At 52.0% G+C, this 230,686-nt stretch carries 213 protein-coding genes, 2 tRNA genes, 1 other RNA gene and 1 other annotated feature; of the genes, 98 read left to right on the top strand and 118 right to left on the bottom strand.

All coding sequences use genetic code 11. From position 1 onward, the window contains the following. Positions 1-346: 346 nt before the first annotated feature. Entirely contained in the window at positions 347-1,105 is a 759-nt protein-coding gene (locus tag LY264_RS01080) for an SDR family NAD(P)-dependent oxidoreductase (protein ID WP_048215346.1), read from the bottom strand. Between the two features lie 119 nt (positions 1,106-1,224). On the opposite strand from LY264_RS01080, the gene LY264_RS01075 reads away from it, so the two are divergent. From LY264_RS01075 to LY264_RS01065, 3 genes are all read left to right on the top strand, one after another. Next, on the top strand, positions 1,225-2,124 hold the full coding sequence (locus LY264_RS01075) for a LysR family transcriptional regulator (RefSeq protein ID WP_048227285.1): 900 nt from the start codon (positions 1,225-1,227) through the stop codon (positions 2,122-2,124). 71 nt (positions 2,125-2,195) lie between these two features. Continuing rightward, on the top strand, positions 2,196-3,197 hold the full coding sequence (gene yhjD / locus LY264_RS01070) for an inner membrane protein YhjD (protein WP_048215344.1): 1,002 nt from the start codon (positions 2,196-2,198) through the stop codon (positions 3,195-3,197). Positions 3,198-3,531: 334 nt separating this feature from the next. Further along, the gene (locus LY264_RS01065) at positions 3,532-4,854 is read left to right on the top strand and encodes an MFS transporter (RefSeq protein WP_003023312.1); all 1,323 of its coding nucleotides are present in this window, start codon (positions 3,532-3,534) and stop codon (positions 4,852-4,854) included. An 83-nt stretch (positions 4,855-4,937) separates the two neighbouring features. Here LY264_RS01065 and LY264_RS01060 read toward each other — a convergent pair whose 3' ends face one another. Together LY264_RS01060 and pdeH are read right to left on the bottom strand one after the other, a co-directional pair. After that, positions 4,938-6,998, bottom strand: a complete 2,061-nt coding sequence (locus tag LY264_RS01060) for an AsmA family protein (protein ID WP_048227286.1) — start codon at positions 6,996-6,998, stop codon at positions 4,938-4,940. A gap of 78 nt (positions 6,999-7,076) precedes the next feature. Further along, the gene (gene pdeH, locus LY264_RS01055; RefSeq protein ID WP_008786408.1) at positions 7,077-7,844 is read right to left on the bottom strand and encodes a cyclic-guanylate-specific phosphodiesterase; all 768 of its coding nucleotides are present in this window, start codon (positions 7,842-7,844) and stop codon (positions 7,077-7,079) included. A gap of 230 nt (positions 7,845-8,074) precedes the next feature. Here pdeH and kdgK point away from each other — a divergent pair, with 230 nt between their 5' ends. Then, positions 8,075-9,004, top strand: coding sequence for a 2-dehydro-3-deoxygluconokinase (gene kdgK, locus LY264_RS01050; protein WP_249457480.1), 930 nt, complete (start codon positions 8,075-8,077; stop codon positions 9,002-9,004). Positions 9,005-9,103: 99 nt separating this feature from the next. Here the strand turns inward: kdgK and LY264_RS01045 are convergent, their stop codons facing one another. The 4 genes from LY264_RS01045 to LY264_RS01030 all read right to left on the bottom strand — a co-directional run bounded on the left by LY264_RS01045 (position 9,104) and on the right by LY264_RS01030 (position 14,603). Beyond that, on the bottom strand, positions 9,104-10,597 hold the full coding sequence (locus LY264_RS01045; RefSeq protein WP_048227288.1) for a M16 family metallopeptidase: 1,494 nt from the start codon (positions 10,595-10,597) through the stop codon (positions 9,104-9,106). A 221-nt stretch (positions 10,598-10,818) separates the two neighbouring features. After that, a complete protein-coding gene (gene dctA / locus LY264_RS01040) occupies positions 10,819-12,105 on the bottom strand; it encodes a C4-dicarboxylate transporter DctC (RefSeq protein ID WP_008786411.1) in 1,287 nt (428 codons plus the stop codon). Positions 12,106-12,262: 157 nt separating this feature from the next. Further along, on the bottom strand, positions 12,263-14,269 hold the full coding sequence (gene hmsP, locus LY264_RS01035; RefSeq protein ID WP_071692525.1) for a biofilm formation regulator HmsP: 2,007 nt from the start codon (positions 14,267-14,269) through the stop codon (positions 12,263-12,265). Positions 14,270-14,495: 226 nt separating this feature from the next. Then, positions 14,496-14,603, bottom strand: a complete 108-nt coding sequence (locus LY264_RS01030; protein ID WP_003827426.1) for a type I toxin-antitoxin system toxin Ldr family protein — start codon at positions 14,601-14,603, stop codon at positions 14,496-14,498. 425 nt (positions 14,604-15,028) lie between these two features. Here LY264_RS01030 and megL point away from each other — a divergent pair, with 425 nt between their 5' ends. Next, positions 15,029-16,225, top strand: a complete 1,197-nt coding sequence (megL, locus tag LY264_RS01025) for a methionine gamma-lyase (protein ID WP_008786414.1) — start codon at positions 15,029-15,031, stop codon at positions 16,223-16,225. Between the two features lie 117 nt (positions 16,226-16,342). Continuing rightward, positions 16,343-17,641: an aromatic amino acid transport family protein gene (locus LY264_RS01020; RefSeq protein WP_043018665.1), complete on the top strand. Its 1,299-nt coding sequence runs from the start codon at positions 16,343-16,345 to the stop codon at positions 17,639-17,641. A 35-nt stretch (positions 17,642-17,676) separates the two neighbouring features. Here LY264_RS01020 and LY264_RS01015 read toward each other — a convergent pair whose 3' ends face one another. From LY264_RS01015 to LY264_RS00965, 11 genes are all read right to left on the bottom strand, one after another. Next, positions 17,677-18,879: a sigma-54 interaction domain-containing protein gene (locus LY264_RS01015; RefSeq protein WP_071692526.1), complete on the bottom strand. Its 1,203-nt coding sequence runs from the start codon at positions 18,877-18,879 to the stop codon at positions 17,677-17,679. 176 nt (positions 18,880-19,055) lie between these two features. Further along, complete coding sequence (gene dppF, locus LY264_RS01010) at positions 19,056-20,060, bottom strand: dipeptide ABC transporter ATP-binding subunit DppF (protein ID WP_003827418.1); 1,005 nt, start codon at positions 20,058-20,060, stop codon at positions 19,056-19,058. Further along, positions 20,057-21,040 carry a dipeptide ABC transporter ATP-binding protein gene (dppD, locus tag LY264_RS01005; protein WP_003024317.1) on the bottom strand — a complete coding sequence of 328 codons (984 nt, stop codon included), beginning with the start codon at positions 21,038-21,040 and terminating at the stop codon, positions 20,057-20,059. The genes dppF and dppD overlap by 4 nt, the downstream gene beginning before the upstream one ends. A gap of 10 nt (positions 21,041-21,050) precedes the next feature. After that, positions 21,051-21,953, bottom strand: coding sequence for a dipeptide ABC transporter permease DppC (dppC, locus tag LY264_RS01000; RefSeq protein WP_048215338.1), 903 nt, complete (start codon positions 21,951-21,953; stop codon positions 21,051-21,053). 9 nt (positions 21,954-21,962) lie between these two features. After that, positions 21,963-22,982, bottom strand: a complete 1,020-nt coding sequence (gene dppB / locus LY264_RS00995; protein ID WP_032945322.1) for a dipeptide ABC transporter permease DppB — start codon at positions 22,980-22,982, stop codon at positions 21,963-21,965. Between the two features lie 166 nt (positions 22,983-23,148). Then, complete coding sequence (gene dppA / locus LY264_RS00990) at positions 23,149-24,756, bottom strand: dipeptide ABC transporter periplasmic-binding protein DppA (protein ID WP_003827414.1); 1,608 nt, start codon at positions 24,754-24,756, stop codon at positions 23,149-23,151. 907 nt (positions 24,757-25,663) lie between these two features. Continuing rightward, positions 25,664-25,796, bottom strand: a non-coding RNA gene (locus tag LY264_RS00985) — RtT sRNA. A 34-nt stretch (positions 25,797-25,830) separates the two neighbouring features. Next, positions 25,831-25,907 (bottom strand) — tRNA-Pro (locus LY264_RS00980). 91 nt (positions 25,908-25,998) lie between these two features. Next, complete coding sequence (gene eptB / locus LY264_RS00975; protein ID WP_032945323.1) at positions 25,999-27,693, bottom strand: kdo(2)-lipid A phosphoethanolamine 7''-transferase; 1,695 nt, start codon at positions 27,691-27,693, stop codon at positions 25,999-26,001. Positions 27,694-27,903: 210 nt separating this feature from the next. After that, on the bottom strand, positions 27,904-29,106 hold the full coding sequence (locus tag LY264_RS00970; protein WP_020996062.1) for an L-lactate MFS transporter: 1,203 nt from the start codon (positions 29,104-29,106) through the stop codon (positions 27,904-27,906). Between the two features lie 251 nt (positions 29,107-29,357). Then, the gene (locus LY264_RS00965; protein WP_071692528.1) at positions 29,358-30,059 is read right to left on the bottom strand and encodes an autotransporter outer membrane beta-barrel domain-containing protein; all 702 of its coding nucleotides are present in this window, start codon (positions 30,057-30,059) and stop codon (positions 29,358-29,360) included. A 159-nt stretch (positions 30,060-30,218) separates the two neighbouring features. On the opposite strand from LY264_RS00965, the gene tag reads away from it, so the two are divergent. Further along, the gene (gene tag / locus LY264_RS00960) at positions 30,219-30,788 is read left to right on the top strand and encodes a DNA-3-methyladenine glycosylase I (RefSeq protein WP_003846107.1); all 570 of its coding nucleotides are present in this window, start codon (positions 30,219-30,221) and stop codon (positions 30,786-30,788) included. After that, positions 30,778-31,218, top strand: coding sequence for an N-acetyltransferase (locus tag LY264_RS00955; RefSeq protein ID WP_003827401.1), 441 nt, complete (start codon positions 30,778-30,780; stop codon positions 31,216-31,218). The genes tag and LY264_RS00955 overlap by 11 nt, the downstream gene beginning before the upstream one ends. On the opposite strand, the gene LY264_RS00950 is transcribed toward LY264_RS00955, so the two are convergent. Next, the gene (locus tag LY264_RS00950; RefSeq protein ID WP_071692529.1) at positions 31,187-33,520 is read right to left on the bottom strand and encodes a molybdopterin guanine dinucleotide-containing S/N-oxide reductase; all 2,334 of its coding nucleotides are present in this window, start codon (positions 33,518-33,520) and stop codon (positions 31,187-31,189) included. The two genes, LY264_RS00955 and LY264_RS00950, sit on opposite strands and share 32 nt — an antisense overlap. A gap of 159 nt (positions 33,521-33,679) precedes the next feature. Between LY264_RS00950 and LY264_RS00945 the strand changes: the two genes are divergently transcribed. The 6 genes from LY264_RS00945 to ghrB all read left to right on the top strand — a co-directional run bounded on the left by LY264_RS00945 (position 33,680) and on the right by ghrB (position 39,596). Beyond that, complete coding sequence (locus LY264_RS00945) at positions 33,680-34,342, top strand: OmpA family lipoprotein (protein WP_003827397.1); 663 nt, start codon at positions 33,680-33,682, stop codon at positions 34,340-34,342. Positions 34,343-34,446: 104 nt separating this feature from the next. After that, positions 34,447-35,463: a LacI family DNA-binding transcriptional regulator gene (locus tag LY264_RS00940; protein WP_048215331.1), complete on the top strand. Its 1,017-nt coding sequence runs from the start codon at positions 34,447-34,449 to the stop codon at positions 35,461-35,463. A gap of 99 nt (positions 35,464-35,562) precedes the next feature. Further along, a complete protein-coding gene (locus LY264_RS00935) occupies positions 35,563-36,312 on the top strand; it encodes a sugar phosphate isomerase/epimerase family protein (protein WP_048227293.1) in 750 nt (249 codons plus the stop codon). A gap of 3 nt (positions 36,313-36,315) precedes the next feature. After that, complete coding sequence (locus LY264_RS00930) at positions 36,316-37,254, top strand: sugar kinase (RefSeq protein WP_048227294.1); 939 nt, start codon at positions 36,316-36,318, stop codon at positions 37,252-37,254. A gap of 64 nt (positions 37,255-37,318) precedes the next feature. Further along, the gene (locus LY264_RS00925) at positions 37,319-38,599 is read left to right on the top strand and encodes an MFS transporter (protein ID WP_048215328.1); all 1,281 of its coding nucleotides are present in this window, start codon (positions 37,319-37,321) and stop codon (positions 38,597-38,599) included. A gap of 22 nt (positions 38,600-38,621) precedes the next feature. Then, positions 38,622-39,596 carry a glyoxylate/hydroxypyruvate reductase GhrB gene (ghrB, locus tag LY264_RS00920; protein WP_048227295.1) on the top strand — a complete coding sequence of 325 codons (975 nt, stop codon included), beginning with the start codon at positions 38,622-38,624 and terminating at the stop codon, positions 39,594-39,596. 58 nt (positions 39,597-39,654) lie between these two features. On the opposite strand, the gene LY264_RS00915 is transcribed toward ghrB, so the two are convergent. Further along, positions 39,655-40,365 (bottom strand): DUF3053 domain-containing protein, encoded by a 711-nt coding sequence (locus LY264_RS00915; protein WP_003827386.1) that lies wholly within the window; start codon positions 40,363-40,365, stop codon positions 39,655-39,657. 380 nt (positions 40,366-40,745) lie between these two features. Here LY264_RS00915 and LY264_RS00910 point away from each other — a divergent pair, with 380 nt between their 5' ends. The 3 genes from LY264_RS00910 to cueP all read left to right on the top strand — a co-directional run bounded on the left by LY264_RS00910 (position 40,746) and on the right by cueP (position 42,254). Continuing rightward, positions 40,746-41,036: an HTH-type transcriptional regulator gene (locus LY264_RS00910; RefSeq protein WP_003827383.1), complete on the top strand. Its 291-nt coding sequence runs from the start codon at positions 40,746-40,748 to the stop codon at positions 41,034-41,036. Positions 41,037-41,315: 279 nt separating this feature from the next. Beyond that, positions 41,316-41,528 (top strand): transcription antiterminator/RNA stability regulator CspE, encoded by a 213-nt coding sequence (cspE, locus tag LY264_RS00905; RefSeq protein ID WP_000014594.1) that lies wholly within the window; start codon positions 41,316-41,318, stop codon positions 41,526-41,528. 186 nt (positions 41,529-41,714) lie between these two features. Then, complete coding sequence (cueP, locus tag LY264_RS00900) at positions 41,715-42,254, top strand: copper-binding periplasmic metallochaperone CueP (RefSeq protein ID WP_032945331.1); 540 nt, start codon at positions 41,715-41,717, stop codon at positions 42,252-42,254. Positions 42,255-42,320: 66 nt separating this feature from the next. On the opposite strand, the gene glyS is transcribed toward cueP, so the two are convergent. From glyS to LY264_RS00885, 3 genes are all read right to left on the bottom strand, one after another. Then, positions 42,321-44,390 carry a glycine--tRNA ligase subunit beta gene (glyS, locus tag LY264_RS00895; protein WP_048227296.1) on the bottom strand — a complete coding sequence of 690 codons (2,070 nt, stop codon included), beginning with the start codon at positions 44,388-44,390 and terminating at the stop codon, positions 42,321-42,323. A gap of 9 nt (positions 44,391-44,399) precedes the next feature. Further along, positions 44,400-45,311, bottom strand: coding sequence for a glycine--tRNA ligase subunit alpha (gene glyQ / locus LY264_RS00890; protein WP_001168551.1), 912 nt, complete (start codon positions 45,309-45,311; stop codon positions 44,400-44,402). A gap of 95 nt (positions 45,312-45,406) precedes the next feature. Beyond that, on the bottom strand, positions 45,407-45,715 hold the full coding sequence (locus LY264_RS00885) for a YsaB family lipoprotein (RefSeq protein WP_020996059.1): 309 nt from the start codon (positions 45,713-45,715) through the stop codon (positions 45,407-45,409). A 172-nt stretch (positions 45,716-45,887) separates the two neighbouring features. Here LY264_RS00885 and LY264_RS00880 point away from each other — a divergent pair, with 172 nt between their 5' ends. Then, complete coding sequence (locus LY264_RS00880; protein ID WP_048227375.1) at positions 45,888-46,883, top strand: acyltransferase; 996 nt, start codon at positions 45,888-45,890, stop codon at positions 46,881-46,883. On the opposite strand, the gene yiaB is transcribed toward LY264_RS00880, so the two are convergent. The 3 genes from yiaB to xylA form a co-directional block, all read right to left on the bottom strand. Then, the gene (yiaB, locus tag LY264_RS00875; protein ID WP_048227297.1) at positions 46,880-47,245 is read right to left on the bottom strand and encodes an inner membrane protein YiaB; all 366 of its coding nucleotides are present in this window, start codon (positions 47,243-47,245) and stop codon (positions 46,880-46,882) included. The genes LY264_RS00880 and yiaB overlap by 4 nt on opposite strands. Positions 47,246-47,412: 167 nt before the next feature. After that, positions 47,413-48,867 (bottom strand): xylulokinase, encoded by a 1,455-nt coding sequence (gene xylB, locus LY264_RS00870; RefSeq protein WP_048227298.1) that lies wholly within the window; start codon positions 48,865-48,867, stop codon positions 47,413-47,415. Positions 48,868-48,938: 71 nt separating this feature from the next. Beyond that, complete coding sequence (gene xylA, locus LY264_RS00865; RefSeq protein WP_003024252.1) at positions 48,939-50,261, bottom strand: xylose isomerase; 1,323 nt, start codon at positions 50,259-50,261, stop codon at positions 48,939-48,941. A gap of 361 nt (positions 50,262-50,622) precedes the next feature. Here xylA and xylR point away from each other — a divergent pair, with 361 nt between their 5' ends. Beyond that, positions 50,623-51,801, top strand: a complete 1,179-nt coding sequence (gene xylR, locus LY264_RS00860) for a D-xylose utilization transcriptional activator XylR (RefSeq protein WP_003827365.1) — start codon at positions 50,623-50,625, stop codon at positions 51,799-51,801. A gap of 44 nt (positions 51,802-51,845) precedes the next feature. On the opposite strand, the gene LY264_RS00855 is transcribed toward xylR, so the two are convergent. Beyond that, on the bottom strand, positions 51,846-52,670 hold the full coding sequence (locus LY264_RS00855; RefSeq protein WP_008786441.1) for a protein bax: 825 nt from the start codon (positions 52,668-52,670) through the stop codon (positions 51,846-51,848). Positions 52,671-52,986: 316 nt separating this feature from the next. Between LY264_RS00855 and malS the strand changes: the two genes are divergently transcribed. After that, positions 52,987-55,017 carry an alpha-amylase gene (malS, locus tag LY264_RS00850; protein WP_048227299.1) on the top strand — a complete coding sequence of 677 codons (2,031 nt, stop codon included), beginning with the start codon at positions 52,987-52,989 and terminating at the stop codon, positions 55,015-55,017. 176 nt (positions 55,018-55,193) lie between these two features. Continuing rightward, positions 55,194-56,444 (top strand): valine--pyruvate transaminase, encoded by a 1,251-nt coding sequence (avtA, locus tag LY264_RS00845; RefSeq protein ID WP_003837697.1) that lies wholly within the window; start codon positions 55,194-55,196, stop codon positions 56,442-56,444. 34 nt (positions 56,445-56,478) lie between these two features. Here the strand turns inward: avtA and LY264_RS00840 are convergent, their stop codons facing one another. Both LY264_RS00840 and yiaJ read right to left on the bottom strand, forming a co-directional pair. Next, positions 56,479-56,952, bottom strand: coding sequence for a 4Fe-4S dicluster domain-containing protein (locus LY264_RS00840; protein ID WP_048227301.1), 474 nt, complete (start codon positions 56,950-56,952; stop codon positions 56,479-56,481). 105 nt (positions 56,953-57,057) lie between these two features. Continuing rightward, positions 57,058-57,873 (bottom strand): IclR family transcriptional regulator YiaJ, encoded by an 816-nt coding sequence (gene yiaJ, locus LY264_RS00835; RefSeq protein ID WP_003827359.1) that lies wholly within the window; start codon positions 57,871-57,873, stop codon positions 57,058-57,060. Between the two features lie 217 nt (positions 57,874-58,090). Between yiaJ and yiaK the strand changes: the two genes are divergently transcribed. The 8 genes from yiaK to araD all read left to right on the top strand — a co-directional run bounded on the left by yiaK (position 58,091) and on the right by araD (position 65,660). Then, positions 58,091-59,089, top strand: coding sequence for a 3-dehydro-L-gulonate 2-dehydrogenase (gene yiaK, locus LY264_RS00830; RefSeq protein ID WP_003827358.1), 999 nt, complete (start codon positions 58,091-58,093; stop codon positions 59,087-59,089). A gap of 11 nt (positions 59,090-59,100) precedes the next feature. Beyond that, positions 59,101-59,565: a YhcH/YjgK/YiaL family protein gene (locus LY264_RS00825; RefSeq protein WP_048227302.1), complete on the top strand. Its 465-nt coding sequence runs from the start codon at positions 59,101-59,103 to the stop codon at positions 59,563-59,565. A 14-nt stretch (positions 59,566-59,579) separates the two neighbouring features. Continuing rightward, a complete protein-coding gene (locus tag LY264_RS00820) occupies positions 59,580-60,512 on the top strand; it encodes a DUF4862 family protein (RefSeq protein ID WP_048227303.1) in 933 nt (310 codons plus the stop codon). Between the two features lie 31 nt (positions 60,513-60,543). After that, positions 60,544-61,863: an MFS transporter gene (locus LY264_RS00815; RefSeq protein ID WP_048227304.1), complete on the top strand. Its 1,320-nt coding sequence runs from the start codon at positions 60,544-60,546 to the stop codon at positions 61,861-61,863. Positions 61,864-61,950: 87 nt separating this feature from the next. Then, the gene (locus LY264_RS00810) at positions 61,951-63,453 is read left to right on the top strand and encodes an FGGY-family carbohydrate kinase (RefSeq protein WP_249457476.1); all 1,503 of its coding nucleotides are present in this window, start codon (positions 61,951-61,953) and stop codon (positions 63,451-63,453) included. Further along, positions 63,453-64,115, top strand: coding sequence for a 3-keto-L-gulonate-6-phosphate decarboxylase UlaD (ulaD, locus tag LY264_RS00805; protein ID WP_048227376.1), 663 nt, complete (start codon positions 63,453-63,455; stop codon positions 64,113-64,115). The genes LY264_RS00810 and ulaD overlap by 1 nt, the downstream gene beginning before the upstream one ends. Next, complete coding sequence (locus tag LY264_RS00800; RefSeq protein ID WP_048227306.1) at positions 64,108-64,968, top strand: L-ribulose-5-phosphate 3-epimerase; 861 nt, start codon at positions 64,108-64,110, stop codon at positions 64,966-64,968. Before ulaD ends, LY264_RS00800 begins: the two co-directional genes overlap by 8 nt. Further along, positions 64,962-65,660 (top strand): L-ribulose-5-phosphate 4-epimerase, encoded by a 699-nt coding sequence (araD, locus tag LY264_RS00795; RefSeq protein WP_048227307.1) that lies wholly within the window; start codon positions 64,962-64,964, stop codon positions 65,658-65,660. Before LY264_RS00800 ends, araD begins: the two co-directional genes overlap by 7 nt. 77 nt (positions 65,661-65,737) lie before the next feature. Here the strand turns inward: araD and LY264_RS00790 are convergent, their stop codons facing one another. Beyond that, the gene (locus tag LY264_RS00790) at positions 65,738-66,553 is read right to left on the bottom strand and encodes a helix-turn-helix domain-containing protein (RefSeq protein ID WP_003827350.1); all 816 of its coding nucleotides are present in this window, start codon (positions 66,551-66,553) and stop codon (positions 65,738-65,740) included. Positions 66,554-66,805: 252 nt separating this feature from the next. Here LY264_RS00790 and LY264_RS00785 point away from each other — a divergent pair, with 252 nt between their 5' ends. Both LY264_RS00785 and LY264_RS00780 read left to right on the top strand, forming a co-directional pair. Further along, the gene (locus LY264_RS00785) at positions 66,806-68,206 is read left to right on the top strand and encodes an MFS transporter (RefSeq protein WP_008786444.1); all 1,401 of its coding nucleotides are present in this window, start codon (positions 66,806-66,808) and stop codon (positions 68,204-68,206) included. 10 nt (positions 68,207-68,216) lie between these two features. Continuing rightward, positions 68,217-70,172 (top strand): glycoside hydrolase family 127 protein, encoded by a 1,956-nt coding sequence (locus LY264_RS00780; protein ID WP_048227308.1) that lies wholly within the window; start codon positions 68,217-68,219, stop codon positions 70,170-70,172. 87 nt (positions 70,173-70,259) lie between these two features. Here LY264_RS00780 and LY264_RS00775 read toward each other — a convergent pair whose 3' ends face one another. Further along, entirely contained in the window at positions 70,260-71,000 is a 741-nt protein-coding gene (locus LY264_RS00775) for a MipA/OmpV family protein (RefSeq protein WP_048215321.1), read from the bottom strand. A 121-nt stretch (positions 71,001-71,121) separates the two neighbouring features. On the opposite strand from LY264_RS00775, the gene LY264_RS00770 reads away from it, so the two are divergent. Beyond that, complete coding sequence (locus LY264_RS00770; RefSeq protein WP_048227309.1) at positions 71,122-72,072, top strand: LysR family transcriptional regulator; 951 nt, start codon at positions 71,122-71,124, stop codon at positions 72,070-72,072. A 16-nt stretch (positions 72,073-72,088) separates the two neighbouring features. Here the strand turns inward: LY264_RS00770 and LY264_RS00765 are convergent, their stop codons facing one another. From LY264_RS00765 to LY264_RS00725, 9 genes are all read right to left on the bottom strand, one after another. Next, a complete protein-coding gene (locus LY264_RS00765) occupies positions 72,089-73,225 on the bottom strand; it encodes an HlyD family secretion protein (RefSeq protein ID WP_003827345.1) in 1,137 nt (378 codons plus the stop codon). A 5-nt stretch (positions 73,226-73,230) separates the two neighbouring features. Continuing rightward, positions 73,231-73,554, bottom strand: a complete 324-nt coding sequence (locus LY264_RS00760; RefSeq protein WP_003024200.1) for a DUF3302 domain-containing protein — start codon at positions 73,552-73,554, stop codon at positions 73,231-73,233. Positions 73,555-73,804: 250 nt separating this feature from the next. Continuing rightward, positions 73,805-75,343, bottom strand: coding sequence for an aldehyde dehydrogenase AldB (aldB, locus tag LY264_RS00755; RefSeq protein WP_071692531.1), 1,539 nt, complete (start codon positions 75,341-75,343; stop codon positions 73,805-73,807). A gap of 92 nt (positions 75,344-75,435) precedes the next feature. Next, positions 75,436-76,587 (bottom strand): L-threonine dehydrogenase, encoded by a 1,152-nt coding sequence (yiaY, locus tag LY264_RS00750; protein WP_048227310.1) that lies wholly within the window; start codon positions 76,585-76,587, stop codon positions 75,436-75,438. Positions 76,588-76,775: 188 nt separating this feature from the next. Further along, a complete protein-coding gene (selB, locus tag LY264_RS00745) occupies positions 76,776-78,620 on the bottom strand; it encodes a selenocysteine-specific translation elongation factor (RefSeq protein WP_048227311.1) in 1,845 nt (614 codons plus the stop codon). Continuing rightward, positions 78,617-80,008, bottom strand: coding sequence for an L-seryl-tRNA(Sec) selenium transferase (gene selA, locus LY264_RS00740; RefSeq protein ID WP_048227312.1), 1,392 nt, complete (start codon positions 80,006-80,008; stop codon positions 78,617-78,619). Before selA ends, selB begins: the two co-directional genes overlap by 4 nt. Positions 80,009-80,106: 98 nt before the next feature. Then, positions 80,107-80,715, bottom strand: a complete 609-nt coding sequence (locus LY264_RS00735) for a glutathione S-transferase (protein ID WP_008786453.1) — start codon at positions 80,713-80,715, stop codon at positions 80,107-80,109. A 97-nt stretch (positions 80,716-80,812) separates the two neighbouring features. Continuing rightward, on the bottom strand, positions 80,813-81,949 hold the full coding sequence (locus LY264_RS00730; RefSeq protein WP_048215314.1) for an HlyD family secretion protein: 1,137 nt from the start codon (positions 81,947-81,949) through the stop codon (positions 80,813-80,815). A gap of 2 nt (positions 81,950-81,951) precedes the next feature. Then, positions 81,952-82,314 carry a DUF3302 domain-containing protein gene (locus tag LY264_RS00725; protein ID WP_048227313.1) on the bottom strand — a complete coding sequence of 121 codons (363 nt, stop codon included), beginning with the start codon at positions 82,312-82,314 and terminating at the stop codon, positions 81,952-81,954. A gap of 530 nt (positions 82,315-82,844) precedes the next feature. Between LY264_RS00725 and mtlA the strand changes: the two genes are divergently transcribed. From mtlA to mtlR, 3 genes are all read left to right on the top strand, one after another. Continuing rightward, complete coding sequence (gene mtlA / locus LY264_RS00720) at positions 82,845-84,761, top strand: PTS mannitol transporter subunit IICBA (RefSeq protein ID WP_003827337.1); 1,917 nt, start codon at positions 82,845-82,847, stop codon at positions 84,759-84,761. 220 nt (positions 84,762-84,981) lie between these two features. Further along, on the top strand, positions 84,982-86,130 hold the full coding sequence (gene mtlD, locus LY264_RS00715) for a mannitol-1-phosphate 5-dehydrogenase (RefSeq protein ID WP_048227314.1): 1,149 nt from the start codon (positions 84,982-84,984) through the stop codon (positions 86,128-86,130). Continuing rightward, positions 86,130-86,717 carry a mannitol operon repressor MtlR gene (mtlR, locus tag LY264_RS00710; protein WP_003024179.1) on the top strand — a complete coding sequence of 196 codons (588 nt, stop codon included), beginning with the start codon at positions 86,130-86,132 and terminating at the stop codon, positions 86,715-86,717. The genes mtlD and mtlR overlap by 1 nt, the downstream gene beginning before the upstream one ends. 12 nt (positions 86,718-86,729) lie before the next feature. On the opposite strand, the gene LY264_RS00705 is transcribed toward mtlR, so the two are convergent. Further along, entirely contained in the window at positions 86,730-86,936 is a 207-nt protein-coding gene (locus LY264_RS00705) for a hypothetical protein (RefSeq protein WP_032945348.1), read from the bottom strand. A 292-nt stretch (positions 86,937-87,228) separates the two neighbouring features. On the opposite strand from LY264_RS00705, the gene LY264_RS00700 reads away from it, so the two are divergent. From LY264_RS00700 to trmL, 5 genes are all read left to right on the top strand, one after another. Then, on the top strand, positions 87,229-87,591 hold the full coding sequence (locus tag LY264_RS00700) for a YibL family ribosome-associated protein (protein ID WP_008786458.1): 363 nt from the start codon (positions 87,229-87,231) through the stop codon (positions 87,589-87,591). Between the two features lie 262 nt (positions 87,592-87,853). Continuing rightward, on the top strand, positions 87,854-89,509 hold the full coding sequence (gene lldP, locus LY264_RS00695) for an L-lactate permease (RefSeq protein ID WP_048215310.1): 1,656 nt from the start codon (positions 87,854-87,856) through the stop codon (positions 89,507-89,509). Next, positions 89,506-90,282, top strand: coding sequence for a transcriptional regulator LldR (lldR, locus tag LY264_RS00690; RefSeq protein ID WP_003024170.1), 777 nt, complete (start codon positions 89,506-89,508; stop codon positions 90,280-90,282). The genes lldP and lldR overlap by 4 nt, the downstream gene beginning before the upstream one ends. After that, positions 90,279-91,469: an FMN-dependent L-lactate dehydrogenase LldD gene (gene lldD, locus LY264_RS00685; protein WP_071692534.1), complete on the top strand. Its 1,191-nt coding sequence runs from the start codon at positions 90,279-90,281 to the stop codon at positions 91,467-91,469. The genes lldR and lldD overlap by 4 nt, the downstream gene beginning before the upstream one ends. 40 nt (positions 91,470-91,509) lie before the next feature. After that, positions 91,510-91,983, top strand: a complete 474-nt coding sequence (gene trmL / locus LY264_RS00680) for a tRNA (uridine(34)/cytosine(34)/5-carboxymethylaminomethyluridine(34)-2'-O)-methyltransferase TrmL (RefSeq protein WP_048215308.1) — start codon at positions 91,510-91,512, stop codon at positions 91,981-91,983. Between the two features lie 181 nt (positions 91,984-92,164). On the opposite strand, the gene cysE is transcribed toward trmL, so the two are convergent. From cysE to LY264_RS00655, 5 genes are all read right to left on the bottom strand, one after another. Then, positions 92,165-92,986 (bottom strand): serine O-acetyltransferase, encoded by an 822-nt coding sequence (gene cysE, locus LY264_RS00675; RefSeq protein WP_003024160.1) that lies wholly within the window; start codon positions 92,984-92,986, stop codon positions 92,165-92,167. A gap of 77 nt (positions 92,987-93,063) precedes the next feature. Beyond that, on the bottom strand, positions 93,064-94,083 hold the full coding sequence (gene gpsA / locus LY264_RS00670) for an NAD(P)H-dependent glycerol-3-phosphate dehydrogenase (RefSeq protein WP_008786462.1): 1,020 nt from the start codon (positions 94,081-94,083) through the stop codon (positions 93,064-93,066). Continuing rightward, positions 94,083-94,550, bottom strand: coding sequence for a protein-export chaperone SecB (secB, locus tag LY264_RS00665; protein WP_003024155.1), 468 nt, complete (start codon positions 94,548-94,550; stop codon positions 94,083-94,085). Before secB ends, gpsA begins: the two co-directional genes overlap by 1 nt. A gap of 46 nt (positions 94,551-94,596) precedes the next feature. Further along, the gene (gene grxC / locus LY264_RS00660; protein WP_003024152.1) at positions 94,597-94,848 is read right to left on the bottom strand and encodes a glutaredoxin 3; all 252 of its coding nucleotides are present in this window, start codon (positions 94,846-94,848) and stop codon (positions 94,597-94,599) included. A 52-nt stretch (positions 94,849-94,900) separates the two neighbouring features. After that, positions 94,901-95,332, bottom strand: a complete 432-nt coding sequence (locus LY264_RS00655; protein WP_003024148.1) for a rhodanese-like domain-containing protein — start codon at positions 95,330-95,332, stop codon at positions 94,901-94,903. A 249-nt stretch (positions 95,333-95,581) separates the two neighbouring features. On the opposite strand from LY264_RS00655, the gene gpmM reads away from it, so the two are divergent. The 3 genes from gpmM to LY264_RS00640 are packed head-to-tail and all read left to right on the top strand — an operon-like array spanning position 95,582 to position 99,358. After that, positions 95,582-97,126 carry a 2,3-bisphosphoglycerate-independent phosphoglycerate mutase gene (gene gpmM, locus LY264_RS00650; RefSeq protein WP_003827325.1) on the top strand — a complete coding sequence of 515 codons (1,545 nt, stop codon included), beginning with the start codon at positions 95,582-95,584 and terminating at the stop codon, positions 97,124-97,126. Between the two features lie 33 nt (positions 97,127-97,159). Next, on the top strand, positions 97,160-98,419 hold the full coding sequence (gene envC, locus LY264_RS00645) for a murein hydrolase activator EnvC (protein WP_231587333.1): 1,260 nt from the start codon (positions 97,160-97,162) through the stop codon (positions 98,417-98,419). 3 nt (positions 98,420-98,422) lie between these two features. Beyond that, positions 98,423-99,358: a divergent polysaccharide deacetylase family protein gene (locus LY264_RS00640; protein WP_048227316.1), complete on the top strand. Its 936-nt coding sequence runs from the start codon at positions 98,423-98,425 to the stop codon at positions 99,356-99,358. On the opposite strand, the gene LY264_RS00635 is transcribed toward LY264_RS00640, so the two are convergent. From LY264_RS00635 to kbl, 3 genes are all read right to left on the bottom strand, one after another. Then, complete coding sequence (locus LY264_RS00635) at positions 99,359-100,396, bottom strand: glycosyltransferase (RefSeq protein ID WP_048215306.1); 1,038 nt, start codon at positions 100,394-100,396, stop codon at positions 99,359-99,361. 181 nt (positions 100,397-100,577) lie between these two features. Continuing rightward, positions 100,578-101,603 (bottom strand): L-threonine 3-dehydrogenase, encoded by a 1,026-nt coding sequence (gene tdh, locus LY264_RS00630; RefSeq protein WP_003024132.1) that lies wholly within the window; start codon positions 101,601-101,603, stop codon positions 100,578-100,580. Positions 101,604-101,612: 9 nt separating this feature from the next. Beyond that, positions 101,613-102,809: a glycine C-acetyltransferase gene (gene kbl, locus LY264_RS00625; RefSeq protein ID WP_003827313.1), complete on the bottom strand. Its 1,197-nt coding sequence runs from the start codon at positions 102,807-102,809 to the stop codon at positions 101,613-101,615. A 214-nt stretch (positions 102,810-103,023) separates the two neighbouring features. Between kbl and rfaD the strand changes: the two genes are divergently transcribed. The 7 genes from rfaD to LY264_RS00590 all read left to right on the top strand — a co-directional run bounded on the left by rfaD (position 103,024) and on the right by LY264_RS00590 (position 110,479). Beyond that, positions 103,024-104,004 (top strand): ADP-glyceromanno-heptose 6-epimerase, encoded by a 981-nt coding sequence (gene rfaD, locus LY264_RS00620; RefSeq protein ID WP_048227317.1) that lies wholly within the window; start codon positions 103,024-103,026, stop codon positions 104,002-104,004. 148 nt (positions 104,005-104,152) lie between these two features. Further along, the gene (gene rfaF / locus LY264_RS00615; RefSeq protein ID WP_048227318.1) at positions 104,153-105,199 is read left to right on the top strand and encodes an ADP-heptose--LPS heptosyltransferase RfaF; all 1,047 of its coding nucleotides are present in this window, start codon (positions 104,153-104,155) and stop codon (positions 105,197-105,199) included. A gap of 3 nt (positions 105,200-105,202) precedes the next feature. Continuing rightward, positions 105,203-106,171: a lipopolysaccharide heptosyltransferase RfaC gene (gene rfaC, locus LY264_RS00610; protein ID WP_048227319.1), complete on the top strand. Its 969-nt coding sequence runs from the start codon at positions 105,203-105,205 to the stop codon at positions 106,169-106,171. Between the two features lie 16 nt (positions 106,172-106,187). Then, on the top strand, positions 106,188-107,471 hold the full coding sequence (locus tag LY264_RS00605) for an O-antigen ligase family protein (RefSeq protein ID WP_171845980.1): 1,284 nt from the start codon (positions 106,188-106,190) through the stop codon (positions 107,469-107,471). Then, complete coding sequence (locus LY264_RS00600; RefSeq protein WP_048227320.1) at positions 107,464-108,477, top strand: glycosyltransferase family 2 protein; 1,014 nt, start codon at positions 107,464-107,466, stop codon at positions 108,475-108,477. Before LY264_RS00605 ends, LY264_RS00600 begins: the two co-directional genes overlap by 8 nt. A 1-nt stretch (position 108,478) precedes the next feature. Continuing rightward, complete coding sequence (gene rfaQ / locus LY264_RS00595; protein ID WP_048227321.1) at positions 108,479-109,534, top strand: lipopolysaccharide core heptosyltransferase RfaQ; 1,056 nt, start codon at positions 108,479-108,481, stop codon at positions 109,532-109,534. Beyond that, a complete protein-coding gene (locus LY264_RS00590; protein ID WP_048227322.1) occupies positions 109,535-110,479 on the top strand; it encodes a glycosyltransferase family 8 protein in 945 nt (314 codons plus the stop codon). 28 nt (positions 110,480-110,507) lie between these two features. On the opposite strand, the gene LY264_RS00585 is transcribed toward LY264_RS00590, so the two are convergent. From LY264_RS00585 to LY264_RS00570, 4 genes are read right to left on the bottom strand one after another with little or no spacing between them, the layout of a single operon-like run. Beyond that, positions 110,508-111,515 carry a glycosyltransferase family 8 protein gene (locus LY264_RS00585; RefSeq protein ID WP_048227323.1) on the bottom strand — a complete coding sequence of 336 codons (1,008 nt, stop codon included), beginning with the start codon at positions 111,513-111,515 and terminating at the stop codon, positions 110,508-110,510. Positions 111,516-111,563: 48 nt separating this feature from the next. Then, positions 111,564-112,583, bottom strand: a complete 1,020-nt coding sequence (locus LY264_RS00580; protein WP_048227324.1) for a glycosyltransferase family 8 protein — start codon at positions 112,581-112,583, stop codon at positions 111,564-111,566. 30 nt (positions 112,584-112,613) lie between these two features. Then, positions 112,614-113,411: a lipopolysaccharide core heptose(I) kinase RfaP gene (rfaP, locus tag LY264_RS00575; RefSeq protein WP_048227325.1), complete on the bottom strand. Its 798-nt coding sequence runs from the start codon at positions 113,409-113,411 to the stop codon at positions 112,614-112,616. Then, the gene (locus LY264_RS00570) at positions 113,404-114,528 is read right to left on the bottom strand and encodes a glycosyltransferase family 4 protein (RefSeq protein WP_048227326.1); all 1,125 of its coding nucleotides are present in this window, start codon (positions 114,526-114,528) and stop codon (positions 113,404-113,406) included. Before LY264_RS00570 ends, rfaP begins: the two co-directional genes overlap by 8 nt. Before the next feature lie 424 nt (positions 114,529-114,952). On the opposite strand from LY264_RS00570, the gene waaA reads away from it, so the two are divergent. After that, positions 114,953-116,230, top strand: coding sequence for a lipid IV(A) 3-deoxy-D-manno-octulosonic acid transferase (gene waaA, locus LY264_RS00565; RefSeq protein ID WP_048215295.1), 1,278 nt, complete (start codon positions 114,953-114,955; stop codon positions 116,228-116,230). A gap of 8 nt (positions 116,231-116,238) precedes the next feature. Next, positions 116,239-116,718, top strand: a complete 480-nt coding sequence (coaD, locus tag LY264_RS00560) for a pantetheine-phosphate adenylyltransferase (RefSeq protein WP_048227328.1) — start codon at positions 116,239-116,241, stop codon at positions 116,716-116,718. 38 nt (positions 116,719-116,756) lie between these two features. Here the strand turns inward: coaD and mutM are convergent, their stop codons facing one another. The 4 genes from mutM to radC form a co-directional block, all read right to left on the bottom strand. Then, positions 116,757-117,566 (bottom strand): bifunctional DNA-formamidopyrimidine glycosylase/DNA-(apurinic or apyrimidinic site) lyase, encoded by an 810-nt coding sequence (gene mutM / locus LY264_RS00555; RefSeq protein WP_003827288.1) that lies wholly within the window; start codon positions 117,564-117,566, stop codon positions 116,757-116,759. Positions 117,567-117,664: 98 nt separating this feature from the next. After that, on the bottom strand, positions 117,665-117,832 hold the full coding sequence (rpmG, locus tag LY264_RS00550; protein WP_003024094.1) for a 50S ribosomal protein L33: 168 nt from the start codon (positions 117,830-117,832) through the stop codon (positions 117,665-117,667). Positions 117,833-117,852: 20 nt separating this feature from the next. Then, positions 117,853-118,089 carry a 50S ribosomal protein L28 gene (gene rpmB, locus LY264_RS00545; RefSeq protein ID WP_003024071.1) on the bottom strand — a complete coding sequence of 79 codons (237 nt, stop codon included), beginning with the start codon at positions 118,087-118,089 and terminating at the stop codon, positions 117,853-117,855. A gap of 276 nt (positions 118,090-118,365) precedes the next feature. Beyond that, positions 118,366-119,031 carry a RadC family protein gene (gene radC, locus LY264_RS00540; RefSeq protein ID WP_048227329.1) on the bottom strand — a complete coding sequence of 222 codons (666 nt, stop codon included), beginning with the start codon at positions 119,029-119,031 and terminating at the stop codon, positions 118,366-118,368. Between the two features lie 171 nt (positions 119,032-119,202). Here radC and coaBC point away from each other — a divergent pair, with 171 nt between their 5' ends. The 3 genes from coaBC to slmA all read left to right on the top strand — a co-directional run bounded on the left by coaBC (position 119,203) and on the right by slmA (position 121,572). Beyond that, complete coding sequence (gene coaBC / locus LY264_RS00535; RefSeq protein WP_095533115.1) at positions 119,203-120,423, top strand: bifunctional phosphopantothenoylcysteine decarboxylase/phosphopantothenate--cysteine ligase CoaBC; 1,221 nt, start codon at positions 119,203-119,205, stop codon at positions 120,421-120,423. Beyond that, positions 120,401-120,859, top strand: a complete 459-nt coding sequence (gene dut, locus LY264_RS00530) for a dUTP diphosphatase (protein WP_003827259.1) — start codon at positions 120,401-120,403, stop codon at positions 120,857-120,859. Before coaBC ends, dut begins: the two co-directional genes overlap by 23 nt. Before the next feature lie 116 nt (positions 120,860-120,975). Continuing rightward, positions 120,976-121,572: a nucleoid occlusion factor SlmA gene (gene slmA / locus LY264_RS00525; RefSeq protein ID WP_003827257.1), complete on the top strand. Its 597-nt coding sequence runs from the start codon at positions 120,976-120,978 to the stop codon at positions 121,570-121,572. A 66-nt stretch (positions 121,573-121,638) separates the two neighbouring features. Here the strand turns inward: slmA and pyrE are convergent, their stop codons facing one another. Together pyrE and rph are read right to left on the bottom strand one after the other, a co-directional pair. Then, on the bottom strand, positions 121,639-122,280 hold the full coding sequence (gene pyrE / locus LY264_RS00520; RefSeq protein WP_020996052.1) for an orotate phosphoribosyltransferase: 642 nt from the start codon (positions 122,278-122,280) through the stop codon (positions 121,639-121,641). A gap of 65 nt (positions 122,281-122,345) precedes the next feature. Continuing rightward, complete coding sequence (gene rph / locus LY264_RS00515; RefSeq protein WP_003024054.1) at positions 122,346-123,062, bottom strand: ribonuclease PH; 717 nt, start codon at positions 123,060-123,062, stop codon at positions 122,346-122,348. 125 nt (positions 123,063-123,187) lie between these two features. On the opposite strand from rph, the gene LY264_RS00510 reads away from it, so the two are divergent. Then, positions 123,188-124,051, top strand: a complete 864-nt coding sequence (locus LY264_RS00510; RefSeq protein WP_042311560.1) for a YicC/YloC family endoribonuclease — start codon at positions 123,188-123,190, stop codon at positions 124,049-124,051. Between the two features lie 257 nt (positions 124,052-124,308). Beyond that, the gene (locus tag LY264_RS00505) at positions 124,309-124,926 is read left to right on the top strand and encodes a trimeric intracellular cation channel family protein (protein WP_003024049.1); all 618 of its coding nucleotides are present in this window, start codon (positions 124,309-124,311) and stop codon (positions 124,924-124,926) included. Here the strand turns inward: LY264_RS00505 and ligB are convergent. Next, positions 124,923-126,602 carry an NAD-dependent DNA ligase LigB gene (gene ligB / locus LY264_RS00500; protein ID WP_048227330.1) on the bottom strand — a complete coding sequence of 560 codons (1,680 nt, stop codon included), beginning with the start codon at positions 126,600-126,602 and terminating at the stop codon, positions 124,923-124,925. The two genes, LY264_RS00505 and ligB, sit on opposite strands and share 4 nt — an antisense overlap. Before the next feature lie 261 nt (positions 126,603-126,863). On the opposite strand from ligB, the gene gmk reads away from it, so the two are divergent. The 5 genes from gmk to recG are packed head-to-tail and all read left to right on the top strand — an operon-like array spanning position 126,864 to position 132,731. Next, positions 126,864-127,487, top strand: a complete 624-nt coding sequence (gene gmk, locus LY264_RS00495; RefSeq protein ID WP_003024042.1) for a guanylate kinase — start codon at positions 126,864-126,866, stop codon at positions 127,485-127,487. A 54-nt stretch (positions 127,488-127,541) separates the two neighbouring features. After that, the gene (gene rpoZ / locus LY264_RS00490) at positions 127,542-127,817 is read left to right on the top strand and encodes a DNA-directed RNA polymerase subunit omega (protein ID WP_000135058.1); all 276 of its coding nucleotides are present in this window, start codon (positions 127,542-127,544) and stop codon (positions 127,815-127,817) included. A gap of 18 nt (positions 127,818-127,835) precedes the next feature. Continuing rightward, positions 127,836-129,950, top strand: a complete 2,115-nt coding sequence (spoT, locus tag LY264_RS00485) for a bifunctional GTP diphosphokinase/guanosine-3',5'-bis pyrophosphate 3'-pyrophosphohydrolase (RefSeq protein WP_003024038.1) — start codon at positions 127,836-127,838, stop codon at positions 129,948-129,950. Between the two features lie 4 nt (positions 129,951-129,954). Beyond that, a complete protein-coding gene (trmH, locus tag LY264_RS00480) occupies positions 129,955-130,644 on the top strand; it encodes a tRNA (guanosine(18)-2'-O)-methyltransferase TrmH (protein WP_032945382.1) in 690 nt (229 codons plus the stop codon). A gap of 5 nt (positions 130,645-130,649) precedes the next feature. After that, positions 130,650-132,731, top strand: coding sequence for an ATP-dependent DNA helicase RecG (recG, locus tag LY264_RS00475; protein WP_048227331.1), 2,082 nt, complete (start codon positions 130,650-130,652; stop codon positions 132,729-132,731). A gap of 42 nt (positions 132,732-132,773) precedes the next feature. Here the strand turns inward: recG and gltS are convergent, their stop codons facing one another. Next, the gene (gene gltS, locus LY264_RS00470; RefSeq protein ID WP_003024029.1) at positions 132,774-133,979 is read right to left on the bottom strand and encodes a sodium/glutamate symporter; all 1,206 of its coding nucleotides are present in this window, start codon (positions 133,977-133,979) and stop codon (positions 132,774-132,776) included. 225 nt (positions 133,980-134,204) lie between these two features. On the opposite strand from gltS, the gene xanP reads away from it, so the two are divergent. Continuing rightward, positions 134,205-135,596 (top strand): xanthine/proton symporter XanP, encoded by a 1,392-nt coding sequence (gene xanP / locus LY264_RS00465; RefSeq protein WP_048227332.1) that lies wholly within the window; start codon positions 134,205-134,207, stop codon positions 135,594-135,596. 121 nt (positions 135,597-135,717) lie between these two features. Beyond that, the gene (locus tag LY264_RS00460) at positions 135,718-137,427 is read left to right on the top strand and encodes an AsmA family protein (RefSeq protein WP_048227333.1); all 1,710 of its coding nucleotides are present in this window, start codon (positions 135,718-135,720) and stop codon (positions 137,425-137,427) included. Between the two features lie 42 nt (positions 137,428-137,469). On the opposite strand, the gene LY264_RS00455 is transcribed toward LY264_RS00460, so the two are convergent. From LY264_RS00455 to LY264_RS00415, 9 genes are all read right to left on the bottom strand, one after another. Beyond that, positions 137,470-138,147 carry a D-lyxose/D-mannose family sugar isomerase gene (locus LY264_RS00455; protein WP_071692536.1) on the bottom strand — a complete coding sequence of 226 codons (678 nt, stop codon included), beginning with the start codon at positions 138,145-138,147 and terminating at the stop codon, positions 137,470-137,472. Positions 138,148-138,196: 49 nt separating this feature from the next. Then, positions 138,197-139,057, bottom strand: coding sequence for a ketose-bisphosphate aldolase (locus LY264_RS00450; protein ID WP_032945393.1), 861 nt, complete (start codon positions 139,055-139,057; stop codon positions 138,197-138,199). Between the two features lie 80 nt (positions 139,058-139,137). Beyond that, the gene (locus tag LY264_RS00445; RefSeq protein WP_048227335.1) at positions 139,138-139,989 is read right to left on the bottom strand and encodes a class II fructose-bisphosphate aldolase; all 852 of its coding nucleotides are present in this window, start codon (positions 139,987-139,989) and stop codon (positions 139,138-139,140) included. An 11-nt stretch (positions 139,990-140,000) separates the two neighbouring features. After that, entirely contained in the window at positions 140,001-141,092 is a 1,092-nt protein-coding gene (locus LY264_RS00440) for a PTS fructose transporter subunit IIC (RefSeq protein ID WP_003827232.1), read from the bottom strand. 26 nt (positions 141,093-141,118) lie between these two features. Then, entirely contained in the window at positions 141,119-141,439 is a 321-nt protein-coding gene (locus tag LY264_RS00435; protein ID WP_071692537.1) for a PTS fructose transporter subunit IIB, read from the bottom strand. A 19-nt stretch (positions 141,440-141,458) separates the two neighbouring features. After that, a complete protein-coding gene (locus LY264_RS00430) occupies positions 141,459-141,929 on the bottom strand; it encodes a PTS sugar transporter subunit IIA (protein ID WP_008786490.1) in 471 nt (156 codons plus the stop codon). Positions 141,930-141,955: 26 nt separating this feature from the next. Beyond that, positions 141,956-143,509, bottom strand: a complete 1,554-nt coding sequence (locus tag LY264_RS00425; RefSeq protein ID WP_048215284.1) for a BglG family transcription antiterminator — start codon at positions 143,507-143,509, stop codon at positions 141,956-141,958. Between the two features lie 456 nt (positions 143,510-143,965). Beyond that, positions 143,966-146,284 (bottom strand): alpha-xylosidase, encoded by a 2,319-nt coding sequence (gene yicI / locus LY264_RS00420; protein WP_048227336.1) that lies wholly within the window; start codon positions 146,282-146,284, stop codon positions 143,966-143,968. Between the two features lie 10 nt (positions 146,285-146,294). Beyond that, a complete protein-coding gene (locus LY264_RS00415) occupies positions 146,295-147,677 on the bottom strand; it encodes a glycoside-pentoside-hexuronide family transporter (protein WP_048227337.1) in 1,383 nt (460 codons plus the stop codon). 290 nt (positions 147,678-147,967) lie between these two features. Between LY264_RS00415 and LY264_RS00410 the strand changes: the two genes are divergently transcribed. The 3 genes from LY264_RS00410 to LY264_RS00400 all read left to right on the top strand — a co-directional run bounded on the left by LY264_RS00410 (position 147,968) and on the right by LY264_RS00400 (position 151,213). Then, positions 147,968-148,062 (top strand) — tRNA-Sec (locus tag LY264_RS00410). Between the two features lie 161 nt (positions 148,063-148,223). Then, positions 148,224-149,393, top strand: coding sequence for a tyrosine-type recombinase/integrase (locus LY264_RS00405; protein ID WP_071692538.1), 1,170 nt, complete (start codon positions 148,224-148,226; stop codon positions 149,391-149,393). 2 nt (positions 149,394-149,395) lie between these two features. Further along, the gene (locus LY264_RS00400) at positions 149,396-151,213 is read left to right on the top strand and encodes a hypothetical protein (protein ID WP_071692539.1); all 1,818 of its coding nucleotides are present in this window, start codon (positions 149,396-149,398) and stop codon (positions 151,211-151,213) included. Between the two features lie 232 nt (positions 151,214-151,445). On the opposite strand, the gene LY264_RS00395 is transcribed toward LY264_RS00400, so the two are convergent. The 3 genes from LY264_RS00395 to LY264_RS00385 are packed head-to-tail and all read right to left on the bottom strand — an operon-like array spanning position 151,446 to position 153,080. Beyond that, positions 151,446-152,021 carry a phage polarity suppression protein gene (locus tag LY264_RS00395; RefSeq protein ID WP_071692540.1) on the bottom strand — a complete coding sequence of 192 codons (576 nt, stop codon included), beginning with the start codon at positions 152,019-152,021 and terminating at the stop codon, positions 151,446-151,448. 16 nt (positions 152,022-152,037) lie between these two features. Then, positions 152,038-152,280: an ogr/Delta-like zinc finger family protein gene (locus tag LY264_RS00390; RefSeq protein ID WP_071692541.1), complete on the bottom strand. Its 243-nt coding sequence runs from the start codon at positions 152,278-152,280 to the stop codon at positions 152,038-152,040. Then, complete coding sequence (locus tag LY264_RS00385) at positions 152,277-153,080, bottom strand: capsid protein (RefSeq protein WP_071692542.1); 804 nt, start codon at positions 153,078-153,080, stop codon at positions 152,277-152,279. The genes LY264_RS00390 and LY264_RS00385 overlap by 4 nt, the downstream gene beginning before the upstream one ends. 551 nt (positions 153,081-153,631) lie before the next feature. On the opposite strand from LY264_RS00385, the gene LY264_RS00380 reads away from it, so the two are divergent. The 8 genes from LY264_RS00380 to LY264_RS00345 all read left to right on the top strand — a co-directional run bounded on the left by LY264_RS00380 (position 153,632) and on the right by LY264_RS00345 (position 159,685). Next, the gene (locus LY264_RS00380) at positions 153,632-153,898 is read left to right on the top strand and encodes a helix-turn-helix transcriptional regulator (RefSeq protein WP_071692543.1); all 267 of its coding nucleotides are present in this window, start codon (positions 153,632-153,634) and stop codon (positions 153,896-153,898) included. Beyond that, the gene (locus LY264_RS00375) at positions 153,895-154,494 is read left to right on the top strand and encodes a host cell division inhibitor Icd-like protein (RefSeq protein ID WP_071692544.1); all 600 of its coding nucleotides are present in this window, start codon (positions 153,895-153,897) and stop codon (positions 154,492-154,494) included. Before LY264_RS00380 ends, LY264_RS00375 begins: the two co-directional genes overlap by 4 nt. Next, positions 154,487-154,786 (top strand): derepression protein, encoded by a 300-nt coding sequence (locus tag LY264_RS00370; RefSeq protein WP_071692545.1) that lies wholly within the window; start codon positions 154,487-154,489, stop codon positions 154,784-154,786. The genes LY264_RS00375 and LY264_RS00370 overlap by 8 nt, the downstream gene beginning before the upstream one ends. Continuing rightward, positions 154,779-155,228 (top strand): hypothetical protein, encoded by a 450-nt coding sequence (locus tag LY264_RS00365; protein WP_071692546.1) that lies wholly within the window; start codon positions 154,779-154,781, stop codon positions 155,226-155,228. The genes LY264_RS00370 and LY264_RS00365 overlap by 8 nt, the downstream gene beginning before the upstream one ends. Before the next feature lie 70 nt (positions 155,229-155,298). Continuing rightward, positions 155,299-155,559: a hypothetical protein gene (locus LY264_RS00360; protein ID WP_071692547.1), complete on the top strand. Its 261-nt coding sequence runs from the start codon at positions 155,299-155,301 to the stop codon at positions 155,557-155,559. Further along, positions 155,556-155,876, top strand: coding sequence for a DUF5375 domain-containing protein (locus LY264_RS00355; protein WP_071692548.1), 321 nt, complete (start codon positions 155,556-155,558; stop codon positions 155,874-155,876). The genes LY264_RS00360 and LY264_RS00355 overlap by 4 nt, the downstream gene beginning before the upstream one ends. 14 nt (positions 155,877-155,890) lie before the next feature. Next, positions 155,891-158,224: a primase-helicase zinc-binding domain-containing protein gene (locus LY264_RS00350; RefSeq protein ID WP_071692549.1), complete on the top strand. Its 2,334-nt coding sequence runs from the start codon at positions 155,891-155,893 to the stop codon at positions 158,222-158,224. Between the two features lie 423 nt (positions 158,225-158,647). Further along, a complete protein-coding gene (locus LY264_RS00345) occupies positions 158,648-159,685 on the top strand; it encodes a virulence RhuM family protein (RefSeq protein WP_048227338.1) in 1,038 nt (345 codons plus the stop codon). A 130-nt stretch (positions 159,686-159,815) separates the two neighbouring features. On the opposite strand, the gene LY264_RS00340 is transcribed toward LY264_RS00345, so the two are convergent. Together LY264_RS00340 and LY264_RS00335 are read right to left on the bottom strand one after the other, a co-directional pair. Continuing rightward, positions 159,816-161,636 carry a P-loop NTPase fold protein gene (locus LY264_RS00340; RefSeq protein WP_048227339.1) on the bottom strand — a complete coding sequence of 607 codons (1,821 nt, stop codon included), beginning with the start codon at positions 161,634-161,636 and terminating at the stop codon, positions 159,816-159,818. Positions 161,637-161,646: 10 nt separating this feature from the next. Beyond that, complete coding sequence (locus LY264_RS00335; RefSeq protein WP_071692550.1) at positions 161,647-161,838, bottom strand: toxin-antitoxin system HicB family antitoxin; 192 nt, start codon at positions 161,836-161,838, stop codon at positions 161,647-161,649. A gap of 136 nt (positions 161,839-161,974) precedes the next feature. On the opposite strand from LY264_RS00335, the gene LY264_RS00330 reads away from it, so the two are divergent. The 3 genes from LY264_RS00330 (at position 161,975) to LY264_RS00320 (ending at position 163,326) form a co-directional block, all read left to right on the top strand. Further along, entirely contained in the window at positions 161,975-162,199 is a 225-nt protein-coding gene (locus LY264_RS00330; protein ID WP_165612496.1) for a SymE family type I addiction module toxin, read from the top strand. Between the two features lie 172 nt (positions 162,200-162,371). After that, complete coding sequence (locus LY264_RS00325) at positions 162,372-162,548, top strand: hypothetical protein (protein ID WP_048227340.1); 177 nt, start codon at positions 162,372-162,374, stop codon at positions 162,546-162,548. A gap of 361 nt (positions 162,549-162,909) precedes the next feature. Continuing rightward, positions 162,910-163,326, top strand: coding sequence for a Rap1a/Tai family immunity protein (locus LY264_RS00320; protein WP_240498931.1), 417 nt, complete (start codon positions 162,910-162,912; stop codon positions 163,324-163,326). A gap of 19 nt (positions 163,327-163,345) precedes the next feature. Here the strand turns inward: LY264_RS00320 and LY264_RS00315 are convergent, their stop codons facing one another. The 3 genes from LY264_RS00315 to LY264_RS00305 form a co-directional block, all read right to left on the bottom strand. Then, a complete protein-coding gene (locus LY264_RS00315; RefSeq protein WP_001395480.1) occupies positions 163,346-164,377 on the bottom strand; it encodes an IS630-like element ISEc33 family transposase in 1,032 nt (343 codons plus the stop codon). A gap of 218 nt (positions 164,378-164,595) precedes the next feature. Beyond that, positions 164,596-167,400: an intestinal colonization autotransporter adhesin MisL gene (gene misL, locus LY264_RS00310; protein ID WP_048227341.1), complete on the bottom strand. Its 2,805-nt coding sequence runs from the start codon at positions 167,398-167,400 to the stop codon at positions 164,596-164,598. 75 nt (positions 167,401-167,475) lie between these two features. After that, positions 167,476-168,093, bottom strand: coding sequence for a helix-turn-helix transcriptional regulator (locus tag LY264_RS00305; protein WP_048227342.1), 618 nt, complete (start codon positions 168,091-168,093; stop codon positions 167,476-167,478). 577 nt (positions 168,094-168,670) lie between these two features. On the opposite strand from LY264_RS00305, the gene LY264_RS00300 reads away from it, so the two are divergent. From LY264_RS00300 to LY264_RS00290, 3 genes are all read left to right on the top strand, one after another. Next, on the top strand, positions 168,671-169,444 hold the full coding sequence (locus LY264_RS00300) for a winged helix-turn-helix domain-containing protein (protein ID WP_048227343.1): 774 nt from the start codon (positions 168,671-168,673) through the stop codon (positions 169,442-169,444). Further along, the gene (locus LY264_RS00295) at positions 169,441-169,905 is read left to right on the top strand and encodes a hypothetical protein (protein WP_003827183.1); all 465 of its coding nucleotides are present in this window, start codon (positions 169,441-169,443) and stop codon (positions 169,903-169,905) included. The genes LY264_RS00300 and LY264_RS00295 overlap by 4 nt, the downstream gene beginning before the upstream one ends. A gap of 342 nt (positions 169,906-170,247) precedes the next feature. Continuing rightward, complete coding sequence (locus LY264_RS00290; RefSeq protein ID WP_003827181.1) at positions 170,248-171,744, top strand: C69 family dipeptidase; 1,497 nt, start codon at positions 170,248-170,250, stop codon at positions 171,742-171,744. A 36-nt stretch (positions 171,745-171,780) separates the two neighbouring features. On the opposite strand, the gene LY264_RS00285 is transcribed toward LY264_RS00290, so the two are convergent. Continuing rightward, on the bottom strand, positions 171,781-172,683 hold the full coding sequence (locus LY264_RS00285; protein WP_048215260.1) for a LysR family transcriptional regulator: 903 nt from the start codon (positions 172,681-172,683) through the stop codon (positions 171,781-171,783). 104 nt (positions 172,684-172,787) lie between these two features. On the opposite strand from LY264_RS00285, the gene LY264_RS00280 reads away from it, so the two are divergent. Together LY264_RS00280 and LY264_RS00275 are read left to right on the top strand one after the other, a co-directional pair. Beyond that, a complete protein-coding gene (locus tag LY264_RS00280; RefSeq protein ID WP_048227344.1) occupies positions 172,788-173,795 on the top strand; it encodes a zinc-binding alcohol dehydrogenase family protein in 1,008 nt (335 codons plus the stop codon). 16 nt (positions 173,796-173,811) lie between these two features. Beyond that, positions 173,812-174,102, top strand: coding sequence for a putative quinol monooxygenase (locus LY264_RS00275; RefSeq protein WP_162623446.1), 291 nt, complete (start codon positions 173,812-173,814; stop codon positions 174,100-174,102). Between the two features lie 39 nt (positions 174,103-174,141). On the opposite strand, the gene LY264_RS00270 is transcribed toward LY264_RS00275, so the two are convergent. Next, positions 174,142-174,918, bottom strand: a complete 777-nt coding sequence (locus LY264_RS00270) for an SDR family NAD(P)-dependent oxidoreductase (protein ID WP_048227345.1) — start codon at positions 174,916-174,918, stop codon at positions 174,142-174,144. 146 nt (positions 174,919-175,064) lie between these two features. Here LY264_RS00270 and LY264_RS00265 point away from each other — a divergent pair, with 146 nt between their 5' ends. Together LY264_RS00265 and LY264_RS00260 are read left to right on the top strand one after the other, a co-directional pair. Further along, on the top strand, positions 175,065-176,009 hold the full coding sequence (locus LY264_RS00265; protein ID WP_048227379.1) for a LysR substrate-binding domain-containing protein: 945 nt from the start codon (positions 175,065-175,067) through the stop codon (positions 176,007-176,009). 25 nt (positions 176,010-176,034) lie between these two features. Beyond that, positions 176,035-176,937, top strand: a complete 903-nt coding sequence (locus LY264_RS00260; RefSeq protein WP_003827166.1) for a carboxylate/amino acid/amine transporter — start codon at positions 176,035-176,037, stop codon at positions 176,935-176,937. 28 nt (positions 176,938-176,965) lie between these two features. On the opposite strand, the gene nlpA is transcribed toward LY264_RS00260, so the two are convergent. The 9 genes from nlpA to LY264_RS00215 all read right to left on the bottom strand — a co-directional run bounded on the left by nlpA (position 176,966) and on the right by LY264_RS00215 (position 185,917). Further along, positions 176,966-177,784, bottom strand: coding sequence for a lipoprotein NlpA (nlpA, locus tag LY264_RS00255; protein WP_032945419.1), 819 nt, complete (start codon positions 177,782-177,784; stop codon positions 176,966-176,968). 215 nt (positions 177,785-177,999) lie between these two features. After that, the gene (gene dagF, locus LY264_RS00250; protein WP_048227346.1) at positions 178,000-178,743 is read right to left on the bottom strand and encodes a 2-dehydro-3-deoxy-phosphogluconate aldolase; all 744 of its coding nucleotides are present in this window, start codon (positions 178,741-178,743) and stop codon (positions 178,000-178,002) included. Then, on the bottom strand, positions 178,730-179,839 hold the full coding sequence (gene dgaE, locus LY264_RS00245) for a D-glucosaminate-6-phosphate ammonia lyase (RefSeq protein WP_071692551.1): 1,110 nt from the start codon (positions 179,837-179,839) through the stop codon (positions 178,730-178,732). The genes dagF and dgaE overlap by 14 nt, the downstream gene beginning before the upstream one ends. A gap of 3 nt (positions 179,840-179,842) precedes the next feature. Beyond that, positions 179,843-180,703 carry a PTS system mannose/fructose/sorbose family transporter subunit IID gene (locus LY264_RS00240; protein ID WP_165612497.1) on the bottom strand — a complete coding sequence of 287 codons (861 nt, stop codon included), beginning with the start codon at positions 180,701-180,703 and terminating at the stop codon, positions 179,843-179,845. Beyond that, positions 180,700-181,449 (bottom strand): PTS mannose/fructose/sorbose/N-acetylgalactosamine transporter subunit IIC, encoded by a 750-nt coding sequence (locus LY264_RS00235; protein ID WP_003023960.1) that lies wholly within the window; start codon positions 181,447-181,449, stop codon positions 180,700-180,702. Before LY264_RS00235 ends, LY264_RS00240 begins: the two co-directional genes overlap by 4 nt. 25 nt (positions 181,450-181,474) lie before the next feature. Beyond that, entirely contained in the window at positions 181,475-181,960 is a 486-nt protein-coding gene (locus LY264_RS00230; RefSeq protein ID WP_003023959.1) for a PTS sugar transporter subunit IIB, read from the bottom strand. A 12-nt stretch (positions 181,961-181,972) separates the two neighbouring features. Then, positions 181,973-182,398 carry a PTS sugar transporter subunit IIA gene (locus LY264_RS00225; protein WP_048215255.1) on the bottom strand — a complete coding sequence of 142 codons (426 nt, stop codon included), beginning with the start codon at positions 182,396-182,398 and terminating at the stop codon, positions 181,973-181,975. A gap of 213 nt (positions 182,399-182,611) precedes the next feature. After that, positions 182,612-185,410: a transcriptional regulator DagR gene (gene dagR, locus LY264_RS00220; RefSeq protein WP_048227347.1), complete on the bottom strand. Its 2,799-nt coding sequence runs from the start codon at positions 185,408-185,410 to the stop codon at positions 182,612-182,614. A 90-nt stretch (positions 185,411-185,500) separates the two neighbouring features. Then, complete coding sequence (locus LY264_RS00215; protein WP_003827152.1) at positions 185,501-185,917, bottom strand: GNAT family N-acetyltransferase; 417 nt, start codon at positions 185,915-185,917, stop codon at positions 185,501-185,503. Positions 185,918-186,047: 130 nt separating this feature from the next. Here LY264_RS00215 and LY264_RS00210 point away from each other — a divergent pair, with 130 nt between their 5' ends. Next, positions 186,048-186,341, top strand: a complete 294-nt coding sequence (locus LY264_RS00210; RefSeq protein ID WP_003827149.1) for a YicS family protein — start codon at positions 186,048-186,050, stop codon at positions 186,339-186,341. Positions 186,342-186,434: 93 nt separating this feature from the next. Beyond that, positions 186,435-187,817, top strand: coding sequence for a glycoside hydrolase family 1 protein (locus LY264_RS00205; RefSeq protein ID WP_048227348.1), 1,383 nt, complete (start codon positions 186,435-186,437; stop codon positions 187,815-187,817). A gap of 56 nt (positions 187,818-187,873) precedes the next feature. Here LY264_RS00205 and nepI read toward each other — a convergent pair whose 3' ends face one another. The 3 genes from nepI to LY264_RS00190 form a co-directional block, all read right to left on the bottom strand. Next, positions 187,874-189,058, bottom strand: a complete 1,185-nt coding sequence (gene nepI, locus LY264_RS00200) for a purine ribonucleoside efflux pump NepI (RefSeq protein WP_048227349.1) — start codon at positions 189,056-189,058, stop codon at positions 187,874-187,876. A 141-nt stretch (positions 189,059-189,199) separates the two neighbouring features. Then, a complete protein-coding gene (locus tag LY264_RS00195) occupies positions 189,200-189,724 on the bottom strand; it encodes an SRPBCC domain-containing protein (protein WP_003827143.1) in 525 nt (174 codons plus the stop codon). A gap of 99 nt (positions 189,725-189,823) precedes the next feature. Next, positions 189,824-190,276 (bottom strand): DUF1198 family protein, encoded by a 453-nt coding sequence (locus tag LY264_RS00190; protein ID WP_003827141.1) that lies wholly within the window; start codon positions 190,274-190,276, stop codon positions 189,824-189,826. Positions 190,277-190,381: 105 nt separating this feature from the next. Between LY264_RS00190 and LY264_RS00185 the strand changes: the two genes are divergently transcribed. Then, the gene (locus LY264_RS00185) at positions 190,382-191,287 is read left to right on the top strand and encodes a LysR family transcriptional regulator (RefSeq protein ID WP_048227350.1); all 906 of its coding nucleotides are present in this window, start codon (positions 190,382-190,384) and stop codon (positions 191,285-191,287) included. A gap of 47 nt (positions 191,288-191,334) precedes the next feature. On the opposite strand, the gene uhpT is transcribed toward LY264_RS00185, so the two are convergent. The 7 genes from uhpT to rbsK all read right to left on the bottom strand — a co-directional run bounded on the left by uhpT (position 191,335) and on the right by rbsK (position 199,742). Continuing rightward, complete coding sequence (gene uhpT / locus LY264_RS00180; RefSeq protein ID WP_048227351.1) at positions 191,335-192,726, bottom strand: hexose-6-phosphate:phosphate antiporter; 1,392 nt, start codon at positions 192,724-192,726, stop codon at positions 191,335-191,337. Positions 192,727-192,868: 142 nt separating this feature from the next. Then, entirely contained in the window at positions 192,869-194,197 is a 1,329-nt protein-coding gene (gene uhpC / locus LY264_RS00175; protein WP_048227352.1) for an MFS transporter, read from the bottom strand. A 9-nt stretch (positions 194,198-194,206) separates the two neighbouring features. Continuing rightward, complete coding sequence (uhpB, locus tag LY264_RS00170; RefSeq protein WP_048215248.1) at positions 194,207-195,709, bottom strand: signal transduction histidine-protein kinase/phosphatase UhpB; 1,503 nt, start codon at positions 195,707-195,709, stop codon at positions 194,207-194,209. After that, positions 195,706-196,299 (bottom strand): response regulator transcription factor UhpA, encoded by a 594-nt coding sequence (gene uhpA, locus LY264_RS00165; protein ID WP_003023923.1) that lies wholly within the window; start codon positions 196,297-196,299, stop codon positions 195,706-195,708. The genes uhpB and uhpA overlap by 4 nt, the downstream gene beginning before the upstream one ends. A 153-nt stretch (positions 196,300-196,452) precedes the next feature. Beyond that, on the bottom strand, positions 196,453-197,466 hold the full coding sequence (locus LY264_RS00160; protein WP_048215247.1) for an aldose 1-epimerase family protein: 1,014 nt from the start codon (positions 197,464-197,466) through the stop codon (positions 196,453-196,455). Between the two features lie 11 nt (positions 197,467-197,477). After that, complete coding sequence (gene fucP, locus LY264_RS00155; protein ID WP_048227353.1) at positions 197,478-198,794, bottom strand: L-fucose:H+ symporter permease; 1,317 nt, start codon at positions 198,792-198,794, stop codon at positions 197,478-197,480. Between the two features lie 27 nt (positions 198,795-198,821). Then, on the bottom strand, positions 198,822-199,742 hold the full coding sequence (gene rbsK / locus LY264_RS00150; protein ID WP_048227354.1) for a ribokinase: 921 nt from the start codon (positions 199,740-199,742) through the stop codon (positions 198,822-198,824). A 324-nt stretch (positions 199,743-200,066) separates the two neighbouring features. Here rbsK and LY264_RS00145 point away from each other — a divergent pair, with 324 nt between their 5' ends. Beyond that, positions 200,067-200,852, top strand: a complete 786-nt coding sequence (locus LY264_RS00145) for a DeoR family transcriptional regulator (protein WP_003827122.1) — start codon at positions 200,067-200,069, stop codon at positions 200,850-200,852. Position 200,853: 1 nt separating this feature from the next. Here LY264_RS00145 and ilvN read toward each other — a convergent pair whose 3' ends face one another. The 3 genes from ilvN to ivbL all read right to left on the bottom strand — a co-directional run bounded on the left by ilvN (position 200,854) and on the right by ivbL (position 203,042). After that, positions 200,854-201,144, bottom strand: a complete 291-nt coding sequence (gene ilvN, locus LY264_RS00140; RefSeq protein ID WP_003023914.1) for an acetolactate synthase small subunit — start codon at positions 201,142-201,144, stop codon at positions 200,854-200,856. 3 nt (positions 201,145-201,147) lie between these two features. Beyond that, positions 201,148-202,836, bottom strand: a complete 1,689-nt coding sequence (gene ilvB, locus LY264_RS00135; protein WP_048215245.1) for an acetolactate synthase large subunit — start codon at positions 202,834-202,836, stop codon at positions 201,148-201,150. A 107-nt stretch (positions 202,837-202,943) separates the two neighbouring features. Next, entirely contained in the window at positions 202,944-203,042 is a 99-nt protein-coding gene (ivbL, locus tag LY264_RS00130) for an ilvB operon leader peptide IvbL (RefSeq protein ID WP_003827118.1), read from the bottom strand. Between the two features lie 522 nt (positions 203,043-203,564). On the opposite strand from ivbL, the gene tisB reads away from it, so the two are divergent. From tisB to emrD, 3 genes are all read left to right on the top strand, one after another. Further along, positions 203,565-203,654: a type I toxin-antitoxin system toxin TisB gene (gene tisB, locus LY264_RS00125; protein ID WP_003023909.1), complete on the top strand. Its 90-nt coding sequence runs from the start codon at positions 203,565-203,567 to the stop codon at positions 203,652-203,654. 123 nt (positions 203,655-203,777) lie between these two features. After that, positions 203,778-204,611, top strand: a complete 834-nt coding sequence (locus LY264_RS00120) for a DMT family transporter (protein WP_048227355.1) — start codon at positions 203,778-203,780, stop codon at positions 204,609-204,611. Positions 204,612-204,802: 191 nt separating this feature from the next. Beyond that, a complete protein-coding gene (emrD, locus tag LY264_RS00115; protein WP_048227356.1) occupies positions 204,803-205,987 on the top strand; it encodes a multidrug efflux MFS transporter EmrD in 1,185 nt (394 codons plus the stop codon). Here the strand turns inward: emrD and LY264_RS00110 are convergent. Beyond that, complete coding sequence (locus tag LY264_RS00110; RefSeq protein ID WP_048227380.1) at positions 205,914-206,996, bottom strand: cellulase family glycosylhydrolase; 1,083 nt, start codon at positions 206,994-206,996, stop codon at positions 205,914-205,916. The genes emrD and LY264_RS00110 overlap by 74 nt on opposite strands. A gap of 78 nt (positions 206,997-207,074) precedes the next feature. Continuing rightward, positions 207,075-208,001, bottom strand: a complete 927-nt coding sequence (gene dsdC, locus LY264_RS00105) for a DNA-binding transcriptional regulator DsdC (protein ID WP_003827110.1) — start codon at positions 207,999-208,001, stop codon at positions 207,075-207,077. Between the two features lie 229 nt (positions 208,002-208,230). On the opposite strand from dsdC, the gene dsdX reads away from it, so the two are divergent. Together dsdX and dsdA are read left to right on the top strand one after the other, a co-directional pair. Continuing rightward, positions 208,231-209,568, top strand: coding sequence for a D-serine transporter DsdX (gene dsdX, locus LY264_RS00100; protein WP_048227357.1), 1,338 nt, complete (start codon positions 208,231-208,233; stop codon positions 209,566-209,568). A gap of 16 nt (positions 209,569-209,584) precedes the next feature. After that, positions 209,585-210,907: a D-serine ammonia-lyase gene (dsdA, locus tag LY264_RS00095; RefSeq protein WP_003827105.1), complete on the top strand. Its 1,323-nt coding sequence runs from the start codon at positions 209,585-209,587 to the stop codon at positions 210,905-210,907. A gap of 12 nt (positions 210,908-210,919) precedes the next feature. Here dsdA and LY264_RS00090 read toward each other — a convergent pair whose 3' ends face one another. The 5 genes from LY264_RS00090 to LY264_RS00070 all read right to left on the bottom strand — a co-directional run bounded on the left by LY264_RS00090 (position 210,920) and on the right by LY264_RS00070 (position 216,032). Further along, a complete protein-coding gene (locus tag LY264_RS00090; protein WP_165612498.1) occupies positions 210,920-212,032 on the bottom strand; it encodes an anaerobic sulfatase maturase in 1,113 nt (370 codons plus the stop codon). Further along, a complete protein-coding gene (locus LY264_RS00085; RefSeq protein WP_048227360.1) occupies positions 212,029-212,391 on the bottom strand; it encodes a DUF202 domain-containing protein in 363 nt (120 codons plus the stop codon). The genes LY264_RS00090 and LY264_RS00085 overlap by 4 nt, the downstream gene beginning before the upstream one ends. Continuing rightward, complete coding sequence (locus tag LY264_RS00080) at positions 212,381-212,728, bottom strand: YidH family protein (RefSeq protein ID WP_006687714.1); 348 nt, start codon at positions 212,726-212,728, stop codon at positions 212,381-212,383. The genes LY264_RS00085 and LY264_RS00080 overlap by 11 nt, the downstream gene beginning before the upstream one ends. A gap of 98 nt (positions 212,729-212,826) precedes the next feature. After that, entirely contained in the window at positions 212,827-214,320 is a 1,494-nt protein-coding gene (locus LY264_RS00075) for a sulfatase-like hydrolase/transferase (protein WP_048227361.1), read from the bottom strand. Further along, the gene (locus LY264_RS00070) at positions 214,317-216,032 is read right to left on the bottom strand and encodes a solute:sodium symporter family transporter (protein WP_048227362.1); all 1,716 of its coding nucleotides are present in this window, start codon (positions 216,030-216,032) and stop codon (positions 214,317-214,319) included. Before LY264_RS00070 ends, LY264_RS00075 begins: the two co-directional genes overlap by 4 nt. A gap of 166 nt (positions 216,033-216,198) precedes the next feature. Here LY264_RS00070 and LY264_RS00065 point away from each other — a divergent pair, with 166 nt between their 5' ends. After that, positions 216,199-217,062, top strand: a complete 864-nt coding sequence (locus LY264_RS00065) for a helix-turn-helix transcriptional regulator (RefSeq protein ID WP_048227363.1) — start codon at positions 216,199-216,201, stop codon at positions 217,060-217,062. Between the two features lie 49 nt (positions 217,063-217,111). Here LY264_RS00065 and LY264_RS00060 read toward each other — a convergent pair whose 3' ends face one another. The 3 genes from LY264_RS00060 to ibpA form a co-directional block, all read right to left on the bottom strand. After that, positions 217,112-218,773, bottom strand: a complete 1,662-nt coding sequence (locus LY264_RS00060; RefSeq protein ID WP_048227364.1) for a putative transporter — start codon at positions 218,771-218,773, stop codon at positions 217,112-217,114. Positions 218,774-218,896: 123 nt separating this feature from the next. After that, positions 218,897-219,325 (bottom strand): small heat shock chaperone IbpB, encoded by a 429-nt coding sequence (ibpB, locus tag LY264_RS00055; RefSeq protein ID WP_003827096.1) that lies wholly within the window; start codon positions 219,323-219,325, stop codon positions 218,897-218,899. 92 nt (positions 219,326-219,417) lie between these two features. Then, on the bottom strand, positions 219,418-219,831 hold the full coding sequence (ibpA, locus tag LY264_RS00050) for a small heat shock chaperone IbpA (protein WP_003023882.1): 414 nt from the start codon (positions 219,829-219,831) through the stop codon (positions 219,418-219,420). Beyond that, positions 219,825-219,897, bottom strand: a sequence feature (ROSE (Repression Of Heat Shock gene Expression) occurs in the 5'-region of heat shock genes and acts as an RNA thermometer to modulate expression.). It overlaps the preceding gene by 7 nt. 238 nt (positions 219,898-220,135) lie before the next feature. Here ibpA and LY264_RS00045 point away from each other — a divergent pair. Continuing rightward, positions 220,136-220,468 carry a YceK/YidQ family lipoprotein gene (locus LY264_RS00045; protein ID WP_003023879.1) on the top strand — a complete coding sequence of 111 codons (333 nt, stop codon included), beginning with the start codon at positions 220,136-220,138 and terminating at the stop codon, positions 220,466-220,468. A 1-nt stretch (position 220,469) separates the two neighbouring features. Here LY264_RS00045 and LY264_RS00040 read toward each other — a convergent pair whose 3' ends face one another. Continuing rightward, positions 220,470-221,696, bottom strand: a complete 1,227-nt coding sequence (locus LY264_RS00040) for a YidR family protein (protein ID WP_048227365.1) — start codon at positions 221,694-221,696, stop codon at positions 220,470-220,472. Between the two features lie 99 nt (positions 221,697-221,795). Between LY264_RS00040 and cbrA the strand changes: the two genes are divergently transcribed. After that, positions 221,796-222,941, top strand: a complete 1,146-nt coding sequence (gene cbrA, locus LY264_RS00035; protein WP_032945448.1) for a colicin M resistance lipid reductase CbrA — start codon at positions 221,796-221,798, stop codon at positions 222,939-222,941. A 58-nt stretch (positions 222,942-222,999) separates the two neighbouring features. Then, positions 223,000-223,593: a YidX family protein gene (locus tag LY264_RS00030; RefSeq protein WP_230319980.1), complete on the top strand. Its 594-nt coding sequence runs from the start codon at positions 223,000-223,002 to the stop codon at positions 223,591-223,593. Positions 223,594-223,637: 44 nt separating this feature from the next. On the opposite strand, the gene yidA is transcribed toward LY264_RS00030, so the two are convergent. The 5 genes from yidA to dnaA all read right to left on the bottom strand — a co-directional run bounded on the left by yidA (position 223,638) and on the right by dnaA (position 230,686). Then, positions 223,638-224,450 (bottom strand): sugar-phosphatase, encoded by an 813-nt coding sequence (yidA, locus tag LY264_RS00025; RefSeq protein ID WP_048227368.1) that lies wholly within the window; start codon positions 224,448-224,450, stop codon positions 223,638-223,640. A 211-nt stretch (positions 224,451-224,661) separates the two neighbouring features. Then, positions 224,662-227,076, bottom strand: coding sequence for a DNA topoisomerase (ATP-hydrolyzing) subunit B (gene gyrB / locus LY264_RS00020; protein ID WP_048215237.1), 2,415 nt, complete (start codon positions 227,074-227,076; stop codon positions 224,662-224,664). A 28-nt stretch (positions 227,077-227,104) separates the two neighbouring features. Continuing rightward, entirely contained in the window at positions 227,105-228,178 is a 1,074-nt protein-coding gene (gene recF, locus LY264_RS00015) for a DNA replication/repair protein RecF (RefSeq protein ID WP_048215236.1), read from the bottom strand. Then, complete coding sequence (gene dnaN / locus LY264_RS00010) at positions 228,178-229,278, bottom strand: DNA polymerase III subunit beta (protein ID WP_003023863.1); 1,101 nt, start codon at positions 229,276-229,278, stop codon at positions 228,178-228,180. Before dnaN ends, recF begins: the two co-directional genes overlap by 1 nt. 4 nt (positions 229,279-229,282) lie before the next feature. Beyond that, positions 229,283-230,686: a chromosomal replication initiator protein DnaA gene (gene dnaA, locus LY264_RS00005; protein WP_003827078.1), complete on the bottom strand. Its 1,404-nt coding sequence runs from the start codon at positions 230,684-230,686 to the stop codon at positions 229,283-229,285.

Genomic DNA, 230,686 nt, shown 5'->3' with positions numbered 1-230,686 from the left:
TTAGCCTTAACATGCGGAAGGGTATTACCCATAGGGTAAAATAAGAAGTCACCATTTGGCGGGGGGCCATTTTACCGATAGATGGGGAAGAAAGAAGCAGAAGTTATGAATAGTTACAGCTCAACCCGAAGGATCATACAAAGGAACAAAAACAGGTTCGAAAATTAGGGAAAGTCTTAATATTCGATGCTCATGATAAGACAATGAATATTAATTAATATGATTTTATATTTTTAGCTAAAAATAAGATATCTACGACAATGGATAAATCTGTTACAAAATACAATCTAGCATTAAGTGCTTATTCAACGCATGCCATGACATGTTGAATAAGCACCTTATGGGTTTACAGGAACATTCCGCCAGATACCTCGATACGCTGTGCCGTCATCCAGGCCAGTTCATCGCTAAGCAGCGCAGCAATTGCATCGCCGATATCATCCGGCAAACCAACGCGTCCCAGCGCCGTTTGCGATGCAATGTACGCATTCAATTGCGCATTATCCCGCACATTTCCGCCGCTAAAATCCGTTTCTATTGCGCCTGGCGCAATAATATTCGCCGTTATGCCGCGCTCTCCCAGCTCTTTTGCCTGATAACGGGTTAACACTTCCATCGCACCTTTCATGGCTGCGTATGCGCTGTAACCCGGTAGCGCAAAGCGGGCAAGCCCGGTCGAGACATTGAGGATGCGACCACCTTTATTCATCAGCGGTAGCAAGCTCTGCGTCAGGAAAAAGGGGCCCTTAAAATGGATGTTCAAAAGTTGGTCAAATTGCGCTTCAGTAAATGCCGGATACGGTGCGTTAATGCCGATCCCGGCATTGTTCAATAAATAATCAAATGCGTTACTTTGCCACTGCGTTTGTAACGTTCCCTGCACCTGTTGAACAAACTGAGGGAATGTAGAAATATCACCGACATTCAACGGTAATGCCGCCGCTTTACCGCCAGATTGGCGTATTTCATCCACAACCTGCTGCGCTTCTTTTTCATTGCTGTTCCACGTCAGGATAATACCGATTCCTTTACTCGCCAGCTTCAGCGCCGCGTTCTTACCGAGTCCACGGCCGCCGCCAGTCACCAATGCGATACGTTGCGTCATAAGAAACCTCATTTCAGGTGTTGTGAAGATTGAGACAAAGCTTATTAGGTGATAGAAGAACAATAAATACTGCTAACTGCGCATTACTGTTTCATTTAGAACAACAATAGGGCATGAGAATGGATAAAATTCACGCAATGCAGTTGTTCATCCGCGTCGCAGAACTGGAGAGCTTTTCGCGCGCGGCAGACACCCTCGGACTTCCTAAAGGTAGCGTATCGCGCCAGATCCAGGCTCTGGAAAATCATCTGGGCACGCAATTGTTGCACCGCACAACACGCCGCGTTCAGCTCACGCAAGACGGCATGATCTATTACGAACGCGCGAAAGATCTGTTGAGTAATCTGGATGAGCTGGATGGGCTGTTCCATCACGATCCGTCCAGCATCAGCGGCAAGCTGCGCGTTGATATGCCGGTCGGTGTAGCAAGAAACCTGGTGATGCCCCGCTTACCGAGCTTTTTGCATCAGTATCCGGGCCTGGAACTCGAACTCAGCAGCAGCGACCGCCTGGTGGATTTGATCCGCGAAGGTTTCGACTGTGTGGTACGCGTAGGTACGCTGAAAGATTCAGGGCTGATTGCCCGCCCGCTGGGGAAACTCACGCAGATTAACTGCGCCAGCCCGCAATACCTCGCCCGCTTTGGTTACCCGGAAAGCCTGGAGGATCTTGCCTCGCATGCAGTGGTGCATTACTCGGTCAATTTGGGAACGCGTGCGCAAGGTTTCGAAGTGGCGACAGAAAACGGTACGCAATGGGTTAAAACCGGCGGCATGCTAACGGTAAACAGTACCGAAACCTATCACGCGGCATGCCTTGCCGGTCTGGGCATTATTCAGGTGCCGCGCGTTGGCGTGCGTGATGCCCTGCGCGCCGGTACGCTGGTCGAAGTGTTGCCGCAATATCGCGCCGAGCCAATGCCAGTCTCTTTGCTTTATCCGCATCGGCGCAACCTCTCCCGCCGGATACATCTGTTTATGGAATGGCTGACTGGCGTGATGAAAGACTATGTGGATTAGTCCATTTTTCAGGATGCGCCCCTGAGCAGGCTATAATGTCATGAGTGAACAAAATAAGGACAACCGATCGGATGACGCAGGAACAAGACGCAAAACACCCTACGCCAGAACATAAATCAGCCTCCGCCGCGCCGGAGAAAAACGCTAAAGCGAACCAGGCGCTGAAAACCGCGCTGACCTTCGCTGATAAAATTCAACGCCAGCCCATCATCGCCCATCTTATTCGTGCCGCAGAGCGGTTTAACGATCGTATGGGAAATCAGTTTGGCGCCGCCATTACCTACTTCTCGTTTCTGTCGATGATCCCAATCCTGATGGTGTCGTTTGCCGCTGCGGGTTTTATTCTCGCTTCGCACCCTACGCTGTTGCAGGATATCTTCAGCAAGATTCTGCTGAACGTCAGCGATCCGACGCTCGCCTCTACGCTGAAAAACACCATCAATACCGCCGTTCAGCAGCGTACGACCGTAGGTTTGGTTGGGCTGGGTATCGCGCTCTATTCCGGCATTAACTGGATGGGGAACCTGCGCGAAGCGATTCGTGCCCAGTCGCGGGATGTTTGGGAACGTACGCCGCAGGATCAGGAAAAAATTTGGGTCAAATATCTGCGTGATTTTGTTTCCTTGATTGGCTTACTGGTTGCGCTGATTGTTACTCTGTCCATTACCTCTATCGCCGGTTCCGCCCAGCAGATGATTATCTCTGCGCTGTATCTCGACGGTATCGAATGGCTGAAGCCCGCCTGGCGACTGATCGGCCTGACCATCTCTATTTTCGCCAACTACCTGCTGTTCTTCTGGATTTTTTGGCGGCTACCGCGTCACCGACCGCGTAAGAAAGCGCTCATACGCGGTACCTTTATCGCGGCGCTGGGGTTTGAAGTCATCAAAATGATCATGACGTATACGCTGCCATCACTGGTGCAGTCGCCGTCAGGCGCGGCATTTGGTTCCGTGCTTGGACTGATGGCATTCTTCTACTTCTTCGCTCGTCTGACCCTGTTTTGCGCAGCCTGGATTGCCACGGCGGAATACAAAGACGACCCGCGTATGCCGGGGAAAACACACCGCTAATCTTTGTTAACTGGCCGGATGGGGCTGCGCTGATCTGGCCTACGGGAGACTTTTGTAGGCCGGATAAGCGTAGCGCCATCCGGCAATTATAATGCCGCCCGCTCTCACTGATTTAGTGAATAAATCCAACCCGTAACTTTTATTTAACCAAAAACCAGTTTTATCATCCAAGTTTTAAATTGTGTGAAGCATTTCATGGAAGTGAAATCTCAAGCCTAAAAATTATCCCCTTTTTGCTCTGTTTTTGACCAATCTCAAAGTTTGTTACAGATTGAAATGTCTCTTTTGCTGTGCGTAATATGACCTTTCGTTCGGCCAAAAATAAGAAAATATTATGCAAGCAACAGCCACAACACTCGACAACGAACAGGAACACACCCCGGTCAACTCGCGCAATAAAGTTGTCGTCGCCTCGCTCATTGGCACCGCCATTGAGTTCTTCGACTTCTATATTTACGCCACCGCCGCGGTGATCGTGTTCCCGCATATCTTCTTCCCGCAGGGGGATCCGACCGCGGCTACGCTACAGTCCCTCGCCACTTTTGCTATCGCCTTTGTGGCCCGACCAATCGGTTCCGCGGTGTTCGGACATTTCGGCGATCGCGTCGGCCGTAAAGTCACGCTGGTTGCTTCACTGCTTACCATGGGGATCTCGACAGTCGTCATTGGCCTGCTGCCGGGCTATGAAACTATCGGCATTTTCGCCCCACTGCTGCTGGCGCTGGCGCGTTTTGGTCAGGGTTTAGGTCTGGGCGGTGAATGGGGCGGCGCAGCGTTGCTGGCGACGGAAAATGCGCCACCGCGCAAACGCGCGCTGTACGGATCATTTCCGCAGTTGGGCGCGCCTATCGGTTTCTTCTTCGCCAACGGTACCTTTCTGCTGCTCTCCTGGCTGCTGACCGACGAACAGTTCATGAGCTGGGGCTGGCGCGTACCGTTCATCTTCTCCGCGGTGCTGGTGATTATCGGTCTGTACGTCCGCGTTTCGTTGCATGAATCCCCGGTCTTCGCCAAAGTAGCCGCGGCGAAAAAACAGGTGAAAATCCCGCTGGGTACTCTACTGACAAAACATGTTCGCGTGACGATCCTCGGCACGTTCATCATGCTGGCGACCTATACGTTGTTCTATATCATGACCGTCTATTCGATGACGTTCAGTACCGCCGCAGCGCCCGTAGGGCTTGGCCTGCCGCGTAATGAAGTGTTGTGGATGCTGATGATGGCGGTTATTGGTTTTGGCGTCATGGTACCGGTGGCGGGCCTGCTGGCCGATGCGTTTGGTCGCCGCAAGAGCATGCTTATCATAACCACGCTGATCATTCTGTTTGCGCTGTTTGCCTTTAAACCGCTGCTCGGCTCTGGCAATCCGGTGCTGGTGTTCGCCTTCCTGTTGCTGGGCTTAAGCCTGATGGGTCTGACATTTGGCCCAATGGGCGCACTGCTTCCGGAGCTGTTCCCGACCGAAGTGCGCTACACGGGGGCGTCGTTCTCGTACAACGTTTCGTCGATTCTCGGCGCATCAGTTGCCCCATACATCGCTGCATGGTTGCAGGCAAATTATGGTCTGGCGGCTGTTGGTACGTATCTGGCATCGATGGCGGCATTGACGCTGATTGCACTGCTGTTGACCCACGAAACCCGCCATCAGTCGTTGTAATTCTTTTGCCAGATGCGGCGTAACCACCTTATCCGGCCTGGGTTGAACATGAAATCCTGGCCGGATAAACATCCGGCCAGACATCACTTCTTCATCTGTGACAGGATCGTCCGGCACTGATTCGCGTCACCCTCTGACGGCGAAATCAGCGCCAACAAGGCCGCCGCAGGAGTGACTAACGTGGCTAATGCGGCAGCAACCGCACCGCGCGCAATCAACGGTCCGGCCTTCACGCCAGCCTGCGGATTCTTAAAGGTGCCGCGAACATACAGCGGCGAACGCAGAGTAATAATACGAATCCCTTTGCTCTCCGGATCGATGGTTAAATCCAGTTGCTCCGACGCAAAGCTCGCCGTACCAGTGACATTAATGACTGCGTTTTCCGTGTCGAAAGCAAAAATCTGCGGACGCGCCACGCCGTTAACAATATCCAGATTCGCCGCCGCGCAGTTCACCCGCACTTCGTCATCACCAAATATCTGCCCGACAAGATAGTTCCCCAGATTCAAGCCCACAATTTCCATCAGATTCCGGCTGATCAAGCCGTCATTCATCAGCAGTTTCAGGTTGCCATTGCTGTTACCCAGCAGCGCCGCTACCGAGTTTCCACTTCCGCTAAACCGAGCGTCCCCGTTCATTTCACCGAGCGTTTTCTGCATCAGTTCCACATCGGGCATCAGCGCTTTTAGCTTCAGCCGCCGCGCCTGAATATCCGCCTGTCCCCGCATCGGCTTTTTATCCCCTTCCAGATGGATGCTGGAGACAATGCTGCCTCCCGCAAGACCAAATTTCAGCGGTTGCAGGCGCAGGTCGGCATTTTTCAGGATGATATGAGTGGAGAGATCGCTGATCGGCAGACTACTGCCATGCTCAATACGCCGTCCTTTGAAACGCACGTCAGCGTCCATCACGTTCCATTTATCGGTTTCAAAACGGTCATACGGCAAGACCTTGTCCGCAGGCTGAACGCTCTTCTCACCTTTGCGTTGTTCAGATTGTTTTGCCCGTTCCGCCCCTTTGCCTGAATCCACCCCGATCAGCGGCCCCAAATCGGCCAACCTCAACTGGCGTGATTCCACATCACCCTTCAGCATGGGGCGCGGCTTACCGGTGGTGTAGGCCAGCGTTCCGTGAATATCGCTGTCGCCAATACGACCATTGAAATCGCGATAATCAAAAACAGAGGATTTTTCCGGGTCAATTTTCGCCACCAGACGTCCGTCGGTTTCAAACGGCGGCGTATCCGGGAGCAGTACGCCGGTCAAATCGTACAAATCCCCTAGTGAATCTCCCGAGAATTTAAGCCGCAGATCCGCCCCGCCCATATTCATCGGATCGTTTATCGTGCCGATAAACGCTACGCGCGTATTGCCCGAACGGAAATCAGCCTGAATCGGGAAAGGCGTATCTTCGCCACGCAGCGCCAGCATCCCGCCTATTTTTCCGCTACCGCTTAGCGGTTCGCCGTTATATCGCCCTTGCGCTTTCAGCCCAAACACGTAGTCCTCGACGCGGGCGTTGCTCTCTTTACCTTTTGCGCCGGTCACTTCGCTAAAGGGTAACGGTTTACCCAGCGGATCGACCAGGATCTCAATCTCCGACTTCGTCACCTTATCGTTAATGGCGATACGTCCCTGGTCGAACAGAATGTTATCCAGCCGGAAAGACCATGCGGATGGCGGCGCATCAGGATCGCGGTTTTCGTCCCCAGCTAAGTTAAAGGTCCAGTTATTGTTTTTCTCCGACAGGCGGATCAGCCGCGCATCGGGTTTGACCAGCTTGACCCACGGGAGCCAGACGGTTTTTGTCAGCAGTGCCAGCGGGGCGAGCGTAGCTTCAACACGCGGCAGATGCACCATGGTGACGTCAGGAATATCTGGCGGGTTGCCGAGGATAATATCTTCAGCATGAACATGCGGCCACGGAACCCAGCTACGCCAGCCAGTTTCCTGCTTCTGGCGTTCCCAAACCACGCCCAGGTCACCCCGTATAGCAAAGGGCCGGTTGAGTTCTGTAGAGACTTTCTGGTTGATGGTCGGTTTGAGCCGGTTCCAGTCAAATGTCGCAATCACAATGATGAGTACGACGATCAACAACAAGAAAACCCCTATTACTGATATGGTTATTTTACCTGTTTTCGTCATGTCTAACCTCCTTACTTCCTTCCTTGCCTGTCCTAAAGATAGTCCAGCAGGATGAAAAGGAGGTGCACTACGCCCTCATCAAAGCGACAGGATCACCTCTTCAAGCGTATCCAGAGGCACTGGACGAGAGAGAAAATAGCCTTGCGCAGCGAAAGCCGGTGAGTTTTGCACATCGCGCCACTCTTCCAGCGTTTCAACGCCTTCGACAATGACACCGCGGCAATAGCGGTTCATGAGCTGCAATAGTAGTGTGAAGAGATTACGTCCCTCCGGCGTCTTGCGCAGCATGACGAACAGATCCCGCGCCACTTTGATATAGTCATAACTCACTTCACTAAGCGCCGAGAAGTTCGCCATTCCGGTACCAAAGTCATCCAGCCAGAGCGGGCCGAACTCGCACATTGAGGCGAACGACGACCCCTTCGGCAAGCGGATATGTTCCACCAGCTCAAAACGCAGCCACGGCAGGCCTTCAATGATTTTCAGGATTTCGGGATCCTGACGCATCGCAATGAGTGTTGGTCCATCGACATTCACTGAAGCCAGCAGGTTGTTGGCTCTGAAAAAGCCCCCTTTCAGCTCAAGCTGCAGAAGTTGCTCTTTCACTACATCAACACGATGCCGTACAGCCACTTCAGCAAAATAGCGGTCTGGTGCAATACGTTGGGAAGGGTTATCAGGATGGCTCACGACGGTCAGCAGTTCAACGGCCATCAGCCGTCCGTTGGTCTGGTAAATTGGCTGGTAGGTGTAAGCACGCTCGCACTGCAGCCAATAGCGTCTTTCCAGCAAGCTTTCAATACTCGCATCGGGCGTAATGAGCTGCTGGGTAACCTGCTTTATCATCTGAGATGTCCTGTAAATAAGAGTGTGACTGACCGGACTCGTCAAAGGTTATCGGCGCTCAGACGAAGAACTTTACGTTCAGCTGTGCGCAAAAATAAAAACTAAGCGGCAAAAACAACGCAGAACACGTGCTGGCTCAAAAAAATAATGGAACGATGTTTTAATATAGTTGACCACTTAACACCCACAGCGCACACTAACGCTAATTTTTTTCAGAGCAGGTTACGACTATGTCCAGAAAGATTGCCGTGATTGGCGAATGCATGATTGAGCTGTCACAGAAAGGCGCTGACGTTCAGCGCGGATTCGGTGGCGACACGTTGAATACATCCGTTTATATCGCCCGTCAGGTCGATGCGGCGGCACTTTCCGTACACTATGTGACTGCACTGGGTACCGACAGTTTTAGCCAACAAATGCTGGAGTCCTGGCAGGGTGAAAACGTAGATACCTCATTAATCCAACGCATGGGAAACCGCCTGCCGGGTCTCTACTACATTGAGACCGACAGCACTGGCGAGCGCACCTTCTATTACTGGCGTAATGAAGCCGCCGCAAAATTCTGGCTGGAGAGCGATCAGTCTGCCGCGATTTGCGAAGAGCTGGCGACATTTGACTACTTATATCTGAGCGGAATCAGCCTGGCGATTTTAAGCCCGGCAAGCCGTGACAAGCTGCTGTCATTGCTGCGTGAATGCCGTGCCAACGGTGGAAAGGTCATTTTTGACAATAATTACCGCCCACGTCTGTGGAGCAGCAAAGAAGAAACCCAGCAGGTGTATCAGCAGATGCTGGAATGCACCAATATCGCATTCCTGACGCTGGACGATGAAGACGCACTGTGGGGTGAAAAACCCGTTGCCGAGGTGATTGCCCGTACTCACGCTGCTGGCGTTCAGGAAGTGGTTGTGAAGCGTGGCGCAGACTCTTGCCTGGTTTCAATTGCAGGCGAAGAACTGATCGACGTTCCGGCAGTTAAACTACCGAAAGAGAAAGTGATCGATACCACTGCGGCCGGAGACTCCTTCAGCGCCGGATATCTGGCGATTCGTCTGACCGGTGGCGATGCTGCCGAAGCCGCAAAACGAGGCCACCTGACGGCAAGCACCGTCATTCAGCATCGTGGGGCGATTATCCCCCGCGACGCCATGCCGCAATAATTTATTGTTCCTGTAGGCCGGATGAGGCGTTAACGCCGCATCCGGCACTGGGTAAGCCGGGAGCGCTTCGCTTGCCCGGCTTACAGGTTACGATACCCTTTACTGTACAGGCGGGATATCCGTCACTTCAGGGTGTGATTCATCCGTTTCAACAGACGTTGCCGCTGCGGTAACGGGCGCCATAATGCTATCCCACGTCGCCTGCAGATCCTTCATATTGAATTCAGGTTCGCCCTTCGGCTGCAGCAGAATTAACGCCATATCTTGCGACAGCTGCTGACGCAGGTCCTGATTCAGCATCTCAACGCTCAGGCTGTTGAGGAAGCTCTGGCGTAAACGCTGGTACTGTTCAGGCGCAATATCCACCACCTGATTTTGCAGCGAGCGCAAACGCTGGCTGATCAAAATATCGGTATCGGTACGACCATAGGTGGCAAACAGCTTCTGCAGTTCCAGATTCTTTTGCGCTACCAGCGCATTGAACTCTTCTTCCGGCAGTCCCTTATCACGCACTTTCGCCAGCTCACGCGCAACCGTACCCAGATTGGCGTTCAGCTTATCGTTCGGCGACTCAACGTTAATCGCACACTGCGCGCGCAGGAACAGCACCCGGCAGTCAAATCCGAGGCCAATGTCTTTGGCATTGTTTTTGGTTAGCTCTTGCTGAATGTGCCAGAACAGCGCCTCACGCGCTAAATCAGCGCGCCAGTAACGTAACAGCGCGGCAGATTCACGGATCGGCTGCCACGGCGTATCCCACATAATAGACAGGCGATCCTGGCGTACCGCATCGGTCATAATGCTCACGGCTTCTGCTCGCAGCGGAGAGAGCGTGGGAACCGGTGCAGGCGTTTCGCGTTTTCCTTTTAACTCGCCAAAGGTTTTATTGATTTGCTCAGCTACGCTGCGTGCATCAACGTTACCGACGATGATCAGCGTCATCGCGTCCGGGGTATACCATTTCTGGTAGAAAGACTGAATTTTCGACGCGTCTACCGGCGTTTTCAGCGGATCGGCAGGATCGTGCCCCAGTAGGGTCGATCCCTTCAGACGGTAACGCCACCACCCTTCTTTGGTATCTGACGGCCAGGTTGCAACCATGTCTTCGCTACTCAGCGCATGATTGACCGTTTCAGAGGTGATGCTCAGTTTACCGGAGATATTTGCCAGATAAGAAAGTGACTCTTTCAGTAGGTCGTTACGGCTGTTAGGCAGACTGAGGTTATACAGCGTGGAATCGTAGGAAACGATAACCGGCGGCATGGGACGTTTGGGATCGAACCCCTGCTGCCACAGTGAACGGGCTTGCGTGGCATCGAGGCCACCGCTTTGCGTCAGCGCGATACGCGGGATCGCATGGCTGAAACCACTCTGTTGCGCACTTTCGGTGAGTGAACCGGTATTGACCAGCAGGCGAACCTCAATACGGTCGCTCGGACGCTGGGGAGTGGCTAACACTTGCCACTGTAAACCATTTGCCAGCGTGCCCTGTTGCCACGCTGGATCAGGCTGGAGCGCATCTGCCTGCACATAGCCGGCAGTGGCCATCATCAGCAAGCCGCCCGCTAAAAGTCGAATTTTTGTGCCCTGCATGTGAACCCCTGATCAACTATCCTGGAAATAAAAAGACAGCCCTCGAAAGGACTCTCTGAATATGACGTTAAAAACACTTCGTGTTAGACCGCGAGAACATAAAAATGTCACGGAAGAAGTGAAAAAATCCCGAGCCGCCGAATCGACGGTTTCAGGCACAGGGGGTAATTATGCGCAAACGCCCGCAGTCCTGGAAGGGACTACGGGCATAAGTGACGAGATTAAGAGGATAAATCGTGCGTTTTGCCATCCGGCGCACGATTATTCAGCGTGTCATCCAGCTTTTTGGTATCCAATTCTTTCACCCATTTAGCCACAACGACAGTTGCAACACCGTTACCAATCAGGTTAGTCAGCGCACGGGCTTCAGACATGAAGCGGTCAATACCAAGAATCAGTGCCAGGCCTGCAACCGGTAAATGCCCCACCGCAGAGATAGTCGCGGCCAGAACAATGAAGCCACTCCCGGTCACACCCGCTGCACCTTTTGAGGAGAGCAGGAGCACCACCAACAGGGTTATCTGATGGAAGATATCCATGTGGCTGTTGGTCGCCTGAGCGATAAACACCGCCGCCATCGTCAGATAGATTGATGTCCCATCAAGGTTAAACGAGTAGCCCGTGGGTATAACCAGTCCGACAACCGACTTCCGACAGCCCAGTTTTTCCATCTTATCGAGCATACGCGGCAGCGCAGACTCGGAAGAAGAAGTACCCAGAACGATCAGCAGCTCTTCACGGATATAGCGGATGAATTTAAAGATACTGAAGCCGGTTGCGCGCGCAATTGAACCCAGCACCAGCACCACAAACAGAATACAGGTGATGTAGAAGCAGATGATTAGCTGACCCAGTTGCACCAGCGTTCCGACGCCATATTTACCGATGGTAAAGGCCATAGCACCGAAAGCACCGATAGGCGCCAGGCGCATGATCATATTGATGATGCCGAAAATAACCTGCGAGAAACTTTCAATCACGTTGAAAATCATCTGGCCCTTGCTGCCCAGACGATGCAGCGCAAAACCAAACATTACTGCAAACAGCAATACCTGCAGGATGTTACCGCTGGCAAACGCGCCAATGACGCTCGCCGGGATAATATCCATCAGGAAACCTACGATCCCCTGGTCTTTTGCCTGTTCGGCGTAAATCGCAACCGCTTTGGCATCCAGCGTCGCCGGATCGACGTTCATCCCGGCACCGGGTTGCACCACGTTAACAATGATAAGACCGATGATCAGCGCAATCGTACTGACCACTTCAAAATAAAGCAGTGCAACCGCACCGGTGCGGCCTACAGCTTTCATACTTTCCATGCCTGCAATGCCGGTAACGACAGTACAGAAGATGACAGGTGCGATGACCATCTTGATGAGCTTAACGAAGGCATCACCAAGCGGTTTCATTTGGGCGCCTAATTCAGGGTAGTAATGGCCAAGGAGAATACCAATGGCAATCGCTGTCAGGACCTGAAAGTAAAGGCTTTTGAATATAGAGGTTTTCATAGGGTGTCCTTAAAGTAAAAACCACAGGTCTTGTAAGGTTTTGTTTAACCTGCGGCCTTAAAGTAACACCCACACAACTTGACAGAAATGTACCTGGATCATAATTGATACAAAAATGTTAAAAATTTTGAGCTGGCTCGCACAAGCGAGACCTTTTTTAACTTTTGTAATCAGCGCTTTCCGGCGCCAGATAACGTTCTTCGAAGATATTTGCCGGAACCGGTCGGGCAAACAGGAACCCTTGTGCCACTTCCACCCCGGCATGTGATAGCCATTCACGCTGCGCTTCGGTTTCGACACCTTCGGCGATCATCTGCAAATTAAGGCTGTGGGCCAACTGAATGATGGCGGAGATCATGCTGCAATCCTCAGGTACCCCATCGACAAACATCTTATCGATTTTGAGGACATCCACCGGTAGCGACTTCATGTGCTGCAGCTGTCGCAGGCCCGCATACCCCATGCCAAAGTCATCCAGTGCGATACGTACTCCCGCATTACGCAATGGGCGCAAAATGGCCACCGCGGCGTGGGGATCATCGATATGTCGGCTTTCAGTCACTTCCAGGATCAACGTACCAGGCTTGATGCGATAGCGGTTTAACAACTCCAGCAGGTCCGAGACCATACTCGGGTGCATCAGCTGTAGTGCGGACAAATTCACCGACAGCGGCAGCATCAGACCCCGTTCCTGCCACGCTGACAGCTGGCGGCACGTCTCTTCCAGCACCCAGTAACCAACCGTCACCATCAGGCCGCAGGACTCAATCCTGTCGATTAACCCTTCGGGCAACTCCCAGCTTCCGTCCGGCTGCTGCATCCGCAATAATGCTTCTGCGCTCAATACCTTACCGCTGGACATTTCCACCTGCGGCTGCATCCAAAGCGCGAACTGCTGGTTATCCAGCGCGCTGAGAATATCGTTCTCTTCCGTCAAACGCTGCTGCGCCTCTTCCATCTGTAACGGATCAAAGAACTGAATTTGATTTTTACCCTTATGGCGCGAGGTTAATACGGCCGAGAGAGCGCGGCGGTAAAGCTGTTCTGCGGTCAAATCACCATAGAACATTGCTACCCCAATGTTGCAGGTAGGACGCAGTTGAATACCCTGAATAGGTAATCGCTCGTTAACGATAGTAAGTACTTGCTGACCTAAAGTAATAGCGTGCCAGGGTTCTTTTACGCCATGGGCGATGATGGCGAAGTCATAGCCACTCACCTGGGAAAGCACCATCCTGGGGGCTAATACCGACTTGAGTTTTTCGACCAGCGTAAGCAGCAGGATTTCCCGCTGAGTTTCGGTTAACACACCCGCGGTGTCACGTAGGGTTTCGCAGGTGACAATCATCAGCGCCGTCGTCTGCTGGCGGGTAACAACCTGCTCCAGCAGCCCCATTAAAAACGACTTATTGGGCAGTTCGGAAACCGGGAAACGCATTGCAAAGTCGCTTTTCTCTTCGCTATGTCGCTGAATCAACTGCTGATTAAGATTGTAGCTACGCACCAGCATACCAATCTCATCATCCTGATGTAGACGCGGCAATGCCAGTTGATAGCCAATCAGATCCTGCTGTTGGATGTCGTTCAGCTCACGGGCAATTTTACGTAAGGGGTGCACAATCAAGCGGTTAATGCACCAGGAGATGGCGACGGTCAGTATTAACGACAAAAGTAAGTAAATGGTCACTAACGTCGAGAGCGTACTCATCACGAATTTGTACATACGGTACGAATCCGCCTGCAGTACCAGATACGCCAGCGGTTGCGGGTTAGCTGAACGCTCAAGAGAATAGATCGGCAGCGAAATTTGTACCGGAAGCTCAAACAGGCGAGTCACCGTAACAGGAACGGGGCGTTCAGGGATAAAGCTCATCCGCAACGCCTGAAACTGATTGGGCAGCACCACATCGGCGCGACTTACCACGCCCGCTGGCCGAATACTTTTTAAAATGGCTTCCGCTTCGGGAATATCCCCTTTCAGGATAGTGTCCGACAGAGGCTCACGGACGGAGCGAGCGATACTTTCCAGTTGCGTAGCCGTGTTATAGCGGTTTTGCTGGACCAGATGGAACAACAAAACGGTGCAAAAAATAAAAACGAACACCATAACAACGGCCGCAACCATTGCCATCTGCTTAATTGTTAACGAGCGACTGACACGCAAACTGACTCTCCACGGATAGACGAAACTGCCGTCAGAGTATACCCGATCGTAGCGGTATTAAGAGAGGCGGTATCTGAAAACTTCCCAGCGTGCATTATCGCGACAGGATAGGCACCTGGCGACGAGATTTATCTGCATTTAAGCCGAAAAAGGCCGCAAGGTCGCCCCCTGCGGCCTGGTTCGGGCGCATGTTGCCATCACGGCAGGCAGACGCCCACAAAGCGCATTACTTCCTGTTACGCAGCCAGCTCACAATCAGGCTGGCAATGGTGCCAGCGATGATGGGAGCCGCTAAATCGTGCCAGAAGGCCACGCCTAACTGTGCGAGCGTCATATAGCCGCCTGTGTTGCAATGGCAACTGTTCGCGGCTATCCTTAACTTGTCTGGAGTCAAGTTAGCCCCCGTCTTGTTGCCTGGTTTATACCGAACAACGTGCGGGGGTTTTCTCTTTCCAGCAACCGATGCCGCCGGGGATCAAGCCCCCGCAACATTGCGCCTCACCGGGAATTCCCGGCTTGCCGCTGATTCTACGGCAGCCCACTTGCCATATCACTGCGCAATATTGCGCTCTGCGTAGCGCCTCGCAATTCACCCATTTTCTCACCAGCACGCTGGAAAGATTCTTTCCAGTTGGCAACATTTCTGCCGACCATTAGTTCAGACAAAAACATAACACATTGATATCTATCAGTTCATTTTCTGGCACAGCGATTGCTATTTGACTGTGAGCTGTTCTGTTCCGAATTAAAGGAGATATCATGTCTGACTGTCGTACTTACGGATTCAACACCCAGATCGTTCACGCGGGGCAACAACCCGACCCTTCAACTGGCGCGCTTAGTACGCCTATTTTCCAGACCTCAACGTTTGTTTTTGACAGCGCCGAACAAGGTGCCGCTCGCTTTGCGCTCGAAGAGTCCGGGTACATTTACACCCGCTTGGGTAACCCCACCACCGATGCGCTGGAGAAAAAGCTGGCGGTACTGGAAAGAGGTGAAGCCGGGTTGGCAACCGCGTCCGGTATTTCTGCTATCACCACAACGCTGTTGACCCTTTGCCAGCAGGGTGACCATATCGTTTCCGCCAGCGCGATTTACGGCTGCACCCACGCGTTTTTGTCGCACAGCATGCCGAAGTTTGGGATTAACGTCAGCTTTGTCGACGCGGCAAAGCCTGAAGAAATCCGCGCCGCCATGCGACCAGAAACCAAAGTTGTGTATATCGAAACGCCCGCCAACCCAACGCTGTCGCTGGTCGACATTGAAACGGTGGCCGGTATCGCCCATCAACAGGGCGCATTGCTGGTGGTGGATAACACCTTTATGTCGCCATACTGTCAGCAGCCTTTGCAACTGGGTGCGGATATTGTGGTTCACAGCGTCACCAAATATATCAACGGTCACGGGGATGTGATTGGCGGCATCATTGTTGGTAAGCAGGAGTTTATCGACCAGGCGCGGTTTGTAGGCCTGAAAGATATCACCGGCGGCTGCATGAGTCCTTTCAATGCGTGGTTAACACTGCGCGGCGTTAAAACGCTGGGCATTCGTATGGAACGCCACTGTGAAAATGCGCTGAAAATAGCCCGCTTCCTCGAAGGGCATCCATCTATTACTCGGGTGTATTATCCTGGCCTGACTTCGCATCCACAGTATGAGTTGGGCCAGCGGCAAATGAGCCTGCCAGGTGGAATTATCAGCTTCGAAATCGCCGGCGGCCTCGAGGCTGGTAGGCGGATGATCAATTCTGTAGAATTGTGCCTCCTCGCGGTCAGTCTCGGTGATACCGAAACCCTCATTCAGCACCCAGCGTCTATGACACATTCGCCCGTTGCACCTGAGGAACGGCTCAAAGCAGGTATTACCGACGGGCTTATCCGTCTTTCTGTGGGTCTTGAAGATCCAGAAGATATTATTAACGACCTTGAACACGCCATCAGAAAGGCAACATTCTGACCAATATGGCCTGAACCGACGCCGTTCGGTTCAGGTAGTTGAGAATCAAGGCACAACAGTCTGGCAATACACGCGATCCTCTTTCGGGAAGAAAGTGTATTTTGGGCAGGGGGTTCTATGCAGGACAACACATTACAATTAAGCAACAATACAGCAACCGCCGTACCATTCTCAAAAAAAATACCGTTTACGAAATACGATTTTGGCTGGGTATTACTGTGTATCGGCATGGCCATTGGTGCCGGAACGGTACTGATGCCGGTACAAATTGGCTTAACAGGCATTTGGGTATTTATCGTTGCCTTTATTATTGCTTATCCGGCAACTTATATTGTGCAGGATATTTATTTAAAAACATTATCAGAAAGCGAAACCTGTAATGACTACACGGATATTATAAGTCATTATCTGGGAAAAAACTGGGGCGTATTTCTTGGCGTCATCTATTTTCTGATGATTATTCACGGCATATTTATTTATTCCTTATCCGTGGTTTTTGACAGCGCCTCATATATTAAAACCTTCGGCTTGACCGAGGCCGATCTTTCACAATCGATAATCTACAAAGTGGCCATTTTTGCCGTGCTGGTCGCCATTGCTTCCGGGGGAGAAAAGCTGCTGTTCAAAATCTCCGGCCCGATGGTGGTGGTCAAAGTGGGTATCATCATCGTATTTGGTTTTGCGATGGTTCCGCACTGGAACTTCGCTAATATCAGCGCCTTCCCTGAAGCATCGGTCTTCTTTCGTGATGTACTGCTAACCATCCCGTTTTGCTTCTTCTCAGCGGTGTTTATTCAGGTGTTGAACCCAATGAACATCGCCTACCGCAAACGGGTGGCAGACCGGGTGCTGGCTACGCGTATGGCAATCCGTACGCATCGCATCAGTTACATTACTCTGATTGCTGTCATTCTGTTTTTCTCCTTCTCTTTTACCTTTTCCATTAGCCATGAAGAGGCCGTTTCGGCTTTCGAACAAAATATTTCAGCACTGGCGCTGGCGGCTCAGGTCATTCCTGGGCAGATTATTCATATCACCTCAACGGTATTAAATATCTTCGCCGTATTAACCGCGTTCTTTGGTATTTATCTGGGATTCCACGAAGCGATCAAAGGTATTATTCTCAACGTTCTGAGCCGCGTCATTGACGTTGAGAAAATTAATCCGTTGGTGCTTACGCTGGGTATTTGCACCTTTATTGTTATCACCCTGGTCATTTGGGTGTCATTTCGCGTATCGGTACTGGTGTTCTTCCAGTTAGGTAGCCCGCTTTACGGGATTGTGTCGTGTATTATTCCGTTCTTCCTGATCTATAAAGTCACGCAACTGGAAAAACTGCGCGGACTGAAAACCTGGTTGATCCTGCTGTACGGAATTCTGCTGTGCCTGTCGCCCTTATTGAAGCTGATTGAATAACCCATGTATATCGCGCCGTCAGACGCTGGCGGCGCTTAACCTACACTCTCCAGCTGATAGCCGCGAATTTTATTCAGCACCGTGGTGTGCGACACGCCCAGCGCTTTGGCGATATGCCGTGACGACACATTATCTTCCACCATCTGTTCAATGAGCTGGCGTTCAGCGCAGAGAACCTGCTCTTTAAAAGGACGTTCTGTCGCGCCCCGCTCAACGGCAGGCAAATTCACCATCCCTAATTCTTCCCGCGTAATAACATCGGATTCCGCCATCAGCATCAGGCGAATAATGGTATTTTCCAGTTCGCGCACGTTTCCCGGCCAGGTGTGATGGTGCAGGGCATCAAAACAGGCTTTATCCAGAATGATCCGCCGCTGGAATTCCTTCGCGTATTTCTGCACAAAGTGGCGAATCAGCAGGCTGATATCCTGTGGGCGCTCGCGCAAAGGTGGAATGGTCAGTGAAAGCACGTTGATGCGGTAATAGAGATCGGCGCGCAGCAGACGTTGTTCCACCATCTCTTCCAGATTGGCATTGGTTGCCACAATAATGCGCACATTGACCGGAATAATTTGTGCCCCGTCAACGCGCCGAATCCCGCCATCCTGAAGCACGCGCAGGAGTTTAGCCTGTAAGCTCAGCGACATTTCGCCAAACTCATCGAGAAAAAGGGTGCCTTTATCGGCCATTTCAAACAGCCCTTTTTTGCCTTTACAATCCGCGCCGCTGAAAGCCCCTTTCTCATAGCCAAAGAATTCACTCTCCATTAGCGACTCAGGTAGCGCAGAGCAGTTGACCGGAATAAACGGATAAAAACGTCGCTGCCCGGAATTATGGATAGCCCGGGCCAGCAGCTCTTTACCGGTCCCCGTATCGCCACGGATCAGAACGGTATATTTGCTGTCGGCAATTTTTATCGCCTTTTCGATAAGCGCGTGCATGCTCTGGCTGCTGCAAATAATGTCAGAGAAATAGCGCGGCCGTTCCGGCTCCGGCGTTGACAGCTCACTTATCTCCTCACAGAGGTAAGCGACATGAATAATATCGGCGCGCTGGCTTAAACAGGATTGCACACAGGAAATATCCTGTAGCTGGCGGCACCAGGATTTAATCAGGATCCGCCCAGGCGTGACTTTCATGGAGATGATATTGATATCACAGCAGGAAAACTCCTTCAGGACATCCTCAACCATCGACAGACGATCAATTGTTTTAATATCCCAGCGTATCGTGACCACATTTGCTCCTGGTAGTTAGCAACTGCGAAATAGATATTTCTGTGACTAGAGGGAATCTGACTACATTCTAGACGCTGTGGAATAATGTTCTGCCAAAGGACTCACATTGTGGACGTAAAGAGAAAATATAAAAAAACCGGAGCACAAGGCTCCGGTTATCGGGTCATAACCCAGGTTTATTGCTGTGGGTTCTCATCCTGGTCAACGGCAAAACACGCCACCAGTTGACCGCCGTAATCTTTCAACTGCGGCTGAAGCTGGGTACACGGACCAAAGCGACGACGGCAGCGGGCGTTAAACGCGCAGCCCGGCGGCGGATTCAGCGGGCTTGGCAGTTCACCGGTCAGCTTGATACGCTCACGGCGATCGTCCGGGTTCAGACGCGGCGTTGCGGAGAGCAGCGCTTGCGTGTACGGATGACGCGGATTATTGAAGATTTGGTCCTTCGTCCCTTTCTCCACGCAGCGGCCTAAATACATCACCATCACTTCATCGGCAATGTGCTCGACCACCGACAGGTCGTGCGAGATAAAGACGTATGACAGCCCCAGTTCCTGCTGCAAATCCATCATCAGATTCAGCACCTGCGCACGCACCGAAACGTCCAGCGCTGAGACCGGTTCATCGGCAATCACCACGTCCGGATCAAGCATCAGACCGCGAGCGATGGCAATACGCTGACGCTGACCGCCGGAGAACATATGCGGATAGCGGTCGTAGTGTTCGGTTTTCAGCCCCACTTTCGCCATCATCGCCAGCGCTTTTTCACGACGTTCCTCTTTGCTGAGCGTGGAGTTGATCAGCAGCGGCTCTTCCAGAATCTGTCCCACTTTTTTACGCGGGTTCAGGGAACCGTACGGGTTCTGGAATACAATCTGGATTTTCTGCCGACGCAGCTTTTGCGCCTGCGGGTCGTGCTTAAGCAGATCCTGTCCCTGGTAATACAGCTCACCGCCGGTCGGGACTTCAATCATCGTCAGCAGGCGGCCAAGGGTGGATTTCCCACAGCCCGACTCGCCTACCACCGCCAGCGTTTTACCACGCTCTAAGGTAAAGGAGACGCCGTCCAGCGCTTTCACCAGGCGCTCCGGGGCGAACATGCCCTTTTTCACCGGGTAGTGTTTTTTCAGATCAATAGCCTGCAACAGCGGCTGTGGCAAAGCGGCCTTTTGCGTACTCATAGCCCAGGCCTCCCGGCATCATCAAGTGGGTAGTGGCATTTCGACTGACGACCGCCTTCCAGCAGGTTCAGTTCAGGTTCTTCAGCGCGGCATTTGTCGGTCGCATAGGGGCAGCGTGGGTTCAGCAAACAGCCGCTCGGGCGGTCATATTTCCCGGGAACCACGCCCGGCAGCGAGGCCAGACGTGCTTTATCCTGAGCAAACTCAGGCAGCGCGCGCAGCAGCGCCTGGGTGTAAGGATGACGTGGCGCGCGGAAAATATCCTGCGCGGCTCCGGTTTCTACCACCTGGCCGGCGTACATCACGATGATTTTGTGTGCCGCTTCAGCCACCAGCGCCAGATCGTGCGTGATTAAGACCAGCGCCATGTTCTCTTTTTGCTGCAATTCCAGCAGTAGCTCGATGATCTGCGCCTGAATAGTCACATCCAGCGCCGTTGTCGGTTCGTCGGCAATCAGCAGTTTCGGACGACAGGCTATCGCCATCGCGATCATCACGCGCTGGCTCATCCCACCGGACAACTGGTGAGGATATACATCAAGACGTGAGGCCGGATCGGGGATACCCACCAGCGTCAGCAGGTCTATTGCCCGCTGAATACGCGTTTTTTTGTTGCCGCCCTGGTGCACTTTAATAGCTTCCATAATCTGGTAGCCGACGGTGTAGCAGGGGTTAAGGCTGGTCATCGGGTCCTGGAAGATCATCGCCACTTCCGCGCCCACTAACTGGCGACGCTCTTTCTCAGAGATGCGCTTCAGGTCGCGACCATTAAACTCCAGATTTTCGGCCATAACGCGGCCTGGGTAGTCAATCAGTCCCATAATCGCCAGCGAACTGACGGACTTACCAGAGCCGGACTCTCCTACAATGCCAACCACTTCACCCTGATTCACACTGTAGCTAATGCGGTCTACGGCGCGGAATTCGGAACCTACGTCGCCGAAATGCACCGATAATTTATCTACATTTAATAACGCCATCTCGAACCTCTTACTGCTTCAGTTTGGGATCGAGCGCGTCACGCAGACCGTCACCCATCAGGTTAAATGCCAGCACCGTCAACAGGATCGCCAGCCCCGGGAAGGTCACGACCCACCAGGCGCTTTGGGCAAACTGCAGAACGTCAGAGAGCATGGTGCCCCATTCCGGCGTAGGCGGCTGTGCGCCCATCCCCAGGAAGCCGAGGGCAGCCATATCGAGAATGGCGTTAGAGAAGCCAAGCGACGCCTGAACAATCAGCGGCGCAAGACAGTTAGGAAGAATGTTGACGAACATCTGGCGCATCGCGCCGGCTCCCGCCACGCGAGATGCAGTGACGTAGTCGCGGTTAACCTCCACCAGCACGGCGGCGCGCGTCAAACGGACATAGTGCGGCAATGCCACGAACGTCAGCGCCAGCGCGGCGTTGCCAATCGAGGGGCCAAATACCGCCACCAGCACCAGCGCCAGCAACAGGCTCGGCAATGCCAGCATGATATCGACCACACGCATGATGACGTTATCAACAATCCCGCCAAAGTAACCGGCGATCAGCCCAAGAACCACGCCCATCAGCAGGGAGAGTACTACCACCAGACAGCCGACCAACAGCGACAGACGCGCACCGTACATCAGGCGGGACAACACGTCGCGGCCTACATCATCAGTACCAAACAGATGCGCCATGGTACCGCCGTCCTGCCACGCGGGAGGAGCCAGCAGCGTATCGCGGAACTGGTCTGCCGGGTTGTAGGGTGCGAGGACGTTGGCAAAGACCGCAATCAGGATCATCACCACAACGTACACCAGCCCAACAACCGCACCTTTGTTGCGTTTAAAATAGTGCCAGAACTCCTGCAGCGGAGTCATCGGCACCGGTGCAGCAATAACTTTATTTTCAGTAACCTGTGACATGATGGCCCCTTACTTCTTATGCCGAATACGCGGGTTCACCACGCCGTACAGCAGGTCTACCAGCAGGTTGACGAGAATAATCATCGTCGCGACCAGCAGCACCCCGCCCTGCACCACCGGATAATCGCGGCGTTGCAGCGCATCGATCAGCCAGCGCCCCAGCCCCGGCCACGAGAAGATGGTCTCGGTCAGAATCGCCCCGGCCAGCAGCGTACCAACCTGCAGGCCGATAACGGTCACCACGGGCAGCATCGCGTTACGCAGAGCGTGAATAATGATGACGCGCATACGGGTCAGGCCTTTGGCGCGCGCGGTACGGATGTAATCTTCACCCAGCACTTCCAGCATCGATGAACGGGTCATACGCACAATGACCGCCAGAGGAATGGTACCCAGCACCATCGCAGGCAGGATCATATGCGCCAACGCATCAATAAAGTTGCCCTCTTCACCCCAGATGGCGGTGTCGATCAGCATAAAGCCGGTTAGCGGATTGGAATCATCAAGGAACACCATGTCGCTCACCCGCCCAGAAACTGGCGTCAGGTTCAACTGCACGGAAACCAGCATGATCAGCATCATGCCCCACCAGAAAATCGGCATAGAGTAACCGGTCAGCGCCAGGCCAACTGCCGTGTGATCGAAAATGGAGCCGCGCTTAACGGCAGCAAGTACACCCACTGGGATACCCACTGCGACGGCGAAAATCATCGCGCAGACGCCGAGTTCCAGCGTTGCTTTGAAGCGAGGTACGAACTCTTCCCACACCGGTAAGCGGCTTTTCAGTGAGATACCTAAATCACCATGCATAACCCCCCAGATATAGTGGAGGTACTGCTGCCACATCGGCTTATCCAGACCGAGTTCAGCCAACAGTTGAGCATGACGCTCAGGGGAGATCCCACGTTCACCCGCCATGATCATAACCGGATCGCCGGGGATCATATGGACAAAGGCAAAGGTGAGAAGAGTGATACCGATAAACGTGGGGATGACGAGTCCCAAACGTCGGAGAATGAACTGCAACATAACCCGGATTCTCTCTAATGACGCACGGCCTGGAACCGTGAGTCTGTATTGCTCACAAATCTTATCCCACGCAAACTGCATCGCGGGTAAAGCATTACGCCGGATGGCGCTGCGCTTATCCGGCCTACACAATACCGGGGCGCAGCGCTTCCTTAATTGCTTTTAATTATTCGACAGAAACGTTTTCGAAGTGGTGTTTGCCCAATGGATCAACCACATAGCCTTTCACTTCTTTACGCACTGGTTCGTACACGGTGGAGTGAGCAACAATCAGAGCCGGAGCCTGATCGTGCATAACTACCTGCGCTTGCTTGTACAGTTCAATACGTTTGTTGTGATCGTCCGTCGCACGCGCTGGCTGGATCAGGTCTTCAAACGGCTTGTAGCACCAGCGAGAGTAGTTGGAACCGTCTTTCGCTGCCGCACAGCTGAACAGAGTGGCGAAGAAGTTGTCCGGATCCCCATTGTCACCGGTCCAGCCCATCATCACCGCCTGATGCTCGCCCGCTTTGGCGCGTTTCAGATACTCGCCCCACTCGTAGGTCACAATCTTGGCCTGAACGCCAATTTTCGCCCAGTCAGCCTGAACCATTTCTGCCATACGACGTGCGTTCGGGTTATATGGACGCTGTACCGGCATAGCCCACAGCTCAACGGTAAAGCCTTTGTCCTGACCAGCTTCCTTCAGCAGCGCTTTGGCCTTCTCAGGATCGTAGGTGTAGTCTTTAACGTCGTCGTTATAGCCCCACATGGTCGGCGGGATCAGGTTTTTCGCGGCAACGCCAGCGCCCTGATAAACCGCTTTGATGATCGCTTCTTTGTTTACCGCGTAGGTCAGCGCCTGACGGACTTTCACGTCATCAAACGGTTTCTTCTCGGTGTTGAAAGAGAGGTAGCCCACGTTCAGACCCGCCTGCTCCATCAGGTTGATGTTTTTATCCTGCTTCATGCGCGCGATGTCTGCCGGGTTCGGGTACGGCATCACCTGGCACTCGTTCTTCTGCAGTTTGGCGTAACGCACGGAAGCATCAGGCGTAATGGAGAAGACCAGACGGTCGATCTGCGGCTTGGTGCCCCAGTAACCTTCGAATGCTTTATACAGAATACGGGAGTCTTTCTGGTACTGCTGCAGCTGGAACGGACCGGTACCAATTGGATTCAGATCCACTTTCTCCGGAGAACCGGCTTTCAGCATGTTGTCAGCATATTCTTTGGAAAGAATAGAAGCGAAGTCCATCGCCAGGTCAGCCAGGAACGGCGCTTCCGGGCGAGTCAGCACGAACTGAACGGTTTTATCGTCCACTTTTTTCACTTCGGAGATCAGATCCGGCAGACCCATCCCTTCGAAGTATTCATAGCTGCCGCCAGAGACTTTATGGTACGGGTTCTGGGCATTCTTCTGACGATCGAAAGAGAACACCACGTCATCGGCGTTAAAATCGCGCGTCGGTTTAAATTCTTTGTTGTCCTGCCACTTCACGCCCTGACGCAGGTGGAAGGTGTAGGTTTTGCCGTCTTCGCTGATTTCCCACTTCTCAGCAAGGCCCGGAATCACTTCAGTCGTACCGGTTTTGAACTCGACCAGGCGGTTATAGATCGGTACGGAGCTGGCATCATAGGTGGTGCCAGAGGTGAAAAGCTGCGGGTTAAAGCCTTCAGGAGATCCTTCTGAACAATAAACCAGAGTTTTAGCCTGTACGCTTGCTGCGACGGTCATAGCCACCAGGCTCAGACCAAGCTTCAGCATCCCTGACTTCTTCAAGGAAATACTCATTCTTCTGCTCCAATGTGATGTTTGTTGTTTTACCCTTTGCAGTGGGTTTGCACCGCCTGGCCTTTTTTGTTTTTTACCCGGCCGGGTCGGCGTTAAGAGGATGGGGATTCCGTTCACATAAGCGACTGAGTTGCAGTGCGGATTCTCCATGAAATGCCCCTCATACCCTACAATCTGTCAACAGAATGTGAAAACGTCAATACAGGTCACCGTGATTTACGCCAACGGTGAGAATTCACAAACAAAGATTAAAAAAAGTGCGGAAGGACATTTTCAGCAGGGAAATTTGTGCTACGCGTACTATGCCAGAATAAACATCTTCATATTTCGCAACATTTGGTGATTAACATTTATGCAATTTATTCAAACTTTCTAAATTAATGCTGCATATCTGAGCGATTAATACCATGAACGTTAAAGCGCACAGCGGAAAATGCCAGCTTCAGCCATAAGTAGCGCAAAAAAAGTTTCAAGCAAATATAAAAAAAGGCAATGGAATATGTCACAGAATCGTTAACAGTCAGTGGGAAGTGGTGCACAATTTTTGCAGATAAAATGAAGGTCAAACGTGGGGTCGGAAAAACAAAAAATACGCCCTGCCAGCGCTTCGCCTGTAGGCCGGATAAGGCGCTTGCGCCGCATCCGGCAGTGTCTGTTATAGCGTGATGTTTTGCCTGATGGCGCTTCGCCTGTAGGCCGGATAAGGCGCTTGCGCCGCATCCGGCAATGTCTGTTATAGCGTGATGTTTTGCCTGATAGCGCTTCGCCTGTAGGCCGGATAAGGCGCTTGCGCCGCATCCGGCAATGTCTGTTATAGCGTGATGTTTTGCCTGATGGCGCTTCGCTTATCAGGCCTACAAAAGCCACAAATGCAAAAAGCCCGCTCAGAGAGCGGGCTTTTCTAATTTGGTCGGTGATAGAGGATTACTCGCCACTGCGTGGCTCGCCCTGCGGGCCGTTGCTGACGCAACGTTCTCTCGCTACGCTCGAGTCGAACCTCTTGCCCCCGGAGGTTCTCATCCTCGTGGATTCCGGAAAGCAAAAAGCCCGCTCAGAGAGCGGGCTTTTCTAATTTGGTCGGTGATAGAGGATTCGAACCTCCGACCCCTTCGTCCCGAACGAAGTGCGCTACCAGGCTGCGCCAATCACCGAATGCGGGGCGCATCTTACTGCTCAGCTGCGCGCCCGTCAATCCCTTAGTATCAAAATGCCATTTGATCGGCGAGAAAGTCAGCAGCTCAGTTACTGGGCTGTAGCCTTATTCGCGTCCGGGATACGGCACCAGTTGTTATTCTCGTTAATACCGCCATTTGGCGAGGTATAACCGAGGCAACCCAAAATGGTGTCGTACAGTTCCACATGACGACGTGGCACCTTCATATCAGCTTCTTGCTTCAGATGTGCAAACGCCTTCGCATGGTCGGGGTCTTCCAGATATTTGTCAGACATCCACACCATCATAGGAACGCGGAACTGCTCAGGTGGCGCCATTTTACGCGGCGTACCGTGCAGGTGCTCGCGCTCGTTAATCGACTCACCGTGATCGGCGGCGTAAAACACGATCGCTTTCTTATCGCGTAGCTGATCAAACACTTTGGTAATAAAGTGATCAACATAGGTTACCGAGTTATCGAATGAGTTGATCATCTCAGCTTTCGAGCAACCGCTATCAACATTGACACATTCCGGCTTCCACTGCGCATAATCACGGGTATAGCGCTGGGTGTAGTTAAAATGCGAGCCCTTGGTATGCAGAATAATTAGATGCTTGCCACCATCTTCATTATTTTGCAGAGACTGCTGCATCTCGGTAATCAACAGCATATCGTCAACGTTCTTGCCACGGTTGCGCGGCTCTGCGCCAATCTGCTCACGATAGGCGATGTTCTCCGCCATGGTGTTACTGTAGAACCACATCTCGCTTTGCATCGCGTAAAGATCGGTCTTGAACCCTAACTGGCCGAGCACGGAGAAGACGTTTTGTTCTTTCAGAGTACGCTGCGGGTTTTCTTCTGCCCCACCCTCACGCACAAACATGCAACGCAGCGAAAGTTTGGTTGCCGTATCACAGGAATATCCACGGAAGGCGGCCAGATTTTTCTCCTGGGCGAGCCTTGGCGTGGTATTGCGCTCATAGCCAAAAATTCCCATATGATCCCAGCGGGTCGTTTCGCCGATAATAAAGACCACATAGGTGTCGTCGAGGTTTTTGGGGGCAACATAGGTAAACTTCTTCGCCGGGTTCATCAACGATTTGTTGTCTGAGGATTCATCCACCTGTGCCCAGGCGTACAGACCCAGCGCGGAGAGCCAGTTTGACGGCAGATAGGAATTCGCCACTACCCCGCCATAGCTGGGTAAATCGATTCCCGTTGCTCGCTCAACGCTTCTCTGTTGCATGCTCAGCAGGCGAATCGGGACCCATACCATCAGACCAGCCAGTAAAACTACCGCCACGCTGCGCCATCTCATGCCAGGCGTACGTATCTGTTTCATCAGGGTATAGCGGCAGCGATTACTCCAAATCAGAACCAACGGTAAAATGCTGACCGAAACCAGCCACACGACAAAATGCCAGCCAACCACTTCTTTCGATAAATCAATATCCGTGGTCATTACGGAGGCAATAATACCGTAACCAATTACCACGTTCAGGAAGGTCATGTAATAGCTGGCACCGGCAGAACACAGCACCACTAACGTTGTCAGGACACGCCAGGCGCGCCGACCAAATAAAGAGAGAAGTCGTAGTAAAAAGAAGGTCACCAGCACAGTGCCGGCTAATTCAACAACCGCAGAGAGTCCTTTCCAGACGGTAAACTCGTGTGCATATCCGCTAAAGCGCCGGAAAAATACAGCACAGTTCATAAACAAACCGATATAGATTGCCAGCAGGAAACTGAGTTTCTGCTGCGTCATCGACTTAATATATCTCATGCAAACAAACCCTGGGAATCGGGATTAAAACACCCTGAGCAGTAGTCAAACAGACCAGGCAGGGGAAAATGCGACAACAGCAGAAGTGAAATGTCTACGGGCGCGGGTAAGTAGACCACAGGAGGGGGAAAAAGTGCTTATGGAGAATGCAAATGACGCATATATTTTTGTAAATATATGCGCCAGGTATTAATCAGACTACTAATAGGTTTAGGCGTGCGCCTCGGTATATACGCTACGCTGTGGCTGGCGGATGGTGGTGGAGAGTGCCAGCGAGATAATTAACAGCGCAAAGATAACGCAGAAGGTCACATAGAAACCGCCGAACAGCGAGGCGATAATGGAACCACAAATACTGCCGATACCGAAACCTAAGTAAATGACGCCGTAGTTTTTAGCAAGGTTATTCAAACCGAAGAACTCGCTCACCAGTGACGGGAACACGGTGATGGTACCGCCAAAGTTAAATGCTACACAGGCAATCGCCGCGAAGAAGGTCGCATCATTCAGCGGGGCGAACAGCAGTGCCGCCATACCGACCAGCGAAACGACCTGCCCAATGGTGATAACGCGAATACGAGAGATTTTGTCGGACAGAATCCCCAGAACCAGACGACCTGACAGGTTAGCGATAGAAATGACGGTAACCGCATTTGCCGCCGTTGCCACATCCATATGCGCCAGGCTTTGTGCAATATCTTTCGCCACGCCAATCACATATAGCCCACTCATACACGCCGTCAGGAACATCACTGCCAGCATCCAGTACTGCGGTTTACGCATGGACTGCGCCAGGGTGTAGTCATTCTCAACCACGCCATTTTTCGTTTTCACTTCCTGATTCGGCGCGTCTTTCATCAGCGTGGAGCCAAAGACGATCATCACCAGCACAATCGCGCCCCAAATCATGAAGGTTTTTTCCAGACCCACAGTGCTCAACAGTTGGCTGTCGATGAATTTAAAACCGAGGCTGCCAAGACCGTAAGAACCGATGGCAAAGGCGGAAATCAGCCCTTTACGCTCAGGGAACCATTTTACACAGTTGGAAAGTGTTAACAGGTAGCCTGCGCCATCCGCCAGACCGACCAATACACCGGCGCTCAGCCACAGCATAATCAGGCTGTCAGAGTGGGCGGTTAAGAAGAAGCCGACACCCAGTAAAATACCGGAGGCCATGGTGACGCGTTTCACGCCAAAACGTTCCTGCAGTTTCCCGGCGACGGAAGAAGAAATTGCCAGCCCGAGGCTCAGCAGGCCAAAGGAAAAGGCAACCTGACTCACCGGCGCATCAAGCTTAGAAGAGAGCGCACCGTTAAACAGGCTCCAGGTATAAACAGAACCTAAAGCAAATTGGGTAATGATGGTGCCGATCAGTGTCAGCCAGCGGGTACGCTGATAATCAGAAGTTTTCATGGCAGTCTTCCTGCATAAACAAAATGGGAAATTCTCTGCCAACAACCATACCGAAGCGCTTTTATGAGCAGGAGAAAACGGCATGAAATGCCGCCAGGACGGAATGAAATGCCTGGAATGCGGAATGAATGACGAGACAAAAAGTCGGGTTACTGAATTTTATCGCATGAGTTAGTACACGCTATCGCTGGAGTGCGTGTGATTGTTGATCTCAACATGTAATCAAGATGTTTATATACTGATTACTTACGTTAAAATTTGGCGCTCACTCCCATGGTGTACATATAGTCGCTGTTGTTGGTACTGTTTTCCGCCTGCGAAAGCGCCGCGTAAGCCGCCATGTGCAGGTTCAACAGCATATCTGCACCGACGGTGACATCCACCCAGTTACCATCCTGACCCGCTGCTGACATGCGGCTGAGACCCGACTGCGCCTTCCAGATATTCTCGCCAAACTGCTGGTTATAGCTGATTTGCGCCCACGGACGCACATCACCGAACTGCGAATTGACTCGCCAACCCAACGAACTCACGCTGGCATGCCACAGCGGATCGTTCTGCGTTACCGACGTCGCGCTATCGCCAAATTCGTTGTAAGTAGATGTGGTTGAACCGTCATAATGCAGCGCGGCAACCGGACCAGTTGTCACCTGCCTTGAAAGCGGGAAGTTCCAGCCCATACTCATGCCGCTGGTCGCATCCATAGGCGTCTCATCCGCCAGATTTACCACGGGACCCGCCACGTTCTGAGTGGAACGAATACGTTCTTCCAGAATGTCGTTATAACGTGGTTGGTGATCGCTGTCCCATGTATAACGTTCAGCCGTATGCCCTGACATCGCATCAACGATATATTCTTGTTGCCAGCCATATGCTGTATTGATGGACAGCGCACAAACTACGACGCTCGCCAGAGTTAACCTTTGGCGACCACTACCGTTTCTTATAATCATCAACGCGACTCCAGAAAAGAGCCGAATTCGGCGATATTATTGTCATTGTGTGAAGGATATTGGGCCCATCAGGCCCTGTATTAAATATTGTCTTTTTAGCTGGCGCGTCAAGGCGGGCCGAATGAAATTTTTACGCCAGTAAAAACAGCGAGGAAGAATATGCAGCGTTGCGGATGGGTCAGCCAGGACCCACTTTACATTGCCTACCACGACAAGGAATGGGGCGTCCCCGAAACCGATGGTAAAAAGCTGTTCGAAATGATCTGCCTTGAGGGCCAGCAGGCCGGGTTATCGTGGATTACCGTGCTCAAGAAACGGGAAAACTATCGCCACGCCTTCCACCATTTTGACCCGGAAAAAGTGGCGGCCATGACCGAAGAGGATGTGGAAAGGCTGGTACTGGATGCCGGCATTATTCGTCATCGCGGAAAAATTCAGGCCATTATCGGCAACGCTCGCGCTTTTCTGACGATGGCGCAAAACGGAGAGTCGTTTAGCGAATTCGTCTGGTCATTTGTTGATAACCAACCGCAAGTGACTCGCGCCGCCAACCTGAGCGATATTCCCACCTCCACGCCTGCGTCAGACGCGCTGTCTAAAGCGTTAAAAAAACGCGGATTTAAGTTTGTCGGCACCACCATTTGTTACTCCTTTATGCAGGCGTGCGGCCTGGTCAACGACCATGTCACCAGCTGCATCTGTTATCCGGGAGAACAACATGATTCGTGAATCCAAGGCTGAAGATCTGCCGTCAATTCTGGCGCTGTGGATGGAAAGCACAATCCATGCCCATCCATTTATCGAAGAGCGCTACTGGCGCGAAAGTGAATCCGTGGTGCGGGATGTTTATCTGCCAGCAGCGCAAACCTGGGTTTGGGAAGAAGAAGGCGAGCTCAAAGGCTTTGCCAGCGTGATTGACGACCGCTTTCTCGGCGCGCTGTTTGTCGCACCTGCCGCCATCAGAAGCGGGATCGGCAAAGCGCTGGTGCAGCATGTCCAGCAGCGCTTTTCGATACTCAGCCTTGAGGTCTACCAGAAGAATCAATCAGCGGTGAACTTCTACCATGCGCTGGGTTTTCGTATTGAAGACGGCGCATGGCAGGAAGAGACTCACCACCCCACGTGGATTATGGGCTGGCAGGCGGATCAAACGCCGTAAGCGCCAACGTTGGTCCGCTGTATTTTTCAAGCCACGCCAACGCAGTATTGCCCGCGCAGCCATTCCCCAGCTTCGAGCTGGGGAGATCTTTGGTCAGCACGTTGACGGCGCCATTTTTACAAATACCGTTCGCTGCGAGATCCAAATCAGGCCAGGCGCCTTCATGAATACAGATGACGCCGGGTTTAATACCCGCCGTCACCACCGCGCCCGCCAGAACTTGCCCGCGCTGGTTCCACACCCTGACCGTATCGCCATCCGCAATGCCGCGCGCGTGGGCGTCCTGCGGATGAATCGTTATCGGCTCACGATCCGCTACCGCGTACTGCTCACGTAGCGCACTGTAGTTAAGCTGACTATGCAAACGGTGCGCCGGATGGGCGGAAAGCAGCTGTAGCTGGTCCGGTTCGGCGTTACCGAACCACTCATCCGGCTCCAGCCACATCGGATGTCCCGCGCAGTCCGCGTAGCCGTAACCTGCAATCCTCGCGGAGTAGATTTCAATTTTGCCGCTGTCCGTTTTCAGCGGATGCGTCTGCGGGTCGCGGCGAAAATCCGCAAAACGGATAAACTGTGCGCTGGCGGCGTTTTCCGGCATTTCGATCAGGGCGTTGCGCTGCCAAAACTCGGCGAAAGGCGGCAATGTCACCTGCTGACTGGCCCCACGTTGCCCGGCAATATTGTAAAAAGTCTCCAGCCACGCCAGTTCGCTTTTACCTTCGGTGAACCGTTCATATCCGCCCTTTTCCCAGCGCTCACTCAGCTCGGCAAAGACATCAAAATCATTTCGCGCTTCGTCCTGCGGCGGTACGACCTGCTTCATCGGCACCAGGTGCTGGTTGCTGTAATCGCCAGTCATGGTCAAATCATTACGCTCAAAGGAGGTGGTTGCTGGCAGCACGATATCAGCATGCTTTGCTGCTGCGGTCCAGAAACACTCCGAGATGACCACCAGCTCCGGTTTTTGCCAGGCGCGAATTAAACGGTTAGTGTCTTGATGATGGGTGAAGTTAGCGCCACCCGCCCACCACAGCATACGGATGTCCGGGAAATGGCGGTCCATGCCGTTGTGCTGGTAAAAACCGCCGGGATTTTCCAGCGCTTCGACAATTCGCGCCACCGGGATTTTATCTACCGCGTCGGTGCCGCCTTTAACGCTGCCCTGCATTGAAGCCAGCACCGCAGCCCGGCGCGTTGGGTTGCCGCCGTTGGCAAAATGGTACGACAGCCCAAAACCGCCGCCTGGCTTCCCGATTTGTCCGAGCATGGCGGCCAGGGTGACAATCATCCAGTGTTTCTGCTCGCCATACTGTTGGCGCTGCATGCCCCATCCGGCCATCAGCATGGTGGTATTTTGGTGAAATATCGCTGCAAGTTCGCGTATCTTCGCTGCCGGAATGCCACAAATCTCTGCCGCCCATTTTGCCGTTTTTGCAACATCGTCAGATTTACCCAGCAGATAGTCGGCAAAACGGTCATATCCGGTAGTACACCGGGAGAGAAAGTCCTCGTCATGCCAGCCGTTTTCCACCAGCGTATGCGCGATGCCCAGCATCAGCGCTACGTCGGTCCCCATATGCGGGGCAATCCATTCCATCTTATCGCCAAAGAAATCGACGCTTTCCGATCGCATCGGATCGATACAGATCAATCGTTTACCGCTGTCGCGCAATGCCTCAAAGTACGCGAGGCCCTGCTCATCGGACGCGTTCCAGGCAATCTTCAGGGTATTCAGCGGATTGGCGCTCCACAACACCACCACCTCGCTGTTCTCCAGCACCACCGGCCAGCTGGTTTGCTGCTGGTAAACTTCGTTCCCGCCCACCACGTACGGCATGATCGCTTGCGCAGCCCCCGTCGAGTAATCCCCCAGATGCCCGGTATAACCGCCCGCCAGCGCCATATAACGCTGTAACAGGGTCGCCGCTTTGTGTAACACGCCGTTGGACCGCCAGCCGTACGAACCGGCAAAAATTGAGGCCGGGCCGTAGCTGTCACGGATGCGTTTATGCTGCGTATGGATAAGATTCAGCGCGTCGTCCCAACTGACGCGAACAAACTCATCCTGCCCACGTACGCCCTGTGGGTTTTCCGGCGAGGCGAGAAACCCTTTACGCACCATCGGAAAACGTACCCGCGTTTTACTGTGAACCTGGTCGCGCACCACGGTTTGCAAAGAGTTGGGATGAGCGGTGGGCAGCGCGCCACGCGAGGAGAAAACCGTCTCACCATCAGTGTCGACGAGGATTGGTCCCCAGTGGGCGGCGGTTAACACCGAGTAATGTGCGGGTGAATTAGCCAAGATGGCGCTCCTGAATGCGATGTGACGGCTTATTTATTATGCCGTTCAATGTTACTTACAAATTTCAGAGTCTTCCCTGGAATTTTCTTCATGTTCACACGTCATAATCAACCGCCACGGTCGCTGTGGCAAAGAAGAAAAAGTCATTAAGGAATTAAGATGAAGAAACGTGTATTTGTTATTGCTGCCATCGTGAGCGGCGCCCTGGCGGTTTCTGGCTGCACAACAAACCCTTACACCGGCGAACGCGAAGCAGGTAAATCCGGCATTGGCGCAGGTATTGGCTCTCTGGTCGGCGCGGGCATTGGCGCACTCTCTTCTTCGAAGAAAGATCGCGGCAAAGGCGCACTGATTGGCGCAGCGGCTGGCGCGGCCGTTGGCGGTGGTATCGGCTATTACATGGACGTGCAGGAAGCGAAACTGCGCGAAAAAATGCAGGGAACGGGCGTCAGCGTGACGCGCAGTGGCGATAACATCATTCTGAACATGCCAAACAACGTCACCTTCGACAGCAGCAGTGCCAACCTGAAGCCTGCGGGTGCTAACACCCTGACCGGCGTGGCGATGGTACTGAAAGAGTACAATAAAACCGCCGTCAACGTGCTGGGCTTCACCGACAGCACCGGCAGCCAGGATCTGAATATGCGTCTGTCACAGCAGCGCGCAGACTCCGTAGCCAGCGCCTTGATCACTCAAGGGGTCGCAGCTAACCGCATCCGCACTCAGGGTATGGGCCCGGCAAATCCGATCGCCAGCAACAGCACAGCGGAAGGTAAAGCGCAAAACCGCCGCGTAGAAATTACCTTAAGCCCGATCCAGTAACGTTTTGTGCCGGATGGAAGCAGACCGTATCCATCCGGCATGAAGCACTTGCCATCGTTGATTTTCGCGTTAAGGTGTTGTCACCAAATTCAGGGAAATCAGCGATGAGCAAATCAACACGGGCAACCATCAGCGATGTGGCGAAAGCTGCAAAAACCGGCAAGACCAGCATTTCACGTTATCTCAACGGTGAAAAGCACCTGCTTTCCGACGCGCTGCTGGCCCGCATTGAACAAGCCATTGCCGATCTCGACTACCGTCCCAGCCTGATGGCAAGAGGCCTGAAACACGGTCGTACCCGCCTGATTGGCCTGATCATCGCCGATATTACTAATCCCTACTCCGTCAACGTGCTAAGTGGTATTGAAGCCGCCTGTCGCGATAAAGGCTTTACCCCGCTGGTGTGTAACACCAACAACGAAGTGGATCAGGAACTGCATTATCTCGACCTGCTGCGCAGCTACCAGGTCGAAGGGATTGTGGTCAACGCCGTCGGGATGCGCGAAGAGGGGCTGAACCGCCTGCAACAGTCTGCGCTGCCGATGGTGCTGATTGACCGTAAAATTCCCGATTTCGCCTGTGATATGGTCGGGCTGGATAACACCCAGGCGGCAACGGTTGCCACCGAACATCTGGTCGAACAAGGTTTTGAAGCCATCCTGTTCCTCAGCGAACCTCTCGGCATGGTGAATACCCGCCGCGAACGCCTGAGCGCTTTTCGTGCCACGCTCGCGCAATACCCCGGCGTGATCGCGCAAAATGCCGAAGTCCCGCTCACGGACAATACGCAACTGGACGACACCCTGCGCCAGTTTCACCAGCAGCATCGTGGAATGCGCAAAGCTGTTATCTCTGCCAACGGTGCCCTCACGCTACAAGTAGCCCGCGCCCTGAAACGCATTGGCCTCAACTGGGGGAGCGACATTGGCCTACTCGGTTTTGACGAGCTGGAATGGGCCGAGCTGGCGGGCGTTGGTATTACCACATTGAAACAACCCACCTGGCAGATTGGTTACACCGCCGTTGAGCAGGTTGTGCGCCGGATCGATGGCGGCTCTGCGGCCATTCAGGAGCAGGTCTTCTCCGGCGAGCTGATCGTGCGCGGCTCTACCTGCCGTTAAATTACCTTCGTGATGGTGATCATAAATTCGACATCATAGGCTTTTCTTTGGAACCGGTTCCATCTAGCGTTATAACAAGAACGCTAGTCTGGAGTTTCCATGAAAAGAAAAATTATGGTGGTCACCGCCGCTTATGGGCACGACCAGGTACGGGCCGCAGGCGGGCAAACGGCAATGCTGCCCATCATCGCTGAAGCCGGTGCTGACGGCGTCGAAATCCGTCGCGAGCTATTAACCGACGTTGAGCTGAAGACGCTGTCCACGATGGCCTCTGCGATCGAAATCTTCGGCCTGCTGGCCTGTTACTCTGCGCCTGAACCGTTGTGCCTTGAGGACGGTAGCCTCAACCCCCGTCTTCCAGAACTACTTGAGGAAGCGCAGGCCTTGCAGGCACTGTGGTTAAAAGTCTCCCTCGGCCATTTTTCCCATACCGAACAGTTCGACGTTCTACGCCAATGGCTGGACAACAGCGGAATGGAGCTGGTTGTCGAGAACGATCAGACCGACTGCGGACGCCTGCAGCCGATGCAGCGCTTTAACGAAGCCTGTCAGACGCAAAACCTGCCGATATCTTTAACCTTCGATATGGGCAACTGGCTGTGGGTGGGCGACTCCCCGGAACTGGCGGCGCAGAACCTGGCGTCAACCGTTGGGTATATCCATGTTAAAGCCGCAGTTGCACATCGCGACAGCTACCGCGCCGTACCGCCAGATACCGCCGATCCGCGCTGGCTGGCGCTGCTAAAAACGCTGCCCAACGATGTCCCACGCGGCATTGAGTTCCCCCTGGAAGGGCAGGATTTGGTGGCGGTTACCCGCCGCTACGTCGAGCTGTTACGCGAGGAGTAACGCATGAAAAATTCACTGGATGTGGTCACTATTGGTGAAGCGATGGCGATGTTTGTCGCCACGCAAACCGGCGAACTGGCGGATGTGGAGCAGTTTATCAAGCGCGTTGCAGGCGCGGAGCTCAACGTGGCGACCGGTCTTGCCCGTCTGGGCCTGAAGGTCGGTTGGGTGAGCCGTGTAGGCAACGACAGTTTTGGACGTTTTATCGTTAAGTCGCTGGAAAAAGAAGGGATTGATGCGCAGGGAGTCACCCAGGACGGGCGTTACGCTACTGGCTTTCAGCTTAAATCTAAGGTCGAAAATGGAACCGATCCCATTGTGGAATATTTCCGTAAAGGTTCCGCTGCCAGCCACCTCAGCATTGAGGATTACCACGAGAACTATTTTGCCAGCGCACGTCACTTGCACCTGAGCGGCGTGGCAGCCGCGCTTTCTGCCTGCTCCTATGAACTTCTGGCGCATACCGCCCGCACGCTGAAAGCCCAAGGGAAGACCATCTCGTTCGACCCGAATTTGCGCCCGGTATTGTGGAAAAGCGAAGCCGAAATGGTGGAAAAACTGAACCGGCTGGCATTTCAGGCTGACTGGGTTTTACCTGGGTTAAAAGAGGGCATGATTTTAACCGGTCAGCAGACGCCTGAAGCCATCGCCGACTTTTATCTGCGCCATGGGGTGAAGGCTGTGATCGTCAAAACCGGGGCTGATGGCGCCTGGTACAAAACCGCCAGCGGCGAACAGGGCTGCGTGGCACCGGTAAAAGTCGACAACGTGGTCGATACGGTCGGCGCAGGCGATGGCTTTGCCGTGGGCGTTATTAGCGCCCTGCTGGAAGGCCACTCGTTGCATCAGGCGGTGACACGCGGCAATAAAATTGGCGCACTGGCCATTCAGGTTCAGGGCGACAGCGAAGGATTACCCACACGTGAACAATTAGGAGAATAAACTCCCGGCCAACTCTGTACCCTACATACAGAGGCGGCGTATCAGCATAACCAGAGGGCAGTCTATGAATAGCTCAACTAATGCAGCAAAACGCTGGTGGTACATCATGCCAATCGTGTTTATCACGTATAGCCTGGCGTACCTTGATCGCGCGAACTTCAGCTTCGCCTCCGCCGCCGGTATCAACGAAGACCTCGGCATTACCAAGGGGATCTCTTCCCTGCTGGGCGCGCTGTTTTTCCTCGGCTATTTCTTCTTTCAGATCCCGGGCGCAATTTACGCTGAACGCCGCAGCGTACGAAAACTGATTTTTGTCTGTCTGATCCTCTGGGGCGCATGCGCGTCGTTAACCGGCATGGTCAGCAATATTCCAATGCTTGCCGCCATCCGCTTTATTCTTGGCGTCGTTGAAGCCGCCGTGATGCCGGCAATGCTGATTTATATCAGCAACTGGTTTACGAAATCTGAACGCTCGCGCGCAAACACTTTCCTGATCCTCGGTAATCCGGTCACCGTTCTGTGGATGTCCGTGGTTTCCGGTTACCTGATTCAGGCGCTGGGCTGGCGAGAAATGTTCATCATCGAGGGCTTCCCGGCCATCATCTGGGCGTTCTGCTGGTGGGTGCTGGTAAAAGACAAACCGTCTCAGGTCGGTTGGCTGTCAGAATCTGAAAAAGCCGCTCTTCAGGCACAGCTGGAAAAAGAGCAGCAAGGCATCAAAGCCGTACGTAACTATAGCGAGGCTTTCCGCTCACGTAACGTCATCCTGCTGTGTATGCAGTATTTCGCCTGGAGTATTGGCGTTTATGGTTTTGTCCTGTGGCTGCCGTCGATTATCCGCAACGGCGGCGCAAACCTGGGGATGGTGGAAGTTGGTTGGCTGTCATCCGTACCGTATCTGGCAGCGACGGCGGCGATGATCCTCGTCTCCTGGGCATCCGATAAGCTACAAAACCGTAAGCTGTTTGTCTGGCCACTGTTATTAATAGCCGCTTTCGCGTTTATCGGCTCCTGGGCCGTAGGCGCAGACCACTTCTGGATTTCTTACACGCTGTTGGTTATTGCAGGCGCGGCAATGTATGCCCCCTATGGTCCCTTCTTCGCCATCATCCCGGAAATGCTGCCGCGCAACGTCGCCGGTGGAGCAATGGCGCTGATCAACAGCATGGGCGCGCTAGGTTCATTCTTTGGTTCATGGTTTGTCGGCTACCTCAATGGCGCTACCGGCAGCCCGTCCGCCTCGTACATTTTTATGGGGGTAGCGCTTTTTGTCTCAGTGTGGCTAACTTTAATTGTTAAGCCTGCTAATAATTCCCAAATTCCGGTTGGCGCACGCCACGCTTAAATTTTAACTTACGGAGATTCGCATGAAGCCGTCCATTATTCTCTATAAAGCGTTACCTGACGATTTACTGCATCGCCTGGAAGAACATTTTACTGTGACTCAGGTGCCTAACCTGCGCCCGGAAACGGTCGCACAGCACGCCGACGCTTTTGCCAATGCAGAAGGTCTGCTGGGCTCCAGTGAAGCCGTCAATACCGCTCTGCTGGAGAAAATGCCCAGGCTGCGTGCGACATCCACGATTTCCGTAGGCTATGACAACTTCGACGTCGATGCCCTCAACGCGCGTAAGGTGCTGTTGATGCACACGCCAACCGTGCTGACGGAAACCGTCGCCGATACGGTAATGGCGCTGGTGTTAAGCACCGCTCGCCGGGTAGTGGAAGTTGCCGAACGGGTAAAGGTCGGCGAATGGACCAAAAGTATCGGACCGGACTGGTTTGGTACCGATGTACACCACAAAACGCTGGGGATTGTCGGTATGGGCCGCATTGGGCTGGCGCTGGCACAACGTGCGCATTTCGGCTTTAGCATGCCGATTCTCTATAATGCGCGCCGTCATCATCAGGAAGCAGAAGAGCGCTTCAATGCACGTTACTGCGACCTCGATACGCTGTTGCAGGAGTCTGATTTTGTCTGCCTGATCCTGCCGTTAACCGACGAAACGCATCATCTGTTCAGCACCGAGCAGTTTGCAAAAATGAAGTCTTCCGCCATTTTTATTAACGCCGGACGTGGCCCGGTGGTCGATGAAAAAGCGTTGATTGCCGCCCTGCAAAAAGGCGAAATTCATGCCGCTGGCCTGGATGTATTTGAGCAAGAGCCATTATCGGTAGACTCACCTCTACTGTCACTGCCCAACGTGGTGGCCGTACCGCACATTGGTTCAGCCACGCACGAAACGCGCTACAACATGGCGGCCTGTGCGGTGGATAACTTAATCGATGCGCTGCAAGGACGCGTTGAGAAGAACTGCGTAAACCCGCAGGTCGCATCATAAACAAAAGGCCGGGTAGCGCTTACGCTCACCCGGCCTTTCATGCATTACCGTATCTTAATTACTGAGCGGCATTCACCGCAGCAGTCCAGGCCTGATTAAATGCCTGATGCTGAGCAGCCAACGGGCCAATCAGCGTATTGTACTGACTTGCCTGCTGTGACGTTGGGAACTGGATACCGTTGGCGACAAAGCTCACCTGTGTATCCTGCTGCGCCACAAAATCACCAACCTGCACCAACTGCTGCGTGAAAATTTGCGCGGCAGGGATCAGCGGCTGTAAGGCCTCTGCTGGTGCAGTAACAACTTTGTTGTACACCTGATCAAAGACCGGCTTCAGATCTTCGCCCTGCTTCAGCGCGCCATGCGCAGCATCTGCCTGTAGTTTCGCATTCTGCAACTGTTGCCCTAATACACCTAGCGCACCATTTGCCTGACGCAGCGGCTCACGCTGAGTCACATAATCCTGAGGAACACGAATCGCATTTACGCTATCAACCACCGGACGCAGACCGGAGTCCATCGCCTGATTAACCTGCTGCGAATAGCCATACAGAATCGCGTAATCGGACACAAACGGGCCAAACTGTTTTTTCTGATCGGCGGTCAGCGTTGGTAAACGCTCTCCGCTACGCATTGCAGTATTCTGCAGAAAATCGATAAACGCTTTGCGTTGATCGCCTTCTTTATCAAAACACCCACTCAGGCCAACTACCATTAAGAGCGCCAAAACAGGCGCAAACCAGCGAGAGCAGGACTTACCTGTCGCCATTTTAATACTCCTTTCACCCAAAAATGCGCACAACGACACCCGCGTGCCTGACGTTGACAAGGATAGTCCAGGTCAGCCCCGCAAGATACCCTTTCCGCGTAATCTTGTGGGGGAAAATAACCGTTCCCGCCATCGTTCGTTTTGCTAAACAATGCTGCATTTACCACTCGGCGTCATATTTTAGTCATCTTTACAATCGGAATCGATCGTTCGGAGATCCTGACCTTTATCAGTTCGTTAGCCAGCAATAGATTGTCACCTGCGATCCGCTGAAACGAATCCATCACGCAAACCTTAAATCCGGCTTCATTTTTTCCGACTACTCTTAATGAGCTTCGAAGAAATTCACGATCCCGCTGTGTGATTTGTAGGAGTTCTCAATGGAATACAAAGATCCTATGTTTGAACTGCTAAGCAGTCTGGAGCAGATTGTTTTTAAAGATGTATCGCAGACGGTCACTCTGCCGCAAAAAACCAACCCTTTCACCGAATTTGAACAGCTACGACGAGGGACAGGTTTAAAAACAGATGATTTTGCCCGAGTGATGGGCGTGACGGTCGCGATGGTTCATGAATGGGAGTCTAAACGCGTAAAGCCTTCCACTACCGAATTGAAGTTAATGCGCCTGATTCAGGCAGACCCTAGGTTAAGTAAGCAACTGATGGATTGAACTATTTTTCAATTTTGCTCAAGAACGGTCCTGTAACAGGGCCGTTCTCTTACGAAGGTTATCCACAAAAAAGAAAATAGTAGTTGCATCCACATGCGTAAAATGAGTTAATGCCCTCAACGGTTTGACGTACAGACCATTACAGCAGTTAGTAAGGCAAGTCCCTTCAAGAGTTATCGTTGATACCCTTCGTAGTGAGCATTTCCTTTACTGTTAAAAAATCTGTAAAGCACGCCATATCGCCGAAAGGCACACTTATTTTTTAAAAGGTAATACACTATGTCCGGTAAAATGACTGGTATCGTAAAATGGTTCAACGCTGACAAAGGTTTCGGCTTCATCACTCCTGACGATGGCTCTAAAGACGTGTTCGTACACTTCTCTGCTATCCAGAACGATGGCTACAAATCTCTGGACGAAGGTCAGAAAGTTTCCTTCACCATCGAAAGCGGCGCTAAAGGCCCGGCAGCTGGCAACGTAACCAGCCTGTAAGCTTAAAAAGCTCAAAATTCTGAATCCCTGCCAAACGGCGGGGATTTTTTTATCTGTATTTTGTAAGTCTCCCCTCCCCAACGCTTCTTTGCATTACTTTACCCGTCGTCCCTTTGACCTTTCCCTAAGGGCAAGCTTTATAGTGAGCCAGTCTATATTCCACAATTTTCACAAGGAATTGAAGCTATGTCGAAATCCTCACTGCTGCTGATTTTAGGTTTGCTCACCACTGGTACTGCGTTCGCGGCAACGCCGGAAGCTACTTTTCTGGCCGAACACGGGCTTAGCGGGAAATCCGTCGAACAAATCGTAGAGACGATTGATCAATCACCGCAGAGCCGCCCGCTGCCGTACTCAGCGTCCATCACCAGCACCGCGTTGAAGCTCTCTTCGGGCGATCAGGTTTATACCCTGCCGCTCGGTGACAAGTTCTATCTGTCGTTTGCCCCGTATGAATGGCAAACACATCCTTGTTTCAACCACAGCCTTTCTGGCTGCCAGGGCGAAATGCCGGAGAAGACATTCAATGTCAAAGTGACGGATAACAAGGGTGATGTGGTGGTACAAAAAGCGATGAAGAGCGGCCGAAATGGCTTTGTCGGGGTATGGCTACCGCGCAATATGGAAGGCACCATCGCAGTGAGCTACAACGGTAAAACGGCGGAGTATCCTATTAAGACGATGGAAGACAGCCAGACCTGTCTGACAAAATTGCAGTTGCGCTAACAACATAAAAAAATGCCGGATAAGGCGAAGCCACCATCCGGCATTTTCTAAGTCAGCGCAGGGCCGTTACTGCAGCAGAGAAATATCAGCCACGCGCAGGAACAGCTCGCGCAGTTTTTCGAGCATAGACAGACGGTTAATACGCAGATCTTTATCTTCTACGTTGACCATCACTTTCTCGAAGAACGCATCAACCGGTTCACGCAGTTCCGCCAACTCAACCAGCGCTTCCTGGTAACGACCGGCAGCGAAGACAGGCTCCAGCTTATCGCGCAGCACAACCACCTGCATCGCCAGCGCAATTTCTTCCGGCTCTTTCAGCGTTGCCGCATTCACGCGGTCATTCAGCGTCTCTTCAGACTTCGCCAGGATGTTCGATACACGCTTGTTCGCGGCAGCCAGCGCGGACGCGGCTTCCAGCGTACGGAAGTGCGAAACCGCCTTCATACGTGCGTCAAAATCAGCCGGACGAGTCGGACGACGTGCCAGTACGGCCTGAATGGTGTCGACGGTATAACCTTCGTCCTGATACCAGGCGCGGAAGCGACCGAGCATAAAGTCGATAACGTCATCCACCACGTTGGCGTTGGTCAGCTTGTCACCATACAGACGAACCGCTTCTTCGGTCAGCGTTTGCAGATCCAGATTCAGGTTCTTCTCAACGATAATACGCAGCACACCCAGCGCAGCACGACGCAGCGCAAACGGGTCTTTGTCGCCTTTCGGATGCTGACCGATACCGAAGATACCCGCCAGGGTGTCCATCTTGTCAGCAATCGCCACGGCACAAGCTACCGGGTTCGACGGCAGGTCATCACCAGCAAAACGCGGCTGATACTGCTCGTTCAGCGCAACAGCTACATCTTCCGCTTCACCATCGTGACGCGCGTAGTGCATGCCCATCACACCCTGGGTGTCGGTGAACTCGAAGACCATGTTGGTCATCAGATCGCACTTGGACAGCAGGCCAGCACGCGTTGCGTGGTTAACATCAGCGCCAATCTGACCAGCAATCCAGCCCGCCAGCGCCTGGATACGATCAGTCTTGTCGCGCAGCGTACCCAGTTGCTGTTGGAACAGCACGGTTTGCAGACGCGGCAGATGGTCTTCCAGACGTTTTTTACGGTCGGTATTGAAGAAGAACTCGGCATCCGCCAGGCGCGGACGAACGACTTTCTCGTTACCGGAGATAATCTGGATCGGATCTTTCGATTCGATGTTGGCAACGAAGATAAAGTTCGGCAGCAGTTTGCCGTCGTTCGCGTATACCGGGAAGTACTTCTGGTCACCTTTCATGGTGTGTACCAGCGCTTCAGACGGAACAGCGAGGAATTTCTCTTCGAATTTCGCGGTCAGCACTACCGGCCATTCCACCAGCGAGGTAACTTCTTCCAGCAGGCTTTCGCTCAGGTCAGCGTTACCGCCAATCTTACGCGCCGCTTCTTCAGCATCGGCTTTGATTTTCGCTTTACGCTCAGCGTAATGCGCAATTACTTTGCCGCGCTCACGCAGGATTTCCGGGTACTGATCGGCAGAATCGATGGTGAATTCCGGCTCGCCCATAAAGCGGTGTCCGCGGATCACGCGATCGGACTGAATGCCCAGAATCGTTGCCGGAATCACTTTGTCGCCCAACAGCAGGGTCACGGTGTGAACCGGACGCACGAAGTGGACATCAGACGCGCCCCAGCGCATCAGTTTCGGGATCGGCAGCTTCGCCAGTGACGTGGCGATCATGTTCGGCAGCAGCGTTTCAGCACTTTCGCCTTTCACATGCGCACGGTACAACAGCCATTCGCCTTTGTCGGTAGTCAGACGCTCAGCCTGATCAACCGTGATGCCGCAGCCACGTGCCCAACCTTCTGCCGCTTTGCTCGGTTTACCTTCAGCGTCAAACGCCTGAGCAATGGCCGGACCGCGTTTTTCAACTTCGCGATCGGGTTGAGATTCCGCCAGATTCGCGACTTTCAGCGCCAGACGACGCGGCGCTGCGAACCACTCAACGTTGCCGTGCGCGATGCCAGCGTTATCCAGCTCCGCGGTAACGTTCGCAGCAAAGGACTCAGCCAGGCTGCGCAGTGCTTTTGGTGGCAGCTCTTCAGTGCCGATTTCCACCAGAAAAGTTTTCTCAGACATGGCCGCCTCTTATTTGTCTTTGTTGCACATCGGGAAGCCAAGGGCTTCACGGGAAGCGTAATAAGCTTCTGCCACTGCTTTGGTCAGGGTGCGAATGCGCAGGATATAGCGCTGACGCTCGGTGACGGAGATGGCTTTACGCGCATCCAGCAGGTTGAAGCTATGGGCGGCTTTCAGAATACGTTCATACGCAGGCAGCGGCAGCGGATTTTCCAGCGCCAGCAGCTGCTGCGCTTCTTTCTCGTACTGCTCGAAGCAGGTGAACAGGAAGTCCACGTCGGCGTATTCGAAGTTGTAGGTGGATTGCTCCACTTCGTTCTGATGGAACACGTCGCCGTAAGTGGTTTTACCCAGCGGGCCGTCGCTCCAGACCAGGTCGTAAACGCTGTCTACGCCCTGAATGTACATGGCCAGACGTTCCAGACCGTAAGTAATTTCCCCGGTTACTGGTTTACATTCCAGGCCACCAACCTGCTGGAAGTAGGTGAACTGCGTCACTTCCATACCGTTCAGCCACACTTCCCAACCCAGACCCCAGGCACCCAGCGTCGGGTTTTCCCAGTTATCTTCCACGAAACGGATATCGTGAATGGTCGGGTCCATACCCAGTTCTTTCAGAGAACCCAGGTACAGCTCCTGAATGTTGTCCGGAGACGGCTTAATCACTACCTGGAACTGATAGTAGTGCTGTAAGCGGTTCGGGTTTTCGCCATAGCGGCCATCGGTCGGACGACGAGAAGGCTGCACATAAGCAGTCGCCATCGGCTCCGGCCCCAGCGCACGCAGGCAGGTCATTGGGTGAGATGTTCCCGCGCCGACTTCCATGTCCAATGGTTGAACGATGGTGCAGCCCTGGCGAGCCCAGTAATCCTGTAAGGTCAGGATCAAGCCCTGGAAGGTCCTGGTATCAAACTTTTGCATATTATTTCGTGCTGGATACGTGTGGATTTAAAGGAAGCGGTCAGTATACCCGCTGGCTGCAAGATATACAGTACGAAACGGGAAAAAGGGGGAACTTAGCGCATGGAAAGGTGCAAAAACTGCCCGTCTGCATCAAAAGAGCAGACAAAACTCTCTTTACGGAAGGTAGAACCACGCATCTCATAGCTGCCCTGGAATTGCTCCAGGCCGGAGATATCAATTTTCTGCGCGCCAGTGTTGTAGCGTTGCGCCGCCTCATTTTTGCACAATGACTCCATATCCAGCGAACGTGTGGCACTGACCTTAACCTTTTGCGCTTTCTGCGCAGGTGCAGACGATTGTGTGTCAGCGCACGCTACCAGCAAAAGGGCAGCGATCGCGGGAAAGAAATACTTCATCATCATTTTATTACCGCCTGGTTTGCTGGTCAGTCTTATTATTAGTGTCTGGAAACAGATCCTATTTTGAGAATCTCATCAGACCATCTCAAGCTTTAGCGTAAGAACTCGGATTATTCCAGTGAGCTACGTTCGCAAAATATCGGTCAGACTTTTTTTAATGGACACAGAGGAACTGATGCAGCCCAAAATTTTCTGGATTGATAACCTGCGCGGGATAGCCTGTTTAATGGTCGTGATGATCCACACCACAACCTGGTACATCACCAATGCGCAAAGCGTCAGCCCGTTGAATTGGGATCTGGCTAACGTGCTCAATTCAGCCTCTCGCGTCAGCGTTCCGCTGTTCTTTATGATTTCGGGCTATCTGTTCTTTGGTGAGCGTAGCGCCAAACCGCGCCATTTCCTGCGCATCGCGCTCTGCATTCTGTTTTACAGCAGCGTGGCGCTGGTCTATATCCTGCTGTTTACCTCGATCAACGCTGAGCTGTCGCTGAAGAACCTGCTGCAAAAGCCGGTGTTCTATCACCTGTGGTTTTTCTTCGCGATCGCCGTCATCTACCTGGTTTCTCCGCTGATACAGGTGAAAAATATCAGCGGCAAGATGCTACTGGCGCTCATGGTTGTCATTGGGTTGATTGCCAATCCCAACACCGTCTCGCAAAAAATCGGCGGCTTTGAGTGGCTCCCAGTCAACCTGTACATCAGTGGCGATACTTTCTATTACATCCTGTACGGCATGCTGGGCCGGGCGATTGGCATGATGGATACGCAAAAGCGTGCGCTCAGCTGGCTCTGTGCGGCGTTATTCATTACCGCAGTATTTATTATTTCTCGTGGCACATTGCATGAACTGCGCTGGCGAGGCAATTTTGCCGACACCTGGTACCTCTACTGCGGCCCAGCGGTATTTATTTGCGCCGCCTCGCTCCTGACGCTGGTCAAAAATACGCTCAGCGCACGTACTCTGCCGCTACTGGGCCTTATTTCTCGCCATTCATTGGGCATTTATGGTTTTCATGCGCTTATCATTCACGCACTACGTACCAACGGAATTGAACTCAAAAACTGGCCACCGCTGGATATACTGTGGATTTTCAGCGCCACGCTGGCAGGAAGTTTACTTTTGTCTATTCTGTTGCAGCGTATTGATACGCGTAGGCTGGTGAGTTAGGTGTCTCCAGGCAGCGCCTGATTACGCGAACGCTGCAGTAAAAATTGCCCCATTAAACAGACGAAGAATGCTGCCGGGTATAACCCTATTTCGAAGGGCGCCAACGGGGCATTCCACACCCCCACCAGCAACAGCCCTGCCGTGATGAGCGCAACCATCTGACACACGGAAGCGAAGCGTTCATCGTTTTGATTGAGATTTACTGCGCGCTGATAGGCATACGTTACGAACATCCCCGTCATCAGCGCCCCCAAAAAATACCCCTTGCCGCTCAATAACGGGCATGCGCGCCATAAACCGATACTGTAAGTCAGTATGCCTGAGAGGAATAATATCCATGGCAACAGCCTGGTTGTCTTCATTGGGATCTCCTTATCCATCATGGATACAATATGAATAACCCGCTAAAGACAACACAGAAAAAAGCGACTACACAGGACTTTCAGAATACATCCATACGTGTAACTTATTATTTTCGTGGATATATATATGCGGCAAATTCCCCTCTGCTAGCCAGAGGGGAAAGTGGTCAGGACATCAGCGGTTGTAATTGCTGATAGATACGACGGAAAGTTTCTCGACGCTGTTGATAACGAGCATGACGCTCCGCGTCAGGATAATGCGCCTGCTCCAGCGTAAGCTGAGGCAGTAACTCTGATAACGACGTTTGCGGATTCATGGCAACTTGCGCCAGGCGCGCCGCGCCGAGAGCAGGGCCAACGTCACCGCCGGTACGGTAATCCAGCTGCAATCCGCTGATGTCAGATAGCATCTGACGCCAGTATTCACTACGCGCCCCACCGCCGATCAGCGTAATGCTGGCGGGCTGAATGCCACAGGCATGTACCACGTCCATACCGTCAGCCAGCGCAAACCCCACACCTTCCAGCACCGCCTGTGCCAGTTCTGCCGGACCATGCTGATGCGTCAGACCGAAAAATACGCCCTTGGCCTGCGGATTGTTATGCGGCGTACGCTCGCCGGACAAATAAGGTAAAAACCAGACCGGCTCCGCGTGTTCATCCGCCTGTTGCGCAGCGTCAATCAACGCAGGAACGCTCGCCAGTCCGGTTAATTTTGCCGCCCAGTCCAGACACGATGCCGCACTTAACATTACAGACATCAGATGCCATCGCTCAGGCAAAGCATGGCAAAAACTGTGAACCGCACTTTCCGGTTTGCTAAGGAAACCATCACTCACCGCAAAATAGACGCCGGATGTCCCCAGCGAAAGCATCGCCTGACCGGCATTCATCATGCCTACGCCAACCGCGCCCGCCGCGTTATCACCACCTCCGGCAACAACCGCAACCTCCTGCATTCCCCAGGCTTTAGCGACGTCTGGCAATAAGGTTCCGGTAATCTCGCTGCCTTCATAGAGCGCAGGCATATGTGCGCGAGTCAGTTTACAGGCAGCCAGCATGACATCGCTCCAGTCACGCTTCGCGACATCCAGCCACATTGTCCCTGCCGCATCAGACATATCGCTGGCAAAATCACCGGTCATGCACAAACGCAGGTAATCTTTCGGCAGCAGGACTTTATCAATCTGGTTGAAAATCTCCGGCTCGTGGCGTTGCACCCACAGCAGTTTTGGCGCGGTAAAGCCAGGCATAATCAGGTTGCCGGTGATGGCACGAGACTGCGGAACCTGACTCTCCAGCATCACGCACTCTTCAGCACAGCGGCCGTCGTTCCATAAGATAGCCGGACGCAATACCTTCTGTTGTTCATCCAGTAGCGTAGCGCCGTGCATCTGCCCGGCAATCCCTAACGCTTTCACCTCGCGGAGTGAATGCTGCTGACCCAGTGCTTTTACCGCGCGATCCGTTGCCAGCCACCACTGCTCTGGGTCTTGTTCTGACCATAACGGGTGCGGGCGCGAGACGGTGAGTTTCTCCGTTTTTGAAGCCACCACATCGCCCTGCTCATTGAGCAGAATGGCCTTTACGCCTGATGTGCCAAGATCTATCCCGATATACATAAGGCATCGTTCCTTAAAGAAAGGCCCGGTAGCGCTAGCTGACCGGGCTTACGGACGTTCTCAGAGACCCGTTATTTGTCGAACAAATAATGGTTTACCAGATTTTCCAGCAATTCCTGATGACCGCTCTGGTGCACTGGCGCCAGGTTGTGTTGTTCAGCGTACTGCGCAATTTCTGTCAGCGTCATCTGGCCTTTCAGAATTTGCTGGCCCAGCTCACCATTCCAACCGGCATAACGTTTAGCCACACGCTGATCCAGGCCACCGTCTTCAATCATACGGGCCGCAATTTTCAGGGACAGCGCCATGGTATCCATCGCGCCAATATGACCATAGAACAGATCGTATTTATCGGTACTCTGGCGACGTACTTTGGCATCAAAGTTCAGACCGCCGGTAGTGAAGCCGCCCGCTTTCAGGATTTCGTACATCACCAAGGCATTCTCTTCTACGCTGTTCGGGAACTGGTCGGTATCCCAGCCCAGCTGTGCGTCGCCGCGGTTGGCATCGACAGAGCCAAACAGACCCAGCGCGATAGCGGTGGCGATTTCGTGATGGAACGAATGGCCTGCAAGCGTAGCGTGGTTGGCTTCGATATTCAGTTTGATCTCTTTTTCCAGACCGAACTGCTTGAGGAATCCGTACACGGTTGCCGCATCGTAGTCGTACTGGTGCTTGGTCGGTTCCTGCGGTTTCGGCTCGATAAGCAAAGTGCCCTGGAAACCGGTTTTGTGTTTGTGTTCCACGACTAATTGCATGAAACGACCAATCTGCTCACGTTCCTGACGCAGATCGGTATTCAGCAGTGTTTCATAACCTTCACGGCCGCCCCACAGAACGTAGTTTTCACCACCTAACTTGTGCGTGGCATCCATGGCCGTAACCACCTGCGTGGCGGCCCAGCTGAACACTTCTGGATCTGGGTTTGTGGCCGCACCCGCACCGTAGCGTGGGTTAGTGAAGCAGTTTGCTGTACCCCACAGCAGCTTCACGCCGCTCTGTTCCTGTTTTGCCGCCAGCACATCAACCATCTGCGCAAAGTTGTTTTTGTACTCTTTCAAAGACGCGCCTTCCGGCGAAACATCCACGTCATGGAAGCAGTAGTAAGGCACGTTCAGCTTGTGGAAAAACTCAAATGCCACATCCGCTTTGCGTTTCGCCAGCGCCAGAGCTTCACCAGGCTGCTGCCATGGACGATCGAAAGCGCCCATACCGAACATATCCGCCCCGTTCCAGCAGAAGGTATGCCAGTAGCAGGCCGCAAAACGCAGATGATCTTCCATGCGCTTGCCCAATACGATTTCGTCAGGGTTGTAATGACGAAATGCGAGCGGGTTGGTGGATTGAGTGCCTTCGAAACGAACACGATCGAGTTGGTCAAAATAAGCCGGCATAATAAGCTCCATAATCAGGTAATACGGCAAGTAAACTGCGATATGGCTATACTGGAATTTCCTGATTTATTGCTCAATTACGTTATTTCACACCGCCATTAAGAGAATACCCAAACGTGCGCTGGCTCCCAAAAAAACGCGCTAAATAAAGAAATAAAAAAGCGATCGCGATCGAAGGTTAGTCATTAAACAAAAAACCGTAATGCGCAGATAAAAAATGACAATTGTCATCCCGCGACCAGTATGTAAATTTTGCGTAGCCTCAGGCAATCAGGAATTTTGTCACGCTTCATCAAGCAGTCGTACCTGCGGTTTTGCTAGTATCGACAGGCCCACGTTAACCTTTCCAGGACAGGTTCTTATGTTTGATAAACGTCACCGCATCACTCTGCTATTTAATGCCAATAAAGCCTACGACCGCCAGGTGGTAGAAGGTGTGGGTGAATATTTACAGGCATCGCAATCCGAGTGGGATATATTCATTGAGGAAGATTTCCGCGCCCGTATCGATAATATTAAAGACTGGTTAGGCGACGGCGTTATTGCTGATTATGACGATGATGATATTGCGCAATTACTTGCCGATGTTGAAGTTCCCATCATCGGCGTTGGAGGCTCCTACCATCTGGAGCAAGATTATCCACCGGTACATTACATCGCCACCGACAACCATGCGTTGGTAGAAAGCGCTTTCCTGCACCTGAAGGAAAAAGGGGTTAACCGCTTTGCATTCTATGGTCTGCCATCGTCAAGCGGCAAACGCTGGGCCGCGGAACGTGAATATGCGTTTTGCCAGTTGGTTGCCAAAGAGAAGTACCGCGGCGTTGTCTATCAGGGGCTGGAAACCGCACCGGAAAACTGGCAGCACGCGCAAAATCGTCTGGCGGACTGGCTACAAACACTACCGCCGCAAACCGGTATTATCGCCGTTACCGATGCACGGGCACGACACGTCCTGCAAGTTTGCGAACACCTGCATATTCCGGTTCCGGAAAAGCTGTGTGTGATTGGGATCGACAACGAAGAACTGACCCGCTATCTGTCGCGGGTGGCGCTTTCATCCGTGGCTCAGGGAGCCAGGCAGATGGGGTATCAGGCCGCTAAGCTCTTACATCGTTTACTGGCAAATGAAGAGCTGCCGCTGCAACGTACACTGGTTCCTCCGGTGCGCGTCATTGAACGCCGCTCAACCGACTACCGTTCATTAACCGATCCGGCGGTGATTCAGGCGATGCACTTTATCCGCAACCATGCCTGTAAAGGTATTAAGGTTGAACAAGTGCTGGATTCAGTGGGGATTTCTCGTTCGAATCTGGAGAAGCGTTTTAAAGAAGAAGTTGGAGAGACTATCCACGCCGTGATTCATGCCGAAAAGCTGGAAAAAGCGCGCAGCCTGTTGATATCTACCACGCTTTCAATCAACGAAATCTCACAGATGTGCGGCTATCCGTCTCTGCAATACTTTTATTCGGTCTTTAAGAAAGAGTATGACACGACGCCCAAAGAGTATCGCGATGTGAACAGCGAAGTGTTGCTGTGAGGATTATTGCCGGATGCGGCGAAGCCGCCATCCGGCACACAGAATTACATATGCGCGGCGATTAAACGCTGGTTATCCTGATACATTGCAAACAGATAGTTGTTGTAGCTCTGTCCTTTAGTGGAATACCCCTTCAGCTTATGAATCATCGCGGTAGCGGTGACTTCCTGATCGGCTTTACGCAGCTGCGCACGTGACTTACGGAATGAAGAGTAAGCCGGATGCGTGTTCAGGTTGATGACGTAAGCATTCACCGACTCTTTCACCGATTCAAACTGTGAGTAGCCTTTCACCTTACCCGGGGCATTGTTACAACGACCTTTGCCACATTTCATGCCAAACAGGTTGTTGTTGCTACGCGCCAGCTTCGACGTACCCCAGCCACTTTCAGCCGCAGCCATGGTTGCCACCATACTGGTCGGGATAATGTCTACGCGCTCAAGCAGCGTATTCCATGGGATTTTACGCGTGTTGCCAGACCAGCTCACCTTGTAGCGCTTCGCGATGTCTTTCATACGCGTACGCTCAGTCGGTGACCAGCGGTTCTGGTACTGTTTTGAAATCAGCCAGTTACGGTCCGCCGTAATGGCAGCATTTTGACTGGTAATATAAGGCATAACCGTCCGGAGAAACGCTTTTTTCCTTGGTGTTCCGGAAGGGTATTTTCGCAAATCAGGAAGTGAACTACTCTTTGCACTATTGCGAGAATACTCTTGTTTACTGCTTACCTGTGTATTACTTGTCTTGATTACCTGGGGCTTGTGACTCGTTGTCGCCGTGTGTGTCTTTGCCAGCACCTCACCCGAAAATGCAACGGTGAGTAACATAAGAATCATTGCCCCATATCGTCGAATGGGAGTCAATATCATTAGGTCTCCTGGTCGGATTTATACATTCCAACACCTTATATTTTTCACAAAAATGAGAGATGAATCTCAAATCATATCAAAAATAGCCGTCAAGAGCACCCAAAGGAATAGTCCAATTCTGAAACTATGTCACGCATTAACGGTTCAGGGTGCTATTAATTCGAAGAAAATGTGGAGGTTATCGCAAAATAAGTTCATTTTTTGCGCGCGATCGCTCACCCTCACTTCTCCTCCTGGCGGAATCGACTCAAAGGAGGAGTTTCCGGCCTGATTTCACTGGCAAACTGGCGAAAATCGCAGCACCAAGGACAGCATTATGAAACTTGCCGCCGTTGCGCTGGCGCTCATGCCCGGCATTGCCATCGCCTCATCATGGACTTCTCAGGGACTCCCCATCTTCGAAGCGGAAGGTACGGGTAAATTCGTCAGCCATGCAGCGTTGACGAAGGGTACGCGTCCTTTAATCCTAAATTTTGACCAACAGTGCTGGCAGCCTGCTGATGCGATAAAACTCAACCAGATGCTGTCGCTAAAACCGTGTGAAGGCGCCCCGCCGCAATGGCGCTTATTCAAAGACGGCGATTACACGCTGGAAGTGGATACCCGCTCCGGAACGCCAACGTTGATGCTCTCGGTAAAAAGCGCAGCAGACCCTGTCACGACCCAGATTCGCCAGTGCCCGAAATGGGATGGTTCGCCGTTAACACTGGATGTGAGCCAGACCTTTCCGGAAGGTGCCGTGGTGCGTGATTTCTACAGCCAGCAAACGGCAACGGTAAAAAATGGGTCGATTACCCTACAGCCTGCCGCAGCCAGTAACGGACTGTTGCTGCTGGAACGGGCGGAAACCGATGCCCCGGCCGCTTTCGACTGGCATAACGCTACGGTGTATTTCGTCCTGACGGATCGCTTTGTAAATGGTGACCCAAGCAACGACCACAGCTACGGGCGTCGCAACGACGGCATGCAGGAAATTGGTACTTTCCATGGGGGAGATTTGCGCGGGCTCGCCAGCAAACTCGACTATCTACAACAGTTAGGCATCAACGCCCTGTGGATCAGCGCGCCGTTTGAGCAAATTCACGGCTGGGTCGGCGGTGGCACCAAAGGTGATTTCCCCCATTATGCTTACCATGGCTATTACACTCAGGACTGGACCACGCTCGACGCGAATATGGGTAATGAAGCTGACCTGCGTGCGCTGGTTGACGGCGCGCACCAGCGCGGCATTCGCATCCTGTTTGATGTCGTCATGAATCATACCGGCTACGCCACGCTGGCGGATATGCAGGAGTATCAGTTTGGGGCATTGTACTTGTCGGGCGATGAACTGAAAAACACGCTCGGTGAACGCTGGACGGACTGGAAGCCAGCCGCCGGGCAAAGCTGGCACAGCTTTAATGATTACATCAACTTCAGCGATAAAGCAGGCTGGGAAAAATGGTGGGGGAAAAACTGGATCCGCACCGATATTGGCGATTACGACAATCCGGGTTTTGACGACCTGACCATGTCACTGGCTTTCCTGCCCGATCTGAAAACCGAATCCACCACGCCTTCCGGGCTGCCAAACTTTTATTTACACAAACCAGATACGCACGCTAAAGCTATTGCTGGTTACACGCCCCGAGATTATCTGACCCACTGGCTCAGCCAGTGGGTGCGTGATTACGGGATTGACGGGTTTCGGGTCGATACCGCCAAACACGTCGAACTTCCCGCCTGGCAGCAGTTAAAAACACAGGCCAGCGCGGCGCTGGTTGAATGGAAGAAAGCGAACCCGGATAAAGCGCTGGATGACAAACCTTTCTGGATGACCGGCGAGGCCTGGGGTCACGGCGTGATGCAAAGCGACTATTACCGTCACGGCTTTGATGCGATGATCAATTTCGACTATCAGGAGCAGGCGGCAAAGGCCGTCGATTGTCTGGCAAATATGGATGTCACCTGGCAACAAATGGCTGAAAAACTACAGGATTTCAACGTCCTGAGCTATCTTTCCTCGCACGATACGCGCCTGTTCCGCGAAGGTGGAGACAAAGCCGCCGAGCTATTGCTGCTGGCGCCAGGCGCGGTACAACTCTTTTACGGCGACGAATCGGCCCGGCCCTTTGGACCAACAGGTTCAGACCCATTGCAGGGTACGCGCTCAGAAATGAACTGGCCGGATGTGGCCGGGAAATCTGCCGCCAGCGTCACTCACTGGCAGCGCATCAGTCAGTTCCGGGCCAGACATCCCGCCATCGGTGCTGGTAAACAGACCACGCTGACATTGAAGCAGGGATACGGATTTATCCGCGAGCATGGCGACGATAAGGTGATGGTGGTGTGGGCCGGTCAGCCCTGATCCCAACAGGCTTCTCGCTGTGCATACAGCGGGAAGCCCAACACAAAATAAAAAACCAGCCAGGCAAACATCTGTAGCACAAAACATCAATCTAGCTCGTCCCCCCTGATTTGCACCCTGCCATAGGTAGCGCTATGGTTAGCCACTTTACTACTCAGTTCGACAGACCCCCTGCTATGACATTCTCACTTTTTGGCGACAAATTTACCCGCCATTCAGGCATCACCCGCCTGATGGAGGACCTCAACGACGGTTTACGCACCCCAGGCGCCATCATGCTCGGCGGTGGTAATCCGGCGCAAATTCCAGAGATGCAAAATTACTTCCAGTCTCTGCTGACAGATATGCTGGCAAACGGCAAAGCCACTGATGCGCTTTGCAATTATGACGGTCCGCAAGGGAAAACCGAGCTACTGTCTGAACTGGCGAAACTGCTACGTGAGAAGCAGGGTTGGGATATCGAGCCACAAAATATTGCACTGACAAATGGCAGTCAGAGCGCGTTTTTCTACTTATTCAATTTGTTCGCCGGACGCCGCGCTGACGGAACAACGCAAAAAGTGTTATTCCCGTTAGCGCCGGAATACATTGGTTATGCCGATTCCGGGCTAGAAGAAGATCTCTTCGTCTCAGCACGTCCGAACATTGAGCTGCTACCGGAAGGCCAGTTTAAGTATCACGTTGATTTTGAACACCTGCACATCGGTGAAGAGACAGGGATGATCTGCGTATCGCGCCCCACTAACCCGACAGGCAACGTGATCACCGACGACGAGCTGATGAAGCTGGACCGGCTGGCCAACCAGCATGGGATCCCGCTGGTGATTGATAACGCCTATGGCGTACCATTCCCTGGCATTATCTTTAGCGAAGCACGCCCGCTGTGGAACCCCAACATTGTGTTGTGCATGAGCCTTTCCAAGCTGGGTCTGCCAGGTTCCCGCTGCGGTATCATTATCGCGAATGAAAAAATCATCACTGCGATTACCAATATGAACGGCATCATCAGCCTTGCACCTGGCGGGATGGGACCGGCGATGATGTGCGAGATGATTAAACGTAACGATCTGCTGCGTCTGTCCGAAACGGTTATCAAGCCGTTTTACTATCAGCGCGTTCAGGAGACGATTGCGATTATTCGCCGCTACTTGTCTGAAGATCGCTGCCTTATCCATAAACCTGAAGGCGCGATTTTCCTGTGGCTATGGTTCAAAGATTTACCGATCACCACAGAACTGTTGTATCAGCGCCTGAAAGCGCGCGGCGTACTGATGGTTCCTGGTGACTACTTCTTCCCGGGGCTGGATAAACCCTGGCCGCATACCCATCAGTGCATGCGGATGAACTACGTGCCAGAGCCGGAGAAAATCGAAGCTGGCGTGAAGATTCTGGCGGAAGAGATCGAACGCGCCTGGCTGGAAGGCTAACGCAAACCCGACCCAAGTGCGGGTCGGGCTCACTTCACAGCGGCTGTGAACGCAGGCGCTGGCGCTGAATACTGACGGCATCAATACACTGCAACGCGCTGGTCGGGCAGGCCTCGACACACGCGGGCCCCGTCTCGCGATGCCAGCACAAATCGCATTTTATCGCCTGCGCCCGCGACGAACGGGCAACGACATTCATTGCCCCAAACGGGCAGGCCAGCATACAGCTTTTACAACCAATACAACGTGCCTGTTCAACGAAGATATGCCCATGTTCACGACGAATGGCGTGAGTTGGACAAACATTCGCACAGGGAGCGTCTTCGCATTGATGGCAGGCGACCGCCGTGGTAAAGGCGTCGTCTTTGATGACCCGAATCCGCGGTATAAACGCAGAAGAAGAGACCGAAGCACAGTCCTGGTTTTGCTGATGCGCGACAACGCAGGCAACTTCGCAGGTACGACATCCAATACATTTTGCCGCATCCGCCATAATAAACGCGTTCATTGCCCCCTCCCCCTGCGTGAAAACCACAGAGTGCCAGAGAGACCGCCCCTGGCGCTTTGATCGGACAGGGGAAACGGTTAAATTTTGTCAGGTGACTGAATAACCTTAATCGCGAACGGTAAAACCCAGCTCATTTGAAATCGCCTGCGCGGTTTCCCGTAGCGGCTTGAGTAGATTTTTTTCCCCTATCTGCTTAAGTCGCGAGGTAGATAGTGAAATTGACACCGCGTACGGCACCCGACCATGAATATCAAACACCGGCACGGCAATACAGGAAACGCCCAATTCGTTCTCTTCCCGATCCATCGCCATACTGCTTTCGCGGATCTGCGCCAATTCGTCGTACATCGCTGGTAAACCGGTAATGGTATTGCGGGTCAGCGGCTGAATAAGATCCTGATGGCTCTCCCAGTAAGATTTCACATAATCCGCATGCCCAAACGCCATGTAAATTTTACCCATCGCGGAGCAATACAGTGGCATATGTTGACCGATATAAGCGCGAGTACGCAGCATGCCCGTCGTCGGTTCCAGCTTATAAATCAGAATCGCGTGGTCATCTTCACGGCTGGAGAAGTTGATTGTTTCACCAGTAGCAATATTCAACGCTTCGAGGTGCGGCGCGGCAACATGGATGATATTCAGTGACGACAGTGCCTTCTGCCCAACGGCGATAAATTTGGTGGTCAGCCTATAGCTACCCGCAGCAGGTGCAGGCGTGACATATCCGCAGGACTGCAGCCCTTGCAGGAGTCGATGCACAGTACTTTTGTTCAGCCCGGCCAGTTCAGACAGATGGGCCAGTGGGCACCCATTCGGATAGTTACTCAGAATCTCAATCAACATCAAACCACGGAACAGGCTCTGACTTCCGGCTGGCCTCTCTTTGTCTTGCGTCATTTCACTCTCTTTTGTGCCCATCGCTTCCGCTCCCCTTTTCGTCGCGCTCTGATGGTAGCGCAAAGTGTGTTTCAGTTCACGATCTGAACCGAAAAAACACAACTATTTGATTTTGATGATTTTAAAAAATAGACCACCCCGTTGATCTGTCAAAATTTGATCGCTATATTTGAAATCAGATTTCGCATAGTGAAATTTAGAGATAAAAAAGCGATCAAATTTAAACAAGGAAACAGGAATGAAAGTCACTTTTGAGCAGTTGAAAGATGCGTTCAATCGGGTACTGCTGGCACGCGGTATTGCCGTTGAAACCGCCGATGCCTGTGCCGAAATGTTTGCGCGCACTACCGAGTCCGGCGTTTATTCGCACGGTGTGAATCGTTTTCCTCGTTTTATTCAGCAATTGGATAACGGCGACATCATTCCTGAGGCCAAACCGCAACGCATTACCAGCCTGGGGGCGATTGAACAATGGGATGCTCAGCGTTCGATCGGCAATCTGACGGCGAAAAAGATGATGGACAGAGCCATTGAGCTGGCCTCCGATCACGGTATTGGCCTGGTCGCACTGCGTAACGCCAACCACTGGATGCGTGGCGGCAGCTATGGCTGGCAGGCGGCGGAGAAAGGTTACATCGGTATCTGCTGGACTAACTCGATTGCCGTCATGCCGCCGTGGGGTTCGAAAGAGTGCCGCATTGGCACTAACCCGCTGATCGTCGCGATCCCCTCATCGCCAATCACCATGGTTGATATGTCTATGTCGATGTTCTCCTACGGCATGCTGGAAGTGAATCGCCTGGCCGGTCGCGAACTGCCGGTAGACGGTGGCTTTGATGATGAAGGCAATCTCACCAAAGAGCCGGGCGTTATCGAAAAAAACCGCCGCATATTGCCAATGGGTTACTGGAAAGGTTCAGGTCTGTCGATTGTGCTGGATATGATTGCCACCCTGCTTTCTGATGGCTCTTCCGTTGCGGAAGTCACCCAGGATAACAGCGATGAATATGGCGTTTCACAGATATTTATCGCCATTGAAGTGGATAAGCTGATCGATGGCGCCACCCGTGATGCCAAGCTACAGCGGATTATGGATTTCATCACCACCGCCGAACGCGCAGATGAAAACACGCCTGTCCGTCTGCCGGGCCACGAGTTTACGAAGCTACTGGAAGAAAATCGCCGGAACGGTATCACCGTTGACGACAGCGTCTGGGCAAAAATTCAGGCCCTGTAAGGAGCAACACCATGATCTTCGGACATATTGCTCAACCTAACCCATGCCATTTGCCTGCTGCGATTGAAAGGGCGCTCGACTTTCTGCGCATCACCGATTTTCGCAAACTGGAGCCGGGCGTGGTGGAGATCGACGGTAAAAATATCTTCGCGCAAATTATTGATTTAACCACGCGTGACGTTGCCGAAAATCGTCCTGAGGTGCATCGCCGCTATCTGGATATTCAGTTTCTGGCCTGGGGTGAAGAGAAAATCGGGATCGCCATTGATACCGGGAATAATCAAATCAGCGAATCGCTATTAGAACAGCGCGATATTATTTTTTATCACGCCAGCGAACATGAATCTTTTATTGAAATGATTCCGGGAAGTTACGCCATATTTTTCCCGCAGGATGTTCATCGTCCAGCATGTCATAAAACTGTCGCCACACCGATCCGCAAAATAGTCGTGAAGGTTGCTATTTCAGTTTTATAAAAGGAGCACAAAAAATGAAAGCTAACACTACCGGTTATATTATCGGTGCGTACCCCTGTGCACCCTCATTTCACCAAAAGAGTGAAGAGGAAGAGAAGGAATTCTGGCGACAACTCTCCGATACCCCGGATATTCGCGGACTGGAGCAGCCCTGTCTTGAACATCTGCACCCGTTAGGCGACGAATGGTTATTACGCCATACGCCGGGCGACTGGCAAATCGTGGTCACGGCCATTATGGAAACCATGCGCCGTCGCGGTATTAATGGTGGTTTCGGGCTGGCCTCCAGCGATGAAGAACAGCGTAAAGCCTGCGTGGCGTATTACCGTCATCTGCAGCAGAAAATCAACCATATCAATGCGGCCAACGGCGGAAAAGTGATTGCACTGGAGTTGCATGCTGCTCCGCTGGCGGACAACCCGAACGTCGCTCAGGCCACCGACGCGTTTGCTCGTTCGCTGAAAGAAATTACCCGCTGGGACTGGTCCTGCGATCTGGTGTTGGAACATTGCGATGCCATGACAGGCCCCGCGCCACGCAAAGGATTTTTACCGTTAGACAACGTGCTGGACGCGATAGCCGGATATGACATCAGCGTGTGCATTAACTGGGCGCGCTCGGCCATTGAAGGGCGGAGCCTCACCCTACCGCTGACCCACACGCAGCAGACCAAACGGGCTGGAAAACTGGGCGCACTGATGTTTTCCGGTACCACGCTTGCGGGGGAATACGGCGAGTGGCAGGACTTACATGCACCGTTTGCCCCTTTCTGTCCAGAAGGTCTAATGACCACAGAGCATGCCCGCGAATTATTCGCCTGCGCAGGAGCAGATCCATTGCAATTTTCTGGCATTAAATTGCTGGAAATAAATGCCAGTGCAGATGTGAACCATCGTGTAGCGATATTGCGCGACGGTATCACCGCATTAAATAAAGCAAAACTATAAAAATAAAATACTACTCTACGAGAATATTAATATGAACATGACCTCTCGCCCTACACTTCAAGACATACCCCGTCAGCGCTGGCTACGGATTATTCCACCTATTCTTATCGCCTGTATTATTTCTTATATGGACCGCGTCAATATCGCATTCGCGATGCCCGGCGGAATGGATGAAGAATTAGGTATTTCCGCCACCATGGCCGGTCTGGCCGGTGGTATTTTCTTTATCGGTTATCTGTTTTTACAGGTTCCCGGCGGAAAAATTGCCGTACACGGCAGCGGCAAGAAATTTATCGGCTGGTCGCTGGTTGCCTGGGCGGTTATTTCCGTTCTGACGGGATTAATCACGAATCAGTATCAACTGCTGGTTTTGCGTTTCTTACTCGGTGTTGCTGAAGGCGGCATGCTGCCGGTCGTGCTGACGATGATCAGTAACTGGTTCCCCGACGCCGAGCGCGGTCGCGCCAATGCGATTGTGATTATGTTTGTGCCGATTGCCGGGATCATTACCGCCCCGCTCTCGGGCTGGATCATCACCGTACTCGACTGGCGTTGGCTGTTTATCATTGAAGGCTTACTGTCTGTCGTCGTCCTGGTGCTGTGGGCCTATACCGTTTACGACCGTCCGCAGGAAGCACGCTGGATCTCTGAGGCGGAGAAAAATTACCTGGTAGAAACCCTGGCCGCCGAGCAAAAAGTCATTGCCGGAACAGAGGTCAAAAATGCCTCTCTGAGTGCGGTACTTTCCGATAAAACCATGTGGCAGCTAATCGCGCTGAACTTCTTCTATCAGACCGGGATTTACGGTTACACCCTGTGGCTGCCGACCATCCTCAAAGAGTTGACTCACAGCAACATGGGACAGGTCGGCATGCTCGCCATTCTGCCATACGTCGGCGCAATTGCCGGGATGTTCCTGTTCTCTTCACTCTCTGACCGCACCGGTAAACGCAAGTTGTTCGTCTGCCTACCGCTGATTGGCTTTGCCTTGTGCATGTTCCTCTCTGTGGCGCTGAAAAATAACGTCTGGCTGGCTTATGCCGCGCTGGTCGGCTGCGGATTCTTCCTGCAATCGGCTGCGGGCGTGTTCTGGACTATTCCAGCGCGTTTGTTCAGTGCGGAAATGGCCGGTGGCGCACGTGGGGTCATCAACGCTCTCGGCAACCTCGGTGGCTTCTGCGGCCCTTACGCGGTCGGCGTTCTCATCACCCTGTACAGCAAAGATGCGGGCGTTTATTGCCTGGCAATTTCACTGGCTCTGGCCGCGCTGATGGCCCTGTTGCTACCAGCAAAATGCGATGCAGGTGCCGCGCCGCTAAAGACGCTGAATCCACATAAACGTACAGCTTAAAACAATGCCCGGTGGCGCTTCGCTTACCGGGCAACCGTCGTAGGCCGGATAAGCGCAGCGCCATCCGGCAAAAATGAGATAACAAAGATGAGTAAGAAAGCGACCTTCTGGCTGGGTATTGATTGTGGCGGTACATATCTGAAAGCGGGTTTGTATGATGCCAAAGGTCATGAGCAGGGAATTAACCGGCAATCGCTGCAGACAATATCGCCATTTCCAGGTTACGCCGAACGCGATATGCACCAACTGTGGCAACAGTGCGTCGCGACCATCGCCGGGCTGTTAAAGCGCACAGGCGTGTGCGGTGAGCAAATCAAAGGCGTCGGTATATCCGCTCAGGGCAAAGGTCTGTTCCTTCTCGATAAACAAGATAAGCCGCTAGGCAATGCCATTCTCTCTTCTGACCGACGCGCGATGGAAATCGTTCAGCGCTGGCAGCAGGATGGGATACCTGAGCAGCTCTACCCGATCACCCGCCAGACATTGTGGACCGGGCATCCGGCATCGCTCCTGCGCTGGGTGAAAGAGAACGCCCCCCAGCGCTACGCGCAAATTGGTAGCGTCATGATGGGTCATGACTACCTGCGCTGGTGCTTAACCGGCGCCAAAGGCTGTGAAGAGAGCAATATCTCCGAGTCGAACCTCTACAACATGACCACGGGTCAGTACGACCCGAGGCTGACTCAGTGGCTGGGCATCAGTGAAATCGACAATGCCCTGCCCCCCATCGTTGGTTCAGCAGAAATATGCGGGGAAATCACCGCTCAGACAACCGCCATAACCGGTCTGGCGGCGGGTACCCCCGTCGTCGGCGGACTGTTTGATGTGGTTTCCACCGCACTCTGCGCCGGTATCGAAGATGAACGCACCCTCAACGCGGTGATGGGTACCTGGGCCGTCACCAGCGGGATCGCTCACGGCCTGCGCGACCACGAGCCCCATCCCTATGTCTATGGTCGCTATGTAAATGACGGGCAGTACATCGTTCATGAAGCCAGCCCGACTTCTTCAGGCAATCTGGAATGGTTTACCGCCCAGTGGGGCGAACTCTCTTTTGATGAGATTAATCAGGCCGTTGCCAGCTTACCGAAAGCCGGTAGCGAGCTTTTGTTTCTGCCCTTTTTGTACGGCAGCAACGCCGGACTGGAGATGACCAGCGGCTTTTATGGCATGCAGGCTATACACACTCGTGCCCACTTATTACAGGCCATCTACGAAGGCGTGGTTTTCAGCCATATGACCCACCTGAACCGCATGCGCGAACGTTTTACGCAGGCACATACCCTGCGCGTCACCGGAGGTCCGGCCCACTCCGACATCTGGATGCAAATGCTGGCGGACGTCAGCGGTTTACGTATCGAATTGCCACAGATTGAAGAGACTGGCTGCTTTGGCGCTGCGCTCGCCGCCCGCGTAGGCACCGGTGTTTATCACAATTTCAGTGACGCGCAGCGCAGCTTACAGCACCCGGTTCGCACACTGCTGCCAGACGCTACGGCGCATGCGAGCTACCAGCGTAAATACCGCCAATACCAGAATTTAATTACCGCACTACAGGGCTATCACGCCCGCATTAAGGAGCACGAATGATGAGTCGACCATTACTGCAACTGGCGCTCGACCACACCAACCTGCAGGCGGCCCAACACGATGTCGCACTGCTACAAGAAAGCGTTGATATCGTTGAGGCAGGGACGATTCTCTGCTTAACCGAAGGCCTGGCTGCCGTGAAAGCGCTGCGTACCCAGTGTCCAAATAAAATCATCGTTGCCGACTGGAAGGTAGCCGATGCGGGCGAAACCCTCGCACAGCAAGCGTTTGGCGCTGGCGCTAACTGGATGACTATCATCTGCGCTGCCCCACTGGCGACGGTAGAGAAAGGCCATGGCGTCGCGCAGTCCTGTGGCGGCGAAATTCAGATGGAACTGTTCGGCAACTGGACGCTGGATGATGCCCGTGACTGGTATCGCGTTGGGGTTCGCCAGGCAATTTACCATCGTGGCCGCGATGCTCAGGCCAGCGGACAACAATGGGGAGAAGCTGATCTGGCGCGCATGAAAGCGCTTTCCGATATCGGTCTGGAGTTGTCGATTACCGGCGGGATTACGCCCGCCGACCTGCCACTGTTTCGCGATATCAACGTCAAAGCCTTTATCGCCGGACGCGCGCTGGCTGGGGCGCAAAACCCAACGCAGGTTGCCGCTGAATTCCATACGCAAATCGATGCTATCTGGGGAGCACAGTATGCGTAATCATCCGTTAGGTATCTATGAAAAAGCGCTGGCGAAAGACCTCTCCTGGCCGGAGCGTCTGGTGCTGGCGAAAAGCTGTGGTTTTGATTTCGTCGAGATGTCAGTGGATGAAACCGATGAACGTCTGTCGCGTCTTGAATGGAGTCCTGCTCAGCGTGCATCGCTGGTGAGCGCAATGTTAGAAACCGGCGTGGCAATCCCCTCAATGTGCCTGTCCGCCCACCGTCGGTTTCCCTTTGGCAGTCGCGATGAATCAGTCCGTGTTCGGGCACGCGACATCATGACCAAAGCCATTCGTCTGGCGCGCGATCTCGGTATTCGCACTATTCAACTGGCAGGTTACGACGTCTATTACGAGGAACATGACGAAGGTACACAGCAGCGTTTTGCCGAAGGGCTGGCATGGGCAGTCGAGCAAGCCGCCGCCGCGCAGGTCATGCTGGCGGTAGAAATCATGGATACCGCTTTTATGAACTCAATTAGCAAGTGGAAAAAGTGGGATGAAATGCTGTCATCGCCGTGGTTCACCGTCTACCCGGATGTGGGCAACCTCAGCGCTTGGGGTAATGACGTCACTGCCGAACTGACGCTGGGCATCGACCGTATCGCCGCTATCCATCTGAAAGACACACTGCCAGTAACCGAAACCCATCCGGGCCAGTTTCGCGATGTGCCCTTTGGCGAAGGGTGCGTGGACTTTGTTGGTATCTTCAAAACGCTGCATGAGCTGAACTATCGCGGGTCGTTTCTGATTGAAATGTGGACTGAAAAAGCAAAAGAGCCGGTACTGGAAATTATCCAGGCACGACGCTGGATAGAAGCACGTATGCAGGAAGGAGGATTTCCATGTTAGAACAACTGAAAGCCGATGTGCTGGCGGCCAATCTGGCGCTTCCGGCTCATGGTTTAGTCACCTTTACCTGGGGTAACGTCAGCGCTGTGGATGAAACGCGTAAGCTGATGGTGATTAAGCCGTCCGGCGTGGAATATGACGTGATGACCGCCGACGATATGGTAGTGGTGGATATTGCCAGCGGCAACGTGGTTGAAGGCAGTAAAAAACCCTCCTCAGACACACCAACCCATCTGGCGCTGTACCGCCGCTACAATGAGATCGGTGGGATCGTCCATACTCACTCACGCCACGCGACGATCTGGTCGCAGGCGGGTCTTGATCTCCCGGCATGGGGCACCACGCATGCCGATTATTTCTATGGTTCTATTCCGTGTACCCGGCTGATGACCGTTGAGGAAATCAATGGTGAATATGAATATCAAACCGGTGAAGTGATCATTCAGACCTTTGAACAACGCGATCTCAATCCGCTGCAGGTTCCGGCAGTGTTAGTGCATTCACACGGTCCGTTTGCCTGGGGTAAAGATGCCGCAGATGCCGTACATAACGCAGTGGTACTCGAAGAATGCGCCTACATGGGGCTTTTCTCGCGCCAGTTAGCTCCGCAGTTGCCGGATATGCAGCCTGAGTTGCTGGATAAACACTATCTGCGTAAACACGGTGTGAATGCGTATTACGGGCAAAATTAACGTCCGGCGGCGCTGTGCTTGCACTGGTCTGTCATTTTGTAGGCCGGGTAAGCATAGCGCCACCCGGCGATCCTCATTTACGCCGAATTAATATGCTCTTTGCAGTAGCGCCGTTTCCACGCCGCAGGCGTCAGGCTGGTATGCTTACGAAAGATTTTGCGAAAGTAACCCACATCATTAAATCCACATTTAATCGCCACTTCGGTAAGTGACAGCGAGTCACTGATCAACAACTTTTCCGCTGCCCTTACCCGCTGGCGATGCAATGCTTCAGTTAGCGTCAGCCGGAAAGCGCTACGGAATACACGCCCCAGATAATCCGCATTGCAATGCAGCTCTTTCGCCAGAGTTGAAGCACTAATCGGCAGGTGGAACTGGGTGTGGATTATTTGTTGCGCTTTCCATGCCAGCGCATTACCGGGGCTATCTGCGGGTTGCTCGCTAGCCGCCGCGGAGATTTGCTGCAAAATCAGCAGTAGGATCAGTTCCAGCGCAACGCTGCGATGAATATTTTCCTGCTCGCGTAAGAACTGGCGAAACAGCGAAATAATATATTGTGGCTCGCTAACCCGCGCATGCTGAGGAATCGCAAGCAACGGTTCTGTAAGTGAAGCATCGTTTTCTGCTGTCACCTCAAAGTGTAGCCAGTAAAATTTCAAATCAGCCGGAAACTGTCCCACACCAATATGCGAACGCTGCGGCCATAACAGCAAACTTTCTCCAGCATTCACGCAAAAAACGGTCTGGCCTTCGCGAATCGTTAATGTCCCTTTTTCGACAAAGATGATTTCCCAGGATTGCAATTGCCGCGCCGGATGGCTTCCCACACCTCGGGAAATAAATAGCCCACCATTTTGCACTTTAATCGGAAGAGACATGGATAATTCGAGCATATATATTCAAATTCCCGCTTTTTACATTATTTAAACTGCTCTTTATTATTGATTATTCACGATAAACTTGCTTTTCGCTGGATCGAAATCACATTTTTATAATGAAGTCGGAATTGTCATCTTTTTATACTTTTCTCTTCCCTTGTTGACCCAAACATTTCGTGCAGAATAAATAACGTACTTTGCAAATTACAAACAAATAACCCGCAACGTAGCGGGATACTTTCTGAACATCCTCTCCGGGAGTTATTTATGACTTCGGCTCCGATTACGACATCTGATTTGGCACAGCGTGCCCAGGACGACAAATTATCCCTGCGTGAAAAAATAGGTTATGGGTTAGGCGATGCAGGCGGGACGGTAATTACCTGTCTGATCATGAACTTCCTGACATTTTTCTACACCGATGTCTTCGGGTTAACGCCCGCGCTGGTCGGCACATTGTTTATTGCCCTGCGCGTATTTGATGCCATTTCCGATCCGATAATGGGCATACTTGCCGACCGCACGCAAAGCCGCTGGGGGCGTTTTCGCCCATGGCAGCTGTGGGTGGCAATTCCCATTGGCATCATTGGCGTACTCACGTTTACCGTCCCTGACGCCAGCATGAGCGTAAAAATCGCCTGGGCATTCGGCACCTATCTACTACTCTCTGTCGGCTATACCGCCATCAACGTACCGTATTGTGCGCTGATCAACACCATGACGACCCGCCATAACGAGGTGATCGCCTGTCAGTCCTGGCGCTTTGTGCTGTGCGGCGTGGCGGGATTCCTTGTCTCCGTTGGTCTGCCGTGGATGGTGGATATTCTGGGTCAGGGCAATGCCGCGCAGGGTTATCAGTTCGGCGTGGGCATCCTGTGCGCCATCGCTGTGGTGATGTTCCTGTGCTGCTTCTTCTGGGTTCGCGAGCGTGTGCCGCTGGCGATGATGGGGAAATTTACCCTGCGTGAACACATTGGTGGGCTACGCAAAAATGACCAGTTGCTGCTGATGCTGGTGATGTCTTTCCTGCTGATTAACGTCTTCAATATTCGTGGCGGCGGGTACATGTATTTCATTACCTACGTGCTGGAAGGCAGTACAGCTTACACGTCGCTGTTTTTCACCATGGTGACCTTTGCGTCCATCATCGGTTCAGTGGTTGTCAGCCCGCTGACCCGCCGTATAGATACCGTCAAACTCTATTACTACACCAACCTGGTGCTGGCAGCCCTGGCAGTGATGATGTGGTTCCTGCCGACCGGTCCGGCTTATCAAACATTATGGCTGGCGGTTATTCTCGGCAACGGCATTATTCTGGGCTTTACGCTGCCTCTGCACTTCTCGCTGATGGCCTTTGCCGACGATTACGGCGAGTGGAAAACCGGCGTGCGTTCTTCCGGCATGAATTTCGCCTTCAACCTGTTTTTCATCAAGCTGGCCTGGGCCTCAAGTGCGGGGATCATCAGCCTGTTATTTATTTTTGTCGCCTATCAGCCAGGCGCTGGTAACCAAACCGCCAGTTCGCTGCAAGGAATTACCGCGATGGAGACGCTACTTCCCGCACTGTTCCACCTGCTGTTGGCGCTGTCTATCCGCATCTGCAAACTCAATAATCCGATGATGTCGCGCATTGCCACCGATCTGCGTCAGCGTCATGTACAGCCTTAAGGAGCACGAAATGAACGTACTGGAAGTCGACCTGCATAAGCTCACCGTCAGCGATCCGTTCCTCGGACAATATCAGCAGTTGGTGCGTGACGTAGTGATCCCCTACCAGTGGGATGCACTGAATGACCGCATTGCAGAGGCGGAACCAAGTCATGCGATAGAGAACTTTCGTATCGCCGCAGGACTGCAGGATGGCGAATTTTACGGCATGGTTTTTCAGGATAGCGACGTAGCGAAATGGCTGGAGGCAGTCGCCTGGTCCCTGTGCCAGAAACCTGATGCGGAACTTGAGAAAACCGCAGATGAGGTCATCGAGTTGGTGGCCGCTGCGCAGTGTGAAGACGGCTATCTCAATACATACTTTACAGTGAAAGCCCCGGATGAACGCTGGACTAACCTCGCCGAGTGTCATGAGTTGTACTGTGCAGGTCATTTGATCGAAGCAGGCGTCGCGTTCTTTCAGGCGACGGGAAAACGTCGTCTTTTAGATGTCGTGTGCCGTCTGGCAGACCACATCGACAACATTTTCGGGCTCGGAGAGAATCAACTGCGCGGCTATCCGGGACATCCGGAAATTGAGCTGGCGTTAATGCGCTTATACGAAGTGACCCAGCAACCACGCTATATGGCGCTGGTAAATTACTTTGTGGAACAGCGCGGCGCGCAACCCCATTTCTATGACGAAGAGTACGAAAAGCGCGGCCAAACCTCTTACTGGCATACTTACGGCCCGGCATGGATGGTGAAGGATAAACCCTATAGCCAGGCTCATCAGCCCATTTCAGAACAGCAAACGGCGATCGGTCATGCAGTACGTTTTGTTTATCTGATGACCGGCGTGGCGCATCTGGCACGCTTGAGTCAGGACGAAGGCAAACGTCAGGATTGCCTGCGTCTGTGGAAAAACATGGCCCAGCGTCAGTTGTACATTACCGGCGGGATCGGTTCACAAAGCAGCGGCGAGGCGTTTAGCAGCGATTACGATCTGCCTAACGACTCCGTGTATGCGGAAAGCTGCGCCTCAATCGGTCTAATGATGTTCGCCCGCAGAATGCTGGAGATGGAGGCAGACAGCCAGTATGCCGACGTGATGGAGCGCGCCCTGTATAACACTGTATTGGGCGGGATGGCGCTCGATGGCAAGCACTTCTTCTATGTGAACCCGTTGGAAGTACATCCTAACTCATTAAAATTCAATCATATTTATGATCACGTGAAACCCGTTCGTCAGCGCTGGTTTGGCTGCGCCTGTTGCCCGCCGAATATCGCCCGCGTACTCACCTCTATTGGTCATTACATCTACACACCACGTCAGGACGCGCTATATATCAATATGTACGTGGGCAATAGCATGGAAGTCCCGGTGGCTGATGGCTCGCTCAAGCTGCGCATTAGCGGGGATTATCCATGGCATGAACAGGTGAAAATCGCCATCGAATCACCGCAGTCGATATATCACACCCTGGCCCTGCGCCTGCCAGACTGGTGCACCGCGCCGCAGGTTTTACTGAATGGTCAGCCAGTTGAGCAGGATATTCGTAAAGGCTATTTGCACATCAGCCGAACCTGGCAGGAAGGCGATACGCTCAGTCTGACCCTGCCAATGCCGGTGCGTCGGGTGTACGGAAATCCATTAGTGCGTCATGTTGCCGGTAAGGTCGCCATTCAGCGTGGACCGCTGGTGTATTGCCTGGAGCAGGCCGATAACGGTGAGGAATTGCATAACCTGTGGTTGCCAAAAGAGAGTGAGTTCAGAGTATTCGAGGGTAAGGGATTGTTCAGCCATAAAATGTTAATTCAGGCTGAAGGCGTGAAGCAAAGTAATGCCGATGCAGCACAACAATCGTTGTGGCACTACGATGTTTCCCCAGCTTCGCGCCAGGCGCATACATTGACGTTTATTCCGTGGTTTAGCTGGGCGAACCGTGGTGAAGGCGAAATGCGTATCTGGATAAACGAGCAGTAATAATAAGGCGGATGGCGGCGGTTAGCCCCCATCCGTCAATGTCTCATGAAAAGATTGCCCTCCTCCCTGAGGACAAACGGGTGAGAATCAGAAACGCCAGGTCAGACCGGACATAAAGGTGAAGCTGTCATCACGATCAACCATCGGACTATTTTTAATGTCATCCGGCAGTGCGCTATAGTTGGCGCTTGCCAGCAGCGTCAGGTTAGTGGTTAATGCGTATTTAGCGGACAGGCCAACATACGGTGTCCAGCTATCGCCTGGGGAATAGCTTGATAAACCACTACGACGGGACTCATTACCCGAAATGCCGTAGTAGTATTCATTGAATTTTTCGTCATAGTAGAGCACGCCAATTGATGGCGTCAGCGTCAGCTTGCCCATTGGCATTGGACGGAACAGTGAAACTTCCCCTACCCAGCCATTACTGTTGTCCAGCACATCCGCAGCGGCGGAGACTTTCACGCTACCCCATCTTTCATGGTGATACCACGCGGCACCCGCCATTGCAGTTGCGTCACGCTTATCCAGCGTTTTCATCGCGTGATCGTCATTGTCGCCGGGATCAAACTCCAGCGGCATATAAGAGGCAGTAATACTAAATTCATTACTTTCACTCTTAGACAAAATATAACCTAGCGTTGTTTGCCTAAAATAAAATGATTCACTTTCATAACTGACAAGCGGTACTGCGTGAACATTATCATTATACCCGCGATAAGGTGATTCATTATATACAGCGCCAGCGCCAATAGAAAATTCTGCGGCAGTTGCACTCGCCATAAAAGAAAAGGCGAGCAGCGCCACAATATTGCGTTTAATTAACATGCCAACATTCCATTTTAAAATAAGCTACAAAGCGGGTGCATAATAATGCTTACAATTTCATCGGTGCAAGGTTCTTATTTATATAGTAATATATATAAAATTATATATATTGGGCTTGGCGATGAATAAATTACAACTTAAACACCGGGAACTGAAGATTATTTCGGTAATTGCTGCCAGTGAAAATATCAGCCATGCCGCTACTGTTCTCGGTATCGCACAGGCCAACGTCAGTAAATATCTTGCTGATTTTGAATCAAAAGTTGGATTAAAGGTGTTTGACCGCACCACCCGGCATCTGACCCTCACGCCGTTTGGTATTGCGTTACTTCCTTACATCAATGACATGTTAGACAGAAATGAGCAGTTAAATAATTTCATTGCTGATTATAAGCACGAGAAACGTGGCAAAGTAACGGTATATGCACCAACCGGAATTATTGCTTACTTATCGCAACATGTTATTGCAAAAATAATGGATATTGGCGATATCAGTCTGGTGCTAAAAACCTATAACCTGGATCGCAAAGCATTTTATGAAGGCGTCGACTTTCCTGACGATTGTGATATTTTACTTTCCTATGCTCATCCTAAAGATGAATCACTGGTCGCCAGTTTCATCACTAAATATGCGGTTATTGCTTTTGCCAGTCGGGAATATCTCACCAAGAATCCTATTAGTAGTCCTGATGAATTAGTCAACCATTCCTGCATTCTAATTGATTCTATGATGATTGATGATGCCAACATTTGGCGATTCAATTCTGCTGAAGACAAAAAGATGCGTGACTATCGTGTGACGGGAAATTACATCTGCGACAATACACAATCCGCACTGGCGCTGGCACGTAATCATTTGGGGATTGTTTTTGCGCCAAATGAAAGTGTGCAAAGAGATTGTCGTTCCGAGATGCTGGTCCCGTGTTTTTCGGAGCAACATGAATGGTGGTTGGATTTAGTGGCGATTTTCCGCAAGCGTGAATACCAGCCCTGGCGAGTGCAGTATATTCTCGATGCAATGCTCGCGGAGATACGTCAGCAGCTTGCTCAGGCGATACGACAGCCTGAGTAAGCGAAATAGCCTGCGCTTAGTGGTCGAGATACAGGTAATGCACCCAACTGGTCATCCGCAGCAACACCTTGCGCATGACCGACACATGTTCGAAATGGTCAGAGTAAACGGCAACCTGGGCGTAAATCCCATCAGGTAATGCGTTCACATCCGCATTGTCGTTCAGCTCAATCGTGGCGATTACCCCTTCCGAACCGGGCGTAGAGTTTAAAGATTGCAGTGCCCCGTTCGACTGGTATGTACCACCCGGTACTGCCGGACTAATGGCGGCCAGTTTACCGCTAAACACCTTACCCGGCAGGGCATTAAACACCACTTCCGCTTCATCGCCTGGTTCCAGTCGCAACAACGAGTTTTGACGGAACTGGGCGATAATTTGTCGTTTCTGATCCGGGATGAATACCATGACCGGGCGCATCGGCAGCGCGGCGGCATAGGTTCCTGGGCGCATCAGCACCTGAGTGACGTAACCATCGCTGGGCGCGCGAACCACGGTCTGGTCCAGGTTGAACTCTGCTTCCGCTAGCTGTGCTTTCAGGCTGGCAATTTGCGAATTCTCACCCAGTACCAGGCTGTCCAACTGGCTCTGAATTTGCTGTTGTTCTGCAACGGAGGATTTCACCGAAGCTTCCTGCGCCAGGTAGTTTTGGCGCGCCGCGTCGATATCGCGTTCAGAAAAAGGATTCACCTTCGCCTGACTCCCCTGCGCATAGCGCTGGTAATCTTTTGCCAGTTTGTCACGCGTGGCCTTTGCCCGCTGCGTGTTGGCTTTCATTTCGTCTAACTGCGCAACCAGAGCCTGCTCTTTATGCTGTGCGGTGACAATATCAGCCTTCAGGCGATCGACCCGTGCCTGATAACGCCCTGGATTAAGCTTAAACAGAACCTCGCCTTTTTTGATTAGCGTATTCTTCTTATCCGTCACTTCTGTCACTACACCCGTTACCTGCGGCACCACGGGAATAGAAATTACCGCTTTTTGTGCCTTAAATGTATACGGATGGTTATAATTCATCAGTAATATAAGTCCGCAAACAATGAATATACCGCCTAATGCCGCGGTAGGAACTGTCCATTTATTTACAGGAATTTTAAAAATTTTAAATATTGACCATGCACACGCCACATAGGTCAGAACAATCAGTAAATCCATCGATATTACTCCGCCGGAGAGGTCTTGGCCTCACCCAGTTTCTTTTCCAGATCCGCAACCCTTGCCTGAAGCTGGATCAGGGAAGAATCCGCGCTCTGCATGCCCCACCCGCGTTCCGGGCGATAAAGCGTTGCCCAGATCCATAAAAAGGGCCAAATAACATGTAAGGTAAACAAACTAACCCAACCCGCAACATGTATTGCGTCGGCATGAGGATGGTTACGTTTCTTTGCAATTAGATAGGGAATATCATGCAGAATAATAATCCCGTAAAAAATGACCAGGAATACAAAAATAAGCACTCCTAATGCAAAATAATTAAGGAACATATTTGCCTCAGGGATTTAAATTAAGAAATTCGGATGCAATTTGATTTAAACAATAGAGTTGATAATAGTATTGGAATGACCAGATTGGATGCAATTATCTTATTTATATAACGATATATGGGTTTATATATACCCGTCGTCTTTTGAGCTGCTTCTTTGTTGGCTGCGTTCGTTCACCCCAGCCACTTACCTGAGGACATAACTTGATGCCCGGTACGCTAAACGCGACCGGGCAGTAGGTGACGTGAAATTAAAACAGCCCCAGTGGTTTATCAGAGTAGCTCACTAACAGGCATTTGGTTTGCTGATAATGCTCAAGCATCATCTTATGCGTCTCGCGCCCGATACCCGACTGCTTGTAGCCGCCGAACGCCGCATGTGCCGGGTAAGCATGGTAACAATTGGTCCAAACTCGCCCCGCCTGAATCCCACGTCCCATTTTGTACGCCAGATTTCCGTTACGACTCCAGACGCCAGCGCCAAGCCCATATTGGGTGTCATTAGCGATTTCCAGCGCCTCTTCCATGGTTTTAAACGTCGTGACAGCCAGCACCGGCCCGAAGATCTCCTCCTGGAAAACCCGCATGTTGTTCTTACCAAACAGAATGGTCGGTTCGAGGTAGTACCCCTCTTTTAACTCGCCATCCAGCTGTTTGCGCCGCCCGCCGGTGAGAACATCTGCCCCTTCTTTTTTACCAATGTCGATGTAATTCAGAATGGTTTCCAGTTGACCATGCGACACCTGCGCGCCCATTTGCGTCACGCTGTCTAACGGGTTGCCGCTACGGATACTTTCCACCCGACGAATAGCTCTTTCCATAAAACGTTCGTAAATGGATTCTTGTACCAGCGCACGACTCGGGCAGGTACATACTTCGCCCTGGTTGAAGGCAAACAATGCAAAACCTTCCAGCGCTTTGTCAAAGAACGCATCTTCTTCATCCATCACGTCCGCGAAGAAGATATTGGGGGATTTCCCGCCCAGCTCCAGCGTAACAGGGATAATGTTCTGCGTGGCGTACTGCATGATCTGCTGCCCAACTTCCGTTGAGCCGGTAAACGCCACTTTTGCAATGCGTTTTGACGTCGCCAGATACTCACCGATTTCCCCACCCGCGCCGTTTACCACGTTCACCACGCCAGGCGGGAGCAGATCGCCGACAACTTCCATCAGCAACAACACGGACAGCGGCGTCAGGCGCGCAGGTTTAAGCACGACACAGTTACCGGCAGCCAGGGCAGGCGCCATCTTCCAGCTGGCCATCAACAGCGGGAAGTTCCACGGGATAATTTGCCCCACCACGCCAAGAGCTTCATGGAAGTGATACGCCACGGTATCGCTATCAACTTCGCTTATTCCCCCTTCCTGTGCACGAATACAGGACGCGAAATAGCGGAAATGGTCAATCGCCAGCGGCACATCTGCCGCGCTGGTTTCACGGATGGGTTTACCGTTATCCCAGGTTTCAGCCGTCGCCAGCAGCTCCAGATTTTGCTCCATACGATCGGCAATTTTGAACAAAATCGCCGCCCTGTCCTGCACGGAAGTCTGCGCCCATTTATCTTTTGCTTTGTGCGCGGCATCCAGTGCCAAATCGATGTCCTTTTTGCCGGAAGAGGCCACTTCGCACAGTAATTGCCCGGTTACCGGCGTCAGGTTTTGGTAATACTCACCGTCCACCGGTGCGACCCAGTCACCGCCGATAAAGTTATCGTATCGGGCTTTTAACTTCAGAGGGTAACCATACTCGCCGGGATAAATACGCGTTGAAGGGGGGTTATTAGTCATGACCGTCTCCTTGCTGTAGGGGTACTACAAGGGTAGACGGGACTGGCGAATTATTCGCCAGCCTTTTACTGCTTTACGACAGGTATCACGAATTACATGGCAGCACGATAAATCGCCATAATTTCTTCATGTGTCGCCTGAATCGGGTTAGTGAAACCACAGGCATCTTTCAGGGCATTAGTCGCCAGAACGGCAAAATCTTCTTCTTTCACGTTCAGCTCACGCAGCCCAGCCGGAATATTCACTTTCTGCGCCAGTTCGCGGATCGCCGCGATACAGGCTTCCGCCCCTTGCTCTGCACTCAGTCCAGCAACGTTAACGCCCATCGCAGCCGCGCAATCACGCAGACGAGCGGCAGCAACTTTGCTGTTGAAAACCTGCACATGCGGCAGCAGCACTGCGTTACATACACCGTGTGGCAGATCGTAGAAGCCACCCAACTGGTGCGCCATGGCGTGCACGTAACCCAAAGAGGCGTTGTTAAATGCCATACCTGCAAGGAACTGCGCATAAGCCATGGCTTCACGCGCCTGAACATTGCTGCCATCTTCCACGGCGACTGGCAGGTTTTCCGCAATCATGGTGACCGCTTTCAGCGCACACGCATCGGTAATGGGGGTCGCAGCAATAGAAACATAGGCTTCGATAGCGTGAGTCAGCGCATCCATACCGGTGGCCGCCGTCAGAGACTTCGGCATACCGACCATCAGCGAGGAGTCATTGACGGACAGCAGCGGTGTAACATGCTTATCCACAATCGCCATTTTAATGTGGCGTACTTCATCAGTGATGATGCAGAAGCGGGTCATTTCAGATGCCGTACCCGCCGTGGTGTTAATGGCGATCATCGGCAGCTGCGGTTTTGCAGAGCGGTCTACACCTTCGTAGTCACGAATATCGCCACCATTAGCCGCCACCAGCGCAATGCCCTTCGCACAATCGTGAGGAGAGCCGCCGCCGAGAGAAATAACGCTATCACAGTCATTTTCTTTCAGCATTTTCAGGCCAGCAGCAACGTTACTGGTCGTGGGGTTAGGATGCGTACCATCGTAAATTACGCTGGAAATATCATGTTCCTGTAGCGCTTTTTGAATATCGCCAGCCATACCTAATTTCGTCAGCATGGCATCCGTAACAATCAGCGTACGGCGAAAACCATATTCCGCCATTGTATTCATTGCGTCTTTTAATGCGTCAGCGCCGATTACATTCACGGAAGGAATAAAAAATGTTGAAGCAGCCATTGTACGATCCTTAATTACTCTAAAGAGTCAGGAAGCATACGAGTGAAATTTCCAACAAAATATGATCGTGGTTGTTATTTTAATAACACTTACAATTAAAAAGCACATTAGGTTCATAATCTAATGTGCTTATTTCAATCAACATCTATTTTGTATTAATTCATTTAATCCATGAATTAATTGTTCCATTATTTTTCAGGGAACAGCAAGGCATCGCGTAATAAATGATCATTTCCCCGACGGCGAGTAAAACCAATGCGGTCAAAATATTCCAGAATTTGGATAGCCAATTTGCGCCCAACGTTAAGCCTGTCGCGAAAATCGGCGGCACAGGTCGATCCCCTTTCCTGATCCAGTTCGCGGATCATGTTGGCAAAGGCCACAATCCGATCGTTACGGTAATAACGATCTTTCACGATCGCGGTAATGATGCCTTGCTGTGCCGCTTGTCGTAACGCCACACGCATCATCTGCTCATCCGTTCCCGTCTGTTTTGCCAAATCGCGCACCCACCACGGCTCATCGCCAAAAAGTGGTTCTACTTTTTGCCAGATTGCCAACTGCTCATCGCTGAAACCCGCCTTATGTTCCGGCAAATGCAACCAGCCATGATGGCTATGAATAGCGCCACTCTCGCGCATCTTTTCAATTAGCAGCAATACCAGCGCTTCGTCTTCCATCGGCAAAGCCATACGGCGCAGGCGCTCGCGCCCGGGTCCTGGTTCATCACGGTGCTGCTCATGGTAGGTCGCCAGCGTATCGAGGACTTTTCGCTGCCAACGCGCGGCAACGGGGGCATTCAACAGGCTGTATCCCGCCTGAATAAAACCATGTTGCTCAATCAACGGGCGCATCCCGTTGCCGTTGAGCTGACGCGCCCATGCGAAATCAGGAATATTCACCGCCCCACGCGTCAAATGCAGCGCCAGGGCGTCGCCGTCGTTCTGCACATTTTCCAGCGCCGACAACCACTGCAAATATTCCGGCTTACGCTTTCCGCGTCGCGGCGGATTAAGCGTCACAACACGTGCACCTGCCAGCGTTGTACGGGCAGAAATATCACGCAGCACCAGACGGTCGTTATCGGCAAGCCAGAGTGGTGTATCAAACACCAGTTCAGCTAGTGTCCCTTCAAGCAGAGAGATACGCCCGGTAACATGGCTAGCCGCGTGGTGAATATGCAACGGTTGCCACTGCATCAGCGGCGCGGCATGTTCTAAAGAAACAATCACGCGGGTAAAAGCCTCTGGCGGCGCATCAGAAAGCAGCCAATCACCGCGGTTTAGTTCTTCTTTTTGCGCATCACCGGCAATATTCAGCGCAATACGTTGTCCCGCTTGCGCGCGGTCGGTGGCCTGATTTTGTGCATGCAGGCTACGTACGCGCATCGGTTTGTTGACGCCCGTGAGCCACAGCGTGTCACCGACATTCACTTCACCGCTGAGCGCCGTCCCGGTCACCACCAGCCCTGCGCCTTTGACCGTAAAGGCGCGGTCAATCGCCAGGCGGAAGCTGTGATCGCGGGCATGCTCGCGCGACGTTAATTGCAACAAATGGTCACGCAGTTCCTCTATGCCACGGCCTTCATTGGCCGCAGTGACGAAAAGCACCGACTCCGCGAAACCATAATTCCCCAGCATGGCCTGAATCTCCGCACGTACCTCTTCAATTCTTGCTTCGTCTACGCGGTCGGCTTTCGTGAGTGCCACGGTGATCTGCGGATTGCCCGTCAGCTGCAGAATTTGCAAATGCTCACGGGTTTGCGCCATTACGCCATCATCACACGCCACCACCAGCAACGCGTGATCGATGCCGCCGACCCCCGCCAGCATGTTGGACAGAAACTTTTCGTGTCCAGGAACGTCGATAAACCCCAGCACCCGCCCATCCGGCTGCGGCCAGTAGGCATAGCCGAGATCGATGGTCATGCCGCGCTTTTTTTCTTCCGGCAGACGGTCGGCATTCACACCGGTAATCGCCTGTAATAACGTTGTTTTTCCGTGGTCAACGTGTCCGGCGGTTGCAATAATCATTTCAGCATCATCTCCATAAACCGGGTCTCGTCTTCAAGGCAGCGCAGATCCAGCCATAAGCGGCCATCATAAATTCGCCCAATAACCGGCACGGGCAGCGTACGCCAACGGGCTGCCAACGCTTCGAGGCGGCTCCCGCGCCCGTCATGTGGGGTAAAGGTTAGCGCCGCGCTGGGCAGCCTATCAACAGGTAGTGAGCCGCTGCCAATCTGCGACAGGCAGGGCATCACATTCAGGGCGAACTCATCACCATAATGCTCTGCAAGCTGTGCCTGTAATCGCTGTGCCTGCGCGTGGATCGCTTCTTGTGAGCGGGTGAGCTGGCGCAACGTCGGCAACTTCTCCGCCAGAGCTTCCGGGTGCAGATAGAGCCGTAGCGTCGCTTCCAGCGCAGCCAGTGTCATTTTATCTGCCCGTAATGCGCGTTTCAGCGGATGGCTCTGCAAACGAGCGATCATCTCTTTTTTACCGACAATTATCCCAGCCTGCGGCCCGCCCAGCAGTTTATCGCCGGAGAAACTCACCAGACTGACGCCAGCAGCAATCAGTTGCTGCGGCATCGGCTCCTGCGGCAAACCATACAGACTGAGATCGACCAGCGAACCACTGCCCAGATCCGCCACCACCGGTACATCCAGCTCCTGGCCAATTACGGCCAGCTCCGCCTCATCCACCGACTTTGTGAAGCCTTCAATGCTGTAATTACTGGTATGCACTTTCATCAGCAGACCGGTGTTTTCATTCACCGCCTGGCGGTAATCTTTCGCATGGGTCCGGTTGGTGGTCCCCACCTCGCGTAGAATGCATCCGGCCTGACACATGACGTCCGGAATACGAAACGCGCCGCCTATTTCCACCAGCTCGCCGCGAGACACAACCACCTCTTTGCCGTTCGCCGTGGCGGCCAGCATCAGCAGAACAGCTGCCGCATTGTTATTGACGATACAGGCGTCTTCCGCCCCCGTCAGACGGCAGAGTAAATCCGCCAACGCCCGATCCCGATGTCCCCGCCCGGCATCATCCAGACTGTATTCCAGCGTCACCGGCGTGCGCATCGCCTGTACCACCGCTTCAATTGCTTCTTCGGCCTGCGACGCGCGCCCAAGGTTGGTATGCAGCACCGTTCCGGTCAGGTTAATCACCGGGCGTAGCGCGCTTTGCGATTCTCGTTCCAGCCGGGCGCTGGCTTCTTGCGCCCAGTCCTCACACCATGCCGGGAGCGCGTGCGTGTCGCGAATAGCTTCTCTGGCTTCATCGAGCATGTGACGCAGCAGGTCAACCACCCGGGTATGGCCGTGAGATTCACGTAGGGCTGGGAAGGCGCTATCGCGCAATAAACGATCGATAGCAGGAAGCTGGCTGTAGAGTGAACGCATGTCGGTTGTCATGAAAGGGCCTGGCTGTTGGTGGCCCTCTCCACCGTGGAGAGGGATATCGATATAGGAAGGATTGTACCGTGACTTTGCTCAGGCGGACATAATACGCATCAAGCCTTTGGCGGTTCTGTACGGGCAAAACTCTCGCGTTGAAAGAGCGTTTCCACCAGTTTGACCAGACGGGGGCGATCAACACACCAGCCGGGCGCAACCCGACGGAAATTGAGATAACCGACGGCGCAGGCAATCGCAATGGTTGCCAGGTTAACCGTATCCGTTTTCAGCGTACCATCCGCCAGATAGCCTTCCAGCACATCCAGACTACGGGTGATCTTCTCACGCTGACGTAACAATTCAGTTTCTGACTGCTGCGCGGCAGGGCGAGCCTGTTCGCGCACCGAAACTAAACCGGCATCCATAATGCCGTCTGCCAACGCTTCCAACTGGCGTACCTTCAGCGCGGCCAGCGGATCACGCGGCAGCATGGCTGGTGCAATATCCAGTAGCTCTATATATTCCGCGATGATAGGAGAATCAAACCAATACTCGCCCGCATCGGTGACCAACGCGGGTACTTTACCTAACGGGTTATAGCGCGCCACGCCGCTATCCGCGTTATAGGGGAGTTCATTCACAAATTCGAAGGTGATGCCCTTTTCCAGTAACAGAATAGAAATTTTACGCACAAAAGGGCTGGTATAGCTGCCAATGAGTTTCATGCCGGGTCCTTTTTGCCAACAAAAAAGCGGTGCCCAACGATAGTGGGACACCGCTTAGTATGGCTCAGGTCACTGAAAATGGCAGGTGATGGCAGTCTCAATGATCCAAATAAAGGTAATGCATCCAGCTGGTCATGCGCAGCAGCACTTTACGCATCACCGACACGTGGGCGAAATGGTCGGAATAGACCGCCACCTGGGCATAGATACCGTCCGGCAGCGCCTCCACATCGGCATTCGGATCCAGTTCAATGGTTGCCAATACGCCATCGGTCCCCGGCACCACCGTTAAGGACTGTAATGCCCCCTGCGCCTGATAAGAACCTCCCGGCACAACGGGAAGGATACTGGTTAGTTTGCCGCTGAACACCTGGCCTGGCAGCGCGTTGAATACCACTTCGGCTTCATCGCCCGGCTCAAGACGCAGCAGTGAGTTCTGGCGAAATTGCGCCACGATTAGCCGTTTTTGTTCAGGAATAAATACCATAACTGGTCGCAGAGGCAACGCGGCGGCGTAAGTCCCCGGGCGAATGAGCACCTGCGTCACGTAACCGTTGCTGGGCGCACGCACAACGGTCTGCTCAAGATTATATTTGGCTTCGGCAAGCTGGGCGCGCAGGGAGGCGACCTGGGATTGCTCACCGTTGACCATACTGTCTAACTGGCTCTGAATCTGCGTCTGTTCCGCTACTGAGCCTTTGACCAGCGCATCCTGTGCCAGATAGTTTTGCCGGGCGTTATCGATATCGCTTTCAGAGAACGGGTTAACCTTCGCCTGGCTACCCTTCAAATAGCGTTGATAGTCCTTATACAGGCGGTCACGTTCCGCAGATACGCGAGTGGTATTAGCGACCGCTTCCGACAGTTGTGCTTTCAGATTGTCGATATTATGCGTCGCGGTTACCAGGTCGGCCTGCAGTCTGTCGACACGTGCCTGATAACGTACCGGATCGAGCTTAAACAGCACATCGCCTTTTTTAATGAGCTGATTATTCTTATCTGTTACCTCACTAACAATTCCGGTGACTTGCGGAGTGACCGGAATTGAAATAACCGCTTTTTGCGCCGTAAAGGTATACGGGTGGTTATAGTTCATTAATAAGATAAGCCCCGCCACAATAAACACACCACCTAGTGCGGCGGTAGCTAGCGTCCATTGGTTTACCGGAATACGGAATATTTTAAAGATGGCCCAGGCAAAGGCGACATAGGTCAGGACAATCAACAAATCCATGATTAAATCTCCGGAAAGGTGGAGTTATCGGTTTTTTTCTCCCCATCCAGTCTTTTTTCCAACTGGGTGATACGCGCTGCCAGCGCGGCAATCTCAGGGTCTGGCTCCTTTCCGGTCGGCGTGATGTGCGATTGCATTCCCCACCCCTTTTCAGGCTGGTAGAGCGTGGCCCAAATCCACAGGAACGGCCAAATAACATGCAGTGTAAAAAGGCTCACCCATCCTGCAGTATGGATGGCATCGGCATGGGGATGGTTGCGCTTCTTAGCCATGTTATAGGGGATATCGTGGATGGCGATGATTCCATAAAACAGAACCAGAAAAACGAAGATCAGCACGCCCAACGCGAAATAATTTAGAAACATACCTGCCTCGAATTCACGCTAATTAGAGTTTTTTTATGCCGGCAGCCGTATGCACCCAGGCTGATGTTTTGAACATAACTGCAGTTTGGGGTTTTCGCCATACCACAAAAAAAATATTTTTTCTGGTGATAAGTTGCTTTGTTTTGCAATAAAAATGTCGGGGGTAGAACCTGCCGCAGATCACATCTGATAAATTTCAGATGAAAATACTTTGCGATTCACATCACAAAAATCCAACAAACAAGGAAAGCAAAAATGTGAATCACTTCACATTTAATCCTCATTTTCAGCGAAATATTGCGCTGCGATGTTTTTTTGTACCGGTATTTTGTGATGAAAATCACATTAACCAACGCCATACACCCTATATTTACGTGACGAATGTCACATAAAAGGCCGTCGACTGGACAGTTGAACGATTCAGTGCCAGATTTCGCAGTATCTACAGGGTCCGGCTACCTCCTGCCGCTACATTAACAAACCTCGGGCTTTCAGCCTGCGCGATAGCAAACATAAGAAGGGGTGTTTTTATGTCATCCGATATTAAGATCAAGGTGCAAAGCTTTGGTCGATTCCTCAGCAACATGGTGATGCCAAATATCGGCGCGTTTATCGCGTGGGGTATTATCACCGCATTATTCATTCCGACAGGGTGGTTGCCGAACGAAACGCTGGCGAAGCTGGTCGGCCCGATGATCACCTATCTGCTGCCGCTACTGATCGGTTATACCGGTGGTAAACTGGTTGGCGGCGAGCGTGGCGGCGTAGTCGGTGCAATCACCACCATGGGCGTTATCGTCGGTGCGGACATGCCAATGTTCCTCGGCGCGATGATTGCAGGTCCACTGGGCGGCTGGGCGATCAAACACTTCGACAACTGGGTAGACGGTAAGATCAAATCCGGTTTTGAGATGCTGGTGAATAACTTCTCCGCTGGCATCATCGGTATGATCCTCGCCATTCTGGCATTCCTCGGCATTGGTCCATTGGTTGAAGCACTGTCCAAAATTCTGGCGGCAGGCGTTAACTTCATGGTTGTCCATGACATGCTGCCACTGGCATCGATTTTCGTTGAACCGGCGAAAATCCTGTTCCTCAACAACGCCATTAACCACGGTATTTTCTCACCGCTGGGTATTCAGCAGTCCCATGAGATGGGTAAATCCATCTTCTTCCTGATTGAAGCTAACCCAGGTCCGGGTATGGGCGTGCTGCTGGCGTACATGTTCTTCGGTCGCGGCAGCGCTAAGCAGTCTGCAGGCGGCGCGGCTATCATCCACTTCCTGGGTGGTATCCACGAAATTTACTTCCCGTACGTGCTGATGAACCCGCGCCTGATCCTGGCCGTTATTCTCGGCGGTATGACTGGCGTATTTACCCTGACTATCCTGAACGGCGGTCTGGTTTCTCCGGCGTCTCCGGGTTCTATCCTGGCCGTGCTGGCAATGACACCGAAGGGAGCTTACTTCGCTAACATCGCTGCTATCTGTGCGGCTATGGCAGTCTCCTTTGTGGTCTCAGCCATTCTGCTGAAAACCAGCAAAGTGAAAGAAGATGATGACATTGATGCCGCAACCCGTCGTATGCACGACATGAAAGCGGAATCCAAAGGCGCATCTCCGCTGGCGGCTGGCGATGTAACCAACGACCTGAGCCATGTTCGTAAAATCATCGTTGCCTGCGATGCCGGTATGGGTTCCAGCGCCATGGGTGCGGGCGTACTGCGTAAGAAAGTGCAGGATGCAGGGCTGTCTCAGATTTCCGTCACTAACAGCGCGATTAACAATCTGCCGCCGGATGTGGATCTGGTCATTACCCACCGTGACCTGACCGAACGCGCGATGCGCCAGGTGCCTCAGGCACAGCACATTTCGCTGACCAACTTCCTCGACAGCGGTCTGTACTCCAACCTGACCGAACGTCTGGTCGCTGCGCAGCGCCACAACGTGAACGAGGAGAAAGTTCGCGACCACCTGAAAGACAGCTTTGAAGAGGGTGATACCCACCTGTTCAAACTGGGTGCGGAGAACATCTTCCTTGGCCGTAAAGCGGCTAACAAAGAAGAAGCGATTCGCTTTGCTGGTGAGCAACTGGTGAAAGGTGGCTACGTTGAGCCAGAATACGTTGAGGCGATGCTGGACCGCGAAAAACTGACCCCGACTTACCTGGGTGAGTCCATCGCAGTACCGCACGGTACGGTTGAAGCCAAAGACCGCGTGCTGAAAACCGGTGTGGTGTTCTGCCAGTACCCGGAAGGCGTTCGCTTCGGTGAAGAAGAAGACGATATTGCCCGTCTGGTTATTGGTATCGCAGCGCGTAACAACGAGCACATCCAGGTGATTACCAGCCTGACCAACGCTCTGGATGATGAATCCGTGATCGAACGTCTGGCCCATACCACCAGCGTGGATGAAGTTCTGGAACTGCTGGCAGGTAAAAAAGCTTAACAGTTAAGTATCCCCAAAATAGTTCGAGCTGCAGGAAGGCGGCAACGCAGTGAATCCCCAGGAGCGTACATAAGTACGTGACTGGGGTGAGCGAGGAGAGCCAACGCATCTGCAGTTCGAAATATGAAGGCGATATCCTCTCCCTTGTGGAGAGGGTTAGGTTGAGGGAAAAGCCTCACCCCAGCCCTCTTGGGTAAAAACATTAATGAAGGTTAATACTATGAAAGCATTACATTTTGGCGCAGGTAATATCGGTCGTGGCTTTATCGGCAAACTGCTGGCGGACGCGGGGATACAGCTGACGTTCGCGGATGTAAATCAGGTCGTGCTCGATGCCCTGAATGCCCGTCATAGCTATCAGGTTCATGTCGTGGGTGAAAACGAGCAGATTGATACCGTCTCTGGCGTCAACGCCGTGAGCAGCATCGGCGATGATGTTGTTGAACTGATTGCCCACGTAGATTTAGTCACTACCGCCGTCGGTCCGGTTGTGCTTGAGCGTATCGCTCCAGCCATCGCCAAAGGACTGGTTAAACGCAAGGCGCAGGGCATCGCTACTCCGCTAAATATCATCGCTTGTGAAAACATGGTGCGCGGAACGACCCAGTTGAAAGGCCATGTAATGAACGCGTTAGCAGATGAAGATAAAGCCTGGGTTGAAGAACATGTTGGCTTTGTCGATTCTGCCGTGGACCGCATTGTTCCGCCTTCGGCTTCAGCAACCAACGATCCGCTGGAAGTTACCGTCGAAACCTTCAGTGAGTGGATTGTCGACAAAACACAGTTCAAAGGTGAACTGCCAAACATCCCAGGAATGGAATTAACTGATAACCTGATGGCATTTGTCGAACGTAAACTCTTCACGCTGAACACCGGGCATGCTATAACCGCGTACCTCGGAAAATTGACCGGTCATCAAACCATCCGTGACGCGATTCTCGACGAGAAAATCCGCGCAGTGGTAAAAGGTGCGATGGAAGAGAGCGGCGCGGTACTGATCAAACGCTATGGCTTTGATGCAGCAAAACATGCGGCATACATTCAGAAAATCCTCGGTCGTTTTGAAAACCCGTATCTGAAAGATGACGTTGAGCGCGTGGGTCGTCAGCCGCTGCGTAAACTTAGCGCAGGCGACCGCCTGATTAAACCACTGCTGGGTACGCTGGAATATGGTTTGCCGCATGCGAATCTGGTTACCGGTATTGCGGCAGCGATGCACTATCGCAGCGAAGAAGATCCGCAGGCACAGGAACTGGCCGCGCTGATTGACGAAAAAGGCCCACAGGCCGCGCTGGCGCAAGTTTCCGGGCTGGATGCCAATAGTGATGTCGTGCTTGAGGCTGTTAACGCGTATAACGCAAAGAAATGATGCAGGACCTGGCGCAGGATATCCTGCGCCTGAATAATAGATTGTCAGATATGCAGGCAATAATGGAACAAACGCAGGCCTTTGAAAATCGTGTGCTTGAGCGTCTGAATGCTGGCAAAACCGTACGCAGCTTCCTCATCACCGCCGTAGAACTGCTCACCGAGGCGGTGAATATCCTTGTGCTTCAGGTATTTCGCAAAGACGACTATGCGGTGAAATACGCCGTAGAACCGCTGCTCGACGGCGATGGTCCGTTGGGCGATCTTTCTGTTCGTCTGAAGTTAATCTACGGCCTGGGCGTACTCAGTCGCCCGGAGTATGAAGATGCTGAGCTGCTGATGGCGCTGCGGGAGGAGCTGAATCACGACGGCAACGAATACGCATTCACCGACGACGAAATTCTTGGACCGTTTGGTGAACTTCACTGCGTGACGGCACTCCCGCCGCCACCCCAGTTTGATACCTCAGACTCTGGTTTGCATGCCATGCAGATCCAGCGTTACCAGCAGATGGTTCGATCCACCATGGTCCTTTCCCTGACCGAGCTGATTTCTAAAATCAGCTTAAAAAAAGCCTTTCAAAAATAAGACGATGCTTGCTTATTTCTCTTCCTGCTGCGGTCGATACAGCTGCCGATAGTACGCCAGACGTTGCAGATACAGCTGCGCGTTTTCCTGCGGTATTTCTGAAGGGACAACGTTGCGCGGCGGTGTTTTATTCAAATATTCGCGAAAAGCCTGGCTTGAAGCCATAAAATCGACAGTTTTATCAATCAGGATTGAAACGTTCTCACCTATTTTCGCCATAATCTTCCCTCCTCCATGTATTAACCGCGCTCAGCCTGTGCGGTTGATCATTTAAGTTTAGGATCAGTTGGGTGTTTATATTGAGGAAAACGTGCTTCACCACGAACACGCCAATAAAAAGCACCATGGTCGATCTTATCGCTTAAAATTCCTTGTTAATCAATGTAGTAACATTATCATTAGCTAATTAATACTTACGGTATTTGATTATTTATCTTCGAGCAGTTGTGAATAATCCCGCTCTGCGCGCATACTATAGGGCATTCATCCTATTTTTATCAGAAGCTATCCTATGAAAGAAGTCGAAAAAAACGAAATTAAACGCCTGAGCGATCGTCTGGACGCTATTCGCCACCAGCAGGCAGACCTGTCCCTGGTTGAAGCCGCCGACAAATACGCCGAGCTGGAAAAAGAGAAAGAAACTCTGGAAGCCGAGATCGCACGCCTGCGTGAAGTTCACGGCCAGAAGCTGAGTAAAGAAGCGCAAAAGCTGACAAAACTTCCGTTCCGTCGGGCCATCACCAAAAAAGAGCAGGCTGACATGGGCAAACTGAAGAAAAGCGTGCGCGGCCTGATCGTCGTCCACCCGATGACCGAGCTTGGCCGTGAAATGGGCCTGAAAGAGATGACGGGCTTCGCGAAGAGCGAGTTCTAATCTCCCACCGGGCAACATCCGCTTGCCCGGTCCTTCATTTCCCCTCTCAATTGGCCCTACCAATTTTAGCCAGATTATACCAACACCTCACATTTCATTAAAATGTACGTACAATACCGTTGCCAACAAATAACATTTGATTAACCATTCATTGTCATTATCCCTACACAATAATATTGGCAGGGCCACTTTTACACATAGTGTGACGAAGATTTGAGCAAAGACTCATTCCATTATGTCGGCGGCCCCCAGGAGACCTGCAATGAATCTCTGGCAACAGAACTACGACCCGGCCGGTAATATCTGGCTTTCCAGCCTGATCGCATCGCTCCCTATCCTGTTTTTTTTCTTCGCCCTGATTAAGCTCAAGCTGAAAGGCTATGTTGCGGCGTCCTGGACGGTGGTGATTGCTCTGGCAGTCGCCCTGCTGTTTTACAAAATGCCGGTCGATCACGCGCTGGCATCCGTAGTGTACGGTTTCTTCTACGGTCTGTGGCCAATTGCCTGGATCATTATCGCCGCGGTATTCGTCTATAAAATCTCGGTGAAGACCGGACAGTTCGACATTATCCGATCATCGATACTCTCGATTACCCCAGACCAGCGTCTGCAAATGCTGATTGTCGGTTTCTCCTTTGGGGCATTCCTCGAAGGAGCAGCAGGCTTCGGTGCTCCGGTAGCGATTACCGCCGCACTGCTGGTTGGTCTTGGCTTTAACCCGCTGTATGCGGCAGGTTTGTGCCTGATCGTAAATACCGCGCCGGTCGCTTTTGGCGCAATGGGCATTCCGATTCTGGTTGCCGGTCAGGTTACCGGACTGGACAGCTTCGAGATTGGCCAGATGGTGGGCCGTCAACTGCCATTCCTGACTATTATCGTGCTGTTCTGGATTATGGCGATTATGGATGGCTGGCGTGGTGTCAAAGAAACCTGGCCTGCGGTGATGGTCGCTGGCGGCTCGTTTGCTATCGCACAGTACCTCAGCTCTAACTTTATCGGGCCGGAACTGCCGGACATCATCTCTTCTCTGGTCTCACTGGTGTGTCTGACGCTGTTCCTGAAACGCTGGCAGCCGGTACGCATCTTCCGTTTTGGCGATATGGGCGCTTCGCAGGTCGATATGGATCTGTCGCGCACCCGCTACACCGCTGGGCAGGTGGTACGCGCCTGGTCACCGTTCCTGTTCCTGACCGCTACCGTCACGCTGTGGAGCATACCGCCGTTTAAAGCGCTGTTTGCGCCAGGCGGCGCGATGTACCACTGGGTGGTCAATATTCCGGTTCCGTTCCTCGACAAGCTGGTTGCCCGTATGCCACCGGTCGTACACGAAGCTACAGCCTACGCGGCGGTGTACAAATTTGACTGGTTCTCCGCGACCGGTACCGCAATACTGTTTGCCGCCCTGCTGTCTATCGTCTGGCTGAAAATGAAGCCATCTGCTGCGCTGCAGACCTTTGGTAGCACGCTGAAAGATCTGGCGCTGCCTATCTACTCCATCGGGATGGTGCTGGCATTCGCGTTTATCTCTAACTACTCCGGGCTTTCATCCACCCTGGCACTGGCCCTGGCACATACCGGCAGCGCATTTACCTTCTTCTCGCCGTTCCTTGGCTGGCTGGGGGTATTCCTGACCGGGTCCGACACCTCATCAAACGCATTGTTCGCCGCCCTGCAGGCCACGGCCGCTCAGCAAATCGGCGTTTCGGATGTGCTGATGGTGGCCGCAAATACCACCGGCGGCGTGACCGGCAAGATGATCTCTCCACAATCTATCGCTATCGCCTGTGCGGCAGTGGGATTAGTGGGGAAAGAGTCTGATCTGTTCCGCTTTACCGTGAAGCACAGTCTGATTTTCACCTGCATGGTGGGTGTGATTACCACGCTGCAGGCCTATGTCTTAACCTGGATGATTCCATGATAGTGATGCCCAGACGCCTGTCAGACGAAGTCGCATCTCGTGTGCGGGCGCTGATTGAAGAACAACAGCTGGAGGCGGGCATGAAGTTGCCCGCTGAGCGCCAACTGGCCGTACAGCTCGGCGTATCGCGCAACTCGCTGCGCGAGGCGCTGGCGAAACTGGTGAGCGAAGGCGTGTTGATTAGCCGTCGTGGCGGCGGGACGTTTATCCGCTGGCAGCATGAGGCCTGGTCTGAACAAAACATCGTTCAGCCGCTGAAAACTCTGCTGGCGGACGACCCTGATTACAGTTTCGATATTCTGGAAGCCCGCCACGCCATCGAAGCCAGCACCGCCTGGCATGCAGCTATGCGTGCCACTGCTGCCGACAAAGAGAAGATCAGACTCTGTTTCGAGGCCACACAAAGCGAAGATCCAGATCTCGCCTCGCAGGCAGACGTTCGCTTTCATCTCGCCATTGCGGAAGCCTCACACAACGTGGTGCTGTTACAGACCATGCGCGGTTTCTTCGACGTATTGCAGTCTTCGGTGAAACAGAGCCGCCAGCGTATGTACCTTGTGCCGCCCGTATTTTCGCAACTGACGGCGCAGCATCAGGCCGTCCTGGATGCGATTGTTGCCGGAGATGCCGACGGAGCGCGTAAAGCAATGATGGCGCACCTCAGTTTTGTCCATACCACGATTAAACGATTTGATGAAGATCAGGCCCGCCAGGCGCGTATCACCCGCCTGCCCGGTGACCCTGGTGAGAATAGCAGGGAGAACAACACATGATTATTTCAGCAGCCAGCGACTATCGCGCCGCAGCCCAGCGCATCCTACCCCCCTTCTTGTTCCACTATATAGACGGAGGGGCGTATGCAGAGCACACTCTGCGCCGTAACGTGGCAGACCTGTCAGAGGTGGCGCTGCGCCAGCGCGTGCTGAAGAATATGTCCGACCTGAGCCTGGAGACAAAGCTGTTCAACGAAACGCTCTCCATGCCGGTGGCCCTTGCACCTGTCGGTCTGTGCGGCATGTACGCGCGCCGGGGCGAAGTTCAGGCCGCCGCCGCCGCTGATGCCAAAGGCATTCCGTTTACGCTTTCCACGGTATCCGTATGTCCGATTGAAGAAGTCGCCCCAACCATCAAGCGTCCAATGTGGTTTCAGCTATATGTTCTGCGCGATCGCGGCTTTATGCGCAACGCGCTGGAGCGCGCCAAAGCGGCGGGTTGCTCCACGCTGGTCTTTACCGTCGATATGCCAACACCGGGTGCACGCTACCGTGACGCCCATTCCGGGATGAGCGGCCCAAATGCCGCACTACGCCGCTACTGGCAGGCAGTCACCCATCCACAGTGGGCATGGGACGTTGGCCTGAACGGTCGCCCACATGATTTAGGTAATATCTCGACTTATCTTGGTAAACCTACCGGTCTTGAGGATTACATCGGCTGGCTGGCGAATAACTTCGATCCGTCGATTTCCTGGAAAGACCTCGAGTGGATCCGCGAGTTTTGGGATGGTCCGATGGTGATCAAAGGGATCCTCGATCCCGAAGATGCCCGAGACGCCGTACGCTTTGGCGCGGATGGCATCGTAGTTTCTAACCACGGTGGTCGCCAGTTAGACGGCGTGCTGTCTTCAGCTCGCGCGTTACCCGCTATTGCCGATGCGGTAAAAGGCGATATCACCATTCTGGCAGACAGTGGGATCCGCAACGGTCTGGACGTCGTACGTATGATTGCGCTGGGCGCGGATAGTGTTCTGCTGGGACGTGCTTATCTGTACGCGCTGGCAACCCACGGTCAGGCCGGGGTGGCGAATCTGCTGAATCTGATCGAGAAAGAGATGAAGGTGGCAATGACCCTGACCGGGGCAAAATCGATTAGCGAAATTAGTCATGATTCGCTGGTACAAGAGCTGGGCAAACAGGTGGCTGACTACCCGATGCAGCCCAAACGTGGAAATGCGGCGTAAACGTTAATTTGCTATGCTGCCCCGTACTTAAGGGGGCAGCATGCTAAACATCGTTTTATTCGAACCAGAAATCCCGCCAAATACCGGCAATATTATTCGCCTTTGCGCCAACACCGGCTTTCGTCTGCATATTATTGAGCCAATGGGCTTTACCTGGGACGACAAGCGCCTGCGTCGCGCGGGGCTGGATTACCATGAATTTGCCGCCGTACAACGCCATCCTGATTACGCCGCCTTCGTCGCCGCAGAAAATCCGCAACGTCTGTTTGCCCTGACCACCAAAGGTACGCCAGCGCATAGCGCGGTAAGCTATCAGGATGGGGATTATCTGATGTTTGGCCCGGAAACTCGCGGTCTGCCAGCCAGCATCCTCGACGCGCTGCCTGCCGAACAAAAAATTCGTATTCCGATGATGCCGGACAGTCGCAGCATGAACCTGTCGAATGCGGTGTCGGTGGTGGTGTATGAGGCCTGGCGCCAGTTAGGTTATCCCGGCGCGATATTGCGTAGTTGATTTTTGTCGGATGGCGGCTGACGCCTTATCCGACCTACGAAAGAATTTACCGTTATTTTTCGAGCGTTATCGGCGCAGTCAGGTTGGACACGGACTGCGCGCAGCCACCGGAGCGTACACGTAGTACGTGAGGATGGCGAGCACAGCCCGGGTTCAAGATGACAAGTAAGATAGCTCGAAATCAGATGCCATCGCCGTATTCGAACGTATGATGTATCCCGTTGAAATGCTGATCCATATCCATGGACGGTTTATCGCTGTCTGGCTTACCGACGATGCGCGCCGGTACGCCTGCGGCGGTGGTATGCGGCGGGACGGGCTGTAGCACGACCGAACCTGCGCCAATCTTCGCGCCGCGCCCGACTTCAATGTTGCCGAGAATTTTTGCTCCCGCGCCGATCATCACGCCTTCACGAATTTTCGGGTGGCGGTCACCGCCGGCTTTACCGGTCCCACCCAGCGTGACGGATTGCAGAATAGAGACGTCGTTTTCAATCACCGCGGTTTCACCGACCACAATGCCGGTGGCGTGATCGAGCATAATCCCACGGCCAATTTTTGCCGCCGGATGAATGTCTACCTGGAAGGTAACGGACACCTGATTTTGCAGGAAGATCGCCAGCGCCTGACGCCCCTGATGCCACAGCCAGTGACCGATACGGTAGGCCTGAAGCGCATGAAAGCCCTTCAGATACAGCAGTGGGGTGGAATATTTATCTACAGCCGGGTCACGCGTGCGTACTGCCTGAATATCGCAGGCCGCTGAGGCAATCATTTCAGGATCGGCCGCATAGGCCTCTTCTACGACTTCGCGAATCGCAATGGCGGGCATGATTGGAGAAGCGAGTTTATTCGCCAGCATATAGCTTAGCGCACTGCCGAGATTTTCATGCTTGAGCAGCGTTGCGTGGTAAAAACTGGCCAGCATTGGCTCACATTCCGCCAGTGCCCGGGCTTCCGCTTTAATGTTTTTCCAGACGATATCCAGTTCTTCACACGGCATTGCGTACTCCAGAAGGTAGCAAAACGACCGACCCGTTCTTCGCGGGTCGGGTCGTTATATTCAACAGTTCCTTACAGCTAGTGGCGACTCAGCTCGTCCTTGCGTGCACGGCCTAATAACGTCAATGCTGCCTCGCGCGCGTTTTTTCCGCAATACAATACTTGATAAATTTCCTCGGTTATTGGCATCTCAACACCAAAACGGTGCGCCAACTCACGAACTTCTTTCGTATTGCGATAGCCTTCAACCACTTGGCCAATCTTGTCCTGCGCGCCCTGCACGTCCATCCCCTGGCCGAGCATCATGCCAAAACGACGGTTGCGCGACTGGTTGTCGGTACAGGTCAGCACCAGATCGCCTAAACCCGCCATCCCCATAAAGGTGGCAGGATCGGCCCCCAGCGCCGCACCAAGACGAGACATTTCGGTCAGCCCACGGGTGATCAATGCGGTTCGTGCATTCGCGCCAAAACCGATGCCGTCAGACATCCCCGCACCAATGGCAATGACGTTTTTCACCGCGCCGCCAAGCTGCACGCCAATGAAATCCGGGTTGCTATAAACGCGGAAGCTTTTGCCGCAGTGCAGCAACTGCTGGAGATCGTCAGCAAAAGTGTCGTCCGTCGAGGCCAGAGAAATCGCCGTCGGCATGCCCGCAGCCAGCTCTTTGGCGAACGTCGGGCCGGAAATAACCGCCAGTGGAATTGAGTCCCCCAGCGCTTCACGCGCGACGTCCTGCAGCAGACGCCCTGTTTCCGCTTCCAGACCTTTTGTCGCCCAGACCAGTCGTGCGTCAGGACGCATCAATGGTTTGATGTTACGCAGCACTTCGCCAAAGACGTGGCTCGGCACCACCACCAGAATATTACGACTGGCGGCCAGCGCTGTGGCTAAATCACTTTCCAGGCGCAGCGTGTCGGGAAAAGGCACATCAGGAAGGAACGCGACGTTGCAGCGATCGTGCTCGAGAGTCGCGATATGTTTAGGATCATGGCCCCACAGGACAACCTGATGGCCATTTCTTGCCAGGGTGATGGCAAGAGCGGTGCCGTACGAGCCGGCACCAATCACAGTCATTGAAGCATTACTTTGGTTCATCAGGCATCCTGATGTTCTTCAGTACCTTCGCCAGCCTGCTGCTGTAAATAGTTCATGAACAGCGCATCAAAGTTGACCGGTGCAAGGTTCAGTTGCGGGAACGTACCGCGTGAAACCAGGCTGGTGATGCATTCGCGGGCATACGGGAACAGGATGTTCGGGCAGTATGCGCCCAGGCAATGCGCCATCTGAGTCCCTTCGATACCACTGATGGAGAAAATACCGCCCTGCTGAACTTCGCACAGGAACGCAGTTTCTTCACCCAGGGAAGCCGTTACGGTGACACGCAGCACTACTTCATACACGTCATCTGCCAGTTGGGTAGATGCGGTATCAAGATCAAGTTTAACCTCTGGCTGCCAATCTTTCTGGAAAACATGCGGTGCATTTGGCGCTTCGAAAGACACATCCTTGGTATAAATACGTTGGATCTGGAAAGCCATTTCAGTGTTATTTTGTTCTGACATGTTGAGAAAACCCTTTAGTGTTGTCCTTTAAATACTTCGGTACGCCTTAACGCAGCAGCGGATCCAGTCCACCACGCGCATCCAACGCATACAAGTCGTCACAACCACCAATGTGCTGTGCATCAATAAAAATCTGCGGAACCGTAGTACGGCCACTGCGCTTGATCATTTCTTCACGCTTCACGGCATCGCCGTCAATCGGAAGCTCCTGGAAACTCACACCCTTGCTGTTCAGGAGCGCCTTTGCGCGATGGCAAAACGGGCAGGTTGCTTTGGTATAGATCTCAATATTGGCCATGACTTATCTCCAGTGTTCTTTTTACCCTGCGGCATGAAAGAAGACGGGTAAATTACTTGCCGCGAACCAGTGGCAGATTCTCACCACTCCAGCCCGCTACGCCATCTTTCAGTACAGACACCTGCTCAAAACCGGCTTTGATCAGCGCAGTTGCTGAATCCTGGCACTGCATGCCTGAGCCATCAACCACAATAACAGGTTTGTTTTTGTGTTTTTCCAGTTCGCCAAAGTTGTTGGCTTTGATTTCGCTCGGCAGCAGGTTCGTAGAGCCAGCGATATGACCTTTGCGGAAGTCGTCGCGCTGACGTAAATCCACGACAACGGCGTCTTCTTTATTGATGAGACGTGTGGCTTCTCCGCGCGTAATCACCTTCACTTTGGAAGTCAGGCTCTTAAACGTGGTAAATAATACAGCCGCCAGTAACGCAATCCAGGCGATACTCAATACAGGGTGGCGACTAACAAATTGCATAATTTCTTGCATGGGGGGTAACAACTCCCGACTCAGTGATTAAAAAAACCAGGAAAGGAGTATACCTGCGCGTTGGCGCAAATACAGCCAGAGCGTGCATTGGATTGCATTTTTGCGGGGCGCTACGGAAAAAAAAACCTAAAACCACGCCGTCTGCGGCGCGCTCTGGTCGATTATTTGATCTTCCGGGGCTACTTTATCGATTCAGCTGTAGTAAAATTACGCAATTATTTTTTATCTATTAAGTGTGAGGTTGTCGCAATGTCGGTTTCTAAAAAACCTATGGTACTGGTGATTCTGGATGGCTATGGCTATCGCGAAGACAGCCAGGATAACGCCATCTTTAATGCCAAAACCCCGGTAATGGATGCCCTGTGGGCAAAACGTCCGCATACCCTGATTGATGCGTCTGGCCTGGAAGTTGGCCTGCCCGATCGCCAGATGGGCAACTCCGAAGTCGGTCACGTCAACCTGGGCGCGGGCCGCATCGTGTATCAGGACCTGACCCGTCTGGATGTAGAAATTAAAGAGCGTACTTTCTTCGCTAACCCGGTGCTGACCAATGCGGTCGACCAGGCAAAAAATAGCGGCAAAGCGGTTCACATCATGGGTCTGCTCTCTGCGGGCGGTGTTCACAGCCACGAAGATCACATCATGGCGATGGTAGAAATGGCTGCTGAACGCGGGGCTGAGAAAATCTATCTGCACGCTTTCCTTGATGGTCGTGATACCCCGCCGCGCAGCGCTGAACATTCACTGCAGAAATTCGAAGAGAAATTTGCCGCACTGGGCAAAGGCCGCGTAGCGTCCATCATCGGTCGTTACTACGCGATGGACCGCGACAACCGTTGGGATCGCGTTGAACAGGCTTATGACCTGATGACGTTGGCCAAAGGCGAGTTCCAGTTCGCTACGGCGGTTGAAGGCCTGCAGGCTGCTTATGCCCGCGACGAAAACGACGAATTCGTGAAAGCGACCGTGATCCGTGCTGAAGGCCAGGCTGAAGCCGCCATGGAAGACGGCGATACGCTGATTTTCATGAACTTCCGTGCTGACCGTGCGCGTGAAATCACTCGTGCGTTTGTTAACGCTGACTTCGACGGCTTCGCCCGTAAGAAAGTCGTTAACCTCAACTTTGTGATGCTGACCGAATACGCGGCCGACATCAAAACTGCGGTTGCTTACCCACCAGCATCTCTGGCTAACACCCTTGGAGAGTGGATGGCGAAGCACGACAAAACGCAGTTGCGTATTTCCGAAACCGAAAAATATGCGCACGTGACCTTCTTCTTCAACGGCGGCGTAGAAGAGCCGTTCAAAGGCGAAGACCGCATCCTGATCAACTCGCCGAAAGTTGCGACCTACGATCTGCAGCCGGAGATGAGCTCTGCTGAGCTGACCGAAAAACTGGTTGCGGCGATTGAGAGCGGAAAATACGACACCATCATTTGTAACTACCCGAACGGCGACATGGTTGGTCATACCGGAGTGATGGAAGCAGCGGTTAAAGCGGTTGAAGCGCTGGATCACTGCGTTGAACAGGTCGCAAAAGCGGTTGAATCCGTTGGCGGCCAGTTGCTGATCACCGCAGACCACGGTAACGCAGAGCAGATGCGCGATCCGTCCACCGGTCAGGCGCACACTGCGCACACCAACCTGCCCGTTCCGCTGATTTATGTCGGTGGCAAGAACGTTAAAGCAGTCGAAGGCGGCAAACTTTCTGATATCGCCCCGACGATGCTGACGCTGATGGGTATGGAAATCCCGCAAGAGATGACTGGTAAGCCGCTGTTCATCGTGGAATAATCCCTCCCCATGAGGGGAAAGGCGATTAATACCATCACTCGGGCCGTGAAACCGCGTAAGTTTTCAGTCAGGCCCTTGTTCTACGCCAGCGCGCTTAGCGCTGGCGTATTGCTGTGCGCCTTTTCCGCCCACGCGGACGAACGCGACCAGCTCAAATCTATTCAGGCCGATATCGCGGCAAAAGAACGCGCGGTACGCCAACAGCAACAACAACGCGCCACCCTCCTCGCTCAGCTTAAAGCTCAGGAACAAGCCATCGCCGTTGCCGCAAGGCAGTTGCGCGAAACGCAAAACTCACTGGCGCAGCTGAATGCACAAATCGCAGAGATGAACGCAGCACTCGCGAAGCTGGAAAAACAGCGGGCCGCGCAAGAGCGCAGCCTGGCAGCGCAGCTAGACGCAGCTTTTCGCCAGGGCGAACACACCGGCATTCAGCTCATTCTTAGCGGTGAAGAAAGCCAGCGTGGGCAACGCCTGCAGGCCTATTTCGGCTATCTGAACCAGGCGCGACAGGAAACCATCGCGCAGCTGAAACAAACCCGCGAAGAGGTCGACTCGCAAAAAGCCGAGTTGGAAGATAAGCAGAGCGAACAGCAGACGCTACTGTACGAACAGCGCGCTCAGCAGGCTAAGCTGGAACAGGCACGTAACGAACGCCAGAAAACGCTTTCGAGTCTGGAATCATCGATTCAACAGGGTCAACAGCAACTGGGCGAAATGCGCGCCAACGAATCCCGTCTGCGCAACAGCATTGCTCGCGCCGAAGCCGCGGCCAAAGCGCGCGCGGAACGTGAAGCACGCGAGGCGCAGGCCGTACGTGATAAGCAGAAGGATGCGTCACGAAAAGGCTCAACCTATAAACCGACCGAAAGTGAAAAATCACTGATGTCGCGTACCGGGGGCCTGGGTTCGCCGCGCGGTCAGGCATTCTGGCCCGTTCGTGGTCCAACGTTACATCGTTATGGCGAACAGCTGCAGGGTGAGCTACGTTGGAAGGGGATGGTTATTGGCGCATCCGAAGGCACCGAAGTTAAAGCCATTGCCGATGGTCGCGTCATTCTGGCGGACTGGCTGCAGGGCTATGGCCTGGTGGTCGTCGTTGAACACGGTAAAGGCGATATGAGCCTGTACGGTTATAACCAGAGCGCACTGGTCAGCGTCGGTACGCAGGTTCGCGCCGGGCAGCCTATAGCACTAGTGGGTAGCAGCGGCGGTCAGGGCAGGCCGGCACTCTATTTTGAAATTCGTCGCCAGGGTCAGGCGGTCAATCCACAGCCGTGGTTGGGAAGATAAGTTTTGCCACAACAATTTCGTCGTCTACTACTCTCTCTCGCCAGTCTGCTGGCCTTCGCAACACCTGTATTTGCTGGCAAACTCGCCATCGTCATTGATGATTTCGGCTATCGCCCACACACTGAAAACCAGGTACTGGCGATGCCTTCTACCATCTCCGTTGCCGTTCTGCCTAACGCCCCACATGCGCGTGAAATGGCAATCAAAGCGCATAACAGCGGGCATGAAGTCTTGATCCATCTGCCAATGGCGCCGCTGAGCAAGCAGCCGTTAGAGAAAGACACGTTACGCCCTGAAATGAGCAGCGAAGAGATTGAGCGGATCATTCGCGACGCGGTAAGCAAAGTACCGAATGCGGTCGGTCTGAACAACCATATGGGCAGCGCGATGACCTCCAGTCTTTTCGGCATGCAGAAGGTGATGCAGGCGCTGGAACGCTACGACCTCTACTTCCTGGACAGCATGACCATCGGTAACAGCCAGGCAATGCGCGCAGCGTCAGGCACCGGTGTGAAGGTCATCAAGCGCAAAGTCTTCCTGGATGACACGCAAAACGAAGCCGATATTCGCCGTCAGTTTAATCGTGCCGTCGAGCTTGCACGCCGCAACGGTTCCGCAATCGCCATTGGCCACCCTCACCCGTCTACGGTTCGCGTCCTGCAGCAGATGCTGTATAGCCTGCCAGCCGACATCACGCTGGTTCGCCCAAGCAGCTTGCTCAATGAACCACAGGTGGATACCTCCAAGCCAAACCTCACGCCACCGAAGAACGGTACGCCTGATGCTCCGCGTAATCCTTTCCGCGGGGTGAAATTATGCAAACCGAAACAGCCGTTAGAGCCGGTGTACGCCAGCCGCTTCTTCAGCGTGCTCGGCGAAAGCATCACCCAAAGCACGCTGGTGCAGTATATGCGCCTGCAGTGGCAGGGCTGGCAATAATCAGTCTTTACTATCCAGCGTTAAATGGGCCAGGCGGCGCGGCGTCAATGATTTATCGCGCCACTGGCTAAAACGGATTGCCCACAACAGCACCTGATAACCCAGCTTAACGCTGCAGATATTACTCACCATACGCTTGAACATACCCGATACAAATACTTCAGCAATCATGCGCTGGCGGATTTTCTCGTCCGGCTCTTTACGTATGCAATGACAAACGCGTAGCGCTTCGTAAATCACCTGCTGTTTGAATTCCGGGTAAATTGGAATGCGTCCGGCGTAGTCGTGATTCATCTTATCCAGCAGACGGGTAATTTTGATGTAGTGGCGCTGGTAAGCGAGGTTTTTCAGCCCGGTGCGCGGCAGACGGCTAACAGATGCGCCGTGCAGGAAGTATTTGTACAGCGGGACTTCCGTGTAACGCGCGCGCTTCGCATTAAACATAAACTCCGTTGTCCAGATAATATCCTGGTGGTGCAGGCCAGACAGAAAGGTCAGCCCCGCGTCGCGGATAGTCTGATGACGATAAACGCCCATCCAGACAACGTGCCGCCAACGGCGGCTGGCTAACGCTTTGCGTAACCAGTCTGGCCCGGTCATCACGCCGGTAGAACGAATACGATCGGTAGGAATGGATGCCCAGGTGTGGCCCGTCTCGGCAATACACCAGTCAGCGTTGCACTGCGCAACATCCAGGTTGTCTTTCAGCGCCATATTCATCAGCGTTTCATACATTTCCGGATAGGCAATATCATCGCCGTCTACGTACGCGATATACTCTCCCCTGGCAACTTTCATACCGGTATTGCGCGCCGCAGAAACGCCCCCATTGCGCTGGTGCAGCAGATGAACGTGCGGATAACGATCCGCATAAGACTGAGCAAGCTCCGCAGAGTTATCCGTAGAGCCATCATTAACAATAATGATCTCCAGGTTCTTCCAGGTTTGCGCAATCAGTGAATCCATACACGCAATGAACGGCTCACCCGTGTTGTAAAGCGGCATAATGACGCTCAGGAGACCAGGGGTATAGGTCATATCAAATCCTGCCAAACAGTAGAGTTATCGGCACTTTTTAGCATATTAAGCGGTAGATTTTCAGAAAAAAATATTAATTCTTTAGCGGAAAATGCGCCGGGCAGGAGGAAGCAAAAAGCCCCGGATGGTAATGATAATCAACATCCGGGGACAACACACAGAATCCACAGGGTGGATACGGTTAATCCCAGCTCAGGATCACTTTCCCTGACTGGCCTGAACGCATCGCGTCAAAGCCCTGCTGGAATTCATCGATGGAGAATCGATGGGTGATGATCGGCGACAAATCCAGTCCAGACTGGATCAGTGCAGCCATTTTGTACCAGGTTTCAAACATCTCACGACCGTAGATACCTTTAATAAACAGCCCCTTAAAGATAACTTTCGTCCAGTCGATGGACATATCAGATGGCGGAATACCCAGCATAGCAATACGGCCACCGTGGTTCATGGTGTCCAGCATGGCACGAAACGCTGGCGGCGCCCCTGACATCTCCAGGCCCACATCAAACCCTTCGGTCATACCCAGTTCAGCCATCACGTCGGTCAGATTCTCTTTCGACACGTTGACCGCGCGGGTGATACCCATTTTGCGCGCCAGCTCAAGGCGATACTCATTAACGTCGGTGATCACCACGTGGCGTGCGCCAACATGCTTCGCGACCGCTGCCGCCATAATACCGATTGGACCCGCACCGGAAACCAGCACATCTTCCCCAACCAGATCGAACGACAGCGCCGTGTGCACTGCATTACCGAACGGATCGAAGATAGACGCCAGGTCGTCGGAGATATTGTCCGGGATTTTAAATGCGTTAAATGCCGGGATCACCAGATACTCCGCAAAGCAGCCAGGGCGGTTTACACCGACACCGGTCGTATTGCGGCACAGGTGAGTACGTCCACCGCGGCAGTTACGGCAATGCCCGCAGGTGATATGACCTTCGCCTGAAACACGATCGCCGATTTTAAAGCCTTTAACTTCCTGGCCGATGCCAACAACTTCGCCGACATATTCATGCCCAACGACCATCGGTACCGGGATGGTTTTTTGCGACCATTCATCCCAGTTATAAATGTGAACGTCAGTCCCGCAGATGGCTGTTTTACGGATTTTAATCAGCAAATCGTTATGACCGACTTCCGGTTCAGGAACGTCGGTCATCCAAATGCCCTCTTCCGCTTTCAGTTTGGATAACGCTTTCATTTCACATCCTCAGGCAATAACGCCCAGTTGTTTACCAATGCGTGTGAACGCCTCAACAGCACGCGTAATCTGCTCAGGGGTATGCGCCGCAGACATCTGGGTACGGATACGCGCCTGGCCTTTTGGAACCACCGGATAGAAGAATCCGGTAACGTAAATCCCCTCTTTTTGCAGCTCGCGGGCGAATGCCTGCGCCACTACTGCATCACCCAGCATAACCGGGATGATCGCGTGATCCGCACCGGCTAACGTAAAGCCTGCGGCAGACATTTGCTCGCGGAACTGACGTGCATTCGCCCACAGGCGATCGCGCAGGTCGCTGCCAGCTTCAACCATTTCCAGCACTTTAATGGAAGCCGCAACAATCGCCGGTGCCAGTGAGTTGGAGAACAAATAAGGGCGGGAACGCTGACGCAGCCACTCAACAACTTCTTTGCGCGCTGCGGTGTAACCACCGGATGCACCGCCGAGTGCTTTACCCAGCGTACCGGTGATGATGTCCACGCGACCCATCACGTCACAGTATTCATGGGAGCCACGACCATTTTCGCCGACAAAACCGACGGCATGGGAATCATCAACCATGACCAGCGCGTCGTATTTATCCGCCAGATCGCAAACGCCTTTCAGGTTAGCGATTACCCCATCCATAGAGAACACGCCATCAGTGGCGATCAGGATATGACGAGCGCCCGCTTCACGCGCTTCTTTCAGGCGAGCTTCCAGTTCCACCATATCGTTGTTGGCGTAACGGAAACGTTTTGCTTTACACAGACGCACGCCATCAATGATAGAAGCGTGGTTCAGGGCATCGGAAATAATTGCGTCTTCTGCGCCCAACAGCGTTTCAAACAGGCCGCCGTTGGCGTCGAAGCAAGAAGAGTAAAGGATGGCATCTTCCATACCGAGGAATGCCGCCAGTTTTTGCTCCAGTTGTTTATGGCTGTCCTGGGTACCGCAAATAAAGCGAACCGAAGCCATACCAAATCCGTGAGAATCCATACCCGCTTTTGCCGCTGCAATCAGTTCCGGATGGTTAGCCAGTCCCAGATAGTTGTTCGCACAAAAGTTAATAACGTGGCTTCCATCCGCCACGGTGATATCCGCCTGCTGGGCAGATGTAATAATGCGTTCTTCTTTAAACAATCCTTCCGCACGTGCGGTTTCGAGATCGTTCGTTAACTGTTTGTAAAAATCCCCACGCATTTCAATTCTCCAGACTGGGCAAATTTCAGCACATATTACCCAAAGCTATACGTTGATACGAGATGACGCATCATCACTTCTTCAAAATGAAGCATAAATCACGTGTACCCGCACGGCTTATCGGTGAATGGCTGAAGCCTAAGCCATGTAGTGATATGATAGAAGTATTCGTGTCTGAGATTGTCTCTGACTCCATAATTCGAAGGTTACATTTATGATCATCGTTACCGGCGGCGCGGGCTTTATCGGCAGCAACATCGTTAAGTCCCTGAATGATAAAGGCATCACCGACATCCTGGTGGTGGACAACCTGAAAGACGGCACCAAGTTTGTTAACCTGGTGGATCTGAATATTGCTGACTACATGGACAAGGAAGACTTCCTGATCCAGATTATGGCCGGGGAAGATTTCGGCGATATCGAAGCGATTTTCCACGAAGGCGCATGCTCTTCCACCACCGAGTGGGACGGCAAGTATATGATGGACAACAACTATCAATACTCCAAAGAGCTACTGCACTACTGCCTGGAGCGTGAAATCCCGTTCCTGTACGCATCCTCTGCCGCCACCTACGGCGGTCGCACTTCTGATTTCATCGAATCCCGTGAATATGAGAAACCGCTGAACGTCTACGGCTACTCAAAATTCCTGTTCGACGAGTACGTGCGTCAGATCCTGCCAGAAGCCAATTCACAGATTGTTGGCTTCCGCTATTTCAACGTCTACGGACCGCGTGAAGGCCACAAAGGCAGCATGGCAAGCGTTGCTTTCCACCTCAACACCCAGCTTAACAATGGCGAAACGCCAAAACTGTTTGAAGGCAGTGAAAACTTCAAACGTGATTTCGTTTACGTAGGCGACGTGGCTGCGGTAAACCTGTGGTTCCTAGAAAACGGGGTTTCCGGCATCTTTAACCTCGGTACAGGTCGTGCGGAATCTTTCCAGGCCGTTGCCGATGCTACGCTGGCGTACCACAAAAAAGGCAGCATTGAGTACATTCCATTCCCGGAAAAACTGAAAGGCCGCTACCAGGCATTTACCCAGGCAGATCTGACGAACCTGCGCGCAGCGGGCTATGACAAGCCGTTTAAAACCGTCGCCGAAGGCGTCACGGAATATATGGCCTGGCTGAACCGCGACAACGCTACAAATTCACAAAATCATTCGAGCGGTATCAAGGCGGCAACTAAGTGACAAATTCGTCTGGAACGAATTTGAACTGCCGGAGGCTGCCTTCGGTGAGGGACACGGACGTCCCTCATTCATTCCGGAAGCTTACAAAAGTAAGTGACCGAAGTGAACGCAGGCAGCCAACGCAGAGACAGCTTGAAGGATGAAGTGAATGAAGATTTTGGTGGTTGGCCCGTCTTGGGTGGGCGACATGATGATGTCGCAAAGTCTCTATCGCACGCTCAAGGCGCGCTATCCCCAGGCGATAATCGACGTGATGGCACCTGCATGGTGCCGTCCGTTATTGTCGCGCATGCCAGAAGTCAACGAAGCTATCGCCATGCCGCTGGGGCACGGCGCGCTGGAGATCGGCGAGCGCCGTAAACTCGGCCACAGCCTGCGTGAGAAGCGCTATGACCGCGCTTATGTGCTGCCTAACTCGTTTAAATCCGCTCTGGTGCCATTCTTTGCGGGTATTCCCCATCGTACCGGTTGGCGTGGCGAGATGCGCTACGGTCTGCTGAACGATGCGCGCGTACTGGATAAAGACGCATGGCCACTGATGGTCGAGCGCTATGTGGCTCTGGCTTATGATAAAGGCGTGATGCTGACGGCCAAAGATTTGCCGCAGCCTCTGCTATGGCCACAGTTGCAGGTCAGCGAGGGTGAAAAATCGCTAACCTGTAGCCAGTTCTCCCTTTCAGCCGAACGCCCCATCATCGGTTTTTGCCCCGGTGCGGAATTTGGTCCAGCGAAACGCTGGCCACATTACCACTACGCAGAGTTGGCGAAGCAGTTGATCGATGAAGGCCATCAGATTGTGCTGTTTGGCTCAGCAAAAGACCATGAAGCTGGCAATGAGATCCTGGCAACGCTGAGCACTGAACAGCAAGACTGGTGCCGTAATCTGGCGGGCGAAACACAGCTGGAACAGGCCGTCATTCTGCTCGCCGCCTGCAAAGCGGTCGTCACCAACGATTCTGGATTAATGCACGTGGCCGCAGCACTGAACCGTCCACTGGTCGCATTGTATGGTCCAAGCAGCCCGGATTTTACGCCTCCGCTTTCCCACAAGGCACGTGTCATTCGCCTGATTACGGGGTATCACAAAGTGCGTAAGGGCGATGCGGCAGAAGGCTATCACCAGAGCCTGATTGACATCACACCCCAGCGCGTACTGGAAGAACTCAACGACCTGTTGTTACAAGAGGAAGCCTGACGGATGCGGGTTCTGATCGTTAAAACGTCGTCTATGGGCGATGTACTGCATACGTTGCCCGCATTAACCGATGCGCAGCAGGCTATTCCGGGTATTCAATTTGATTGGGTGGTGGAAGAAGGGTTCGCTCAAATCCCCTCCTGGCATTCAGCCGTTGACCGGGTTATTCCAGTGGCGATCCGTCGCTGGCGTAAAGCCTGGTTTTCAGCGCCGATTAAAGCCGAGCGTAAAGCGTTTCGTGATGCGGTGCGTTTACAGAAGTATGACGCGATAATCGATGCGCAGGGTTTGGTTAAAAGCGCGGCGTTGGTGACACGTCTGGCACGTGGCATCAAGCATGGTATGGACTGGAGCACAGCCCGCGAACCGCTGGCGAGTCTGTTTTATAATCGCAAACATCACATAGCCAAACAGCAGCACGCGGTAGAACGTACGCGCGAATTGTTCGCCAAAAGTCTGGGGTATGCTAAACCGCAGTTGCAGGGTGATTACGCGATTGCGCAGCATTTTATGAATGAACATAAGGCTGATGCAGGCCAGTATGCTGTATTTCTGCACGCCACGACACGTGATGATAAGCACTGGCCAGAAGCCAACTGGCGGGAGCTGATTGGCCTGTTAAATAATACGGGCATCCGTATTAAACTGCCCTGGGGTGCTCCTCATGAAGAAGAGCGCGCCAAAAGGCTGGCAGAAGGGTTTCCCTACGTTGATGTCCTGCCGCGAATGAGTCTGGAAGATGTGGCTCGCATTCTGGCGGGGGCAAAGTTTGTGGTGTCGGTTGATACAGGATTGAGCCATTTAACCGCCGCGTTGGATCGCCCTAATATTACGTTGTATGGCCCAACGGATCCCGGACTGATTGGGGGATATGGGAAGAATCAATACACACAGCAAAGCCATTCCGGAAAATTGCAGGATCTGGATGCTAACTTAGTCAACATATCGCTAGTTGATAATAATTTGCTCTAACTTTAAGAGATGAACCATGCTTCGCCAACACATGTTTTCTCGCTTTATTTATAGTATAAAAAATAATCCATTCGATTTTATATACTTCTTATTTTACGCTGGGATCCTGGCAACGCTTGCGATGGTGCTGGTCAATCCAGATGAAGCGCTGAAGGTATTTATTTTCTCCACGGCGCTATCTCTACCGCTTATAGGAAAAAATATAAAACATGTGTGCAGTAACAAACAAAACCTGGTTTTACCTGTTATGTTGTTGCTCTTCGGTTTACTCCAGATTATTTGGGTAGAAATATTTAAACAGCCAGGATCTGCTTTTACCGGAGCCTATAGGTCATACCAGAACGGTGGCAAAGTGATGATTTTTGCCGCACTGGTTATGACCGCTTTGGCATCGCGAGAGCCATGTGCCAACACAACTCGCATCACCAGTATCTGGACGATTCTTACAGCAATAGGCCTGTATCTTTTCGCAGGCTACGAGGTCGCCGGGGCACCAGATATTATGACCTACCGTGTTGCGCTGGGCTTTGAACACCAAACCGGCACAGCCTACGCTCTGACGCTAATTGCATTATTAGCCTCTCAGGCCATTATTAATCTGCGTCTAAAACACACCGTTGCACTCTATCTGTTACATTTTTTGATATCGCTGGCAGTCATCATCACAACGCAAACTCGAGCTGCTATTTTGGTATACCCGATCCTGAGTGTCGGCCTATTCCTGATGTACTATCGTCACAACCGCACTATGCTATTAAGGGCACTGCTGGGTTTTGTAATACTGGTGGGGGCTGCTGCAATCCCCTTAAAACCAATCATTGAAAGCCGCTATCAGAACTTCCTGGTTGATCTGCACTCTTATAATCAAAACAATAGTAATACTTCTATCGGCGCGAGACTGGCGATGCAACGGGCAGGTATTGAAGCCGGGAAAGTGCACCACTGGGGACAGTCACTCGAACAACGCGGAGCAGAAATTCAGCGACTTGCGGTGCAGGACACCTCGCTGCAAGGGGCACTTGAGTTCATTAACGTCCACCTGCATAACGAAATAGTTGATACCTTCTCACTAAAAGGCATCCCTGGTGTTGTTGTGCTACTCTTGCTCTATACTGCCATGTTTTTAATAGCTTACTGGCAACGTAGTCCTCTGTTGTTCGTCGTCTCAGGCGCTATCGCAGTCTATGGCTTGAGTGATTTATTATTATATGCCAAAGGTGAAGCCCTGAGCAGCGTGCTGGCGTTATGTGTAGCAGCAGTACTGAGCTCGAGTCCAACAAGAGAACGATGCCATGGTTAACGCTTCCGGTTATTTACTGAGCATTATTATACCTACATACAACAACGCTGAACTCATCACAGCGACGTTGGCGTCTATACATCAGAGCATCACTGATGATGTGGAGATAATAATTGTTAATGATGGCTCTACGGATTTAACCGAAGAGCGTATAAATGCGTTTTACCGCGAAAAAGATTGTCATAATGTTAAATATATAAGTCAAAAAAATCAGGGTGTTGCAATCACCCGTAACGTTGGGCTTGCTCATGCGACAGGGAAATATATTGGTTTTGTAGACAGTGATGATATTGTCTGCCAGAATTATTTTACAATTCTCCTACCTAAGTTAAGAGACGAAAAATATGACATCATCGAATTTAACTTAACTCGAGATATAAACAATTTGTATAAGAACGCGCCTAAAATAGAAAACAACATTACCCAGCGCGAAATAATCTTATCAGATGACAATTACGCCCCTCTATTACCAACATTCAAGGCAGGGCAATGGCATCTGATGACAAAAATCTTTCACCGCAATATCATTGGTAGCGATAAGTTCGAGGAACATCGTCGCTACGAAGACATGATTTTTTGCCCATTCCAGTATTTTAAATGCCATAAGATTCTAAAAATCGAGAATAAGTTATATTACTACCGAGTAAACGATAAAAGTATTACCGAGAACATTATTGATAGTGACGCTGACAGCATCTTCTTTGCTATGCGAAAAATGTATAACTATATTAATGAAAATAGGTCCAAGCGTACTGTTGCGACATTTATGATTATCAATTGCTTTCTCGAAGGACGTAAACTTTTACGCAAGAAAAAAGGCTATTATCGCTATAGCGAGAGTATGCTAAATGACATTCAGAATGCACTTGCATGCTGCGATACGAAAATCGTTAAGAAGAAAATAATTCTGAAGATGAAATATCCCCATATCGATCGTTCTATTTCTGAAACAAGATATAAGATAATATCTGCTTGCAAAAGCTTATTCTTGCGAAAGGGATTTTAACATGTTTGAAAAAGTTGACCGGATTCTTATTTGCAAGCTCAAGTTTTATGGGGATGTTCTGCTAACTACGCCTGTCATTGCCAGCATTCGGGCACGTTATCCACAAGCTAAGATCGATCTGTTGCTCTATAAAGATACCAAAGCAATCTTAGCTGCCCATAAAGATATCAATAATTTTTATCTGATTGAGAAAAAGCAAGGCCTGCTGTCAACAGTGAAAAATTACCTTTCAGTACGTAAACAACTGAAAAAAAATCACTACGACCTGATCGTTAACCTCACCGAACAATGGCCGATCGGCGCTCTTATAGCGTCTTTGCGTTGCCCTTCAATTGCTTTTGAGCGCGAAAAAGATCAGTGGAACCGACTTTTTACGCGAGTAACGCCATCCATTGGAACACATATTGTTGAACAAAATTTATCTATTCTAAAAGGTATCGGGTTTAGCGAAACAGAACTGAAGAAAGAGATGTCTCTTTGTTATCGCCCTGACGACTATCAACATTTAGTTACCCTACTCCCGGAATTGCCTTCACAAAAATATGTCGTTATTCAACCCACTGCCAGACAAGAGTTTAAATGCTGGGACGATGAAAAATTCGCGCATGTTATAGACCACCTTCATCGGTGTGGTCTGCATGTTTATCTTACCTGTGGGCCAGCGCTAAGTGAGCAGCAGCAGGTTCAGCGCATTGCTGAACTGTGTCAATCCACCCCTGATCTGACGCTGGCAGGTAAAACCACCTTTTTGCAGTTGGCTGCATTGATCGAGCATGCAGTTCTGTACATTGGCGTCGATTCTGCTCCTATGCATATGGCAGCGGCGCTAAAGACACCGCAGGTCTGCCTGTTTGGCGCCACCAATTATCAACAGTGGAAGCCATGGTCAAATAAAGCTTTATTGATTTGGGCTGGCGATTATCATCCGATGCCTTCTCGAGATAAACTCGACAGATCTAAAAAATATCTAACATGGATACCGGAGCAAGCTGTGATTGACGCTATCGATAAGGTACTTCATGATAGTGACAATATAAAAGGTAATGAGAAAGCATAAATGGACAGCAAAAAAAACGTTATTAACATTGCTTACTGTACAGATGCCAATTATCTGGAATATGTAGCAGTGTCCATTATGTCTGTCATAATGAACAATCCGGGGCAAGATCTGTCATTCTTCGTCTTTGTCTATGACGTTACAGATGAAGAAATCAATAAACTGCGTTCTACCAGTGATAAAATTCAGGTTATCAATATCGATAAGGAAGAGATTGAAAAGTATAACAATGACTTTGCAATCAAACACCTGAACCGTTCAATCTATATGCGATTAGCGGTCCCACGACTGCTTAGGGATAAGGTAGAGTCTTTTATCTATTTAGATGCAGACACACTGTGCTTCGACAGCATTCATGAAATTAATAACATTGACATTAGTGAAGTTATTTGTGCCGTCAGTCATGATTCGCTTGATAATAGTAGCAACAAAAATGCGAAACGATTAAATTTAACGACAGATTTTTATTTCAACTCCGGATTTATGTATATTAATATCAAAAAATGGACTGAACATAATATTGAAATAAAAGCCAACCAAATATTGTTCGATCGGGTCAAAAATCTCCCTTATCCGGATCAAGATGCTCTGAACATTGCTATTAATGGCAATGTTAAATTTATTGATAACAAATGGAATTTTTTATTTAACTGGTTTACTGAACAACAGAAAGAGACCTTCTTTTTTCAAAAAGATACTCTACCACGTATTATCCATTTCACGGGTGGAAGGAAACCCTGGTATAAAGAACACACTGGGCTTTCACAGCAACTTTATCTTTTCTACCATCATTTCACGCCATGGCGAAATACTGAACTACGGTCTTATGCTCCACGTATGAGGCCTACTGATTATCGTGTTTACTCACGTCAGGAAGCCCAAAAGGGAAATTACTGTGCCTCTCTCAAATGGTATATGAAATACCTTAAGACTAAATTACGTTAATAAAAAACTCCCTTACGGGAGTTTTTTATTATTTTTTTAATTTTTCACGCAAATAACCAATATAACTGATTACTGAGGCGAAATACTTCCCTTGTAACCTTTCATGGCGTGACTTCTTTTTGTACTGTTTTGGCGTTCTGGCAGGTAGCAGTGGAACTGTCGCCCACGGAGAAGCCTTCCAGGCTTCAACAAAGTACTGTGCTGAAGGATAGTTAGCCCATGAATTCCAGGGTTTAGTTACACCAACATAATGAATAAGAATAGTGTCATTGGTGATGTATTCTTTATATCGAGAAGTGTCTTTACTCTTTAACTCTTGTTTAATGCCATATATTGCATCGTAGATTCTAGGTAGAAAAATGGTTTTCCCTAAAAACATAATATTCAAAACATCCTGATCAAGAAACGCAAATTTCTTGGTTTTGTCCAACAGAATAGAAAATGCTTTAGCGAAAAACTGGTGTTCCTTCCACTTCTTTAAATTAGCAAAAATAACACCAGCATTAAAATATTGCTCAACAAATTCCGGAACGTTAAGTCGAGTGGCAGCATATGAACGACTGTCATCAATATCTTGAATAACTGCAGCCACATGATGCTCAAACTGAATTTTTGTTAATTCAATCAACGACCCTTTACATACCACATCGGCATCTATATATAATAAATTATCAATTTTTTCACTAAGATACTCAAATGCAATAAACCTAAAATAGGTCGCATAAGACCACGCATTCCCGCATGGCAAAACCTTTAATCCTTCAGCATTCATCACATAAACAGTTATATTCGTTGAATACTGCTTTGCTAATATTTCTAATTTTTGCTGATAGTCTGAGTCAATATAATCAGTAAAAAGATGAAAATGAATATTGATATCTTGATTATGTAGTAAAACGGACGACATCGAAACCGCCGCGCCAAACATAAAGTTCTGATCAACCCCCCAGGCGATATTGAGCTGTGGGTTTTGTTCTTTTGGAGCACCAAAGAACTCAATGGTATCCTTGATAGACTGATGACAATCAAAATTCATGTACTACACCTTTTCAATATGCTATCTGACAATTATATGCACAACTAACTAGTGTGACCGTGCGTTATGTAGTTTATTTTTTATATACATTACATGACTAAGCACCGAACGGATATATTTACGTTGTACCCTTTCATGCCGTGACTTGCGTTTATATAGTTTTGCCGTATTTGCATTTAATAAAGATTTTTCCGCCCATGCTGATTTTTTATAGGCATCTATAAAAAACTTGGCTACCGGGTATTTGGCCCATGAATGCCATGGTTTAGTAACACCGACATAGTGTATTAATACCGTATTATCGGTGATGAAATTCTGATATAGTTTATCATTCTTATTTTTCAATTCCTGATCAACACCATAAATACAGTTAAAATCTCTTCTCAGGAAAATAACATTACCGACAAACAAGATGTTCAGCACATCCTGATCAAAATAAAGAAGCTCTTTTTGACGTTTGTCTAAAATGGAAAATGCTTTAGTCAACAGCTGCTGTTCACGCCACACTTCGAGATTGGCAAATACCACGCCAGAGTTAAAGTAACCGTTACTCAGTTCAGGAATGCCGAGCCTGTTGCCGGATTTAATACGCACATCATCGATATCATTGATGACAGCCGCATATTCCCCACAGAAATTAATCTCCGTAAGCTCTTGCAATGAACCTTTACAGATAACATCGGCATCAAGATACAGTACAGAGCTTAGCTCCGTACTTAAATATTCAAATGCAAGATAACGATAGTACATCGCATAAGTCCATGATTTCGTACTCGGTAGTTCACGAAATACCGCGTTATCGAACACAAGAACCGTCACAGTCGTACTATACATTTGGGTCAGGCGTTTTACACTCTCCAGATAATCGTCATCTATATAGTCTGTTGCTATATAAAAGTGAATATCAATATCTGGGTTATTCACTAATACTGAGGTCATTGAAATGCCAGAGCCAAATAAAAAATTACGGTCGACACCATACGCAACACTTAGTTTTTTACTCTTCTCATGCGTAGAGCTGTCTATGACGTATTTTTGAGTAACTAACTTCTGGAAATCAATGTTCATAATAAAATGGCCTCAAACTTTATGTGTGATTTATAGCGCTTTTCTTATTGTTCTTTGTCTTATTTTTTGCGCTTTTGTGACAGCCTGTTCAAACAACCTGACTTCCTGACGAAAGATTTCACGTAGTGGCATCGAAAAATAGACACGTAAAAAACGGTAGATATCTCTGGACGTCAGACCGATCTCAAGTGAAGAGAAATAGAGTCCGATCAAGTCCTTGTCTCGCCAGCGGCGCGGTACATGTTGACGAATTTGTGCACGATGCAGATCGATTACGGAAAGTTTGATATCCGCAATATTTTCTGGCATCGGTTGTTGGAGTAAAAAATGGCAAATATAGCAATCCCGATGATTTACTCCACCCCGATGCATTTTACCCACCATTTCTGCCACACGGGTAATAATGGTCCGTTTTAATACAAAATCAGGACGCTCAACTCCCCACCCGGCACAAAAATCTTCAAGGCTGATGGCGGGAGAAAGGTCCTCAGTGATGATAAACGAGGTTCGCTCTAACGGATTCAGACCTTTTTGACCAAATGCAACCCCTGTCATAGTATCAACATTCAGTTCTTTTAAGCGGTGAATCGCCAGCCACTCACGGTCGGCACCCAGTACAGGCATACGCAGAGATATAAGGTTCTTCACCACTTCTTTAAGCGTGGTTCCATGATGATATTTAAGAAAATAACCCTTTCCCATCATCTCAAAACGTAGGGTACGCCGTGTTTCCAGAGCGCGAAAAACCTCACCATCCAGCTTAGTGACTTCAGTAAACGGGTCTTTTCCTTGCCACTGCGTGGCAAATGGTTCTTTTAATTCAATCATTCTTAGGACCTAAAATGATATCTGCAGCTTTATCTGCCAGGCTGTAGAGATCTTCTGTATCAGCAAAATGCCGCGCGTTCCCGGCCCAACGGCTTCTCTGCTCATTATTTTGCAGCGCATCGAAAAGTGCTGTATTCAGATTTTCCTGCTCAAAAGGTTCAGGAATCACCACCCCACATTGTGCGGCGTTGATATAACCCGCATAGCCGCAAACTTCGGTAGTTAATACTGGTAGCCCGGCAACTACAGCTTCTAGCAAGACAATACCGGCAGCTTCCTGTACAGCGGGGTGAAGTAATAAATCAGCAGCAGACATCAATTCTGCGACATCGTCTCGCCCCGAGAAGAACTGCACTTGTTCTTCAACCCCCAATTGACGAGCCTGAGCGCGATAGCGATCGGCCTTATCCTGACCAACAACCATCAATCGCGTGCGGTGGCGGATGACATCAGGCAAAGAAGCCAACGCCTGTAATGTTCTTGGCACGCCTTTGCGTTTGAAATCGGAACCTACCTGTAAGAGTAAGTACTGATCGAGACCAATACCGTTTTTTTCTCTGACAACCTGCCGGCTGTTTTCAGGTTGTTGGCTGTACTTTCGGTCAGGATAGATTCCTGGTGGCAGGATACAAAAACGCTGGCTCTCAGTTTGGTAATGATGTTTGAAGTCACCAATTTGCTTATCGGTTAACATCAAAAGCGTAGTGCCGGCACCCCGCTGAAATACAGCTTGTTCAAATGCAGAATAGTGTCGGTACCTGCTAGTCAATTTGTAGAAAAAGCCTTTCTCGCGGGCGACCTTTTCTGCATAGCAAACGTCCGCAGCGTAATACACATCCAACCCAGGCATTTTATTAAAACCAACGACACGATCGACGGGATGTTGAGTTAAATAATTCTGAACCCACTGATAATATTGCTCGTTTTTCCCATGATTCGTTCTGGATGTGACGGGGACGAGTATAATCTCCAGCCCTTTCGGACGCTCGCCCTGCCATGACTGGGTAAATACCTGAACATGATGGCCACGAGAAGCAACCGTCAGCGCTACCCGCAAGAAATCACGTTGTAACCCACCATAGGGAAAATACTTGTACAAACAAAAAGCAATATTCATGCATTAATATCCGCATCGCGTCGCCGGGCATGTCAGGTTTGAAGCATCAGAATCGTGTAATCCTTGCCTAAAGCATCCAAAGATGACTTTCTGTGCTTTCGAAACGTTTCTGCCCGCTAGCTACCTGAAATTGCGCAGTAGTATATCATTTATTATCACGCATTCCGAAATGAATATTTTTTGAACAAAATACAAAATAAGCCATGAAAAACATACAGATAAAAAAGAAACCAGTTCATCAGAAAACGTACACCGCACAAGAGGTTAAGACATATAAATGCGGCCATGTGCATTTTTGAAATAGCCATCAGCGAAATCAGTCCCTCACCAATTCCATCGTTTTGATACAACCTGGATAAAAATGATGGTAAAGCCATAGTTAAATACATAGAATCCCCAGCACATTCATAAGTCAGCTACCATTATGCTCGAATTGCTTTACACCGCCCTTTTCTACCTTATTCAGCCTTTGATCTGGATACGGCTTTGGGTGCGCGGACGTAAGGCTCCGGCCTACCGTAAACGCTGGGGCGAACGCTACGGCTTTTATCGCCGCCCGCTAAAACCTGGCGGCATCATGCTTCATTCAGTTTCTGTGGGCGAAACGCTGGCTGCAATCCCATTAGTTCGCGCTCTGCGACATCGTTATCCCGACTTGCCGATCACGGTAACCACCATGACGCCAACCGGTTCCGAGCGCGTACAATCTGCTTTTGGTACTGACGTTCAGCACATTTATTTGCCATACGATTTACCGGATGCCCTGAACCGTTTTCTGAATAAAGTTGACCCTAAACTGGTGTTAATTATGGAAACCGAGCTGTGGCCAAATCTGATCGCGGCACTCCATAAGCGCCACATTCCTCTGGTCATTGCCAACGCACGTCTTTCTGCTCGTTCAGCCGCTGGTTATGCGAAATTAGGTAAATTTGTTGGCAGACTACTGCGTCGAATTACGTTGATTGCCGCACAAAACGAAGAAGATGGCGCACGTTTTATTACGCTTGGCGCCAGAAGCAATCAGGTCACCGTTACTGGCAGCCTGAAGTTTGATATATCCGTCACGCCACAACTGGCCGCAAAAGCGGTGACATTACGTCGTCAATGGGCGCCTCACCGCCCGGTATGGATTGCAACCAGCACCCACGACGGCGAAGAAAGCATCATCATTGCCGCCCATCAGGCGTTATTAAATCAGTTCCCGAATCTTTTACTGATTCTGGTCCCCAGACATCCAGAACGGTTCCCGGATGCCATTAACCTCGTACGCCAGGCTGGACTAAGCTATACCACTCGTTCTTCGGGTGAAGTTCCATCATCAGGTACTCAGGTTGTGATCGGCGATACCATGGGTGAGCTGATGTTGCTGTATGGCATTGCCGACCTTGCTTTTGTCGGCGGTTCACTGGTTGAACGTGGTGGACACAACCCGCTGGAAGCGGCAGCGCATGCTATTCCGGTGTTGATGGGACCACATACGTTTAATTTTAAAGATATTTGCGCCCGTCTCGAACAGGCAAGCGGATTGATCACCGTCACCGACGCAGCTACGCTGGTGAAAGAGGTCTCTTCTTTACTGACCGATGCAGATTATCGTAATTTTTATGGCCGTCACGCAGTTGAAGTTCTGTATCAAAATCAGGGCGCGCTACAGCGTCTGCTGCAACTGCTGGAACCTTACCTGCCACCCAAAACGCATTGAGGCAAGTCATGCAAAAACGGGCGATTTATCCAGGAACCTTTGATCCTATTACTAACGGCCACCTCGATATCGTGACGCGTGCGACAAGCATGTTTGATCACGTGATTCTGGCAATAGCCGCAAGTCCCAGTAAAAAGCCGATGTTTACTCTGGAAGAGCGCGTTGAGCTGGCACAACAGGTAACGGCGCATCTTGGCAATGTGGAAGTGCTGGGATTCAGCGATCTGATGGCAAACTTTGCCCGTGATAATCAGGCGAACATTCTGATCCGTGGCCTGCGCGCGGTAGCCGATTTTGAGTATGAAATGCAGCTGGCTCATATGAACCGCCACCTCATGCCACAGCTGGAAAGCGTTTTTCTGATGCCATCTAAAGAGTGGTCATTTATCTCATCGTCACTGGTGAAAGAAGTTGCCCGCCACCAGGGTGACGTGACGCACTTTTTGCCGGAAAACGTCCATCAGGCGTTAATGAGTAAACTGAAGTAATGCACCTGGCCGGATGCTACATCCGGCCAGCAATGAAACTATTTCTGACAGCGACGACAATAGAACGTTGTACGCTGGGCGTGTTTTGTCGCAACAATCGGTGCGCCACATGCGCGGCAAGGTTCACCTTCTCTCCCATAGACCTGCAGCTCCTGGGCAAAATAGCCAGGCTTACCGTCACTTTGCAGAAAGTCCTTCAGCGTCGTCCCGCCCTGCTCGATAGAACGCAGCAACACCGCCTTGATAACGCGTACCAGCAATTCACACTCATCTTTCGACAGCGATGACGCAAGACGGTCAGGATGAATCCCAGCCGCAAATAGCGACTCGCTGGCGTAGATATTACCCACACCCACCACCAGCTTGTTATCCATCAGCCAGGGTTTAATCGCCGTTTTCTTCTTCGCACATTTCTGCTGTAGATAATTGGCGTTGAAATCGTCGCTCAGCGGCTCAGGGCCAAGATGAGCGAGGACATTATGTCCATCCAGTTCTTTAGTCCACAGCCAGGCGCCAAAGCGACGGGGATCGGTATAACGCAGAACTTTGCCGTTGCTCATCACTAAGTCAACGTGGTCGTGCTTGTCTGCCGGAAGCTCTTCAGGAAGGATACGCAAGCTACCCGACATCCCCAGATGAATGATTATCCAGCCATCCGCCAGTTCTAGCAGCAGGTATTTCGCGCGCCGCTGTACGCTGAGGACAGGTTGATCACTCAGACGATAGATTTCCTCAGATACTGGCCAACGCAAACGACCGTTACGCACCGTCGCGTGCATAATCGTTGCCCCCACCAAATGCGGCTCAATACCACGGCGGCTGGTTTCGACTTCAGGTAATTCAGGCATAGTATCTCCGGCGGTATGTCAGGTCTCATTAATATGGGGACGGCCAGAAAACAAAAAACCCCGCCGAGGCAGGGTTTTTCTTTACATCAAAACGAAAATTATTTGATTTTCGCTTCTTTGTATAAAACGTGCTGACGAACAACTGGATCGAACTTTTTCAGTTCCAGTTTTTCCGGCTTAGTACGTTTGTTCTTCGTAGTGGTATAGAAGTGACCAGTACCAGCAGAAGAAACCAGCTTGATTTTCTCACGAATACCTTTAGCCATGATTTATTTCCTCTTAGTACTTAGTACTTTTCGCCACGGGCACGCAGTTCAGACAGAACTGTTTCGATGCCTTTCTTATCAATAACACGCATACCTTTAGCAGATACACGCAGGGTGACAAAACGCTTCTCGCTCTCAACCCAAAAACGGTGAGAGTGCAGGTTAGGCAGGAAACGGCGTTTAGTCGCGTTCAGTGCGTGGGAACGGTTGTTACCGGTCACCGGACGCTTGCCAGTAACTTGGCAGACTCGGGACATGTCTATTCTCCAAAAATCAAATTAGCTCGAGCTTCGTATGGGGTATTGGCGCCTCGTCAGGCTTCTCAGCCCGGTTATCGCAGTTCAATACACTTAATCTTTCAATGTTGCCTCGTCATTGGACGCAACAAGAATGATTTTGCGTATTTGCGAACTCTCGATTGCCAGGCCCAAATGCCAAACCCGAGATTCTCAAAGGTGGCGTAGTATACGCTGAGTCAGCGATGTGCTCAAGTCCCGAACAGACAAAGATCCCGATGGATCGCGTAAAGTGCGTTAAATCCAACCGCGTTCCGCAAAAGAAACGTACTCTCCGCGCCCAATGACCAGATGATCAAGCACCCGGATATCCATGAACTGACAGCATTTCACAACACGCTCGGTGATGAGTTTATCTGCTTTACTCGGCTCTGCACACCCCGAAGGGTGATTATGCGCAAGGATCACCGCAGAAGCATTCATTTTTATCGCTTCACGGACAATTTCTCTCGGATGCACCTCGACATGGCTAAGCGTACCGGAAAAAAGTTTGCTGTGTTTAATCACGCGATGTTGAGAATCCATAAAGATCACCAGAAAGATCTCGCGTTCCTCTTGCGAAAGCTGGCTTTGCAGAAATTCACGCGCCATTTCCGGACTAAGTAGAGCCCGCTCCTCTATCATTCGCACGTTGTAGTAGCGTCTTGCCAGCTCCGCAATCCCCTTCAACTGTGCGTACTTCGCGATACCGATTCCCTGAACATAGCTAAAATCCATGTAATCAGCAGACAGCAGACCATACAGCGACTCAAAATGCTGAAGCATCTCTTTCGCCAGCGTAAGCACATCTTTACCCTGCATGCCGGTACGTAAAAAAAGAGCCAAAAGCTCAACATCGGTCAGAGAACTGGCCCCCTGCGCCAACAGCTTTTCCCGGGGCATCATACTTCCTGTATTTTCCATGCTTCTCCCTCCTCTCGCGTCCGCATAGTGGCATAACACCGACGGTGAATCGACGTGCTGTTTTCACTTCTTCGTAGCGCCTCGCAAAGTGGAGTACGGTCAAAAGCACGACAAATTGCGGATTGTGATAAAATATCCGCCTTCTGGTGAAACCCAACAGGAAAGATCATGATGAGCCTGGCCGGTAAAAAAATCGTACTTGGCGTCAGTGGCGGTATTGCTGCGTACAAGACCCCTGAGTTGGTGCGTCGTTTACGGGAACGCGGCGCTGACGTCCGCGTGGCGATGACCGAAGCGGCAAAAGCATTTATTACTCCCCTGAGTTTACAGGCGGTTTCAGGTTATCCCGTTTCCGACAGCCTGCTTGACCCCGCAGCCGAAGCCGCGATGGGCCACATTGAGCTGGGAAAATGGGCCGATTTGGTCATCCTGGCACCCGCTACAGCAGACCTGATTGCTCGTGTCGCCGCAGGTATGGCCAACGACCTGGTGTCAACGATTTGTCTGGCAACGCCTGCTCCTGTTGCTGTACTGCCAGCCATGAACCAGCAGATGTACCGCGCTGCCGCGACCCAGCACAATCTGGGTATTCTTGCCTCACGCGGTTTACTCATTTGGGGTCCTGACAGCGGTAGTCAGGCATGTGGTGATATCGGCCCTGGGCGCATGCTGGATCCGTTAACGATTGTGGATATGGCGGCAGAACATTTTTCACCTGTCAACGATCTGCAACATCTCAACATCATGATTACGGCGGGCCCGACGCGTGAACCGCTTGATCCCGTGCGTTATATTTCCAACCACAGTTCCGGGAAGATGGGGTTTGCGATCGCGGCCGCTGCCGCAAAGCGCGGTGCAAACGTCACACTGGTATCGGGTCCGGTTTCGTTATCCACACCACCATTTGTTCAGCGGGTTGATGTGATGACCGCGCTGGAAATGGAAGCCGCTGTGCAATCTGCGGTTCAACAACAGCATATTTTTATCGGTTGCGCTGCAGTCGCTGATTATCGCGCTGAAACTGTCGCCCACGAAAAAATAAAAAAACAAGCGACGCAGGGTGATGAATTAACAGTAAAAATGGTCAAAAACCCGGATATTATCGCCGGTGTTGCCGCACTGGATGCTAACCGTCCTTTTGTCGTTGGGTTTGCCGCCGAAACAAATAATGTGGAAGAATATGCCCGGCAAAAACGCATCCGCAAAAACCTTGATGTGATCTGTGCGAACGACGTTTCGCTGTCAACTCAAGGGTTTAACAGCGATAGCAACGCATTACACCTTTTTTGGCAGGATGGAGACAAAGTCTTACCGCTTGAGCGTAAAGAACTCCTGGGCCAATTATTACTCGACGAGATCGTGACCCGTTATGATGAAAAAAATCGACGTTAAGATTCTGGACCCGCGCGTAGGGCAACAATTTCCGCTCCCGACGTACGCCACTTCTGGTTCTGCCGGACTTGACCTGCGTGCTTGTCTTGATGACGCCGTAGAGCTGGCGCCGGGCGCAACAACGCTGGTGCCAACCGGGTTAGCTATCCACATTGCCGATCCTTCTCTGGCAGCGGTAATGCTCCCGCGCTCCGGGCTGGGCCATAAGCACGGTATCGTGCTAGGCAATCTGGTTGGTTTGATTGATTCCGACTACCAGGGCCAACTGATGGTGTCCGTCTGGAACCGTGGTCAGGACAGCTTCACTATTGAGCCGGGCGAACGTATCGCGCAGATGGTATTTGTACCGGTCGTGCAGGCTGAATTTAATCTGGTGGAAGAGTTTGAAGCCACCGATCGTGGCGAAGGTGGCTTCGGCCATTCCGGGCGCAAGTAACCCGCAGAAAAGTATCCCATAGCGTAATAACGCAATAACACACCGCAAACAACAGTTTGCGGTCGCTGTGTGGATGCCTGCCTGGCAAGAGCTTATTTTCAGGGGTATTTTGTAACATGGTAGAAAAGCAAACTGCGAAAAGGAATCGTCGCGAAGAAATACTTCAGTCTCTGGCACTGATGCTTGAGTCCAGCGATGGTAGCCAACGCATCACCACAGCAAAGCTGGCAGCCTCAGTTGGCGTATCCGAAGCGGCATTGTATCGCCATTTCCCCAGCAAGACCCGTATGTTCGATAGCCTGATTGAGTTTATCGAAGATAGTCTGATTACGCGTATCAATCTGATTTTGAAAGATGAAAAAGACACCAACGCGCGTCTGCGTCTGATCGTTCTGCTGATTTTAGGGTTTGGTGAGCGTAATCCAGGCCTGACACGAATTCTGACCGGACACGCGTTGATGTTCGAGCAAGACCGTCTGCAAGGTCGCATTAACCAACTTTTTGAGCGCATTGAAGCGCAGTTGCGCCAGGTTCTGCGAGAAAAAAGAATGCGTGAAGGTGAAGGCTACACCGTGGATGAAACGCTGCTGGCCAGCCAGTTACTGGCTTTCTGCGAAGGTATGCTGTCCCGGTTTGTACGTAGCGAATTTAAATACCGCCCAACGGATGATTTTGACACCCGCTGGCCGTTGGTTGCAGCTCAATTGCAGTAGCGATTTTGTCTTATCCGGCCTACGGGGTTACGTAGGCCAGATAAGCACAGCGCCATCCGGCAGTTCTTAAACGCCGTACGCTTCGCGATAGGCCCGTACTGCCACCAGATGCTCCGCCATCTCTGGCTTCTCTTCCAGATACGCAATCAGATCTTTCAGGGTAATGATAGAAATCACCTTGCAGCCATAATCGCGTTCCACTTCCTGAATCGCGGAAATCTCGCCGCGACCGCGTTCCTGACGATCGAGAGAAATCAGTACCCCCGCCAGAGTGGCGCCATTCGCCTGAATAATCTCCATCGACTCACGAATAGCCGTACCTGCGGTGATAACATCATCTACCAGCATGACACGCCCCTCAAGTGCGCTACCTACCAGATTACCGCCTTCGCCATGGGTCTTCGCCTCTTTGCGGTTAAAGCAGTACGGCATATCTTTATCGTGATGTTCCGCAAGTGCTACAGCCGTAGTAGTCGCAATCGGAATACCTTTGTAGGCAGGGCCAAACAGCAAATCGAACTCAATACCGGAATCCACCAGCGCTTCGGCATAAAAACGGCCTAACAGTGCCAGGTCGCGCCCGGTATTAAACAGCCCGGCGTTGAAGAAATAGGGGCTTTTGCGCCCGGATTTCAGCGTAAATTCGCCAAACTTTAGTACCTGCTTGCTAAGCGCAAACTCAATAAACTGGCGCTGATACGGTTTCATGGATTCGCTCCTCATCTCACTTTATTACAGACAAAAAAAAGGCGACTCATCAGTCGCCTTTAAAATCAATTTTCTAACGCCGCCTTCTGCGTCGCTACAATGGATTCGATTCCCCCTCGGGCCAATGCCAGTAGGGTGAGAAGTTCTTCATGGCTGAACGGTTCGCCTTCCGCCGTACCCTGAACCTCTATAATGCGACCGTCCTCAGTCATCACTACGTTCATGTCGGTTTCAGCAGCAGAGTCTTCAACGTACTCAAGGTCACAGAGTGCTTCACCGTTCACAATGCCCACGGAAACCGCGGCAACCATCCCTTTCATCGGGTTAGTTTTCAGCTTACCGCTCGCCACCAGCTTGTTCAGCGCATCCGCCAACGCAACGCATGCGCCAGTAATCGATGCAGTACGCGTACCGCCATCTGCCTGAATAACATCACAGTCCAGCGTAATAGTGAATTCACCGAGCGTCTTCAGGTCAACGGCGGCGCGCAGCGCACGAGCGATCAGGCGCTGGATTTCCATGGTACGGCCGCCCTGCTTACCTTTCGCCGCTTCACGGGCGTTACGGGTGTGCGTGGCGCGTGGCAGCATGCCATATTCTGCGGTGATCCAGCCCTGGCCCTGACCTTTCAGAAAACGCGGTACGCCTTCATCAATAGAGGCGGTACACAGCACTTTGGTATCACCAAATTCGACCAGCACGGAGCCTTCAGCGTGTTTTGTATAATTACGGGTCAGGGTGACGGGACGCACCTGATTGGCACTACGACCTGCTGGACGCATGATAAAATCTCCGGCTTGAAACGAATGTGGCTGCGCATTATACGGACTTCCGACTGTTATTCCTATCCTGACAAGACGCGGATGGCTATAATCCTCCCATCTCATCTTTAAAAACAGGAACGTCTATGATCCGCAGCATGACCGCCTACGCCCGGCGTGAAATCAAGGGTGAATGGGGTAGCGCCACCTGGGAAATGCGCTCGGTAAACCAGCGTTATCTGGAAACTTATTTTCGCCTGCCGGAGCAGTTCCGTAGTCTCGAACCCGTTGTTCGCGAACGTATTCGCTCGCGTCTGACACGCGGTAAAATCGAATGTACACTGCGTTTTGAGCCGGATGCCAGCGCGCAAGGCGAGCTGATCCTGAATGAAAAGCTCGCTAAACAGCTCGTGAGCGCTGCTAACTGGGTCAAAATGCAGAGTGATGAAGGTGAAATTAATCCGGTTGATATCCTTCGTTGGCCAGGGGTAATGGCAGCGCAGGAGCAAGACCTGGATGCCATCGCCGCCGAAATCCTCGCCGCGCTTGACGGTACGCTGGATGACTTTATCGTTGCGCGTGAAACCGAAGGTCAGGCGCTGAAAGCGTTGATCGAGCAGCGTCTGGAAGGCGTCAGCGCTGAAGTGACGAAGGTACGTGCGCACATGCCGGAAATTCTGCAATGGCAGCGCGAGCGTCTGGTAGCCAAACTGGAAGACGCCCAGGTGCAACTGGAAAATAACCGTCTTGAGCAAGAGCTGGTGCTGATGGCACAGCGTATCGATGTGGCTGAAGAACTGGATCGCCTGGAAGCTCACGTCAAAGAAACCTACAACATTCTGAAGAAAAAAGAGGCGGTTGGCCGTCGTCTGGACTTCATGATGCAGGAATTCAACCGTGAGTCGAACACCCTGGCATCCAAGTCTATTAATGCTGAGGTGACTAACTCCGCAATTGAACTGAAAGTCTTGATCGAGCAAATGCGCGAGCAGATTCAGAACATCGAGTAAGCCATTACTCAACGTAGCCCGCCAGTAAACGGCGGGACTACGTATTTTTCCCGGCGTTTCGCTTCCGCTCCTTTACTTCGAATTACATTTTCTCATCGTTTATTATCATCAACCACATTTTAAACAGCATGCCATAACGCATTTCTGACATACTCACATTAGCTGTAGTTATTAAAATCGTTTCACCTTAGAAAATCTCAATCGTGACAATGCGCACAAATCGATAACCTTAGCCCCCAGCAAATCAGGGGGAATACATGCTGTTACACGTTTTATATTTAATTGGTATTACTGCCGAAGCCATGACCGGTGCGCTTGCTGCTGGGCGTCGTCGTATGGATACATTTGGCGTCATCATCATTGCCACCGCGACGGCCATTGGCGGCGGATCGGTACGCGATATTCTTCTCGGCCACTATCCTCTTGGCTGGGTAAAGCACCCTGAATACGTCATTATCGTGGCGACCGCTGCGGTACTCACCACCATTATTGCTCCCGTCATGCCCTATCTGCGCAAAATATTCCTCGTACTGGATGCGCTGGGCCTTGTGGTCTTTTCTATTATCGGTGCTCAGGTGGCACTGGATATGGGCCATGGACCGATTATCGCCGTGGTCGCTGCGGTCACGACCGGCGTCTTCGGTGGCGTATTACGCGACATGTTCTGCAAACGCATCCCGTTAGTGTTCCAGAAAGAGCTGTATGCTGGCGTATCATTCGCCGCTGCTGTGTTGTACATCGTGCTGCAACATTATGTCTCCAGTCACGATGTAGTGGTTATCTCTACCCTGCTCTTCGGCTTTACCGCCCGACTGCTGGCGCTGCGCCTGAAGTTAGGGCTACCGGTATTTTACTATCGCCATGAAGGCCATTAAGGCATAAAGCCCGCGATCCGCTGAGCAGCCAGCCAGTTGCTCAGCGCTATGACCTCCCTGGTCTCCAGCCACTGAATGATCTGTCGTGCCCGGCGTTCCCCCATGAAAGGGAGCTGCCGCCAGCTTTGCTCATCACGGTCCTGCAATTGTTGCCACGAACCATCCCGGCTGGCATTTAGCGTTGCCTGTGTTAACGGTATTCCCATGGCAATCACCCAGCGCGTGAACGGGAGATCGCGCGACAGGTTGAACTGATGCCACAGCTTCTCCCCTTTGATTACACCAAGTGCAGACTCTAACTGTTCCTGAGTTAACCCAAGCCAGGAAAAGATATGTTCAAAGCGATACGCCTGATGGAGCTCCCGCCATCCCGCCTCGCCTATACCCTCCAGCCCCAACACTTCTTTACCGCCCAGCCAGACCAGTCTGGCAACAAACTGTTCCTGACACTCCGCTGTAGCATAAAAACAGGTTAATGAATTGAAGCGCCCCTCGGGGGGTATTGGCTTAGTACGCTGAGTGCTGCGCCAGACCACCTCGTCTATACGGGGTATCCCTTGTCCGGCCAGGCTCACCAGAATCTGATCGCCAGGCGCGATATCCCATTCATTCCAGCGTCGGACGGAGCCAATATTGACGCGCTGTACGCGTTTATCATCCAGCATGACGGGAGTCAGCAATGCAACCACCGCAATTTTCCCGCTTTTACCAACGGAGAACTGAATACCCGTTACCTCAGATACCCTCGTCACGGGAGGATATTTCCACGCAGCCAGCCAGTCCCCCTGTCCGGGTAGCCAATACTGTGCCCGTGGTTCTTTTGCCGTTCGCACCACGACACCATCCGTCACAAAAGGTAATGCTGAACTCCACCACCTGGCGCGCGACTTTTCGACGTCATCCGCATTCTTCACGGCCTGAGTATAGCGTTGCGTGTAACTGAACCCGGCAGCCGTGAGCTGCTCCAGTCTTTCAGGCATGACCGCCGGACCATCAGGCCAGGCCCAGATAAAAATTGCCAGCGAGCGTAACATTTCCGGATTGCCCTGGCGCATCATTAATCCAGCAACCTTCGAGCGGGCGTTCATTCCCCCTCTCTGCTTCTGAATATGCCCCTCTTGCTGCAAAAATATCTCACCCTGCAACGTACTGTTAGCGAGTTTCCCCTTGGTGGAATGTGGTACGGAAGGGATCTGCAGAACCTTTTGCGTCCAGTCTTCGCCTTTCAGGCCATTACCACGGCTAATCGCCCGTACCAGATTGCCATTGCGATAGACTAACGTCACCGCCACGCCATCCACCTTCGGTTGCACCCAGAGATCGCTGCGAGCGTGCATCCATTGCTGTAGCGCTTGCTTATCAGCAAGTTTTCGAACGCCCGTGTGAGGCACTGGATGCGGGACTGTGCCACTTATTGGAGGCGCAGACAGATCTGGTGGAGCATCATCACCAAAACAGCGCTGCCACTGGATGAGTTGCGCACTGAGCTGGTCATAAACGCCGTCATCAACGGCGCTGACACCCTGTTTCCAGTAACTGTCATTCCACCGTGTTATCTGCTGCTGTAATCGTGAAATTTCCTCGCCTGCCCGGGCTGGAGACCAGACCGGGCATACCGCCCAGACCGGCAAATTCCAGACCAGTAAAACTATGCCAAGGCATTTCCATCGCCTCATATTGCCTCCGTTAACCAATGTGCTTCCCGGCAGGTATAGCGCGGAGTGCAACCGAAACAGAGCGGCAAAAATTCATCCTGCGAACAGCTTTCCGGACATTTGCATGTATTGCTGCAAATCACCGATAAAACAGGAAACTGGTACGCAAAACGCAATAAACATGCGCAAAAAGTGTGACAAGGGCTACGTCACATAGCGGCTACGTGTATAATAAGCCCGTATGTAGGCTCTCTTTCGACAATCACATACATTAAGATACTCATGGCTCAAGGCACGCTTTATATTGTTTCTGCCCCCAGTGGCGCGGGTAAATCCAGCCTGATTCAGGCTTTATTAAAGACCCAACCGTTGTATGACACCCAGGTTTCTGTTTCGCACACCACGCGCGCACCGCGCCCGGGGGAAGTGCACGGTGAACACTATTTCTTTGTGAACCATGACGAATTCAGAACCATGATTGGCAGAGACGCGTTCCTGGAACACGCGGAGGTTTTCGGTAATTACTACGGCACCTCGCGTGAAACCATTGAGCAAGTATTAGCATCCGGCGTAGACGTCTTTTTAGATATCGACTGGCAAGGTGCGCAGCAAATTCGTGAAAAAATGCCGCATGCGCGCAGTATTTTTATTTTGCCACCGTCTAAGATTGAGCTGGACCGCCGCCTGCGTGGCCGCGGTCAGGATAGCGAAGACGTGATCGCGAAACGTATGGCGCAAGCTGTTGCAGAAATGAGCCATTACGCCGAATATGATTATCTTATTGTGAATGATGATTTCGACACCGCCCTGGGCGATTTGAAAACCATCATTCGCGCCGAACGTCTGCGCATGAGCCGCCAAAAGCAGCGTCATGACGCTTTAATCAGCAAACTGTTGGCAGACTGAACCCACATTCAGTATCATGCCCAGTCATTTCTTCACCTGTGGAGCATTTTAAGTATGGCACGCGTAACTGTTCAGGACGCTGTAGAGAAAATTGGTAACCGTTTTGACCTGGTACTGGTCGCCGCGCGTCGCGCTCGTCAGATGCAGGTAGGCGGAAAGGATCCGCTCGTACCAGAAGAAAACGATAAAACTACCGTTATCGCGCTGCGCGAAATCGAAGAAGGTCTGATCAACAACCAGATCCTCGACGTGCGTGAGCGCCAGGAACAGCAAGAGCAGGAAGCCGCTGAATTACAAGCCGTTACCGCTATTGCTGAAGGTCGTCGTTAATCACAAAGCGGGTCGCCCTTGTATCTGTTTGAAAGCCTGAATCAACTGATTCAAAACTACCTGCCGGAAGACCAGATTAAGCGTCTTCGGCAGGCGTATCTCGTTGCACGTGACGCTCACGAGGGCCAGACACGTTCAAGCGGTGAACCCTATATCACGCACCCGGTAGCGGTAGCCTGCATTCTGGCCGAGATGAAACTCGACTACGAAACGCTGATGGCTGCGCTGCTGCATGACGTGATTGAAGATACCCCAGCCACCTATCAGGACATGGAACAGCTTTTTGGTAAAAGCGTTGCAGAGCTGGTAGAAGGGGTATCGAAGCTTGATAAGCTTAAGTTTCGCGATAAGAAAGAGGCGCAAGCTGAAAACTTTCGCAAGATGATTATGGCGATGGTGCAGGATATCCGCGTCATTCTCATCAAACTTGCCGACCGCACCCACAACATGCGCACGCTGGGCTCATTACGTCCGGACAAGCGTCGCCGCATCGCCCGTGAAACCCTCGAAATCTATAGTCCGCTGGCACACCGTTTAGGTATTCATCACATTAAAACCGAGCTGGAAGAGCTGGGTTTTGAAGCGCTGTACCCAAACCGCTATCGCGTGATTAAAGAAGTGGTTAAAGCCGCTCGCGGCAACCGCAAAGAGATGATCCAAAAAATCCTCTCGGAAATCGAAGGGCGTTTGCAGGAGGCAGGTATTCCGTGTCGCGTAAGCGGGCGTGAGAAGCACCTGTACTCTATTTACTGCAAAATGGTGCTCAAAGAGCAGCGTTTTCACTCCATCATGGATATCTACGCATTTCGCGTCATCGTTCATGATTCCGATACCTGCTATCGCGTACTCGGCCAGATGCACAGCCTGTACAAACCACGCCCTGGTCGCGTGAAAGACTATATCGCCATTCCGAAAGCGAACGGATATCAGTCTTTGCACACCTCAATGATCGGCCCTCATGGCGTCCCGGTTGAAGTACAGATTCGTACTGAAGACATGGACCAGATGGCAGAAATGGGTGTCGCAGCGCACTGGGCTTACAAAGAGCACGGCGGCGAAAGCAGCACCACTGCGCAAATCCGCGCTCAGCGCTGGATGCAAAGCTTGCTGGAACTGCAGCAGAGCGCCGGTAGCTCGTTTGAATTTATTGAAAGCGTCAAATCTGATCTCTTCCCGGATGAGATTTATGTTTTCACACCGGAAGGGCGAATTGTCGAACTGCCCGCCGGTGCAACGCCTGTCGACTTCGCCTACGCCGTGCATACCGATATCGGTCACGCCTGCGTCGGCGCGCGCGTCGACAGACAGCCTTACCCGCTTTCACAACCGCTCTTTAGCGGCCAGACCGTTGAGATTATCACCGCGCCGGGCGCACGTCCGAATGCCGCGTGGCTAAACTTCGTCGTCAGTTCGAAAGCGCGCGCCAAGATTCGCCAACTGTTGAAAAACCTCAAGCGCGATGATTCCGTCAGTCTGGGTCGTCGACTGCTCAACCATGCCCTGGGCGGTAGCCGTAAACTGGCTGAGATCCCGCCAGAGAGCATCCAGCGTGAGCTTGAGCGTATGAAGCTCGCCACGCTTGACGATCTGCTCGCAGAAATCGGTCTGGGTAACGCCATGAGCGTGGTGGTAGCGAAAAACCTCCAGCAGGGCGAAGCAACAGCGAACGTACCAGCACAATCTGGCCATGGTCATCTGCCGATCAAAGGCGCAGACGGCGTGCTGATCACCTTCGCGAAATGCTGTCGTCCAATTCCAGGCGATCCAATCATTGCCCACGTCAGTCCGGGTAAAGGTCTGGTGATCCACCATGAGTCCTGCCGTAATATTCGTGGCTACCAGAAAGAGCCAGAGAAGTTTATGGCGGTGGAATGGGATAAAGAGACGGAGCAGGAATTCATTACCGAGATTAAGGTGGATATGTTTAACCACCAGGGTGCTCTGGCGAACCTGACGGCGGCAATCAACACGACCACTTCCAATATTCAAAGTCTGAATACGGAAGAGAAAGATGGCCGCGTTTATAGCGCCTTTATTCGCCTGACAGCTCGCGATCGTGTGCACCTGGCGAATATCATGCGCAAAATCCGCGTCATGCCGGACGTGATAAAAGTCACCCGTAACCGAAACTAGTCTTATGAATGAACAGCGCTATGCACGTATCCGCGAGATGCTCGCACGTCGTCAGCCCGATCTGACCGTCTGCATGGAGCAGGTTCACAAACCTCATAACGTTTCTGCGATTATTCGTACTGCAGATGCGGTCGGCGTGCATGAAGTCCACGCCGTCTGGCCGGGTAGCCGTATGCGCACCATGGCCTCTTCTGCCGCAGGCAGCAACAGTTGGGTGCAGGTGAAAACTCACCTTACCATTGGCGATGCGGTCACACATTTAAAAAGCCGGGGCATGCAGGTCCTGGCAACCCATCTGTCAGATAAAGCCGTGGATTTTCGCGAGATTGATTACACGCGCCCCACCTGCATCCTGATGGGCCAGGAGAAAACCGGCATCACTCAGGAAGCATTGGATCTGGCTGATCAGGACATCATCATTCCCATGACTGGCATGGTGCAGTCACTGAACGTTTCTGTCGCCTCCGCGCTGATTCTGTACGAAGCACAGCGCCAGCGGCAAAACGCGGGGATGTACCGACGAGAAAACAGCATGCTGCCACAAGAAGAGCAGCAGCGCTTACTGTTTGAAGGCGGTTATCCGGTGCTGGCGAATGTCGCTAAGCGCAAAGGTCTTCCCTACCCTCACGTAAACACGCAGGGCGAAATTGAAGCCGATGCAACGTGGTGGGCCACTATGCAATCTGCGAGATAAACGCGATGAAAGGCCGTTTACTGGATGCCATCCCACTCAACTCTCTGACCGGCGTTGGCGCAGCGCAAAGCAGTAAACTGGCTAAAATTGGCCTGCACACCGTGCAGGACCTCCTGCTCCACCTCCCTTTGCGTTACGAAGACCGTACCCATCTATACCCAATTGGCGAACTGCTGCCGGGTGTCTATGCCACCGTTGAAGGCGAAGTGCTGAACTGCAATATCACCTTCGGCGGCCGCCGGATGATGACCTGTCAAATCAGCGATGGCTCGGGGATTCTCACCATGCGCTTTTTCAACTTCAGTGCAGCGATGAAAAACAGCCTTGCTACCGGGCGTAGGGTACTGGCCTACGGCGAAGCCAAACGCGGGAAATATGGCGCAGAGATGATTCACCCGGAATACCGCGTACAAGGCGATCTCAGCACGCCAGAATTGCAGGAAACACTCACACCAGTGTATCCAACCACCGAAGGTGTGAAGCAGGCCACGCTGCGCAAGCTGACCGATCAGGCACTGGATCTGCTCGATACCTGCGCCATTGCCGAACTGCTGCCGCCAGAGCTGTTACAGGGCATGATGAGCCTACCCGAAGCACTGCGCACATTGCACCGCCCCCCACCTTCGCTGCAACTCAGCGATCTGGAAACCGGACAACATCCGGCGCAGCGACGTCTGATTCTCGAAGAACTGCTGGCGCATAATCTCAGCATGCTGGCACTACGTGCCGGGGCACAGCGTTTTCACGCCCAGCCGTTAAGTGCTAACAACGCGCTAAAAGATAAGCTGCTGGCAGCATTGCCGTTCAAACCTACTGGCGCACAGGCCCGTGTTACCGCTGAGATTGAACGCGATATGGCACTGGATGTGCCGATGATGCGCCTGGTACAGGGTGATGTCGGCTCCGGTAAAACGCTGGTTGCCGCGCTGGCCGCGCTGCGGGCTATCGCACATGGTAAGCAGGTTGCGCTAATGGCTCCTACCGAACTATTGGCTGAACAGCATGCGAATAACTTCCGCAACTGGTTCGCGCCAATGGGCGTTGAAGTGGGCTGGCTGGCGGGCAAGCAGAAAGGTAAAGCGCGTCTGGCGCAACAGGAAGCTATCGCCAGCGGTCAGGTGCAGATGATTGTCGGCACGCACGCGATTTTCCAGGAACAGGTGCAGTTCAACGGGCTGGCGCTGGTTATCATCGACGAACAGCACCGCTTCGGCGTACATCAGCGTCTGGCACTGTGGGAGAAAGGTCAGCAGCAGGGTTTCCACCCACACCAGCTAATCATGACCGCCACGCCGATTCCACGTACCCTGGCGATGACGGCCTATGCTGACCTCGACACGTCGGTCATTGACGAACTCCCTCCGGGGCGTACGCCGGTCACTACGGTCGCCATTCCGGATACCCGCCGCAGCGATATTATTGATCGCGTGCGCAACGCCTGTACCCACGAAGGACGTCAAGCATACTGGGTCTGTACGCTGATTGAAGAGTCTGACTTGTTGGAAGCTCAGGCGGCAGAAGCGACGTGGGAAGAGCTTAAACTGGCGCTGCCAGAACTCAATATTGGCCTGGTACACGGGCGCATGAAGCCCGCCGAGAAGCAGTCGGTAATGGCGGCCTTTAAGCAGGGTGAACTGCATCTGCTGGTTGCCACCACGGTGATTGAAGTGGGCGTGGACGTGCCAAACGCCAGTCTGATGATTATTGAAAACCCGGAACGCTTAGGTCTGGCCCAGTTGCACCAGTTGCGTGGTCGCGTAGGCCGTGGCGCGGTGGCTTCCCACTGCGTTCTGCTCTACAAATCACCGCTGTCTAAAACCGCGCAGAAACGCCTGCAGGTTCTGCGAGACAGCAATGACGGGTTCGTAATTGCGCAAAAAGATTTAGAGATTCGCGGCCCCGGCGAGCTGTTAGGTACTCGCCAGACCGGAACAGCAGAATTCAAGGTCGCAGATTTACTGCGCGATCAGGCTATTATCCCGGAAGTTCAGCGCATTGCCCACCATATTCACGAACGTTATCCGCAACAGGCCGTGGCACTGATAGAGCGCTGGATGCCGGAAACCGAACGCTACTCCAACGCGTAGTTAATTCATAGCGGCGGCGGACGTTACCCCGCCGCACAGCCGTTATTGCGCAAAAATCGGTAACAGCAGATACAGCTTAATCACCAGCGCGTTGACGATATCGATAAAGAACGCCCCCACCATCGGCACCACCAGAAACGCCATATGGGATGGTCCAAAACGTTCGGTAATCGCCTGCATGTTGGCAATCGCCGTCGGCGTCGCGCCGAGACCAAAACCACAGTGTCCGGCTGCCAGCACGGCGGCATCGTAGTTCTTACCCATCATGCGCCAGGTGACGAATATCGCGTACAGCGCCATGAAAATGGTCTGCACGACCAGAATTGCCAGCATCGGCAGAGCCAGAGAAGCCAGCTCCCACAGCTTCAGGCTCATCAGCGCCATCGCCAGGAAAAGCGACAGACTTACGTTACCCAGCACCGAAACCGCGCGCTCAAATACCCGATAAAAGCCCAGTAGCGCCAGGCCGTTACTGAGGATCACCCCAACAAAAAGCACGCAAACGAAGGTCGGCAGTTCCAGCACCGTTCCCACCAGCATTTGCGCAACGATTTTACCCACCGTCAGACAGATAGCGATCAGCGCGATGGTTTCAATCAGCACCAACGAGGTGATCATGCGCCCGACGTCCGGCTTTTCAAACGCGGTCGGCACGGCCTGATCGTCAGGCATGCCGTCAGGCGTGGTGGAGTGTTTGACCAGATAGCGCGCCACCGGACCGCCAATCAATCCGCCCAGAACCAGGCCAAACGTTGCGCAAGCCATCGCCACTTCAGTTGCATTGGTGAAGCCATAACGTTCAATAAACAGCTTGCTCCATGCGGCCCCGGTTCCGTGTCCGCCAGAGAGGGTTATTGAACCAGCAATCAGCCCCATCAGCGGATCCAGGCCCAGCAGGGTCGCCATACCAATACCGATGGCGTTTTGCATCAGCAGCAGGCCAACAACCACAATCAGAAAGATTCCCACCACACGGCCACCGGCACGCAGACTGGCGATATTGGCGTTCAGGCCAATGGTGGCGAAGAAGGCCAGCATCAGTGGGTCGCGCAGGGTCATGTCGAAGTTCACTTCCCAACCCATACTTTTTTTTAGTACCAGCAGCGCAATCGCTACCAGCAATCCGCCCGCTACAGGTTCGGGAATGGTGTATTTTTTCAGGAAGGAAACAGACTGGACGAGCTTACGTCCCAGCAGCAACACAAGGGTTGCCGCAACCAGCGTTGATAACGTATCGAGATAAAACATTTACAGCTCCATTAGTGCGTTTAGCACAATCACGCACGATGCATTCCAGACCGATTTTTAGCTCTTATTGAGTTTTCGGAGTGGATTTTAAGCAGAAAATGATGAAAAGTTATATAAAAATGTTTGTTTATCCGTTTTAAATATTAAGAATACCTGCTAGCAAACGTTTGCTTTTCTGCCCTGGTCAGATAAAATCACCGCTTTTCCACCATGGGATTGCCTCTGATGTCCGTTAACGCCGTAGAGTCAACAAATGCGCAACCGGTTGCGCAGACTCACAACAGTGAACTGATTTACCGTCTTGAAGATCGCCCCCCGTTAGCCCAGACCCTGTTTGCCGCCTGCCAGCATCTGCTGGCCATGTTCGTCGCGGTGATCACCCCTGCTCTGTTAATTTGCCAGGCGCTTGGTTTACCGGCTCAGGATACTCAACACATTATCAGTATGTCGCTGTTCGCCTCCGGCGTGGCTTCTATCATTCAGATCAAAGCCTGGGGGCCGGTCGGCTCAGGGCTGCTATCCATTCAGGGCACCAGCTTTAACTTTGTTGCGCCACTGATTATGGGCGGTACGGCGCTAAAAACCGGTGGCGCAGATGTCCCAACCATGATGGCGGCGCTGTTCGGTACGCTGATGCTGGCAAGCTGCACCGAGATGGTTATCTCGCGTGTCCTGCACCTGGCGCGTCGTATTATTACTCCGCTGGTCTCAGGGGTGGTGGTGATGATTATCGGCCTGTCGCTGATTCAGGTGGGTCTGACATCGATTGGCGGTGGCTATGCCGCAATGAGCGACAACACCTTTGGTGCGCCGAAGAATTTACTGTTGGCAGGCGTGGTGCTGGCGCTAATCATCCTGCTTAACCGTCAACGCAACCCGTACCTGCGCGTTGCGTCATTGGTGATTGCGATGGCGGCAGGCTATCTGCTGGCCTGGTTTATGGACATGCTGCCGCAAAATACCGCACAGGTAAGCCAGGACCTGCTGATGGTGCCAACGCCGCTGTATTATGGCCTGGGTATCGACTGGAGTTTACTGCTGCCGCTGATGCTGGTCTTTATGATCACCTCGCTGGAAACCATCGGTGATATTACGGCCACCTCCGACGTCTCCGAGCAGCCGGTTTCTGGTCCGCTGTACATGAAACGCCTGAAAGGCGGCGTGCTGGCGAATGGTCTGAACTCGTTTGTTTCCGCCGTGTTCAACACCTTCCCTAACTCCTGTTTTGGCCAGAACAACGGGGTTATTCAATTAACAGGCGTTGCCAGTCGCTATGTCGGTTTTGTGGTGGCGCTGATGCTGATCGCGCTGGGTTTGTTCCCGGCGGTCAGCGGTTTTGTACAGCATATTCCTGAGCCGGTACTCGGCGGCGCAACGCTGGTGATGTTCGGTACGATCGCGGCATCCGGCGTGCGTATCGTGTCCCGCGAGCCACTGAACCGCCGTGCGATTCTGATTATCGCGCTGTCGCTGGCCGTCGGCCTGGGCGTTTCCCAGCAGCCGCTGATCTTGCAGTTCGCTCCGGACTGGGTGAAAAACCTGCTCTCTTCCGGCATTGCCGCAGGCGGTATCACCGCTATCGTTCTGAACCTGGTATTCCCGCCAGAGAAGCAATAAGCAAAATGCGGCGTTGGTTCTGAATCAACGCCGCTGTAACGCTCTTTCACCATTCCCGCCTTGAGCATTGCGCCTAAATCGTGCATAACTTGACTATGTGCACTTCGCGGGATGGAAGACCATGAAATTTATTGGAAAGCTGCTTCTTTACGTGCTGATCGCCCTTGCAGTGGCGATCCTCGGCCTTTATTTTCTACTGCAAACCCGCTGGGGCGCAGAGCATGTCAGCACCTGGGTCTCGGAGAACAGCAGCTACCATCTGGCGTTTGATACCATCGATCACCGGTTTTCTTCCCCTTCCCATATTCTGCTGGAAAACGTCACCTTTGGCCGGGATGGGCAGCCCGCAACGCTGGTCGCTAAAACGGTTGATATTGGGCTGAGTAGCCGCCAAATCACCGATCCGCTGCACGTAGACACCATTTTGTTGCAAAACGGCACGCTGAATCTTTCCCAGCAAACCGCGCCGCTGCCGTTCCAGGCCGATCGCCTGCAATTGCAGGATATGGCGCTTAACAGCCCCGGCAGCGAGTGGAACCTCAGTGCCCAGCGCGTTAACGGCGGCGTCATTCCATGGAGCCCTGAGGCAGGTAAAATTCTCGGGAGCAAAGCGCAAATTCAGCTCAGCGCCAGTTCGTTGACGCTCAACGATGTTCCAACTACCAACGTCTTGATTGAAGGCAGCATCGACCATGACCGGGTGACGCTAAGCAATATTGGCGCTGACGTGGCGCGTGGGGCATTAACCGGCGTAGCGCAACGCAATGCAGACGGAAGTTGGGTTGTGGAGAATCTGCGCCTGAACGATATCCGGCTGCAAAGCGACAAATCGCTGGCCGACTTTTTTGCCCCGTTAAGCACTATTCCTTCCCTGCAAATTGGTCGTCTGGAAGTGACGGATGCCCGTCTGCAAGGCCCCGACTGGGCGGTGACGGATCTCGATCTGAGCTTGCGCAACATGACCTTCAGTAAGGACGACTGGCAAACTCAGGAAGGAAAATTGTCGATGAACGCCAGCGAGTTTATTTACGGCTCTCTGCACTTCTTCGATCCGATTCTGAACGCCGAGTTCTCACCGCAGGGCATTGCGCTGCGCCAGTTCACCACCCGCTGGGAAGGCGGTATGGTCAGAACATCCGGAAACTGGATGCGCAGCAACAAAGCGCTGGTCCTTGACGATGCCGCTATTGCTGGTCTGGAATACACGCTGCCGGAAAACTGGAAACAGCTGTGGATGAAACCCCTGCCAGCGTGGCTAAACAGCCTGACGCTGAAGAAATTCAGCGCCAGCCGTAATCTGGTGATTGATATCGACCCGAATTTCCCGTGGCAGCTCACCGCGCTGGACGGCTACGGCGCTAACCTCGGGCTGGTACAGAACAATCAGTGGGGGATCTGGAGCGGGAGCGCCACCCTCAACGCTGCCGCAGCCACCTTTAACCGTACGGATGTGCGTCGTCCTTCTCTGGCGCTAACGGCAAACAGCAGCACCATCAATATCAGCGAACTGAGCGCCTATACGGAAAAAGGACTGCTGGAGGCCACCGCCAGCATTTCGCAGCTACCTCAGCGCCAGACGCAGGTCAGCCTGAACGGGCGCGGCGTGCCAATGACGATCCTGCAGCAGTGGGGCTGGCCCGCACTGCCGCTTTCCGGAGATGGCAACATCCAGCTTACTGCCAGCGGCAATATTCAGGCCGATGCGCCGCTCAAGCCAACGGTCAACGGTCAGTTGCATGCGGTGAACGTGGAGAAACAGCAGGTAACGCAAACCATGCAGGCGGGCGTGGTTTCGGGGAATGAGGTTACTGCCCCCCCACCTGCACAATGATTTATTGCCCGGTGGCGCTTTGCTTACCGGGCTTACTCACATTCATAACCGACTATATTCACTGCACAACAGCCACTTCACCGGCTCGTCTTCTTCAATCGCCGGGAAGCGACCGCCAGGTTCCAGAAAGTGGTTGTCATGCTGGTCGTCATTGACCATCGAAATTTCCCAGCCCAGCACGAACGCCTTCTCCGCCCAAAAGCGATGATACAAGCGCGGTGGCAGGCACACTCCTTGTCCCGGTTTCAATACCAGCGTCTCGCCAGCGTTAACTGTACGCCGCTGACCATCCACGCTAACCTCAACAACGCGTCGGGCGTCATACTCATCATCAGGCGTGACCCACGCCAGCTGCATACATAAATCACCGCCGCCGCGATTAACGATATCTTCCATTTTATGGCGATGAAAATGCCACGGTGTTTGTTGATCCTGCTGAATTTGCAGCATCTTTTCGGCATACGGTTTGGGGTAATCCGCTGACCCCATCAGACCATTGCGCAACGTTAGTAACGTCAGCCCCGTTTGCGCAAAATCTCCGTGCCCGAAGTCGGTAATATCCCAGCCCAACTGGAGATCACGCACTTCACGCCACAGAGTTTGATCCTGTTGCCGCCAGGCATCGACCGTAAAATACGCGAAATCAGGCAGACAGACCCGAAAAGTCTCAGCTATGGCATGCGCTTTATCGACGGCATAATTAATGTGTGAACGCTTCATTGCACTTTTCCTTGTTGCGAAAGAGGCGGGTCGCCCCGCCTGCATGCCGTTAGTAAAGTGATGCTTTGCCGGTTGAACCGAACAGTTTCATTTTGTGGCGGATCACGTCCCGCGCGGCGCTAATGGCTTCCGGGTAGATTACGTTCGGGTCCCACCAGGTTTCTTTCGCCAGGATTTCGCGGACTTTCTGGAAGTAGGCGTATTTCATATCGCTGGAAATGTTGATTTTGCCAACGCCCAGCGTCACGGATTCGGCAATTTCCGCATCCGGGTTCGCGGAACCACCGTGCAGCACCAGCGGAATATCCACACGTCCGGCGATATCGCGCAGGATGTTCATTTGCAGCTCAGGCTGCATCCCTTTCGGGTAGATCCCGTGCGCGGTTCCAATCGCCACCGCCAGCGTGTCTGCACCCGTTCGGGTGATAAAATCCTCTGCCTGAGCAGGATCGGTATAAGTAACCTTCGACACGCCGCCTTCCACTGACGTCCCGGTCTGGCCAATCGTTCCCAACTCCCCTTCCACCGAAACACCTACCGCATGCGCCAGTTTGACAACTTCGCGGGTCAGCGCCACGTTCTCTTCATATGGCAGCAGCGAGCCATCAATCATCACCGAGGTAAACCCACACTGAATCGCCCGCAGGACATGCTCAACCGAAGCGCCGTGGTCCAGATGCAGAGTAAAGGGAACCGGGCTACGCAGGGTGATATCACGGACGTAGCTAAAAAACGCATCGCCGACAAAATCATGTTCGCTGGGGTGAATGGAGATAATCGCCGGGGTATTGGTCGCCTCCGCTTCTTCCACTACTGCGCGTACAAAGCAGCTGTCCGCCACGTTGAATGCGCCGATGGCAAAACCGTGCTGACGGGTAGGTTGCAGTAATTCTTTCATCGAAACTAACATGTTAATTCTCCAGTTTCAGGGTGTAGAAAGCCCTGCCAGTGCGTCATCGCAGAGGCATAGAAGGCGTTACAGAAAATGAATCAGGCTTTGCCGATAGCGCCGCTGGCCTGCAGGTACGGAATAATGGCTTCCTCGCAGGCCTGTTCCATCAGGGCCAGGGCATCAACGAGTTCACCGGATGTGTCGCGACACAGGGTATGCAGTAGCGCAGCCTTTCCGGCTTCGAAAACCGCCGCACCAACGTTTATCTTGGCGACACCAAACGTCGGGCAGCGCTGTAGCTGGTCAAACGGCGTCCCGCTGCCGCCATGCAGCGCCAGCGGCACCGTTGATAACCGGGCTATTTCCTCCAGCCGCTGGAAATCAATAGCAGGAGTGATACCCGGCGCGTACATGCCGTGTGCCGTACCCACCGACACCGCCAGCAAATCGATCCCGGTCTGTTGGATGAAGGGTTCCACGTCGGCGGCCTGGGTCATCAAATCAGCGTTAGCGGCGTGGTCATAGCACGGAGCATCGGCCAAATGACCCAGCTCGCCTTCCACGCACAGAGAAAAGCTGGCTGCAAGCTCAACCACCGCCCGGGTCTGGCGGATGTTCTCCTCCAGCGCAAAGGCGGAGGCGTCGATCATTAAGCCGCTGAATCCGGCGCGAAAAGCCTGGCGAATGCGTACAGGATCCTTTCCATGATCCAGCGCCAGCGCGACCGGTACCGAGGCTTCCTCTGCCAGCGTTTTGACCACCGCCGCCGCTATCGGGGCTGGAAAATGCTCCAGATGCCCCTGATACAAATTCAGAATGATGGGCGCACGGTGTTCCTCCGCCACTCGCACCGCTGCGCGGGCGCTTTCCAGGTTCATACAGTTGATGGCCAGCAGCGCGTACTGCTCGCGCCAGGCTTTGGTCACCATGCTTTTCATATCGGCAAACATACGGCCTCCGGTTATTCCAGGGTGAAGGTGATTTCTTCGTCTTTCAGCTTTTGATCGCTGAGTTCGTCAAACTCTTCATCACGCTCGGTTACCGGTTTCTTCCACAGCGACAGCATGACGCCGCAAATCACCGTACCGATCCCCAGCGCCAGGCAAAACAGCAGCGGATGCGTAAAGAGCGGAACCACAAACATGCCGCCGTGCGGTACCGGGCTTTCGACACCCCACACCATAATCAGGCCACCCGCAATCGCCGAGGCCACCACGCAGGAGCCCACTACGCGCAGCAGGTCGCGCGCCGCAATCGGAATAACCCCTTCGGTAATCATGCAGATCCCCATCGGGAATGCGGCCTTCAGCGCCTCACGTTCCGCACGGGTGTACTTGTGACGCGTCAGCAGGAAAGAGAGCGTAATGCCAAATGGAGGGATCATCGAACCAACAAACTTCACCGCTTCCGGACCGTACACGCCGCTGACCAGCATGCCGTCAGCAAACAGCGACATGGTTTTATTCACTGGCCCACCGAAGTCGAATGTCGCCATCGCACCGAGGATAGCGCCCATCAGAAAGCGGGATCCGCCCTGCATGGACTCCAGCAGATGAATCAACGCGTCCTGCAGCCAGGCAATCGGCTTGCCAATCAGCGTCATCATCAACAGGCCGCCGATAACGGTACTCAGTACCGGCAGCACCATGATGGGCATCAACCCCTGCATCGACTGCGGCAAACGGATATAGCGCTTGAGCAGCAGGACGGTATAACCGACCAGAAATCCGCCCAGCATCCCGCCGATAAAACCGGTATGAATTTCTCCGCAGACGAAGCCGACAATCAGGCCCGGCGCGAATCCCGGACGGTCAGCAATTGAGTACGCAATCGCCGCACTAATCAGCGGTACGATTAACCCCATCCCCCAGCCGCCAATCTGGTTGAGCATCCAGGGAATGGTTCCTGTTTTTTCACCGACGTTAGTGCCGCCAAGTATTTGCCCGAGAGCAATACAGATCCCGGCGGCGACAATTAACGGGATCATCCACGAAATTCCCGTTAATAAATGTTTTTTTATTTCCTGAGATAGCGGAATTTTATTTTCACTCATGTGAAACCCCTCCAGAATGAGGATCGCTACTGGTTATTATTAACTAATGATTTTTCGACCTTTTCAAGAAACTGAATGGGCGATTTTATGACGATTTCAGTTTTTACTCGCACAATGCGTTTGTTTGAAAATCGCTCCTCCCCTTTTATTTTTACATCGACAGCAAGAATTACGACATCAGCCGCAGAAATATCCTCTGTCAGCAGTTCGTTTTCTGTGCCAATGGTGCCCTGGGTTTCAACCTTTATATTATGACCAAGCGCTTTAGCACCTTTAATTAACTTCTCACGGTCAATATAGGTGTGCGCAATACCCGCCGTACAGGCGGCAACACAAACAATATTCATAACATGCTCCACATTTTATTTAGCAGACATTGGATTCAGCATATTGGCTAAAAAGCTCAATAATTTTTTGTGGACTACTTTCAACTAATAGTTGTTCAATAATGTCGTCATCTGCCAACGCGCCAGCAACCTGCGACAGCAGACGAATATGAGTGGTGTTTTGATCTTCAAGACGTACGGCAAACAGAATAATGCACCGTACATTGCTGCCGTCCAGGGTTTCCCAGGGAATATCCTGGCGGGTACGCCCTATCGCCAGCGTGGTATTGACCACCGCCGAGGATTTCCCGTGCGGGATCGCAATATGGTTTTCGAAGCCAGTCGAGCCTTCTGACTCACGTTGCCAGACATCCTGAATAAACGTTTCGCGACAGCTAATTGCTCCATCTTTTTGCAGAATATCCGTCAGTTCCTCAATAGCCTCCGTTTTGCTTGTAGCCTTCATGTCCAAAATAACGCGATTTGTATTGAGTATTTTCGTGATGTCCATCAATCATACCTCATGGAGTTCAGACATTAATTTTCAACGACCAGCGACGTCGCCCGATGTAATTTTTCCGTAATAACCGTTTCTGTTACCCGCTTAATATCCGCATCATTGAAGAAGGCAGTGACATACACGACCGGCATGGCAACCGCGGGTAAATTAATCGTCGATACCACCAGTTCAATATCGTCCGTCAGTACAGAGGGCAGGCTGCCTGCCGACACCACGCCGACGATAGTCCAGTCCGGAAAGGCGCGCAGAATACGGCTTTTGAGTAAGTGAGAAGTGCCGATACCCGTTGAACAGACCAGTAGTACGCGTTTACGCGCTATCTGACGCTCCATTGCGGCCTGAAAATGCACGGTTAAATATCCCACCTCATCTTCCGACACGGCCCGCTCGCCCCAACCGCTAAACACCCGATTCACCGCACACTGGGTCAGACGCCACACGTCCTGCAACTCGCCTTTGATATCCTCCAGAAGCGGATTACGAATGCGGATCTGGTAGTTCAGTCGGTTAATCAGCGGCTTAATGTGGATCAGCAATCCGTCATACAGCGCCGTGTCCTGGCTAAGATCGCTGTCGACCATCTCGGCGAAGGTGGCAATCAACCGATGGGTAATCAAACGCGCTTCGTCGCTGGAGTGCATATGGCCAATCACACTCACGTCATTATGCTCTTCAATCACCACACCCGAGGAGATAATGTATTGATATATAAACCAGACTTCGTCTTCCGGCAGCGGGTGGGCAATGCGTTTTTCGATATGCTGAATCATGCGACTGGCAATGGAAAATATGTTCTCATCACAGGTAGAGATGCTCTCTTCTTTTCTCGGAAGCGCATTGCCCCGCGTGATGCGGTACATCATGATCAGAATATGGGTAAAGATATTGACGTAATAAGGCTCGCCGAGCGACCAGCACAGGTCGTTCTCCATTTCCTGCAATAACGTCTGGACAAATAAAACGTCTTCTTCGCCAAAGTAATGCACTAACGCTTTATAACTGCCCGGATCCAGGCGTGAATAAATCACGCTGCCGGGTTCATTATGGTTAATCACACCGTTAATCAACGATGCCATCGCCTGGCGCACACCGCTCTCGCTGCCTTCGATGTGCGTGCCGCTCTGACTGCGAATCAACGACAGGCCCAGTGGGGTAATCCAGGATTCAATTACTTTCAGATCGTTAACAATCGATGCGCTACTAATAAAATAACGTTCGGATAATTTACTGATCGACGTTTCATGCGGCGTTTCGCTTAATAATTGTGAAGCTATCTTGACTCGCCGTGAATTATTCATCATGCCGTCAGCATCATCACCCTCCGTTCCTAATAACTGGTCCATATATAAAAGGTCTGTAATATTATCAGCACTTAATATCACCCCAGCACCAGCACGTTTATCGATGGCTATTTTCCATTCTGATAACCATGGTTCCAGTAAGCGCAGATCGCGCTGCACAGTTTTCTCTGAAACAGATAAATATTCGGCAATTTTCAGCAGCGTGACATATTCCTTCTTAGACAGAAGAAATTTTAATAATCTGTTTTGTCGCGAGGTAATCATTTGCATTATTTACCCTTATTACATACCAGATTAAATATCTATACCCGTCATACTTCAAGCTGCATGTGCGTTGGCTTTCCTCGCTCACCCCAGTCACGTACTTATGTACGTTCAGGGGATTCGCTGCGTCGCCGCCTTCCTGCAACTCGAATTATTTAGGTTATAAAGAAGCATTTATGCTCCACGTGTAATCCGTGATGATAAATATAAGAGGACTACGATGCGCCAACAATACTAAATCGTGTCCTGTATTCCGGACAGAAATAAGACAAAAACGAGAAATAGTGAGATATTTACGGCGCAGATCACATTTTTCGCGGGATTCAGAGTGATATCGCTCGCAAATATGGGGAGATAAAAATTTAATTCAGGATGTTTTGGATTTTCAGATCTGGAATGCTGCTCGCAGCGTGAGCCGGATAAAACGCATTGCATCGCCATCCAGCCCACGTTGAGATTTACTTACAGGGTAATCGTCAGCATATCCGCATCCGGCGTGACAACCGTTCCCCACTCACTGCCCGCAGATGAGCCGCCCTTCACGCCGCTAACCTGCGTAATATTACGCAGACACAGCGTCCAGTTACGCGCTTCGCCACTTCCTTGCACGGTGATGGTATTACCCGTGCGCGTCGCCTTCAGCGTGAAGATAACCGAACCGTCAGCCGCCGGGACTTCACAAATCGCCTCCCGACCCTCCTGCAGATGGAACAGCTGGAACGCCGTCCGTTCGTGCCAGGCGTAGTCCGGCTTCTGGTTATTGCAGCCCAGCGCCAGCAGTGTATTGTCGCGCACATAAACCGGCAGACTCAGGAAGTCATGCTGCTGCTTATGCCAGCGGCTGCCCGCCACCTCGTCGTTACGCCACAGATGCGTCCAGCGTCCTTCCGGAAGATAGAACTGCACATCACCCGCCTCGCTAAACACCGGCGCAACCATCACGCTATCGCCCAGCATGTACTGGCGGTCGAGATAATCACATGCCGGATCGTCCGGGAACTCCAGCATCATTGCGCGCATCATCGGTGTTCCGAGCTCATTGGCGCGCGCCGCTTCGCGATACAGGTACGGCATCATGCGGCATTTCTGCTCAGTGAAGTAGCGCACCACGTCGCAGGATTCATCATCGTACGCCCATGGCACACGGTAGGATTTACTACCGTGCAGGCGGCTGTGGCTGGAGAGCAGCCCAAACGCACACCAGCGCTTGTAGACGTGCGCCGGGGCGGTATTCTCAAAGCCGCCAATATCGTGACTCCAGAAGCCAAAGCCGGACAGGCCGATGGACAAGCCGCCACGCAGGCTTTCGGCCATTGATTCATAGTTGGCGTAGCAGTCGCCGCCCCAGTGCACCGGGAACTGTTGCGCACCCACTGAGGCCGAACGGGCGAACAGCACTGCCTCTTCTTCACCGACGGTCTCTTTCAGCACGTTCCATACCAGTTCGTTGTAGATGTACGCATAATGGTTGTGCATTTTCTGCGGATCGGCACCGTCAAACCACTGAACGTCAGTAGGAATGCGTTCACCAAAGTCAGTTTTGAAGCAATCAACGCCGATATCCACCAGACCTTTCAACTTGTTGGCATACCACTCGCAGGCTTCAGGATTGGTAAAGTCATAAATCGCCAAGCCCGGCTGCCATTTATCCCATTGCCACAGGGAGCCGTCCGGGCGCTTGAGCAGATAACCTTTCTCTTTCAGTTCATTGAACAGCGGGGATTTCTGGCCGATATAGGGGTTTATCCATACGCAGACCTTCAGCCCTTTATCTTTCAGGCGGCGGATCATACCTTCCGGGTCAGGGAAGGTCACCGGATCCCACTCAAAGTCGCACCACTGGAAGGCTTTCATCCAGAAGCAGTCGAAATGGAAGACGTGCAGCGGCAGATTGCGCTCGGCCATCCCGTCGATAAAACTATTCACCGTCGCTTCATCGTAATTAGTGGTGAACGATGTAGTCAGCCACAAACCGAATGACCAGGCTGGCGGCAGCGCCGGACGACCGGTAAAGCGAGTATAGCGATCCAGCACCGCTTTCGGCGTAGGGCCGTCGATGACGAAATATTCCAGATACTCGCTTTCAACGCTGAACTGCACTTTTGACACTTTCTCAGAGCCGATTTCAAACGACACGCACTGCGGATGGTTTACCAGTACGCCGTAACCACGGTTGGTGAGATAAAACGGGATGTTCTTGTAAGACTGCTCGGTACTGGTGCCGCCATCGCGGTTCCATGTTTCCACCGTCTGGCCGTTACGTACCAGCGCAGTAAAGCGCTCACCCAGACCGTACACCGTTTCGCCAACGCCCAGATCCAGGCGTTCAAACATATAGTTTTTCCCGCTGTTGGTGTCCTGCACGTAGCCGTTATTTTTCAGCTGGCTGCCGGTAATACGTTCGCCGCTACGCAGGAAATCCAGCGACCAGAACTCGCCTTTAGTGACCCGCACGCTCAAATTACCGCTTTTCAGTTCGGCAAATTCAGCGGTGTTTTGTATCTCTACGTTGACGTCCTGCAGCACGTTCAGCGGATAGTGCGGACCGTTATCCAACGCGCCCTGGAAGTGTTCCATACGCACCCCAACCACGCCTTCCTGCGGCGAGAAAAAGCGCAGGGTGAAGAGTGGAGTATCCAGTTGCCAGGTACGTTCACGCACATCGCGCGGTGCAACGTAGACAATCATCTCGTTACCCTGCTGTTCGACCTCGAATACCTGAATCGGGTGAGTTAAATTCAGGCCAGGCTGCGTCAGCCAGTTTCCGTCGCTAATTTTCATCGTTGGTTCCTTAGTTCTGTAATTCTTTCGTCGAAAAATCCTGCTGATTGCGGTGCGCACCCTGAGCCAGCTGACTCATGATTTCCGTCAGATACGGCGTTTTCAGGGTATAGAAGCGTTTGGCAATCACGGCACTCAACAGGTAACAAATAGCCGGGACAATCGTGAACAATGCGATAATGATGCTAATGGTGGCGCTGTTCTGGGTTTTCGCTGCGGCATCGTAACCGCCGCCCGCCAGCATCCAGCCGATCATCGCCCCGCCGAGCGCCAGACCCAGCTTGAGCACGAACAGCGTGCCCGCGAAGCTGATCCCCGTCAGACGTTTTCCGTTACACCACTCGCCGTAATCAACGGTGTCGGACATCATCACCCACTGGATTGGCGTCACGAGCTGATGCAGTACGCCAATCACGAAGATGAAGGCGAACATGGTGAGATTTGCGTGCATCGGCACAAAGAACATTGCCAGACTGACGACCGCCAGCAGGGCGTTCGTCCACCAGAAGACGCTGACTTTGCATTTCCAGTCAGTCAGCGGTTTTGCCAGCGCAGAGCCGATAAGATTGCCGACGCAATAGGTGGTGAGGAAGGCGACAAACACTTCCGGGGTACCCAGAATCCAGGTGACGTAATACATCATCGCCCCGCCGCGTACGCAGACGGCAAGGATGTTGAGGATAGTCAGCAGGCCGACGATGCGCCATTGGTCGTTCTGCCAGATGTCGCGCAGGTCTTCACGCATTGAGTTGCTGCTCGGCGGCGCTTCCACACGTTCTTTGGTGGTGAAGAAGCAAAATGCCAGCATCAGGAACGCCACAATCGAGAGCACGGCAATCCCGCCCTGGAAGCCCAACGCTTTATCTTCGCCGCCAATCAGATTCACCAGCGGCATCATCAGCACGGTGGAGAGCATGCCGCCCGCCGTCGCCAGCACAAAGCGCCATGACTGCAGGGAGATACGCTGCGTTGGGTCATTGGTTATCACTCCGCCCAACGCGCAGTAGGGAATATTTACCACGGTATAAAGCAGGGTCAGCAGCGTGTAGGTGATTGCGGCATAAATCATTTTGCCGTGCAGGCTGAGATCCGGCGTGCTGTAGGCGAGCACACAGACCAGACCAAATGGCAGAGCGCCAAACAGCACCCACGGGCGGAATTTCCCCCAGCGTGAACGGGTGCGGTCGGCGAGCAGTCCCATGCAAGGGTCTGAGATAGCATCCAGCGCGCGAGCCAGTAAGAACATCGTGCCGACAAAACCGGCCGGGATACCAAAAATATCGGTATAGAAGAACATCATATATAACATAACGTTATCAAAGATGATGTGGCTGGCGGCATCGCCCATGCCGTAGCCAATCTTCTCTTTAACGGACAAAATCTCACTTTTCATTACGCATCCTTGTTAGCACTTTCACACGCACTGATACCGGTTACAGTTCTTGTAAACCATCCCTGTGAGCGCGGGTATTCCGATATCTCGTTATCAAATTACGATTCTTGTTTTCTGTGATCAGAGTAGCGTCAAAAAATGTGTCTAAGTGTAAGTAATGGATTTTGCGGGGATTTATTTGAAACTGGTCATGGTATGGAGAAACGGAAGTTAAAAAAGTGAGTGAGGGGGTGTGGAAATGTTTGGAAGTAGCTATAATGCGCCCCGCCTCCATGTAGCAATCGAGGCGCGGAAGATCGTCATCTCCGGTGAGGTGGCTGGACTTCAAATCCAGTTGGGGCCGCCAGCGGTCCCGGGCAGGTTCGACTCCTGTGATCTTCCGCCAAAATTCCTCCACCGTCATCCGAAAACGTCTAAAAATCCTTTATTTTCAACATACATAGTAAATCACTCATCCGTAACCGTCCGACAAGTTCTCCCTGAATCCATGAAAAATATGTATAGTGATGTGTATAGATTTTTTATACACATTTTTGACTTATACACATGGCACTTACAGACATACAAATCAAACGAGCAAAGCCTCAAGACAAACCCTACACAATGAACGATGGACAAGGGCTGTCATTACTCATCAATCCAGACGGCTCAAAAGGCTGGCGTTTCCGCTTTCGTTTTGCAGGTAAAGCGCGGCTAATGTCATTTGGCAGCTACGACCTTGTGAGCCTCGCAGAAGCACGTGAGAAACGCGATACGGCTCGTAAGCAGGTTGCAAACGGCATAGACCCAGTGGAAGAACGTAAAGCCCAAAAGCTGGCACAGCAGCTCTCAACAGAAAATTCATTCGAAGCTATATGTCGGGAGTGGCACTCAAATAAAGCCGATCGCTGGACAGTGGCCTACCGTGAAGAAATCATTAAAACATTTGAGCAAGATGTTTTCCCGTTCATTGGTAAACGCCCTATAAGCGAAATCAAACCTCTAGAGCTTCTTGAGGTGCTACGACGAATAGAGAAGCGTGGAGCGCTGGAGAAGACCAGAAAAGTGCGCCAAAGATGCGGCGAGGTCTATCGCTATGCAATCATCACTGGTCGTGCTGAATACAACCCTGCACCTGATTTAGCTAGCGCTCTGGCCGTGCCTAAGCAAAAGCACCATCCTTTTTTATCTGCCGAAGAGCTACCTCATTTTGTTAGAGATCTTGAAGCATATACCGGCAGCATCATCACGAAAAATGCGACGAAGATTGTTATGCTAACTGGCGTAAGAACTCAGGAGATGCGCTTTACTACGTGGGAAGAGGTTGACCTCGAGAAAGGTATATGGGAAATCCCGGCAGAGCGGATGAAAATGCGTAGGACTCATATTGTTCCTTTATCTACTCAAGTGATTGACCTCTTTAACCAACTCAAGCCCATTACCGGCCATTACCCTTACATTTTCATTGGCAGGAATAACCGTAGTAAACCAATCTCGAAAGAAAGTGTGTCGCAAGTCATTGAGTTACTTGGTTACAAGGGGCGAGCTACAGGTCACGGTTTTAGACATACGATGTCGACAATTTTGCATGAGCAAGGTTTTGATAGCGCATGGATTGAAATGCAGTTAGCACATGTAGATAAAAACAGTATTCGTGGGACTTACAACCATGCTCAATATCTGGTACACAGAAGAAAAATGTTGCAGTGGTATTCAAATATAGTGATGAAGGGATAATCATGTTCATAATTAAAAAATTCAATGAAAATCATACAATTTATAGCAGAGTATTTATTGAGTCTATGGCTCAAAAAATAGATTATACAGAAAACATATCCAAGAGAATACGTTCCAGCAATATACTCGTATTAGTTAACGAGATTATTACATCTTGTGAAATGTCGCTGACCAGAGAAAAAACAGTACATAGATTAAAAGGAGTATTACGTGAAACCAAAGAAATCCAATTAACAGACCCAATTTTAAAAGATTATTTTAAAGACATTTGCGATTACTACAATTCATTCCCTATTGATTCCGTAGATGGCAACAATAAGGAAAGCAGCATAAACAGATTGTTATTTAAAGCAAAAATACACGCAAAAAGATTGCAGAAATTCTATGGGGAGTATTTATTTAAAGAGCTAAGCAGCTTTGATTTTGATAATGCTAATTATAGCACATCAAAGATTCAAAAAATACTTTCACTCTCTTCTTTATTTGTATCACTTTTAGTTTGGAACGGTTTTTCAAAAGGTTTCATTTACACAAAAATAAAGACCCTAGCAATTAATAAAGGTGCTCATAATATTCTTTCTTACTTGAAGGATACTTTTCTTACAGGCGCACGAGATTACGATTTTTATCTCTGGTTTTCAAAGGATCATGGTGAGTTTATCAATTTCTTCCGAGATTTAGATAGAATGCAAATCATTCATGATGAAACAGTAATATCTATGCTAGGTAGAAATGATGCTCATTGCTTAGTAGTCGGGACCATTTCTACTATTGACCCCAATAGCTACTTTGCAAAAATGTATAGCTCTGCATTGAGGTGGGGAACTATTTTTGGTTCAATAGGGGATAATGAGTTCAACTCATTTATCGCTGAAATGAATGATGCCTCTTATTTTGGTTTTAAAAACAGAGCAAAATACTCTAACTGCAACTTTAAAATTAAGCATGAAATAATAAAAGCGGACAATAGATTCTGCAACCTCGATTTTGCCTCTAATAAAATAGTTCCAGAAAACTCATCATTATTAAAGTTATATTTAGATACCCATAGCATAAATGATTCCTTATATTTTTATAAACAAGCTTTTAAAGTTCACTCACTAGAATCATCTATTTCATTACTATGGACATCATTGGAATCATTTTTACCGTATAGAAAAAAGTCATCTGACATTGAAAGCATCCAAGAATTTGTCTCTAAAATAATATCATTTGGTTCATTTTCAAGAGATATATTTTCAATTGCGAATAGAGTTTACGAAACAGAACGAACTCTGCAAACTGGATTTTTTGATAAAAACGATTTTTTACCAAAGAAAAACAATTGCTCTCACGAATTCCTTATTCAGTGGTTCGATTATTTCGCAAGTAAAATTGATGAAGATAAAGAAAAAGACCCATATTCATTCTTTACTGGGAAAAGTGATCTTTTATTGAACGATATATTCTCACAACATGACTTCATATTTAAAGGAAACATCTCCAAAATATGCAATAGAATTGAGTCATCTCAGAACTCAATCAGACATCAAATAGACAGGATTTACACTCACAGAAATAAAGTTGTTCATACTGGAGGGAGTGTAAATGAGAATATTGACGTTTGGAATCATCTCGAATGGTATGTCTCAAAACTATTATTTACCGTTATATTCTATAACAAAGAATATGGTATATCAGACAAAAAGGATATTTTCATGGAAATTGAATCTGAAATAGATGACGTCATGAATTTATTAATCAAAAATAAGGACCAAAAAATAACAGATAATAAGGATATAATACAAAGACTGTTAAGTATTACCTTTTATGCTTTTTAGAAGGAATAGGGTCATGATTTATTTTAATTAGACATTATCTTGCGCGCAATGCTCTCCCCGCCACGCCTGCCCGCTTCCCGGGGCGCTTTTAATGCAGGTGCATGAAGTGGCTCAGGCCGCGCCAGTACTGGTGCGGCGGGGTGTGGAAAATTCAGGTTTTTGCATGCAAAGCCATGCAGCGTAGGCATGCATGGCTATTTTTATTAAAAAGACGGGTATTTTCGGGGGCGTTTTATGCAGATTTTTTGCGGGTCTGCACGGCCTGTCTGCGCATGAAAATCTGACTCTGTTCAGGCGTATATTTTGCCCGGTTGTCGTCTCTCGATGCTCTGTCAGGCCGGAAACCGATGGTTGTCAGAATGTCGCGATCTTCCTCTGCGTAATCAATATTTCCTCTGCGGGTTACATGAACGGACAGCGCTTCGCGAACACTGGCGGCCGCCCGGTCGAGAGCACGTTCTCTGACAATGTCCGGTTGTTCGCTGAGATGCATTAATTCCGGTGCCAGTGCGGCGGCCAGCGCGTCGCCGCTTACCTGCATAAAGGCGTGGAGCTGACGCCGGATACTGATACGCTGCACGGCCTCATGTGACCGGATGTACTGCCCGGCCGACTGATTTACCGCCCATTTTTTCAGGTCAATATCATCACGCAGCGCCTGTGTTTCCTCCGGTTCATAACGGGTGCAGGTCAGCTCCAGCTCTTTCAGCGCCATTTCAGCCCGCGCCAGTGCTGACTTGCTGCTCATCCAGTCCGATTTATTCTTCTGACAGGTTTCAAAGGCCTGTTCCAGTAGTGCTCGTGCCATTGTCTTTTCTCCTGAATCAGTGGCGCAGCGATGAGCGGGCGCAGTCCAGAATTCGGAGCGGTGTTTCTGGCACTGTTTGTGGTGGTTCGGGCTTTTCTTCTGCCGGTGGCCGTATCACCTCGTCGATAGACTCGGTGGTGCGAAAGGTTGCGGAGCAAAAGACATTCACGCACTGGAGGTAGCTCTGTTTGACGTTATCCGACAGGTAACGGCTGGTACGGACATGGGCAGCCTGTTTGCAGTACGGGCAGCGCATCATGGCTTAGCCCCCTGCGTTTTTTTCTTCTGTGCCAGCTCTTTAGCCCGCGCCATTCTGAGAACAGGGCTTTTAAAGAGCTTCATATCCACGCCGGTGAGTGCCGGACGGTGAAGCCCAATTTTTGAAATTACCGGCTCCTGCGCCATGTTGAATGTGTAATACCTGCTTTGCGCCAGTACATTCTCCCCCAGCTCCTGAATGAGAACGTTGTGAGGGTGTTCTTCCCCCTTCATTTCGAGTTCACGCAGACGTAACGCAAATGCGCGCACCAGTGAGGGAGGGATGTCTTTCATCACGGTCGCCCACTCATTCCGGGAGTAGGCAGAGAACACCGTAAAATGCGTGCCGACGTACTTATCTCCTGATGTACAGGCGGACAGCATGGTACTGGCCTTATCATCGTTGAGTTCATCAATCAGGGCGGTGAATTCCTCCGCCAGCTCCCGACCGGCCACTCGCTGACTGTGTTCGGCTTTCAGTTCCGGGGTCATCATGCCGCGCAGTTCGCGAAAACGGGTACGCCAGTTCTGTTCGGCTTCGGCACTTTCATTCAGGGCGTTCTGACGCTCTTTCTCACTGCGGGCAATGGCCGCATCAATATCATTCAGCTTCAGCATGTTTTCCGTGTGCGCGGATTTGGCCTTGCTGAACACATCAAGAGCGTTATTTATCGTGGCCTCGGCGTTCTGGTTTGCTTTCTCGTTAAGGGTATCCAGTGCGCTGTCAATGGCCGTGCGGATTTTCTCATCCTGCGTGCTGCCGATGGTTTTCATTACTGCGGTAAACAAATCTGGTTTCATCGTCGGGTTCTCTCTGTGTTTTCAACCTGACGCCATTCTGCCGTCCCTCAGACAACAACTCGATTCATTGCCGTTGTAGCAGACATGGCACAAACAGGACTTAAAAACCCGGCTGGCCAGAGAAAGGTCGCAGGAAACCCCCTCTCTCTGTTTGTTTTTTTACATATAACTATTCACTACTGTTCACTCAGAATAAAAATATAAGTAAAACAATAAATTAAAGAGTGAACAGTTGAGAGAGAAGTGTTCACCAACTGTTCACTACTGTTCACTGGTCTGAACATCCCGAATGTAAATTTTATGCGGCATATCCTATTAATTCATGCTGTTAGGGTGATTAAATCAATTTGCATTTCACTTTTGAAATCTCCAGTGCCTTATAACTCCTTCCAGTGCCTTTAAATGGTCTTGAGTAAAAAAACAGCGCCCGTTGTCCCGTGCTTTGTACAATTTCCCCCTGTTGCATTGAGAAAAAATATTCACAAAATAGAGCGCTACCTGATACCGGATGGACACGTCCGGATCTCTGCGGATATTAACGAGGTAGCGTTATGCACACGGTTTCATCAGTACCACCTTCTCCCACTGGCACGCACCTGATGCCGGTTTCAGCCCCGGTTCAGGAACGTTTTTTACGTCTCCCGGAAGTCATTCATCAGTGCGGTCTGTCCCGCTCCACGCTCTACGATTTAATCGCCCGCAATGCTTTCCCGGCGCAGGTTTCCCTCGGGGGTAAAAATGTCGCCTGGCTACAATCTGAAATCACGGCGTGGATGGCAGAACGTGTCGCGCACCGCAACCGGAAATACGACGCATGAATCAGAGCCGATTTCACAAAGCCCCTTTTTCTGGCTTGCATCCGTTGTGTGTTTCCTGGTACAGTTTTGTCGCTGTCGCAAAATCGACAGCCGGGCGTGGAAACCCGAGCAACTCGAAGGCGACACCAGACGCGCCATGCGTCTTTTTTTGTGTCGCAACTAACGCCACAGAGCGCCAGATAATGGCGTGGTGTGCGGATCGTCGTGCAGACGTCACTTTGTGTCTCCTGTCCGCAATCGCATATCATGCTGTCATGTCAATGGTAGCTCAGGCGGGGCAGCCCTCGGGCTGGCCGGTATTCTTCGAGGCCGGTATTTCCACCCCCGTCTGGGCTATCGCCACTGAGCGTGGAAACTCCGGCGATAGCAATAATTTGCTACTCGAAGGAGGTTGCCTTATGGCTACGATCCTCACCCCGTCACACCCGCAGTTTGTCTTTGTGTTTACCGCCGTCCGTCGCGCAGACCGTAAACCCCGTATCTGTATGCTCCGCACCGTTGCCGGTGACGAGCTGGCCGCACGCCGCACCCTTGTCCGGGAATACGTGCTTTCCCTTGCCGCCCGTCTGCCGGTTGTTGAGGTATCACATGCCTAATAAAAACACCCCTCAGACCGTCTCAGCGCGTCGTGATGACCTTAACCCCATGAAGGAACACCTCAGCATAGAGGCGTACCATAAACTCAATCGCGCCAGCGCCGTCTCGCAGTTCATCGGTGGAGATTTGCTGCGCCGTGAACTGAACGGTTTACACCAGCTATACCTGCCGCAGATTTTTAGTTATATCCATGAGGACGTCAGCTACGTCCTGGAAGAGCTGAAAGCCAAAGGCCTGTGCCGTGACTTTCTCACCACGACGTCGGGAAACGGAGGGGAGCACCATGTTTGATTTCCCTCAGCCGGGTGAAATATATCGCTGTACAGGATTTCCTGATGTGGTGGTGTCGGGCGTGCTGGCCGACGGTATTCCGTGGGATATGCCGTACCGCTGTCCGGGGCTGGTCTGGAACCCGTACCGGCGCACCTACACCATCCTCATTCGTATTATTGCCGGTGGTAGCATGGCAGAAATTCCGCTCGGTCGTTTTTTGCGGGACTTTACCTGTGAGCATCCCGATATATTTAAACGCAACCCTGAAAACCGCCACGCCGTATTGCGCGAAATAGCGGCTGACCCGGCATTACAGCAATACCGGGCGCGGAATATCGATAACTATCCTGATGATATTCCCCCGGTTAAACGCCCGGCGCCGGTGGTGCATAAATGGCGGAATAATTTCAGGCCGGAAACGGAAATAAAACCGGATAACAGCTACCGCCATTATCTGTAATTAAAAACGACACCCAAAAATAAAATGTGCGTATCTGCGCAGGGATACGCACGTCCTCAGGAGACGAATAATGCCTGTTAACAGTACGGAACGGCCACAGAATATAAACCAGCCCACCATCAGCCGGGCAGACCTTGAATGCCTCGAACATTTGCGCAACGTCGGCCAGCTCGTCGGCGAACTGATGCAGGTGCAGGGCTGTACCACCGTGCGCCACAATCCGGCGCAGCAGTTACAGCTCACCTCGGTGATTTACCTCATGACCGCCCGGCTTGAAGGTGTGGTCGAACGCTGCAATCAGCGCTGGCTGACCGGGGAGGGCAACGTATGAAAACCGCATTATCTCCCGTTCTGCGCGCTGCGCTTTACCGCCGTGCGGTCGCCTGTGCCTGGCTGACCCTGTGCGAACGTCAGCACCGCTATCCGCAGCTCACGCTCAGTACGCTGGAAAGCGCCATTGCGACCGAGCTGGAGGGCTTCTACCTGCGCCAGCATGGCGAGGAAAAAGGCCGTCAGATTGCCTGTGCCCTGCTGGAAGATTTAATGGAAGCCGGACCACTCAAAGCCGCCCCGTCGCTGTCCTTTCTCGGGCTGGCCGTGATGGATGAACTCTGCGCCCGTCATATCACCGCACCGGCACTGCACTGAGGGAGAAAATAACGATGAAAATGAACGTAACGGACACCGTAAAACAGGCTTGCGGCCACTGGCCGCGCATTCTCCCGGCGCTGGGGGTAACGGTCATCAAAAACCGCCATCAGGCCTGTCCGGTGTGTGGCGGCTCCGACCGCTTTCGCTTTGACGATAAAGAGGGGCGCGGGACGTGGTTCTGTAACCAGTGCGGCGCGGGGGACGGTCTGAAACTGGTTGAGAAGGTTTTCGGCGTGACCCCGTCAGTGGCGGCCGGGAAGGTGAACGCCGTGACCGGCAACCTGCCGCCGGTTTCCCCGGCGGTGACTGCGGCCGCAGACGCTGAAACAGAAGCCGACCGCAAGGCGGCGGCCGCGCTGGCCGTAAAACTGACGGAGAAAGCCCGCCCGGCCACCGGCAATGCCTACCTCACCCGCAAGGGCTTCCCCGGCCGGGAATGTCTGACGCTCACCACCCTGCATAAAACCGGCGGCGTGACGTACCGCGCCGGGGATGTGGTTGTCCCGCTTTATGATGATAGCGGCGCACTGGTTAACATCCAGCTCATTAACGCTGACGGCCTCAAACGCACCCTGAAAGGCGGTCAGGTGAAAGGGGCGTGTCATATTCTCGACGGGAAAAAAGAGGCGGGAAAGCGGCTGTGGATAGCGGAGGGCTACGCGACCGCGCTCACCGTGCATCACCTGACCGGCGAAACCGTCATGGTGGCGCTGTCGTCGGTGAACCTCCTTTCTCTGGCGAGCCTTGCCCGTCACACATACCCGGCCTGCCAGATTGTCATTGCCGCCGACCGTGACCTTAACGGCGACGGCCAGACCAAAGCGTCTGCGGCCGCAGAGTCCTGTGAGGGCGTGGTCGCCCTGCCGCCGGTATTCGGCGACTGGAATGATGCGTATACACAGCACGGCGGGGAGGCCACGCGTAAAGCCATGTATGACGCCATCCGGCCACCGGCTGACAGCCCGTTCAGCACCATGAGCGAGGCGGAATTTACCGCCATGAGCACCAGTGAGAAAGCCATGCGGGTGCATGAGCATTACGGCGAAGCGCTGGCGGTCGATGCGAACGGGCAGCTCCTGTCCCGCTATGAGGCGGGAATCTGGAAAATCATTCCGCCGTCGGACTTTGCGCGCGACGTGGCCGGGCTGTTCCAGCGTCTGCGCGCCCCGTTCTCATCGGGGAAAATTGCCTCGGTGGTGGACACCCTGAAACTGATTATTCCGCAGCAGGACGCCCCGGCACGGCGGCTGATTGGTTTTCGCAACGGGGTGCTCGATACCAAAAGCGGTATATTCAGCCCACACCACAAATCGCACTGGCTGCGCACGTTGTGTGACGTGGATTTCACCCCGCCGGTGGAGGGGGAAACGCTGGAGACGCACGCGCCGAATTTCTGGCGCTGGCTCGACCGCGCCGCCGGTTCGCGCGCCGATAAACGTGACGTGATACTCGCTGCGCTGTTTATGGTGCTGGCGAACCGCTACGACTGGCAGCTCTTCCTCGAAGTGACCGGTCCCGGCGGCAGCGGGAAAAGTATTCTGGCCGAAATAGCGACCATGCTCGCCGGGGAAGATAACGCCACGTCGGCGACTATCGAAACGCTGGAATCCCCCCGCGAGCGCGCGGCGCTGATTGGCTTCTCGCTGATACGTCTGCCTGACCAGGAGAAATGGAGCGGTGACGGGGCTGGACTCAAGGCCATCACCGGCGGGGATGCGGTCTCCGTTGACCCGAAATACCGCGATGCATACTCCACCCATATTCCGGCGGTGATACTGGCCGTAAACAACAACCCGATGCGCTTCACCGACCGCAGCGGCGGGGTGTCGCGTCGCCGGGTGATAATGCACTTCCCGGAACAGATAGCCCCGGAAGAACGCGACCCGAAACTGAAAGATAAAATCGCCCGGGAGCTGGCCGTCATCGTGCGCCAGCTTATGCAGACATTCAGCGACCCGATGACCGCGCGCACACTGCTCCAGTCGCAGCAGAACTCCGACGAGGCACTCAGCATCAAGCGCGATGCTGACCCGACATTTGATTTTTGTGGCTATCTGGAGGCACTGCCCGAGCCTGACGGTATGTATATGGGGAATGCGAATATCATCCCGCGACAGCCGCGCCTGTACCTGTATCACGCCTATCTGGTGTACATGGAAGCGCACGGCTACAAGAACACACTCAGCCTGACCATGTTCGGCAAAGGGCTGTCATCGATGCTGAAAGAGTACGGGCTGAATTACGCCAGGCGGCGAACAAATCAGGGGATGCAGACGAATCTTGCGCTCAGGGAGGAAAGCAACGCCGACTGGCTGCCCCGGTGCGACGAAACCACCGCGACATAACCTACCCGGACCGGCATCAGCCGGTCTTTTTTTACCTGAAATCCCGGAAAGTGAACAGTAAAGTGTTCACTGTTCACGGACTATTCACAGCATATCACATTGAAATTAAAGACAAATAATGGCGAGTGAACAGTGTGAACAGTTTTCCGTAAAAAAAGTTTTTTTCGTAGTTTGAGCTTGTGCGAAAAATAAGCACATCCGCTCATGTGTATAGCGATGTGTATATTATTGATGTGTTAAATATTTTTAAAGCAATAAAAACATTACGTTACACGTGTTTTTTGACTCCTGTGATCTTCCGCCAAAATTCCTCAAGTAAGTTCTTCTTAAATCACATCTCTTTTAAGCTGCCTTTATCCCGCGTTGATCTCTGGCATACTACGTTGATTGCTACGCGATTAGTCAGGTTAAAATGGAGGCGACATGTCAAATAAACACCTATCACAATCCCCAACAGGCGAATTTATTATGTTTGCCAGTGATGACGGGAGTGTGCGTGTTGAATGTCGCTTTGAGTCAGATACCATCTGGTTATCTCAGACTGCAATGGCAGATCTCTACGATAAAGATGTTCGTACCATTAACGAGCATTTAATCAACATATTCTCTGAAGGCGAGCTTGCTCAAAATTCAACTATCCGGAAATTCCGGATAGTTCGCCAGGAAGGAAAACGCCAAGTTTCCAGAGAGATAGATCACTATAACCTCGAAGCAATACTTGCTGTTGGTTATCGCGTTCGTTCACCCCGCGGTGTTCAGTTCCGCCAGTGGGCAACCCAGACGCTACAGGAGTATCTAATCAAAGGTTTTGTGATGGACGATGAGCGGCTGAAAAATCCGCCCGTGGGTTCATCGGCTGTACCCGACTATTTCGATGAGATGCTGGAGCGTATCCGCGATATTCGCGCCAGCGAACGTCGGGTTTATTTGCGGGTACGAGAGATCTTTGCGTTAGCCGCCGACTATCAACCATCACTGAAAGAAACCACGCAGTTTTTTCAAACCATCCAGAATAAGCTACATTTTGCCTGTACCGGCCACACGGCTGCTGAACTCATTCATCAGCGTGCTAATGCCAGCCAGCCGCATATGGGGCTGACTAATTATAAAGGTGAAGAGGTGCGTAAGGGTGACGTGACGGTGGCCAAAAATTATCTCACTCAGGATGAGGTCAGCGAACTTAATCGCGTGGTTAACATGTGGCTGGATTTTGCCGAGGATCAGGCCCGTCGTCGTCAGCAGGTCTTTTTACGCGACTGGCAGGATAAGCTGGATCAGTTCCTGCAATTCAACGACCGCGACGTTCTGCAAGGTCCAGGTAAAATTAGCAAAAAAATGGCAGACGACAAAGCACAGGCGGAATATAGCCAATTTGCCGAGCAGCAGCGGCGATTAAAAGAAGCCGAGGGTGAGAAGGAGATAGTGGAGTTGTTACAGTGGGGAAAAGAGGGCAGGAAGTAGGGCTGAACCTCCCAGTAAACATGAGAATTATTTATTGGTATTGGGATTAAGAAACTATCAAAAAATTGAATATATTTAATGATCCGACTAAACAGAGAAAAATTTAACTAACTAAAGACACATTATATTTTTAGATCTTTTCTTCTATTTTTTCAAAATAATAACCCAAGTCACTAATTAATTGTGTTTTTTGTGGTTCTTCTGCATTATTGGCTACTATATAAGTCATTTTCATTAGTTTTTTTAACCATATATATTCATCAACTAACTTTTTACTATGTAAGTCTCGTGAATATCTTGTTGACAAAGATGCAAGGAGTGTTTTATTACACTTCCAGTCATTAATAATCATATGAGAAAAATAACCCGGAGGTATTAAATGTAAAAATGGAACACCACCATAATTACCTTCACTAATACCATACTCATACAAACGCGAATATTCCATTGAGTTTTTAAACAATGAAAATAAAAAATCCGGATAACTCTTTTTCCGTAAAGAATAGAAACTATCATTTACAGCAACACTCAGATACTCTTTAATTATTGTGAATTCCTCTTTGTCACTACATATGAACCCTAAATTATATTTTGAGCTGTGTAATTCACTAAAAAACTCTATGTCTGGTAATAACAATCCTTTTTCCAAAAGGTTGCGCACATATTTTTTAAAATAGGAGACAACATCTATCCCTAATGTTAGTGACTTTTCATTTTTCATTTCCAGACTCAATACAATCCCTACAACATGCAAGATCACTTCAGGTTCAACTATCTCATACTTTTCAAGTTGTCCTTTTAATCCATTAAGAGCTATTAAATATTTACTTCTTGTTAAGTCAGTCCAACTCCATAAATCTCGCCAAAAATGTGAGTACTTATCAACAGATAACAAAGGATGTTGAGATAGGTGAGTCGCGATATTATCTATATCTATCACACCAACAGAGAAGACTTTAGCTATTGAATCATAAGGTAAAACAGGATCAAACCAATCAACTGTTGAATATTTTCCGATAATAATATCAATTTTTCCAGGTGAACTATTAGTTAATGAATAGATAAAAGAGTTAGTTGGGATATTTTCTATTTCCTCGGAAGAAAGATTACCACGTCGGTGTTCAATACCTAAAGCTAACATTGATGTTAGCAACTTTTTTATGGCAACAGTAGATTTATTTAGATAACTCTCAAAATTAACAACTAGTCTCTCAAAATCCCCAAAAATTGCGCGAACACTTCTGAAGTTAACACTACCAGAATCATTGATGATTTTTAGTATATCTTTTTTATTTTTTAAAATACTTTCTTTTGCCAGATTATTTTTTATTGTATCACAAAAAAAATCAATAACCTCTCCCACAGATGGTATTAATGAAATAGTTTTCCCTATTGTCTTTTCTTTTTTTAAAAGATAGTCTTCTCTTTGAGTTGCAGGTATATCACTCTCACTTGCAACGACTAATACCTTGCAACCATCATGCTCAACAAAAGCGTTTATATAACCTAAAATACTTTGAATAGGAATTAAACATCTTTCTAGATCATCAAATATTATAATTTTATTTTTTATATTAAGGAAAATGTCTTTTACAATAGATTTATCATTTTCATCTTTGGCTACTTCCGTTCCTGCATATCCATTAATAGCTCTAGATGCTATAACACCTAGCATTCTAAATGCTTTAGATGATAACTTTGGATGTAGTTGAGAAAAGAACTGATCTGTAATTTCAGAAATGGAAGTTAGTCCATTTAATGTAATATAGAGAGGTTTTGTTAATTCATGATCTTCTTTAAATAATTTATTTTTAATGAAATAAGTTTTCCCACTACCCCACGGACCGTTAAGGAGCACAGCATAATCACTATTAATATCTTCATAAAAATAATAATTTAGATAACTAATCACATTATTATTTTCTTTTCTTGCATTTGTCGAGGTCATCATAAAGACACTCTCAATTATGAGGTTTAATCCCTAACCGGCAAAGTTCATTGCGAGCTAATGTTTTAAGCCAATTCCCCAAACTCATTCCCTCTGCCTTTGCCGCAGCCTCGAATTGCGCCTTTAACTCAGGTGTGATACGAATCTGGAAAGTTGGTGCTTTTCCAGATTTAGACTGATTTGGGTCGCGTTTAGCTGTTGGCATGTACGTACCTACAAGAGCAGTATACCACCAATCAGGTACGTACCTTTGTATCTGGCGACCTGACTTATAAACGCTCTCGTCCGGTATTCGCAGTACCCAACGAGAGCTAACCTCGCCAACTATCAAGGAGTTGATTATGGCTGATTCGCATTCTACCTCAGACACCGACCAATCCGGAACCGAACGTTCGGTAATTGTGGGATATCGCCCGAATGTTTTCGACAAATCCACACCCAAAATTATTCTTTCCGGCAAGTGGCTGCGCGCAGCAGGGTTTGATACCGGACAACAGGTTACCGTAAAAGTGATGAAGGGTTGTATCGTCCTGATGATCTACGGCGAGCAAGGGAAGATGAGCTGAAAGAAGCACATCAGAGGTTGAAAAAATTGAGAACACACTAGCAACTCTCCAGTAACGTATAGCTGAGCCTGTAAGCGTTACTTACAGGCTCAGCTGGTGCCGGATGGCGCGAACGCTTATCCGGCTTACTCTCCTGGCAAATGAAGCCAAAGTGTAACGGGAACCCAAACAAATGAATCACCACGCAAAACCAGACACAAGCTTTTCGATTGATGACGATGAAAAAATCGAAGAAATAAAAATTCAGTTACTGAAAGCCAGGATTCAATGTGCAAAATGTGACATTCATTCTGACAATATTGTTAATGGAGATAATTTCTTTGATGAATCAATGGCTCCAAATAAATAAAAATGCGTTATAAACTCATGGGGAAGAACAATAATTATGACATTTGAAATTTTAGTTTATTATCCATGAATCGGCAACGCATCAGGGATTGTTCAACCCCTACATGAAAAAGCATAATGATAATACTATCCTGATGACCTATGCCAAACGATAAACATGACAGCACAATAAACACCACATTATAATACTGATAAAAATACACAGGTATCCTTTCTCTTTAATCAGGAAAGGGCAGCCTCGTTTCTAATAAATTAAAGCATTGGGTTACATATGAAAAAATTATTCATGGCAATGGTTATCGCTCTCGTCGCAATCACCGCATCATCCACCGCTTTTGCATGTCCAAAAGGCGAACATCCGCATGGTGGTACAGGTTCACATCATAAGGGTGGTTGGTGCTCGTATGATCAATAAAATTTCCATTCCTGTCGTGTTATTGTTCTGTCTTTCAACATCAGCACTGGCAAAATCGACGTTGAATATCGACGGCAACTCGCTTTATCACGGCTATCAGTTGTATGAAAAAGGTTTTGATTATTTGAACGTTCGGGATGAACAGACTGCGGTCATGTATATGTCTTTTGTTGCCGGTGTAGCGGGAACACTAGCAAAAGAGAATATCATCTGTAATGAGCGCATAACGATTGGACAGGAAGCTGATATTGTTGGGAATTATCTTCAGACTCATCCTAAAGAACGAACAAAATACAGTCCTTCTGAATTGGCCATGATTGCTTTAGGCAAAGAACTTGCCTGTAGCAAAAATAGTAATAGCTAAATAGCTGCGCCTAATACCGCTACACTTTTGCCTGACCATGTTTTCCTCCGGGGAATGGGCTGGCGGTTTCCATAAAATGGCGGACCTTTTTCAGTAACTGCCACATTGAGCGGCACTGATGATTACGGGTTATCGTGTCATGAAGTGCCTGCCATAGCCGTTCCACATGATTCACCCACGGCGAGTAAACCGGCTGGTAAATTACCCTGAACTTGGGATTTGCTTTCAACCAGCGCTGTGTTTCGCGGCTTTTATGGATAATGTAGTTATCAACGATCAGCGTGATTGTTTTCGCCCGCCGGTAAGTGGCTTTCAGGTGCTTCAGCAGAGCGATAAACAGCGCTGAACTTTTGCTGTTGCCGCCCACGTAGCTGACTTTACCCGTGCCACTGTGCAGTGCGCCGGCCAGATAGTATTTTTCGTTCTGCCCCGGCGTCACTACCCGTTTCTGCTGTCCGCGCAACTGCCAGTCCGCACCGATTTTAGGATTAAGGTGGATATCCACTTCATCTTCATAAAATACCGGATGCTCTGCGCTGCATTCATCCAGCGCTTTGTGGATTACCGCCATCTTTTCATCTTTATGTGGGTCACGGATACGCAGAGTTGGCGCGGCCCTGCGCCATACAAGCCCCGCAGATGGCAACCAGCGGCGAACGGTTCCTGCATGTAACTGGCAACCGGTTATCTCATTGATTTTTATTGCCAGTAATTCGGTGCTCCAGCGTGAACGTTGATAACCAAAATCGCCGGGAGAATGCTTTATCAGCTCACGTAACAGGGTGCAGATATGTTCAAAAGGCCAGCGTCGGGAGCGCCCTGCGGGTAAGGATTTCAGGCCTTCAATACCTGAGTGCGTAAACCAGTTAATCCAGCGACCAACGGATGAACGGGCACAACAGAGAGTTCTGGCAACATCGCTGACCCGTTCACCCCGATGAAGCATCAGCATGGCCGTGAGTCTGCGGGCATGATTTTTATCACGCGTTTTATGAATAGCTTTCTGCATCAGGCGTCGTTCGCCACGGGGTATTGGTACTATGATCGGCATCGCTCAGTCCGGTTGGTGATTTTGGTTGGTTTGGCGATTGATCAGATCGCACAATCCGGGCTGAGTTCCCTTTCAGTGATCTACTATTCCGCGCAGCTATTTAGTACTGCACTCAGCTTGTATTGCCGGATGGCGCTTGCGCTTATCCGGCCTACGATTCCCCCAAAAAACAAAGCCGCCGATCGGTGAATCAGCGGCTTTTCCATTACTCACTTACATTAGAAGTTATATTTCACCCCGAGCATACCGCGGGTATCGCTGTAGCCTTTGTCGCCGACCTGTTGGGCCACGTTGCTCCACACGTTGAGTCGCGGAGTGATTTGACCTTCAACGCCGACTTTCAGCTCGCCGATGTTTTTGGTGCCGCGCATGTCATTGCTCACATCGTCCATCTTCACGCTGGTCGTCTGCGTGTTGTGGATCCAGTTGGCTTCAACAAACGGCTGGAACTCGCGAGATTTACCGTCGTCGATGGCGTTGTGACCATTAATAAAGGCTTTCACGCCCAGACGGGTCATCAGGTTGCCATCGGTGTTGTCCTTCACTCGGGTACCGTTCGCTTCGCGGTGACTGTCGGCTTGCACGTCCATCCATACCACTTGCGCTTTCGGTTGCAGCCAGTAGCTGTTGCGCTCGCTTTCGCCCAGTTTGAAGCTGTAACCGGCTTCAACCGAAGCGGTTATCCCGCTGGATTTGTATTTCTCTGCTGCCTGCTCCTGGCCCATCACTTTGTTATCAAACCAGTTATACAGCGCCCAGGTATCTACGTAGGTGCCGGTCTTGTCGGCGTCATTGGCATACCATGTGCCGTACAACCCCACGCTGTAACCGGTGACCTGGCCACGTGAATGGTAGCCGGTCAGGCTGGACCGCGTACGGTTCTGGCTGTTGGCATAACCGGCCATCGCGCCGAGGTGCCAGCGGTCAAGACCGTCGCTACTCCACTGCGCCAGGTCGCCGCCTAGCTGCATCACATAGCTGTTGCTTTGGGTTTTCAACTGCCCGCTACCGTCTTTGAAGCGGGTATGCGCCCCAACGTTACGCATCCACAGGCTGGTAACTTTCTTCTCGCCTGTCAGCATATCGACGTACTGCGTTTCACCCAGACGATCGTACAGTCGGGTCATAAACAGCGTGTTAGCCGCATAGTTGTTCGCCAGATAACTGCCTGCTTCCGGACGGTATTGCTGCTCAGTGACAGGAGGCGCAACAGGTTCTTCCGGCTCAGGGATAATCGGGTCTACAGGATCGACCGGGTCTGGATCAATAGGGTCAACCGGGTCCGGATCAACAGGGTCAGGGTCATGCGGATCGACGGGGTCCGGGTCTTCCGGATCCGGCGGAGCAGGAATAAAGCTGGTCAGATACCAGTTACTGCCTTTCTGCACAACGTTATAGTCGTACGCTCCGGCAACAATACGGCCCGCTTTCTCAAAAGTACCGTCAGAATTACCGGCCACTTCGATGATCTCAATACCTTCAATGGTCTGCGCCCCGGTTCCGCCAATGTTATTCACCGCCACAAACGCATTACCCGCGGTGTTGCCGAGCACTTTCAGCTTGTCGGTTTCGGAGGTATCGTCATTCAGGACAGTATTGAAAACCAGTTTGCCGCCGTTCCCGGTAAAATCTTCATTGATGGTAAGCGTCTGCCACGGTTCGCCGTCAGCATGCCCAAAGTTCACCACTGACCCGCCGTTCAGCGTCAGGTCGGTGAGCGTTGAGCTGTTAGTCATGTTCCAGGTCGCGTCGCTCATTTGCAGCGAGATAACGCCCGTCCCGGCAGTGGCGCTGGTGATATATGACGCCCCGCTCCACAACGAGTTGTCGGTCATGTTGAGCTTAATGGTACTGTTTTGCTGCGGCAGGCTGCTGGTTGCAGCAGTCGCGCCAGCGGCATGAAGATCGCCGTCGATAAGAAAACGCCCGCCAGTAGAACCGTCTACTATGCCGCCCGTTTCAGTGCTGATGGCATAACTTTCGTTGCTGTGATCGCCCGCCATGGTAATGGCGGCACCGCCTGCCAGGTTTATCGCCCCGCGTGAAGTCGCATACAGGCCGCGTGGCGCTTTGCTGTATGACGCCGCTTTCGCCGAACTGTTCACGTTGATCGTTGCGTTTTCACCGAGATTCACGGTCGCGTTGGTGGAATAAACCGCATGAGCGCTGACGCCGTTGACCGTAATCGTCGCGTTGTTGCCCAGTTCCGTTTTGGACGATGAGGCGGCATAAATCCCTGTTGAAGAAGCACCCGAAGTCTCAATGGTGGCGTCATTGCCAAGCAGTATAAAGGAACCGCTCTGCCCGGTGCGAAGACCCTCTGAACTGTCACCTGTCGTCACAATGTGTGCCCGGTCGCCGACCACAATTGTATTTTTGGCCTGCGTGGCGTCTTTCATCGCGTTTGCCGTGATACCACGTCCCTGGGAACCGGTGGTTTGAATATACAGATCGTCGCCGACGTAAATGCTGGCCGAGCCCTTCCAACCCTGGCTATAGGAGTTGTAACCGGCGTTAATACCGTCACCATCCTGACCGTCCACATAAATACTGGTGCGATCCCCGGTGATGATAAAGACCGGGTTATCCGGCGTATTGGCCCCGTGCGTGCGGATACCGTCAACATCTTTACCATTATTGGCGGCATTCTTCGACTGCGTGCGAATCGTCAGGTCATCCCCAAAAATAACGCCCGGACTACCCGTTGTACTGTTCTGAATAACGGTAACAGAGTGCTCAAAAGCTTCAGCGCCGGGTCCATTAATCGTTAATCCATTGCCATAAATGGGAATAGTGCCCGCACTCCATTGATAAACATAATTCGGCATGGCGCTGGTTTTAGCGAAACTGGCATTTGCCTGCGCTGGAATTATTGCCTGCAATTCCGGGGGCAGACTGCTAACCAGTCCGGTGGAGGGTAGACTATCAACGTCAACCCATGCCGCTTGAGCTGAAAATACCATAGAGGTTAATGCGGCTGAAACCGCTATGGCAATACGAGAATAAGATTTGGGATTTGGCATATTAGCCTCCTGCTTTCAGGCGTAGAGCGTCCACCACATCGCAAGGATGTGAAAATAATAAAACTCAAAAATACGTTATAAAATATTCGACAATATTTGATGAATACTATGGCCTAACTTATCTTCAAGCCTGAGCTTGTAGACATATATTTTCTTAATATCGATATTATCTATTTTGGTAATTTGCTGAATACTTTTCCCTGACACAAAACGCTTCAGTAATATCATTTCAGTATAGTTAAGTGAGCGTCCACGTTTGCTGTTAGCGAGATGACCAGTAAAGAGTCGCCTAATTTTCTGATGTTGAACTTCGTCATCATCATCAGAATATATAATCCCTTGTATTTTATTGCTTTTGGACAGCCAGTAGTTGGCTAACGGCGCCAGGTTCCTGTCTGCTATCAACACAATATGCATACCGCTGTAGGCAAGCCGGTCAACCCATTGCGGGTCGGCAAACAAGCGCAGATTCGGGAAAGAAAAGTCCACAAAAATAAACCCACGCGACAAATGGTTTTGATTATTAAGAAGAAGCTTTTCAATAATTCCTTTTTGCAGAAAACCATTCCCCTCAGGCCAGATCGCAAAAGCGGCACGGTGGCAGTAACTGGCGCGAACCGCAGTATCCGGAAATAATTGACAGGATAATTCACAGCTTATGCAACGAACAATCTGTGACGGTGATCTCTTCATCAAAAATGACTCCTGTTATTTTTCCATAAATATTTCATTGGTAAATAAATGTGTCAATCCAACACGTAGTACGTTCCTTGTCAGTTAATAACAGTGGCGCTAATAAAATGTAATAAACTCCTGATGTACTAATATGTATGGTCTGTGAGTAATACGATTGCGCTAAGCTTATTTAAGCTTTATCTCAGAATAACAACCTATGCATTAGGAATTTTATGCATAAATTCAGATTCCAGGATAAACAGTAAAAAAGCACTATTTGCTAAAAAACAACCTGCATAAAAGTTACTTACTAATTACGTAATTCTGATAACTCAATCACCCTTGTCATGTTGTGGACAAATATAAAGATAATTCAGATAAAACTGTAATGAATTCTCATTATTTAACCTTAGTTAATTCTCACCTAAGAAATAAGATTGCTAACATGTTGTATTTAAAGAAGTTTTAATGAATAAGTGAAATTCTTATCTTCGTTCACGAACAAAGAGTGAGGCGCATTTTCGATTTGGATGTAAAATTTAAAGGATGCGTTAGCGCACGCTGTGATTCGTTTTGGTTACTGAGGGCTGGGCAATTGTACCTTATCAATCAGTTGGTCGAATTTAATCCTGATAGCAAAAGTCTGGTCAATCGTCAGACCGGGCGAGCAATTCAGCTCCAGCTCCCTGCCTCGCTCTGTTTTCTCTATTTAATTACTCACGCAAGTGACATTGTTTCCCAGAACACGTTGATGACAATTGGTTGGGGTGAAAGAAATAATGTGACCACCACCAACACATTTTACCAGGCTATTCTGACGCTACGAAACGCGCTGGCGGACGTGGGGTTGCCTCGTGATACGGTGAAAACTATTTCCCGACGCGGGCTCAGATTAAATGAGAATACGCAAGTAGAGACAATAACGCTTCAACAGAGTGAAGTTTCCCCGCCGCCGGTTATTGAAGAAATCACCCCCGCAAAGATAATTCCTTCGACACCACAACAAATGACGCAGATACCCTGGTTTGAGGTTTTATTTAGCGCCAGTGCAGTGATTGCCACGTTGATCATCTGGCTGGTGTGGTATCAAACGCGCCCTGTTATGCCGTTTAGTAAATTTGTCCAGGCTTCCATGCAGACGCCATCGCGGCAAAATTGCAAAATCTATTACTCACCAAATGAACACGACCAGCAAGGCTATTTCAATCTGATGCAGTTACATCCCTATCTCTGTGAAAACAACAAGCACGTGTTTCTTACCGGTTACAGCAAAGCGGAAAGGATCGTGGCATTTGTCTGTGATAAAGATGCACGGGTGGATGCTAACGCATTTTGTTCTACTCATTATTACTGGATGCGCGGGCAATGAAAAAAACACGCCACCTTATAGTGCTCGTGGCCGGGCTGGTTACTGTGCTCGGTTCAGGCGGATGGTTATGGCATTCACGCTATGCCGACAAACCGCTGAATTGCATCGGTAACATGGAATGGAATATTGGCAGCAACCGCTTTACCGGTACGTTATCGTTTCGGATGTACAACAGTGAAGGCCTGGCCACTATTACCGGCAAACTGTACGGGCGTAATACCTCAGACATTAGCAGGAACATCTATTTTAACTACACCCAAAAGCGCGATGCCCGAGTGCTACAGGCGATGCAGGTTGTCAAAACCTTCGCTGACACCGCTGATGAAGCGGATATTAACGACACATTACCTGGATTTTACCGCCAAAGCGGACGAAGCCTGAGCCTGGTCATGGAGGAGTATAAAGGTGCATGGATTTTTGCCAGCTCCAATGTGCCCTCGCTGTATTGCCGCAAAAGGTAACATCATATCCGGAAACAAAAAGCACGGCCCCTCAATGAAATTCACATTTGTCATCATTGACTTACGCGACATGGGTCACTGAATCCACACATAACCCATTGCTATTCTTCATCGCGAATCAGGAAACATCCTGAATATCATAATATCCGTTGCGTAATAATTAAGCGAAATGGGCGTTATATTTTGCCCAGAAGACTTCAACCTACGGATGGATATTTGGAGAAGACGTGGGCAGGGGCGTTTATCTCTCTCGCGAGCAATGTCTGAGCGTTCAGGCGTTATCGCATTTCAGGAAACGGTGTGTTTCCGGTGTATTTTTGGCGTACATATGAGGGATACGTAATGTTTACTTTTAAAAAGTGCCTGATTGCACTTTCTATAAATTTGGCCGTTGTTTCATCAGGTTTTGCTTGTACGACCCTGCTGGTCGGCAACGAAGCATCAGCGGACGGCTCCATGCTGGTCGCCCGTAGCGCAGACAGCGATGCCCTGAAAGCACAGCATTTTGTCATTCATCCGGCAAAGCAAAATCAGACCGGGGTATACAGCACCAAAGCACATAATGGTGCGAATGATTTTACCTGGCCACTGCCGAAAAACTCTCTGCGTTATACCACTGTCCCAAACTGGAAAACCCAACTGCACGGCGCGACCGGATTTAACGAGCTGGGTGTCGGCGTGAGCGGTACAGAATCCATTTTTGCCTCACCGAAAGCACTGGCCGCCGACCCGTACGTTGAGGATAAAGGGATCACCGAAGACGATATCCCGGATATTCTGCTGTCACAAAGTAAAACCGCACGTGAAGCTGTGGCGCTATTGGGCCATATCGTTGAGACCGTCGGCGCAGGCGAAGGTTTTGGCGTTGCCGTCGTCGACGATAACGAGATCTGGTACCTGGAAACCGGTAGCGGCCACCAGTGGATGGCGCAGCGTCTGCCGAATAACCAGTATTTTGCCACCGGTAATCAGGGCCGCTTACAGGATTACGATCCTAAAAATCCGGACATGATGGCGTCAAAAAACCTGATTCAATTTGCGACTGAAAAAGGACTGTACGATCCGGCGAAAGACGGTAAATTCAACTTCTCCAAAGCCTATACCCGTGATGACGAGCGTGACCGCACGTATAACGACCCTCGTGTATGGACCATCCAGAAAGAATTCAATCCTTCCGTAAATCAGGATATGGCCAAAGGGCGCGAATTCCCGGTCTTCATGACGCCAGAGAAGAAAATGACGCTGGACGATGTGAAGGCCGTGTTGCGTAGTCACTATGAAGGGACCAGCCATGACCCGTACACCAACGGTCTGAACGGCAAAGAGCCATGGCGTCCGGTCAGCGTTTTCCGTACCTATGAAGCGCACGTCATGCAGGTCCGTCCGTGGTTGCCAAAAGAGATTGGTGAAACGACCTACATTGGCCTGGGCATGGCTGACCTCACCGCCTTTGTTCCGTACTACAGCGGCCTGAAAGCGTATCCGGCTAACTACACGATGGGTACCGATAAAGCGGACGATCAGTCTATCTACTGGAAATATCGTAAATTACAAACGCTGACGATGACCGATTATCCGAAGCTCGCGCCGATCGTCAAAAAAGCCTACAAAGCGTGGGAAGATAAAGTAGCGAAGGAGCAAAAAGAGGTCGAAGCAGAGTATCTGAAGATGGCGAAAACCGATAAACCCGCCGCGGATAAGATGCTGAATGACTTCAACCTGCGCATCATGGCCGACGCCGAGAAGCTGACGGAAGATCTAACCAATCAGCTATTTACCATCCGTACTAAAGACATTCAGTCTGATATTTTCTTTGCGAATGCAACGAAAAAAGACTGAGTAACGACGCGATAGTATTCTGGCGTAAAGCGCTTATTAGCTTTGCGCCAGCATTTCACACCGTGCCTTCACCGCCTCGTGCAGAAGGCGTACCGCGGTTGAAAGCTGTTTCCGATGCGGGCAAATCATATTCAGCGGGACTTTCTCTCCCTGATAATCCGGCATCAGCAGTTGTAATCGACCGTCACGCACATCCTCGCTGACATCCAGCCACGACTTGTACGCCACACCTTCTCCGGCAATCGCCAGGCGCCGGATCACTTCCGCATCGTCACTCATAATGGTGCCGTTAACCTGCACACTGCTGACCTCGCCGTTGCGCGTAAACGTCCAGCGATCGTGCAGGCGGCCGCGTAATACGAAAGTCATGGCGTTGAGCTGTGTTAAATCATCCAGTTTTTGCGGCGCGCCGTTTTGCTCAACCCATTCCGGTGATGCCACCAGCACGCGTCGGTTACCCGGTGCAACCGGCAGCGCAATGTAGGACGCGTCTTCGGTGTTGCCATAGCGAAACGCAACATCGACGGGGTCTTTAAAGACATCCGTTACCTGGTCGGAGAAAAAAATCCGCAGGCGCAGCGCGGGATAGCGGCGTCGAAACGACTGAAAGACCGGTAGCAGCAGGTTACGACCGAGATCGGAAGGCACGGCGATTTGCAGCGTGCCTGACACTTCATCTTCCGGGGTCTGAATTTTTTGCAGCCCGGCATGCATTACATCCAGCATCTGGCGGGCATAGGGTAACCAGACTTCACCTTCTGGCGTCAGGCGCAGGCTGCGCGTGGAGCGGGCGAACAAGCGGATAGCCAACGTAGACTCCAGGCGCTTGATAGCTGAACTGACCTGAGCAGGCTGAACGCCGACTTCGCGCGCAGCATCACTAAAACTATTCAGCGCCGCGGCGCGGACAAACAACGTGAGATCTTCAAGCCGGAACATTTTCACTCCCCGAGTATAAGTCCTGTCGCCGTAGGGCTATTTTTCCCGTTCTGTTACCGGTTTACCATCGAATTATTCAACTGATTCCTGTGACCGGAGAGAATATGAAAGCCATCGCCATTACCAGCGCCGCGACCGACGGCAATAACATTGAATTTTTACAAGAGATTGACCTGCCCATGCCAGTTGCTACCGGGCACGATCTGCTGGTTGAAGTGAAAGCCATTTCCGTCAACCCCGTTGATACCAAGGTCCGCGAAGGTTTTAACGCTGATGTGCCGCGTGTGCTGGGCTGGGATGCCGTTGGCGTGGTGAAGTCCGTGGGCGAAGCCGTCACCCTGTTCGCACCCGGCGATGAAGTCTGGTACGCCGGAGCGCTCGGCCGCGCTGGCAGTAACAGTGAATTTCAGCTGGTTGATGAACGTATTACCGCGCTGAAGCCAAAAACACTGGATAATGCTTCTGCTGCGGCGCTGCCACTGACCGCTATCACCGCCTGGGAAATGCTGTTCGACCGTCTGGGCGTTGAGGAAAATGGCAATGAAGATGATGTGTTATTGATTGTTGGCGCGGCTGGCGGCGTCGGTTCTATTCTGACACAACTGGCCAGTAAGCTGACCAAAATGACCGTCATCGGTACCGCATCACGTCCGCAGAGCCAGAAATGGGTACGTGAAGCGGGCGCTCATCATGTGATTGACCACAGCAAGCCGTTGACGGAAGAGCTGGCACGGATAGGCATTAAAGAGGTGACGCACGTTGCCAGCCTGAACAATACCGAGCAGCACTATTCGCAAATTATTGCCACACTGGCGCCGCAGGGCAAACTGGCGCTGATTGACGATCCACAAACTCTCGATGCGCGCCCGCTGAAGGCCAAAAGCATTTCGCTGCATTGGGAGTTTATGTTTACCCGTTCGATGTTCACAACCCACGACATCATTGCGCAGCATCAGTTACTGACCCGCGTGGCGCAGCTGATCGACGACAGCACCCTCCGTACCACACTGGGCGAACATTTTGGCGCGATTACCGCGGCAAATCTGCAAAAAGCCCACACGCAAATTGAAACCGGTCGTTCGGTCGGCAAGATCGTGCTGGAGGGGTTTTAACATGTCTGATTCTGACGTGATTTCAATTATTGCGGTACTGAAAGCCAAACCGGGGAAAATCGACGCACTGAAACAGGCGCTACAAGCTCTGCTGCTGCCCACGCGCCGGGAGCCGGGCAATATTGAATATGCCCTGTTCCAGTTACGCGACACGCCGGATGTGTTCTACGTGCGCGAATCCTGGCGCGGTCAGGCCGGTCTGGATGAGCATATCGCTCTGCCACATTTCCAGGCGTTCATTCTACAAATGAACGATCTGCTAGCCGAACCGCTACGGCTGGATTATCTGACGCCGATTGAGCCTTAATGTCTCGACGCTCCCCCGCAGCTGTGCGGGGGATTTCCATCAGCCATTACGTCCGGCCATAACACCGCCATCCACATCCCAGATAGCGCCAGTTACCCATTGCGCTTTGTCTGACAACAGGAACGCGACGGATTCAGCCACATCACGCGGCGTACCAACCCGACCAATCGGATGGAAGCTGTCAAAGCTGCTCATCACACCTTGTACGTCTTCTTTCGGGATAAATCCTTCGTAGATAGGTGTATGCACCACTGCTGGCGAAACGGCATTGACGCGGACCCCATTCGCCCCCAGCTCGATGGCCAGATTTTTAGTTAATGCATGCAGGCCCGCTTTTGCCATTGAGTACGCTGAAGAAGGTGTTGCGCCAATTGCCTGTTGTGCCCACATCGAACCAATATTCACGATGGCACCCTGGATGTTAGCCGCCACCATATTACGCACGACATCGCGGGTGATAAAAAACGTCGCGCGGTTGAGGCTCATGTACAGTTCATAATCTTCAACTTCATGGTCAGTGAAAGGTTTTGGGAAGAAAACCCCAGCTGCATTTACTAACAGGTTGATGTCTTTGTGCTCAGCATTCACCGTTGCCATCACCTGCTTAACGCCCGCTTCTGACATCAGATCCGCCACAATGACAGAGACGTCACCCAGCTCCGCCAACGCCCGATGGGCCCGTTCCGCTTTCTTGGCACGATTGCCAACCAGCACCACTCGACCACCACCCTGGAGGATCAGTTTTGCGGTTTCAAATCCGATACCACTGGTACCGCCCACCACTAACAGTTTTTTGCCGACAAATAATGTGTTCATCGCTAGCCTCGTTTCAAGTATTCGTTAATGCGCTAACAATGCCACTACCCTGAGGCGCTGACGAATGAGAAGAAATAGCGAACCGAGAAAGAAAATCTATCTCGATGGCATATACTGAAGATATTCACAAAACGGGAAATGACCTGATGCGCTCGCTTAATCGGCTTAAATGGTTACACGCTTTTGAGGCCACAGCCCGCCACGGCAGTTTTACTGGTGCGGCGCAGGAACTGGGGGTCACTCCGGCTGCCGTTGGGCAACTGGTTCGTGCGCTGGAAGACTGGGTTGGCCACCCGCTGCTGCATCGAACCCGTTCAGGCAAAGAGCGTCTCACGCTGGTCAGCGAAGCACAGGACGCGTTGCGTGAAATAACCCAAGGACTGGATAGCCTGGAATCTGGGCTGAACAAGTTACGCGGCCGACGGGCGCGCTCGGTGGTGATCATCACGGCCTCTCAGGTACTGGTGATGAACTGGCTGATGAGCCGCCTCAATCGCTTCTCACAAGCGCATGAAAACATAGAATTACGCTTGAACGTGACGGAAAAGCTGATGGATGTTGCTCATGGCGAAGCGGATCTGGGCGTACGTTGCGGTAAAGGCGACTGGCCTGGGGTAAATAAAACCTGGCTGATGGATGAAGAAGCGGTTCTGGTTTGTAGCCCACGTATTGTGCCAGTAGATAAAATATCCTGTGGAGAATGGTTGGCCGCACAGAAGCTTATCCATGATGACACTCCCCACCCCGGCGCCAATTTCCCGGGCTGGAATGATGTCCTGACCGCCACCCAGGCACCTGCCGTTCGCGACAGTGGATTGCACATCAACTCTACCTCTGCAGTGATTCTGGCGGCGCTCAGCGGTCAAGGTGTCGCCATTGTGCGTAGAGCATTGGTGCAGCAGCTACTGACAGACGGACAACTGGTTCAGCTTCATCCCAACACCCGCTGGCCTCTGGCGTGGTCTTACTACATTGTTACGCCACAGCACGCGGTAATGCGCCCGGAGGTAAAAGTCTTTAATGACTGGCTGATTGCGGATGTGCTGGCAGAAATCACAACCATCTCTGCTATGATGCCTGCACACAAATAAAACAAAACAACATGCCGAGGGAAAGATGAGTTCCACCAGAAGAGGGATGATGAACGTCCTGATTGCCGCCGTATTGTGGGGAAGTTCAGGCGTTTGCGCGCAATACATCATGGAGCAAAGCCAGATGTCGTCGCAGTTTCTGACCATGACGCGCCTGATTTTCGCCGGGCTCATTCTGCTGATGCTCTCTTTCGTTCACGGCGACAAAGTGTTCTCCATTATCAAAAACCGCAAAGACGCCATCAGCCTGCTGATTTTTTCCGTGGTTGGGGCGCTCACCGTACAGCTAACCTTTCTGCTGACTATTGAAAAATCCAACGCCGCCACCGCGACGGTGCTGCAATTTTTGTCACCGACCATAATCGTGGCGTGGTTTTCCGTGGTGCGCAAAGCACGACCGGGGATTTTAGTTCTGACTGCGATCTTCACCTCGCTTATCGGCACCTTCTTGCTGGTCACCCACGGTAACCCGACGTCGCTGTCTATCTCACCTGCCGCGCTGTTCTGGGGAATTGCCTCGGCGTTTGCCGCCGCGTTCTACACCACCTACCCCTCAACGCTTATCGCGCGCTACGGCACGCTGCCGGTCGTCGGCTGGAGTATGTTAATCGGCGGCATGATCCTGCTGCCGTTTTATGCCGGACAGGGCACTAATTTCGTGGTGAATGGCAGTTTGATTCTGGCGTTTTTCTATCTGGTGGTCATCGGCACGTCGCTGACGTTTAGCCTGTACCTGAAAGGCGCGCAGATGATTGGCGGACCGAAAGCGAGCATTTTAAGCTGCGCGGAACCGTTGAGCAGCGCATTGCTGTCCCTGCTGCTGTTAGGTATTACCTTTACCCTGCCAGACTGGCTGGGCACGCTTTTGATCCTCTCTTCGGTAATACTTATCTCAATGGACTCACGTCGCCGCGCCAGAGCGGTTTAACACCAACCGGCGCGGCAAAAGGTCATGATTACCAGCCCGGAACCGCGCCACCGTTAAAGATAGTTTCTGCCGCCTTCGCCACTTCAGGTGACTGATAAGATTGCAGGAACTCTTTCACATTCTCGGCATCTTTGTTGTCTTCTCGCGCCACCAGAATGTTCACATACGGTGAGTTTTTGTCTTCAATAAATACGCTGTCATGTACCGGCGAAAGCCCGGTTTGCTGGATGTAGGTGGTACTGATAATCGCCACATCCACTTTCTGATCGTCCAGCACACGCGGCAACTGCGCACCTTCCAGTTCCATAATTTTCAGATGCCGAGGATTATCAGTGATATCCAACGCTGTTGGCAGCAGGCCGGTATCCGCTTTCAGCGTAATTAACTTCTCTTTTTGCAGCAGCAACAGCGCCCGGCCCAGATTGGTAGGATCGTTAGGTATCGCAATCGTTGCACCGTCTTTTAGTTCAGCGACAGTTTTGATTTTCTTCGAATAACCAGCCATCGGGAACACAAAGGTATTGCCCACTGCGACCAGCTTATAGCCGTGTGCTTTATTATCTTGTTCAAGGAACGGGCGATGCTGGAAGACGTTGGCATCCAGCTCACCATGATTGGTGGCATCGTTGGGCAGCAGAGAACCGCTAAAACCCACCAGTTCCACCTCCAGACCATATTTTTCTTTAGCGACTTTCTTCGCGACCTCCGCTACATCCTGCTCAGCACCGTTAATTACACCCACTTTGATATGCTTTGCATCACTGCTCTGTTGATCGCATCCTGCCAGCAATAATCCCGCCAGTAATACCGCCGCCCCGGCCCCGAAATAAGGTATCTTCAGCTTCACGTTTTATCCTTTTGCAATAACCGCCTGATGAGTAATGAAATGACTATAGCGGGAAGGCCGCTGCGGTTTAAAAAACGAAAAAGCATCAGCAAGAAGAAAAAAGCATAAAGCAGACATATGGACAAAAATGCCCGGTAGCGCTTACGCTGACCGGGCTGGTGACATGAGGTTATCTGTAGGCCGGATAAGCGAAGTGCCATCCGGCGATAGCAACATCACACCAGGGTTTTAACTATCTCCATCAACCTGACGACGTCTGCAGGCCGGGTATTACCGGTCTGTGGGTCGATAATCGAGCTGTAAACATGCGGCATGACGCGCGGTACTCCCGCCTCCAGACAGGATTGCAGGATAACGCCGAAGTTATCGAGATCGATACCGCCGGTCGGTTCAATCAGCGTCATGCCGTTTCTCGCCGCTGTCGTCGCCAGTGCATATAGCTCAGGCAGCGACTGTTCACCGCCCATTGGGAAGAACTTCGCCGCATGGGCTCCTGAATCCAACATCATACGGACCGCTGCATCGCAGGAAACGCGGGCTGGCGTGCCCTGGCTGCTGCTGACGCCGGTCGAGATCAACACGTCCCCCGGCGTGCCACTGGGACTGACTAACGCGTTGATATGGGTCTGTTCACCGCCCGTTGCCGCCAAGGCGCCTGCCGCAAACCCGCAACCGGTAAAGGTCTGGTTGACGTGTGCTGGATGTACCTGTGAGGCAATCATCGCCGCTTTGTAATACTGCGCCGGGTCACCGGCCCCCAACCCCACAGAAATCGACGGCACGTCGTTCATCCAACGTTTTACTTCCAGAATACCTTCCTCAACCGAGGAAAACTGCGCCGAAAGAATGCCAATCACCGCGTGGCCTTCGGCAGCATCATAGATTTCCCGCGCATTGGCGATATCCTTCGCCAGCACGTTAATAGCCACTTTATTACGATAAAAATTAATGTGTTGCATGTTCTGCAATCTCCTTTAATCGGGCCACGATCAGCGCCATTTCCCCTTCTGCGACCGTACGCGGGTCAAGGCTAAAGACGCCCTGATGAAGGTTGTAACGGCGAGCGTAGATCGCGATATCGCCCTCACGCAGGTGCGCTTCTACAGCGTAAGCATCCATTCCCAGCACCTGCGCATTCACCCGAATACGAATCCGCCAGATGGCGCGTCCGGCCTCATCCTGCTCGATATCCGCATCCAGTCCGCGAATCTCTGAAATCGCCTGCGCCACGGGGCGGAGCTCTTCGGTGGTGACCACGGTTTGTCCCTGATGGTAGTTTTCCAGGGCATACACCAACCCAACCATATTCTCTTTGCCGATTTTCATCGCCCGGGCAATCCCGTGGTGCTGCGCTTTACACGCGGCAATCCACTGTTTCTTCCCGGTGATAAATCCGGAGGTCGGCGCGTTAAAAGCTTTTGCCCCGCTGTAGACCACCATATCCGCCCCGCTCGCCACCCATGCGTGTAAATCCTCCTCGGCGGCAGCATCGACAATCAGCGGCAGGTTGTGAACCTGCGCGATCTGCACAAAATCCGCAATGCTCAACATCCCCTTCTGCACGCAGTGGTGCGATTTCACGTACAGCAGCGCGGCGGTGCTATCGGTAATCGCGCTCTCCAGCTGCCAGCGGGCCGCCAGATTACTTGAGCCAACCTCCACCACCCGCCCGCCGCCCAAACGGATGGCGCTGGTGATGGGCGCACCGTAGTCAACGTTATGCCCGCGCAGCATGACCACTTCATTGGCCATACCTGCGCTGTCCGGCATCAGCGAGACTCGCGCCTGGTCGCCGCGAGTAATGGCGGCGGCAACAGCGATAGCAATGCCCGCCGATGCACAGGAGGTGACATAGCTGTCTTCAGCCCCGGTGTAGCGGGAAACCAGTTCTCCAGCTCTGTCCACCAGCCGATCAATTTCAACAAAGGCTGAAGCAGCCCGCGCGGTGGCCTGCATTACTTCCGGCGCTACGCTGGAAACACCCAGAATCGTCATCTTGCCGCAGGCGTTAATGACCTGTTTTAGCCCCAATTGTTGGTAGATATTCTGTGTCATGGCTTACAGTACTCCCAGCAGCGAACAAACCACGCTGAGCGCGACAATCGACAGTAAAATCGTTGTGTAACGCGGTCCTTTCTTCACCAGATAGAAATAGATGGTGAACACCGCCGCCAGCGGCAACAGGCCGGGGGCAATAGAGTCGAGGATTTGCTGGACCACAACTTCAGAGCCTTTCAGGGCGCTAAGTTTTAACGGCGTGGTGATCTTGACGTAGCTTGCAGAAAGCGCGCCCATCATGATCAAACCCAGCACGTTAGCGCCGTAGATAAGTTCCTTTATTCGCCCTCCCTGCAGCAGCCCAATTATCGAGTCACGCCCCAGCGTATAGCCTTTGTGAACCATGCCATAGCTGATTGCCAGCGTAATAGCAGGATAGAGAATTAACGGTACAATTCCGCCCATCGCGCTGCCATTCGCCGCAAACGGGATGAATATAGCAATTAACAGCGGCATCACGGCGGCCCAGATGATGGAGTCCCCCATCCCGGCCAGTGGTCCCATCAACCCGGTTTTAATCCCGGTAATTGAGGCGTCGCTGATCGGCTCGCCGCGGGTTTTCTGTTCCTCCATCGCAATGGAGATCCCCTGAATCACCGCCCCGAACGTCTGCTCCGAGTTAAAGAAGTTCAAATGGCGTTTCAGCGCTTCAACCTGCTCCTCTTTTTGCGGGTAGAGTTTTTTGATGATCGGCGTCATTGAGGCGCAGAAAATAAGGCTTTGCAAACGTTCATAGGAGCTGGAAACTTCCGCGCCTAGCCAGTAGATAAACCAGGCTTTGGTGATGTCTGCTTTGGTCAACGTGCCGCTTTCACGCGCGCGCTCCACCAGTTCATGCTGCATTACATCGCTGCTCATCATGCTGCTCCTTCATTTTTCGCCAGACCTTTAATGAGGAAGGCCACACAGGTACCAAAGATTGCCATCGCCATGATGTCTACCTTCAGGTACAGCACCGCAAAGAAACCACCGATAAACCATGGCAGCAGGCTCTTTTTACCGATCACCATAATGGTGATGGCGAAGCCCAGCGCCGGCAGAATGCCGCCCATAATTTCAAAGGAGTGCGTCAGCCAATGCGGCATCAGCTTAAGGAAGCTTTCCACAACGTCCTGACCAAAATAGTTGGCGGCGAAGACCACCGGGAAACGCAGTACCAGCCCGAGCAAAGCCGGGTAGAGGAACGCACAGCGCATAATGCCCGCCATGTTTGCCGTTTCCGCATGCTTGTCGGCCATATGTACCCACGCCGCGTTTAGCGTGCGGCGCAACTGGTCGAGGAACACGCCGATAACGCCAAACGGGATCGCCAGTGCGATAGCCAGGTTCGGGTCCATTCCGGCCTTCACGGCGATAGGAATTGAAATGCAGGCAGCCAGCGCCGGATCCGACGGGACGTTGCCGCCTGGCGTGGAGGTCACGCCGAGATAAACCAGCTGCATACCTGCACCGATGATCATCGCCGTTTCCATGTTGCCTAACAGCAGACCAACGAATACGGCAATCACCACTGGCTGTAGCAGCATGGCGGAGAAGGTGTAGCCAAGGCGTAATCGGGCAAACCAGTAATACAACCCCATCAGGCTTGCGAAGACTAAAGTATCCATAATTAAGTACCCTGTTATCAAAGAATTAGAATTTTTTCAGGATATCGTCCAGCGACTGAGGCTTATCTTCCGGGATAGTCTGGAAGAACACCTGAATCCCACGATTTTTCAGGTCGCTCAGAATGCCGACGTCTTTTTCATCCAGCGTAATGTTCTGGAATACCGCTTTGCGGTTTGGCCCACCGCCCAGCCCACCGACCTGAATGGTGGTGACATCAAAACCCAACTGGACCGCTTCCTGAACCGCCGCCAGAGAGGGGAACAGCACCAGCACTTTGCCGTCACCAAGCTGGTTTTCTTTCCATGCGGCGGCAAAACTCTGGTTACCAAAGCAATCCACTTTGATGTTCGGCGGCGCGGCCATCAGGTAGATGTTTTTCATAAACGGATCGGCATCCAGCTCATCGCTGACCACTGCAATCCGGTTTGCCTGAGATTGCCCAACCCATTTGGTCACCACTTGTCCATGAATCAGACGGCTATCGATACGACATAAAACGATGTTTGCCATGATGTTTATTCCTTATTGTGATTGTTGTAATTGACGTACGTGGGCAACAACGTCCAGGCAGCTACTACGCCCGGCCTCGACCAGATCGGCCACGCAGGTGGTCAATTGGCCATGCTCGCGTTTGTCCAGCGCCTCCAGTAACAAAGAGGCGTTCAGCCCGGAAATCACTGCCACCGGGTAATCGGCGCTCAGCCGCGCGGCCACGTTAGAGGTGGTGCCGCCAATAAAATCGGTCAGAATCAGTGAGCCTTCCGGCATGGTTTTCACCACGGCTTCGACGCGTTGATAAAACTCGCCGAGCGTATCAACAGGCATCAACGCGATTTCCGTTACGCCTTTGATTTCGCCCATCACCATGCGCAGGCTGTTGCAAAGCTGTTGCCCCCAGCCGCCATGGGTCAGCAGCAGGATCTGGGGCAAGGATTCAGTGGTAGTCAAAATGGCCTCCTGGCTCGATTACATGAGACTTGCAATGCCTGATGGCGCTTTCGCTTATCAGGCCTACGGGAAGTGCTTTTGTAGGCTGGATAAGGCGTTTTATGCCGCCATCCGGCAAACTCATCAAAGTAAGAGCAAAGGCTGTGCCAGAATTTGTGTCACGCGGGGGAGTGGTGGAGGCTGACGGGACGTAACGCCCCGCCAGACAAGGGGTTAGCTATACAACAGTTCGTAGATATAAATATATTCCGCGTCCGATAACCGAATGGCATAGGCCTCTTCAATCGGCAGAAAAGCGGATTTAATGACACTAAACGCACGAACATCCAGATCCGGCTTGTTCTCCAGCGCCATCTGTAACGGTTTGCGGTTAATCACAATACGCTCGACCATACAGCAGCAATGGATCAGGAAGCGCAGTGTCACCTGACGGCTCGGTTTGAGCGACAGCGCAGCGGTCAGATTATTCAGCACGCCTTCCATCTCTTTCAGAATACGCTGCGGGTTGAGCACCGAAATATGGTTAATGATGCTCTCCATAGTCAACGCGCTGATAAAGCGCATCGCGCTACGTTCCATCTCCAGCCGGCGTTCGCTGCTGGAGAGATCTGGCGTCAGCAGGCTGAGCACCAGCTCAGGGCCTTGCTCAGAGAACAACTCCTCGAGCGAGATAAACGGAATATCCGGCAGTCCTGGCTGGAAAGTACCCACTATGCCCGCCAGACGTTCACTGGCGTTAATCGCCTGCTGAACACGCTCCAGGCTGCGAACTTCGTTGTAATCGAGGATCACCATCCGCGTATCCTGCGACATCAACTCACCGAAGCTCTCTTCCAGCACCTTTTTGATTTTTTCTGCTGTTCCCATCCCTGTAATGCAAGAAATGACCAGCACTTTACCGCTGTTTTCCTGCTGTGGCGTACAGAGCTGACAGGGAATATTTTTGCTCTGCATCAACGCCGCCAGCTGCGGCAAGTCGCTGGTTTCGTAGCTTAAATCCAACCCTATTTCCAGCAGACTGGTGAGCGTGATGTTGGGCATCAGCAGAACGTCTATCTGGAATAATTTGCTGATCGTACTGCCAAAATGGACCAGCGAGCCAATATCCACCATCAGGATCAATCGGCGATACTGCCGGGTTTGGATCATCTGTGTCAGAGCTTCCAGCGTGTCATGCACTGACTGCTCGAAAGGCATATCGATAGCGCTGAACACCTCGCGCTCCAGCACGCGATTCACGTACTGCGCCTGGCTTGTGGCGGTCGTGGCGCCATGGGCAATCAAAATCACCCCGCAGTCAGGACTGGCGTCTATCCGTTGGCGGTAATGGCGACACTCTTTGAGGAACAGGCACAGCCAGACCACCTCCGTCGCCGGACACTGAATATGCAGCAGTTCATTGATTTTTCGGCATAACAGCGTGGCGTTTTCGTATTCATCTTTGCAGCGATCGAGGATCAGGCTGGAAGAATAAAGTTGCGGAATAAGGCCGCGCTGCACGTAGCCAATCAGCGCCAGAAAGTGTTTGCGCAGCGGGTTTACCAGATTTTCCGGCAGCGTAAAACCAAGCACCTGCTCAACGCAGCCGATCAGCAGTGTAACTCGCTCTTCAATCTGATCGCCATAGCGCGGGGGATGCGCCACACTGTCGCGGCTGTAGAGACCATATTCAAAAATCGAGCTGAGTTTGTTTTTGAGGATTGCCAGCGTTTCAGCAGGTGGTACGTTGCTGTTACGCAGGTTGATATATTCCCGGGTCAGGAAGCTGTAAAAGAGATCACTCTCTTCAATTTCGGCTCCGGTGGCCAGCGAATTTTTCAGTGCCGGCAACGTGCGGGCATCGATGCTCAGGTGCTCTTTGCCTTCGAACAGCGCCCCAACCAGCAGACGTTGTTCCGGCGTGGCGTTAAAGGGGATCTCGGTCAGACGTTTATCCAACTGTAGCGTATCGCTGTGCTCCGTCATCCCCGAGGCCCAGGCCTGGGCGCAGAGAAACTGAATGTCGCTCTTGAGCTGACCAATATTGCCTTCCAGCGGCTTGTTCAGCAGCCAGAGCAGCAGGGTACGGTCGATGCTTATCGTACGCTCGATTTTGCGGCTCTCACGCTGTAAGAAACCAACGATCAGCTCAACCTGCTCTTCGACCGAACGCTGGCGAATGTCGGGGAGATCGATACATACCTGAATACGTCGCTGGAAAGTGCGCAGCAACGCCGAACTTACCGGTTCGGTGGTCGCACATATCAGGCGAACCGAGATTGAACGCGCCACGGCGCTTGAACCCAGCGGCCGGTATTCACCTTTATCGAGAATAGAGAACAGCTTTTCCTGACCTTCATACGGCAGACGATGCACTTCATCGAGCAGGAGATAGCCGCCATCAGCCTGTTCGACCAGACCGGGTTTATTCTCGTTTGCACCGGTAAACGCTCCCTGTCGATGACCAAACAGGTGCGATGAGAGCAGCTCCGGGTTATGCGCGTATTCCGCGCAGTTGAAATAGACCAGCGGTGGAGGTGTTCCCGGTGCACGTTCGCAGGCGAAACTGTGCATCAGTTCGGCAAAAAAGGTTTTACCCACGCCGGAGGGACCGGTCAGCAGAACATGTAGTCCGTGGGGATACAGCACCGCCGCGCGGCCTTTTTCCACCGCATCGCGCAGGCTGCGATCGTAACCAATCAGGCTGGAAAAGGGATCGTCTGTCGCCTGGTTTTCCTGAACAGGCAACAGGTCGGCAACGGTTTGCACTTCACGCTCGGACTCATCTAATTTACGCCCCAGCAGCGCTTCAATCGCCTGACGATGCAGAAAGAATACCGGGCGCCCGCGGCTTTTAATCGCCAGGCCGTCGTTCCAGAGCTGATTGAGATCTTTACTGACCGAGTTGCGCGCCAGCCCGAGGTTGAAGCCGATGGCCTCCGCCGTGAACGCCGTTTCCTGCGCCAGATGGGCAAGATTCAGTCCTCGCGTCAGCCGTTCCAGCTCTCCCAGTATTATCTCAATCCGTCTCATCTCTTTACCGCTTAAGAAATAAATGATTGTTCAGAACATACACTATTATGCTGCGCAAGAAAGTGAGGCGGCATCCAGACCTTCCGGTCATCAAAACGTTTTCGACAAATAATGGCGCGCGGAACCGGTTTCCGGGAAGTTATCGAGGGTCATTTGCAGCTGATAGCCGTTTTTCTGATAAAACGGCAGCGCCTGGAAACTCATGGTATCCACCAGCGCATGCAGGCATCCTCTCTCACGCGCCGTCTGTTCTGCGGCCTGCATCAATTTTGTGCCGTAACCACCTTTACGCAGCGAGTCATGCATCCACAGAAAATCAATGCACAGCCATTCGCCTTTGATTTTGCCGATCAGCCCACCCAGAATGTCATTGCGCTCATCGCGCCAGTACACCGCCAGGTCGCCAAAATTGGTGGTTCTGAGAAACTGCCGGTTGTAAGCGCGCAATCCGGCAAGCAGGGCATTTTGATCGTCTTCGGTAATCGTATCTGTAATCTGTATTTGCATCCTATCCTACTGAAATAACTACAACTTCTGGCTGATTTATTTTTAGACATTAACACAGGGTGATGAGTGAGTCGTATGCCGTCTACACTTACTCTTGAGATGATGCGCATAGACAACAAGGATTATTATCATGAAACGAGTCATTTTTCCGATTATTGCCGTCCTTTTCACGCTACCCGGTCTGGCGCAAGCCGACTCGGCTTATGGCAGTCTGCAGGCTGTACACGAAAAGAATACTGTTATGAAGGATTTGCGTAAGATTTGCACCCCGCAAGGGTCGCCATCTGATGAGGTGTGGGAAAAAACGATTATGGCTGATACGCGTAATCAGCAGCACATCCGCGAAGCCATTCTGGCAATTCAAAGAAACAATCAAAACAACTACTGGGAAGCGCTTGGCAAAGTTGAATGCCCGGATTTATAGCCATTATGTTGTAAAATGAGCACTGTAACCGGTTTCTGTATCGTAAAAACACGTATTGTTGCCAGAACAGATAAATAGCAATGGAGCAACAATATGCGATACCGTTTTCCTGAAAACTTCTGGTGGGGCAGTGCCTGCTCGGCGCTACAAACCGAAGGAGATAGCCTGAACGGCGGCAAAAGCCAGACCACGTGGGATGTGTGGTTCGACCGCCAGCCAGGTCGTTTCCATCAGGGGGTTGGCCCGGCGAACACCTCAGGCTTTTATCAGCACTGGAAACAGGACATCGCACTGCTCAAACAGCTGAAACACAACAGCTTCCGTACATCTCTGAGCTGGTCACGCCTGATCCCGGACGGCACCGGTGAGGTTAATCCTGAGGCCGTCGATTTCTATGATAACGTCATCGACGAGCTGCTGGCGCAAGGCATAACGCCATTTATCACTCTGTTCCACTTCGACATGCCGATGGGGATGCAGGAAAAAGGCGGCTGGGAAAACCGTGAAGTGGTCGAGGCGTTTGGCCACTACGCACAGACGTGTTTCAAATTGTTCGGCAACCGCGTTAAGCACTGGTTCACCTTCAACGAGCCGATTGTTCCGGTAGAAGGTGGTTATTTGTATGACTTCCATTACCCTAGCGTGGTGGATTTCAAACGTGCGGCCACCGTGGCGTACCATACCGTGCTGGCGCATGCGACGGCGGTGCGGGCGTATCGTGATGCAAACCATGACGGTGAAATTGGCGTGGTATTAAACCTGACGCCTTCGTATCCGCGCTCGCAGCATCCGGCAGATGTCAAAGCCGCGCACCATGCGGATCTGCTGTTTAATCGCAGCTTCCTCGACCCGGTACTGAAAGGGGAATATCCGGCGGATCTGGTGGCATTGCTGAAAGAGTACGATCAGCTTCCGGCCTGCCAGCCAGGCGATGCGCAGTTGATCGCCGACGGCAAAATCGACCTGCTGGGGATTAACTATTATCAGCCGCGTCGTGTGAAATGCCGCGATACGGCAGTCAATCCGAATGCGCCATTTATGCCGGAGTGGCTGTTTGATTACTACGAAATGCCGGGACGTAAAATGAACCCTTATCGCGGCTGGGAAATTTATGAGCCGGGTATTTACGATATTATTACCAATCTTCGCGATAATTACGGTAACCCACGCTGCTTTATTTCAGAAAACGGTATGGGCGTAGAAAACGAACAGCGCTTTATTCAGGAAGGGCAAATTAACGACAGCTACCGTATCGAATTTGTTGCTGAGCATCTGAAATGGCTACATAAAGGCATTAGCGAAGGCTGTCATTGTCTTGGCTACCATATGTGGACCTTTATTGATAACTGGTCATGGCTCAACGGCTATAAAAACCGCTACGGTTTTGTCCAGCTGGATTTAGAAACGCAAAAACGCACAGTGAAAAAGAGCGGCGAATGGTTTGCCCATACCGCCGAAAATAATGGTTTTGATTGATTAAGTTGCCGGATGACAGTGTTGACTGAAAACGATGCGCCATCCGGCAACTGTTTTCACTGAATCCTGACCTTCATCGTAACCAAAAGCGCCGTCAGCAGCATCAGGCTGCCGGAAAGCATCAGAGGCGACAGCAGTCCGAGGGTATCGAGCGCATAGCCTCCCACCGCTGCCCCGCAGGTATTGGCAAGCTGGATCACGGCGACCTGGACGGATCCGGCTTTTTCTGCCTGATCGGCAAGCGAACGGGTGATCCACGTCGACCAGCCGACCGGTACCAGCGCAAACAACAGCCCCCAAATAATCGCAATACCCGCCGCGACCACTTTGTCGCTGCCCCATAGGATCAGGACCAGCGCACTGAGCGCCAGCACCAGTGGCGCACCGGCTAACGCCAGTTTGACCGAACGCTTCAAAATCATCGACGAGAACGACGTACCAACGAAACTGGCAATACCGAAGCTCAGCAGCACCAGCGTCAGGCCATCAACGTCAAAGCCCGCCAGATTCATATAGATCGGGCGAATATAGGTAAAGAAGGCGAACTGACCAGCAAAGGACATGAAGATGGCAATCATCCCGGCCATCACCCCAGGACGCTGCAACAGGCTGAACATGTTTTGTTTCTGATGCGAAGGTTCACCCGGCAGCGAAGGCAACGCTCTCACCACCCAAATAGTGCACAGCACGCCCATTACCGCCGCCGCATTAAACACGTTACGCCAGCCGATAATGCCGCCCAAAAAGCTTCCCAACGGCGCGGCAATCACCAGCGCGATGGACACCGCGCCAAAAATAACCGACAGCGCCTTCGGCACCGTACGTGCAGGAACCAGACGCATGGTCAGCGACGCCGACATCGCCCAGAAGCCGCCAAGCGCCAGACCGAGGCAGGCGCGGCCAACGAGCAGCAGCGAAAAAGAATTGGCAAAGGAAACCAGCAGACAGGAAAGCGTCAGTAGCACCGAAAACAGAATCACCACATAGCGACGATCGGTCGCCTGAATAATTTGCGTCACAAACAGGCTGGCAAACATGGCGACAAATGCCGTCACGGTCACCGATTGTCCGGCCACGCCTTCAGAAATCCCCAAATCCTGCGCCATCGGCGTTAACAGGCTAACGGGGAGAAATTCAACGGTTATCAGGCAGGCAACGCAGAACGCCACGGCAAATACCGCCGACCAGTTAGGTCGGGAATTTGCCTCAGCGCGGGATTTTTGTTCAACAGCTTCACTCATTTTGTTACCTGCGTGGGGTTATTGTAGAAAAGTTACGCTGTGTAACATTAAATTTGTGACGTAATTAACGTTTTGACAACTATTCACCAGAGATCGGCTGCGCCTTATCCGGCCCAGGACAGAGAGCCCTTTCTGACTCAATTAAGCGTCACGCGCAGCCCGGGCCAGGCCGGTTATCCACTCCTGGTGACCGTTGATCATCGGATTGGGCAGCGTACGTGCCAGTTCTTGTGCCGGAACACCAATTTGTGATTCCTGGGTCAGAATACGTACGCGCCCGCCGGGTAAATCCTCAAAGAGCCAGGCGTGGATCACATCCAGACGTGTAGTGGCATCGCCTTCCGCCCAGCCATGCCAGGCAACACGCGCGGCCTGGCCGTCAACCGGCGGCACATACTCGGTGATTTGCGCTTCGATGGGGAAACCAAAAGTCGTAAAACGAAAACGGGCATCCATGCTTAACAATGGACCGGAACCGTCGTGAAAACGGATATCCGCCACGTTGCTGTAATACGTCGGCCAGCGCGTTGTGTCATTAAGCTGTGCCCAGACGGCACGGGCGCTCAGTCCGGCAACGATAATTTCATTTGAAGCAAAGTTATCAGTCGTCCCCGGCAGATACGCTGCAGGCCAGATAATTGCACGTTGTTGAGTCGCTTGATTCATGATGTACCTCGTTGTGTGAGTTAACGAGGTACATCATGCTTTCGCGTAAGATATAAAGATAATGACGATTCAAAATAGTCGTCATCATAAATTTTGATATCAGTGCAGCCAGTGCACGCCATCCTCGGGCTGGAAAAAGGCGTTATAGCGCATCTGGAACGCATTAAGCTCCTGCATATCCGGCTCCATCTCGCGCAGAAAACCGAGCGCCAGACGCACCTGCGCGTCGGTAATCGGTGCAGCCAGCCGGGCTTTTTGCAGCCAGCGGTGCCATTGCAACAAGTTCTGCTCACTGCCGTCGACAATAACGATTTGCCAGATCAACAGCACCTGGGCGGCATTTTGTAGATGCGATTCATCAGGACGGTGGAGGTACTGTAAAAAAGCCTCACCCTGTACTTTTCCCATCTGATCGATCATCGATTCTACCGGCACGACATCAATGTTCAGCCGCTCGCTCAGACGGCGAATTGCCCGCCGCGACCCGGACGTTAGCACCCGAAATCCCACCACAAAAACAACCACCAGCGTGGCCAGCATTATCCAAATCATGCACACATCCATTACCAGACAGGACGCCCATCATAGCGGCAAATTCACCTCTGTCGACGACTGAACGTGTCATAATGTGACTTATCGAACTCGCAGGCAGACATCATGAAATCTGATATCAGAACGCTCGATCTCAATCTGTTAAAAACGCTGGATGCCCTGCTGGATGAACGCAGCGTAACCCGGGCGGCGCAGCGGCTGTCGCTCACCCAGCCTGCGGTAAGCGGTATGCTCAACCGCCTGCGCGACTATTTTGACGATCCGCTGTTTAGTCGCACACCGCATGGCATTGTTCCGACGCTGCGTGCCCAACAGTTGGCCGCCCCGGTCAAACAGATCCTCAGCGATATCGATATCCTGCTTAAACCGACACAATTTGACCCGCTCACCGCAGCGCTCACCTTTACCGTCGCCGCTACGGATTACGCGCTCAAAGCGGTTATCGTGCCATTTATTGCCGCGCTTCGCGTGCGCGCACCGGGCATTCGTGTACGAGTGATCCCGGTTGAGCCAGTGCTGCTCACCACACAGTTTGAGCAGGGGAAAATCGACCTGGCGTTGCTGACGCCGGATTCCACGCCCGACAACCTGCATAGCCGGGCGTTATATGATGAAGAGTACGTTTGTCTCATGCGTCATGCGCATCCTGATGCGGGGCAACCGCTGACGCTCGATCGCTTCTGCGCGCTGGAGCATGTGCTGGTTTCTTATGAGGGTGAAAGTTTCTGGGGCGTCACCGATGAGGCACTGGCAAGCGTCGGACGCCAACGGCAGATTGGTTTGTCGGTTAGCAGCTTCCTGGTATTGCCGGACATCCTCGCCATCAGTGATATGATTGCCGTTGTTCCTGCCCGTCTGGCGTATGACGACACCCGTATGCACGTTTTACCGCCCCCGCTGCCCATAACCGGTTTTACAAAAAGCATGGCCTGGCATGAACGCACGCATCGCGATGCCGCTCATCAGTGGCTGCGCAATCTGGTACATGAAACCAGCCAGTTTAGAGCATAAAAAAGCCCGCCATTAAGGCGGGCAAAAGTTACCAATGCACACTTAACTTAAGCTACTTTCAATTGTTGAATCTTTTTCTCGCGGCGAATTTTACGTTCTTCAAACACAGCCACGATGGCCATCAGGCAGATACAACCGATAGCGGCAGCATCCAGCGCGGCGAAAGTGCCTGCCCAGCCGGTCAGCCCGAAAATCGGCGTGCCGTCGGCAATCATCCCCAAACCGAGCTTGGCGAAGCTGTCACCAATCAGATAAGCGAAAGTGCCTTTAATCCCATCGGCTGCGCCGATCGCTTTTTTCGGCACAAACCCGACTGCCGCAACGCCGATTAACAGCTGTGGGCCAAACACCAGGAAGCCCAGCGCAAACAGCGAAGCCAGATAAACGTACTGGTTGCTGGCGTGCTGATAAACGCCCAGGGTGGCGATAATCAACGCCAGCGCTACACAGGCCACCAGCGCACGACGACCGTTCGCCAGGTCAGAGAGCCAACCCCACAGCAGCGTACCGACCAACGCGCCCACTTCGAACAGGGTAAAGCCCTGAATCGCCACTTCTTTGGAAAGCTTCAGCTCCTGGAAGGCGTAGACTGTGGACCACTGGTCGATACCGATACGCACTACGTACAGGAAGATGTTCGAGAAACATAACAGCCAGATCACTTTGTTTTTCAGCACGTACTCAACAAAGATCTGCCATTTGGTCATCTCGTTTTCTTCGGTTTCTTTGTCTTCTTCGCTGATCTCCTCACCGAACAGCTCTTCGGCTTTACCGAGGCCATAAGATTCCGGGGAGTCGCTGCCGTAGCGCAGGCCGATAAAGCCAACAATCAGAGCAATAATCGACGGGAAGATAAACATACCGATGACGTGACCGTCGAACAGATAGTTAGCGCCAAACAGCGCCACGCCCGCCGCACCCGCACCGCCGAGGTTGTGGGAGATATTCCACATGCCGAGGTAGGAACCCCGCTTGCGACGCGGCGTCCATTTAGTAATGGTGGAATAGCTACATGAGCCGCCAGTACTCTGGAAGAAACCGCTCAGCGCGTAGAAAGCGATCATCAAAAACAGGCTGGTTGAACCCGCGCCCATGCTGGCGCTGAAGCCGAGCATACAGATGGCGGAGAGGATCAGCATAAACGGCAGGAACTGCTTGGTGTTTTTTCCATCCGCGTAGTAGGAAACCAGCGTTTTACCCACGCCGTAGGTGATGGAGAAGCCCAGGCCAATCATCCCCAGCTGCGTCATGCTCAGCCCGTAGGTGGAGATCATGTCGTTCTGCGCGATGTTGAAGTTTTTGCGGATCAGGTACATGGTCAGGTAGCCGATAAAGACTACCAGATAGGACTGCATGAACGGTTTGAACCACATTTTGCGCCGCACATCGAGCGGCAGATCCAGGGTCGGCTTGCGCACCTGGTTGAGAAAGGCCAGCATTTGACACTCCCGAGCTAATTTTTATACCTGCGAATGGCAGGCATTGTAAAAATCAGCCGGAAGACGCGCCTGAGACAGCGTCCAGGTGAAACCGGGAAAATTTCTTAGTTTTGCTCCACTCGGGACAAAAAGGTGAGGTACATCACGCTTCGTTGAGTTCGCGCGGAGCCTGGGCATTTAAAAACGGCAGCAGCAGCAGCGCGGAAATTCCCGCCGCAATAGCGATCACCACAAAGAATCCGGTCCAGTGCCAGACCTCCATCACCTTCGCCAGCGGCCAGCCGGAGAGCGATGCCCCCAGATAAGCAAACAGCCCGACAAATCCGGTTGCCGCGCCCGCCGCCTCTTTGTGCGAACACTCCGCCGCTGCCATGCCGATCAGCATCTGCGGGCCGAAGACGAAGAATCCGGTGGTGAAGAAGCACGCGGCCTGCATCACATAGCTGGCGAACGGCATTAGCCACAGCGAGCCAACGGAGAGCAAAATTCCGGCGGCGAAAATCAGGTTCATTGGACCGCGGTTGCCGTTAAACAGCTTGTCCGAACCCCAACCCGCCACCAGCGCGCCAACAAATCCGCCCAGCTCAAACATGGTCACGGCGGTATTGGCGGTCACCAGATCCACGCCGAGCGTCTCCGACATGTACAGATTGCCCCAGTCGTTAATCGCGGCACGGACCACGTACACCAGCACATAACACAGTGACAGCAGCCAGATATAAGGATTCAGCAGCACATAGCGGGTGAGGATCTCTTTGCGGCTCAGCCCAGCACCTTCCTGCTGTTGGGCAATTTCCAGTTCATCATGCCGCCAGTCGCCAATTGGCGGCAGACCAATCGCCTGCGGCCTGTCGCGCAGCCGCCAGCAGAGAAAAATCCCCACCACAATCGCCAGCAGCCCGGCGATCATCATCCCGGCGCGCCAGCCGTAGTGCAGCGCTGTCGCCGCCATCACGATAGGGATCAGCGCCCCGCCGACGTTGTGCGCGGTGTTCCACAGCGCCCACCAGCCGCCGCGTTCAGTACGCGAATACCACGCGGTCAATAAACGCGCGCAGACCGGCGATCCCCAGCCCTGGAAAAAGGCGTTCAGCGCCCACAACACCGCAAAGGCCCATAGCGAGGTGGAGAATCCAAACAGAATGTTTACCACGCCGGTGGCAATCAGTCCGATACCCATAAAATAGCGGGCGTTCGAACGGTCGCTGACGATACCGGAGACAAACTTCGACAGGCCGTAGGTGATGTAAAACAGCGTCGCCAGCAGCCCAATGTCGCTGCGAGTCAGCACGCCGCTGATGAGGATATCCGGTACGGCGGCATTGAAGCTCTTGCGTGTGAAATAGAACAGCGCGTAGCCGAGCCAGATGGTGGTCAGGATATGCCGCCGCCAGTAGCGGTAGAGAGCATCCACTTCACGCTTATCAGTAATGAGCGGCGCACTGGCCGGAGCTTTTAAAAATGAAAACATGACCGCGCCTTACACATATCGCTGGGGTAACGACACGCTGACCCGCGTGCCGTGCGTACAGGAAATCGAGAGCGATCCGCCGAGGGCGCTAATGCGTTCACGCATCCCAGTGAGGCCAAATCCCTGTTGATTCGACCCTGGCGGCAGGCCGCTGCCGTCGTCCTCAATTACCAGCATTAGCCGTTCATCCTGTTGCCAGCCCTGAAGCGTCACCGCGCTGGCGTTGGCGTGCTTAACGATGTTGTTCAGCCCTTCCTGACAGACGCGAAACAGCGTCACCCGCTGGCTTTCGCTAAGTGCAGATTCATCAATTCGCCAGTCGAGATGGCTGACGATGCCACGGCTTTCCAGCTCCATTTCGCGCATCAATGAGCGGATGGCCTGCTCCAGCGTGAGATCGTCCAGCTGGCGCGGTCGCAGGCGGCCTAACAGGCGACGCACCGAATCGTACACGCCGAGAGAAAGTTGTTCGATGTGCGCCCCGCTGCGCTTCACCCCTGCGTTTTCCGGCGCCAGGCGCTGGACAATACCCGCCTGAGTGCGAATGGCGGTGATGGTCTGGCCGATATCATCGTGCAGTTCGCGCGCCACATCCCGGCGCACGCTCTCTTCGGTTTCCAGCAGGCGTTCCGCCAGACGATGGTTGCGTGCTAATTCGTTTTGCAGCGACTGGTTAAGTTCGCGCAGACGCTGAATACCCGCACCGAGCAGCAGCCCGGTCAGGCTTTGCACCAGCAGCGAGAGCAACAGATCGACGGGATGATCGTGCCAGGTCTGGCTGGCAATCAGCGCGATGGCGTTCATCAGCGTCGCAATCAGTGCCCCTTGCCAGCCGTAGTGCCAGGCCAGCGCAATGATCGGCAACGCGAGGCAAAACGGCGTGAAGCGCGAAAGTTCGGCGGGTAAACCGAGCTGTAGCCACAGGCTGACGCTAAACAGCAGCAGGTACCAGACCAGATGCCGCCCGCGCCAGTTCACCGGCTGCGACACCACCGCCGGGCCCAGCGGCAGCCAGGTCGTGCTGGTCAGATAGTGCCAGAACACCAGGCAGATCGGCGCCAGCGTTAATCCGCCGGTGAGCGTCAGCAACAGCGCGTTCCACGCCTCTTCACCTTGCCCAAGCCAGGGCAGCGATTGCAGCAGCGCCGCCGCCGTGAGCGCCGCGCCCTGCAACAGCAGCGTGCGCCAGTCGCGCTGATGGCGGTATCGCGAAATCAACATCACCGGGAGTAACGTGAGGAAGCTGCCGATCATCAAAAGTGGTAAATGGACCAGCGCCACTTCCTGCGCCAGCCAGAAAAGAAGCAGCCATTCCGCGCCCAGCAGCACCGGCCAGTATCCGCGCGGACATTGCAGCATCAACCCCAGACGCAGGCCAAACGGAAACAGCAGTACCGCTAGCTCCGGGCGCTCAACCAGATGCAGGCTGATGCTCCACAGGCAAAACCACGCAGCAGAGAAGATAAAGAAGCAGGCAACAACGGTGATTAACCGGGAACAGAACGTGTTCATTGCCAGCCGTCAAACATCCGGCGGGCCAGTTCGACGTCGTTGCTGACGCCCAGCTTTTCCATCAGGTTAGCGCGATGCACGTGCACCGTTTTCGGCGACAGACCCAGTTCAGCGGCAATCTCTTTGACCGCCATACCTTGCGCCAGTTTTTCCGCCACCTGACGTTCGCGTTTGGTGAGCGGATCCTGACGACCGGCAGCCAGTTTGACGGCGATGTCCGGCGTCAGGTAACAGCCGCCGGTCGCTACGGTATGCACCGCCGCGATCAGCTCATCCGGGCTACAACGTTTAGAAAGGAAACCACGCGCGCCCGCGTTGAGCGCCTGCTCCACCAGCGCCGGGCTGTCATGTACAGAGAGCATGATAATCGCCATTCCTTTTGGCAACTGGCTTAATAGTTCAAGACCGGAGATATCAGGCATCGAGATGTCGCAGATACACACCTGCACGCCGCGTCCCGGTAATCCCGCCAGCGCCTCACTGCCTGAGCCAAACTCAGCGACCACCTGCAAATCAGGTTCCAGCCCCAGCAGTTGGGCAAAGCCGGAGCGGACGATGAGGTGGTCGTCAATAAGGGCAACGGTAATCATGGGTTCATCCTGGCGCTAAGGCATGCCTGATGGCGCTACGCTTATCAGGCCTACGGGCGGGTGCCGTTGTAGGCCGGATAAGGCATTAATGCCGCCACCCAGCAAAAGCGCTTACCTTAACGATAAGTGCTTTGGTGTTCAAGCCTTGAGCGATCAGGCTATGCCAGTTGTGACTGTAAATGTCCGGGTGTGTTGCGGTTCTATTTCAATCAAGGTGCCATTGCGTTGTGCTGCCAGGAATCCTTCAGGTCGACAGGTTGCAGGCAAGGCGAATGCCGCAACCTGCTGATCGCCGTTATAGAGGATCCAACGCGTCACATAATTCAGCTCCGTGCTGGAGAAACGCGTAACGAACGTGGTGCCATCAGGCGCGATCATGCTAAATTCCGGCTTATCTGTGTACCTGTCCAGTTGGTCAGCAAAGAAGACAATTTCCGGATCGTAAAAATGCGGTTCATTGAGCCGCGCCAGAGAAGCCTCGCCCTGAACAATCCGCTGATTAAACGCCAGCCACTGCTCAGTCGGCTTAACATGCGCGGGTATCGACTCACGCAGCTTCATGGCCTCATCCGGAATATTCTGGCTGAAGGTAGCTTCCGGTACGTAGGCATAGTTCATATGGCACATGTACTGCAACGGCATTGCCACTGAGGCGAGGTTGGTAACCGCCATCTGAATATCAAACAGCGCGCTCGCTTTGTGCATTACCACCGCAGGATGCGCCTGATAATGATGACCGAACCCCATCACATACTCATAGCGTCCAGCCACGCGCAAATTCTCACCCTCCAGCTCCAGCCAGGCTTCATCCATCGCGGCACAAGCCATTTCACCGTGCAAAGGATGTGAATCCTCTGGTGATGGGCAGCCATTTGCCAACAGACCTGAGTGGAAGGCAAAACAGCCGTAGGTCGCCACCACTTCCGCCGCCGGTTTCGGCTGACTGAACATGTTGCGCATGGTCAGGTCATGGCCATCAAACTGAGCATCCCAGATCATCTGCCCCATCCAGGGCAGAATAACCAGATGTCCACGACTGTTTTCTACCTTCAGCCCTTCCACTCCGCTGGCGTAACGAAATGCGGTAACCGTAAAGTCGTTATTCTTCAGTAAGATTCGCGGATGCTCTGCAAAGAGTTCTCGCCACAGCGTTATACGTGTTGTCATGATCGCTCTCCTCAGGAAACGGTCGCTTCAGCCAGGTTGTTGCGCACTTTGCTTTCACGCCAGAAGTAGATCCCGACATACACGAAGCACAGCATGGAGACCAGGAACGAGAGTTGCAATGAATGGAACATATCGGCCACATAGCCCTGAATCGCAGGAACCACCGCCGCACCGACAATCGCCATGACAATGACAGCACCTGCCATTTCGGTATGTTCGTTATCCACGGTATCAAGCGTACCAGCATAGATTGTCGCCCAGCAGGGTCCAAACAGGACACTCACCAGCACTGCGACATACACAGCGCTGAAGCTTGGCGCCAGTGCAACATAGACGAGGAACAGCGCACCAATGATGGAATAGAGAATCAGCACTTTTTCCGGATTGAAGCGCGTCATCAAAATGTTGGCGATAAACTTGCCGATAAAGAAGCAGGCGAAGCTATAGACCATGAAGGTTGAGGCGTCGCGCTCGTTGATATCACCTAATTCCAGTGCCAGACGGATGGTGAATGACCACACCGCGACCTGCATCCCCACATAAAGAAATTGCGCCACAATTCCACGACGGAAACGGGCATTGCTGGCCAGATAACGCAGTGTATCCATCGCTGACGGGCGTTTATGACTCGTGGTTTGCGCGACTTTACAGGTCGGGAAGCGAGTCAGGAGGAATAACACCATCACCACAACCAGTACCATAATCATGTACTTGTATGGCTCAAGGGTATTTTCCAGCATCAACACTTTAAAGTTATGGATCTGCTCAGCGTTCATCCCGGCCATCTGTTTTTCCAGGCTTTCGCCTTCAGAGAAGACCAGATATTTACCTAGCAGAATGCCAGCAGCCGCACCAATAGGATAAAAAGTCTGACTGATGTTCAGGCGTAAAGTGGCATACGCTTTTGGGCCGATCATTGAGCTGTAGGTGTTGGCTGCTGTTTCCAGGAAGCTCAGACCAATCGCAATCGCGAAAATCGCCGCAAGGAACATGGTGTAGGTGGCCATGTGCGATGCCGGGAAAAAGAGCATACACCCAACGATATAAAGGGTCAGCCCCATTAAGATGGCGACTTTATAACTGGTCTTTTTAATCACCAGAGATGCTGGAATCGCAATTAAAAAATAACCGCCATAAAAGGCACTCTGAACTAATGCCGAGGCAAAGTTGCTGAGTGAAAATACGCTTTTAAATTGCGTAATCAGAATATCATTTAATGCGGCTGCGCATCCCCATAACGGGAATAAACAGGATAACAAAATAAACTGGAACAGAGGGGTCTTATTCAAATAGCCGTCAGGCATCTGAATGATGTTTTTATCGTTCATAGTGCTACCTTTTACAGTGCAGGAGTATTATTCGTTTAAGGTAAGAAACTCATTAAATTGTTCGATGCTTGGATAAGATGATTGAGTGCCTTTCCCGGTAACGCTGAAAGCAGCGAAGAGAGCGGCTTTTTTCATGGCGGCTTCCACATCACCGCTTTGAACGTAATAGTGAGCAAAACAACCGATGAAAGCGTCGCCTGCACCACTGGTATCGACAGCGTTCACTTTAAACGCTGGAACATGGACTTCCTGGTCACGCGTCATCCACAGCGCACCTTTCTCACCCATGGTGACGATAATATTGTTCAGACCTTTATCAACCAGAGAACGTGCCGCTGCGCGAATATGGTCATAAGTATCCACTGGCATACCGGTTAATATTTCCAACTCGGTTTCATTCGGCACAAAAAAATCACATTTACAGGCATAAGACATATCTAATTCCCGTAATGCAGGGGCGGGATTTAGTAACACTTCAATACCGTATTTTTTGCCAAATTCAATCGCGTGATAAACAGTTTCCAGCTGCACTTCCAGTTGCAGGACAATAAGCTGACATTTTTTCAGATCTTCCGCCGCACGATCGATATCTTCCGGGGAGAGAAATTTGTTCGCTCCTTTAATAATCAGAATACTGTTGCTGGAGTTGGCATTAACAAAGATCGGTGCGACACCGCTGCTGGTGCAGGGTACCTTTTCGACATAGGTGGTATTAATTCCCCAGGATTCGAGATTGCGAATAGTGTTATCCGCAAAAATATCATCACCGACTTTTGTCAGCATCAGCACTTTGGAATTGAGCTTAGCGGCCGCAACGGCCTGATTTGCGCCTTTGCCCCCGCAGCCAATTTTGAACGCCGGTGCTTCCAGCGTTTCCCCTTCTTTGGGCATCTGGTTGATGTAGGTGATGAGATCCACCATGTTGGAGCCAATAACCGCGATATCCATTTTACTACCTCTCAGAAACAATCACACAACAATGATATTAAAATAACATTATCATGTTACTTTCGTATCATTTGTGACTAGGATCGCGATTGGGAGATCATTTTATTGTTTATTTATTGCACTAAATGTTACACCCACATCACAATACAAATGATGAAGTTGCTTACAATTGACTGAAAATTAACTGGTTATAATCAATAAAACGTGAAAAAACACGCTTTTATTTCCGGATAGTCAGACGTATAGTAATGCGGCAATGTCATGTTCTCAGAAACACAAAAATGTTACTGAAGGAACATGGGAACATGATTCGTGGAGAAGCACATGGAAACTAAGCAAAAAGAACGTATTCGACGTCTGATGGAATTGTTGAAGAAGACCGACCGAATCCATCTGAAAGAGGCGGCACGAATGCTGGAAGTTTCCGTGATGACTATTCGTCGGGATCTCAGTCAGGATGACGAACCGTTACCACTCACGCTGCTCGGTGGTTACATTGTGATGGTGAACAAACCTGCTGCCATCGTTAACGCGCCACTCCCCGCGCAAAAACAGTATCACCGCGACGATTTACCGGTTGCCATTCTGGCTGCGGGACTGGTGAGTGAAAATGATCTGGTCTTTTTTGATAATGGTGCGGAAATGCCGTTGGTGGTCAGCATGATCCCGGACGATATTTCCTTTACCGGGATTTGCTACTCGCACCGGGTGTTCGTAGCGCTAAATGAAAAGCCCAACGCCACAGCGATTCTTTGCGGGGGGACCTACCGGGCGAAAAGTGACGCCTTTTACGACACCAGCAATCCCTCCCCGCTGGATGCACTCAACCCACGGAAAGTCTTTATCTCCGCCAGCGGAGTCCATGAGCATTTCGGCGTTAGCTGGTTCAATCCGGACGATCTGGCCACAAAACGCAAAGCGATGGAACGCGGATTACGCAAAATTCTGCTGACGCGCCACGCCCTGTTCGATGAGGTCGCCCCCGCCAGCATTGGTCCACTCTCCACCTTTGACGTACTGATAAGCGACCGTCCGTTACCGGCAGATTACGCAACCCACTGCCGGAACGGCTCTGTCAAAGTGATCACCCCGGATTCCGACGGCGACTAACTCACTCAAAGAAAACGGTAATTTTGTTAAACATCGACGGATCGGACTGGTTGCGGGCCACTTTTACCACATCTTCCAGCTTGTCGATCTGGCTTATCATCTGCTCAAGACGTTGATCGTCGTTGACCAGTAGCCAGATGCGGCTCTTATCGCTGTCCTGAATCGGTAGACAGAGAATGCCTTCCACGTTGAACGCGCGGCGGGCGAACAGCCCGCAAACGTGAGTCATTACGCCCGGATGGTTGCGTACGGTGAGTTCCAGGATTACGTTGTCATGAGTCTGCTGTTGCATGGCTTATTCCCCCACCATTTCTGTGTTTGCCGCACCCGGCGGCACCATCGGGTACACTTTTTGTTCGGCATCGATGCGCACGTGAATCAGCGCAGGCCCAGGACGATTAATAATCTCCTGCAACGCTGCCTGTGGGTCCGCTTCGTTATTCAGATCGCAGGTTTCGAGACCAAACCCGGCGGCTATCTGCATAAAGTTAATCATCCCCGGATAGGTCGCGGCAAAAACACCCTGCTTATAGAACAGACTCTGCTGCTGATACACCAGACCCAACGCTTCGTTATTCATCAAGATGATTTTAATATCCAGCTGATTTTCGCTGGCTGTCGCCATTTCCTGAATATTCATCATCAGGCTGCCGTCGCCGGAGAAGCACAGCACTTTCTTGTCTGGATTGGCCAGCGCCGCGCCAATTGCCGCTGGCAGGCCAAAGCCCATAGTTCCCAGACCGCCGGAGGTCAGCCACTGACGCGGACGGTTCAGCGGATAAGCCTGTGCCGCCCACATCTGATGCTGGCCTACGTCGGTGGTGATAATGGCGCTATCGTCTACGCAGGCAGCCACGGCGTTGATCAATCCATAGTGGCTGAGCGGGTCGCTTTCCTGCGGAATAGTGCAAGGGAATTCACGTTGTAAATCGGCCACCGTCTGATGCCACGACTCTCGCGGCTGCGCGTCAATTAATGGGATCAATTGTGCCAGAACCTCATCGACATCCGCCTGAATCGCCACGTGCGGTTGTTTGATTTTACCCAGCTCCGCGCGGTCGATATCCACGTGAATGATTTTGGCGTTCGGGCAGAACTGCTCCGTTTTACCAATCGCCCGGTCATCAAAACGTGCGCCCAGAACAATCAATAAATCCGCTTCTTGCAGAATAAAGTTAGTGCTACGCGCGCCGTGCATGCCCAGCATGCCTAACGACAGCGGATGCGCTTTCGGCAACATACCGAGCGCCATTAAGGTCATAGTGGTGGGCAGCATCGCTTTTTCCGCCAGTTCACGTACGCGCTCAGGTGCGTTAATCACGCCGCCGCCGAGGTACAGCACCGGACGCTGTGCGGCGTTAATCATGGCTGCGGCATCGCGAATGCTGTCCTGGCTGAACGCTGGCGCCGCCATTTTCTGCGCAGGCTCCGGCATCTCTTCAATGTCAAAAACGGCGGTTTGAATATCCTTAGGAATGTCTATCCACACCGGGCCTGGACGTCCGGACTGCGCAATGCGGAACGCATCGCTCATGACCTGCGGTAATTCACTGATATGGCGGACCAGATAGTTGTGCTTAGTGATGGGGATAGAGATGCCGTAGGTGTCGACTTCCTGGAAGGCGTCGGTGCCTATCATTGAAGCCGGAACCTGCCCGGTGATACACACCAGCGGGATGGAATCCAGACGCGCATCAGCAATGGCGGTCACCAGATTGGTTGCGCCCGGTCCGCTGCAGGCCATACAGACGGCGGGTTTGCCATCGGTTCTCGCCATTCCCTGCGCGATAAACCCTGCTCCTTGTTCGTGGCGCGCCAGGATATGACGGATTTGCGTGCTTTGACTTAAGGCGTCATAGACGGGAAGAATCGATCCGCCGGGAATACCGGTAACAACCTGAATTCCCTGGCGTTCCAGGAAATGAACGATGAATTCTGCGCCCGTAAAACGCGTACGCTTGGATGTTATGCCCGAACTTGCCATGCTCCAGTCCTTTTATTCTGGGCCTTTGCTCCGGGCAGGTCTCTGAAACGAAAAACCCCGCCCGGTTTGCGCCGGCGGGGTTTTGGAATCGTGTGTTGATTCGGACCCTACGGCGCATTGCCGACGACCACCACCACACGCACGACGACCGCTGCGCGAGATGGCGCAGTTTTTAGTAGGGTCGCAGTCAGCATGGAAGGGTTCATTAGGGACCTGTCTGTTTGTTGATTAACTGGATTTATACAAACACAGGTTTTTCAGCGTGACAATGGAAAAATTTTCATCTGCATAAAAATGCGTCAACGATCACATTTCGTTGTGCATTGCTGAAAAACAAAAAACCCCGCCGGAGCGAGGTTTTTTTCAGTGCTGTGCGGTTGGTAGCCGCCGAACACACTGTGTTATGTCAACGAAAAAAGTATACGCGTTCTGCGAAGAACACGCAATTTCGGCACGAATTTTGATGGTTTTGAGTATGGAACATGAATAGCGTAACGTCCATAAAATACTGTTAATTTATACAGTATTTATCTATAATGTCTCGGTACGCAATGTGTTATGCGGGGGCCGCATCGTAAACCGGCGCATCAAAGTCCTGGCTGAAACGGGTGGTGCCGTCAGCGCCTTAACCCCCGTGTGAGCACACTGTGTTATGTCAACAAAGGTGCTGGCAACAGGCAGCGGCGAGGTACGTCAGCACCGTGCTCCTTGTACCAAAAGGAGAGCGTATGAGCCTCGTGGATATCGCTATTCTTATCCTCAAACTCATTGTTGCAGCACTGCAACTACTTGATGCTGTTCTGAAATACGTTAAGTAATTCGGATTCAAGTCGCACCTAAGGGGGGCGGGTAACACTCCGCTCCCCTTTCACCTTCTCCCTGGTGCTTGTGTCGCGCCAATATGTTACGTTTTTATGACATTCTCAGGGAAGAATTCCACCATGACGCTTTCTGTTTTCTGCATTTTGCTGTTCGCCGCGCTGCTGCATGCCAGCTGGAATGCCATTGTTAAAGCTGGAAACGATAAACTGTACTCAGCGATCGGTGTCAGCGGTTCTGCCGCAATTATGGCGTTGATTTGCTTACCCTTTGCGCCGCAACCTTCCGCCGCCAGCCTGCCGTTTTTGGCCGTCTCAACTGCGTTGCAAATTGTATATACCGTCCTGGTCGCCAAAACCTATCAGGTTTCGGATATGAGCCAGACCTATCCGTTAATGCGCGGCACAGCGCCACTGCTGGTCGCGATTATCAGCGTCCTGTTTCTTGGCGATAGCCTTTCTATGTTGGCCTGGGTGGGAATTGCCACAATCTGTCTGGCGATCCTCGGTATGGCGTTTAACGGACGCAGCAGCTCGCAACGCGGGATCGTACTGGCGCTCATTAACGCCTGCTTTATCGCCGGATATACGCTGGTTGACGGCACCGGCGTACGTTTATCAGAAACCGCGCTGGGTTATACACTGTGGACCTTCTTTCTGAACGGCTCCTGCCTGCTGGGCTGGGCGATGATTGCCCGACGCCGGGAAGCGTCACGCTATCTGGTGCAGCAGTGGAAGAAAGGTATTCTTGGCGGGATTGGCACAATGGGTTCTTACGGTCTGGCGCTGTGGGCCATGACTCAGGCTCCGTTGGCGGTAGTCGCTGCGCTGCGTGAAACTTCCATCCTGTTTGGCGCGCTGCTCGCGTGGCTGCTACTGAAAGAGAAGGTTGCCGGAATACGTCTTGTTGCGGCTGGAGGCATTGCCATAGGCGCAGTTTTGCTACGCTTATCATGACCTCTGTAAACCCGATGCAATCCGGCAACATTTGTTGCCGCTTTTTGTTTACATTTCCTGCCGTTCATCGTTTAAACATTCCAGCCCACTATCTGGCCTTCTTTTTCTGTTGTGGTAGATTCCACGCGCATTTACGGGAAAGCTCAGCACCTTATTCTTATTTTTTCACTTTTTGAAAAGTAATCAGCGAAATGAAAAGGCATAGAAGCGTCAATTTGTTGTTGATGTTGGTATTACTGGTGGCGGTAGGTCAGATGGCGCAAACCATTTATATCCCCGCGATTGCTGATATGGCGCGTGAACTGAACGTTCGCGAAGGGGCGGTGCAAAGCGTGATGGCCGCCTATCTATTGACCTACGGCCTGTCACAACTGATTTACGGCCCACTTTCCGATCGCGTTGGCCGCCGCCCGGTGATCCTCGCTGGGATGTCCATTTTTATGTTGGCTACGCTGGTCGCCATAACCACCCACAGCCTGACGGTACTGATTATCGCCAGCGCAATACAGGGGATGGGAACGGGCGTCGGCGGTGTGATGGCGCGAACCTTACCGCGCGATCTGTACGAAGGCTCGCAGTTACGCCATGCGAACAGCCTGTTAAACATGGGGATTCTTGTCAGCCCGCTGCTGGCTCCGCTTATTGGCGGTATGTTGGATACCCTGTGGAACTGGCGCGCGTGCTACATCTTCCTGTTGGTTCTGTGCGCAGGCGTCACGTTTAGCATGGCGCGCTGGATGCCGGAAACGCGCCCCGCAGGTGCACCGCGCCCACGACTTATCGCCAGCTACAAAACCCTGTTTGGCAACAGCTCTTTCACCTGTTACGTGCTGATGCTGATCGGCGGTCTGGCGGGCGTTGCGGTCTTCGAAGCCTGCTCCGGGGTGTTGTTAGGTGCGCGACTCGGCTTAAGCAGCATGGTAGTCAGCATCCTGTTTATTTTGCCCATCCCGGCGGCGTTTTTCGGCGCCTGGTTCGCCGGTCGCCCGAACAAGCGTTTCTCGACGCTGATGTGGCAGTCGGTTATCTGCTGTCTGGTCGCCGGTTTGATGATGTGGATCCCAGGCCTGTTTGACGTGATGAACGTCTGGACGCTGCTGGTTCCCGCCGCACTGTTTTTCTTCGGTGCCGGGATGCTGTTTCCGCTGGCAACCAGCGGCGCAATGGAGCCTTTCCCGTTCCTGGCCGGTACTGCTGGCGCGCTGGTTGGCGGATTACAGAACATTGGTTCCGGCGTGCTGGCGTGGTTCTCTGCCATGCTGCCGCAGACCGGGCAAGCCAGTCTGGGCCTGCTGATGACCCTTATGGGGCTGTTGATTTTTGTTTGCTGGCTCCCGCTGGCGTCACGCGTGTCGCATCAGGGACAGGCGGTTTAAGCGTATGATGGCCCGGCTTCTCGCCGGGCTTTTCGCACTCAGGGGCAATCATGGTATTTAATAACGGCTCGAGCGCCGGGCGCCATGCCCCTTCCTCACCATCATAGAACTGCGTATCCGCATTGATAGCATAGGGAATTTTCGCTTTCTTCAGCTCGCAAGCCATAAAGCGGGCAAACGCCATTTGCGAGGCAGAAGGCGCGTTCCTGATGGTTTCTCCCGCCGACCAGCCACCTACCCAGCTGACATGACCGGTTTTCTGCTGCCAGTGAATAGCGGTATTGATTCGGGCGCGAATGGCGGCCTTTTCTGACGCAGTCCCAGAGGTCCACGGGTATTTGCCGTTATTTTTCAGCGGTCCCCACGGGAAAATATGCCATTGGGCCAGCACGGTATTCTGACTTTGCGGCGGCAACTTTAGGTTGACCAAATCTTCCGGAGCGGCATGCAGTCGCGGCGCGATAAAAATCATTCGCTGTGGATCGATGGCATGGATGGTACGGATAGTTTTGTCATACACCCGATTGAGCGACGCCTGATTATGGGTGAGCTTATCAGAGGGTTCGTATATCAGGTCGAAACCCAGCAACGGCGAGCTTTGGCCAAAGTAATGCGCCACCGCCACCCACCAGTTAACCACCTCTTTTTCGTTACTTACACTGGGGTCTTTTTTATACTCATCAGCCTGATAGGCGATTATCGGGATCACGCCATACTGTTCGCAGGCTTCCACCAGCTTGCGCAGATGTATAAGCCGCGCCTCCGTAGGCTCTCCCGCCACGCGAATGCGCACATGGGTCAACCCTTTCGCCTTATAATCCCGCACCACCAGCGGATCGAATTCACGGATGCCCCGATCGGTACGCGCCCAATCTACGTTCATCCCAACCCCAAGCTGCTGCACATACTGCGCCGCCGTCAACACAGGTTGCGCGGCACACACGGTGGCGCTGGCCAACAGTAAAAGGGAAACAATCGGCTTTAACACGGTCGTCCTTACGCAAATCATCAGGAGTGATATCACGTATTTAGCACGCTTTTTCACTTTCCGTGTAGAGCGAAAGCGTAAAAAATATTCGCGACCCGCTTATTTAACCTGCTCCTGTAGCCAGCCAATAAACGCCTCAATTTTCGGCCACTGCCTGCCGGGCAGCGTGGTGATGTAGTAATGCTGATGACATTTCAGCGCCATATCGCCAAAAGGCGCAATCAATTCTCCGCTGTCGAGGCGTTTTTGCACCAGCCGTTTTCGGCCCATCGCCACGCCGATATGGTTCATTGCCGCAATCACTGCTAAATCAGAACGATCAAAACCAATCCCCGACGATGTCGGCAAATTCGCCGCAAAATGCTGCGCCCAACTGTGCCACTCATCGGTCCCGGAATCGTTACTCCACGCCTGTCTGTCGTGCAGCAAGGTACAGTGCGGCAAATTCACCAGCGAACCGGTAAGGTCATGGCGGCGAGCGTAGTCCGGGCTGCATACCGGGAGGATCTCTTCATCCATCAGGAAGTGATGCGTGAGCTGCGCGGAGGGTGCATCGTCAAAATAGATGGCGAGATCGATACCCGCACGCTGCAGATTGACGTTGTCGTTCCCGGTCAGCATGGTCAGCGAAATTGACGGGTAGCGACGGGTAAAATCGCCGAGCGCCGGAACCAGCCAGCACTGGGCGATAGAAGGCCGTGAGTATACGGTGAGCGTCCCCGAGAGCTCCTGATTCTTAATATCAAGAATCTCCTGGTTGAGCGTGTCCAGCGACGACTTCAGCGCCCAAAATACCCGTTTGCCCTCGTGAGTGAGTTCCACTTTGCGATGAGAACGAACAAATAATTGGATGCCAAGCTCATCTTCAAGCTGATTTATACGATGGCTGACGGCGCTGGGGCTCAATGACAGCTCGTCTGCCGCCAGCGCAAACGACTGATGCCGGGCCGCCACTTCAAACGTATACAGCTTTGACAACTGCCAGCCATTAAGCAGCCGGTTTCTGACTTCGCGTAGGGGATCCATTCTCACCTCCTGTCCTCCTGATTCGTGCGCTGGAGTGTAAAAAAGTTCGCTGCAAAAATCAGCATAAAGGTGATTCAGAGTGAACCATATCGCATAAACCAAGCGCAATTAGACATAAATCACTCATTTGATGCAATCTGGCTCACGTGAAGGGGGATTTATATCGTTTGTCAGACCCTGCCTTATTTTTGTCCAATACCCCTATATTAATCACAGGGCAAGGTGAGTTATGCACTCTCAAATCTGGGTTGTGAGCACGCTGCTGATAAGCATCGTGTTAATCGTTTTGACCATCGTGAAGTTCAAATTCCACCCGTTTCTGGCGCTGCTGTTAGCCAGCTTCTTCGTGGGTACGATGATGGGCATGGGGCCGTTGGATATGGTCAATGCCATTGAGAGTGGCATCGGCGGTACGCTGGGCTTCCTCGCCGCGGTTATCGGCCTTGGGACCATTCTGGGCAAAATGATGGAAGTGTCCGGTGCAGCCGAACGCATTGGCCTGACGCTGCAGCGCTGCCGCTGGCTTTCCGCCGACGTCATTATGGTGCTGGTCGGGCTGATTTGTGGGATCACGCTGTTTGTGGAAGTCGGCGTGGTGCTGTTGATTCCGCTGGCTTTTTCGATTGCCAAGAAAACCAATACTTCATTACTGAAGCTGGCGATTCCACTGTGTACGGCGCTGATGGCAGTGCACTGCGTGGTACCACCGCATCCGGCCGCCCTGTTCGTGGCGAACAAGCTGGGCGCGGACATTGGCACCGTGATTGTCTACGGCTTACTGGTCGGCTTGATGGCTTCGCTTATCGGTGGCCCGCTGTATCTGAAATTCCTCGGTAACCGTCTGCCGTTTAAACCGGTTCCGGCTGAGTTTTCTGACCTCAAAGTGCGTGACGAAAGTACGCTACCGTCGCTGGGCGCTACGCTGTTTACCGTTCTGCTGCCGATTGGCCTGATGCTGGTAAAAACCGTCGCTGAGCTGAACATGGCGAAAGGCAGCACGGTATATACGCTGCTGGAGTTTATTGGTAACCCGATCACCGCGATGTTTATTGCCGTTTTCGTGGCCTATTACATTCTCGGCCTGCGTCAGCACATCGGTATGGGTGCATTGCTGACCCACACTGAAAATGGTTTTGGCTCGATTGCTAACATTTTGCTGATTATCGGCGCAGGCGGCGCATTCAACGCTATCCTCAAGAGCAGTGGGCTGGCGGATACCCTCGCGCTGATCCTCTCGAACATGCATATGCACCCGATTCTGCTGGCGTGGCTGGTGGCGTTAATCCTGCACGCTGCAGTGGGCTCTGCCACGGTGGCGATGATGGGCGCGACGGCAATCGTGGCACCGATGCTGCCGCTCTATCCCAACGTCAGCCCGGAGATCATCGCCATTGCTATCGGTTCTGGCGCTATTGGCTGCACGATCGTCACCGATTCCCTCTTCTGGCTGGTGAAGCAATACTGCGGTGCCACCCTGAATGAAACGTTTAAATACTATACGACCGCGACATTTATCGCGTCCGTGATTGCACTGGCTTGCACATTCCTGCTTTCCTTTATTATCTAGCGCAAAGAGACTGACTATGGAAAACATTCAAACACTTATCGCCCAGTATCCTTTAGTGGAAGATCTGGTTGCTCTCAAGGAGACAACCTGGTTTAACCCTGGCACCACCTCTCTTGCGGAAGGTTTACCGTATGTTGGCCTGACCGAACACGATGTTCAGGATGCTCACGCCCGTCTGACGCGCTTTGCGCCGTACCTGGCAAAGGCATTCCCGGAAACCGCGGCCACCGGCGGCATTATTGAATCTGAGCTGGCCGCGATTCCGGCCATGCAAAAGCGGCTGGAGAAAGAGTACGGGCAGCGCATCAATGGCGAAATTCTGCTGAAGAAAGACAGTCACCTGCCAATTTCTGGCTCGATTAAAGCCCGTGGTGGTATTTATGAAGTATTGACCCACGCGGAAAAACTGGCGCTGGAAGCCGGTCTGCTGACCACACAAGACGATTACAGCGTTCTGCTTTCGCCTGAGTTCAAACAGTTCTTTAGCCAGTACAGCATCGCGGTAGGCTCCACCGGTAATCTCGGCATGTCTATCGGTATAATGAGCGCCCGTATCGGCTTTAAGGTAACAGTGCATATGTCTGCCGACGCCCGCGCATGGAAAAAAGCCAAACTGCGCAGCCACGGTGTGACGGTCGTGGAGTATGAAGAAGATTACGGCGTGGCGGTTGAACAGGGCCGTAAGGCGGCGGAGTCCGATCCAAACTGCTTCTTTATCGATGATGAAAACTCGCGCACGCTGTTTTTAGGCTATGCGGTGGCCGGACAGCGCTTAAAGGCGCAGTTTGCCCAGCAGGGGCGCGTGGTGGATGCAGACCATCCACTGTTTGTTTACCTGCCATGCGGCGTCGGCGGTGGCCCTGGCGGCGTGGCGTTTGGCCTGAAGCTGGCGTTTGGCGACAACGTGCACTGCTTCTTCGCAGAACCAACCCATTCACCGTGCATGCTACTGGGGATTTATACCGGACTGCACGATACGATTTCCGTGCAGGATATTGGCATCGACAACCTGACGGCGGCTGATGGGCTGGCTGTCGGCCGTGCGTCTGGCTTTGTTGGCCGGGCAATGGAACGTCTGCTCGACGGTCTGTACACCCTGGACGATCAGACTATGTACGACATGCTGGGCTGGCTGGCGCAGGAAGAAGGTATTCGCCTCGAACCGTCAGCGCTGGCAGGGATGGCCGGTCCGCAACACGTTTGCGCCTCTGCTGACTATCAGCACATGCACGGCTTCAGCGCGGATCAGCTCAATAACGCCACCCACCTGGTGTGGGCGACCGGCGGTGGAATGGTCCCGGAAGATGAAATGGCGCAGTATCTGGCCAAAGGACGTTAAATACCGCTGAGCTTAACGCAGCATCGCCATCAGCTCCATCGGTGAACGATGCTGCTTAAGCAGGTCACGCATCACGCGCATATGCGGCGCGGTGTGGTTGAAGAAAGCGCTGTACCCGCCGCAAATCGCACTCTTTCCACTGCTGTCGCGATGCTTTGGACAATCACCATGGCAAAAGCGTAACAGCGAACACGCCTGACATTCCGCACTCAGCGTGGTCTTCTTGGACTGACCAAATTCCGTTGCCTGCGGGCTGGCATTGAGCTCACTCAGCGACGTGTGATGAATATTACCCAGGCGAAAATCAGGGTGGACATAGTGATCGCACTGATACAGATCGCCATTCGCTTCCAGGGCAAACGCATGCCCGCAAGTGGAGCTCAGAGAACACATCTGCGCCGGGTGCCCGCACCATACGCCCAGGGTTGAATCAAATAACTGGACGAATACGCGGCCAATATCTTCTCTGACCCAGATATCAAAGACGGAATTCAGGAAGGTTCCCCACGCCCGTGGCGGTACGGATTCAGCGGTAAGCTCGCCTTTTTCATCATATTCAACCAGCGGAATGAACTGCAAAAAGGGCGTGCCAAGCTGGCGAAGGTAGCGATACATCTGCCCGGGCCGCTGACTGTTCAGAGAGTTCACCACCACCAGCAGATTGAATTCCACCTGATGCTCACGCAGCCTGGCAATGGCGTCCACCACCTTATGGTGAGTCGGTTTTCCGCTGCGGTTAACGCGATACGCATCGTGCAACTCGGCGGGGCCATCCAGGGAAATCCCAACCAGCCAGCCGTTTTCACGTAAAAACTGACACCATTCGTCGTTGAGCAAAATCCCGTTGGTCTGGAAAGCATTATGGATTTGCTTCCCTTGCCCGTATTGTTTTTGCAAGGTCACTACGCGGCGAAAAAAGTCGATACCACAAAGGGTTGGCTCCCCGCCCTGCCAGGCGAACATCACTTCAGACCCTGGCTGCGCGGCAATATGCTGGCGAATAAACGTCTCTAAGGTGGCATCATCCATTTCGGGTTGCGTGGGTTTATCAATGTAAAAACAGTAACGACAATCAAGGTTACAACGAGAGCTGGCCGGCTTGGCCATGACCTGACATCCTGTCATGCTAAATTCCCGATAAATGCAATAAGTTGGCGAACATGCGTTACAGCAAACAGTATTGCGAGGGATAACACCGCGAGGGAGATCATAAATTTGTCACGCACCGCGCGAGATTCAGAAAAATCACTATGCGTAACGTCCATCAGGGTACGACTGCGGGTATAGCGCCAAAGTACGATCGCCACCATCGCCAGCACCACAATTGAAACCCAAAACAGAAAGCCCGCCTGATGCCAGTTGTGCTTCAGCGCCAGCGCCATTAGCGCGCCATAGCCCAGCAGCGTACGAAACCAGGCCAGCGATGTTCGTTCCGGTTGCAACCCCGGGTCGGCGATACGTCGCGACTTACGGCTATCCAGCATACAATACAAGTCCCATGACAATCACCGCGACGCTCATTAAAATCAGGCTGATGATTAACAGGCTATGGGTATACGGCAAATCCTCTTTCAGACGCATTGCCCTCTCATTACGCAGCCAACGCAGGTAACCATAAATCGCCAGGCCACCGGCAAACAGACACAGTAACAGCGCCAAAAGCTCACGAATTACCGGCGTGGCGAAATCCGGAGCCAGTTGGTCGAGACCAACGCCCGCCGCCAGAAATCCCAACGCGGTACGGATCCACGCCAGAAAGGTACGTTCATTTGCCAGCGAGAAGCGATAATCCGGGGCTTCTCCAAGGCGGGAAATCTTCATCCAAACTCCTCTGACTGTCATTGCCGGATGGCGGCTGGCGCCTTATCCGGCCTACAGGTAAGTGCAAATGTGGGTATTTGCGTCAGATGGCATTGTAGTCAGAACTTCTGCTTTTTCTCCTCCACTTTTACGCCCTGGGTTGGTAAACCGGTGTCGTAATCACGCACCACCGGAGAATAGCCGTCTTGCGGGCGTGGGCGGAAAGCGCCCATCCAGCGCGGTACGGCGTCTGGACGCCAGGGACGCAAACTCCACTGATAGGTGCGGAACGGATCGCGGATTTTTTCCATATAGTCCAGCAACGCGTCGTGCATCTGGCAGCGAACGTCGGTCAATTGTGGTGAATCTATCAGGTTGTGTAGCTCATCGGGATCGTTTCGTCTGTCGTAAAGCTCATCGCTGGTAAACAGGTTCAGCACCAGCTTCCAGTCGTCCGTCACCCAGCAGCGTACCGGGATAAATCCGCCAAAACTGTCATGTTCAATCTCATAACGGTTGAACTCCACCATCACACCGCGTGGCTTTTCAATGTTAAGAATATTTTCACCCGGCAGGATTTGTGGCTTCTCAATACCCGCCAGCGCCATCATCGTCGGCAGCAGATCGATGTGACTGACCGGCGTGTCTACCTGCATAGGTTCTCCCTGCGGCGGGCGCATGATCAGCGGAATTCGCGTGATGTCGTCATACATTGCCGCCCCCTTACTGATGAGCTTATGCGCCCCCATCATCTCACCATGATCGGAGGTATAAATGACCCAGGTATTCTCCTGCTTTTCTGGCGTTAAGGCATCAATCACCCGGCCAATTTGATCGTCAACAAAATCGTTGCAGGCAAAATAGAGCGGGTGGTGATAACGTCCGTCATCCCCCACTGGAGATGGCATCGCTTGCGACCACAGGCGATGATGCTCAGGCTTATCACACAAGGTATCCTGCGCTTTTGCGCCCAGATCGTAGTAAAAATCCTGATATTTCTGCAGATACTCCACCGGACAGGTAAACGGGTGATGCGGCTCGTCATAGGAAACCACCATCAGGAAGGGTTCGTCATCACGCGCTGGCTGATGGAGGAAATCGACCGCCCGGTTGCTGATACGATGCGCCCAGGTGAAGGTTTCGTCGATATTGTTGACCAGCAAATCCTCCACGCTGTTCAGGCCGTTACGCCACAAACCGATCTCTTTTTCCGTCAGTTCCGCGAGGTAATTAGCCCCGTCATACCAGTAGTCGGCATCCCACTCGGGTGGACACTCGCCGGTACCAAAGTAATCATGCCCGTCGAGATGCCACTTGCCGATGTAGCAGGTGTGGTAGCCCGCATCCTTGAAGTAGCGCCCCATGGTGGAAATGTTTTTCCCCGGTGCGACGTTATTGGTCCACGGGCCGGACTGGTTGGCATAAATACCGGTAAACAGCCCCGCGCGGGCCGGGGTGCATACCGGTGAACAGGTATAAGCGGAATTGAAGCGAATGCCTTCCGCCGCCAGGCTATCGATGTTATTGGTATTCAGTGGCTTACCACTGTAGCAGCCGACCATATTGGTCGCCTGAGTGTCGGTCATAATGAACAGAAAATTAGGGCGGGTCATGCTTTATCCTTAGCGTCAGAGACACATTGTGCAGTAGAGATACGGCGCGACTGCCAACTGCTGTAAATCAAATACACCATCACTGCCGCCGTAATTGAGTAGCAGAGAATCGTCAGCCATTGAGTGTTGTACCCTCCAAACTGCGCCAGTCCGGCATAGACGCCGAGCATCGCGGTCAAGATACCGACAGAGGCAAATTTGGCGTTTTTCCACGGCTTCATGTCTACCGCGAAAGCATCATGGAATTTAAACGGCGTGGCACGCGGCTTGATAACACCGATAACCAGCATGACCACCACGTTAATGCAGAAGGTACAGGCCAGAACGTAAAGGAAGTGAAAGTCGAACTTCACCAGATAGTTAATGGTGATGTAGCTAACGATACCGAGCCCCATGGCGACTTTCGCTGCCAGCGCAGGGATGCGCGGGAAAAAGAATCCCATGATGATGATGGTCACCAACGGCACGTTATAAATACCGTTGAGCTGTTTCATCCAGCTATAGAGTCCTTCCGGCGCATTAGCGATCCACGGTGCTACCAGTACGGAAATTACCGCAATAAAGAATCCGAACTTACGCCCAACCCGAACCAGCTGTTCCGGCTGGGCGTGTTGATTAATAATTCGTCGGTATATGCCCATGCTAAATAAAGTACTGGCGCTGTTTAAAAATCCATTGAACGTACTGATTACCGCACCGAATAAAACGGCACCGAAAAAACCCACCAAAGGGACAGGTAGTACGTTATTTACCAGCGTCGGATATGCCATATCCGCCTTCGGCAGATCCTGGTACAGATGAAAAGCAATTAAACCCGGTAATACCAGCACCAGCGGATCGAGCATTTTCAATACCGCTGTGAGCAATGCCCCTTTCTGCCCTTCGGCAAGACTTTTGGAAGCCAGCGTACGTTGCACGATGCCCTGATTGGTACACCAGTAGAAGGTATTCACCAGAATCAAACCGGTAAAGGCCGCACCAATCGGCAGCGGATCGTTGGCCCCGCCAATCGAGTTTAATTTCTCCGCATGCACGGTGGTCAGTTGCTCAACACCTTGTAAAAAACTGCCTTTTCCCATCGCAATCAGGCCAAATACAGGGACCATCAATCCACCAATCACCAGCCCTATACCATTGATGGAATCAGCCACCGCCATCGCACGTAATCCGCCGATCACCGCATAAATAATCCCGGCAAGGCCCAGCAAAATAACCAGCAACCAGATTGCTGCCCCCTGAGAAATATTCAGTGATTCACCGATGTGAAAAAGGCTGTTTAGCGCCAGCGCCCCTGAATAAAGCACAATCGGCAAGAAGCAGACTCCAGTGGCAATAAGAAAGCAAAAGTCGATAATGATCCGCGTGGTTTTATCGTAACGTTCTTCCAGAAAATCAGGGATCGTAGCGATACCACGTTGCAGATAGCGAGGCAGAAAGATCAGCGCCAGAAAGATAAGCGTCACCGCAGAGGTGACTTCCCAGCCCATGACCGACATTCCGCTTTTGTAAGCCTGACCGGACAGACCAACCAACTGTTCGGTGGAAAGGTTAGTTAACATCAATGACGCGGCAATCACCGGCGCTTTCAATGAACGCCCGGCAAGAAAATAACCTTGTTGCGATCCGGTATCCGCCTTACGTACTTTCCACCAGGTGATTACCGCCACCAGCAGCGTAAAACCCACAAAGCTTAGAATTTGTAGCGTATTCATCTCATAGCCCTTTTTATCATTATGTCCCGGCAGCGGTAGGGAAATTCGGAGGTATTACGCACCGGGTCAGGCAGTCAGATTTCTTAAAATAAAAACGTCATATCCCTGAACAGATTTTTTCTGTTAAGTTCAGGTTGTGGGCATAATTCTCCGTCGGGAAATTAAAATGAATGGAAAGATGCAAAGTTCGCATGTAAAAAACGAAACTACGTACAATATTCCCCTGTTGATTAACGAAAATGTGATCTCTAGCGGAATTTCATTGATTTCGCTGTGGCATACCTATGCCGACGAACATTACCGGGTTATTTGGCCGCGCGATAAGAAAAAGCCACTGATAGCTAATTCATGGGTTGCTGTCTATACCGTCCAGGGCTGTGGGAAAATCCTACTCAAAGGTGGCGAACACATTACCCTCACCGGAAACTGTATAATTTTTTTAAAACCAACAGACATCCAGTCTTATCATTGTGAAGGATTAGTATGGGAACAATACTGGATGGAGTTCACGCCAACAAGCATAATGGATATTCCGCTACGCCAACAAAGTATTATTTATAATGGTGATATTTATAATCAGGAGCTGATCGAAGTCTCGCGATTAATTACATCTTCAGACTCAATGGAAAATAATCTGGCAGTCGCCTTTCTCACGAAAATAATTTATCAATGGATTTGTCTTATTTATGCCGAAGGTAAAAAAGACCCACAGCGAATACAGATTGAAAAACTGATTGCCACTCTGCATGCCAGCCTGCAAATGCGATGGAGCGTGGCAGATATGGCGGCCACCATCCCCTGTAGCGAGGCGTGGCTACGTCGTCTGTTTTTACGTTACACCGGTAAAACGCCGAAGGAATATTATCTCGATGCCCGGCTGGAACTGGCGCTTTCACTATTAAAGCAGGAAGGAAATACGGTCGGACAGGTGGCGGATATGCTTAATTTTTTTGACTCGTTTCATTTCAGCAAAGCCTTTAAACACAAGTTTGGCTATGCGCCCTCGGCAGTGCTCAAACATGAGAAGTAAAATACCGTCTTATCCGGCCTACAGAAGATGCAGGCCGGATAAGTCAGTTTTAACCTAATCCCCAGAAGAGTACCGCCAGCAGTTGCGGGGTAATAATCCTCAAGAACATGACCAGCGGATAAACGGTAGCGTAGGAGAGCGCTGCTGCCCCGCTGGTGGCATGCAGGTTATTAGCAAACGCCAAAGCCGGGGGATCGGTCATTGAGCCAGCCAACATGCCACACAGTGTCAGATAGTTCATTTTGGCAAAGATTCGCGCCAGCAAGCCCACGGTAATAAGCGGAATCGCGGTAATGAAAATACCGTAGCCCACCCAGCTCAGACCATCTCCCTGTGTTAGGGTATCGACAAAATCACCGCCTGACTTCAGACCCACCACTGCAAGAAACAGCACGATACCCAACTCTCGCAACGCCAGGTTAGCGCTGGGAGGCATAAACCAGTACAGCTTACCGATGCTACCAATACGCCCCAGGATCAGGGCCATAATCAGCGGCCCGCCGGCCAACCCCAGTTTCAACGCCACCGGGAACCCCGGGATGAACAGCGGGATTGAACCCAGTAGAACCCCCAGCCCGATACCGATAAATACCGGCAGCATCTGCACCTGCTGCAGTTTTTGCTGCGCGTTGCCGACAACATTGGCGACGGCATCAATGGACGCGGGACGCCCCACCAGATTGAGGATATCCCCGAATTGCAGGCTGGCGTCACTGCTGGCTACCAGCTCAACACCCGCACGGTTCAGGCGGGAAATCACCACGTCGTAACGCTCTTTGAAATGCAGGTCGCGGATTCGTTTACCCAGTACCTGTTCGTTGGTCACCACCACGCGTTCGACGCGTAAATCGGTACCTCGCGTGGACAGCGATGTGTCTACCTCCTGCCCAATCACCACCTGCGCGTTATGCAGGTCAGCAGGCTGCCCGACCAGGTGTAGCAGGTCGCCCATCTGGATAACAGTCCCTGGCGACGGCACCATCAATGTCTCGTCACGTTTCAGACGCGAGCAGATGATTTTGTCGCTGTTCAGAATCGGGACATCCTGAATCGCCATATTGTTGATGTTTGGGTTTTCCACGCGGATGTTCATCGTCTGAATCAGTGCGTGCCCGTTGGTCAGCGTGGATTCATGCTGCTGGGCTTCAGCATCGACGTTAACGCGGAAAATAAGGCGCATCAGCCACATGGTCAGTAAAATTCCGCAGATGCCGAAAGGATAAGCCATGGCATAGCTCATCCCCATCTGGTCAACCACATCGCCAGGCGTACCTAAATCGCGCAGAATTTGCTGCCCCGCACCTAACGCCGGGGTATTGGTGACCGCTCCAGAGAATATTCCCAGCACCACAGGGAGAGGAATGGCAAAAATCTTATGCAGGATCGCGGTGACCAGGCCACCCATGATGACAATCAGCACAGCAAACAGATTCAGCCGCAGGCCCGAAACGCGCAAAGAAGCAAAAAAGCCCGGCCCCACCTGAATACCAATGGTGTAGACGAAAAGAATCAGGCCAAATTCCTGAATAAAATGCAGCATGTCGCCGCTCAGGGTCATCCCTGCCTGATCGACAAAATGCCCGACGATAATACCGCCGAACAGCACGCCTCCAATGCCAAAACCCACGCCACGTATTTTTATGTTGCCGATCCATAACCCGACAACTGCCACTAATGCCAGAACGCTGACCGTCAATGCTATATCACTCATATCCTGTTCCCTGTGAATAACATCATTAAGTAAATGGATTCTCGCAGAGTACAGTCGCAATGTATGGGTGGTAAAGCACAAAAAAGCCCCGTCATTTCTGGCGGGGCAAAGGCATGGAGCTATTTAACTATCTAATGCAGGACGTTCGCTGATGGCGATACGTTGTGGAGCAATGGTTTCAGGTTCATTCCGGGTCAAATCAATATGCAGCAAGCCGTTAGTGAAGCTTGCGCCGGAGACCTCCATATTTTCAGCCAGCGTAAAGCTCAGGCTGAACGGCTGAGTGACCAGCCCCTGATGCAACCATTTGGTCTCTTTTTCCGGCTGCTGCGGCGTACCTTTCACGGTCAGGCGCGTGCCTTCCAGTTGAATATCCAGATCTTCCTGGCGGAAACCGGCTAACGCAAGGGTAATGCGGTAGTGGTTATCATCGCTCTTTTCGATGTTATAAGGCGGAAAGCTCTGGCTTTCACCGGTGTTTTGCAAGGCATTGGCCAGTTTGTCAAAACCGATCCATTGACGCAGCAGTGGGGATAAATCGTAGTTACGCATAATAATCTCCTTCTAAGAAGCGAGTAGGTACCTTTCGGCTCCCTGACGGCAAGCCGATGACTTAGCAAGGCCGCCTGAAGCGGCCTACAGAATTAGTTAATTTCGATGCGGCGCGGTTTGTTCGCTTCAGGAATCACGCGCTCAAGATCGATATACAGCAGACCATTTACCAGGTTTGCGCCGCGAACATGAATGTTCTCCGCTAACTGGAACTTGCGTTCAAAGTTGCGCTCGGCAATACCCTGATACAGGTAAGTACGTTCTTTTTGATCGTCCGCATGGGCGCCTTTTACCACCAGCAGATTGTCCTGGGCAGTAATTTCCAGTTCGCTTTCAGCAAAACCGGCAACGGCAATTGCAATGCGGTAATGGTTTTCGTCTACCAGCTCAACGTTGTACGGAGGGTAGCCACCATTGCTCTGGCCCTGATTGTTTTCCAGCAGGTTAAACAGACGGTCAAAACCAATAGCAGAACGGTACAGCGGGGATAAATCAAAGTTACGCATAATCAATAGCTCCTGAAATCAGCGAGAATAATTGACCTTCCATCATGGACAGGTCAGGTAGCCAGGACACCCATCAGGCATGCCCTTCATTTGTCTACACTCTAAAAATGGGTCTTAATACAAACTTTTCAAGCGTATTCATCTGACTTTTTTTGCAGTTTGTTGTCTATTGCATACACTGGGGGGAGCAGTTGTTCTCGTTAAATCGCGATGGCCGCCACAGTGCGACGAAATGGTGATGTTATTTTCGCAACGGATCGCTTTAACTCACCATGCAAACACGATAAATACAGATGAATAAATGATGATTAAAAAAATGTTGGTAACACTGACGATGTGTAGTGGGATGGCGTTTGTAAGCGGCTGTTCCAGCATCATGTCGCATACAGGTGGCAAAGAAGGGACGTATCCTGGCACGCGAGCCAGTGCCACAATGATTAGCGAAAGTGATACGAACTGGGGAACCAAGTCGCTGGCGATTCTGGATATGCCTTTTACCGCGGTGCTCGATACGGTATTGCTACCTTGGGATCTCTTTCGCAAAGATAACTCGGTGAGATCCCGCGTAGAAAAGAGCGAGGAGAGAACCCAGGCCACGAACGCCGTTATTCCCCCGGCAGAAATGTCTGCTCCATAAATTAACGCCCGGTTTCAGTCACCCATAACTGGCGGAAACCCTCGACGTCTTCCATCCACGCAACCTGTCGACCATCAGGGGAGAAGACGATCGCATCGGCCGACGGCGGGTTATCATGACGTTCCGTTAAAAAATCAATCTCGCCCGTTTGAACATCACAACAGGCAATTCTGTTCTCCAGTACAAATCCCAGCCATTTCCCCGATGGGTGCCAGTTAAAGGCTGACTGAATATTCGTAGCGCACCGGGTAAGCTGACGCGGCGCTCCACCCTGTGGGGAAATCAGCCATAGCTGTACAATACCGTTGTCATCACGCATTAAAAACGCAATCTCAGCTGCCTTTGGATTACTGCGTACCCAGTGGCGAGGCTGATTCACCAGCCCCGGGAAGGCGCGCTCATGGGTAAACGTCAGACGGCGTTGGCGGATACCGGATGGTGGCGCAGGCATGGTCATGTCAGTCCCCTCCAGAGGCGCGTCCCCCGGCTGTTTCCAGCCGCTTTCATCCTGTGGCAAATCAACAATAAACAGCTCTGGTACTTTCTCTCCAGTGGCTGATAGCGTATCACCGATAAACGCCAGCCTGTTTTCTCCAACCCAGCCCTCTTCATAGGCGCGGTTAATCTCATCGCTACCCGGTTTTGGCGTTGGTGTCGTCTGGCTCACCAGCACGCACCAATGGCTGCCACTGTATTCACGCGGATGCTGCGCGGAGACCTTCACCGGACCATACGGTGCAGCCACACCGACGTTGCGTAAATCGAGCGCCGGAGAGCGCTCATGCAGTACATGGTCGTTATAGGTGAAACTGACAAACTCACCGTGCGGGCTAAAGACATGCACATGACTCCCGCCGCGCAGCGCACCTGGCGTATAGGGCGCAGTAATATCCATTGCATCCAGATTCTCCACCCCAGCCTGCGTGACAATCACCCCACGACGATGATGGAAGTCGTAATGCCATGTTTCATCAGGATTTTCAGGCCCGTGAATGAAGACATATTTTTCCAACTTTGGATGAACGGTCACCACACCAACGTGCGATCCCTGAGTAGCCCGGTAAATCACCTCCAGCTCGCCAGTATGGATATTGACGCGCTCAATTGTTTCACCGGTAAAAGAGGCGCCGGAAGGGCGCACATCAAAGACCAGCCACTGGCTGTCCGGTGTCCAGGTATTGATATTGGTAAGCTGATGATTACGCGGCGTAAAGGTGATTTGCTTCATGGGATGCCCTGATACAAGACGATTAAAACAATCATACTTCACAAGCACTTCACTTTCAGGCTTTAGCGTATCGCCATCTTCATTTTTGCGGACAGAAAGATGGAACATTTTGACGTAGCGATTATCGGTTTAGGTCCGGCAGGCGCAGCGCTGGCGCGACAGTTGAGCGGAAAAATGCGCGTGATTGCGTTGGATAAAAAACGCCAGTGCGGCAACGAAGGTTTCACTAAACCCTGCGGCGGTCTGCTGGCCCCGGACGCCCAGCGTTCGTTTATCCGCGACGGGATTACCTTACCCGTTGATGTTATCGCCAACCCGCAGATTTTTAGCGTTAAAACGGTTGATGTTGCCGCTTCTTTGACGCGTAACTACCAGCGCAGCTACATTAATATCAACCGCCATGCTTTTGATTTATGGCTTAAATCTCTCATCCCTGATGATGTGCAGGTGTATCACGACAGCCTGTGTCGGAAAATCTGGCGCGAGGGCGATAAATGGCATGTTATCTTCCGCGCCGACGGTTGGGAGCAGCAGATCACTGCACGTTATCTGGTGGGGGCAGACGGCGCGAATTCACTGGTGCGCCGTCATCTCTATCCACAGCACCAAATCCGTAAATATGTCGCTATTCAACAATGGTTTGCGGAAAAGCATCCCGTACCGTTCTATTCCTGTATTTTTGATAACGATGCAACTGACTGTTATTCCTGGAGTATCAGCAAAGATGGCTATTTTATCTTTGGTGGCGCCTACCCCATGAAGGACGGACAGGCACGCTTTGACGCGCTGAAAGAGAAGCTGGAAGCGTTCCATTTCCAGTTCGGCAAACCGGTGAAAAGTGAAAAATGTACGGTGCTATTCCCCTCACGCTGGAAAGACTTCGTCTGCGGCGAGGACAACGCATTTTTGATTGGTGAAGCGGCCGGTTTTATCAGCGCCAGCTCGCTGGAAGGGATTAGCTATGCGCTGGACAGCGCGGAGATCCTCAAATCGGTACTGCTGCGGGATACACCAGATATGAATCACGCTTACCGTAAAGCCACCCACAAGTTACGTCTCAAACTATATGGCAAAATCCTGAAAAGCCGGGCCCTGACGTCAGCGTTTTCCCGTAAATGGATTATGCGCAGCGGCGTGGCGCATATTCCCTTGGCAAAATCTGAAAGTCACCCGCCAGCAAAAGCAAAGCGTGAGAAATCGCGTAGTATGGCTATGACATTATGGCGCGTTTTTTTAAGGGATTAAGTTGAACATAAAATATAGCTGGTTGGTAAAATCACTGGTCGTATCATCGCTTAGCGTTATGTTATCAGGGTGCCTGAGCTTTATGTGGCTCAAAGCAGGCGATCCACACACAACAATGGAAAAGTGGGAAACAGACACCGTTATTGGCTTATCGTCAGGTAAAGATAATGATGGTAATGAAGGCTATGTCTTTGTCGGTAAAACGTTTGATTATCTGATAACCAGTGGTGCCGAAAGCGTGGTGAAGTTGCTGCAAGATCCGCAAATCGACCGTCATAATTTACAGGCAGTTGATATCGCCAAATTCATCATCAGCGACAATAAAAAGGTGTTTAAAGGCGTATTAACGCTTAAATACACAGGGGAAACGCAGGACGTTAAACAAGTGCTTACGGGCTACGGTTTTGACTGCTCAGCGCAATACTGCACTAAAAATCTATCCAAACTGCAAGGGACAATCCATAAAAAAAGCACCAAACAGGATTACTCGCAGATGCTTACGTTTTATCATCCATTTACCGTTGGTTTTTACGAATATAAAACCTCACATATACCCGAATTCGTCACAAACGGACTGCTGCCCATTACTATCACTCTGGATGTCGTAACCTCTCCATTACAAATATTATTTTTTAATTATTATCACCAATAAATATTTAAATGGGCAAATGTAACAAGGCACTTGCCCATAATTTCTTAATTCAGCGCAAATTTCTCAATGGCATACGCGACGCCATCTTCAAGGTTAGATTTCGTCACAAAGTTGGCGATTTCTTTGACTGACGGAATAGCGTTATCCATGGCAACGCCCACCCCTGCGTATTCAATCATCGCAATGTCGTTTTCCTGATCGCCAATCGCCATCACCTCTTCGGCTTTAATGCCTAACGCATCGGCCAGCGATTTTACGCCCGTCCCTTTATTGACGCGTTTATCGAGGATTTCGAGGAAATACGGCGCACTTTTCAGCACGGTGTACTTCTCTTTTACTTCCGCAGGTAGACGAGAGATAGCTTTATCGAGGATCTCCGGCTCGTCAATCATCATCACTTTCAGGAACTGGGTTGCGGGATCCATTTTCTCGGCTTCACAGAACATTAGCGGGATGGTCGCGACAAACGATTCGTGCACCGTGTAGTAGCTGATATCACGGTTCGCGGTATACAGCGTATTGCGATCGAGGGCGTGGAAATGCGAGCCAACTTCCCGGGAAAGCTGCTCCAGGTAACGATAATCATCATAGCTCAGCGCGGTTTGCGCCACGGTACTGCCATCCCCTGCTTTCTGCACCAGCGCACCGTTGTAGGTAATGCAGTAGTCACCGGGTTGTTCCATATGTAGTTCTTTCAGATAGCTGTGAACGCCGGCATACGGGCGTCCCGTGGTCAGCACCACATTCACGCCACGCGCGCGTGCCGCGGCAATCGCCGTTTTGACCGCTGGTGAAATGGTGTGATCGGGCAGCAGAAGTGTGCCATCCATGTCGATAGCAATAAGTTTTATAGCCATGAGTTCCCCGGATTAAATGAGTCCGTCCTCATGCTAACGCGATTCCGCTCAAAAAACAGCTACGAAAAGGGGGATAGAAAGGGGAATCGAGATTCCCCTTTTTTGTAGATTGGTTGTCGTTTGTAGGCCTGATAAGCAACGCGCCATCAGGCACAATACAACGTCTTGCCGGATAGCGGCGTAAACCGCCTTATCCGGCCTACAGATTGGCTTAAATATCGATGTTCGCCGCTTTCAGGGCGTTCTCTTCGATAAATGCGCGACGCGGTTCAACGGCATCGCCCATCAGCGTGGTGAACAGCTGGTCGGCAGCAATCGCATCCTTCACGGTAACGCGCAACATACGACGGCTTTCCGGATCCATGGTGGTTTCCCACAGCTGTTCCGGGTTCATCTCGCCCAGACCTTTATAACGCTGGATAGCGAGGCCACGACGAGACTCTTTCTGCAGCCATTCCAGTGCCTGCTCAAAGCTGGCAACCGGCTGGCGACGCTCGCCACGTTCGATAAACGCATCGTCTTCGATCAGCCCACGCAGCTTCTCGCCAAGCGTACAAATACGACGGTATTCGCCACCGGTCACAAACTCGTGGTCCAGAACGTAGTCGGTATCCACACCGTGAGTACGGACGCGCACAATCGGTTCAAACAGGTTCTGCTCTGCGTTGTGGTGGATATCAAACTTCCACAGGCTACCGTGCTGTTCTTTTTCGTTCAGCTCGGTAATCAGTGCATTCACCCAGCGGGTAACGGCCTGTTCATTTGCCAAATCAGCTTCTGGCAGCGTCGGTTGATAAACCAGCTCTTTCAGCAGCGCTTTCGGGAAACGACGTTCCATACGGCCAATCATTTTCTGTGTCGCGTTGTATTCAGAAACCAGTTTCTCTAACGACTCACCTGAAAGGGCTGGTGCGTTGGCATTGGTGTGCAGCGTTGCGCCATCCAGAGCGATAGAGATCTGATACTGATCCATCGCTTCGTCATCTTTAATGTACTGTTCCTGCTTGCCTTTTTTCACTTTGTACAGCGGTGGCTGTGCAATGTAAACGTGGCCGCGTTCAACGATTTCCGGCATCTGACGATAGAAGAAGGTCAACAGCAGCGTACGAATGTGCGAGCCATCGACGTCGGCATCGGTCATGATGATGATGCTGTGATAACGCAGTTTGTCCGGGTTGTACTCGTCACGACCGATGCCACAGCCGAGCGCGGTGATCAGCGTCGCGACTTCCTGAGAGGAGAGCATCTTGTCAAAGCGCGCTTTCTCGACGTTGAGGATTTTACCCTTCAGCGGCAGAATCGCCTGGTTTTTACGGTTACGGCCCTGCTTAGCAGAACCGCCCGCGGAGTCCCCTTCCACAAGGTACAGTTCGGACAACGCCGGGTCGCGTTCCTGACAGTCCGCCAGCTTGCCCGGCAGACCCGCTAAGTCCAGCGCGCCTTTACGACGGGTCATTTCACGCGCACGACGTGCAGCTTCACGAGCACGCGCAGCATCAATAATTTTGCCGACAACGATTTTCGCGTCAGACGGGTTTTCCAGCAGATATTCGCTCAGCAGTTCGTTCATCTGCTGTTCTACCGCCGATTTCACCTCAGAGGAGACCAGCTTGTCTTTGGTCTGTGAGGAGAACTTCGGATCCGGTACTTTCACGGAAACAACGGCAATCAGACCTTCACGGGCATCGTCACCAGTAGCGCTGACTTTCGCTTTTTTGCTGTAGCCTTCTTTGTCCATGTAGGCGTTCAGGGTACGGGTCATCGCCGCACGGAAGCCTGCAAGGTGAGTACCGCCGTCACGCTGTGGAATGTTGTTGGTGAAGCAGTAGATGTTTTCCTGGAAACCATCGTTCCACTGCAGCGCAACTTCAACGCCGATACCGTCTTTTTCGGTGGAGAAGTAGAAGATATTTGGGTGGATCGGCGTTTTGTTTTTGTTGAGGTATTCAACAAACGCCTTGATGCCGCCTTCATAATGGAAATGGTCTTCTTTGCCGTCACGCTTGTCGCGCAGACGAATAGAGACGCCGGAGTTCAGGAATGACAGCTCACGCAGACGTTTCGCCAGAATGTCGTATTCAAATTCAACAACATTGGTAAAGGTTTCGTGGCTTGGCCAGAAACGGACCTGAGTCCCGGTCAATTCTGTTTCGCCGGTTACTGCCAGCGGCGCCTGCGGCACACCGTGCACGTAAGTTTGCTGATGCACTTTGCCTTCACGACGAATCACCAGTTCCAGCTTCTGTGACAGGGCGTTAACGACGGAAACACCCACGCCGTGCAGACCGCCGGAAACTTTATAGGAGTTATCATCGAATTTACCGCCTGCGTGCAAAACGGTCATGATAACTTCCGCTGCCGAAACGCCCTCTTCCGGGTGAATACCGGTTGGGATACCACGGCCATCATCGGTAACGGACACGGAGTTGTCAGCGTGAATCGTTACCACGATATCTTTACAGTGACCCGCGAGCGCTTCGTCGATAGCGTTATCTACCACCTCGAATACCATGTGGTGCAGACCGGTGCCGTCATCCGTGTCGCCGATATACATACCCGGGCGCTTACGCACCGCATCCAGTCCTTTCAGGACTTTGATACTGGAGGAGTCATAAGAATTCGACATCAACGTTTCTCGCTCATTTTATCTTGGGTTAATCCGTTATTTTACCCTTTTCCACGGTAAACATCTTCGAATTTTCATCGGACATGTCTATAACGTGTTCAGCGCTTATTGCGCTGACAAAGACCTGAGATTGCGTGGCTTTTAAGCGGCTGGCCAGCAGTCCGCGACGCGCGTCATCCAGTTCAGAGGCAAAATCATCTATCAGGTACAGGCAGCGCCGCCCGCTTTCACGGGTCAGGAACTCCCCTTGCGCCAGACGTAAGGCGCACATCAGCAGCTTTAGCTGCCCACGCGACAACGTATCTTCCACCGGCGCACCGTCGGCGCGAATGCGGAAATCCGCCTTATGCGGGCCGTGCGCAGTGTAGGTCAACATGCGATCGCGTTCAAAACTGCGTTCCAGCACTTCGGCATAATCAGTCTCTTTCTCCCAGCCGCGCTGGAATGAGAAGGAGAGCGAAAACTCGGGAAGAAACTGCTGGCAGGTATCCGCCATATCCTGCGCGATACCGGCGCTGTACTCCGCGCGCCAGGTGCTGATTTGTTCCGCCAGTGGGATCAGTTCTTTATCCCACGGGCGCAGTTGCTCATAACGACTCACCTGGCGCAGTGCCGCATTACGCTGCTTGAGCAGTCGCTTCAGGTTGCTCCAGGCGGTGAAAAATCCGGCTTCATTGTGAAAGCATCCCCAGTCAAGAAATGCTCTTCTGTATTTGGGGCCGCCGTTGAGTAAAGTAAACCCCTCTGGCGTGATCAGTTGCATCGGCATCAGGTGCGCCAGTTCTGCAACCTTGTGCCCGTCAGTGCCGTCAATGCGCACTTTGCTGTCGCCCAGTTTGTCTTTCGTCAGGCCAATCGACGTCTCACGTTCTTCACCCTGCAAACGCCCGTGTAAAACAAACGACTCCTGCTCGTGGCGAATCACGCGGCCAATCTGCAAACTGCGAAACGCCCGGCCATGGCCGAGCGTATAGATGGCTTCCAGGACGCTGGTTTTGCCGCTGCCGTTCGCGCCAACCAGGAAGTTAAAGCCAGGGGATAAAGCGAGATCCGCGCTTTCGATATTGCGAAAATCGCGGATCAACAGGCGGGTGAGCGACATTACAGTCTCATTGGCATAACAACATAGGCAGCCGACTGTGATGCGGCATCTTCAATCTGTACGCTCGATACGGAATCGGTCAGCAGAATACGCACGTTCTCGCACTTCAGCGCGTTCAGAACGTCCAGTACGTAGCTCACGTTAAAGCCGATTTCCAGTTCTGTACCAGGATAGGAGACATCCAGAATTTCTTCTGCTTCTTCCTGCTCCGGGTTGTTGGCGGTGATTTTGAGCTGGTTTTCGCTGACATACAGACGCACGCCGCGGAATTTCTCGTTCGAGAGGATCGCCGCACGCGCAAACGCCTGTTTGAGGATATCGCAACCGGCTTCCAGATGCTTGTCCGGATTCTTCGGCAATACGCGGCGATAATCCGGGAAACGGCCATCAACCAGCTTAGAGGTGAAGATGAAGTCACCAACGTGCGCACGAATGTTGTTGCTGCCAATCTGCACGCGCAGCGGGTTATCGCCGCCGTCGAGCATACGCATCAGTTCAATCACACCTTTACGCGGTACGATCACCGAATGGCTTGGCAACGGCTGACCAACAGGCATTGAACAAACCGCCAGGCGGTGACCGTCGGTCGCCACGGTACGCAGCTCTTCCCCTTCGGTTTCAAACAGCATGCCGTTTAAGTAGTAACGTACGTCCTGATGCGCCATCGAAAACTGCGTGGCTTCAATCAGGCGCTTCATCGTCGCCTGCGGCAGGGTGAATTCGACTTCGCTCTGCCAATCGTCCAGATTCGGGAAGTCGGCGGCAGGCAGCGTAGACAGCGAGAAACGGCTGCGGCCAGAACGCACCAGCATACGGTCGCCTTCCAGTTGAACGGCAATTTCCGCGCCTTCCGGCAATCCACGGCAAATATCGAAGAATTTACGCGCCGGAACGGTGGTCGCGCCAGGTTCATGGGGCTGGATCAGCGCCACGCGCGCCACCATCTCCATTTCGAGATCGGTACCGGTCAGCGAAAGCGTGCCGTCAGCAACCTGCAGCAGCAGGTTTCCGAGAATAGGCAGTGTAGGACGTCCACCCAGCGGGCCGCTGACCTGCTGAAGCGGTTTTAATAAATGTTCACGTTCAACGGTAAATTTCATAGCGTCACGAAGATAATGTTCTGATTAAATTGGAGAAATCTTCTTTAATATCATGGCTTTCTTCACGCAACTGCTCAATCTTGCGGCAGGCATGAAGCACGGTAGTATGGTCACGCCCACCAAACGCGTCGCCAATTTCCGGCAGACTGTGGTTAGTGAGCTCTTTTGCCAGCGCCATCGCCATCTGGCGCGGACGAGCTACCGAGCGAGATCGACGCTTAGAAAGCAGATCCGCAATTTTGATTTTGTAATACTCCGCCACCGTCTTCTGGATATTGTCGATGGTGACCAGCTTTTCCTGCAAAGCCAGCAGATCGCGCAGCGCTTCACGCACGAAATCGATAGTAATCGCCCGGCCGGTAAAATTGGCGTTGGCGATCACGCGGTTCAGTGCGCCTTCCAGCTCACGTACGTTAGAGCGTAGACGCTTGGCAATAAAGAACGCGACTTCACCCGGCAGACGAATGTCGTTTTCGTCGGCTTTTTTCATCAGGATCGCAACACGCGTTTCCAGTTCAGGCGGTTCGATCGCGACAGTCAGTCCCCAGCCAAAGCGGGATTTCAGACGATCTTCAACGCCGTTGATCTCCTTCGGATAGCGATCCGAGGTCAGGATGATCTGCTGATTGCCTTCCAGCAGGGCGTTAAAGGTGTGGAAAAACTCTTCCTGCGATCGCTCTTTATTCGCGAAGAATTGGATATCGTCAATCAGCAGCGCGTCAACGGAACGGTAGTAGCGTTTAAACTCTTCGATCGCGTTGTTTTGCAGGGCTTTGACCATGTCCTGCACAAAACGCTCGGAGTGCATATACACCACTTTGGCGTTTGGCTTACGCGCCATAATGCCGTTACCGACAGCGTGCAACAGGTGGGTTTTACCCAGACCCGTACCGCCATATAGGAATAACGGATTGTAGGCGCCGCCAGGATTGTCCGCCACCTGACGTGCCGCCGCGCGCGCCAGTTGGTTAGATTTACCTTCAACGAAGTTATCAAACGTGTGTTTGACGTTGACGTTAGAACGATAGGTAGGTTCTGCCGGAGCCGGGACGTTATCCCAGCCTGGACGCGCCGCCGGAGCAGCACGTTGCGGTTGCACTTGCTGAGCCACGTGGGCGGGCGCAACAACATTGTTGACCGGCGTTTTCAGCGTTTGCGTGACGGGTTTAGTGCCGACTTCAAAGCGCAGCTGTGGGGCATCCGCTCCACAGAAATTATTGAGTAATCCATTAATATTATTAAGGTATTTATCCCTTACCCAATCGAGCACGAAACGGTTTGGCGCATACAAAGCCAGCGTGTTATCGCTCAGTTCCGCCTGCAACGGGCGTATCCACATACTGAACTCTGTGGCTGGTAACTCATCCTGCAATCGGGCAAGACACTGCTGCCAAAGCGAAAGTGACAC

It is taken from the genome of Citrobacter portucalensis (genome assembly GCF_023374935.1).
Taxonomy (GTDB): Bacteria; Pseudomonadota; Gammaproteobacteria; order Enterobacterales; family Enterobacteriaceae; genus Citrobacter; species Citrobacter portucalensis.
This window is presented reverse-complemented; position numbering and strand designations above follow the sequence as displayed.

Coding starts and splice junctions, on each gene's coding strand:
- LY264_RS01080 (WP_048215346.1), bottom strand. CDS start 1,105: ATGACGCAACGTATCGCATTGGTGACTGGCGGCGGCCGTGGACTCGGT.
- LY264_RS01075 (WP_048227285.1), top strand. CDS start 1,225: ATGGATAAAATTCACGCAATGCAGTTGTTCATCCGCGTCGCAGAACTG.
- yhjD (WP_048215344.1), top strand. CDS start 2,196: ATGACGCAGGAACAAGACGCAAAACACCCTACGCCAGAACATAAATCA.
- LY264_RS01065 (WP_003023312.1), top strand. CDS start 3,532: ATGCAAGCAACAGCCACAACACTCGACAACGAACAGGAACACACCCCG.
- LY264_RS01060 (WP_048227286.1), bottom strand. CDS start 6,998: ATGACGAAAACAGGTAAAATAACCATATCAGTAATAGGGGTTTTCTTG.
- pdeH (WP_008786408.1), bottom strand. CDS start 7,844: ATGATAAAGCAGGTTACCCAGCAGCTCATTACGCCCGATGCGAGTATT.
- kdgK (WP_249457480.1), top strand. CDS start 8,075: ATGTCCAGAAAGATTGCCGTGATTGGCGAATGCATGATTGAGCTGTCA.
- LY264_RS01045 (WP_048227288.1), bottom strand. CDS start 10,597: ATGCAGGGCACAAAAATTCGACTTTTAGCGGGCGGCTTGCTGATGATG.
- dctA (WP_008786411.1), bottom strand. CDS start 12,105: ATGAAAACCTCTATATTCAAAAGCCTTTACTTTCAGGTCCTGACAGCG.
- LY264_RS01030 (WP_003827426.1), bottom strand. CDS start 14,603: ATGACGCTCGCACAGTTAGGCGTGGCCTTCTGGCACGATTTAGCGGCT.
- megL (WP_008786414.1), top strand. CDS start 15,029: ATGTCTGACTGTCGTACTTACGGATTCAACACCCAGATCGTTCACGCG.
- LY264_RS01020 (WP_043018665.1), top strand. CDS start 16,343: ATGCAGGACAACACATTACAATTAAGCAACAATACAGCAACCGCCGTA.
- dppF (WP_003827418.1), bottom strand. CDS start 20,060: ATGAGTACGCAAAAGGCCGCTTTGCCACAGCCGCTGTTGCAGGCTATT.
- dppD (WP_003024317.1), bottom strand. CDS start 21,040: ATGGCGTTATTAAATGTAGATAAATTATCGGTGCATTTCGGCGACGTA.
- dppC (WP_048215338.1), bottom strand. CDS start 21,953: ATGTCACAGGTTACTGAAAATAAAGTTATTGCTGCACCGGTGCCGATG.
- dppB (WP_032945322.1), bottom strand. CDS start 22,982: ATGTTGCAGTTCATTCTCCGACGTTTGGGACTCGTCATCCCCACGTTT.
- dppA (WP_003827414.1), bottom strand. CDS start 24,756: ATGAGTATTTCCTTGAAGAAGTCAGGGATGCTGAAGCTTGGTCTGAGC.
- eptB (WP_032945323.1), bottom strand. CDS start 27,693: ATGAGATATATTAAGTCGATGACGCAGCAGAAACTCAGTTTCCTGCTG.
- LY264_RS00970 (WP_020996062.1), bottom strand. CDS start 29,106: ATGAAAACTTCTGATTATCAGCGTACCCGCTGGCTGACACTGATCGGC.
- LY264_RS00965 (WP_071692528.1), bottom strand. CDS start 30,059: ATGATTATAAGAAACGGTAGTGGTCGCCAAAGGTTAACTCTGGCGAGC.
- tag (WP_003846107.1), top strand. CDS start 30,219: ATGCAGCGTTGCGGATGGGTCAGCCAGGACCCACTTTACATTGCCTAC.
- LY264_RS00955 (WP_003827401.1), top strand. CDS start 30,778: ATGATTCGTGAATCCAAGGCTGAAGATCTGCCGTCAATTCTGGCGCTG.
- LY264_RS00945 (WP_003827397.1), top strand. CDS start 33,680: ATGAAGAAACGTGTATTTGTTATTGCTGCCATCGTGAGCGGCGCCCTG.
- LY264_RS00940 (WP_048215331.1), top strand. CDS start 34,447: ATGAGCAAATCAACACGGGCAACCATCAGCGATGTGGCGAAAGCTGCA.
- LY264_RS00935 (WP_048227293.1), top strand. CDS start 35,563: ATGAAAAGAAAAATTATGGTGGTCACCGCCGCTTATGGGCACGACCAG.
- LY264_RS00930 (WP_048227294.1), top strand. CDS start 36,316: ATGAAAAATTCACTGGATGTGGTCACTATTGGTGAAGCGATGGCGATG.
- LY264_RS00925 (WP_048215328.1), top strand. CDS start 37,319: ATGAATAGCTCAACTAATGCAGCAAAACGCTGGTGGTACATCATGCCA.
- ghrB (WP_048227295.1), top strand. CDS start 38,622: ATGAAGCCGTCCATTATTCTCTATAAAGCGTTACCTGACGATTTACTG.
- LY264_RS00915 (WP_003827386.1), bottom strand. CDS start 40,365: ATGGCGACAGGTAAGTCCTGCTCTCGCTGGTTTGCGCCTGTTTTGGCG.
- LY264_RS00910 (WP_003827383.1), top strand. CDS start 40,746: ATGGAATACAAAGATCCTATGTTTGAACTGCTAAGCAGTCTGGAGCAG.
- cspE (WP_000014594.1), top strand. CDS start 41,316: ATGTCCGGTAAAATGACTGGTATCGTAAAATGGTTCAACGCTGACAAA.
- cueP (WP_032945331.1), top strand. CDS start 41,715: ATGTCGAAATCCTCACTGCTGCTGATTTTAGGTTTGCTCACCACTGGT.
- glyS (WP_048227296.1), bottom strand. CDS start 44,390: ATGTCTGAGAAAACTTTTCTGGTGGAAATCGGCACTGAAGAGCTGCCA.
- glyQ (WP_001168551.1), bottom strand. CDS start 45,311: ATGCAAAAGTTTGATACCAGGACCTTCCAGGGCTTGATCCTGACCTTA.
- LY264_RS00885 (WP_020996059.1), bottom strand. CDS start 45,715: ATGATGATGAAGTATTTCTTTCCCGCGATCGCTGCCCTTTTGCTGGTA.
- LY264_RS00880 (WP_048227375.1), top strand. CDS start 45,888: ATGCAGCCCAAAATTTTCTGGATTGATAACCTGCGCGGGATAGCCTGT.
- yiaB (WP_048227297.1), bottom strand. CDS start 47,245: ATGAAGACAACCAGGCTGTTGCCATGGATATTATTCCTCTCAGGCATA.
- xylB (WP_048227298.1), bottom strand. CDS start 48,867: ATGTATATCGGGATAGATCTTGGCACATCAGGCGTAAAGGCCATTCTG.
- xylA (WP_003024252.1), bottom strand. CDS start 50,261: ATGCCGGCTTATTTTGACCAACTCGATCGTGTTCGTTTCGAAGGCACT.
- xylR (WP_003827365.1), top strand. CDS start 50,623: ATGTTTGATAAACGTCACCGCATCACTCTGCTATTTAATGCCAATAAA.
- LY264_RS00855 (WP_008786441.1), bottom strand. CDS start 52,670: ATGATATTGACTCCCATTCGACGATATGGGGCAATGATTCTTATGTTA.
- malS (WP_048227299.1), top strand. CDS start 52,987: ATGAAACTTGCCGCCGTTGCGCTGGCGCTCATGCCCGGCATTGCCATC.
- avtA (WP_003837697.1), top strand. CDS start 55,194: ATGACATTCTCACTTTTTGGCGACAAATTTACCCGCCATTCAGGCATC.
- LY264_RS00840 (WP_048227301.1), bottom strand. CDS start 56,952: ATGAACGCGTTTATTATGGCGGATGCGGCAAAATGTATTGGATGTCGT.
- yiaJ (WP_003827359.1), bottom strand. CDS start 57,873: ATGGGCACAAAAGAGAGTGAAATGACGCAAGACAAAGAGAGGCCAGCC.
- yiaK (WP_003827358.1), top strand. CDS start 58,091: ATGAAAGTCACTTTTGAGCAGTTGAAAGATGCGTTCAATCGGGTACTG.
- LY264_RS00825 (WP_048227302.1), top strand. CDS start 59,101: ATGATCTTCGGACATATTGCTCAACCTAACCCATGCCATTTGCCTGCT.
- LY264_RS00820 (WP_048227303.1), top strand. CDS start 59,580: ATGAAAGCTAACACTACCGGTTATATTATCGGTGCGTACCCCTGTGCA.
- LY264_RS00815 (WP_048227304.1), top strand. CDS start 60,544: ATGAACATGACCTCTCGCCCTACACTTCAAGACATACCCCGTCAGCGC.
- LY264_RS00810 (WP_249457476.1), top strand. CDS start 61,951: ATGAGTAAGAAAGCGACCTTCTGGCTGGGTATTGATTGTGGCGGTACA.
- ulaD (WP_048227376.1), top strand. CDS start 63,453: ATGAGTCGACCATTACTGCAACTGGCGCTCGACCACACCAACCTGCAG.
- LY264_RS00800 (WP_048227306.1), top strand. CDS start 64,108: ATGCGTAATCATCCGTTAGGTATCTATGAAAAAGCGCTGGCGAAAGAC.
- araD (WP_048227307.1), top strand. CDS start 64,962: ATGTTAGAACAACTGAAAGCCGATGTGCTGGCGGCCAATCTGGCGCTT.
- LY264_RS00790 (WP_003827350.1), bottom strand. CDS start 66,553: ATGCTCGAATTATCCATGTCTCTTCCGATTAAAGTGCAAAATGGTGGG.
- LY264_RS00785 (WP_008786444.1), top strand. CDS start 66,806: ATGACTTCGGCTCCGATTACGACATCTGATTTGGCACAGCGTGCCCAG.
- LY264_RS00780 (WP_048227308.1), top strand. CDS start 68,217: ATGAACGTACTGGAAGTCGACCTGCATAAGCTCACCGTCAGCGATCCG.
- LY264_RS00775 (WP_048215321.1), bottom strand. CDS start 71,000: ATGTTAATTAAACGCAATATTGTGGCGCTGCTCGCCTTTTCTTTTATG.
- LY264_RS00770 (WP_048227309.1), top strand. CDS start 71,122: ATGAATAAATTACAACTTAAACACCGGGAACTGAAGATTATTTCGGTA.
- LY264_RS00765 (WP_003827345.1), bottom strand. CDS start 73,225: ATGGATTTACTGATTGTTCTGACCTATGTGGCGTGTGCATGGTCAATA.
- LY264_RS00760 (WP_003024200.1), bottom strand. CDS start 73,554: ATGTTCCTTAATTATTTTGCATTAGGAGTGCTTATTTTTGTATTCCTG.
- aldB (WP_071692531.1), bottom strand. CDS start 75,343: ATGACTAATAACCCCCCTTCAACGCGTATTTATCCCGGCGAGTATGGT.
- yiaY (WP_048227310.1), bottom strand. CDS start 76,587: ATGGCTGCTTCAACATTTTTTATTCCTTCCGTGAATGTAATCGGCGCT.
- selB (WP_048227311.1), bottom strand. CDS start 78,620: ATGATTATTGCAACCGCCGGACACGTTGACCACGGAAAAACAACGTTA.
- selA (WP_048227312.1), bottom strand. CDS start 80,008: ATGACAACCGACATGCGTTCACTCTACAGCCAGCTTCCTGCTATCGAT.
- LY264_RS00735 (WP_008786453.1), bottom strand. CDS start 80,715: ATGAAACTCATTGGCAGCTATACCAGCCCTTTTGTGCGTAAAATTTCT.
- LY264_RS00730 (WP_048215314.1), bottom strand. CDS start 81,949: ATGGATTTGTTGATTGTCCTGACCTATGTCGCCTTTGCCTGGGCCATC.
- LY264_RS00725 (WP_048227313.1), bottom strand. CDS start 82,314: ATGTTTCTAAATTATTTCGCGTTGGGCGTGCTGATCTTCGTTTTTCTG.
- mtlA (WP_003827337.1), top strand. CDS start 82,845: ATGTCATCCGATATTAAGATCAAGGTGCAAAGCTTTGGTCGATTCCTC.
- mtlD (WP_048227314.1), top strand. CDS start 84,982: ATGAAAGCATTACATTTTGGCGCAGGTAATATCGGTCGTGGCTTTATC.
- mtlR (WP_003024179.1), top strand. CDS start 86,130: ATGCAGGACCTGGCGCAGGATATCCTGCGCCTGAATAATAGATTGTCA.
- LY264_RS00705 (WP_032945348.1), bottom strand. CDS start 86,936: ATGGCGAAAATAGGTGAGAACGTTTCAATCCTGATTGATAAAACTGTC.
- LY264_RS00700 (WP_008786458.1), top strand. CDS start 87,229: ATGAAAGAAGTCGAAAAAAACGAAATTAAACGCCTGAGCGATCGTCTG.
- lldP (WP_048215310.1), top strand. CDS start 87,854: ATGAATCTCTGGCAACAGAACTACGACCCGGCCGGTAATATCTGGCTT.
- lldR (WP_003024170.1), top strand. CDS start 89,506: ATGATAGTGATGCCCAGACGCCTGTCAGACGAAGTCGCATCTCGTGTG.
- lldD (WP_071692534.1), top strand. CDS start 90,279: ATGATTATTTCAGCAGCCAGCGACTATCGCGCCGCAGCCCAGCGCATC.
- trmL (WP_048215308.1), top strand. CDS start 91,510: ATGCTAAACATCGTTTTATTCGAACCAGAAATCCCGCCAAATACCGGC.
- cysE (WP_003024160.1), bottom strand. CDS start 92,986: ATGCCGTGTGAAGAACTGGATATCGTCTGGAAAAACATTAAAGCGGAA.
- gpsA (WP_008786462.1), bottom strand. CDS start 94,083: ATGAACCAAAGTAATGCTTCAATGACTGTGATTGGTGCCGGCTCGTAC.
- secB (WP_003024155.1), bottom strand. CDS start 94,550: ATGTCAGAACAAAATAACACTGAAATGGCTTTCCAGATCCAACGTATT.
- grxC (WP_003024152.1), bottom strand. CDS start 94,848: ATGGCCAATATTGAGATCTATACCAAAGCAACCTGCCCGTTTTGCCAT.
- LY264_RS00655 (WP_003024148.1), bottom strand. CDS start 95,332: ATGCAAGAAATTATGCAATTTGTTAGTCGCCACCCTGTATTGAGTATC.
- gpmM (WP_003827325.1), top strand. CDS start 95,582: ATGTCGGTTTCTAAAAAACCTATGGTACTGGTGATTCTGGATGGCTAT.
- LY264_RS00635 (WP_048215306.1), bottom strand. CDS start 100,396: ATGACCTATACCCCTGGTCTCCTGAGCGTCATTATGCCGCTTTACAAC.
- tdh (WP_003024132.1), bottom strand. CDS start 101,603: ATGAAAGCGTTATCCAAACTGAAAGCGGAAGAGGGCATTTGGATGACC.
- kbl (WP_003827313.1), bottom strand. CDS start 102,809: ATGCGTGGGGATTTTTACAAACAGTTAACGAACGATCTCGAAACCGCA.
- rfaD (WP_048227317.1), top strand. CDS start 103,024: ATGATCATCGTTACCGGCGGCGCGGGCTTTATCGGCAGCAACATCGTT.
- rfaF (WP_048227318.1), top strand. CDS start 104,153: ATGAAGATTTTGGTGGTTGGCCCGTCTTGGGTGGGCGACATGATGATG.
- rfaC (WP_048227319.1), top strand. CDS start 105,203: ATGCGGGTTCTGATCGTTAAAACGTCGTCTATGGGCGATGTACTGCAT.
- LY264_RS00605 (WP_171845980.1), top strand. CDS start 106,188: ATGCTTCGCCAACACATGTTTTCTCGCTTTATTTATAGTATAAAAAAT.
- LY264_RS00600 (WP_048227320.1), top strand. CDS start 107,464: ATGGTTAACGCTTCCGGTTATTTACTGAGCATTATTATACCTACATAC.
- rfaQ (WP_048227321.1), top strand. CDS start 108,479: ATGTTTGAAAAAGTTGACCGGATTCTTATTTGCAAGCTCAAGTTTTAT.
- LY264_RS00590 (WP_048227322.1), top strand. CDS start 109,535: ATGGACAGCAAAAAAAACGTTATTAACATTGCTTACTGTACAGATGCC.
- LY264_RS00585 (WP_048227323.1), bottom strand. CDS start 111,515: ATGAATTTTGATTGTCATCAGTCTATCAAGGATACCATTGAGTTCTTT.
- LY264_RS00580 (WP_048227324.1), bottom strand. CDS start 112,583: ATGAACATTGATTTCCAGAAGTTAGTTACTCAAAAATACGTCATAGAC.
- rfaP (WP_048227325.1), bottom strand. CDS start 113,411: ATGATTGAATTAAAAGAACCATTTGCCACGCAGTGGCAAGGAAAAGAC.
- LY264_RS00570 (WP_048227326.1), bottom strand. CDS start 114,528: ATGAATATTGCTTTTTGTTTGTACAAGTATTTTCCCTATGGTGGGTTA.
- waaA (WP_048215295.1), top strand. CDS start 114,953: ATGCTCGAATTGCTTTACACCGCCCTTTTCTACCTTATTCAGCCTTTG.
- coaD (WP_048227328.1), top strand. CDS start 116,239: ATGCAAAAACGGGCGATTTATCCAGGAACCTTTGATCCTATTACTAAC.
- mutM (WP_003827288.1), bottom strand. CDS start 117,566: ATGCCTGAATTACCTGAAGTCGAAACCAGCCGCCGTGGTATTGAGCCG.
- rpmG (WP_003024094.1), bottom strand. CDS start 117,832: ATGGCTAAAGGTATTCGTGAGAAAATCAAGCTGGTTTCTTCTGCTGGT.
- rpmB (WP_003024071.1), bottom strand. CDS start 118,089: ATGTCCCGAGTCTGCCAAGTTACTGGCAAGCGTCCGGTGACCGGTAAC.
- radC (WP_048227329.1), bottom strand. CDS start 119,031: ATGGAAAATACAGGAAGTATGATGCCCCGGGAAAAGCTGTTGGCGCAG.
- coaBC (WP_095533115.1), top strand. CDS start 119,203: ATGAGCCTGGCCGGTAAAAAAATCGTACTTGGCGTCAGTGGCGGTATT.
- dut (WP_003827259.1), top strand. CDS start 120,401: ATGATGAAAAAAATCGACGTTAAGATTCTGGACCCGCGCGTAGGGCAA.
- slmA (WP_003827257.1), top strand. CDS start 120,976: ATGGTAGAAAAGCAAACTGCGAAAAGGAATCGTCGCGAAGAAATACTT.
- pyrE (WP_020996052.1), bottom strand. CDS start 122,280: ATGAAACCGTATCAGCGCCAGTTTATTGAGTTTGCGCTTAGCAAGCAG.
- rph (WP_003024054.1), bottom strand. CDS start 123,062: ATGCGTCCAGCAGGTCGTAGTGCCAATCAGGTGCGTCCCGTCACCCTG.
- LY264_RS00510 (WP_042311560.1), top strand. CDS start 123,188: ATGATCCGCAGCATGACCGCCTACGCCCGGCGTGAAATCAAGGGTGAA.
- LY264_RS00505 (WP_003024049.1), top strand. CDS start 124,309: ATGCTGTTACACGTTTTATATTTAATTGGTATTACTGCCGAAGCCATG.
- ligB (WP_048227330.1), bottom strand. CDS start 126,602: ATGAGGCGATGGAAATGCCTTGGCATAGTTTTACTGGTCTGGAATTTG.
- gmk (WP_003024042.1), top strand. CDS start 126,864: ATGGCTCAAGGCACGCTTTATATTGTTTCTGCCCCCAGTGGCGCGGGT.
- rpoZ (WP_000135058.1), top strand. CDS start 127,542: ATGGCACGCGTAACTGTTCAGGACGCTGTAGAGAAAATTGGTAACCGT.
- trmH (WP_032945382.1), top strand. CDS start 129,955: ATGAATGAACAGCGCTATGCACGTATCCGCGAGATGCTCGCACGTCGT.
- recG (WP_048227331.1), top strand. CDS start 130,650: ATGAAAGGCCGTTTACTGGATGCCATCCCACTCAACTCTCTGACCGGC.
- gltS (WP_003024029.1), bottom strand. CDS start 133,979: ATGTTTTATCTCGATACGTTATCAACGCTGGTTGCGGCAACCCTTGTG.
- xanP (WP_048227332.1), top strand. CDS start 134,205: ATGTCCGTTAACGCCGTAGAGTCAACAAATGCGCAACCGGTTGCGCAG.
- LY264_RS00460 (WP_048227333.1), top strand. CDS start 135,718: ATGAAATTTATTGGAAAGCTGCTTCTTTACGTGCTGATCGCCCTTGCA.
- LY264_RS00455 (WP_071692536.1), bottom strand. CDS start 138,147: ATGAAGCGTTCACACATTAATTATGCCGTCGATAAAGCGCATGCCATA.
- LY264_RS00450 (WP_032945393.1), bottom strand. CDS start 139,057: ATGTTAGTTTCGATGAAAGAATTACTGCAACCTACCCGTCAGCACGGT.
- LY264_RS00445 (WP_048227335.1), bottom strand. CDS start 139,989: ATGTTTGCCGATATGAAAAGCATGGTGACCAAAGCCTGGCGCGAGCAG.
- LY264_RS00440 (WP_003827232.1), bottom strand. CDS start 141,092: ATGAGTGAAAATAAAATTCCGCTATCTCAGGAAATAAAAAAACATTTA.
- LY264_RS00435 (WP_071692537.1), bottom strand. CDS start 141,439: ATGAATATTGTTTGTGTTGCCGCCTGTACGGCGGGTATTGCGCACACC.
- LY264_RS00430 (WP_008786490.1), bottom strand. CDS start 141,929: ATGGACATCACGAAAATACTCAATACAAATCGCGTTATTTTGGACATG.
- LY264_RS00425 (WP_048215284.1), bottom strand. CDS start 143,509: ATGCAAATGATTACCTCGCGACAAAACAGATTATTAAAATTTCTTCTG.
- yicI (WP_048227336.1), bottom strand. CDS start 146,284: ATGAAAATTAGCGACGGAAACTGGCTGACGCAGCCTGGCCTGAATTTA.
- LY264_RS00415 (WP_048227337.1), bottom strand. CDS start 147,677: ATGAAAAGTGAGATTTTGTCCGTTAAAGAGAAGATTGGCTACGGCATG.
- LY264_RS00405 (WP_071692538.1), top strand. CDS start 148,224: ATGGCACTTACAGACATACAAATCAAACGAGCAAAGCCTCAAGACAAA.
- LY264_RS00400 (WP_071692539.1), top strand. CDS start 149,396: ATGTTCATAATTAAAAAATTCAATGAAAATCATACAATTTATAGCAGA.
- LY264_RS00395 (WP_071692540.1), bottom strand. CDS start 152,021: ATGGCACGAGCACTACTGGAACAGGCCTTTGAAACCTGTCAGAAGAAT.
- LY264_RS00390 (WP_071692541.1), bottom strand. CDS start 152,280: ATGATGCGCTGCCCGTACTGCAAACAGGCTGCCCATGTCCGTACCAGC.
- LY264_RS00385 (WP_071692542.1), bottom strand. CDS start 153,080: ATGAAACCAGATTTGTTTACCGCAGTAATGAAAACCATCGGCAGCACG.
- LY264_RS00380 (WP_071692543.1), top strand. CDS start 153,632: ATGCACACGGTTTCATCAGTACCACCTTCTCCCACTGGCACGCACCTG.
- LY264_RS00375 (WP_071692544.1), top strand. CDS start 153,895: ATGAATCAGAGCCGATTTCACAAAGCCCCTTTTTCTGGCTTGCATCCG.
- LY264_RS00370 (WP_071692545.1), top strand. CDS start 154,487: ATGCCTAATAAAAACACCCCTCAGACCGTCTCAGCGCGTCGTGATGAC.
- LY264_RS00365 (WP_071692546.1), top strand. CDS start 154,779: ATGTTTGATTTCCCTCAGCCGGGTGAAATATATCGCTGTACAGGATTT.
- LY264_RS00360 (WP_071692547.1), top strand. CDS start 155,299: ATGCCTGTTAACAGTACGGAACGGCCACAGAATATAAACCAGCCCACC.
- LY264_RS00355 (WP_071692548.1), top strand. CDS start 155,556: ATGAAAACCGCATTATCTCCCGTTCTGCGCGCTGCGCTTTACCGCCGT.
- LY264_RS00350 (WP_071692549.1), top strand. CDS start 155,891: ATGAAAATGAACGTAACGGACACCGTAAAACAGGCTTGCGGCCACTGG.
- LY264_RS00345 (WP_048227338.1), top strand. CDS start 158,648: ATGTCAAATAAACACCTATCACAATCCCCAACAGGCGAATTTATTATG.
- LY264_RS00340 (WP_048227339.1), bottom strand. CDS start 161,636: ATGATGACCTCGACAAATGCAAGAAAAGAAAATAATAATGTGATTAGT.
- LY264_RS00335 (WP_071692550.1), bottom strand. CDS start 161,838: ATGCCAACAGCTAAACGCGACCCAAATCAGTCTAAATCTGGAAAAGCA.
- LY264_RS00330 (WP_165612496.1), top strand. CDS start 161,975: ATGGCTGATTCGCATTCTACCTCAGACACCGACCAATCCGGAACCGAA.
- LY264_RS00325 (WP_048227340.1), top strand. CDS start 162,372: ATGAATCACCACGCAAAACCAGACACAAGCTTTTCGATTGATGACGAT.
- LY264_RS00320 (WP_240498931.1), top strand. CDS start 162,910: ATGGTGGTACAGGTTCACATCATAAGGGTGGTTGGTGCTCGTATGATC.
- LY264_RS00315 (WP_001395480.1), bottom strand. CDS start 164,377: ATGCCGATCATAGTACCAATACCCCGTGGCGAACGACGCCTGATGCAG.
- misL (WP_048227341.1), bottom strand. CDS start 167,400: ATGCCAAATCCCAAATCTTATTCTCGTATTGCCATAGCGGTTTCAGCC.
- LY264_RS00305 (WP_048227342.1), bottom strand. CDS start 168,093: ATGAAGAGATCACCGTCACAGATTGTTCGTTGCATAAGCTGTGAATTA.
- LY264_RS00295 (WP_003827183.1), top strand. CDS start 169,441: ATGAAAAAAACACGCCACCTTATAGTGCTCGTGGCCGGGCTGGTTACT.
- LY264_RS00290 (WP_003827181.1), top strand. CDS start 170,248: ATGTTTACTTTTAAAAAGTGCCTGATTGCACTTTCTATAAATTTGGCC.
- LY264_RS00285 (WP_048215260.1), bottom strand. CDS start 172,683: ATGTTCCGGCTTGAAGATCTCACGTTGTTTGTCCGCGCCGCGGCGCTG.
- LY264_RS00280 (WP_048227344.1), top strand. CDS start 172,788: ATGAAAGCCATCGCCATTACCAGCGCCGCGACCGACGGCAATAACATT.
- LY264_RS00270 (WP_048227345.1), bottom strand. CDS start 174,918: ATGAACACATTATTTGTCGGCAAAAAACTGTTAGTGGTGGGCGGTACC.
- LY264_RS00265 (WP_048227379.1), top strand. CDS start 175,065: ATGCGCTCGCTTAATCGGCTTAAATGGTTACACGCTTTTGAGGCCACA.
- LY264_RS00260 (WP_003827166.1), top strand. CDS start 176,035: ATGAGTTCCACCAGAAGAGGGATGATGAACGTCCTGATTGCCGCCGTA.
- dagF (WP_048227346.1), bottom strand. CDS start 178,743: ATGCAACACATTAATTTTTATCGTAATAAAGTGGCTATTAACGTGCTG.
- dgaE (WP_071692551.1), bottom strand. CDS start 179,839: ATGACACAGAATATCTACCAACAATTGGGGCTAAAACAGGTCATTAAC.
- LY264_RS00240 (WP_165612497.1), bottom strand. CDS start 180,703: ATGATGAGCAGCGATGTAATGCAGCATGAACTGGTGGAGCGCGCGCGT.
- LY264_RS00235 (WP_003023960.1), bottom strand. CDS start 181,449: ATGGATACTTTAGTCTTCGCAAGCCTGATGGGGTTGTATTACTGGTTT.
- LY264_RS00230 (WP_003023959.1), bottom strand. CDS start 181,960: ATGGCAAACATCGTTTTATGTCGTATCGATAGCCGTCTGATTCATGGA.
- dagR (WP_048227347.1), bottom strand. CDS start 185,410: ATGAGACGGATTGAGATAATACTGGGAGAGCTGGAACGGCTGACGCGA.
- LY264_RS00215 (WP_003827152.1), bottom strand. CDS start 185,917: ATGCAAATACAGATTACAGATACGATTACCGAAGACGATCAAAATGCC.
- LY264_RS00210 (WP_003827149.1), top strand. CDS start 186,048: ATGAAACGAGTCATTTTTCCGATTATTGCCGTCCTTTTCACGCTACCC.
- LY264_RS00205 (WP_048227348.1), top strand. CDS start 186,435: ATGCGATACCGTTTTCCTGAAAACTTCTGGTGGGGCAGTGCCTGCTCG.
- nepI (WP_048227349.1), bottom strand. CDS start 189,058: ATGAGTGAAGCTGTTGAACAAAAATCCCGCGCTGAGGCAAATTCCCGA.
- LY264_RS00195 (WP_003827143.1), bottom strand. CDS start 189,724: ATGAATCAAGCGACTCAACAACGTGCAATTATCTGGCCTGCAGCGTAT.
- LY264_RS00190 (WP_003827141.1), bottom strand. CDS start 190,276: ATGATTTGGATAATGCTGGCCACGCTGGTGGTTGTTTTTGTGGTGGGA.
- LY264_RS00185 (WP_048227350.1), top strand. CDS start 190,382: ATGAAATCTGATATCAGAACGCTCGATCTCAATCTGTTAAAAACGCTG.
- uhpT (WP_048227351.1), bottom strand. CDS start 192,726: ATGCTGGCCTTTCTCAACCAGGTGCGCAAGCCGACCCTGGATCTGCCG.
- uhpC (WP_048227352.1), bottom strand. CDS start 194,197: ATGTTTTCATTTTTAAAAGCTCCGGCCAGTGCGCCGCTCATTACTGAT.
- uhpB (WP_048215248.1), bottom strand. CDS start 195,709: ATGAACACGTTCTGTTCCCGGTTAATCACCGTTGTTGCCTGCTTCTTT.
- uhpA (WP_003023923.1), bottom strand. CDS start 196,299: ATGATTACCGTTGCCCTTATTGACGACCACCTCATCGTCCGCTCCGGC.
- LY264_RS00160 (WP_048215247.1), bottom strand. CDS start 197,466: ATGACAACACGTATAACGCTGTGGCGAGAACTCTTTGCAGAGCATCCG.
- fucP (WP_048227353.1), bottom strand. CDS start 198,794: ATGAACGATAAAAACATCATTCAGATGCCTGACGGCTATTTGAATAAG.
- rbsK (WP_048227354.1), bottom strand. CDS start 199,742: ATGGATATCGCGGTTATTGGCTCCAACATGGTGGATCTCATCACCTAC.
- LY264_RS00145 (WP_003827122.1), top strand. CDS start 200,067: ATGGAAACTAAGCAAAAAGAACGTATTCGACGTCTGATGGAATTGTTG.
- ilvN (WP_003023914.1), bottom strand. CDS start 201,144: ATGCAACAGCAGACTCATGACAACGTAATCCTGGAACTCACCGTACGC.
- ilvB (WP_048215245.1), bottom strand. CDS start 202,836: ATGGCAAGTTCGGGCATAACATCCAAGCGTACGCGTTTTACGGGCGCA.
- ivbL (WP_003827118.1), bottom strand. CDS start 203,042: ATGAACCCTTCCATGCTGACTGCGACCCTACTAAAAACTGCGCCATCT.
- tisB (WP_003023909.1), top strand. CDS start 203,565: ATGAGCCTCGTGGATATCGCTATTCTTATCCTCAAACTCATTGTTGCA.
- LY264_RS00120 (WP_048227355.1), top strand. CDS start 203,778: ATGACGCTTTCTGTTTTCTGCATTTTGCTGTTCGCCGCGCTGCTGCAT.
- emrD (WP_048227356.1), top strand. CDS start 204,803: ATGAAAAGGCATAGAAGCGTCAATTTGTTGTTGATGTTGGTATTACTG.
- LY264_RS00110 (WP_048227380.1), bottom strand. CDS start 206,996: ATGATTTGCGTAAGGACGACCGTGTTAAAGCCGATTGTTTCCCTTTTA.
- dsdC (WP_003827110.1), bottom strand. CDS start 208,001: ATGGATCCCCTACGCGAAGTCAGAAACCGGCTGCTTAATGGCTGGCAG.
- dsdX (WP_048227357.1), top strand. CDS start 208,231: ATGCACTCTCAAATCTGGGTTGTGAGCACGCTGCTGATAAGCATCGTG.
- dsdA (WP_003827105.1), top strand. CDS start 209,585: ATGGAAAACATTCAAACACTTATCGCCCAGTATCCTTTAGTGGAAGAT.
- LY264_RS00090 (WP_165612498.1), bottom strand. CDS start 212,032: ATGACAGGATGTCAGGTCATGGCCAAGCCGGCCAGCTCTCGTTGTAAC.
- LY264_RS00085 (WP_048227360.1), bottom strand. CDS start 212,391: ATGCTGGATAGCCGTAAGTCGCGACGTATCGCCGACCCGGGGTTGCAA.
- LY264_RS00080 (WP_006687714.1), bottom strand. CDS start 212,728: ATGAAGATTTCCCGCCTTGGAGAAGCCCCGGATTATCGCTTCTCGCTG.
- LY264_RS00075 (WP_048227361.1), bottom strand. CDS start 214,320: ATGACCCGCCCTAATTTTCTGTTCATTATGACCGACACTCAGGCGACC.
- LY264_RS00070 (WP_048227362.1), bottom strand. CDS start 216,032: ATGAATACGCTACAAATTCTAAGCTTTGTGGGTTTTACGCTGCTGGTG.
- LY264_RS00065 (WP_048227363.1), top strand. CDS start 216,199: ATGAATGGAAAGATGCAAAGTTCGCATGTAAAAAACGAAACTACGTAC.
- LY264_RS00060 (WP_048227364.1), bottom strand. CDS start 218,773: ATGAGTGATATAGCATTGACGGTCAGCGTTCTGGCATTAGTGGCAGTT.
- ibpB (WP_003827096.1), bottom strand. CDS start 219,325: ATGCGTAACTACGATTTATCCCCACTGCTGCGTCAATGGATCGGTTTT.
- ibpA (WP_003023882.1), bottom strand. CDS start 219,831: ATGCGTAACTTTGATTTATCCCCGCTGTACCGTTCTGCTATTGGTTTT.
- LY264_RS00045 (WP_003023879.1), top strand. CDS start 220,136: ATGATTAAAAAAATGTTGGTAACACTGACGATGTGTAGTGGGATGGCG.
- LY264_RS00040 (WP_048227365.1), bottom strand. CDS start 221,696: ATGAAGCAAATCACCTTTACGCCGCGTAATCATCAGCTTACCAATATC.
- cbrA (WP_032945448.1), top strand. CDS start 221,796: ATGGAACATTTTGACGTAGCGATTATCGGTTTAGGTCCGGCAGGCGCA.
- LY264_RS00030 (WP_230319980.1), top strand. CDS start 223,000: ATGTTATCAGGGTGCCTGAGCTTTATGTGGCTCAAAGCAGGCGATCCA.
- yidA (WP_048227368.1), bottom strand. CDS start 224,450: ATGGCTATAAAACTTATTGCTATCGACATGGATGGCACACTTCTGCTG.
- gyrB (WP_048215237.1), bottom strand. CDS start 227,076: ATGTCGAATTCTTATGACTCCTCCAGTATCAAAGTCCTGAAAGGACTG.
- recF (WP_048215236.1), bottom strand. CDS start 228,178: ATGTCGCTCACCCGCCTGTTGATCCGCGATTTTCGCAATATCGAAAGC.
- dnaN (WP_003023863.1), bottom strand. CDS start 229,278: ATGAAATTTACCGTTGAACGTGAACATTTATTAAAACCGCTTCAGCAG.